This is a genomic window from Enterococcus sp. AZ197 (assembly GCF_050556405.1).
In the GTDB taxonomy this organism is placed as follows: domain Bacteria; phylum Bacillota; class Bacilli; order Lactobacillales; family Enterococcaceae; genus Enterococcus; species Enterococcus faecalis.
Genome location: NZ_CP187873.1, coordinates 1,872,916 through 2,103,601 on the forward strand (window position 1 = coordinate 1,872,916; position 230,686 = coordinate 2,103,601).

General features: G+C 37.2%; 203 protein-coding genes, 1 tRNA gene, 2 pseudogenes, 3 riboswitches and 2 other annotated features (2 of these 211 running past the window's edge). Of the genes and pseudogenes, 36 read left to right on the forward strand and 170 right to left on the reverse strand.

Annotated elements, in window-relative coordinates:
- The 10 genes from clpB to IGK82_RS09085 all read right to left on the reverse strand — a co-directional run.
- On the reverse strand, positions 1-2,297 hold the 5' portion of the coding sequence (gene clpB / locus IGK82_RS09040) for an ATP-dependent chaperone ClpB (RefSeq protein ID WP_002362158.1). 310 nt of this gene lie to the left of the window's left edge; the window shows 2,297 of its 2,607 coding nt (coding positions 1-2,297); it begins with the start codon at positions 2,295-2,297; the stop codon falls past the left edge of the window.
- Positions 2,298-2,567: 270 nt separating this feature from the next.
- On the reverse strand, positions 2,568-2,939 hold the full coding sequence (locus IGK82_RS09045; RefSeq protein ID WP_002359784.1) for a DoxX family protein: 372 nt from the start codon (positions 2,937-2,939) through the stop codon (positions 2,568-2,570).
- A gap of 183 nt (positions 2,940-3,122) precedes the next feature.
- Positions 3,123-4,418, reverse strand: a complete 1,296-nt coding sequence (purB, locus tag IGK82_RS09050) for an adenylosuccinate lyase (protein ID WP_002356808.1) — start codon at positions 4,416-4,418, stop codon at positions 3,123-3,125.
- A 42-nt stretch (positions 4,419-4,460) separates the two neighbouring features.
- Positions 4,461-5,576 (reverse strand): 5-(carboxyamino)imidazole ribonucleotide synthase, encoded by a 1,116-nt coding sequence (purK, locus tag IGK82_RS09055; protein ID WP_016622085.1) that lies wholly within the window; start codon positions 5,574-5,576, stop codon positions 4,461-4,463.
- Positions 5,577-5,903: 327 nt separating this feature from the next.
- Complete coding sequence (locus IGK82_RS09060) at positions 5,904-7,223, reverse strand: nucleobase:cation symporter-2 family protein (protein WP_002382793.1); 1,320 nt, start codon at positions 7,221-7,223, stop codon at positions 5,904-5,906.
- Between the two features lie 2 nt (positions 7,224-7,225).
- Complete coding sequence (locus IGK82_RS09065; protein WP_002356804.1) at positions 7,226-7,807, reverse strand: xanthine phosphoribosyltransferase; 582 nt, start codon at positions 7,805-7,807, stop codon at positions 7,226-7,228.
- Positions 7,808-7,961: 154 nt separating this feature from the next.
- Positions 7,962-8,059, reverse strand: a riboswitch (purine riboswitch).
- A gap of 146 nt (positions 8,060-8,205) precedes the next feature.
- Positions 8,206-8,892 (reverse strand): hydrolase, encoded by a 687-nt coding sequence (locus IGK82_RS09070; RefSeq protein WP_002356802.1) that lies wholly within the window; start codon positions 8,890-8,892, stop codon positions 8,206-8,208.
- Positions 8,893-8,911: 19 nt separating this feature from the next.
- Positions 8,912-9,553: a glycoside hydrolase family 73 protein gene (locus tag IGK82_RS09075; RefSeq protein ID WP_016622086.1), complete on the reverse strand. Its 642-nt coding sequence runs from the start codon at positions 9,551-9,553 to the stop codon at positions 8,912-8,914.
- Positions 9,554-9,652: 99 nt separating this feature from the next.
- Complete coding sequence (locus IGK82_RS09080; RefSeq protein ID WP_002384259.1) at positions 9,653-9,832, reverse strand: hypothetical protein; 180 nt, start codon at positions 9,830-9,832, stop codon at positions 9,653-9,655.
- A gap of 59 nt (positions 9,833-9,891) precedes the next feature.
- Positions 9,892-10,416 carry a hypothetical protein gene (locus IGK82_RS09085; RefSeq protein ID WP_002382789.1) on the reverse strand — a complete coding sequence of 175 codons (525 nt, stop codon included), beginning with the start codon at positions 10,414-10,416 and terminating at the stop codon, positions 9,892-9,894.
- 166 nt (positions 10,417-10,582) lie between these two features.
- Between IGK82_RS09085 and IGK82_RS09090 the strand changes: the two genes are divergently transcribed.
- Entirely contained in the window at positions 10,583-11,542 is a 960-nt protein-coding gene (locus tag IGK82_RS09090) for a Gfo/Idh/MocA family protein (RefSeq protein ID WP_002389307.1), read from the forward strand.
- Positions 11,543-11,588: 46 nt separating this feature from the next.
- On the opposite strand, the gene asnS is transcribed toward IGK82_RS09090, so the two are convergent.
- The 9 genes from asnS to rseP all read right to left on the reverse strand — a co-directional run bounded on the left by asnS (position 11,589) and on the right by rseP (position 28,688).
- Positions 11,589-12,941, reverse strand: a complete 1,353-nt coding sequence (gene asnS / locus IGK82_RS09095) for an asparagine--tRNA ligase (RefSeq protein ID WP_002376912.1) — start codon at positions 12,939-12,941, stop codon at positions 11,589-11,591.
- A 16-nt stretch (positions 12,942-12,957) separates the two neighbouring features.
- The gene (locus tag IGK82_RS09100) at positions 12,958-14,157 is read right to left on the reverse strand and encodes a pyridoxal phosphate-dependent aminotransferase (RefSeq protein WP_002359774.1); all 1,200 of its coding nucleotides are present in this window, start codon (positions 14,155-14,157) and stop codon (positions 12,958-12,960) included.
- Between the two features lie 38 nt (positions 14,158-14,195).
- Positions 14,196-14,714, reverse strand: coding sequence for a DUF5590 domain-containing protein (locus IGK82_RS09105; protein WP_002382785.1), 519 nt, complete (start codon positions 14,712-14,714; stop codon positions 14,196-14,198).
- Between the two features lie 75 nt (positions 14,715-14,789).
- Positions 14,790-17,579: an ATP-dependent DNA helicase DinG gene (locus IGK82_RS09110; protein ID WP_016622087.1), complete on the reverse strand. Its 2,790-nt coding sequence runs from the start codon at positions 17,577-17,579 to the stop codon at positions 14,790-14,792.
- 180 nt (positions 17,580-17,759) lie between these two features.
- Entirely contained in the window at positions 17,760-19,136 is a 1,377-nt protein-coding gene (locus IGK82_RS09115) for a hypothetical protein (protein ID WP_002385773.1), read from the reverse strand.
- 218 nt (positions 19,137-19,354) lie between these two features.
- On the reverse strand, positions 19,355-20,812 hold the full coding sequence (locus IGK82_RS09120; RefSeq protein ID WP_002356790.1) for an amino acid permease: 1,458 nt from the start codon (positions 20,810-20,812) through the stop codon (positions 19,355-19,357).
- A 211-nt stretch (positions 20,813-21,023) separates the two neighbouring features.
- Positions 21,024-25,379 (reverse strand): PolC-type DNA polymerase III, encoded by a 4,356-nt coding sequence (locus tag IGK82_RS09125; RefSeq protein ID WP_002381593.1) that lies wholly within the window; start codon positions 25,377-25,379, stop codon positions 21,024-21,026.
- Positions 25,380-25,629: 250 nt separating this feature from the next.
- Complete coding sequence (locus IGK82_RS09130) at positions 25,630-27,348, reverse strand: proline--tRNA ligase (protein ID WP_002359769.1); 1,719 nt, start codon at positions 27,346-27,348, stop codon at positions 25,630-25,632.
- 71 nt (positions 27,349-27,419) lie between these two features.
- Positions 27,420-28,688 carry an RIP metalloprotease RseP gene (rseP, locus tag IGK82_RS09135; protein ID WP_002359768.1) on the reverse strand — a complete coding sequence of 423 codons (1,269 nt, stop codon included), beginning with the start codon at positions 28,686-28,688 and terminating at the stop codon, positions 27,420-27,422.
- A gap of 415 nt (positions 28,689-29,103) precedes the next feature.
- Between rseP and IGK82_RS09140 the strand changes: the two genes are divergently transcribed.
- From IGK82_RS09140 to IGK82_RS09155, 4 genes and pseudogenes are all read left to right on the forward strand, one after another.
- Entirely contained in the window at positions 29,104-29,883 is a 780-nt protein-coding gene (locus tag IGK82_RS09140) for an SDR family oxidoreductase (RefSeq protein ID WP_010709706.1), read from the forward strand.
- An 84-nt stretch (positions 29,884-29,967) separates the two neighbouring features.
- Positions 29,968-30,570: a YczE/YyaS/YitT family protein gene (locus IGK82_RS09145; RefSeq protein ID WP_002393123.1), complete on the forward strand. Its 603-nt coding sequence runs from the start codon at positions 29,968-29,970 to the stop codon at positions 30,568-30,570.
- A gap of 605 nt (positions 30,571-31,175) precedes the next feature.
- On the forward strand, positions 31,176-31,508 hold the full coding sequence (locus IGK82_RS09150) for an ATP-binding protein (RefSeq protein ID WP_002362869.1): 333 nt from the start codon (positions 31,176-31,178) through the stop codon (positions 31,506-31,508).
- Positions 31,459-32,030 (forward strand): annotated as a pseudogene (locus IGK82_RS09155) (CHAP domain-containing protein); the annotation flags it as partial. The gene IGK82_RS09150 and the pseudogene IGK82_RS09155, both read left to right, overlap by 50 nt.
- A gap of 50 nt (positions 32,031-32,080) precedes the next feature.
- Here IGK82_RS09155 and IGK82_RS09160 read toward each other — a convergent pair.
- Together IGK82_RS09160 and IGK82_RS09165 are read right to left on the reverse strand one after the other, a co-directional pair.
- Positions 32,081-32,674 carry a response regulator transcription factor gene (locus tag IGK82_RS09160; protein ID WP_002362865.1) on the reverse strand — a complete coding sequence of 198 codons (594 nt, stop codon included), beginning with the start codon at positions 32,672-32,674 and terminating at the stop codon, positions 32,081-32,083.
- On the reverse strand, positions 32,671-34,632 hold the full coding sequence (locus IGK82_RS09165) for a sensor histidine kinase (protein WP_002404120.1): 1,962 nt from the start codon (positions 34,630-34,632) through the stop codon (positions 32,671-32,673). Before IGK82_RS09165 ends, IGK82_RS09160 begins: the two co-directional genes overlap by 4 nt.
- Positions 34,633-35,092: 460 nt before the next feature.
- Here IGK82_RS09165 and IGK82_RS09170 point away from each other — a divergent pair, with 460 nt between their 5' ends.
- The 8 genes and pseudogenes from IGK82_RS09170 to IGK82_RS09205 all read left to right on the forward strand — a co-directional run.
- Positions 35,093-35,230: a hypothetical protein gene (locus IGK82_RS09170; RefSeq protein WP_002414657.1), complete on the forward strand. Its 138-nt coding sequence runs from the start codon at positions 35,093-35,095 to the stop codon at positions 35,228-35,230.
- 174 nt (positions 35,231-35,404) lie between these two features.
- Entirely contained in the window at positions 35,405-37,135 is a 1,731-nt protein-coding gene (locus IGK82_RS09175; protein WP_002414658.1) for an asparagine synthase-related protein, read from the forward strand.
- 57 nt (positions 37,136-37,192) lie between these two features.
- Entirely contained in the window at positions 37,193-37,441 is a 249-nt protein-coding gene (locus tag IGK82_RS09180) for a PqqD family protein (protein ID WP_002362859.1), read from the forward strand.
- Complete coding sequence (locus IGK82_RS09185; protein ID WP_002407163.1) at positions 37,441-39,732, forward strand: lasso peptide biosynthesis B2 protein; 2,292 nt, start codon at positions 37,441-37,443, stop codon at positions 39,730-39,732. The genes IGK82_RS09180 and IGK82_RS09185 overlap by 1 nt, the downstream gene beginning before the upstream one ends.
- Positions 39,733-39,783: 51 nt before the next feature.
- Positions 39,784-40,491, forward strand: a complete 708-nt coding sequence (locus IGK82_RS09190) for an ABC transporter ATP-binding protein (protein WP_002378542.1) — start codon at positions 39,784-39,786, stop codon at positions 40,489-40,491.
- A gap of 2 nt (positions 40,492-40,493) precedes the next feature.
- On the forward strand, positions 40,494-41,279 hold the full coding sequence (locus IGK82_RS09195) for an ABC transporter permease (protein WP_002362855.1): 786 nt from the start codon (positions 40,494-40,496) through the stop codon (positions 41,277-41,279).
- A complete protein-coding gene (locus IGK82_RS09200) occupies positions 41,279-42,007 on the forward strand; it encodes an ABC transporter permease (protein ID WP_002401908.1) in 729 nt (242 codons plus the stop codon). The genes IGK82_RS09195 and IGK82_RS09200 overlap by 1 nt, the downstream gene beginning before the upstream one ends.
- Before the next feature lie 827 nt (positions 42,008-42,834).
- Positions 42,835-42,972, forward strand: a pseudogene (locus IGK82_RS09205) (site-specific integrase); the annotation flags it as partial.
- 85 nt (positions 42,973-43,057) lie between these two features.
- On the opposite strand, the gene sufB reads toward IGK82_RS09205, so the two are convergent.
- The 11 genes from sufB to IGK82_RS09260 all read right to left on the reverse strand — a co-directional run bounded on the left by sufB (position 43,058) and on the right by IGK82_RS09260 (position 53,331).
- Entirely contained in the window at positions 43,058-44,452 is a 1,395-nt protein-coding gene (sufB, locus tag IGK82_RS09210) for a Fe-S cluster assembly protein SufB (protein ID WP_430605086.1), read from the reverse strand.
- 18 nt (positions 44,453-44,470) lie between these two features.
- Positions 44,471-44,938, reverse strand: coding sequence for a Fe-S cluster assembly sulfur transfer protein SufU (gene sufU / locus IGK82_RS09215; RefSeq protein WP_002356768.1), 468 nt, complete (start codon positions 44,936-44,938; stop codon positions 44,471-44,473).
- Complete coding sequence (locus IGK82_RS09220; protein WP_002372178.1) at positions 44,925-46,160, reverse strand: cysteine desulfurase; 1,236 nt, start codon at positions 46,158-46,160, stop codon at positions 44,925-44,927. Before IGK82_RS09220 ends, sufU begins: the two co-directional genes overlap by 14 nt.
- Positions 46,157-47,443 carry a Fe-S cluster assembly protein SufD gene (gene sufD, locus IGK82_RS09225; RefSeq protein ID WP_002364433.1) on the reverse strand — a complete coding sequence of 429 codons (1,287 nt, stop codon included), beginning with the start codon at positions 47,441-47,443 and terminating at the stop codon, positions 46,157-46,159. Before sufD ends, IGK82_RS09220 begins: the two co-directional genes overlap by 4 nt.
- A gap of 14 nt (positions 47,444-47,457) precedes the next feature.
- Positions 47,458-48,228, reverse strand: coding sequence for a Fe-S cluster assembly ATPase SufC (gene sufC, locus IGK82_RS09230; RefSeq protein ID WP_002356763.1), 771 nt, complete (start codon positions 48,226-48,228; stop codon positions 47,458-47,460).
- A 369-nt stretch (positions 48,229-48,597) separates the two neighbouring features.
- The gene (gene frr, locus IGK82_RS09235) at positions 48,598-49,155 is read right to left on the reverse strand and encodes a ribosome recycling factor (RefSeq protein WP_002356762.1); all 558 of its coding nucleotides are present in this window, start codon (positions 49,153-49,155) and stop codon (positions 48,598-48,600) included.
- Between the two features lie 3 nt (positions 49,156-49,158).
- Positions 49,159-49,881 carry a UMP kinase gene (pyrH, locus tag IGK82_RS09240; protein ID WP_002356761.1) on the reverse strand — a complete coding sequence of 241 codons (723 nt, stop codon included), beginning with the start codon at positions 49,879-49,881 and terminating at the stop codon, positions 49,159-49,161.
- Between the two features lie 260 nt (positions 49,882-50,141).
- Entirely contained in the window at positions 50,142-51,023 is an 882-nt protein-coding gene (gene tsf / locus IGK82_RS09245) for a translation elongation factor Ts (RefSeq protein ID WP_002356760.1), read from the reverse strand.
- Between the two features lie 105 nt (positions 51,024-51,128).
- On the reverse strand, positions 51,129-51,914 hold the full coding sequence (rpsB, locus tag IGK82_RS09250) for a 30S ribosomal protein S2 (protein WP_016622091.1): 786 nt from the start codon (positions 51,912-51,914) through the stop codon (positions 51,129-51,131).
- Between the two features lie 183 nt (positions 51,915-52,097).
- Entirely contained in the window at positions 52,098-52,535 is a 438-nt protein-coding gene (locus tag IGK82_RS09255) for a GNAT family N-acetyltransferase (RefSeq protein ID WP_002367049.1), read from the reverse strand.
- Between the two features lie 19 nt (positions 52,536-52,554).
- Positions 52,555-53,331 (reverse strand): TrmH family RNA methyltransferase, encoded by a 777-nt coding sequence (locus IGK82_RS09260; RefSeq protein ID WP_002364436.1) that lies wholly within the window; start codon positions 53,329-53,331, stop codon positions 52,555-52,557.
- A gap of 106 nt (positions 53,332-53,437) precedes the next feature.
- Between IGK82_RS09260 and IGK82_RS09265 the strand changes: the two genes are divergently transcribed.
- Positions 53,438-53,713, forward strand: a complete 276-nt coding sequence (locus IGK82_RS09265) for an acylphosphatase (protein ID WP_002356756.1) — start codon at positions 53,438-53,440, stop codon at positions 53,711-53,713.
- A 166-nt stretch (positions 53,714-53,879) separates the two neighbouring features.
- The gene (yidC, locus tag IGK82_RS09270; RefSeq protein ID WP_002356755.1) at positions 53,880-54,812 is read left to right on the forward strand and encodes a membrane protein insertase YidC; all 933 of its coding nucleotides are present in this window, start codon (positions 53,880-53,882) and stop codon (positions 54,810-54,812) included.
- A 33-nt stretch (positions 54,813-54,845) separates the two neighbouring features.
- On the opposite strand, the gene IGK82_RS09275 is transcribed toward yidC, so the two are convergent.
- From IGK82_RS09275 to IGK82_RS09335, 13 genes are all read right to left on the reverse strand, one after another.
- Positions 54,846-55,037: a DNA-directed RNA polymerase subunit alpha C-terminal domain-containing protein gene (locus tag IGK82_RS09275; RefSeq protein ID WP_002356753.1), complete on the reverse strand. Its 192-nt coding sequence runs from the start codon at positions 55,035-55,037 to the stop codon at positions 54,846-54,848.
- A gap of 39 nt (positions 55,038-55,076) precedes the next feature.
- Positions 55,077-57,161, reverse strand: coding sequence for a glycine--tRNA ligase subunit beta (gene glyS, locus IGK82_RS09280; protein ID WP_002356751.1), 2,085 nt, complete (start codon positions 57,159-57,161; stop codon positions 55,077-55,079).
- Position 57,162: 1 nt separating this feature from the next.
- Positions 57,163-58,071 (reverse strand): glycine--tRNA ligase subunit alpha, encoded by a 909-nt coding sequence (gene glyQ / locus IGK82_RS09285; protein WP_002379669.1) that lies wholly within the window; start codon positions 58,069-58,071, stop codon positions 57,163-57,165.
- A gap of 600 nt (positions 58,072-58,671) precedes the next feature.
- Positions 58,672-59,757 carry a DUF6688 domain-containing protein gene (locus IGK82_RS09290; protein WP_016622094.1) on the reverse strand — a complete coding sequence of 362 codons (1,086 nt, stop codon included), beginning with the start codon at positions 59,755-59,757 and terminating at the stop codon, positions 58,672-58,674.
- Positions 59,758-59,798: 41 nt separating this feature from the next.
- Positions 59,799-60,584: a DNA repair protein RecO gene (gene recO, locus IGK82_RS09295; protein WP_010709743.1), complete on the reverse strand. Its 786-nt coding sequence runs from the start codon at positions 60,582-60,584 to the stop codon at positions 59,799-59,801.
- A gap of 82 nt (positions 60,585-60,666) precedes the next feature.
- A complete protein-coding gene (gene era / locus IGK82_RS09300) occupies positions 60,667-61,569 on the reverse strand; it encodes a GTPase Era (RefSeq protein ID WP_002359745.1) in 903 nt (300 codons plus the stop codon).
- 13 nt (positions 61,570-61,582) lie between these two features.
- A complete protein-coding gene (locus tag IGK82_RS09305; RefSeq protein ID WP_002382764.1) occupies positions 61,583-61,984 on the reverse strand; it encodes a diacylglycerol kinase family protein in 402 nt (133 codons plus the stop codon).
- Complete coding sequence (ybeY, locus tag IGK82_RS09310) at positions 61,968-62,447, reverse strand: rRNA maturation RNase YbeY (RefSeq protein ID WP_002356745.1); 480 nt, start codon at positions 62,445-62,447, stop codon at positions 61,968-61,970. Before ybeY ends, IGK82_RS09305 begins: the two co-directional genes overlap by 17 nt.
- Positions 62,447-64,645 carry an HD family phosphohydrolase gene (locus IGK82_RS09315; RefSeq protein ID WP_002356744.1) on the reverse strand — a complete coding sequence of 733 codons (2,199 nt, stop codon included), beginning with the start codon at positions 64,643-64,645 and terminating at the stop codon, positions 62,447-62,449. Before IGK82_RS09315 ends, ybeY begins: the two co-directional genes overlap by 1 nt.
- 28 nt (positions 64,646-64,673) lie before the next feature.
- Positions 64,674-65,588 carry a PhoH family protein gene (locus IGK82_RS09320; RefSeq protein WP_369810298.1) on the reverse strand — a complete coding sequence of 305 codons (915 nt, stop codon included), beginning with the start codon at positions 65,586-65,588 and terminating at the stop codon, positions 64,674-64,676.
- Between the two features lie 242 nt (positions 65,589-65,830).
- Positions 65,831-66,280 carry a GatB/YqeY domain-containing protein gene (locus IGK82_RS09325; protein WP_002356741.1) on the reverse strand — a complete coding sequence of 150 codons (450 nt, stop codon included), beginning with the start codon at positions 66,278-66,280 and terminating at the stop codon, positions 65,831-65,833.
- A 25-nt stretch (positions 66,281-66,305) separates the two neighbouring features.
- The gene (gene rpsU / locus IGK82_RS09330) at positions 66,306-66,482 is read right to left on the reverse strand and encodes a 30S ribosomal protein S21 (RefSeq protein ID WP_002356740.1); all 177 of its coding nucleotides are present in this window, start codon (positions 66,480-66,482) and stop codon (positions 66,306-66,308) included.
- Positions 66,483-66,647: 165 nt separating this feature from the next.
- Positions 66,648-67,088 (reverse strand): Fur family transcriptional regulator, encoded by a 441-nt coding sequence (locus tag IGK82_RS09335; protein WP_002387080.1) that lies wholly within the window; start codon positions 67,086-67,088, stop codon positions 66,648-66,650.
- A gap of 98 nt (positions 67,089-67,186) precedes the next feature.
- On the opposite strand from IGK82_RS09335, the gene IGK82_RS09340 reads away from it, so the two are divergent.
- Entirely contained in the window at positions 67,187-68,044 is an 858-nt protein-coding gene (locus tag IGK82_RS09340; RefSeq protein ID WP_010709744.1) for a pyruvate, water dikinase regulatory protein, read from the forward strand.
- Positions 68,045-68,086: 42 nt separating this feature from the next.
- Here the strand turns inward: IGK82_RS09340 and thrB are convergent, their stop codons facing one another.
- The 12 genes from thrB to guaD all read right to left on the reverse strand — a co-directional run bounded on the left by thrB (position 68,087) and on the right by guaD (position 81,452).
- On the reverse strand, positions 68,087-68,950 hold the full coding sequence (thrB, locus tag IGK82_RS09345) for a homoserine kinase (RefSeq protein WP_010709745.1): 864 nt from the start codon (positions 68,948-68,950) through the stop codon (positions 68,087-68,089).
- Positions 68,947-70,002 (reverse strand): threonine synthase, encoded by a 1,056-nt coding sequence (gene thrC / locus IGK82_RS09350; protein ID WP_010709746.1) that lies wholly within the window; start codon positions 70,000-70,002, stop codon positions 68,947-68,949. The genes thrB and thrC overlap by 4 nt, the downstream gene beginning before the upstream one ends.
- A 2-nt stretch (positions 70,003-70,004) precedes the next feature.
- Complete coding sequence (locus IGK82_RS09355) at positions 70,005-71,297, reverse strand: homoserine dehydrogenase (RefSeq protein ID WP_002362188.1); 1,293 nt, start codon at positions 71,295-71,297, stop codon at positions 70,005-70,007.
- Positions 71,298-71,348: 51 nt separating this feature from the next.
- Positions 71,349-71,657, reverse strand: a complete 309-nt coding sequence (locus IGK82_RS09360) for an ArsR/SmtB family transcription factor (RefSeq protein ID WP_002356730.1) — start codon at positions 71,655-71,657, stop codon at positions 71,349-71,351.
- A 116-nt stretch (positions 71,658-71,773) separates the two neighbouring features.
- Positions 71,774-72,556, reverse strand: coding sequence for a pyrroline-5-carboxylate reductase (gene proC / locus IGK82_RS09365; RefSeq protein ID WP_010709747.1), 783 nt, complete (start codon positions 72,554-72,556; stop codon positions 71,774-71,776).
- Positions 72,557-72,662: 106 nt separating this feature from the next.
- Positions 72,663-74,387, reverse strand: a complete 1,725-nt coding sequence (locus IGK82_RS09370; RefSeq protein ID WP_033624713.1) for a phospho-sugar mutase — start codon at positions 74,385-74,387, stop codon at positions 72,663-72,665.
- A 120-nt stretch (positions 74,388-74,507) separates the two neighbouring features.
- Positions 74,508-75,959, reverse strand: coding sequence for a PLP-dependent aminotransferase family protein (locus IGK82_RS09375; protein WP_016622096.1), 1,452 nt, complete (start codon positions 75,957-75,959; stop codon positions 74,508-74,510).
- A 134-nt stretch (positions 75,960-76,093) separates the two neighbouring features.
- The gene (locus IGK82_RS09380) at positions 76,094-77,122 is read right to left on the reverse strand and encodes a permease prefix domain 1-containing protein (RefSeq protein WP_002356724.1); all 1,029 of its coding nucleotides are present in this window, start codon (positions 77,120-77,122) and stop codon (positions 76,094-76,096) included.
- Complete coding sequence (locus IGK82_RS09385; protein ID WP_002356722.1) at positions 77,119-77,451, reverse strand: PadR family transcriptional regulator; 333 nt, start codon at positions 77,449-77,451, stop codon at positions 77,119-77,121. The genes IGK82_RS09380 and IGK82_RS09385 overlap by 4 nt, the downstream gene beginning before the upstream one ends.
- Before the next feature lie 161 nt (positions 77,452-77,612).
- Positions 77,613-78,590, reverse strand: coding sequence for a GMP reductase (guaC, locus tag IGK82_RS09390; protein WP_002362677.1), 978 nt, complete (start codon positions 78,588-78,590; stop codon positions 77,613-77,615).
- A gap of 141 nt (positions 78,591-78,731) precedes the next feature.
- Positions 78,732-80,063, reverse strand: coding sequence for a nucleobase:cation symporter-2 family protein (locus IGK82_RS09395; protein WP_002380593.1), 1,332 nt, complete (start codon positions 80,061-80,063; stop codon positions 78,732-78,734).
- A gap of 3 nt (positions 80,064-80,066) precedes the next feature.
- Complete coding sequence (gene guaD / locus IGK82_RS09400) at positions 80,067-81,452, reverse strand: guanine deaminase (protein WP_002394712.1); 1,386 nt, start codon at positions 81,450-81,452, stop codon at positions 80,067-80,069.
- 219 nt (positions 81,453-81,671) lie between these two features.
- On the opposite strand from guaD, the gene IGK82_RS09405 reads away from it, so the two are divergent.
- Together IGK82_RS09405 and IGK82_RS09410 are read left to right on the forward strand one after the other, a co-directional pair.
- Positions 81,672-82,298: an MBL fold metallo-hydrolase gene (locus IGK82_RS09405; protein WP_002356716.1), complete on the forward strand. Its 627-nt coding sequence runs from the start codon at positions 81,672-81,674 to the stop codon at positions 82,296-82,298.
- 40 nt (positions 82,299-82,338) lie between these two features.
- Entirely contained in the window at positions 82,339-83,043 is a 705-nt protein-coding gene (locus tag IGK82_RS09410; RefSeq protein WP_002356715.1) for a histidine phosphatase family protein, read from the forward strand.
- 55 nt (positions 83,044-83,098) lie between these two features.
- Here IGK82_RS09410 and IGK82_RS09415 read toward each other — a convergent pair whose 3' ends face one another.
- The 5 genes from IGK82_RS09415 to IGK82_RS09435 all read right to left on the reverse strand — a co-directional run bounded on the left by IGK82_RS09415 (position 83,099) and on the right by IGK82_RS09435 (position 88,344).
- Positions 83,099-83,947: a MurR/RpiR family transcriptional regulator gene (locus tag IGK82_RS09415; protein WP_002385762.1), complete on the reverse strand. Its 849-nt coding sequence runs from the start codon at positions 83,945-83,947 to the stop codon at positions 83,099-83,101.
- A gap of 87 nt (positions 83,948-84,034) precedes the next feature.
- On the reverse strand, positions 84,035-85,489 hold the full coding sequence (locus IGK82_RS09420) for a PTS transporter subunit EIIC (protein ID WP_002356713.1): 1,455 nt from the start codon (positions 85,487-85,489) through the stop codon (positions 84,035-84,037).
- Positions 85,490-85,511: 22 nt separating this feature from the next.
- Positions 85,512-86,402, reverse strand: coding sequence for an N-acetylmuramic acid 6-phosphate etherase (gene murQ, locus IGK82_RS09425; protein WP_002356712.1), 891 nt, complete (start codon positions 86,400-86,402; stop codon positions 85,512-85,514).
- Complete coding sequence (locus IGK82_RS09430; RefSeq protein ID WP_010709748.1) at positions 86,377-87,486, reverse strand: DUF871 domain-containing protein; 1,110 nt, start codon at positions 87,484-87,486, stop codon at positions 86,377-86,379. Before IGK82_RS09430 ends, murQ begins: the two co-directional genes overlap by 26 nt.
- Positions 87,487-87,783: 297 nt before the next feature.
- On the reverse strand, positions 87,784-88,344 hold the full coding sequence (locus tag IGK82_RS09435) for a PTS sugar transporter subunit IIA (protein WP_002389987.1): 561 nt from the start codon (positions 88,342-88,344) through the stop codon (positions 87,784-87,786).
- A 115-nt stretch (positions 88,345-88,459) separates the two neighbouring features.
- Here IGK82_RS09435 and IGK82_RS09440 point away from each other — a divergent pair, with 115 nt between their 5' ends.
- The gene (locus tag IGK82_RS09440; RefSeq protein ID WP_002356708.1) at positions 88,460-89,290 is read left to right on the forward strand and encodes an undecaprenyl-diphosphate phosphatase; all 831 of its coding nucleotides are present in this window, start codon (positions 88,460-88,462) and stop codon (positions 89,288-89,290) included.
- 38 nt (positions 89,291-89,328) lie between these two features.
- Here IGK82_RS09440 and IGK82_RS09445 read toward each other — a convergent pair whose 3' ends face one another.
- The 3 genes from IGK82_RS09445 to IGK82_RS09455 are packed head-to-tail and all read right to left on the reverse strand — an operon-like array spanning position 89,329 to position 91,804.
- Positions 89,329-90,114, reverse strand: coding sequence for a ChbG/HpnK family deacetylase (locus tag IGK82_RS09445; protein WP_025194155.1), 786 nt, complete (start codon positions 90,112-90,114; stop codon positions 89,329-89,331).
- 19 nt (positions 90,115-90,133) lie between these two features.
- The gene (locus IGK82_RS09450) at positions 90,134-90,757 is read right to left on the reverse strand and encodes a DUF47 domain-containing protein (protein ID WP_002356705.1); all 624 of its coding nucleotides are present in this window, start codon (positions 90,755-90,757) and stop codon (positions 90,134-90,136) included.
- Positions 90,758-90,769: 12 nt separating this feature from the next.
- Positions 90,770-91,804, reverse strand: a complete 1,035-nt coding sequence (locus tag IGK82_RS09455) for an inorganic phosphate transporter (protein ID WP_002356704.1) — start codon at positions 91,802-91,804, stop codon at positions 90,770-90,772.
- 210 nt (positions 91,805-92,014) lie between these two features.
- Here IGK82_RS09455 and rpsT point away from each other — a divergent pair, with 210 nt between their 5' ends.
- The gene (gene rpsT / locus IGK82_RS09460) at positions 92,015-92,266 is read left to right on the forward strand and encodes a 30S ribosomal protein S20 (protein ID WP_002356703.1); all 252 of its coding nucleotides are present in this window, start codon (positions 92,015-92,017) and stop codon (positions 92,264-92,266) included.
- Between the two features lie 86 nt (positions 92,267-92,352).
- On the opposite strand, the gene IGK82_RS09465 is transcribed toward rpsT, so the two are convergent.
- Complete coding sequence (locus tag IGK82_RS09465; RefSeq protein ID WP_002382741.1) at positions 92,353-92,910, reverse strand: acyl-CoA thioesterase; 558 nt, start codon at positions 92,908-92,910, stop codon at positions 92,353-92,355.
- Positions 92,911-93,078: 168 nt separating this feature from the next.
- Between IGK82_RS09465 and IGK82_RS09470 the strand changes: the two genes are divergently transcribed.
- Positions 93,079-94,020 carry a ketopantoate reductase family protein gene (locus tag IGK82_RS09470; RefSeq protein ID WP_010824811.1) on the forward strand — a complete coding sequence of 314 codons (942 nt, stop codon included), beginning with the start codon at positions 93,079-93,081 and terminating at the stop codon, positions 94,018-94,020.
- Positions 94,021-94,071: 51 nt separating this feature from the next.
- On the opposite strand, the gene holA is transcribed toward IGK82_RS09470, so the two are convergent.
- From holA to IGK82_RS09580, 22 genes are all read right to left on the reverse strand, one after another.
- Complete coding sequence (gene holA / locus IGK82_RS09475) at positions 94,072-95,100, reverse strand: DNA polymerase III subunit delta (RefSeq protein WP_002364451.1); 1,029 nt, start codon at positions 95,098-95,100, stop codon at positions 94,072-94,074.
- Positions 95,101-95,157: 57 nt separating this feature from the next.
- Positions 95,158-97,422, reverse strand: coding sequence for a DNA internalization-related competence protein ComEC/Rec2 (locus IGK82_RS09480; RefSeq protein ID WP_185066741.1), 2,265 nt, complete (start codon positions 97,420-97,422; stop codon positions 95,158-95,160).
- A gap of 34 nt (positions 97,423-97,456) precedes the next feature.
- Positions 97,457-97,960: a ComE operon protein 2 gene (locus IGK82_RS09485; protein ID WP_002378554.1), complete on the reverse strand. Its 504-nt coding sequence runs from the start codon at positions 97,958-97,960 to the stop codon at positions 97,457-97,459.
- A 122-nt stretch (positions 97,961-98,082) separates the two neighbouring features.
- The gene (locus IGK82_RS09490) at positions 98,083-98,760 is read right to left on the reverse strand and encodes a helix-hairpin-helix domain-containing protein (protein WP_002415710.1); all 678 of its coding nucleotides are present in this window, start codon (positions 98,758-98,760) and stop codon (positions 98,083-98,085) included.
- A 62-nt stretch (positions 98,761-98,822) separates the two neighbouring features.
- Positions 98,823-99,893, reverse strand: coding sequence for a SepM family pheromone-processing serine protease (locus IGK82_RS09495; protein WP_002394720.1), 1,071 nt, complete (start codon positions 99,891-99,893; stop codon positions 98,823-98,825).
- A complete protein-coding gene (coaD, locus tag IGK82_RS09500; RefSeq protein ID WP_002356693.1) occupies positions 99,880-100,371 on the reverse strand; it encodes a pantetheine-phosphate adenylyltransferase in 492 nt (163 codons plus the stop codon). Before coaD ends, IGK82_RS09495 begins: the two co-directional genes overlap by 14 nt.
- 1 nt (position 100,372) lies before the next feature.
- Entirely contained in the window at positions 100,373-100,966 is a 594-nt protein-coding gene (rsmD, locus tag IGK82_RS09505) for a 16S rRNA (guanine(966)-N(2))-methyltransferase RsmD (protein WP_073339922.1), read from the reverse strand.
- A gap of 59 nt (positions 100,967-101,025) precedes the next feature.
- Entirely contained in the window at positions 101,026-101,376 is a 351-nt protein-coding gene (locus IGK82_RS09510) for a YlbG family protein (RefSeq protein WP_002359714.1), read from the reverse strand.
- Positions 101,366-101,800: a YlbF family regulator gene (locus IGK82_RS09515; RefSeq protein WP_002356689.1), complete on the reverse strand. Its 435-nt coding sequence runs from the start codon at positions 101,798-101,800 to the stop codon at positions 101,366-101,368. Before IGK82_RS09515 ends, IGK82_RS09510 begins: the two co-directional genes overlap by 11 nt.
- Positions 101,797-102,921, reverse strand: a complete 1,125-nt coding sequence (locus IGK82_RS09520) for a CAP-associated domain-containing protein (RefSeq protein WP_002356688.1) — start codon at positions 102,919-102,921, stop codon at positions 101,797-101,799. The genes IGK82_RS09515 and IGK82_RS09520 overlap by 4 nt, the downstream gene beginning before the upstream one ends.
- 16 nt (positions 102,922-102,937) lie before the next feature.
- Positions 102,938-106,366, reverse strand: a complete 3,429-nt coding sequence (locus IGK82_RS09525) for a pyruvate carboxylase (protein ID WP_025193359.1) — start codon at positions 106,364-106,366, stop codon at positions 102,938-102,940.
- Between the two features lie 32 nt (positions 106,367-106,398).
- The gene (locus IGK82_RS09530; RefSeq protein ID WP_002356686.1) at positions 106,399-107,607 is read right to left on the reverse strand and encodes an FtsW/RodA/SpoVE family cell cycle protein; all 1,209 of its coding nucleotides are present in this window, start codon (positions 107,605-107,607) and stop codon (positions 106,399-106,401) included.
- Between the two features lie 3 nt (positions 107,608-107,610).
- Entirely contained in the window at positions 107,611-107,916 is a 306-nt protein-coding gene (locus IGK82_RS09535; protein WP_002356684.1) for a YlaN family protein, read from the reverse strand.
- Positions 107,917-108,142: 226 nt separating this feature from the next.
- Positions 108,143-109,912, reverse strand: coding sequence for a DNA helicase RecQ (gene recQ, locus IGK82_RS09540; RefSeq protein WP_002356683.1), 1,770 nt, complete (start codon positions 109,910-109,912; stop codon positions 108,143-108,145).
- Between the two features lie 317 nt (positions 109,913-110,229).
- On the reverse strand, positions 110,230-112,065 hold the full coding sequence (gene typA / locus IGK82_RS09545) for a translational GTPase TypA (protein WP_002356682.1): 1,836 nt from the start codon (positions 112,063-112,065) through the stop codon (positions 110,230-110,232).
- A 220-nt stretch (positions 112,066-112,285) separates the two neighbouring features.
- Positions 112,286-113,068: an inositol monophosphatase family protein gene (locus IGK82_RS09550; protein ID WP_002379684.1), complete on the reverse strand. Its 783-nt coding sequence runs from the start codon at positions 113,066-113,068 to the stop codon at positions 112,286-112,288.
- Positions 113,069-113,347 (reverse strand): UPF0223 family protein, encoded by a 279-nt coding sequence (locus IGK82_RS09555; RefSeq protein ID WP_002356679.1) that lies wholly within the window; start codon positions 113,345-113,347, stop codon positions 113,069-113,071.
- A 49-nt stretch (positions 113,348-113,396) separates the two neighbouring features.
- Positions 113,397-114,662, reverse strand: a complete 1,266-nt coding sequence (locus IGK82_RS09560; RefSeq protein ID WP_002356676.1) for a voltage-gated chloride channel family protein — start codon at positions 114,660-114,662, stop codon at positions 113,397-113,399.
- A 76-nt stretch (positions 114,663-114,738) separates the two neighbouring features.
- Positions 114,739-114,808: riboswitch (Fluoride riboswitch) on the reverse strand.
- Positions 114,809-114,858: 50 nt separating this feature from the next.
- Positions 114,859-116,109 (reverse strand): glycosyltransferase family 2 protein, encoded by a 1,251-nt coding sequence (locus tag IGK82_RS09565; RefSeq protein ID WP_002379685.1) that lies wholly within the window; start codon positions 116,107-116,109, stop codon positions 114,859-114,861.
- A 14-nt stretch (positions 116,110-116,123) separates the two neighbouring features.
- A complete protein-coding gene (locus IGK82_RS09570) occupies positions 116,124-116,249 on the reverse strand; it encodes a hypothetical protein (RefSeq protein ID WP_325816080.1) in 126 nt (41 codons plus the stop codon).
- Positions 116,250-116,277: 28 nt separating this feature from the next.
- A complete protein-coding gene (locus IGK82_RS09575; RefSeq protein WP_159162306.1) occupies positions 116,278-121,095 on the reverse strand; it encodes an MSCRAMM family protein in 4,818 nt (1,605 codons plus the stop codon).
- A complete protein-coding gene (locus IGK82_RS09580) occupies positions 121,079-121,432 on the reverse strand; it encodes a hypothetical protein (protein WP_016622340.1) in 354 nt (117 codons plus the stop codon). Before IGK82_RS09580 ends, IGK82_RS09575 begins: the two co-directional genes overlap by 17 nt.
- A 97-nt stretch (positions 121,433-121,529) precedes the next feature.
- Between IGK82_RS09580 and IGK82_RS09585 the strand changes: the two genes are divergently transcribed.
- Positions 121,530-121,862 carry a helix-turn-helix domain-containing protein gene (locus IGK82_RS09585; RefSeq protein ID WP_002356667.1) on the forward strand — a complete coding sequence of 111 codons (333 nt, stop codon included), beginning with the start codon at positions 121,530-121,532 and terminating at the stop codon, positions 121,860-121,862.
- 80 nt (positions 121,863-121,942) lie between these two features.
- Here IGK82_RS09585 and IGK82_RS09590 read toward each other — a convergent pair whose 3' ends face one another.
- From IGK82_RS09590 to IGK82_RS09620, 7 genes are all read right to left on the reverse strand, one after another.
- Positions 121,943-122,443 carry an HD domain-containing protein gene (locus IGK82_RS09590; protein ID WP_025194128.1) on the reverse strand — a complete coding sequence of 167 codons (501 nt, stop codon included), beginning with the start codon at positions 122,441-122,443 and terminating at the stop codon, positions 121,943-121,945.
- A 155-nt stretch (positions 122,444-122,598) separates the two neighbouring features.
- Positions 122,599-124,290: an arginine--tRNA ligase gene (gene argS, locus IGK82_RS09595; RefSeq protein ID WP_002370456.1), complete on the reverse strand. Its 1,692-nt coding sequence runs from the start codon at positions 124,288-124,290 to the stop codon at positions 122,599-122,601.
- A 73-nt stretch (positions 124,291-124,363) separates the two neighbouring features.
- Positions 124,364-124,567: a binding site (T-box leader), on the reverse strand.
- Positions 124,568-124,609: 42 nt separating this feature from the next.
- Positions 124,610-125,656: a tRNA (adenosine(37)-N6)-threonylcarbamoyltransferase complex transferase subunit TsaD gene (gene tsaD, locus IGK82_RS09600; RefSeq protein ID WP_002370457.1), complete on the reverse strand. Its 1,047-nt coding sequence runs from the start codon at positions 125,654-125,656 to the stop codon at positions 124,610-124,612.
- Positions 125,653-126,117 (reverse strand): ribosomal protein S18-alanine N-acetyltransferase, encoded by a 465-nt coding sequence (gene rimI, locus IGK82_RS09605; protein ID WP_002370458.1) that lies wholly within the window; start codon positions 126,115-126,117, stop codon positions 125,653-125,655. Before rimI (IGK82_RS09605) ends, tsaD begins: the two co-directional genes overlap by 4 nt.
- A gap of 7 nt (positions 126,118-126,124) precedes the next feature.
- A complete protein-coding gene (gene rimI / locus IGK82_RS09610; protein ID WP_002387121.1) occupies positions 126,125-126,679 on the reverse strand; it encodes a ribosomal protein S18-alanine N-acetyltransferase in 555 nt (184 codons plus the stop codon).
- Positions 126,651-127,370: a tRNA (adenosine(37)-N6)-threonylcarbamoyltransferase complex dimerization subunit type 1 TsaB gene (gene tsaB, locus IGK82_RS09615; RefSeq protein ID WP_002356660.1), complete on the reverse strand. Its 720-nt coding sequence runs from the start codon at positions 127,368-127,370 to the stop codon at positions 126,651-126,653. Before tsaB ends, rimI (IGK82_RS09610) begins: the two co-directional genes overlap by 29 nt.
- Positions 127,371-127,485: 115 nt before the next feature.
- Positions 127,486-129,528, reverse strand: coding sequence for a penicillin-binding transpeptidase domain-containing protein (locus IGK82_RS09620; protein WP_002356658.1), 2,043 nt, complete (start codon positions 129,526-129,528; stop codon positions 127,486-127,488).
- A 207-nt stretch (positions 129,529-129,735) separates the two neighbouring features.
- Here IGK82_RS09620 and IGK82_RS09625 point away from each other — a divergent pair, with 207 nt between their 5' ends.
- The 4 genes from IGK82_RS09625 (at position 129,736) to IGK82_RS09640 (ending at position 133,989) form a co-directional block, all read left to right on the forward strand.
- On the forward strand, positions 129,736-130,968 hold the full coding sequence (locus IGK82_RS09625; RefSeq protein ID WP_002356656.1) for an SPFH domain-containing protein: 1,233 nt from the start codon (positions 129,736-129,738) through the stop codon (positions 130,966-130,968).
- 103 nt (positions 130,969-131,071) lie between these two features.
- On the forward strand, positions 131,072-132,217 hold the full coding sequence (locus IGK82_RS09630; protein WP_430605087.1) for a TFIIB-type zinc ribbon-containing protein: 1,146 nt from the start codon (positions 131,072-131,074) through the stop codon (positions 132,215-132,217).
- Positions 132,214-133,023: a TPM domain-containing protein gene (locus tag IGK82_RS09635; RefSeq protein ID WP_002379689.1), complete on the forward strand. Its 810-nt coding sequence runs from the start codon at positions 132,214-132,216 to the stop codon at positions 133,021-133,023. The genes IGK82_RS09630 and IGK82_RS09635 overlap by 4 nt, the downstream gene beginning before the upstream one ends.
- Positions 133,024-133,245: 222 nt before the next feature.
- Complete coding sequence (locus IGK82_RS09640) at positions 133,246-133,989, forward strand: DUF3862 domain-containing protein (RefSeq protein ID WP_002379690.1); 744 nt, start codon at positions 133,246-133,248, stop codon at positions 133,987-133,989.
- A 360-nt stretch (positions 133,990-134,349) separates the two neighbouring features.
- Here IGK82_RS09640 and IGK82_RS09645 read toward each other — a convergent pair whose 3' ends face one another.
- The 25 genes from IGK82_RS09645 to IGK82_RS09765 all read right to left on the reverse strand — a co-directional run bounded on the left by IGK82_RS09645 (position 134,350) and on the right by IGK82_RS09765 (position 165,802).
- Positions 134,350-135,081 (reverse strand): HAD family hydrolase, encoded by a 732-nt coding sequence (locus IGK82_RS09645; RefSeq protein WP_002379691.1) that lies wholly within the window; start codon positions 135,079-135,081, stop codon positions 134,350-134,352.
- A gap of 147 nt (positions 135,082-135,228) precedes the next feature.
- On the reverse strand, positions 135,229-135,456 hold the full coding sequence (locus IGK82_RS09650; protein ID WP_002362220.1) for a hypothetical protein: 228 nt from the start codon (positions 135,454-135,456) through the stop codon (positions 135,229-135,231).
- An 87-nt stretch (positions 135,457-135,543) separates the two neighbouring features.
- On the reverse strand, positions 135,544-136,194 hold the full coding sequence (locus IGK82_RS09655) for a diphthine--ammonia ligase (RefSeq protein ID WP_002372215.1): 651 nt from the start codon (positions 136,192-136,194) through the stop codon (positions 135,544-135,546).
- 662 nt (positions 136,195-136,856) lie between these two features.
- Positions 136,857-137,669, reverse strand: a complete 813-nt coding sequence (locus IGK82_RS09660) for an ABC transporter permease (protein ID WP_002362627.1) — start codon at positions 137,667-137,669, stop codon at positions 136,857-136,859.
- Positions 137,669-139,054, reverse strand: a complete 1,386-nt coding sequence (locus IGK82_RS09665; protein ID WP_016622338.1) for an ATP-binding cassette domain-containing protein — start codon at positions 139,052-139,054, stop codon at positions 137,669-137,671. The genes IGK82_RS09660 and IGK82_RS09665 overlap by 1 nt, the downstream gene beginning before the upstream one ends.
- Positions 139,038-140,177, reverse strand: a complete 1,140-nt coding sequence (gene glf / locus IGK82_RS09670; protein ID WP_002376666.1) for a UDP-galactopyranose mutase — start codon at positions 140,175-140,177, stop codon at positions 139,038-139,040. Before glf ends, IGK82_RS09665 begins: the two co-directional genes overlap by 17 nt.
- Before the next feature lie 58 nt (positions 140,178-140,235).
- The gene (gene cpsH / locus IGK82_RS09675; protein ID WP_002387128.1) at positions 140,236-140,634 is read right to left on the reverse strand and encodes a lipoprotein CpsH; all 399 of its coding nucleotides are present in this window, start codon (positions 140,632-140,634) and stop codon (positions 140,236-140,238) included.
- A gap of 17 nt (positions 140,635-140,651) precedes the next feature.
- Positions 140,652-143,105, reverse strand: a complete 2,454-nt coding sequence (murB, locus tag IGK82_RS09680) for a UDP-N-acetylmuramate dehydrogenase (protein ID WP_002359685.1) — start codon at positions 143,103-143,105, stop codon at positions 140,652-140,654.
- Positions 143,106-143,131: 26 nt separating this feature from the next.
- Positions 143,132-143,983: a casular polysaccharide biosynthesis protein CpsF gene (cpsF, locus tag IGK82_RS09685; RefSeq protein ID WP_002367100.1), complete on the reverse strand. Its 852-nt coding sequence runs from the start codon at positions 143,981-143,983 to the stop codon at positions 143,132-143,134.
- Between the two features lie 23 nt (positions 143,984-144,006).
- Positions 144,007-146,517: a glycosyltransferase family 2 protein gene (locus IGK82_RS09690; RefSeq protein WP_010709761.1), complete on the reverse strand. Its 2,511-nt coding sequence runs from the start codon at positions 146,515-146,517 to the stop codon at positions 144,007-144,009.
- 69 nt (positions 146,518-146,586) lie between these two features.
- A complete protein-coding gene (locus IGK82_RS09695) occupies positions 146,587-148,053 on the reverse strand; it encodes a glycosyltransferase family A protein (protein ID WP_002380621.1) in 1,467 nt (488 codons plus the stop codon).
- An 18-nt stretch (positions 148,054-148,071) separates the two neighbouring features.
- Entirely contained in the window at positions 148,072-149,241 is a 1,170-nt protein-coding gene (locus tag IGK82_RS09700) for a CDP-glycerol glycerophosphotransferase family protein (protein ID WP_002367103.1), read from the reverse strand.
- 472 nt (positions 149,242-149,713) lie between these two features.
- Complete coding sequence (locus IGK82_RS09705) at positions 149,714-150,514, reverse strand: phosphatidate cytidylyltransferase (RefSeq protein ID WP_002380622.1); 801 nt, start codon at positions 150,512-150,514, stop codon at positions 149,714-149,716.
- The gene (locus IGK82_RS09710) at positions 150,511-151,326 is read right to left on the reverse strand and encodes an isoprenyl transferase (RefSeq protein WP_002362225.1); all 816 of its coding nucleotides are present in this window, start codon (positions 151,324-151,326) and stop codon (positions 150,511-150,513) included. The genes IGK82_RS09705 and IGK82_RS09710 overlap by 4 nt, the downstream gene beginning before the upstream one ends.
- A 347-nt stretch (positions 151,327-151,673) precedes the next feature.
- Positions 151,674-152,492 (reverse strand): MetQ/NlpA family ABC transporter substrate-binding protein, encoded by an 819-nt coding sequence (locus IGK82_RS09715; protein WP_002359679.1) that lies wholly within the window; start codon positions 152,490-152,492, stop codon positions 151,674-151,676.
- A gap of 14 nt (positions 152,493-152,506) precedes the next feature.
- Complete coding sequence (locus tag IGK82_RS09720; protein WP_002362617.1) at positions 152,507-153,193, reverse strand: methionine ABC transporter permease; 687 nt, start codon at positions 153,191-153,193, stop codon at positions 152,507-152,509.
- A complete protein-coding gene (locus IGK82_RS09725; RefSeq protein ID WP_033624638.1) occupies positions 153,186-154,223 on the reverse strand; it encodes a methionine ABC transporter ATP-binding protein in 1,038 nt (345 codons plus the stop codon). The genes IGK82_RS09720 and IGK82_RS09725 overlap by 8 nt, the downstream gene beginning before the upstream one ends.
- Before the next feature lie 113 nt (positions 154,224-154,336).
- Positions 154,337-154,584: a binding site (T-box leader), on the reverse strand.
- Positions 154,585-154,637: 53 nt separating this feature from the next.
- The gene (locus IGK82_RS09730; protein WP_002413422.1) at positions 154,638-154,952 is read right to left on the reverse strand and encodes a glycine cleavage system protein H; all 315 of its coding nucleotides are present in this window, start codon (positions 154,950-154,952) and stop codon (positions 154,638-154,640) included.
- A gap of 5 nt (positions 154,953-154,957) precedes the next feature.
- Entirely contained in the window at positions 154,958-155,317 is a 360-nt protein-coding gene (locus IGK82_RS09735) for an arsenate reductase family protein (protein WP_016622335.1), read from the reverse strand.
- A gap of 24 nt (positions 155,318-155,341) precedes the next feature.
- Positions 155,342-156,529: an FtsW/RodA/SpoVE family cell cycle protein gene (locus tag IGK82_RS09740; protein WP_002356636.1), complete on the reverse strand. Its 1,188-nt coding sequence runs from the start codon at positions 156,527-156,529 to the stop codon at positions 155,342-155,344.
- Between the two features lie 243 nt (positions 156,530-156,772).
- Positions 156,773-158,209 (reverse strand): helix-turn-helix domain-containing protein, encoded by a 1,437-nt coding sequence (locus IGK82_RS09745; RefSeq protein WP_002370475.1) that lies wholly within the window; start codon positions 158,207-158,209, stop codon positions 156,773-156,775.
- Entirely contained in the window at positions 158,210-158,911 is a 702-nt protein-coding gene (locus tag IGK82_RS09750; RefSeq protein WP_016622333.1) for a bacterial Ig-like domain-containing protein, read from the reverse strand.
- A gap of 198 nt (positions 158,912-159,109) precedes the next feature.
- Positions 159,110-163,630 carry a bacterial Ig-like domain-containing protein gene (locus tag IGK82_RS09755; RefSeq protein ID WP_123836466.1) on the reverse strand — a complete coding sequence of 1,507 codons (4,521 nt, stop codon included), beginning with the start codon at positions 163,628-163,630 and terminating at the stop codon, positions 159,110-159,112.
- 176 nt (positions 163,631-163,806) lie between these two features.
- Positions 163,807-165,138, reverse strand: coding sequence for a hypothetical protein (locus IGK82_RS09760; RefSeq protein ID WP_002409658.1), 1,332 nt, complete (start codon positions 165,136-165,138; stop codon positions 163,807-163,809).
- A gap of 112 nt (positions 165,139-165,250) precedes the next feature.
- Positions 165,251-165,802, reverse strand: coding sequence for a helix-turn-helix domain-containing protein (locus IGK82_RS09765; RefSeq protein ID WP_002362234.1), 552 nt, complete (start codon positions 165,800-165,802; stop codon positions 165,251-165,253).
- 213 nt (positions 165,803-166,015) lie between these two features.
- On the opposite strand from IGK82_RS09765, the gene IGK82_RS09770 reads away from it, so the two are divergent.
- Complete coding sequence (locus IGK82_RS09770) at positions 166,016-166,723, forward strand: AzlC family ABC transporter permease (RefSeq protein WP_002356628.1); 708 nt, start codon at positions 166,016-166,018, stop codon at positions 166,721-166,723.
- Positions 166,710-167,036 carry an AzlD domain-containing protein gene (locus IGK82_RS09775; RefSeq protein WP_002362235.1) on the forward strand — a complete coding sequence of 109 codons (327 nt, stop codon included), beginning with the start codon at positions 166,710-166,712 and terminating at the stop codon, positions 167,034-167,036. Before IGK82_RS09770 ends, IGK82_RS09775 begins: the two co-directional genes overlap by 14 nt.
- Positions 167,037-167,085: 49 nt before the next feature.
- Here the strand turns inward: IGK82_RS09775 and IGK82_RS09780 are convergent.
- Positions 167,086-167,158, reverse strand: a tRNA-Thr gene (locus tag IGK82_RS09780).
- A gap of 158 nt (positions 167,159-167,316) precedes the next feature.
- Between IGK82_RS09780 and IGK82_RS09785 the strand changes: the two genes are divergently transcribed.
- Positions 167,317-167,553 carry a hypothetical protein gene (locus IGK82_RS09785; RefSeq protein ID WP_002381528.1) on the forward strand — a complete coding sequence of 79 codons (237 nt, stop codon included), beginning with the start codon at positions 167,317-167,319 and terminating at the stop codon, positions 167,551-167,553.
- 73 nt (positions 167,554-167,626) lie between these two features.
- On the opposite strand, the gene IGK82_RS09790 is transcribed toward IGK82_RS09785, so the two are convergent.
- The 8 genes from IGK82_RS09790 to IGK82_RS09825 all read right to left on the reverse strand — a co-directional run bounded on the left by IGK82_RS09790 (position 167,627) and on the right by IGK82_RS09825 (position 175,385).
- Positions 167,627-167,899 carry a membrane protein gene (locus IGK82_RS09790; RefSeq protein ID WP_002356625.1) on the reverse strand — a complete coding sequence of 91 codons (273 nt, stop codon included), beginning with the start codon at positions 167,897-167,899 and terminating at the stop codon, positions 167,627-167,629.
- A 105-nt stretch (positions 167,900-168,004) separates the two neighbouring features.
- Positions 168,005-168,634 carry a uracil phosphoribosyltransferase gene (upp, locus tag IGK82_RS09795; protein WP_002356624.1) on the reverse strand — a complete coding sequence of 210 codons (630 nt, stop codon included), beginning with the start codon at positions 168,632-168,634 and terminating at the stop codon, positions 168,005-168,007.
- Positions 168,635-168,765: 131 nt separating this feature from the next.
- A complete protein-coding gene (gene glyA / locus IGK82_RS09800) occupies positions 168,766-170,004 on the reverse strand; it encodes a serine hydroxymethyltransferase (RefSeq protein ID WP_002356623.1) in 1,239 nt (412 codons plus the stop codon).
- A 75-nt stretch (positions 170,005-170,079) separates the two neighbouring features.
- A complete protein-coding gene (locus tag IGK82_RS09805; RefSeq protein WP_002407192.1) occupies positions 170,080-171,102 on the reverse strand; it encodes an L-threonylcarbamoyladenylate synthase in 1,023 nt (340 codons plus the stop codon).
- A 43-nt stretch (positions 171,103-171,145) separates the two neighbouring features.
- Complete coding sequence (gene prmC, locus IGK82_RS09810; protein ID WP_002407193.1) at positions 171,146-171,979, reverse strand: peptide chain release factor N(5)-glutamine methyltransferase; 834 nt, start codon at positions 171,977-171,979, stop codon at positions 171,146-171,148.
- A complete protein-coding gene (gene prfA / locus IGK82_RS09815; RefSeq protein WP_002356619.1) occupies positions 171,972-173,045 on the reverse strand; it encodes a peptide chain release factor 1 in 1,074 nt (357 codons plus the stop codon). The genes prmC and prfA overlap by 8 nt, the downstream gene beginning before the upstream one ends.
- 11 nt (positions 173,046-173,056) lie before the next feature.
- The gene (locus IGK82_RS09820; protein ID WP_002356618.1) at positions 173,057-173,641 is read right to left on the reverse strand and encodes a thymidine kinase; all 585 of its coding nucleotides are present in this window, start codon (positions 173,639-173,641) and stop codon (positions 173,057-173,059) included.
- A 226-nt stretch (positions 173,642-173,867) separates the two neighbouring features.
- The gene (locus tag IGK82_RS09825; protein WP_002356617.1) at positions 173,868-175,385 is read right to left on the reverse strand and encodes a flavocytochrome c; all 1,518 of its coding nucleotides are present in this window, start codon (positions 175,383-175,385) and stop codon (positions 173,868-173,870) included.
- Between the two features lie 369 nt (positions 175,386-175,754).
- Between IGK82_RS09825 and IGK82_RS09830 the strand changes: the two genes are divergently transcribed.
- Positions 175,755-177,170 (forward strand): Ktr system potassium uptake protein D, encoded by a 1,416-nt coding sequence (locus tag IGK82_RS09830; protein ID WP_002385738.1) that lies wholly within the window; start codon positions 175,755-175,757, stop codon positions 177,168-177,170.
- Between the two features lie 36 nt (positions 177,171-177,206).
- Here the strand turns inward: IGK82_RS09830 and nifJ are convergent, their stop codons facing one another.
- From nifJ to ssnA, 23 genes are all read right to left on the reverse strand, one after another.
- The gene (gene nifJ, locus IGK82_RS09835; protein WP_016622329.1) at positions 177,207-180,740 is read right to left on the reverse strand and encodes a pyruvate:ferredoxin (flavodoxin) oxidoreductase; all 3,534 of its coding nucleotides are present in this window, start codon (positions 180,738-180,740) and stop codon (positions 177,207-177,209) included.
- A gap of 20 nt (positions 180,741-180,760) precedes the next feature.
- A complete protein-coding gene (gene gltA, locus IGK82_RS09840; RefSeq protein WP_010709828.1) occupies positions 180,761-182,179 on the reverse strand; it encodes an NADPH-dependent glutamate synthase in 1,419 nt (472 codons plus the stop codon).
- Complete coding sequence (locus tag IGK82_RS09845) at positions 182,172-183,029, reverse strand: sulfide/dihydroorotate dehydrogenase-like FAD/NAD-binding protein (protein WP_002370486.1); 858 nt, start codon at positions 183,027-183,029, stop codon at positions 182,172-182,174. The genes gltA and IGK82_RS09845 overlap by 8 nt, the downstream gene beginning before the upstream one ends.
- A 37-nt stretch (positions 183,030-183,066) precedes the next feature.
- Entirely contained in the window at positions 183,067-183,531 is a 465-nt protein-coding gene (locus IGK82_RS09850; protein WP_002382673.1) for a flavodoxin, read from the reverse strand.
- A 235-nt stretch (positions 183,532-183,766) separates the two neighbouring features.
- Complete coding sequence (gene yqeB, locus IGK82_RS09855; RefSeq protein WP_002379704.1) at positions 183,767-184,597, reverse strand: selenium-dependent molybdenum cofactor biosynthesis protein YqeB; 831 nt, start codon at positions 184,595-184,597, stop codon at positions 183,767-183,769.
- Positions 184,561-185,316, reverse strand: a complete 756-nt coding sequence (gene yqeC, locus IGK82_RS09860; RefSeq protein ID WP_002397111.1) for a selenium cofactor biosynthesis protein YqeC — start codon at positions 185,314-185,316, stop codon at positions 184,561-184,563. Before yqeC ends, yqeB begins: the two co-directional genes overlap by 37 nt.
- Positions 185,304-185,561 carry a DUF3343 domain-containing protein gene (locus tag IGK82_RS09865; protein ID WP_002356603.1) on the reverse strand — a complete coding sequence of 86 codons (258 nt, stop codon included), beginning with the start codon at positions 185,559-185,561 and terminating at the stop codon, positions 185,304-185,306. Before IGK82_RS09865 ends, yqeC begins: the two co-directional genes overlap by 13 nt.
- 20 nt (positions 185,562-185,581) lie before the next feature.
- Positions 185,582-186,169, reverse strand: a complete 588-nt coding sequence (gene yedF / locus IGK82_RS09870) for a sulfurtransferase-like selenium metabolism protein YedF (RefSeq protein ID WP_016622328.1) — start codon at positions 186,167-186,169, stop codon at positions 185,582-185,584.
- A 15-nt stretch (positions 186,170-186,184) separates the two neighbouring features.
- Entirely contained in the window at positions 186,185-187,207 is a 1,023-nt protein-coding gene (gene selD / locus IGK82_RS09875; RefSeq protein WP_002359657.1) for a selenide, water dikinase SelD, read from the reverse strand.
- A 15-nt stretch (positions 187,208-187,222) separates the two neighbouring features.
- The gene (gene sclA / locus IGK82_RS09880; protein ID WP_002356599.1) at positions 187,223-188,371 is read right to left on the reverse strand and encodes a selenocysteine lyase SclA; all 1,149 of its coding nucleotides are present in this window, start codon (positions 188,369-188,371) and stop codon (positions 187,223-187,225) included.
- Positions 188,372-188,384: 13 nt separating this feature from the next.
- Positions 188,385-188,966 carry a molybdenum cofactor cytidylyltransferase gene (gene mocA, locus IGK82_RS09885; RefSeq protein ID WP_002362242.1) on the reverse strand — a complete coding sequence of 194 codons (582 nt, stop codon included), beginning with the start codon at positions 188,964-188,966 and terminating at the stop codon, positions 188,385-188,387.
- Between the two features lie 13 nt (positions 188,967-188,979).
- Positions 188,980-191,553, reverse strand: a complete 2,574-nt coding sequence (gene xdh, locus IGK82_RS09890) for a selenium-dependent xanthine dehydrogenase (RefSeq protein WP_002356597.1) — start codon at positions 191,551-191,553, stop codon at positions 188,980-188,982.
- A gap of 120 nt (positions 191,554-191,673) precedes the next feature.
- Positions 191,674-192,681 (reverse strand): XdhC family protein, encoded by a 1,008-nt coding sequence (locus tag IGK82_RS09895; RefSeq protein ID WP_002362591.1) that lies wholly within the window; start codon positions 192,679-192,681, stop codon positions 191,674-191,676.
- Positions 192,678-193,037: a winged helix-turn-helix domain-containing protein gene (locus IGK82_RS09900; RefSeq protein ID WP_002356595.1), complete on the reverse strand. Its 360-nt coding sequence runs from the start codon at positions 193,035-193,037 to the stop codon at positions 192,678-192,680. The genes IGK82_RS09895 and IGK82_RS09900 overlap by 4 nt, the downstream gene beginning before the upstream one ends.
- Before the next feature lie 93 nt (positions 193,038-193,130).
- A complete protein-coding gene (locus tag IGK82_RS09905) occupies positions 193,131-194,450 on the reverse strand; it encodes a nucleobase:cation symporter-2 family protein (RefSeq protein ID WP_002356594.1) in 1,320 nt (439 codons plus the stop codon).
- 93 nt (positions 194,451-194,543) lie between these two features.
- A complete protein-coding gene (locus tag IGK82_RS09910; RefSeq protein ID WP_002362244.1) occupies positions 194,544-194,924 on the reverse strand; it encodes a RidA family protein in 381 nt (126 codons plus the stop codon).
- Positions 194,925-194,938: 14 nt separating this feature from the next.
- The gene (gene arcC, locus IGK82_RS09915) at positions 194,939-195,883 is read right to left on the reverse strand and encodes a carbamate kinase (protein WP_002367131.1); all 945 of its coding nucleotides are present in this window, start codon (positions 195,881-195,883) and stop codon (positions 194,939-194,941) included.
- A gap of 240 nt (positions 195,884-196,123) precedes the next feature.
- The gene (ygeW, locus tag IGK82_RS09920; protein WP_002379712.1) at positions 196,124-197,317 is read right to left on the reverse strand and encodes a knotted carbamoyltransferase YgeW; all 1,194 of its coding nucleotides are present in this window, start codon (positions 197,315-197,317) and stop codon (positions 196,124-196,126) included.
- A 38-nt stretch (positions 197,318-197,355) separates the two neighbouring features.
- Positions 197,356-198,681, reverse strand: coding sequence for a YgeY family selenium metabolism-linked hydrolase (locus tag IGK82_RS09925; RefSeq protein WP_002362247.1), 1,326 nt, complete (start codon positions 198,679-198,681; stop codon positions 197,356-197,358).
- Positions 198,672-199,865, reverse strand: coding sequence for a diaminopropionate ammonia-lyase (gene dpaL / locus IGK82_RS09930; RefSeq protein WP_002356589.1), 1,194 nt, complete (start codon positions 199,863-199,865; stop codon positions 198,672-198,674). Before dpaL ends, IGK82_RS09925 begins: the two co-directional genes overlap by 10 nt.
- Positions 199,866-199,888: 23 nt before the next feature.
- Positions 199,889-201,262: a dihydropyrimidinase gene (gene hydA / locus IGK82_RS09935; protein WP_002387141.1), complete on the reverse strand. Its 1,374-nt coding sequence runs from the start codon at positions 201,260-201,262 to the stop codon at positions 199,889-199,891.
- Between the two features lie 29 nt (positions 201,263-201,291).
- Positions 201,292-204,297 carry a putative selenate reductase subunit YgfK gene (gene ygfK, locus IGK82_RS09940; RefSeq protein ID WP_002387142.1) on the reverse strand — a complete coding sequence of 1,002 codons (3,006 nt, stop codon included), beginning with the start codon at positions 204,295-204,297 and terminating at the stop codon, positions 201,292-201,294.
- 30 nt (positions 204,298-204,327) lie between these two features.
- The gene (gene ssnA / locus IGK82_RS09945; RefSeq protein WP_002359625.1) at positions 204,328-205,662 is read right to left on the reverse strand and encodes a putative aminohydrolase SsnA; all 1,335 of its coding nucleotides are present in this window, start codon (positions 205,660-205,662) and stop codon (positions 204,328-204,330) included.
- A gap of 403 nt (positions 205,663-206,065) precedes the next feature.
- Here ssnA and IGK82_RS09950 point away from each other — a divergent pair, with 403 nt between their 5' ends.
- From IGK82_RS09950 to IGK82_RS09970, 5 genes are all read left to right on the forward strand, one after another.
- Complete coding sequence (locus IGK82_RS09950; protein WP_002381503.1) at positions 206,066-206,704, forward strand: helix-turn-helix transcriptional regulator; 639 nt, start codon at positions 206,066-206,068, stop codon at positions 206,702-206,704.
- Positions 206,705-206,909: 205 nt separating this feature from the next.
- Positions 206,910-208,262, forward strand: a complete 1,353-nt coding sequence (locus IGK82_RS09955; protein ID WP_002356584.1) for a Mur ligase family protein — start codon at positions 206,910-206,912, stop codon at positions 208,260-208,262.
- Positions 208,252-208,944, forward strand: a complete 693-nt coding sequence (locus tag IGK82_RS09960; protein WP_010709837.1) for a type 1 glutamine amidotransferase — start codon at positions 208,252-208,254, stop codon at positions 208,942-208,944. The genes IGK82_RS09955 and IGK82_RS09960 overlap by 11 nt, the downstream gene beginning before the upstream one ends.
- Positions 208,945-209,058: 114 nt before the next feature.
- Positions 209,059-209,103: riboswitch (PreQ1 riboswitch) on the forward strand.
- A gap of 77 nt (positions 209,104-209,180) precedes the next feature.
- Positions 209,181-210,155 carry a nucleoside hydrolase gene (locus IGK82_RS09965; protein WP_002376589.1) on the forward strand — a complete coding sequence of 325 codons (975 nt, stop codon included), beginning with the start codon at positions 209,181-209,183 and terminating at the stop codon, positions 210,153-210,155.
- Between the two features lie 2 nt (positions 210,156-210,157).
- Positions 210,158-210,703: an ECF transporter S component gene (locus tag IGK82_RS09970; RefSeq protein WP_002368898.1), complete on the forward strand. Its 546-nt coding sequence runs from the start codon at positions 210,158-210,160 to the stop codon at positions 210,701-210,703.
- 53 nt (positions 210,704-210,756) lie between these two features.
- Here IGK82_RS09970 and manA read toward each other — a convergent pair whose 3' ends face one another.
- The 10 genes from manA to licT form a co-directional block, all read right to left on the reverse strand.
- Positions 210,757-211,728, reverse strand: coding sequence for a mannose-6-phosphate isomerase, class I (gene manA, locus IGK82_RS09975; RefSeq protein WP_002356580.1), 972 nt, complete (start codon positions 211,726-211,728; stop codon positions 210,757-210,759).
- 41 nt (positions 211,729-211,769) lie between these two features.
- On the reverse strand, positions 211,770-212,813 hold the full coding sequence (locus tag IGK82_RS09980; protein WP_113843873.1) for a serine hydrolase domain-containing protein: 1,044 nt from the start codon (positions 212,811-212,813) through the stop codon (positions 211,770-211,772).
- 129 nt (positions 212,814-212,942) lie between these two features.
- Positions 212,943-213,812: a VOC family protein gene (locus IGK82_RS09985; RefSeq protein ID WP_002359617.1), complete on the reverse strand. Its 870-nt coding sequence runs from the start codon at positions 213,810-213,812 to the stop codon at positions 212,943-212,945.
- Between the two features lie 162 nt (positions 213,813-213,974).
- A complete protein-coding gene (locus IGK82_RS09990; RefSeq protein WP_002359616.1) occupies positions 213,975-215,843 on the reverse strand; it encodes an ABC transporter ATP-binding protein in 1,869 nt (622 codons plus the stop codon).
- Positions 215,840-217,567 (reverse strand): ABC transporter ATP-binding protein, encoded by a 1,728-nt coding sequence (locus tag IGK82_RS09995; protein WP_430605088.1) that lies wholly within the window; start codon positions 217,565-217,567, stop codon positions 215,840-215,842. The genes IGK82_RS09990 and IGK82_RS09995 overlap by 4 nt, the downstream gene beginning before the upstream one ends.
- Positions 217,568-217,587: 20 nt before the next feature.
- Positions 217,588-218,265 carry a TetR/AcrR family transcriptional regulator gene (locus IGK82_RS10000; protein WP_002379720.1) on the reverse strand — a complete coding sequence of 226 codons (678 nt, stop codon included), beginning with the start codon at positions 218,263-218,265 and terminating at the stop codon, positions 217,588-217,590.
- Positions 218,266-218,412: 147 nt separating this feature from the next.
- A complete protein-coding gene (locus IGK82_RS10005) occupies positions 218,413-218,982 on the reverse strand; it encodes a guanylate kinase (protein ID WP_002387147.1) in 570 nt (189 codons plus the stop codon).
- A 181-nt stretch (positions 218,983-219,163) separates the two neighbouring features.
- Positions 219,164-220,609: a glycoside hydrolase family 1 protein gene (locus IGK82_RS10010; RefSeq protein ID WP_002362575.1), complete on the reverse strand. Its 1,446-nt coding sequence runs from the start codon at positions 220,607-220,609 to the stop codon at positions 219,164-219,166.
- Positions 220,610-220,633: 24 nt separating this feature from the next.
- Positions 220,634-222,514 (reverse strand): beta-glucoside-specific PTS transporter subunit IIABC, encoded by a 1,881-nt coding sequence (locus tag IGK82_RS10015; protein WP_002359609.1) that lies wholly within the window; start codon positions 222,512-222,514, stop codon positions 220,634-220,636.
- A 162-nt stretch (positions 222,515-222,676) separates the two neighbouring features.
- Positions 222,677-223,519, reverse strand: coding sequence for a BglG family transcription antiterminator LicT (licT, locus tag IGK82_RS10020; protein ID WP_002359608.1), 843 nt, complete (start codon positions 223,517-223,519; stop codon positions 222,677-222,679).
- Between the two features lie 301 nt (positions 223,520-223,820).
- On the opposite strand from licT, the gene IGK82_RS10025 reads away from it, so the two are divergent.
- Positions 223,821-224,447 (forward strand): FMN-dependent NADH-azoreductase, encoded by a 627-nt coding sequence (locus IGK82_RS10025; RefSeq protein WP_002367152.1) that lies wholly within the window; start codon positions 223,821-223,823, stop codon positions 224,445-224,447.
- Positions 224,448-224,508: 61 nt separating this feature from the next.
- Here IGK82_RS10025 and IGK82_RS10030 read toward each other — a convergent pair whose 3' ends face one another.
- The 8 genes from IGK82_RS10030 to IGK82_RS10065 form a co-directional block, all read right to left on the reverse strand.
- Positions 224,509-225,678, reverse strand: coding sequence for an AI-2E family transporter (locus IGK82_RS10030; RefSeq protein WP_002381494.1), 1,170 nt, complete (start codon positions 225,676-225,678; stop codon positions 224,509-224,511).
- A gap of 4 nt (positions 225,679-225,682) precedes the next feature.
- Positions 225,683-226,051 (reverse strand): PTS glucitol/sorbitol transporter subunit IIA, encoded by a 369-nt coding sequence (locus IGK82_RS10035; protein WP_002356567.1) that lies wholly within the window; start codon positions 226,049-226,051, stop codon positions 225,683-225,685.
- Positions 226,052-226,178: 127 nt separating this feature from the next.
- Positions 226,179-226,355 carry a DNA-directed RNA polymerase subunit beta gene (locus IGK82_RS10040; protein ID WP_002356564.1) on the reverse strand — a complete coding sequence of 59 codons (177 nt, stop codon included), beginning with the start codon at positions 226,353-226,355 and terminating at the stop codon, positions 226,179-226,181.
- 13 nt (positions 226,356-226,368) lie between these two features.
- Complete coding sequence (gene murA, locus IGK82_RS10045; RefSeq protein ID WP_002356562.1) at positions 226,369-227,670, reverse strand: UDP-N-acetylglucosamine 1-carboxyvinyltransferase; 1,302 nt, start codon at positions 227,668-227,670, stop codon at positions 226,369-226,371.
- 102 nt (positions 227,671-227,772) lie between these two features.
- Entirely contained in the window at positions 227,773-228,009 is a 237-nt protein-coding gene (locus IGK82_RS10050) for a DUF1146 family protein (protein ID WP_002356560.1), read from the reverse strand.
- Between the two features lie 188 nt (positions 228,010-228,197).
- Complete coding sequence (locus tag IGK82_RS10055) at positions 228,198-228,617, reverse strand: F0F1 ATP synthase subunit epsilon (RefSeq protein ID WP_002356559.1); 420 nt, start codon at positions 228,615-228,617, stop codon at positions 228,198-228,200.
- Positions 228,618-228,633: 16 nt separating this feature from the next.
- Positions 228,634-230,040 carry a F0F1 ATP synthase subunit beta gene (gene atpD / locus IGK82_RS10060; protein ID WP_002356558.1) on the reverse strand — a complete coding sequence of 469 codons (1,407 nt, stop codon included), beginning with the start codon at positions 230,038-230,040 and terminating at the stop codon, positions 228,634-228,636.
- 73 nt (positions 230,041-230,113) lie between these two features.
- Positions 230,114-230,686, reverse strand: partial view of a F0F1 ATP synthase subunit gamma gene (locus IGK82_RS10065; protein ID WP_002359606.1) — the 3' portion only. The gene runs 336 nt beyond the window's last position; the window shows 573 of its 909 coding nt (coding positions 337-909); its start codon lies beyond the right edge, outside the window — the gene reads right to left on this strand; it ends in the stop codon at positions 230,114-230,116.

Here is a 230,686-nt window from a genome sequence, read left to right on the forward strand (position 1 = left end):
ATAGTATCATCAATTCTGTTTAAGAACTCTGGTTTAAAGTGTCCTTTCAGAATATTCATGACTTGATTTTCAACTTCTTCTGGAATTGTTCCTTCAGGTGTCACACCTTCCAATAAAAGCTGAGAGCCGATGTTACTTGTCATAATTAAAACCGTATTTTTAAAATCAACGACTCGACCTTTAGAATCTGTCAAACGACCATCATCTAAAACTTGTAATAAGATATTAAAGACATCTGGGTGCGCTTTTTCAATTTCGTCTAATAAGACAATTGTATAAGGGTTTCGACGAACAGCTTCTGTTAACTGGCCACCTTCTTCATAACCAATATAGCCTGGAGGGGCACCAACCAAACGAGACACGGCATGTTTTTCCATGTATTCACTCATGTCAATCCGTACCATATGATCTTCAGAATCAAACAAATCTTCAGCTAAAGCTTTAGCAAGTTCTGTTTTACCAACACCAGTTGGTCCTAGGAAAAGGAACGAACCGAGTGGGCGATTTGGATCTTGTAAGCCTGCTCTTGAACGAATCACCGCATCACTAACAGCATCGACGGCTTCATCTTGACCAATCACACGTTTGTGTAATGTTTCATTCAGTTTCATTAATTTTTCTCGTTCGCCTTCAACTAATTTTGTCACAGGAATGCCGGTTAAACGACCGACCACTTGCGCAATTTCGTTTTCAGTAACCGATTCTTGTACCATTTTGACGTTATCTTTAGCGTTCTTTTCTTCCAATTCTTTCAATTCATGTTCTAATTGTGGAATTGTTCCATGACGCAAAACAGCAGCTCGTTCTAAATCATAATTATTTTCAGCATCTTCTAATTCGTGTTTTGCTTTATCAATCTCTGCACGTTTGTTGGAAACCGCATTAACTTCTTCTTTTTCCGTTTCCCATTGCATTTTCATTGAGTTGGCTTCTTCACGCAAATCTGCTAATTCTTCTTGCAAGTTGGCTAACCGTTTTTTACTTGCATCATCTGATTCTTTTTTCAAGGCCGCTTCTTCAATTTCTAGTTGCATTAACCGACGTGTTACTTGATCGAGCTCTGTTGGCATCGAATTCATTTCCACTCGAATCGTTGCGCTTGCTTCATCGACTAAGTCAATCGCTTTATCTGGTAAGAAACGATCAGTAATATAGCGATCGGATAAAGTAGCGGCAGCAACTAAAGCATTGTCATGAATATTCACGCCGTGGTGAATTTCAAATCGTTCTTTTAAGCCACGCAAAATAGAAATTGTATCTTCTACTGTTGGTTCTTTGACTAATACTTTTTGGAAACGACGTTCTAAGGCTTTATCTTTTTCCATATATTGGCGATATTCATCAAGCGTTGTGGCACCGATTAAATGCAATTCACCACGTGCTAGCATCGGTTTTAATAAATTCCCGGCGTCCATACTGCCTTCAGTTTTACCAGCTCCGACGATATTATGAATTTCATCAATGAATAAAATGATTTTGCCATCACTTTTTTTCACTTCTTTTAAAACAGCTTTTAACCGTTCTTCAAATTCGCCACGGAATTTTGCTCCCGCAATTAAGGCACCCATATCTAAAGAAAAAATGGTTTTATCTTTTAAGTTTTCGGGAACATCTTTACGAACGATTCGTTGTGCTAATCCTTCAACAATCGCTGTTTTACCAACACCTGGTTCACCAATTAAGACTGGATTATTTTTAGTTTTTCTTGATAAAATCCGAATAACGTCACGAATTTCTTCGTCACGACCAATGATTGGATCTTGTTTTCCTGCTTTTACTTGTTGTACTAAGTCAACACCGTATTTTTCTAGTGCTTTATATTGTTCTTCCTGGTTTTGAGAAGTCACACGATCTCCTCCTCTCATCTCTTCAATATTTTTTCTTAACTCTTTTTCCGTAATGCCTTGTTGCATTAAATATTTTGTTAAACGATAATTTTTCAATTTCATTAAAGCTAAAAGTACAATTTCGGTTGATAAAAATTCATCTTGGAATTCTTCTCGAAGTGAATCAGCTTCTTGCAATAAATGGAACAAATTTTGACTTAAATTTTGACCATATTGCACATTACCGCCTGCCACACTTGGATATTCATCTAACGCGTTATCTACTTCTCGTTCAAATGCGTCAACATCTAAACCAGCATCTGTGTAAAAATTACGTCCAAAATGGTTTGGTTGAAGAAAAATTTTCCATAAATGTGCGATATCAATTTCTTGATGTTGCCGTGTCACCGCAACTTTTTGAGCTTCAGCAATCGCCTCTTGAAGCGTGGTTGTCATTTTTTCAATATTCATAAACGATCCCTCCCGTTTATTATTTTGTCTTTTTTATTTTAACATTCTTTACAATTATTATTATCCGACTTTTGATGGATTTCTTCAAAAGTTAAGGTATTCGTAAACCTTATAAATTTATTATACCCCATTGGTCAGTAAAGGTCAATAAATAAATTGACCTTTTTTGACCTTTTTTGATAAAAAAAACCTAAAACAACTAAATATCACTGTTTTAGGGCTTTTTCGCAATCACAACTAGTTTGACCAACTCTTTATTGCTTTGATTTATTAAAAATAAAGTTTTAACGTAAGATACTTTTTATCGGCATAGCTAACCAAAATAGCCAAACTGGTTATCGCTAAAAATAATTCGTACTCATAACCACTAAAACCACTTGCCAAACCAAAAGAAAAAATAGCTCCGACTAAAACTGCTATGAATCCTACTGATACCAAAGGAATTAAAAAGCCAATAATCATAAATAATCCACCAATTAATTCAATTGCTGCTACACCATAAACAAAAAGACTTGGCAAACCAATACTAGCAAAAAACGCTAAAGTATCTTCCAATGACGTTACTTTCATCACTCCATGAATTAGCATCGTCACCCCTAGCCAAATTCTAATCACTTGAATGCCTCGCTGTTGTTTATCCATACTTCTCCTCCTTTGTTTGCATTAAATAGCTAATGTAACTATTTAAGTTACATTATAAAGGATAAATCGAAAAAAGTATAGAAAAAAACAAACGTATTTAACAATACGTTTGTTTTTTAATCCTTCAGTTTATAACATTATAAGAGAAAAGCGAGAAGAATCATCCTTCTTCTCGCTTTCTTGTTATCCTAAACCAACACGTTCAAAAATCGTGTCAACATTTTTTAAATGATAATGGTAATCAAAGGCATCATCTAGCTCTTCTTTTGATAAGACAGATGTAATTTTTTCATCCGCATCTAGCAACGGACGGAACGCCGTTTGATGATCCCATGCGTAAGCTGTTTTTGGTTGGACCAGATCATACGCTTCTTCACGTGTCATGCCATGGTCAATCAATTTTAACAAGACACGTTGGCTGTAAATTAGTCCATAGGTCGCATCCATGTTACGCTTCATATTTTCTGGGAAGACCGTTAAGTTTTTGACAATATTACCAAAACGATTCAACATGTAATTTAGTAAAATCGTCGTATCGGGAATAATAATCCGTTCAGCAGACGAGTGAGAAATATCTCGTTCATGCCATAAACTCACATTTTCAAAGGCAGTAATGACATGACCACGAATCACACGTGCCAAGCCAGTCATATTTTCAGAACCAATTGGATTCCGTTTATGCGGCATTGCCGAAGATCCTTTTTGTCCTTTTGCAAAAAATTCTTCTACTTCACGTGTTTCTGATTTTTGTAGACCACGAATTTCTGTTGCAAATTTTTCAATACTTGTCGCAATTAATGCCATGGCAGAAACATATTCTGCATGTAAATCACGTGGTAAAACTTGTGTCGAAATCTCTTGAGCACGGATCCCCAAATGTTCGCAAACATATTCTTCAACAAATGGTGAAATATTGGCAAAGGTACCTACGGCTCCACTGATTTTACCCGCTTCAACACCTTTGGCTGCATGTTCAAAACGTTCAATGTTGCGTTTCATTTCAGAATACCACAACGCTAATTTCAAACCAAATGTAGTCGGTTCTGCATGAACACCATGCGTTCTTCCCATCATGACCGTATGTTTATACTCTTTGGCTTTGGCTCCGACAATCTCCGTAAATGTTTGTAAATCTTTCCGTAAAATATCATTCGCCTGTTTCAATAGATAACCATAGGCAGTATCCACAACATCTGTGCTGGTTAACCCATAGTGTACCCATTTTCGCTCTTCACCAAGCGTTTCTGAAACGGCACGAGTAAAAGCGACAACATCATGACGTGTTTCTGCTTCAATTTCTAAAATACGTGCAACATCAAATGATGCATTTTCTCGGATTTTTTGTACATCTTCTTTAGGAATTTCGCCAAGTTCTGCCCAAGCTTCATCCGCCAAAATTTCAACTTCTAGCCATGCCTTGTAGCGGTTCTCATCTGTCCAAATTGCGCCCATTTCGGGTCTTGTATAACGATCAATCATTGTACCTTATCCCCTCTTTACTCCTCAATTTTTGAAAAATAATTACGACCAAATCTTTGTTTCTTTAATTTCTTCCAGTGTTTCATCGATTTCTTTGGTTAATATAGTAATATGCCCCATCGCTCGTTGCGCTTTTGCTTCACTGTGGCCATAATAGTGGAAATGCCAATCTGGATGTTCATTAATAATGTCCATCGTTTCATAGGCTTCATTTCCAAGCACATTGACCGTAACCGCTTCTGACAACAGTTGAATCGTTGGCATTGGCCAATTACATAAACCACGAATATGCGTATCATATTGGCTAAAAGAACAAGCATCTATAGAAAAATTCCCAGCATCTTCTGGACGAGGTAAAATTTTATTTACATAAATCCCGCCTGTTTCTGTATAAAACATTTCAATTGAAAGGGTGCCGACTAAACCAACTGCTTTAGCAATCACCTTAGCAATTCGTTGCAACTCACCACTGACTTCGTCATCAATTCGGGCTGGCGCAATCGTTTCATGTAGCGTACGCTCTTTTTTAATTGTTTCCACAACTGGAAATGTCGCAAATTCGCCACGACCATTACCAGAAATCAGAACAGATAATTCTTTTTCGTAAGGAATCCAAGCTTCCAAGACACAGGTTCCTTCTCTCAGAAGATTCATGGATGGCGCTAAGTCTGAAGTACTATGTAGTACATAACGACCTTCCCCTCGCGTATTCTTCAAGATACACGGATAACCAATGCCATCAATTGCTTCTTGAATATCAGTCGGACTAACAATCGTTGCATAAGGTGCAATTACAATATTATTATCTTCCAAGAAACTTTTTTCCATTAAGCGATCTTGCGTAATCGCTAAAATGTCTGTTCCTTGCGGTATATTCGCCAAATGTTGAATCGCTGTTAACGCATCAACATCTGCATGTTCAAATTCATACGTAATCACTTGGGCACGTTTTGCCAATTTCTCTAACGCTTCAGGATCATTATATGCTCCTAATAATTGCCAATCGGCAACTTGTGCAGCAGGACAATCAATTTGTGGATCTAGCACACCCACTCGAAACCCCATTTCTCTTGCACTAAGGGCCATCATTTTTGCTAAATGTCCGCCACCAATGATACCAATCACTTGACCAGGTAATAGTGGTTTATCCAAGTTCATCACAACTTTCCATCACAGTTTTATCCTTAAAATCCTTCTGCGGTTTCTCGTCGCAGTCTAGCCTTTAAGAGTGCTCTTTTTACATGATACAAGGAAAAAGGCTCAACTTCAAGTGCCAGCAGTGTTTCCCTTAGGTTTTCTCATCAGAATTTATTAACATACTTTAGGATAAAACAGCGGTAACTTACTACTCGTCTCTTTGTAACCAAGCTTTTTTCTCTTTTTCTCTTCAAATTGATGAAAACATTAAATTTTTCTAAACGATGATGAGGTCAAAAAAGTATGAAAGAAAAGCCACCTGACCTTATCTATCATACTTTTTTGAAACTATTCGTTACTTTCTGAGGTTTCTTTTAAACCATTGAATAAAAGATTTAAAATAATTGCGGTAATGCTGCTCATGACAATTCCATTACCAGTAAACATGCTAACAGTTTCTGGTACTTTATTAAAGAGCGTCGGCATAATATTAAAGCCTAAACCAAAGCCAATCGAGATGGCAATAATTAATAAATTTTTGTCATTTGAGTAGTCAACTTTTGACAACATGCGCATTCCTTGGACAGCCACCATTCCAAACATAACCAGCATTCCGCCGCCTAAAACCGGCTCTGGGATAATTTGGGCCATCGCACCAATTTTTGGTAATAAGCCTAAAATAATTAAGAAAAAAGCAGAAAAATAAATTGGTCGACGTGTTTTGATCCCAGATAATTGAACTAACCCGACATTTTGAGAGAAACCTGTATAAGGAAACGTATTAAAAATCCCCCCTAAAATGACGGCTAAACCTTCTGCATGATACCCACGACGTAAATCATCTTCGCCAATTTTCTTCCCTGTAATATCTCCTAAGGCAAAATAAACACCTGTTGATTCAACCATACTAACAATTGAAATAATAATCATCAACACAATAGAAGAAAGATCAAACGTTGGTTTGCCAAAATAAAATGGCTGTGGAAAATGAAACCACGTAGCTTGACCAACAGGAGACAAATCCACTAATCCCAGAAACGCAGCTAAAATTGTGCCACCGACTAGGCCGATTAACACGGCAATTGACTTGATAAAGCCACGTCCCCAAACTTGCACAACAATGATTAAGGCAATTGTTACAAATGCGAGGAGCAAGTTTTTAGGATCACCAAAACTTTTGTCCGTTGCTAAGCCGCCACCCATTTTTTCAACAGCAACAGGAATTAAGGTCAAACCAATAACTGTAATGACTGTGCCGGTGACTAAAGGCGGAAATAGACGTTTAATTTTTGAGAAAAATCCTGCAATAAGAACGACAAAAATGCCCGAAGCAATAATTGAACCGTAAATTGCACCAACCCCTTTGTTCGTACCAATCATGATTAAAGGTGCAACTGCTTGAATGGCACAACCTAAAACGACTGGCAAGCCAATCCCAAAAAACTTATTCACCGTTAATTGTAAAAGTGTCGCAACGCCGCACATAAAAATATCGATTGAAATCAAATACGTCATTTGTTGCGAATCAAAATTCAAGCCGGTTCCGATTAATAAAGGTACGGCAACTGCTCCAGCATACATCGCTAATAAATGTTGCAATCCTAAAACGGCGGCTTTCCCATTTGGTGTTTCCGTCTGTTGTGGTGTATTCAATTGTTTTGTTTCCAAGATTATGCATCCTCCTCTAAAAACGTCACCGTTCCTTCACTTAATGAAGCAATACGTGCTAAAGAGACTACATTTAAGCCCATGTCTTCTAATAACTGACGACCATCTTGGAATGATTTTTCAATTACGATACCAATTCCTTCAACCTTTGCACCAGCCTGTTGGCATAATTCTACCAATCCTTTGGCAGCTTGTCCGTTAGCTAAAAAGTCATCAATAATCAACACTTTATCAGCATCAGATAAAAATTTTCTTGAAATGGAAATTTGACTTGTCACTTGTTTTGTAAATGAATAAACTGAAGCCGTTAAAAGCTCTTCATCCATGGTTAAACTTTTTGCCTTACGAGCGAAGATCATTGGCACGCCTAATTTTTGCGCTGCGTATAAGGCAGGAGCGATTCCTGATGCTTCAATTGTAATTACTTTGGTAATGCCTGCTTCTGCGAAAACCTCAGCAAAACGATTACCCATAGCCTCCATTAATTCTGGATCCACTTGGTGCGTAATAAAACTATCTACTTTTAAAACACCTTCACCTAATACACGGCCATCATTTTTAATACGTTCGACTAATTCCTTCACAATATGAACTCCTTTACTTATTTTTCGATAGATGCTTTGTTCTCATCCTGAGGAAAGGACGGTTCGTTAAAAACGAACGAAATAAAACAAAGTGCTATTTATATTCGTGTTCTAACAAAAGAAAAAAGCCCATTTTGCCAAAGCAAAAAAGGGCTATCCGCTCTTCTTCACTTATAGACCAGCATTTACGGTGCTGGGTAGAGACGGTCAACCGTATTTTGACCTTATACAAGCTTCTATGTTTCTCTAGGATAGTACAAAAATCTCTAACTTTCAATGGTTTAACAACTTTTTTTCATTAGAATTTTCAAATAATTGGTTCATTCTTCCATTGTTCCGTAAAAGCGAACATTAAATAGCTAAAAACGCTTTGGCAGGATAGACTGCCAAAGCGTTTTTTATTCTTCATCGGTTGCTTTTTCTTGTTCACGATATTTTTTCATTTTTTTGCTGAATAATTCACCGTTACTAGGGGGCGTATATGTAATAGCATTCGCTCCGGCGATAATGGTTTCATGAATACTCGATTCAGTTGGTCCTCCTGTTGCAATAATCGGTAATTCTGGATACTTGCCACGGAAATAGCGTACGGTGGCTGCAGTGTCTTTTCCTGCACTGATATTAATCATATCCACGCCAGCCGCAAGTTTTTCATCAATTGGTGTATGAATAGAAGTTACTGTGCTGATAATAGGAATATCGATTGCTTCATCCACCATTTTAATTGTTTCAATTGGTGTAGGACCATTCAAAACGACACCCATTGAGCCTTGTGCTTCTGCAAATAAACTCATATAAGCAGAACGCATGCCTTGCGTTAAACCGCCGCCGACTCCTGAAAAGACAGGAATATCCGCTGCTTCAATAATGCCTTTTGTAATCGCTGGATGCGGTGTAAAAGGATATACAGCAATCACTGCCTGTGCATCCGTATTGCGGATAATCGCAATATCTGTCGTAAAAATAATTGATTTTATTTTACGGCCAAAAATTTTAATGCCACTGGCTTGCCGAATAATCTCTGGCATTTTTACAATATCTTGTTTCAGCGGCGTCATAATTTCTGGAATCCACTTTTCGCTCATTGTCATCGTTCCTCCATGCTTAACGGTCGTATTTATTTAAATTGTATTCTTCAATTACATGAATGATCTTATCAGCGTATGTAGGATCCGTTGCGTATCCAGCATCTTGAAGCGCTTGTGCAGCCTCTTTATAATTTTTGGCTAACAAGACTTTTTCATATAAATTTGGATCCCAATCGACCCCATCAACAAATAACTTGGTATGATCTCGCATGGATTCTTCCCAATTGTCATAAACTCGAAAATCACCCTGAATCGTAATCCAGACCTCATTGACATACTCTTTTGTTTCTAAATTGACTTTTGGTTGATTGCCATATGCTTTAATCCCAAAAAGATTGTTATATTTCGATGCTAATTGACTTTGTCCAAAATTTGATTCTAAAACTGCTTGCCCCATAATAATACTTGGTAATACCCCGTAAGATTCTTGTAATTCACGTGCATACGGTGTGATTTCAGCAACAAATTCTTCTTTTGAGATGTTTTCATTTTGGCGATTGACTGACTCGCTTTGTCCCTTATCTGAATCAGAAAGGACAGATAACGAAAAGACAAAGGCCAAACCGACGACAACTACGCCTAAGAATAACTTTGGCAAATTCAGCTGCTCTTTTCTTTTTTTCTGATAGTTGCTCACTTCATTAATTCCCCACTTCATCTTTTATTTTCCGATAAAATGTTTCACTATCTTTCACTTTCGTGATTGATTTCATTTGTTACTATAACCGAATAATTGTATCATTTTCACAGAAAATTATCAACTTTCATCACTGCTTACGCTCGTGATTTCAGTACTTGATTCAGTGGTAGCAGTTGAAGAAACTGTACTACTTTCAGAAATTTTAGTGGATGATTTCACTGTTGTTTCAGTTGATGTGTGAACAGATTCTTCAACTGGCTTTTTGCCAAAAAAGACAAAAATTACCGCACCAAACATAATAATCACAGATAAAATCCCAGCAATTGTGTATTTCAAAAGACCATCCTTCCTATTCGTTATTCACCTACGTAAGTATCCATCAGATTTTCATTGACCCAATCTAATAATTCAACTTTTGAACCTTCCAATTGTCGTTGAATCGTAGCTGGTAACCGGAATGTAATAATGTCATCAAAACCCCATTCGCCATAGGCCAGCGTCACTTTCAAATCAATATAACCAGCAGCAATTTCTTGTTCCTGTTTATTGTTAGGAATTAATTCTACAACGCCCAAATCAGATTGTAGCCATTTTTTGGCAATTGTTGTTTTTAACCGTTTATATTCCGAAACAGCTAGGTTACGTTTTTCCGGAAATAAGATGGTTTGGCGGAGTATTTTTTGAGTCAGCATCCACTCATAATCCGTAAACAAATTCTTAATTTTTTGCATGACTTCATTGTCCAAACCAAATTGGCCTTCTTTCCAAGCTTGCCAATCGGCTGCTTGAATTTGATAAGCGGAGTAAAAATTTTCTTCTGTTTGATACTGTTCAATAATTGCGTCAACAATAATATCTACATAAACTTGATGCATAATCATTCGCCTCCATTTTCTATTTTACTGAAATTCTCTAAAAAAAGCATCTTTTTATCTCTGGATTTTATCATATTTACAAAATTGTCCTTGTTTTCTAATTTCTCTTGTTTACAGTATAATAAATAATGAAGAAGATTTGAAGAAATTGCATAGATTAGGAGGACTTCTTTTGACAAAAAAATTATATCAATGGGGCATCGTCGGATTAGGTGGGATTGCCCACGAATTTGCTTCAACGTTTAAACAAGAAACTAGCCAACTTGCAGCTGTTGCTTCACGGACATTGACTAAAGCAGAACAATTTGCCGCTGATTATTCAATCCCTAAAGCCTATGGTTCTTATGAAGAATTGCTAGCAGATGAAACAATCGATGTTGTTTATATAGCAGTGCCAAATAAACAACATGCTGAACACATTTTAAAAGCGCTCCAGGCCGGAAAACATGTGTTGTGTGAAAAAGCTATTACGATGAACGCGGCAGAATTAAAACAAGCCTTGGCAGTTGCAGAAAAAAATGACCTTATTTTAGCAGAAGCCATGACTATTTTTAACATGCCACTATACGACGAATTACGTCGCTTGATGGATGCTGGCAAATTTGGTCAGTTAAAAATGATTCAAGCACCATTTGGAAGTTACAAAGAACCCGATCCTAAAAATCGCTTTTTTAATCCTGACTTAGCAGGCGGCGCATTGTTAGATATTGGTACTTATGCGGTTTCGTTTGCTCGTTGGTTTCTCAGCTCACAGCCAGACGTTTTAGCTTCTAGCATGGTTCCCTTCTCTACTGGCGTTGATGAACAATCGGTGACATTGCTTCGGAATAAAGAAAATGAGTTGGCTACTATTTCATTAACATTCCAAGCAAAAATGCCAAAGCAAGGAATTGTTGCTTTTGAAGATGCCTATATTACCATTACAGATTATCCACGTGCAGATGAAGCAATCGTTCACTACAATGACGGTACAGTTGAGACCATCGTTTCTGGGTACTCAGCTGAAGCCATGAATTATGAAATCTACAATATGGTTGAAGCAATCAAAGGTACTCAACCCAACCGCTCCTTATTTTTCACGACAGAAGTCATTGATATTTTGGACCAGATGCAAAAATTATGGCAGAATTAAAAAAAGAACTTCGGCTTTTGCCGAAGTTCTCTTTTTTATTTGTTCTCTATGGATAAATACGGTTTAACATACGTGGGAACGGAATCGCTTCACGAATGTGTTCATTACCAGTAATGAACGTAACAGCACGTTCTAAACCTAATCCGAAGCCAGAATGTGGTACAGAACCGTATTTACGTAAATCTAAATACCAGCTATATTCTTCTTCTGATAAGCCAAACTCAGCTACTTTTTCTTTCAAATAATCATAATCAGTTGCACGCTCTGAACCACCGATAATTTCACCATAACCTTCTGGTGCAATTAAATCGGCACAAATTACAACATCTTCACGTGTTGGATGTGGTTTCATATAGAAGGCTTTAATTGCTTTTGGATAATTTAAAATGAATGTTGGAACGCCATAGTAATTTGAAATAAAGGTTTCATGTGGGCTACCAAAGTCTTCGCCCCATTCAATGTGATCATAATCATTGTTTGCTTCTTCTTTTTGTAATAACTCAATCGCATCATCGTAAGTAATACGTTTGAATGGTTCCGAAACATATTTTTCCAGTAACGCTGTATCACGCTCTAAAACATCCAATGGATATTGTTGATTTTTCAATACCGATTTAATTAAATGTTTTACGTAGGCTTCTTGAATATCTAGTGATTCTTCATGAGTTGTGTATGCCATTTCTGGTTCAATCATCCAGAATTCCGTTAAGTGACGACGAGTTTTGGATTTTTCCGCACGGAAAGTTGGTCCAAAAGTAAAGACTTTTCCAAATGCCATCGCACCAGCTTCTGCATATAATTGACCTGTTTGTGATAAGAATGCTGGTTGTCCGAAGTAATCTGTTTCAAATAATTCTGTTGTGCCTTCTGGTGCTGAACCTGTTAAAATTGGGCTATCAATTTTAATGAATCCTTGTTCGTTAAAGAACTCGTAAGTAGCACGAATAATTTCGTTACGAACTAACATGATTGCATGCTGTTTGCTTGAACGTAACCATAAATGACGATGATCCATTAAGAAATCTGTGCCGTGTTCTTTTGGCGTAATTGGGTAATCTTCTGAAGCGCCAACGACTTCTAAATCAGTGATATCCATTTCATAGCCGAACTTAGAACGACTATCTTCTTTAATAACACCAGTGACCATCACTGCTGTTTCTTGTGATAAATGTTTAATTTCTTGGAATTTTTCTGTACCAGCTTCTTCACCAAAGGCTTCAATGAAATTTGGTTTGAACACGACACCTTGGAAAAAGGCTGTCCCGTCACGTAATTGTAAAAAGGCAATTTTTCCGCTTGAGCGTTTGTTAGCAATCCAAGCGCCAATTTTTACTGTTTCTCCAACATGTTTGTTTGAATCAATAATTTGAATTTGTTCCACGTTTGTCTCTCCGTTCATTTCTTAGTTTATTCTTTTAGGCGTTGTGCTGAATTCGTTTCTTTTCTATAAAGTCATTCATTCGCTCAATCGCTTTTTCTAACGTCATTAAATCTGTCGCATAGCTCATCCGCACATGTTCTGGTGCACCAAAGCCCTCTCCCGTTACCAGAGCAACATGCGCTTCTTGTAATAAATCTTCCACCCAGTTAGTCACGTTATCATACCCACAAATTTCTAACGTTTTTTTGACATTCGGGAATAGATAAAAGGCGCCTTCAGGTTTTATTAGCGAAACACCTGGCAAAGCTGCTACTTTTGGATAGATATGATTCAGGCGTTTTTCAAAGGCCTGACGCATGTCTTCAACTGTCGACTGTTCACCTGTTAAAGCCTCAATTGCCGCATATTGGCTAACCGCGACTGGATTACTGGTGGATTGTGAAGCGAGTTGTGTCATTGCTTGAATAATTTTTTCATCACCGACTGCAAAACCAATGCGCCAGCCTGTCATTGCATATGTTTTGGAAACACCATTAATAATGATTGTCTGTTGACGAATTGCTTCTGAGATGGTTGCAATTGGTGTGAACCGATGTCCATTGTACACCAAACGACCATAAATATCATCTGCAATAATGAGGATATTATGAGCAACTGCCCATTCACCAATTTGGCGTAATTCTTCTTCCGTATAAATAACACCAGTTGGGTTAGATGGTGAATTTAAAATGATTGCTTTTGTTTTGTCCGTTCGTACAGCTTCTAATTGTGCGACTGACACTTTAAATGATTGCTCTTGCGTGCTTGATACAAATACTGGCTTGCCTTCTGCTAATTTGACTTGTTCACCATAACTTACCCAATAAGGGACAGGGATAATCACTTCGTCCCCAACGTTCAAAATGGCTTGAAATAATAGATACAGCGCATATTTGGCACCATCTGTCACAATAACTTGCTTGGGTTGATAACGAAGTTGATATTCTCGTTCCACATAAGAGACAATTGCTTGCTTTAATTCAGGAATGCCGCCAGAAGGTGTGTAATAACTTGCTCTTCCATCCTCAATTGAAGCAATTGCTGCTTTTTGAATATTTTTCGGGGTTACAAAATCTGGTTCCCCAACCGTTAAGCTTAAAACATCTACACCTTTTGCTTTTAATGCTTTCGCCTTGGCGGCAGCTGCTAATGTAACAGAAGGAGTCAATTGCTGTGCTCGATTTGATACGTTCATACACCTTTCACTCCCACTTTCATCAAAACCTATCTAAATTAAATATCTTTGACAACGTTGATCTCTTCGCCCTTATCAAAGCTCATCAGATAATACGTTAGTACTCCTTGATCATTTTCGGTGACCACTTCCCATGCAGGGCGCTTATCATAAAGCCCTAACGTAGCTTTCATCACCGATTCATCGGGATGGGCTTTAGCAACAATGTCTGTTATTTGTTGTTCAGTTTGACCATCTTTTTGATTTAAGACCGTGACTTTTTCTCCCGATTTAGGGACAATCACGACAATCTCTGTGCCTTTATCATTTTTGCCGGTTAAAGTAAAATACGTATTTTTGCGTGTAAACCAGTAAAATTTATCAACTGTTTCTAAATTAGCAGAAGTTTTGGCAATTGCGGTTGCTTCTTTTTTGGCTTGAGCCATTGGTTGATTGGTTCGTACAAAAAAGATAATTATTGTTACAAGAATTGCTAAAAGGATTGCCAATAGGGTTAAAAGGACAGTAATCCGTTTCTTCTCTTTCTTTTCTTCTAATTCCTCCAAAAATCCTTCCATCCTCTCTAAACTTACTGGGTCTTATTATAGCAGAAAAATAGCGGCCTTTCACAAATATGACCTAAAAATAATCGATTATTTGTTTAAAAATTCCTTTAATTCTTCTAAAATTTCAGGCATGGGCGCTTCTTTTACTGAGAGTCCCTTGGGAAACGCTTTGATTAATCGTTTGCCATATTTTGCAGTGACTAAACGACGATCCAGAATCAGCAATGCCCCTCTATCTTCTTCAGAACGGATTAAACGGCCCAGTGCTTGTCGCAAACGTAAGGCTGCTTTCGGTACCGCTTCTTGAGCAAATGGTTGTATCCCTTCTGCTTCTAAATACGCATATTTTGCTTGCACAAGTGGTCGTTTCGGGTTTTCAAAAGGTAAACGCGTGACTATCAATAACTGTAAAGCTGTTCCTGGTAAGTCCACACCTTCCCAAAAGCTATCGGCTCCTAGCAAGACATTTGGTTTTCCATTAGAGAACCGTTTAAGAATTTTTTCACGACTGCCGCTAATCCCTTGGGCGAGGACCTCTTGTCCTTTTTCCAATAATCTTGGCTGGACTTGATGATACACGGTGGACAATAATTCATGCGAAGTAAAAAGAACCAACATCGAACGTTCCTCTTGCGCCATCAATTTTTCAATGGTATCTGAAATGTATTGACCCATCTCATAGGAAGAGGCATTTTGAATGGCTACTGCTTCTTCCGGTACATAGACTCGCGCATTTTCTGCATAGTTATATGGCGTTGGCAGGGTTTTGAACGTCACCTCTGTTAAACCTAACCGTTGCGGTAAATACTTTTTATTGTTGCCAAACTTCAATGTGCCGCTTGTATAAATAATTCGTTCATACCGCGGATACCACTTTGTTTCAGGAAGCAAACTAGCTTCTAAGTCATGAATTTCAATCAAGCCATGGTCTTCATTTTGTGGTAAATATTCTTTTACCCAACGTGGACGCCAATCATCAAGATAAATGGTAAAACAGTGGTGAATACGTTCAATTTCATCAAAAAATTGAAACAAGCGAACAAAAACGATGCGATCAGCCAAACTAAAGGTTTCCAACTGACTCATAATTGTTTGCTGTAACTTACTTTGAATAGTTAACAACTCCTGCAGTAAAAGCTGGAGCGTTTGACTATGTTTTTCTCCCGCAGCAGATAAATAATCAATACGTTCTTTGGTTAAAAGCAACTCCTGATGGTCTATTCGCTTCTGCGTTTTACTAAATAAACGATGCAATTCAAAAAGAAAATCTTGCCATTCATCCACAAAATCCAGTAAACCTTGCTGATAAATTTTTACAAACCGCTGCTCTTCAGAAAACTGTTGAAAAATTTGCTGTAAAGCAACAAAAAGTTGTTCTTTTTCAACAAAATGCGTGACTTGTTTTTTTAGTATCACGCTGTTCACTCGTTCGCTCGCCATCCGACTAGCGATGTCTGGTAAATGATGTGCTTCATCAATAATTAGCCACGGACTTTCAGGTAATAACGGTTGTTTTCTTAGCGACTCTTGCGCCAAAAATGCATGATTAACAATCAACACGTTACTTTGAGCGACTTTTTTATACAGATGTCTTAAAAAGTCAACTTCATAAAGTTCATCTTTTTTTGAAAGAAAATCCAATCCGCGATGTGTAACTTCTTTCCAGAATAAATGATTTAAATTCGTCAATTGTAGTTCATCTAAATCGCCCGTTTCTGTTTCTAGCAACCAGACGAGAACGCCCATTTGATAAAGAGCGTATTGTTTTTGCGGAGTTGGCTGATTCAACGTTGCCTTAAAGCGTTGTAAATCAAGATAGTGTCGATGGCTTTTAATAACAATGCCTCGTAATTTCCCTTGGCAGATTTGGTTGGCTAATGGTAAATCTTTTTCCACTAATTGATTTTGTAAAACAATCGAAACTGTTGAAATGATGACTGGTTTTTCTGGCGTTGCTAAATAGCTCATCGGCAACAGATAGCCTAAAGTTTTTCCCGTTCCAGTCGCCGCTTCAATAAATAAATCTTTTGTCGTTCCTTCTGTAAAATGATCATAGACTAAATTCATCATCCGACTCTGTTCCGCACGATAAGCGAAACGTTCGCCAAACAGTTTTTCTTTGGCTTTTTTAGTTTTGGGATACGTGCTAGTCTGATAGAACGTTTCTTCAAAAAGAGGAACTTCTTTTTTGCGTAAAGCAATGCCACTGACCACTTGATAAGCTGGATTTAATGGTGTGACTTGTTTTTTCATTTGTTCATACGTTTGTTGAATAAAAGTACTGGTTTCCCGCGCTGTCTGTTGACTTAATTCTGCAATTTTTTCCATAGTGACTAATGGTAAAGATTTCATTTTTTCTTGAATTAATAACAAAAGTTCGGCTGTAACCTGCGCATCACTATCTGCTTGATGGGGATTCTCATGAGACAAACCTAAACTTTCCGACAAATCACTTAAACGGAAACTTTTTTCTGTCGGTAAAAAAATCTGTGCCAATTCCACTGTATCAATGGCTGGAATGGTAAGTGGCGGCGTGCCACACCGTACCAGTTCACGAGCTAAAAAATTATAATCAAAGTGGACGTTATGCGCCACAAAAATAGTATCTTCCAGATAATGATAAATTGTATGTGCTACATCTTCAAAATAAGGCGCTTTTTGAACTTGCGTATTACTAATCCCCGTTAAACTTTGAATTTGTTTTGGTACTACTTGATTGGGATTCACATCTGTCGCAAAGTTCGCAATAATCTTTCCATCTTGAACGAGAACGCATCCAAACTGAATGATCCGATCACTTGTAGGATCTGTTCCAGTCGTTTCAAGGTCAACTACTGCATACACTTGTTTGTCTTTCAATGACTTCACGCCTTTCATTCATCTTTGAAAATTATACTACAATTTATAGGATTTTCACTAGTATTTCAAAAATTCTCTTGAAATCTTTTCCAGAAATAATAAGAAAGAGCCTGAAACAAAAATCCAAAGTGATTTTTGTTTCAGGCTTAAAAGCTGATAAACTGAACGGTTTTGTCTTACCTTCTCCTAAATAAACGATTAATAACAGTCAAGGATTTTCTGCATATACTGGTTTAATTGCCCATAGCCTTCCAATTCTCTGATTACTGGGAGCGGACAACGAACCTTTTTATTAAATAGTGTCCGCTTTTCAACATATTCTGTAACTTCGTCTAAAAATTTATCTAATCCTTTTTCTAATTTCATACAACTTAACTGATTGCAAATTCGCACGTCTCCTGCCTTTTTCTTTTGAACTTGTTTAAATGATTGTGAGAATGCTTTTGCTTCAAACATTTGTGCTTCTAACTGTCTTTTTTCAATCGTTATTTTCGGTACTGCTTGATTTCCATCAGTATCCTCTAACTGGCGACTCATAAAGCGACGATAAATTTCCTCTTCTAGTTCGTCCAATTGTCGTTGAAAGTCCGCAGGAATTGTCCGACTTGATGAATTTTCTTTCTCACTTTCCATAGAGACAGCTTCTTTTTCTGGCTTCTGCTCCTCTTCTTTTTCGGCAGACTTATTTACTGAATTTAGCGAGCTTTTTTCTGTTTCTTGTGGAAAAGTAAATAAAGGTTTTGCCGCGGTACTCTGCTGGTTTTCTTGTTTTTTTTCTGGCAGCGCTTCTTTAATTGGCGCTGGTTCAGATAACACTGGTTCTTTCGCTGGTTCTTCAAGCACTAGTTTGTTAACGGGAAGCACTGCTTCACTTGTTGCTACAGTTGTTTCACCTTCTTGATTTTCCAGATTATCAGGCGATAGATTGACGTCTGGTTGTTCCAGATTAGTATCCTCTGATACTTTCAGCGATGCCTGTTCTGCGGCTATTACAGGAGAAGCTCTTTTCAAATGGATCGTTTTTATTTGTCTAGAAATGACGGGATTTCTCGTTTGATTAACGGCTTCATTTAAGGAGGCTAAATTTTCTTTTAAAAGTGTCAACATTTCACGTAAGACAGCAATTTCACCAGCTAATTCCGTTAATTGATTTTCTTGCGGCACTACTTGCACATTGGTTTCATTCATACGGACTGTTTTTTTATTTTTAGTTGTTGGTATTTCATACATCCATTGCTTCAGTGCGGATCGTAAGTCACGAGTGGTCGGCTCAAAACTTCCAAAATAAACAGTGTAGTACATTAACTCCGTTTCAACATAGACATAAATCTTTTTAACAATTAACTCTTCAAACTGTTCTGATTCATCCCAACTTTCACATAAAGCCTCAAAAAATTGTTCCCCTTCTGCTAAATTTTGATACTCTTTCGCTAAATAAAGCTTGCGAATTAAGTAAAAATTATACGGTGTTTCAACATTATCTGCATAAATTTCTCGTCCTAAAAAATCTGGATTCGTTTCTTTACAAAGAAAGACCGTTTTCTCTTCTGGTTGTGTTTCAAGTGTTTTAGTCATGAGATTCACTTCCTTTTTCTCCGTTAATAACCATTTTTTAATGATAGATACCTTTAGTATACAGGAGAAATTCTTCTGATTTTCTCATATTTTTAAGAGACAATAGAAATTTTAGAGAAAAATCGACAGAAAAAAAACGTGAGATAAACAGTCCTATTGACCATTTATCTCACGTAAAATACTTAAACTGACTATTTTATCCTTGGACATGTAACCAATTATTCTGCTGAATCAATTGGCAAAATCGTGTCTTTTTTCTCGCGACGTGCAATTGCTGGTAAAATCATTCCTAATAGAATTAAGACGATTGGTGTCACAATGTTAGAAGCTAATTGGAACAACCAGCCTTGAGGGTCTGAAGCATACTCAAATTTAGGCACCATTCCTAGGATACAAGCAAAGGCTGTAAATAGGAAACACCAAAGACCAAACACAAAACCAATTTTAGGATTTTTAACAAATTTATATTCTGAATTAAATTGTTTGTATGCTTTGTTTAGAAGCATATAGGCAAAGAAGACCCATAAGTAACGCATTGGCATAACTACAGAATTTAAGTTAGTTAGCCATTTAACCACTTCGTTCATGTCCTTCAACCCAAACATCGGTAAAGCGATAATAATACTTACTAAAATACCTGTTAATAGGTAACCATTAATTAACGTACCTTTTTTCGTACGTTTACGTAACCAACTTGGAACAAATTCTGGATCTGCTTCAGCTAAAAGAATTTTCAGTGGAGCATCAATTGAAAAGGCTAACGCAGCCACTTGACCCACTGTATTCGTTAACGCATAAACAATCATTAAGAGATTACCGACACCATAATACGCGCCTAATTTTTGGAAGGCACTATAGGCACCATTTGCCATTAAATCTTTAGGAATATTGTCACTTGAGAATAACATTCCCATTGCAAATGAACCTAAAACAGCCGATAAACCAACCATTGCTGCTAGGAAAATCATTCCTTTAGGGAACTCTTTGGCTGGATTTTTAGTTGCATTTACGTAAGGAGAAATTTTTTCAGCGCCACCTACCGCAAAAACTAACATTGATACGGTTGTAAAATAACTAAAGTCAAATTTAGGAATGTAGGTGCTGACTTGTGACATGTTTGGCGTCGCAAATTCAACCGTTGAATTAATAAATGGTGCGCCTACCGCTAATAAAATAAATAAAATAGACATCACAAACATGGCGGTTCCAGCTAAACCACCAATAACTTTTAAGGTGGTTAACCCTTTTGTTGATAATAACAAGAAAACCAAGAAAATTATTAATGAAATAAATGATACCGTTACGATTGGCATCGTATTGACTAAGTTTCCATTCCCTTGAACTGCCCAACCTAAGGCAATTAAAATTGCTTGTGGTTTTTGTGCCAAGTAAGGAATGTGCACTACCCAATAAGTCCATGCTGCATAATAGGCTAGACGTTTAGTACTGGTATTTTGCACCCACGAACTAACTCCACCATTGCTGTCTTTAAATGTTGAACCTAACTGTCCTACGATTAACGCATAGGGAATAAAATATAAAACTAAAATCAAAAGCCATGAAGTGACCACTGAAATCCCTTGTTGTGCATAATTATTCACAACATTTCCAAGACCCCAGACCATGTTAAAGGCAATTAACCCGACGGTGAACCATCGTAATTGCTTTTTGTCCATATAACCAATTCCTTTCTTATTAAAAAAAATAAAGCTCTTCATTTATCATAAGCATTTTACTTTTTATGCACAAGCTCAACATAATTAAATAAAGATGGCTTTTTAATAAGTAATTAAAACGCTTCTAGCAATGATTTTCTAATTTATTTGATGACTAAAAAAGGCCGGTGAATAAGTTGCTTCACCAGCCTTTTTCTAAAAGATTTTTCTTTTATAACATATCAAATAATGATAATTGGTTTTCATCTGGCAAGTCTTTTAAGACACCATTTTCATTCATGTATTCAATCAACGTTTTAGAAACTTTGCCTCGTGTTGCCAAATCTTCTTTCGACAAGAACGGTTGCTCTTCTCGCGCAGCGACAATGGCTTTCGCTACGTTGAGGCCTAAACTTGGCACTGCTCGGAAAGGTGCAATCAAGGTATCCCCTTCGATCACAAAATTTTCAGCATCTGATTTGTACAAATCAATCATGCCAAATTTATAGCCCCGTTCCAGCATTTCATTACATAATTCTAAAACCGTTAATAAGTTTTTCTCTTTAGTGGAGGCGTCCATCCCTTTGTCCGTAATTTCTTTCATTCGTGCTTTCACAGCTTCTTTCCCTTGTGACATTGCCACTAAGTCGAAGTCATCCGCCCGAACGGAGAAAAATGCACAGTAATATAAGATTGGGAAATAAACTTTAAAGTAAGCGACCCGCAACGCCATTAATACATATGCTGCCGCATGGGCTTTCGGGAACATATATTTAATTTTAGAACAAGAATCAATATACCAGTCAGGGACGTTGTTTTCTTTCATCGCATTTAAATACGTATCCCGTAGTTCATCAGGAATCTTATTCCATTGTCCTTTACGTACCGTTTCCATAATCTTAAAGGCCATCCCACTGTCCAAACCAGCATGAATTAAATAAACCATGATATCATCCCGACAACCAATTACTTCAGCAAGATTGGCTTCGCCACGGCGAATCAATTCTTCTGCATTCCCTAGCCACACATCGGTTCCGTGAGACAGTCCAGAAATTTGAAGTAATTCTGCAAAAGTTGATGGATGCGTCTGTTCTAACATACCTCGAACGAAACGTGTCCCAAATTCAGGAATTCCTAAAGTTCCTGTTTTAGAATAAATTTGCTCTGCATCCACACCTAGAACATCAGGTCCTTCAAAAATACGCATCACTTCTGGATCGTCTGTTGGGATGGTTTTTGGCTCAATCCCAGATAAATCTTGTAACATCCGAATCACGGTCGGATCATCATGTCCTAGAATATCAAGTTTTAAAATATTATCGTGAATGGAATGGAAATCAAAGTGCGTCGTTTTCCATTCTGCCTCTTGATCATCAGCAGGGTATTGAATTGGCGTAAAGTCATAAACATCCATGTAATCAGGAATTACAATAATACCGCCGGGATGCTGCCCAGTCGTCCGTTTAACCCCTGTTGAACCTTTGGCTAAGCGATCAATTTCAGCACCACGCAAATGTAAATTATGATCTCTTTCATATCCTTTAACAAAGCCATACGCTGTTTTGTCGGCTACTGTACCAATGGTTCCTGCCCGGTAGACATATTCTTCACCAAAAAGAACTTTCGTGTAGTTATGGGCTTCGGCTTGATAATCGCCAGAAAAGTTCAAATCGATATCAGGAACTTTGTCGCCATGGAATCCTAAGAACGTTTCAAAAGGAATATCGTGACCATCTTTAAACAATCGAGCGCCACATTTTGGACAGGCTTTTTCAGGCATATCAAACCCTGAACCATAGGAACCATCTTCATAGAACTCAGAATATTGACACTCAGGACAATAATAATGTGGCGCTAAAGGATTTACTTCAGTAATCCCTGTCATTGTCGCAACAAAACTCGAACCGACAGAGCCCCGTGAACCAACTAAATAGCCATCTTCATTACTTTTATGCACCAGTTTTTGAGAAATTAAATAAATGACCGAGAAACCATTCCCGTTAATCGAATTCAGTTCCTTTTCTAACCGTTTTTCGACAATTTCTGGTAAAGGATCGCCATACAATTCGCGCGCACGATTGTAGCTTAAATCAGTGATCTCTTGTTCAGACCCAGGAATTTTTGGCGTATACAAATCGTCTTTTACTGGAATAACTTCTTCACATAAATCAGCGACTTTGTTGGGATTTTCTACTACAATTCGCTTAGCGACGTCTTGTCCTAAAAATTGAAATTCCGTTAACATTTCATCGGTGGTTCTGAAATGAACCTTTGGTAAACTATGGCGATTTAACGGATTAGCGCCACCCATAGACCCGACTAAAATTTTCCGATAGATAGCATCTTCTTCATTTAAATAATGAACATTTCCAGTGGCGACAACCAGCTTGCCAAGTTCGTCACCGATTTTCACTAGATTACTAATAATTTCTTCCAAATCTGCTTCATTTTTCACCAATTCTTGTTCAATTAATGGCGCGTAAACTGGTTTGGGCATAACTTCAATATAATCGTAGAATTTGGCACGATTTTTTGCTTCTTCGACACCTTTTTGCATCATTGCTTCAAAAATTTCGCCGTTTGAACATGCAGAACCGATTAAAAGCCCTTCTCTTAACTTCGATAATTGCGAACGAGGAATCCGTGGTACTCGGAAAAAATAATCTACATTGGACATGGAAATCAATTTAAAAAGATTTTTTAATCCTGCTTGAGTTGTTGCTAAAATCGTTGCATGGAAAGGTCGAGCTCGTTTGTATGAGTCTCCTTCGCCAATATGACGATTCAAATCATCATGGAAATGCATATCATGATTCTCTTTCGCTTCTTTTAAGAAAATCCAGCACAAATGACCCGTTGATTCCGAGTCATAGATGGCGCGGTGATGTTGTTCTAAGTTGACGCCAAATTTTTTCGATAAGGTATTTAGACGATGGCTTTTGAAATGTGGATACAAGAATCTGGATAATTCTAATGTATCGATGACGGGATTAGCCGCTTCAGGTATTCCATGTTTGCCATAACTTGTGTTTAAGAACCCCATATCAAAAGAAGCGTTGTGGGCCACTAAAATAGTTCCTTCTGAAAACTCTTTAAACATGCGTAAAACTTCTTCTTCGGACTTTGAGCCGCGCACCATTTCATCTGTAATCCCAGTTAAATTGATCGTCGTTTGAGATAATGGATGACCAGGATCAATAAACTGCTCAAAAGTCTCAATGACATTTCCTTTGTGCATTTTGACAGCGGCCAATTCAATAATTGTATCATAAACAGCGGAAAGCCCCGTTGTTTCCACGTCAAAGACCACATAGGTAGCATCTGTTAATTCAATATGTTCTTCGTTGTAAGCAATGGGTACACCATCATCAACAATATTGGCTTCCACGCCGTATAAAATTTTAACGCCTGCTTTTTTACCTGCAGCATGGGCATCAGGAAACGCTTGGGCGCCGCCATGATCCGTAATTGCGATGGCCTTATGACCCCATTTCCCCGCTTGCGCCACCAAGTCACCGACTTTATTGGTCGCATCCATTGTACTCATGTTACTATGCATGTGTAATTCTACACGTTTTTCACCTTCTGGCGCGTAGTCTTTTCTTGGCGCATGGGCGACTTCCATCAAATCTTGAGCATTCATGACTAAATCACGCATGAAGGTATCTTCTTGTACACTACCACGAACACGAATCCAACTTTGCGGTTGAATCGCATCAAAAACTTGTTCATCTTTTTCCCCATTCGAAAATTTCTTCACCACGAAAGAGGAAGTATAATCAGTAATTTTCAAAATTAAAATTTTTCGTTTAGAACGCAATTCACGCACTTCTTTATCAAAAATAAAGCCTTCAATCGTTATCCGACGTTCTTCTTCCAGTATGTTTCCCATTGGCATAATGGGTTCATCATTGGGAATATTCCGACCTAAACGAATTGGACCATCAAACGCAGGCGCTTGTTGTTGTTTTTCTTTTTTCATTTGTTCATGTTTAACAAGCGATTCAGCAGCTTGTTGTTGAAAGGCTGCGGCTTGTTCTAATTTTTGCTCTTCAAATTTTTTCAGCACTTCTGCAGCTTGCTGTTGATCCATTTTTGGTTCAATATGAAATTTAGGAAACCCGTAAGAGAAATAAAGTTCCTCAATAATTGGTAAATATTGTTGCTTCAAATAAGGAATAACTGCTTCATTATCAACAGGTAAGATAATTTTCCGATCTTCAAATTGTGGTGTCTGTGTTTTTAAGACTTTCTGAACTAACGGCGTATTGCATTGACTATTTAACAAGGCCAATTGCCAATAATCCGTTAATTGTTCCTCTGTAAATGTTGTCTGATTTGTGGTTATTTGAACGGAAACCTGCGCAATTTGTTGAAAAGCTAGTTCCAATTGTTGCATAAATGTTTGATATAGCATCACTGGCATCAATTCATCAAAACTTAAATGAAATTCCCATAAGCGACTTTGTTGGTGAACAATGACCTTGTCAATCCGGCCATTTTGAATTAAGGGATGTTCTTTCGCTGTGTCATCTAACTGAATTTGCGTCATCAGTTTATCAAATAAATCGCGTGCTTTTTCTGTCACAAAATGAACCTCCTTCTATCATTGAAAAAAGGCCCTCAGACAAATCTGTCAAGTGCCTTTTTTCGGTTTCTCTGCATTCGCTTCTCTATTAAGTATACTCGTTTTTTGTAAAAAAACAATCTTGTTTCTTTTCTAAAAAGAGCTAAGAAGAGCTTGAAGCAAAAATCACTTTAGATTTTTGCTTCAAGCTTAAACGCTGATAAGTGGCGGAAACAGTTTATCCTAATCATTCTGTCCGCCCTTTTCATTATTATTCCACTTCTGATGTTGTGTTCATCAAAATAGAAAGTGTACTTTCTAATTCTTCTTTGCGTACTTCCAACATTTCACCAGTACGTTTGATTTTGACTTCTACCACACCATCGACTGCTTTTTTCCCGACTGTGATACGGATTGGACAACCAATTAAATCAGCATCAGCAAATTTTACGCCTGCGCGCTCGTTGCGGTCATCAACTAATACTTCGTAGCCCGCTTCGGTCATCATTGCTTCAACTTCTTGTGATAGTTTTGTTTGGTACTCATCTTTCACATTCATTTGGACCACGTGTAAATCAAATGGCGCAATTCCTGTTGGCCAATTAATACCACGCTCGTCTGCATTTTGTTCAACGATTGCTGAAAGTAAACGACTAACGCCGATGCCATAGCAACCCATGATCACTGATTTTTCACGACCGTTTTCATCTAAAACTGTTGCGCCCATAGCATCACTATAACGCGTTCCTAATTTAAAGATATGACCAATTTCGATTCCTTTAGTAAAGGCTAAGACACCATTGCCATCAGGAGAAGGATCGCCTTCTTGAACAAAGCGTAAATCTTCGTAACTAATTGGTTGGAAATCACGATCTGGATTTACATTTGTCAAATGATAGCCATCTTCGTTAGCTCCAACAATGGCGTTGGCTAAATCTTGAACAGCTAAATCTGCATAAATTTTAACATCTTCGGAAACATTGACTGGACCAATTGAACCAAAGCCCGCTCCTAAGACACGGCGAGCATCTTCTTCTGTTGCTTCATCTAAGAAATCAGCGCCTAAGAAGTTTTTCAATTTGACATCATTGACATCATGATCGCCACGAACCAAGACCATTACTGGCTCTTCATCGGCAATAAATAGTACTGATTTAATAATTCGTTGTGGCTCAACTTCAAAGAAGTTTGCCACTTCGGCAATTGTACCCACTTCTGGTGTTGCAATTTTTTCTAAATCTAATTGTGTTTCATGTGATTTTTTCGGCGTATAAAGACTTGTTGCCATTTCTAAATTGGCAGCATAATCACTTTCTGTTGAATAACAAATAGTATCTTCCCCAATTTCAGAAATCGCCATAAATTCTTTAGAATCTTTACCACCCATGGCACCACCGTCCCCAATAATGGCACGGAATTCTAGTCCACAGCGTTCAAAAATGCGTGAGTAAGCTTTTTCGTAATCACGGTATGATTGATCTAAACTAGCTTCATCGGCATGGAAAGAATAGCCATCTTTCATGATAAATTCACGGCCTCTTAATAAGCCAGAACGTGGGCGTTTTTCATCACGATATTTTGTTTGAATTTGGTATAAATTCAAAGGTAATCGTTTGTAAGAATTAATTTCATCACGAATTAATTCTGTGAAGGTTTCTTCATGCGTTGGGCCTAAGATATAGTCACGGTCATTGCGATCTTTTAAGCGATACAAGTTAGGTCCATAAGTTTCATAACGGCCTGATTCTTTCCAAAGTTCTGCGGGTAATAACGCAGGCATTAACATTTCAACTGCATCAATTTTCTCAAATTCTTCTCGCATAATCGTTTTTAATTTTTCTAAAACACGATTGGCTAAAGGTAAATAAGAATAGATCCCTGCAGCGACTTGACGAATATAGCCTGCGCGCAACAGAATTTGATGACTTAAGACTTCTGCATCATTTGGTACTTCTCTTAACGTTGGAATTAACATTTTTGACTGTTTCATTAAAACTCTCCTCTATTTTAAAATCAACTATTTTTGATTTCTTTACACACTTTTTTACTTAAACTTTCTCCTTAAAAGAAAAAGCGTTGAATATCGTTCCAAGTAACTAACACCATTAACACCATGACAAACCCAAAGCCAATTAACGTAATGATGCCTTCTTTTTCAGGACTAATTGGTTTTCCACGTACACCTTCAATAATGTTTAAGACAATTTTCCCGCCATCTAAAGCTGGGATCGGCAACAAATTAATAATCCCTAAGTTCATTGACAACATGGCCATTAAGAATACAACTGTACTTACTCCAGCATTGGATGCTTCTTCCGATAATTTAAACATCATGACTGGCCCACCTAGTTTGTTTAAACTAAAGCCTGTGAATAGTGAGCCGAGTGCTTTAAAAATCTGTGTCGTACTATTCAAAGTATCCTGAATACCGCCCATCAATTTTGACGGTAAATCGGTTTTCATATAAGGATAAACGCCGACTTTACCAATCGTTTGTTTTTCCACTTTTTGTTTTTCTGGTGTCACTGTTAGTTGCTCTTCTTTGCCGTTACGCTCAACTACGAACGTTAACGGCTTTTCGGGGTTCTTCTGCACAATGGTTGTAAAATCTTCGTATTTTTTGATTTTTTGATTATTAATCGATAAGACTTTATCGTTTTCTTTCAACCCAGCTTCTGCGGCTGGGCCATTAGGAATCACTTGTCCAATTTGATTCGTGTTTAAATCAGTGACGCCTCCTTGTAGAAAGACCGCTAACGTAAACAGAATAAACCCTAAGATAAAGTTATTCATGGGTCCCGCAAAGTTCGTCAAAATGCGTTGCGATAATTTCGCTGATTGAAATTGAACGTCAAGTGGCGCAATCCGCACCTCGGTTCCATCACTTTCAATAATCGTTGCATCATGGTCAACTTTATAAACGGTTTCTTCTTCCTCGTTTCCATTGACATAGCCCTTGATGAATAATTCTTTTTCAAGATCAAAATCAATGACTTCCATCGGAATACTATGAGGTAATTGTACTTTTTTACTTGTATTAATTTTAACCACATTACCCACGGCATTTAACTCAACAGATAGAGGCATACCTGGTGTGATTTCTGTCATGTCTTCACCCATCCCAGCCATTCGCACATAGCCACCAATTGGCAATAAGCGAATCGTATAAGTGGTGCCATCTTTTCCACGATGCGCAAAAATCTTTGGTCCCATTCCGATTGCAAACTCACGAACTAAAATACCCGCTCGTTTTGCAAAATAAAAGTGGCCAAATTCATGTACGAGGACAAGAATACCGAAGACAATAATGAATGTGATAATTGTTTTCATAGATGTCCTTCTTCCTTCATTCACTGACGTTCAGTGCTTTTTATTATTACATGGGAAAGTCTCGTAAAACTTGCTCTGTTCCCTTCCCGATAAACCAGTGCAACTGTTTACTGAGAACAGTCGCCACTGTTAGTGAACAAATCTTTCCTTATGTAAGACAAGTTTTATTTTAGCATATTCACTCATAAATAACCATTGGACTTGACCACTTCGCCTAGATATTTTGTGTTTTTTTAGAAAACTCTATAAATGAGAGGAATTGATTACTACGACCAGTATTTTTTTAAAGACCTTCAACAATAGTAGCTAACTTTAGAGCCTAAACTTTTCCGACAGTTTGTCGTATTTTATCAACACGCTGATTGACATGTGCTACCATGAAAGTATTAATAGTAATTTTAGGGGGAATGAATCAATGTATGGAGAATTACATGGTAAAGTGGCCGTTGTCACTGGTGCAGCTACGGGTTTAGGATTATTTATTACTCTGCGTTATATCTTAGAGGGCATGAATGTTGTTGCTGACTATGTCGGTGAGCTGCCTAAAGAATTTGAAGATGTCCAAGCCAAGCACGCAGATCGCGTAAAATTCGTGAAGGCTGATGTCTCTAATGAAGAAGATATTAAAGCGTTAGCTGAAACCGCTTTAAAAGAGTTTGGTCATGTTGACATTTGGGTAAATAACGCCGGTGTGGAGGCTTCTTTTCCGACAATTGATATGCCATTAAAAGAATGGCAACGTGTCATTGATGTCAATTTAAACGGTGTCTTTTTGGGTTCTAGAGAGGCACTCCGAATATTTAGAGATCAAAAAATCAAAGGGTCAATCATTAATATGTCCTCCGTTCACCAAAAAATTCCTTGGCCAACGTTCGCCCACTATGCGGCAAGTAAAGGCGCAACCGAAATGTTCACGAAAACAATCGCTTTGGAATATGCGGAATATGGTATTCGTGCCAACTGTATTGCGCCTGGAGCGATTAACACACCTATTAATGCTGAAAAATTTTCCGATCCCGAACAGTTAAAACAAACAACGAGCATGGTTCCTATGGGCATTATTGGTAAACCAAATCAAGTAGCTGCTGCGGCCGCTTGGTTAGCTTCTGATGAATCCTCATACGTAACCGGAACAACACTCTTTGTAGATGGCGGGATGTCTCTATACCCTTCGTTCCAACACGGAGCTGGTTAAAAAGTAGTCTGCAACAAAATTCTCTATGAATTTTTGTTGCAGACTTTGTACTATCACACACAAAATCTATTCAGGAGGCTTACCATGAAACTAGTCAAAAATGTTCTTTTAATTTTAATTGGTTTAGTTATTATCGGGATTGGCGCATCCACTTTAAGAGTGGCAGGTTTAGGAGTTGATCCTTTCACTGCTATGAATATCGGACTTTCTTCAATGTTTGGTATGCAATTAGGCATTTTTCAAATTATTGTCAATGCGTTTATTTTATTCTATGTCTATTTAAAAAACAAAAAAGCCATTGGTCTAGGAACTATTTTAAATATGCTTTTAGTAGGGATTTTGATTCAACAGATTTCTACTTGGCTTCAACCTTACGCCGATAGTTTAGGAGGCTCAACAATTGGCAAACTACTTTCTTTATTCGTCGGAGTCCTGATTTTTACATTTGGCTGCGCCTTATACATGGCTACAGATCAGGGCGAGTCCCCCTATGATGCGATTGCGCCAACCATCTGTCAACAAATCAACAAACCTTACGCTTCTGTTCGAAAAGCACAAGATTTGTTGGTCCTATTAATTGGCTTTATTGCTGGTGGTCCAATTGGGATTGGTACAATTATTTGTGCATTTGGTGCTGGTCCACTCATTAGTTTCTGGAACAAGTTACTTCAACCTTTAGTAAAATAATTTTTTAACTAAAATATAAGAAAAAGCGATGACTCCATAGAGATTTTCTTCTCGAGTCATCGCTTTTTTATTTGTACTTTCTTTGAAGAAGCATGATTAGTATGTTTCTTGTTTGGCTTTCCGTTGTTATTTTGGTTGATTATTTTGTTGGTAGAGTGAAAAACTAGCTGACAGAGCCTTCCAGCAAAGGGTTAGTTTTTTTAAGAGCTTCTGATAAGCTCTAATCGTTGGTATGACAGCATTATTCTTTTTCTTAGAATGTTGTGAAATACCAGTGATTTTTTTCAATTGTAGTTAGTTTTGATTTAGTTTCAAACCGTTTCAACTATAAAAATATGGATACTTTTGGATAGTTTTTAGTAAGAAAAATGCGAGCTAAACGAATAACTATAACAAAGTCAGTTTTCATGAATAAATTAATTACGACAAAAGAGTTATTTACAAACAAGAACGTACGTTTTTATAATAAACCTAGTGTTACAGTTTAAGTGCAACACTAAATTATTCTACTTGAAAGGACGATAAGTATTTGTTATTGATTTAAATTCTTTAAGCGAAATAATTTTATTGTCGTTCACTTTGAAAAGAGTAACACCAGTAAAATAATGCTCCTCGCCTTTATATTTGTACTTTTTGAATTTGTACATTTCTTCCCCTTTCAATGTGTTCAATTGTTTTATAGTACAATTATACTAAATGATATCACCGATAAAAAAGCCAATAGCCCGCACATTGCCATCACTGGACCCACTGTAAACGGAAAATCTTACTTGGCAAAGTTCATTTTCTTCCTCTCCGTTTTAATGAATGGAAAAGGCTTGTACGTTGACCCTAAATCTGAGTTTTTTAATCGGATTATGGAGGTGATCAATCATCCACTTTATTACGATTCAATTCTCAAAAACTCAAGCAGATGGAAAAACAGTCACTTACACTAATCCTATAGCTATCAACATAGGCTATGATTATCGTTATGCGTATGGCAATATGTTTTATGCTCAAATTGTTAAACAATACATCACTTCTATTTCCAACAACAATAGTCAAGGGAATTCAGCTATTGTAAAAGCAGCACTTAAAGAATTGAATGAAGGAATACATAAGGGTGGAACGAAATATTGGCAATGGTATGGCTTTAATGGACGTGTAGAATGGTGCGCTATTTTTGTTTCTTATAATGCTGAAAAAGCTGGAGTTAAAATGGAACATTTTGCCTATTGCCCAACTGGTATTGAAAATTTTAAAGCGAATAACCAATGGTTTAGGAAAGGAAGTTTGCCTAAAAATGGGAATATCATCTTTTTTGATTGGGATGGTGATTCTATCAGTTATTACGTTGGGATTGTTGAGAAAGTAGAAAATGAAGTTGTTTACACAATTGAAGAGAATTCAGGAAACAAAATTGCTAAACTAAGTTATGAAAAAATAGCCCTTATATCATGGGTTATGGTATTCCGTAAACAGCATATCTTTCTGAATAAATGTTTGATAATTTCAACATTTTTTAGTATCAATATCCTTTTACTCTAATAATTCCCAATTCAATAGCTTGAATAATTGCAGAAATGGTTGAATTTACCTCTAGCTTATTATTTATGGATACAAGATGATTATTTACTGTTCTTCTACTGATATGAAGTTGTTCTGCTATCTCCTGCTGCTTAAAACCTTCTGCAGCACATTTTAGTATCTCTTTTTCTCGTTTACTAAGAACATCTAATGTACTTTGGCACTTGGGTAGCAGATCAGTTCCATGATGTATTTTTTGTAAATCATCATACAATTCTTCAATTGTTACATTTTTATTTAATAGTCCCCATGCTCCAGATTTTATTGCTTCATTCTTGTATTCAATTAAATCAAAACCTGATAAAAAAACTATTTTTTGATTTGGAAATTTTCCAATAATTTCTTTAGATATTTCAAATCCACTTAACTCTCCAATATGGATATCCAATAATGCTAAATCTGGTTGCTCATTTTTTAGTTTATTTAAAAAAAATTCTGGATTAGTAAAACTAGTAATTGAGACATCCATTGGTTGAAATGCAATTTCAAGACTTTTAGAGAAAAGTGCATGATCGTCTAATAAATATACTTTCATGAATCTATATCCTCCTTTGCAATCGGTAAAGTTATTGTAAATTTTGTACCATGTGGATTTACAGATGATACTCTCATTTTTCCATTTAATGAATTAACCTCTTGATTTATTGATAGAATACCAAAATGTTTATTTTCAAATCCTCTAAGTTTTATTTTGCTATAATCAAAGCCTGTGCCATCATCTTGTACAATACATTCTATATAAAAGTCCCTTTGAATGAGATAAACACAAACTACTGTTGCTCGAGAGTGTTTTAGAGCATTAGTTATTAACTCTTGTATAATTCGATAAATATGAAATTTCTCTTCTTTTTTTAGATGCATTTCTTGTGGACAATAAAAATGAACAAATATAGATTCTTGTCCCTCATTGAATTTATCACAAAGAATTCGAATGCTTTGCGACACAGGCACTGTTTCAATCGTCGAAGGATATAATTCAAATATCTTGTCTCTAAAAGTTTTATTTAAAGTATCAAAAGTTTCTAATACTAATTTCTTTGTTTCTACATTTTCAGTAGACATAGATTCGATTAGTTTTTTTAAAGCCAAAATATTTTGTAAAACATTGTCATGAATAAAAAATGAAAAATCTTTATGAAAATTTTGCACCATGTTTAAATATTCATAATTCACGTATTCATCATAAGATAAACTTTCTATTTTTAATGATTCTTGTTTAATATCATATAAGCGTTCATTTTCAATAATTATTTTACCAGCAACACCAACTAAATCATATATTTCTTCATGTTTCATACTCGCCAAGTCAAAGTCTTTTTCTCTATCTATGAGTAACCAACCTAAAATTTGTTTATTCTCAAAAAAAGTGAATTTTCTATATTTATTGTTGTGATAATGGAATATGTTAGAGTCGCGTTCAAATTCAGCAATAATTTTATTCGTTAAAATCAGTTTAGAAAATTCTCCTGAGCTAGACAAAATATATGGTTGGTATTGATCTTTCCAAACCATTAAATAACTATTTATTTCGTAATGTTGCAAAAAGATTGTACTAATTAAAGTACTTACTGAAGACAAAGTCTTTTCTTTACTGATAGTTTGTACAAAATCGATCTTTTCTTTTTGGAAATCTTTCTTTCTTTGTTGAATTCGGCTCACCTCAATACTACTCAAATACCAATTCTTCAAATAAAGGATAAACAAAATCAGACAATAAAAAATAGAAATAAAATAGATATCAAGTATTGATAATCGAAGAAAATAAAAATTAATAATGAAGAAGATTCCTATACAAATAATATGGATAACTAAATTTATAATAATTGATACTTTATCTAAGCTAATTTCATTACGTTTTATTAAAATAATTCCGACTGTGATTGGGATAAGAAAAAGAACCAACCCACTTAAAATAGAAGTAGAAATAATTAACGAAAATAGCGATAAAACTAGTATTCGAATTAGAAAAACTTGTTCTTTTTTTGTTCGAATGGTTAGTCGATCTTTTCCTTTAAAATATAAAAATAAACAACCAAAAATATCCAAAATGATTACTATACTCACCATCCATATGAATTTTTCAAAATTAAGAAGCAGTAACATGGATACAATAATAGATTGTATAAATAAAATTTGATCAATTTTTTTAGAAACAGATAAAATCGAAATTAAGTTAAAAGTGACAAAAAACTTATAAACAAAGTAAGGTAAAAATGAAATTAGCAGGGATTTGACAGGATGCACAAAAGAATAAGGAAATAATCCTATTGCTAAGGAAATGGAAGTAAAAAAAGTAAGTACAGCGAAGTATCTAATCTTTTTAATATCTTTAGAGACAAAAATAATAACTGCGCAAAAAAGAATAAGTACAACAATAATCGGTACAACAGTTACTGCTTGCGATCCATACAAATAGTCATTCTGCTTAATAGTAAGTAGAGCTATCACTAAGAATACAAATAAGGATAACAAATAAACAAATTTTTCTTTCATACACTTTTCTCCAATCTAAGTATTCCTTGAATATTCTACAGTTCTTCGTTTTTTTAAAGATACTAATTTTGAATTTATAGTTTGAATAAAATTTTCTAATATCCCACTAATGTATTAAACAACACAGATTTTATTCATACTCCACTCTGTGTATTTTTTAATGATATCTTCATCTTACTCTTTCTTAAATAATTGCACAATATACTCATTACAAATAATCCCTTTTTTTGTATGATTAATATATAAGTTGAATAGAAAAAAGCTACTTAACCTTAAAAACAACGAATTAAGAGTAATTTATTTCCTGATTCTAGCTGTTTTGTTCTATTGTTTAACTAAAATATAGATGTCAAGAATTTCCTATACTCATTTTTCAGTACTAAGTAATCAAGGTAACTATTTTCTAATTTACTTGAATTAGAAAATTTAGTATACACCAACTATGAAGGAGGTGAACTCTATGACAAAGCAAAATTACAGTAAACCATCAATTGAAAAAATTGCAGGTTTTAAAGAATCTACTCGTGGTCTTTGGACAGGTAAATTTAGAGATGTATTTGGTGGACGCGCTCTTTTCCAAGTTGTAATTTATTACTAGGACAGAAAAATGGGAAATAATTATGCTAGCGGTCATCGAATTACATAATTATGCCATTGGTCATCGAATTACATAATTCGATGACCTTTTTAGTAATCCGCATAGTCTTTATTTAGGGAGGTGCTTCTAATTATTGTAAACAAATCAAATATCTCTATATCCTCAAAAAAATTGATGTTTCAAAAACGTATTACTACAGACTACACTAATATACTGCTGGTATCCAATACCGAGTACTCTCAACATACACACGATCAATTTGAAATTTACTGTATTTCTTCTGAATATTCAAGAATATTTTGCAATAAAGACCAATTTAACTACACTACTACAGAAAACATGTTAGATTATCTTCAAGCAAATATTTCTAAAGGCGTATTTGTTTTAATAAATAAAGAAGGGCTATTTATGGGAGGATCATTATTTGATGTTTCTCTTTCATGGTTGGACTCAAATGATGAACTAATCATTAGTGATTCATCAGCAAATATCGCATTATTTCTTAATTTACCAATTTCTAAATCGGCTCTTGCATTAAATCTAATTCATAATTTACCATACTACCCATTCCAAAATATTCCCTTATGGGAAAAAGTAAACACGATCCAACCATTCTATATTTTGAAATGTACAACAAATGGAATCTTAGAACCCATACAAACTTGGACACCTCCAAACTTAGAAAACAAAGTCGAATCTATTTATTCAAAAATACGAGAGCGGCTTCTAGAATTGCTTAGTCAAAATACAGTTAGTTACTCTGAGATATCCGCTGACCTTTCGGGTGGAGTTGATTCAGCAACAATTATTTATATCTTAAAAGCACTTCAAGCTAATGTTAAACTTTATCACGCAAATGCTGATAGTGAATGGAATAGCGATTCTACATGGGCAAAATTAATCTCAAACGATATCAACGTCATATTTACTTCATTACCTTCTTTAGGTAGCTCGGGAAAAAATTTTGAAATTGATAGAGATTACTCAAACTCAGTGTTACCAGATTCTCCATTATTTTGGGCAGATACAGAGGGATATGTTGAATCCATAGAACATTCAGCATTAACTCCCGCCAATGCCACTCATTTTACAGGTCTTGGCGGGGATGAATTATTCACTCCTATGCCTGCTAACGCATGGTCTCTTGTACGACAAAATAAATTACGCAGTATAGACTTAGGCTTACGATATTGTTTACTAAATCGGATTCCTATTTCAGTTGGGACAGTAGATCTAATAAATAATAATTCCTTTAAGGAAGCTGTAAAAAATGAAATAGACAAAGGATTTGGTTATGCTAAACCAACTCGTCAAAACTCCGCACTCAACTGGTGCGGTCCAGTCACGGTACCTAATTGGCTTACGAAGCCTTACCGAGAATTAAGTTATAAAGTTCTAATAAATAAATTAGATCACACATCGAATTCTTTAGATTCCGATCGTTCTCGACACCAAATGATCGAGTCTCTACTTTTTCAAAGACATTTGGTAACTCAGATTAACAACATATATGGTGTTAATGGTATGACTTGGCAAGCTCCCTTTTTAGATGTCGATATTATTAATTACTCGTTAGCTATACCAGCTCGTTACAGACAAGATCACACTGTAACAAAATCGATTTTATATAATGCCACTAAAGGACTTGTTTCAAAAAATATTTTTACACGTGGATTTAAAGGAGACTATTCCACAAGTTTGTATAAAAGTTACAAAGAAGCCGTAAAAAAGCATTCCCAGCAAGTGCACCAATTCAAATTAGTTGAATTAGGAATTGTAGATGCAGATATACTAATTTCTGAATTATCAATGCCTTCTGCTCTACATACTAGAGTTGAAGCCTTTGAGAGATTAGCAGCTGTTGAACGCTGGCTTCGTGTAGCTTTAAAAAAGAACTCAAAATAAAAGGAAGTTGCTGCTTACCTAGTTGTAGTTATTTTCTAAAAAGGAGGAGTAATATTAATGAGAAAAGTAAAAAGAGAGTTGAAAATTATTAGCCAAGATGATGGTGCAATTGTTTTGGATAAAAGTAGAGGAATTTATTTCCAAGTAAATGCTTCTGGAGTTTCTATGTTAGAAGGTTTGAGTAAAGGATTGACGATAGAAGAGTTAGCACTACAATTGGAAACTTCATTTTCTCTAGATAAAGCTCAAGCGGAAACAGATGTTGCCGAGTTTATGGCTCTTTTGAAGGAGATGAAACTTGCATAATGAATATCCAACTTTTTCCAGAACAAATAGATCCGGTATCTTTTAGTGCAAGATTTCTGGCTCGTTTGAGTTTAATACTATCTGCACCGCTTAATTGGATGTCCCCTGGGAGAATTGAAAAAATATTGGTGAAGCTAATAAAAAACAATCCTCCCGCATCAGAAAAACAGGTAAAAATTGCGCGAAACGCAGTGTGTATCGTAAGTAGTAGATGTAGAAGTCAAGAAGGATGCCTTAGACGATCGCTTGCTGTTGTAATAGTACTATGGCTACAACGTAAATCAGTAAGTTGGTGTACTGGGTATGCACAAGAGCCATTTAGAGCACATGCATGGATAGAATTGAATGAATGCCCTATTGGAGAACCCGTAGAAGTTCAAATATATTCTAAAGCAATATGTGTTCCACACCGTTCAAATGATATTCTCAGAAAGGAATCGTATTTGAAAAAAATAAAACAAGAAAATATAGAACGTAAAAAGAAGGAGTCCGAAATTGTTAATCCTGAAGACCATACGCCCTCAGTAAATATTAGATCCCTGTTTGCATTAGCAAAAGGGCATAATTGGGAATTCATTTGCGTTGGAATATTAGGATTAATCAGTGCAGCTTTAACCCTCGCTCAACCTAACCTTGTTGCTAATTTAATTGATCAATCAAATACAGGAATTAAGATTAATTCAAGTTTAGGAATTCTCATTGTAGTATTGATACTATCTACGATTTTAACGGCTGTTCAATATTATCTGCTACAAATAATTGGTGAAGGGGTCGTTTTTAAAGCGCGAAAAAGTTTAATTAGTCATTTATTAAGATTGCCAATCCACGAGTACGATACAAGAAGTGTAGGTGATTTACTAAGCAGGGTTAGTGGTGACTCTTCTAAATTGAGAATGGCTTTAATACAAGTGAGTATTGCGCTCAGTAGTGGTTTTTTAGTTGTTGTTGGGGCAGCTATCGGGATGATTTTGAGAGATTCCTTGCTATTTTTTATGGCTCTTTCAACAGTTTGTGTATCTTTTATTGGAACCATCATTATGAGTAAAGCTATACAAAAGGCTAGTTTTTCTGCACAAAAAGAGTTGGGAAAATTGAGTGGAGATATCGAACGTGATTTACATGCTATCAGAACAATTCGTGCAACAAACGCAACAGACAAGGAGGAAGAAAAATCTAAATTGCAAGCAGAACGATTGCGTAATATTGGAATAAGATTAGCTAAAATACAAGCATTCATGACTCCTATTTCTAATATGACTCTGCAACTATCTGGTCTAATTGTACTGGGAATAGGTGGATACCGTGTGTCTATTGGTTTAATGTCTGTTGCTGACTTAATTGCATTCGCTTTGCTACTCTATACAATGATTGGTCCGATAGGACAAGTTTTCAATGCCTTCGGGGGCGTTGGCGAATCACTCGGTGCTTTTGCTAGAATTCGCGAATTATTAGAACTTGCATTAGAAAGTGACTATGATGTCACTCCCGCTATTCCCCCCAGTTCAAATTTAATAACTGAGGAAACTGCAGTCTATTTTGAAAAAATCAGCTTTGGATATAATAAAATGAAATTTGGTTCTGATCCTAAGGAAAAAGAAGATAGCATGATTCTCAAAGAAGTAACGTTACGTGCAGAAAAGGGAAAAAGAACTGCAATTGTAGGTCCCTCAGGCGCAGGAAAAAGCACATTGCTTCAATTAATTGAAAGATTTTATGATCCTGACAGTGGCAAGATATTCGTTCAAGGAAAGGATTATAGGCATTATAGCAGAGAGGAGCTTCGGAACTTCATCACTTATGTTGAACAAGACGCTCCTGTTATATCTGGGACACTACGCGACAACCTACTTTTAGGAAATTCTAAAATATCTGATTCAAACTGCATCGAAGTATTGGAAGAAGTCAATCTTCATCATTTATTAGATAGAAATTCTAAAGGACTTGATATGCAGGTTGGAGAATCTGGTGCAAACCTCTCTGGTGGAGAAAGACAACGTTTGGCTATGGCACGCTCTCTTTTATCATCTGCAGAAATTGTGTTACTTGACGAATTAACCTCTAACTTGGACAGCTTAAATGAATTAGGAATGAAAAAGGCAGTGGATAAATTAAAAGGGAAAAAAACAGTTATCGTTGTAGCACATCGTCTATCCACAGTAATTGATTCTGATATCATTTATGTCCTTGAACATGGTAGAGTTGTCGGTTCAGGAAATCATAATGAGCTAATTGATACAGTTCCACTTTATCGAGAATTAGCGAAAGAACAATTTGTGGATAGAGAACTGTAAATTTTTAATTTAAGAACAAATTAAATAAAAAAATTTAAAGGAGCCATACTATTGAAAAATATTGTCCTTTCAAATATATGTAAACAACATAAAAAGAAAAATATACTAGAAAATATAACTTTTAAGGCTAAAGAAGGACGCATAACAGCTTTTCTTGGACCTAACGGAGCTGGAAAGAGCTCTACACTTAGAATACTTCTCGGTTTAGACCTGCCTTTATCAGGAACAGCCACTTTCGGTAAAAAAAAGTATAGTAATTTCATCTTTCCATTACAAATTGTCGGATCGGCATTTGATGGGATTGGCGGAACTCCATCAAGAAAAGTTAAAACACATCTGAAAATCATTGCAAAAAGTAACAACATCCCGAATAAACGTATTTCAGAAGTCTTAGATCTTGTCGACCTATCAAATAAAAGTCATGCACAACTTGGAACCTTATCTTTAGGTGAAGGGCAAAGATTAGGTATTGCTATTGCTCTGCTAGGAGATCCCCAATATCTGGTTCTTGATGAACCAACAAATGGTTTAGATCCCATGGGAATAAAATGGTTTAGAAATTTTATTCGTAGACAAGCTGATCAAGGAAAAACAGTATTACTCTCCTCACACTACCTTTCTGAAATCGAAGCTATTGCGGATGACGTTGTTATCATTAACAAAGGTCAGATTGTTGTTACTGGTGAACTTCATGAAGTGATGCAAAATATTGAAACATTAGAAGATGTATTCTTTCTACTTACTGAGGGAGGAAATTAATCATGAGTTTTGTTAAAGTAACTTATTCCGAATTTTCTAAACTGATAAATAGTCGTGGATGGTGGATAGTTTTTGGATTAGTAATCGTGCTTCAACCCTTACTTGGATTATTAGAAGCGGATCAATTACTTTCCATAGGATTAGATGCAACTCCTGCAACACATCCAGATTTATTAGAAGCTATGCCTCCATTAGATTATTTTGGTTTTGATGCCGCTCTATTTGGAGTACTTCCAATTGTAATATGGGGCGGAATTAGCGGAGCTAATGAATATAAAAATCATAATTTACGTACAACCATGTTATATAGTAATAAGCGTAAAGAACTTTTTAATGCCAAACTACTAACTATTTTGATTTCTACTATATCAATTTCATTCATTTCAATATTTATTACCGTTGCGATTACACATGTTAGATTAGGTAGTTTAGGATTGAATCCATTCATTTTAAGTCAAACTACTTGGAAGTTTATTGGCTACACTACATTAAATTGGATATTATTAACGGTTTTATCCTTTTTGATTGGCTTACTTTTTAGAAATATGATTGTTCCGTTGATATTTCTAGTTCCTCAAATCTATAATCTTGGAAGTTATCTAGCAGAGAAATGGCCCTGGGGGGAATATCTACCCGTAGCAGCAGGAAATTTTATTGTTGCTACTCCGGTTAAATCTTATCCTCATGATCCAGCAAAAGGTACATTGATACTTCTTCTATGGATATTTTTTTCTATGTTAATAGCATTCTATTCGTTTACTCGTAGCGACGTGGGAGGAAAATATTGATGGTTAAAAATATTCTTCAAAGTGAAATAATCAAATTTTTCTCTTATAATTGGTGCTTATTCGGCACAGTCGGAACCATTTTAGTAGCTCCTGTAATATTATTTTTTTCTGGAATTGGAAATGATCAACCTTTGGTAACCAATGAGATATTATCCATGAGTATACGTAATTTTTTTTTGAGTCAAGCGGGACTTGTTATAATAGCTGCTAGTTTCTTCGGTCAAGAATATTCAAATTCATATTTACGTACAACTTTACTAACGATACCTGCTCGAATAAAACTCATTACTACTAAACTATTTCTTCTAACAGTTATCGTATGGATTATTGGTTTATTCTCCAGTTTAATTTGCTTAGGAATTGGTATTATCCAATTTAACGGCTCTTTTACTCTCTCTTTAATTCTTGAATTTTTGATTAAAGTGATTATTGCAATGTTAAGTTGGACGCAAATAACTTGGATTACAGTCTTTTTGACCATCATTACCAAATCACATATTTTACCAATTGCAATAATGTTCTCTCTTATTCTTGGATTAAGTCAAATGTTATTCGCAATGACTGCATTTGCAAAATACTTACCCGATTTAGCAACCATGAATCTTTTTTTTTCAACCCATACAACTACTTTATTAAATGGTTCTCAGGGTTTATTAGTTCAAAGTATCTGGTCCTTATTTCTTAGTCTAATTTCATTTGGATTGATTCAATATCGTGATGTTCGATGACTACCTCTTCACTTTCCTTAAATACTACTATATAGAAACTATCAAAAATCAATTGATAGTTTTTTGTTGTTATTGAATGGCTTTAAAACCTCTTATTAATAAAGAAGTGATTATTTTGAATTTATTAGAAGAAAAAAACGCTTATGAAACTTATAGTTGAATTAATCTATGAGAGAAAAGCAATTACCAGTCTTTGTGAGACAATCGAAAAACGATTAAACCAAATAGAAAAAATTGATTACGCAAAATTTAATGATCAAAAAATAAAGACTACTTCTATTCTCACGACATTATTTCTAAAAATATCTGCTACATTTTTAAAACTTCTGGCATACCGATGAATGCTTCACAAATTTATTCTGTAATCACAAAAAAATCTACATTTCAATTTAGGTTATAACAATCTAGTAAATAATATTTTACCAAAAATGCCAGACGATAATAGCTTACCTGTTAAAAAAGTTCATAAAAGTTTTTGGCAGTATAGACATCAGGAAAAGTCACATAGATATAGGAGGTAGTTTACATGGACAATACTCCAAGCGATAACAAACTAAAAAAATACATTCATATAGGTGTACTACACTATCATGCAAACAACTATTATAAAAAAAGAGGAACTACTCCACTAGACTACTCTTTACCTATTTTCACGATATCACGCTCGATTCTTCTTACACATATAACTATTTTAATATTATCAATATGTCATCACTTGACTTGAAAAACTTTGAAACTTATTTTGAAGATGAATTGCTTATATAAGCAATCAAACAACTTAATATTAAAGAAAAGAGATTTCTGCTAGAAAAATATGTTGTAAAAAAGAAGATATTATGTACCGTGTCGGCCATAAAGATTCAAAGATGACTCGACAAGTATATAACTACTTCTACCCCGAACGTAAGGAGCGTAGCGCTGACCAATTCGCTCAGTTTATTGAAAAGGAAAAATATCTTTTCTAAAAGAAATTGTAGTTAGTTTGCTTTTTTGAAAAAAAGAAGCACCAGAAACATTGATAAATCAACATTTCTAGCGCTGAAAAAGGTTTTACCCCACACTACCTTCCATCTCATAACTAATCAACCGATTCAACTCAACCGCATATTCCATCGGTAATTCTTTCGTAAATGGTTCAACAAAGCCCATAACAATCATTTCTGTCGCTTCGGCTTCAGATAAGCCGCGACTCATTAGATAATATAATTGTTCTTCAGAAATTTTTGAAACTTTGGCTTCGTGTTCTAAGGACACTTGGCTGTTATGGATTTCATTAAACGGAATCGTATCTGATTTTGATTTTTCGTCCATGATAATCGTGTCGCATTCGATGTGGGAAATCGAGCCTGCGCTGTCTTTGCCAAAAGTCACTTGACCACGGTAGTTAACTTCGCCGCCATCTTTAGCAATTGATTTTGAAACAATTGAGCTAGAGGTATTCGGCGCATTGTGAATCATTTTGGCCCCAGTATCTTGGATTTGGTTAGCGCCAGCAAAGGCAATCGATAACATCGTGCCACGGGCACCTTTGCCATCTAAGTAAACGCTTGGGTATTTCATGGTTGTTTTAGCTCCTAGGTTCCCATCAATCCATTCGACAGTGGCACCTTCGTAAGCTTTAGCACGTTTGGTTACTAAGTTGTAGACGTTATCTGACCAGTTTTGAATAGTGGTATAACGACAATAAGCATCTTTTCTAGTGAAAATTTCTACGATGGCCGCATGCAAGCTGCTACTTGAATACGTGGGTGCCGTACAGCCTTCGACATAGTGAACGCTGGCCCCTTCATCGACAATAATCAAGGTCCGTTCAAATTGGCCGGTATTTTCAGCGTTGATTCGGAAATATGTTTGTAATGGTACATCAACTCGAACGCCTTTTGGTACATAAATAAAGGTTCCACCTGACCAAACAGCTGAGTTTAAAGCGGCCAGTTTATTATCTGTCGGCGGCACAAGTTTTGAAAAATACTCTTTGAATAGGTCAGGATATTCTTTTAAAGCAGAGTCAGTATCTGTAAAAATGATGCCTAATTTTTCAAATTCTTCTTTCATGTTGTGGTAAACAACTTCTGATTCATATTGAGCAGAAGCCCCAGCTAGATAAGCACGCTCAGCTTCGGGAATCCCAATTTTTTCAAAGGTTTCTTTGATTTTATCAGGTACATCATCCCAATCGCGTGCGGGTTTGTCACTCGGTTTTTGGTAATATTTAATTTTACTAAAGTCAATATCTGACAGGTCTGGACCCCATTCTTGCATGGGCATTTTATTGAATTGTTCTAACGATTTTAAACGGAAGTCAAGCATCCATTCTGGTTCGCCTTTCACGCGAGAAATTTCGCGAACGACGTCTTCTGTTAGGCCGTCTCCGGTACTAAAGACTGGTTCCACATCGTCGTGAAAGCCAAATTTATATTCTTCTAATTCAGGTACTGTACTCAATTCGTCGTCACCCTTTCTTTATTTTTCACAATGTAAATGACCGGCTTCGCCTTGACCGTTATTAGCAACAGCCTGCTCTAAGGCTTTCCAAGCCAGGGTTGCACATTTAATCCGAGCTGGAAATTTAGCTACGCCGCTTAACATTGCTGCATCGCCTAATTTTTCATCTTCGGCCACTTCATTTCCTTGAACAAGTTGAGAGAAATCCTCTGCTAAGGCCGTTGCTTCGGCGATTGTTTTTCCTAAGACCGCATCAGTCATCATACTAGCACTTGCTGTACTGATTGAACAGCCACTTCCTTGAAAGGCGATATCTTTAATCACACCGTCTTCAATGGCCACATCCAGTTCAATCACATCTCCACAAGTAGGATTATTCAGTTCAATTGTTTGGCTAGACGCATCTAGCGTTCCGTGGTGATGTGGGTGGCTAGAATGGTCCAAAATGACTTGGCGATATAAGTTATCTAATTTAGAAAGTGCCATGCTGGAAAAACTCCTTTGTCGCTTTAATCGCTTCAACTAAGCGATCTGCGTCTTCTTTGGTATTGTATAAATAAAAACTTGCCCGTGCGGTTGCTGGCACGCTCAAATAGTTTAATAGCGGTTGCGCGCAATGGTGACCCGCTCTGACAGCGACCCCTTCCATATCTAACGCTGTAGCCACATCATGTGGATGTAAACCTTCAATATTAAAAGCAATCACACCTGTGTGGTCTTTTGGATTCTGTGGACCATAAATCGTCAAGCCCTCGATAGCTTGCAACTTCGGCAAAACATAGTGAACAAGGGCTGCTTCATGTTGATGAATGGCCTCTAAACCAATTTCTGTTAAATAATCAATGGCGGCACCTAAGGCAATTGCCCCAGCAATATTAGGTGTGCCAGCTTCAAATTTCCATGGAAGCTCTTTCCAAGTACTTTCTTGAAGATGAACAAAGTCAATCATTTCGCCACCAAATTCCACAGGTTCCATTTGTTCCAATAAATGACGTTTGCCATAAAGGACACCAATTCCAGTTGGTCCACACATTTTGTGACCACTAAATGCATAAAAATCAGCATCGATGGCTTGAACGTCCACAGGCATATGAGGAACTGCTTGCGCGCCGTCTACCACCATCACAGCGCCATTTTGATGAGCTAATTGTGTTAATTCTTCGATTGGATTAATGACCCCTAACACATTTGAAACATGAGCAATCGAAACAATTTTCGTTTTTTCTGTAATTTGTTGACGTGCACTTGCCATGTCTAAAAAGCCGTCTTCAGTGACGTCTATATACTTCAAAATGGCTCCTGTACGTTGGGCTAATTGTTGCCAGGGAATAATGTTTGAATGATGTTCCATGTAAGATATGACGATTTCATCCCCGGCTGTAACTGCCAAGTCACCATAACTTTTGGCAATCCAATTCAAACTGGTTGTTGTTCCTCGTGTAAATAAAACTTCCGCTGTTTCTTTAGCATGGATAAATTGGCGAACCTTTTCGCGGGAGGCTTCATAGTCCTTCGTTGCTCGTTCGGCTAACGTGTGCACCCCACGATGAACATTGGCATTATCGGTTTCATAATAATGTCGTAAAACATCTAACACCGCCGTTGGTTTTTGGGTTGTCGCAGCATTGTCTAAATAAACTAGCGGTTCATCATTAACTTCTTGAAATAAAATAGGAAACGATTGACGAATGGTTGCTGCATCCATCATGCGTTTAACTTCCCTTCAATTACTTCTACAAATTCATTTTGTACTTCTTTAACTGGAATTGCTGTAATGACAGAACCTAGGAAGCCACGAATCACCAAACGTTCCGCTTCTTCTTTACGCAAGCCGCGGCTCATTAAATAATACATTTCTTCTGGATCTACTCGACCAACGCTGGCTGCGTGTCCGGCAGTCACTTCATTTTCATCAATTAAAAGAATTGGATTGGCATCACCACGAGCTTTATCAGACAGCATTAAAACACGACTTTCTTGCTGTGCGTCGGCTCCTTTTGCGCCTTTTAAAATGTGGCCAATTCCGTTAAACGTTAAAGTACCACGTTCACGAATGACTCCATGTTGTAAAATATGACCAATCGAATGTGGCGCTTTGTTTGTCACTCGTGTGTCGATGCCTTGTGTTTGTTTACCTGCACTAATTGCAACAACTTTAACTTCTGAATGAGCGCCTTCGCCAACTAAATCAGAATCAAAATCAGCCACAACATCGCCATCATTCATGACGCCTAGAGCCCAATCAACAGAGGCATCCCGCATAATATAGCCACGACGATTCATATAAGTCGTTACAGTTTGCCCTAATTGATCCACGGCTGAGTATTTAACTTTTGCGCCATCTTTCGCAATCACTTCCACAACGATATTTCCAGAAGCTTTCTCTGCGTGATGACCAGTTGATTGAAAACGTTCTAAATAACTGAATTCACTATGATTATCTGCAACGATTAAAACATGTTTAAAGAAAGGTTGGTTGCTATCTGAATCCTGAATAAACAAAGATTCAATTGGCTCTTCAATCACTACGTTTTTAGGAACGTATAAGAAAACGCCACTATTCATGAAAGCTGCATGAGCTGCTGTCAGCTTATCTTCTTCTGGTAATACGGCTTTAGTCATATAGTATTCTTTAACTAATTCTGGGTGCTCTTGTAAAGCAGTAAAAATGTCTGTAAAAATTACCCCTTGTTCCGCTAATGAGGCTGGCAATTGCTCAAAAGCATGAAAAGATCCTTGTTGAACAATTAAAGGATTGTCTTTCATTTGATCAAAACTTGCGACATTTCCTTCAGAAGGCACATAACTTTCCATGTGAACATTTAATAAAGGCCAACGATGAAATTTCACACGATCAATATGTGGTAACTCACTTTCGTCAGCGTTTCTTAAAGCCGTTGTTCGCAATTCAGTCATCCAAGCTGGTTCTTCATGTTCTAGTGAAAAAGCGGTGACTTCGTCAAGATAATCCATTAGATTTACTTTTTTCATTTATCTTGTCCTCCTTACGCTTCTTCTTTGTAATCAATACCTAATTCTTGGCTGATACCAGCATAGCCTTCTGTTTCTAAACGTTTTGCCAAATCAGCCCCACCGGTTTTCACAACGCGGCCTTCCATCATGATATGAACAACATCCGGCGTGATATAGTTCAATAAGCGTTGGTAATGGGTAATAATTAACGCACCAAAGTTCTCGCCGCGCATTTCATTAACCCCTTTAGAAACTACTTTTAACGCATCGATATCTAAGCCTGAATCAATTTCATCTAAAATGGCAAACGTTGGCTCTAACATCAATAATTGTAAAATTTCATTTCGTTTTTTCTCGCCGCCAGAAAAACCTTCGTTTAAGTAACGCTCAGCCATTTCTTCAGGCATATTTAATAATTCCATTTTGCTATCTAATTTTTTTAAGAACTGCATGACTGACATTTTGTTGTCTTCGTCACGTTTTGCATTGATTGCTGCACGCATGAATTCAGCGTTGGTAATCCCTGGAATTTCACTTGGGTATTGCATTGCTAAGAATAAGCCTAAGCGAGCGCGTTCGTCTACTTCTAAATCTAAAACGTTGACGCCGTCAAACAGAATTTCTCCTTCTGTGACTTCGTAGTTAGGATTTCCCATAATTGCTGCTGATAAAGTAGATTTACCAGTTCCATTAGGTCCCATAATTGCATGGATTTCTCCAGTATTAATTGTTAAATCGACTCCTTTTAGAATCTTTTTATCTTCAATTGATACGTGTAAATTTTTGATTTCTAACACAGACATGTACAATTCCCTCCAACTTGTTTTAATCGTTTTTCCGTTCTCACTCATTTTAGCCTAATTGAGAATGAATCGCAAATTACAATTGCTAAAAATAACAACTCTTATCATCAAATTTTAGGATTCAATTTGTGAAGGAAAATTTTAAAAGGCTGATATTTCAAAGTTTCTCTATATTTTTAAGTGATCCTCCCTACACAAAGAAAAAAATTCTGGTAGAATAAAAAAATTTATTAAAGAAAGCGTTTTCTTAAATAATTACTTTAGAATGACTTTCGCAAAGAGAGCGTTGAGATACGCCTTCATCATCTATACAAAAAAATCCAGAGCATTTGCTTCTCTGGATTCAATAATTTTTATTAGTGATTGGTTTTATACTTCTAAAAGTTCTTGTTCTTTTTCAGCAGTAATCGCATCGATATTTTTGATGCTATCATCTGTTAATTTTTGAACATCTTTTTCAAATGAACGTAATTCATCTTCGGTGATGTCGCCATTTTTTTGAGCTTTTTTCAATTCATCCATTGCATCACGACGAACGTTACGGACAGCAACTTTTGAGTTTTCCGCTTCTTTTTTCACGTCTTTGGCTAATTCTTTCCGACGTTCTTCCGTTAATTGTGGAATCACTAAACGGATGACATTTCCATCATTGGTTGGGCTAATGCCGATATCACTCATTTGAATAGCTTTTTCAATGTCAGCGATAGAATTTTTGTCAAACGGTGTAATCATTAATACACGTGCTTCTGGGATATTGATACTTGCTAATTGGTTAACTGGTGTTGGTGCACCATAATATTCTACTTGAATACGGTCTAATAGACTTGCGTTCGCACGACCAGCACGAATTTGACCTAATTCACGGCGTAAGCTTTCTTCCGCTTTTGTCATTTTTTCTTTGGCTGTTGCTAAAACTTCTTTAGACATTCTTTATTTCCCCCTTACAGTTGTTCCGATATTTTCACCAAGGATGGCACGACGGATATTTCCTGCTTCATTTAGGTTAAAGACAACTAAAGGAATATCGTTATCCATACTTAATGAGCTTGCTGTTGAATCCATTACTTGCAGCCCTTTAGAAATAACATCTAAATGTGTTAGTTCTTCAAATTTTGTCGCTGTTTCATCCACACGTGGATCCGCAGAATAAACACCATCAACATTGTTCTTCGCCATTAAGATGACGTCCGCATCTACTTCTGCAGCTCGTAACGCAGCCGTTGTATCTGTCGAGAAGTAAGGATTTCCTGTTCCTCCGGCAAAAATAACAACGCGGCCTTTTTCTAAATGACGTTCTGCACGACGACGAATGTATGGTTCTGCAATTTGACGCATTTCAATTGATGTTTGAACACGTGTAGGTACACCAAGATTTTCTAATGTATCTTGCAATGCTAAGGCATTCATCACAGTAGCTAACATGCCCATATAATCAGCTTGTGCACGTTCCATGCCCATTTGAGCACCAATTTGTCCACGCCAGATGTTTCCGCCGCCAACCACGATGGCCATTTCGATACCTAATTCATGGACCTCTTTAATTTCTTGGACGATTTCTTTAATGACTGGTGGTTTAATGCCAAAACCGTCTTCTCCGGCTAGCGCTTCTCCACTTAACTTTAATACGACACGTTGATACTTAGGTTTAACCATCATAATTCCCTCCAAGATTCTCTAAAAATCATTCAATTCCTCATTTAGATGACTTTTCACCAAAATGATTTTTTAGACCAAGCAGTGCGATCCACTGGTTTTGCCTAAAAAAAGGGAGCGCATATCAAAGTTATGCGTTCCCAAATGGCTGAAAGACTGCCTTGAATCAAGCAGTAATCAATTTATGCAGCTTCCTTTGGGGATCGCTGTCTGTTTAGATACTTATGATTCACGGCTTTTCAACCGAGCGTTTGATGCTCTTAGTTTTTCATTTGGCTCATTACTTCATCCGCAAAGTTATCTTCACGTTTTTCGATACCTTCGCCAACTTCAAAACGTACGAATGATTTCACTTCGCCGCCTTTAGAAGCAACAAATTTTTCGACAGTCATATCTGGATCTTTAACAAATGGTTGGTCAACCAAAGCGATTTCTGCTTTGAATTTTTGTAGACGACCAACAACCATTTTTTCAACGATATTTGCTGGTTTACCTTCGTTTAATGCTTGTTCAGTTAACACAGCTTTTTCGTGTTCTAATTCTTCTTGAGGAATTTGAGATTCGTTGACATAGCGAGGGTTGATTGCCGCGATGTGCATAGCAACATCTTTCGCTACTTCTTCGTCAGTTGTGCCATCGATAACTGTTAATACAGCAATACGGCCACCCATGTGTAAGTAAGCGCCAAATGCAGCATTGTCAGCTTTTTCGACAACTTCAAAACGACGGAAGCTGATTTTTTCACCGATAACAGTTGTTGCTTCGATTAAATCAGATTCGATTGTGCCTTTTTCAGTTTTAATAGCCATTGCTTCTTCCATCGTAGCTGGTTTGTTTTCAGCAACTTTAGTCGCAATATCTTTAACTAAATCTTGGAACATTTCGTTTTTAGAAACGAAGTCAGTTTCTGAGTTTACTTCAACGATTGCTGCAACGTTACCTACAGTTGCTACGTTTGCTAAACCTTCAGCCGCAATGCGGTCATTTTTCTTCGCTGCTTTAGCCATACCATTTTCACGTAAAAAGTCTACGGCTTTTTCCATGTCGCCTTCTACTTTTACTAATGCTTTTTTAGCGTCCATCATTCCAACGCCAGTCATATCACGTAATTCTTTTACCATTTTAGCTGTAACGTCTGCCATTATTTGTGTCCTCCTCGGATATTATCAATTCTTTTTAAAAAAGCTATCTCAAAGGAGAATCAGGCTTTTTGTCGCCTAGCCTTTGAGACAGCTCCGTAATCATTATTATTCAGCTGATTCGTTATTTCCTTCAACAACATCAACGATTTCTTCGATTGAAGTTGCTTCTGATGTTTCTTCAACGAATAACTCTTCAGTTGCTTGGTCTTCCCCTTGGTTACCTTCGATGAAAGCGTCAGCCATTTTAGCAGTGATTAATTTCACAGCGCGGATTGCATCATCATTTGAAGGGATTACAACATCGATCTCATCAGGATCACAGTTTGTATCAACCATTGCAACGATTGGAATGTTTAATTTGTGTGCTTCTTGAACAGCAATGCGTTCTTTACGTGGGTCAACGATGTACATTACATCTGGAATTCTTGGCATATCAGCGATACCACCTAAGAATTTTTCTAAACGTTCACGTTCTTTGTTTAAGCCAGCAACTTCTTTCTTAGGTAAAACTTCGAAAGTGCCGTCTTCTTCCATTGCATTGATTTTTTTCAAGCGAGCAATACGTTTTTGGATTGTATCCCAGTTAGTTAACGTACCACCTAACCAACGATGGTTTACATAGTATTGACCAGCGCGGATTGCTTCATCTTTGATTGCTTCTTGTGCTTGTTTTTTAGTTCCTACGAATAAAGCAACGCCGCCTTCTTCTGCAACGTTTTTCATGTAATCGTAAGCTGCATCTACTAATTTCACTGTTTTTTGTAAGTCAATGATGTAGATACCGTTTCTTTCTGTGAAGATATATTTCTTCATTTTTGGGTTCCAGCGACGAGTTTGGTGACCAAAGTGTACGCCGGCTTCTAGTAATTGTTTCATAGAAATTACTGCCATGTTGTGTTTCCTCCAGTTTGGTTTTTATTTTCCTCTTCTTTTCGTCAACTCCTTGAAGAACTACCGTAGTAGCACCACTTCGCAGATGGAAAAGAATGTGGATTTCGTGTGTGAAAATCACACCTTTAACAGTATAAGATATTTTCAGAAAAATAGCAAGCCTTAAAACTAGAAATGTCGCTCCTACTGCGCTTGCCAAACAAGATGACATTCTTCGTTTCCCGTTTCATCGATGGTTCGCTTTTGTTGGACAAAGCCTTGTTTTTGATAAAAGGCATAAGCTGCTTGATTTTTCCTGTAAACAGCCAAAGATAAGAGGTCCTGCTCTTCTTTTGCTACTTGCAGTAATTTCTGACCGATGCCCTTCCCTTGAAACGCTTTTTTTATAAAAATTCCTGCGATATAGTTATCCATTAAGCCTAAAAACCCAATTATCTGACCCTCTTCTTCTGCTAAGATCAGTGTTGCTTTTGGTAACGCAGCGCGGACAAATGCCTTATTTTCTTGCCAATAAGTTGGTGCGACAAATGGATGAGCTTCTAGATTCGTTTGCAGCCAAATAGCCATAATGGTTTCTAATTCTTTTTCTGTTAACTGGGTTGTCTTTTTGATAGTCAGCATTTTTTGACACTCGTTTCTGTTATTGCTTATTTTCAAAATAAAACATTAACACACCCGCTGCGATAGCGACATTCAATGATTCTGCTTGACCTTTCATTGGAATATAAAGATTTTTCGTGGTTTCTGCTAACAATTCTGGCGAAACCCCGCTACCTTCATTGCCTAAAATCAACGCATAATTTTCCACTGCCTCTTGTTCATAATAAGCAATCGCAGCTTCATTTAATTCTGTACCGAAAACTGGTAGTCCTTGCTTCTTGAATGCCTGAACCACTTCAGTCAACTCTCGTTGGAGAACTGGTAAATGATAGTGACTTCCCTGCATTGAGCGCAACACTTTTGTATTGTAAATATCTGCTGTGCCCTTACCTAAAATCACGCCTGCTAAACCTGCTGCATCAGCTGTGCGAATCATCGTACCAACATTGCCAGGGTCTTGGATATTATCTAAAAGTAACCAACCACCTTTAAAAGAAAGCAACTGCTCTTGTTGCGTTTCCAAGGTGACAATTGCCAAAATTCCTTGTGAAGTTGGCAGCTCCGACAAGCTATTTAAAACCTCATCACTAACAAAAATTAATTTTTCTGTTTCTTGTTCAGCTAACCAAGTTCCCCATTCTTGTTGACCTCTTTGGTTAAACAAAATCCACTGGACATCGGCATTGGCCTTCACAGCTTCTTCAATTAAATGAAATCCTTCTATTATATATTGGTTCAGTTCTTCTCGGTACTTCTTTTTGTGTAATTTTTTCCATTCTTTTAATTGGTTATTTTTCGTTGATGTAATTTCTTTCATAAGTCACCTCGCCTTTGTATTATAGCATGCTTCTAGCTTGCTTGGATACTTGCTAGAACCAAGAAAAATCGCTATCATAAAGAAAAAAGCAAAGGAAGTGTCTCTCATGGAAAAACTAAGAATGAATGTACAAGGGCGTGTCCAAGGTGTTGGCTTCCGCTACATGACAAAAATGGTGGCAGATCAATTAGGTGTCACTGGTTCGGTGAAGAACGAAGACGACGGGTCCGTTTCAATCACAGCAATTGCACCTGAAGACATAATGGAAACATTTATCAAAAAAATCAAAGATTCCCCCAGTCCAGCGGGACGTGTAACGTATGTTGATATTCAAGAAGACCCTTTGTTAGAAGAAACGGAACAATTTAAAGTGATTCAATAAACTTACTTTCTAACGATTGATTTCTTTGGGAAGAAGCCTTGAACAGCAAGTAGTTCCTGCTTTTTATTGATTTTTGTAAGAGCTTCTTTTCGATTTTGATTGAAAAAGAGCGCTGTTTCAAGTATAGTTAACCATGTAAAAATTTTTTAGAAAAGGACCGAATTACATGCGTAAATTAAACCGATGGCTTTACGGCTCTGGCTTACTATTTTTAGTAATGTTTTTATCAGGCTGTGTGAAAACAGGAGCAGATGGACAACCAACTGGTGAAGGTTTTGTCTATAACTTCCTTGTTTTACCGATGAGTAATGCAATTACTTATCTTGTCGATAACTTTAATTGGAACTATGGTTGGGCGATTATTTTTATCACCATTATTGTACGGATCATTATTTTACCGTTAGGCTTACATCAATCGAAAAAAAGCTTTATCCAAACGGAAAAAATGCAAGCAATCAAACCCCAAGTGGATGTTGCACAAGCAAAAATGAAACAAGCAAGTACGCGTGAAGAACAAATGGCCGCACAAGCAGAACTACAAAAGATTTATAAAGAAAACAATGTGAGTATGGTTGGCGGAATTGGTTGTTTGCCTTTATTAATTCAAATGCCTATTTTCTCTTCTCTGTTCTTTGCTGCTCGTTATACAAAAGGTATTGCCACGGCAAGCTTCTTAGGAATGAATTTAGGGCAACCAAATATGATTTTAGTGGCATTAGCTGGTTTAGCCTATTTAGCTCAAGGTTATATTTCAATGATTGGTATTCCTGAAGAACAAAAGAAAACAATGAAATCAATGCTGATTGTTTCACCATTAATGATTGTTTTCATGTCCTTTAGCTCACCTGCAGGCGTAGCGCTTTACTGGGTAGTTGGTGGTATTTTCACATGTATTCAATCTGCCATCACAAATATCCTCTTACGTCCAAGAATTAAAAAACAAGTACAAGAAGAATTGAAAAATAACCCACCAAAACAAGTGGTTACTCCTATTAAGGATGTGACACCAAAAGAAACAAACAAAGTAACACAAAAAACGAACCAACCAAAAGCAAACGGCAATAAAGGTCGCAATGCTGGAAAACAAAAACGTAAATAAAAAAAGGATCGCCTCTAAACGGCGATCCTTTTTTTACTTCAATTCTTTCCCAGTCATCTCTTCAATAGTTCGAATAGACTTTGGACCAAAGCCATGCAACGAAAGTAACGCTTTTCGGCCTCGTGCGTAGAGTTCATCCACACTGTCGATTTTTTCATTCGTTAGCGCACGAACAGCTGGCTTTGATAATTGTGTTAAAATTTGTTCAAACGTTGTTTCTAGCATGCTGTCGGTTCCTCCTTAGCGGTCGAAAAACAGCGCTTTTTATTTTACAATTAATAAATCTAAGCTAGCAATTGATAACGCCATTTTAGCAATTTGCATTAATTGTTTTAATCGGTTTTGTTTGACTTTTTCATCCTCAACCATAACCATCGTTTCATTGAAGTACGCATCAATTAACGGACGTAGATTTACTAGTGCTTCATAGTTTTCTGCAATCGTGCGTGTCGCAAATGCTTCAGATAAATCGTTAACTGCTTGATACAGTTCTTTTTCTGCCTTATTTTCAAACAGACTTGGATCAATCCCTTCTTCAGTATCACCTAAAAGTTCTTGACCTTTTTTGGCTAAATTAATAACACGCGTTAAGGCTTCCATTGATGGTTTAAAATCTTGATCTTCAAAACGGCTTTTTAAAATATTCGCTGAAGCAAATAATTTCGATAAATCGGCTTGCTCAGCAGACACCACTGCATCGATAATGTCATGGCGAACATTTTTCGTCATTAATAATTGACGTAAGCGAGCTTTCACAAATTCAACGACTTCTGCTTGTCCTTCGTTTAGTAAAACGCCATATTTCTCAACATCTTGATTCACTGCTTCATCAACTTCTGTTTGTAATTGAACTAATGGGAAGGTCCAGCCTTTATCTTCAATAATTCGGATAACGCCATAGGTTTGACGACGAAGTGCATAAGGATCGTTAGAACCTGTTGGAATCATACCAACTGAGAAGAATGAAAAGACGCTGTCAAGCTTATCGGCTAAGGCTAAAACAGCCCCGATTGCTGTTTCTGGCAATTCACCTTCACTGGAAGTTGGTAGATAATGTTCTCGAATCGCCGTTGCTACGGCTGGTTTTTCGCCTTGTAATAAGGCATATTTTTCTCCCATAATTCCTTGTAATTCTGGGAATTCACCAACCATATTTGTTACTAAGTCAAATTTATAAATTTCAGAGGCACGTTTTAAATCTTCCAATTCATCCTCAGATAAGCCAACTTTTCGACCAATGATTTGTGCAATTAAAGCAACCCGTTGCATTTTTTCATAAATTGAGCCAATCTTTTCATGGAAAGTCACATTTTTTAGTTTTTCAACACATGCTTCAATCGTTAATTTTTTATCTTCATTGTAAAAGAATTCTGCATCTTCTAAACGAGCAATTAACACTTTTTCATTTCCTTTAATCACGTTTTCAAGGTGAACATTATCCCCATTGCGAACAGCGATAAAATGCGGCATTAATAAGCCTTGGTCGTTACGAACTTCAAAGTAACGTTGGTGTTCTTTCATAGAAGTCACTAATACTTCATCTGGAACAGATAAATATTTTTCATCAAAACTGCCTACAAATGCAGTTGGATATTCCACTAAATTCGTAACTTCTTCCAATAACTCTTCATCTAAAGCTAACTGCCAATTTTTTTCTGCAGCGAGAGCGTTCGCTTGATCAACAATCATTTGTTTCCGTTCATTCGGTTGAACCACTACAAATTGTTCTTTTAATTTTGTTTCATATTCATTAGCGTGTTGGAACGTCACATCGTCTCCCAAGAAACGGTGGCCACGAGAAGTTTGCCCTGTCGTCACGTCTAACACGTTGAAAGGAATTACTTCATCATCAAGTAGTGCCACAATCCAATGAATTGGACGAATATATTCGAAATCATAGTTTGCCCAGTGCATTGTTACCGGGAAAGTTAGACTTGTAATCACGTCATTTAATTTTGTTAATACTTCTTTGGCACTTTGGCCTTTGGTAAACTTCGTCACATAGACATATTCGACACCATTTAATTCTTTGAAAACAATGTCCTCAGTTGTAACTCCTTGGCCGCGTACAAAACCTTGTGCAGCTTTTGACCAATTTCCTTCAGCATCTAAAGCAATTTTTTTCGCTGGACCTTTTACTTCTTCTTCAACATCCGCTTGTTTTTCAGGAATCGCAGTTACTTTCACGGCTAAGCGACGAGGTGTGGCAAAGGATTGCACTGTTTCATAGTCTAAATGATGTTCATCTAAAAATTTGATTACTTTTTCTTCAAGTTGGATACGGCTTGGTGTGACAACATGTGCGGGCATTTCTTCTAAGCCAATTTCTAATAATAAATCTTTTGCCATGTTATTCTGCCTCCTTGGATACACTTTGATCTTTATTTAATAATGGGAACCCTAATTTTTCACGTTCAGCCACAAAAATTTTCGCTACGGAACGAGCCATATTCCGAATGCGGGCTAAATATCCTGCACGTTCCGTTACAGAGACAGCGCCGCGAGCATCCAATAAATTGAATGTATGGCTACATTTTAAAATATAATCATAGGCTGGGTGAACTAAGCTTTCTTCAATACAGCGTTTAGCTTCTTTTTCAAATTTGTCAAAGTTTTCTAAAAGCATTTCTTGGTTACTAATTTCAAAGGAGTATTTTGAATGTTCATATTCAGGTTGCACAAAAATTTCACCATATTTAACGCCTTGTGTCCATTCTAAATCATAGACACTTTCGACTTCTTGGATATATGATGCCAAGCGTTCTAACCCGTAAGTAATTTCAGAAGTGACAGGATGACATTGTAAGCCGCCGACTTGTTGGAAATACGTAAATTGGGTAATTTCCATGCCATCTAACCAAACTTCCCAACCTAAACCAGCACAACCCATTGAGGGATTTTCCCAGTTATCTTCTACAAAACGAATGTCATGTTCTAATGGATCAATTCCTAATAATTTCAAACTTTCTAGATAAAGTTCTTGGATATTTTCAGGAGAAGGCTTCATTACAACTTGGAATTGATGATGTTGGTATAGACGGTTTGGATTTTCACCATAGCGTCCATCAGCTGGACGACGAGAAGGTTCTACGTAGGCAGCATTCCATGGTTCAGGTCCAATGGCACGTAAAAACGTGTAAGGACTCATGGTGCCGGCTCCCTTTTCTGTATCATAGGCTTGCATTAACATACAGCCATTAGATGACCAAAATTTTTGCAAGGTTAAAATCATTTCTTGTACGGTTAACTTGTTTTTCATTGTTTTCCTCCTTGGAATATTTTTTATAGACATAGGGATTGGCTTTGCTTCGGGAATGTAAATTTAAAAAGGGCTACAGAAAAACAATTTTGTAGAATGGGATAATTTTTATTCGGTTACAACGTTCCACATCTGCTCCATGTTTTTGGCTAAACAGTTTGTTTTAACATAGAGGAGACAACGCCCTTTGGTCACCTTGTGCTGTTCATCATCTACTCCATGTTTTTGGCTAAGCAGTTTGTTTTAACATAGAGGAGACAACGTTCCCTTTGGTCACCTTGTACTGTTCATCATCTACTCTGTCGCTTTTGCGCCAATCGTAGTGATTCACAGCAAAAAGTCCCTATGCCTATTAATAGACATAGGGACGAATAATTATCGCGGTTCCACCCTACTTCCGATGTGTTCATCGGCAGCTTCGTTTGTCGTACTCCAAAGTGCCTTTCAAAAGTTCCGTGTTTCTGGCTCCCACTCTCCCAGATTCGCTTAACAGAGGGTTCTTTTTACTTCTCTTTTTCTTCGTACGTATTTAACTTCTCTATCATAATACGGTGTCTGAGGGAAGTTGTCAAATTTTTTTTAGAAAAACGTTGAACTGTTTCAGAAATTTTTGGGCTTTGTGATATATTGCAAAGCAATTCTGTTTTCTGGTTTGATATCCACCAAATAAAGCACTAGTAAAAAGAAATATTCTGCTGGTTTCATCATCAGATAAACCAAATCTGCCACATAGGGAGAATGGATTTTTTTAGCTATCGGAAAACCGTAAGTGTCATAATTTTTACGCATAAACCGATGAGTTTTCGGGACTTTTTCCTCTAAAATTTGTTCAAAAGCATTTGCAACACAAAGTTGTCGGTTCACAACCACTTGATGATTATGACGAATGCCCATTCGCTGTGGTTTCACAAAATTTCGGTGTCCACAGGCAGCAACCGTACATAAATAATGTTCATCCACTTGAACATTTGGCGGTGAGATTTTTTGAGATAATGCCCAATCACTAGTTTCTGTCCAAGCTCGAACCATTGCATCTGGTCGTTGTCCGAATAAAATAAGTACTGCTAAAAAAATCCCTAGAATAGGTAACATGAAAATAAACGCCAGCCACCACCAATTTAAACTGTTCATTAATACTTTTGCTAAGATACCTGTTTTTTCGACACGGGTATGATCTCCTTGCCAAGCAACGATTTGTTCTTTGATTGTTCTCAACGCCAATAAAATAAAATTAAAAGCAGGTAAACCAAGAAAAATAACGACTAGGATATGGTTCGATAGTTGCACAATCCAAATGGCTGCAACAAAAATACCAATGTACGTTCCTGCGATTGCAAAAACCATCACTAATGGCGGCAACCTTTTTTCCTTACTAAATTTCAACAAAAAATAACCAGTCAATCCAATCACAATGAGCCATAAAATAACGGGTTGTTCTTCACTAGCAATTGGATTATGGGTAGCACCATTAATTAGCACTTCTTGCCAATCTCCTTTGAACATGTACATAAAACGAACAAAAACTAACGAAAGAATGATTCCTAAACTCCACGTCCAACGTTCAATCGCTGATTCAAATCTGGACTCGTGACTTCTCTTAAATAAGAAATAAACATTATAAAGAGTCAAAGTAATCGGAGCAACAAAACATACCAACACAATTAAAACATACAAAATACTAACCATACAAACTAGTCAACTCCTTTAAAAACAGCTTACTCAAAACATCATTCTTCCTTCTTTCGTGGTGGAATTTTTAACGTATTTTCCCACGTTTTCATTTGATCAATAAATTTTTTGCTTTTTAAGTGCAACCCGACATATTCATCGTATAACATATCAATCGTTTCTCGAATACTTTTCTTAGTTTCTTCTTTTACTTGAATGTTTTGGACTTTTTCATAGGAGACTTGCGCAAATAAGCGAATAAAATGAATTGCTCTAGGATCTGCATGGTAGCGCTGTTCATCTAAATGCCAATGTTTTTCACAAAGCACACCGCTATACTTTGAAGAGTAGTCAAATTTCCCTTGTGTTTCGCCACAAGCCACACAATGATGCCATTCTGGTCGTACACCAAACCGTTCTAACAATTGAATTTCAAAAATATTTGTAATGATTTCCGGATCTTTTTGCTCATTTAAAGCGGATAATGCCATGTGGGTAAATTGAAATAAGTTCGGATCATAGTGCTGATCTTCAATTGCTGCATCGACTAAGTTTAAAATATATGTTCCATATGCGTTAATAAATATGTCTTGTTGAATGTTTCGAAAAGGTTGAACTTCTTTGCTGCTATTGAGAAAAGATAAGCCTTCTTCTCTAAAATTTCCGATGTAGACGGCTTCTGTAAATGGCAGAATCGCTGGCAAAAGAGGATTATTTTTTCGATGCGCGCCTTTCACAAAAAACATCAATTTTCCATAGGATTCTGTAAAAATTTTGACGAGTTTATCCTTCTCTTTAAAATCCTTCGTAAATAAAATAATGCCTTTGGTCTCCCCTAATGCCATTCAATTCACTTCCATTTCTTATGTAAATTAGTGTAGTGTTTGGAAAGTTCGTTTATACACTCGCTTCCCAAACACTACTTTCTTAATATTCTTCTTTGCGATAACCAAAATCTTGTAAATAGATTTTTTTGTCACGCCAGTCTTTTTGGACTTTTACCCACAGCTCCAAATACACTTTGTCATCTAATAAATATTCAATATCTTGACGCGCCTTGGTACCAATTTGTTTCAGCATTTTTCCGCCTTTGCCAATAATGATACCTTTTTGACTGTCCCGTTCCACAATAATGGTTGCTTGGACATGGACTTTATCGTTTTCATCCCGTTTCATTGAGTCCACAACGACAGCGACAGAATGAGGAATCTCATCTCTTGTTAAAAGTAACACTTTTTCACGAATTAATTCGGAAACGATAAAATATTCTGGATGATCCGTAATTTGGTCATCAGGGAAATACTGTGGTCCTTCTGGCATTTGCTCAACGAGAACATCCATCAAATGCTCAAAATTATTTCCTTCAGTGGCAGAAATGGGAATAATTTCTTTAAAGTCCATTTGTTTCGAATAGTCTTCAATGATACTCAATAAATCATCTGGATGGACTTTGTCAATTTTATTAATAATCAAGTAGACTGGACTATTATTATTTTTCAATCGTTCAATAATAAAGTCGTCACCTTTCCCGCGTTTTTGATCAGCACTTACCATAAATAAAGTAGCATCTACTTCACGCATCGCATTATAGGCACTTTCCACCATGAAATCGCCTAAGCGGTGTTTAGGTTTGTGAATCCCTGGAGTATCGATAAAAACAATTTGTGCTTCAGGAATTGTATAAATTCCTTGAATCTTATTACGAGTTGTTTGTGCTTTGTCACTCATAATTGCAATTTTTTGGCCGACAATTCGATTTAACAATGTTGATTTTCCAACATTTGGTCTGCCGACAATGGCTACGAAACCAGATTTATGTTCAGTTGTCATTGTATTTCTCCTCTTATTTCCACATTTGAATGATTTGTAAAATTTTTGGTACAAATAGAATTAGTCCTACTAGCACTGCGAAACCGGCTGTTAATAAAACAGCTCCTGCGGCCATGTCTTTAACTTTTTTTCCGATTGGATGAAAGTGAAAATCCGTAAACATATCTACGACATTTTCAAAAATTGTGTTGATAATTTCTGCCAACCAGACAAGAAAAACAGCCAATAACAACCACAGCCATTCAGCAAGTGTTAAGGAAAACAAGAAACCAAACACAATGGCCGTGACACCAAACGCCACATGTTTGCGCATATTACGTTCTTCTCGAAAAACTGTTTTGATTCCTTGCCAGGCAAATTCTAATGAATTAATAAAATGTTTATTTTTTCCTGTTTGCTCATCTTTTAAGGCCATACGCATCTAAAATCTCTTTCTGTAAACCAAACATTTCTTTTTCATCTTCAGGTTCCATATGATCGTACCCATTCAAATGTAAAAAGCCATGTACTGCCAAAAAGCCCATTTCTCGTTCCAATGTGTGCCCATATTCAACTGCTTGTTCTGCTGCTCGCTCTGTTGAAATAATTAAATCACCTAGATTACGTGGTAGCTCTGCCAACTCTTCATCATCAAAAATAATTGGCAATTCGTCTTCCCCTTCATCCTCTAAAGCAAAACTGATGACATCTGTAGGCATATCTTTGCCCCGATAGTCACGATTAATCACTTGGATACCTGCGTTATCTGTAAAAGTCACCGACATCTCCGTATCTTCGGCAATTTCTAGAAAACCCGCTGCAAATTGCAGCAAGTTTTCGATTTCTTTGATTTCTTCTGTTGGTACTTTCTCGGTTTCATCAATGAAAGTAATATCCATTAGTCATCTCTCTTTTCTTGTTCATCTTTCATTTCTTCTGCTTCAGCTTTCATTTTTGGATACTTAATCCGTGAATGGAAGGTACTGCATAATCCATTAATTAATGATTTTTCAATGATGCGAATCTCTTTCATCGTTAACCCACATTCATCTAATTGGCCATCTGAAATTCTGTCTTGAATCACATTATGCACAAAGGCTTGAATTTTTTCGTTGGTGGGATGATCCATCGCCCGCACAGCAGCCTCACAAGTATCAGCAATACTCACAATCCCTGCTTCTCGTGTTTGTGGACGTGGTCCAGGATAACGGAAGTCGGATTCTTTAATTTCAGGATTGCGTTCTTTTGCTTTCACATAGAAAAATTTCATTAATGTTGTGCCATGATGTTGACGACAAATGTCAATCACCATTTGCGGCATATTGTACTCTTCTAAAATTTTGGCGCCATCAATTACGTGGCCAAAAATAATTTGTTTACTATCTTCTGGTAATAAAAAGTTATGTGGATTTTCTGCACCAGCAGGTAAGTTTTCCACAAAGAAATTGGCGTGTTTAATTTTACCAATGTCATGGTAATAACAAGCAACTCGTGTTAATAGCGACCGCCCGCCAATCTCAGCAACAGCGTTAGCGCTCAAACTAGCCACCATCATGCTATGATGATAGGTACCTGGCGCTTCTTCTAACAGTTGTTTTAACAACGGATGGTTCGGATTACTTAATTCATTCAAGACAATCATACTATCATCGGTCACTAATAATTCGATATATGGATGCAAGCCCATTGTTGCTAAAAATGAAAGTACCGTTCCTGCACTTGCACAAATTAAAGCTGTCCACGTTTTACCATCTGTTAAACTCATCCCTTGATAAATCATTAAGACAACCGCCATGAAAACAGGAAAGACCACTACCCACATTAAAGCTGGGAAAACTTGCTCACTCATCCGTTTCCGTTTAACAACTGTTGCTAGAAATCCTGAGAATAAGTACATAATCAGAATAACCGTCAACGAGTTTGTGCCAATAGAATTATAAAAGATAAATAACGCAAAAACGACTTGGAAAATGGCAGCGATTATCCCTGAACGACGATTTACAAAATGATTTAGAATCAGCGGCGCAAAGGCTGCCGGATAGAACAAGGGAATATACATCAACTGCTCTGTTTGGAAAATCTGGAAGAATTTCATTAAAATAACACTGATTAGCATAGCACCCGTGTAAAAGATAATAAACGAGCGTTGTCGCGAAGGCTCAGTCACTTGTTTTGTAAAGAAAATTAACACTTCAACTTGAAGTAAAATAGCTAATGCTAATGCCACCATCGGAAAAATAGAGGTATTTTGACTAGTCATTCCTAGTAACTCAAGTTTTTCGACCGCTTTTGCATCAATTTGAGTACCTTCACGAACAATAATTTCGCCTTGATAAATCATTGCGGGTTGAACAGCATTCATCGCTTTTTGGCGTAGCTCTTCTGTTCGTTTTTCATTGGCAATATCGTTTACCACAATCCCTTGGTTAACAATGTAACGAATGACTTGTTGCATTGTACTCGTAATATCTAAGTATTGAATTTTACCGTTAGCTTCTTGGCGAATTTTATCCAAATCAGATTCTCGAACGTGATTTTGCATCGCATCATCCACCAACATCAAACTTTCTGAACGAACCTTATCCAATTGCTCAGAGGTTAATGTAAAGATTGTTTGATAAAAAACATTAGGAAAACTTTGATAAAACGTAACTTCATCTTGCGGTAAAGATTCAAATAATGATTTTAAGCTAGCTACTCGTTCTTCCACGGTCGGCGCAGGAATCGTTTCTTCCTTTTTGGCCTTCGCTTGCTTGTTGCTGTACTCTTTGTCTACTTTTTCATTCGCAGAATCAATCAATTTAAATAATTTATCAATACGATTATGTTGGACAGATGCCGTATCTTCTTGATAAATATATTCGGGTGTGACAGCTTCTGCTGCCAATTTTTTTCTTTGTTCTGTTTCGTAGGTATTCTCGATATTTTTATTTGCACGAATGGTTTTCTCGGCCAGTTGACCTTCTTTAATTTCTACTCTTTTCTGATGGACACTGCCAAACATAATCATAAATAAAAGAAGAGAAAAAACGGCTAATAAAATAGGTAAATAGGCTTTACCTAAACGATCCCCTAACTTTGTAAGTACTTTTTTCAAAAGGTACTTTCACTCCTTCCCTAACTGCTTAGGAATGCTTTTGTTGTTCTTTTTCATAGGCTTGAATAATTTGTGCTACAACAGGATGACGCACAACGTCACTGGCTTCAAAATTTACAAAGGCAATTTTTTCAATGTCTTTTAACGTACGCTCGGCGTTAACTAAACCACTTGTTACACCACGTGGCAAGTCAATCTGACTAGTATCTCCATTAACAATCATTTTTGAACTAAACCCTAAACGAGTTAAAAACATTTTCATTTGGGCAACCGTGGTATTTTGTGCTTCATCTAGAATGACAAAAGCATCATCCAATGTACGACCACGCATATAAGCAAGCGGGGCAATTTCAATAACGCCGCGTTCCATTAAACGATTTGTATGATCCATACCAAAAATTTGATACAAGGCATCGTAAACTGGACGTAAATAAGGATCGACTTTTTCTTTTAAGTCACCTGGTAAAAAGCCCAAGCTTTCGCCAGCTTCCACCGCTGGACGAGTTAAAATAATTTTTTGTACTTCGCCTTTTTTTAAGGCTGCTACTGCCATCACCACGGCTAAAAAGGTTTTTCCTGTCCCCGCAGGTCCCACCCCGAAAATGACGTCATGAGTTTTAACTGCATCGATATATTTTTTTTGACCAACATTCTTAATTCGGATGGCCCGACCATGATGGTCCTTCATAATTTCTTCTTCATACATGGCAATAAACGCCTCTAAATTTCCAGCTTTGGCCATTTTTAAAGCAGAAACGACATCTGGCGTATGCACTTTGATGCCTCGTTGAATTAATGTTTGTAGCGCTCTTAACACGGAAGCGACTAACTCTACCTCTGATGATTCGCCAATTAACTGAATAACTTCGCCACGACTATTAATCGTTACGTGGGTATTCTCTTCTAAAAATTTGATATGTTTATCATGTGTTCCTAAAAGCATGTGTGCATCATCAGAATCAGTAAGTATTAATTCCAAAGATTTTGACTGATTATCTGTCAAAAAACGTCCATCTCCTTTATTATATAGTCCTTTACAATGATACCACATTCTTATCTGTTTAAAAAGAAGTCGTACCTGATTTGACTTTGAAAGTCAAAAAAGAGAAAACCGTAAAAAGCTACCGGTTTTCTCTTTGCATAAAAAAACTAGGACAGTATCCTGTCCTAGTTTCGATAACGCTCTTAGTTTTCTTGTAATAATTCTTTCACAATTGCGTTAACTTGGTTGCCATCGGCTTTGCCTTTGACTTTCGGCATCATAGCGCCCATCACTTTACCAAAATCTTTTGGTGAAGTGGCGCCAGTTTGCGTCATTACCTCTTGAACTAGTTGACGAATTTCTTCCTCCGTTAGTTGTTGAGGCATATATTTTTCAACAATTGCTATTTCAACTTTTACTTTTTCAACAAGATCGTCGCGTCCCGCCTTTTCAAACTCTGATAAAGAATCTTTTCTCTGTTTCATCTCACGAGACAATACAGTGAGTTCTTCTTCTCCGTTCAATTCACGGCCCGCTTTAATCTGATCATTTTGAATGGCAGTCTTTAACATACGAAGTACGGCTAAAGTTTCTTTGTCTTTAGCTTTCATCGCTGTTTTAATGTCGTCATTCAATGTGGTTAGCAATGACATACCACCAACTCCAATTCATTCAAAACTAGAATTTTTTACGTTTTCTAGCTGCTTCAGATTTTTTCTTACGCTTTACACTTGGTTTTTCGTAGAATTCACGTTTACGTGATTCTTGTAAAGTACCCGCTTTTGAAACGGAACGTTTGAAGCGACGAAGAGCATCATCAAGAGATTCGTTTTTACGAACGACTGTTTTTGACATGTTATTCCCTCCCTCCGAGCTTAAAAAGTAACCGTTTTTCTTATTTGTGGGAAAAACCCACAAATTAAAATACTGTCCTTGTTATATTATAGCTAAAGCATAAATAACCGTCAACCACTCTACTGATAAAATACGAAATTTTTGTTTGATTTTTCGTCTTATTCGCTATTTTTCGCAACAATCGGCACAACGACCAAGGATTTCAAAGCGATGTCCTTCAATTGAACAACCTTTTAACTGTTCTTCAAAAAAATTCATCGGACACATGTGAATTTCTTCCGTTTTGCCACAAACCGTACAAATAAAGTGATGATGATGTTCCACCTCTTGGCAACAACGGAAGCGAAACTTTTGCTCGCCATTTAATTCTGTTTTTTCCAGTAATTCTAAGCGCTCAAAGTCATGCAAGTTACGATAAACCGTATCATAACTGACTCCTTTAAAGGTTTCATTCATAAATTCATACACTTCACGTGCAGAAACATACCGATTTCGCTTAATCAAATAGCTCATCAGTAATTCTCGTTTTTTAGTATATTTTAATCCACTGGCTTTCATGGTTTCTAAGGCTTGTTCAATATTGGTTTTTACTGGTGCCATCGCCATTTCCTCCCTCACCAACCTAAATCAGAATCATTACGAAATAGATTCTGGACTTATGGTATAATAAAATTATTAAAAATGCAAGAAAGGACTTACCCTCTATGACTATTTCTGAAGAAAAAAAATGTGTGACGATTTTTGTCATCTCAGATTCTGCTGGCGAGACCGCTTCAAAATTGGCGGCTGCTTCAATGGCCCAGTACCCCACTGTTGATTTTACTTTGATTAGACGAACATTCGTTAAAGACGAAGATAAACTGGTGCGAGCGTTAGAAGATGCCAAAAAAGCAGAGGCCATGGTACTGCATACTATCATTAATGATCATCTCGTGGCGATTGCTAATCAATTTTTCAATGAGCATCAATTGTTCCATTTTGACATTTTGACACCACCTGTTGCGGAAATCGAACGATTAACAGGTGTCGCGCCCATGCGGGAACCAGGTGCCTTACATCATCTGAATGAAAATTATTTTAAACGAATTGAAGCAATGGAATTTGCTGTCAAATATGACGATGGCAAGGACCCACGAGGCTTTTTAGAAGCGGATGTGTTACTTCTTGGCGTTTCCCGAACTTCTAAAACACCGCTAAGTCTCTTTTTAGCCAACAAGAACTTAAAAGTTGCTAATTTGCCACTAATTCCTGAAGCACATTTACCGAAACAATTATTCGAAATGGACCCTAAAAAAATTGTTGGCTTAACCAATGATCCCAATGTTTTAAACGGGATTCGTAAAGAACGAATGCGCGCATATGGATTACCTGAAAATACTTCTTATTCAGATATTGAAAAAATTCGGCGAGAACTGGCTTTTGCTAATGATCTTTATCAAAAATTAGGTTGTATCGTTATTGATGTCGCTTCTCTTTCAATTGAAGAAACTGCCTCAATGATTCTTAATGCTTTGAACTTAGAAGATCATAGTTATTATTCCACGGAAACAGCCGAGGATTAAAAAAAACGAGAAAAAATCACTAGTGATTTTTTCTCGTTTTTTTTAAAAGACTTGAACGCCTTCTTGATCAATATTGAAAATTTGGATGCTCGCTTTGGTAGATAATTTCTCCAAACTTTGAACAATTTCGTTGGTTCGTTCTTCTGGCGACAAGATTAGCACAGTTGGACCAGCACCGCTTAAGAAAGAGCCATAAGCACCCCTTTGCTGAGTTAAACGACGAATTTCTTTTAAGTGAGGAACCAATGAACGACGATACGTTTCATGCCATTTATCTTGTTCCATCATTTTGCCTGCTAAAGGTAAATCCCCGTTTAAAATTGCGGCAATCATAACATTGGCAATTGAGCTGGCCGCGACCGCTTCTTTATAAGCCAATTTTTCGGGCAAAACAGCGCGACTTTTTTCGGTAAATAATGGTTCCTCTGGAATAAATGCAATGACATCACACATTGGAAAGTGATGTTTGACATGGTAGACTTGGTTTTCTACATGGCTAGCCACCACGAAATCTCCTAAAATAGCTGGGGCAACATTATCCGGATGTCCTTCCATCTCTGTGGCCAAACGGACTTTTTCTTTAGGGGACAAATTTAAATGTGCTAGTCGGTTAGCTAATTCAATGCCTGCTACAATCACACTTGAGCTACTGCCTAGTCCTCTTGCAAGGGGAATATCAGAAACCATCCGAATAACTTTTGGTGTTAATTCTGGTGCAATTTTCAATGCCGTTTGAATTAATAAATTCTCTTCATTAGTAGGAATCTCTTCTCCCAAAGTATGTTGAATTTCCCAAAATTCACTTTCACCTAAAACGTTGATTGTTAAATAAGCGGATAATGCAATGCCACATGAATCAAAGCCAGGTCCTAAGTTGGCACTAGTGGCAGGTACTCTTATTTTCATAGTGTTGCGACTCCTTTTCGTAAGTGCAGACGCATTTCTTCCACGTCACTCATTTTTGAAATAGCTACTTCTGTCTCCATTGCTGTATCAGGATCTTTCAGTCCGTTACCAGTAAAGACTGCCACGACGGTTTCACCTGCTTTGATTTTACCGCTTTTAACATGTTGAATAACTCCAGCTAATGAAGCAGCCGAACCAGGTTCAATGAAAACCCCATCTTGAGCAGCAATTTTTCGGTAAGCCGTTAAAATTTCTTGATCTGTCACGGCATCAATGAAACCAACGGATTCATCCCGTGCCTGTTCTGCTAGTTGCCAACTAGCAGGATTTCCAATCCGGATCGCTGTTGCCACGGTTTCAGGTTGCTCAATCACTTGGCCTTTCACGATCGCTGCGGCACCTTCTGCTTCAAAACCATGCATTCTTGGTAAAGTTGTTCCTTGTTTTTCATGCCATTCTTTAAAGCCTTTCCAGTAAGCGGAAATATTGCCGGCATTTCCAACTGGAATCGCTAAGACATCGGGCGCTTGACCTAATTGTTCACAAACTTCAAAAGCTGCTGTTTTTTGCCCTTCTAAGCGATAAGGATTCACTGAATTAACTAGCGCAACTGCCTCAGTTTTCGCAATCTCTCGCACCGCTTTTAATGCTTCATCAAAGTTACCTGGAATCGAAATAATGTCCGCCCCATACATAATAGCTTGCGCCAATTTTCCCAGTGCGATTTTTCCTTCTGGAATCACTACATACGCTTTAATGCCTGCTCTTGTGGCATACGCAGCAGCGGCGGCACTAGTATTTCCTGTAGAAGCACAAACAATCGCTTTGGCACCTTCTTCTACCGCTTTTGCTACAGCCATCACCATCCCGCGATCTTTGAATGAGCCGGTGGGATTTAATCCTTCGTATTTTCCATATAATTGAATACCTAATTCTTTGGATAAATTAGGTAAAGGAATCAGTGGCGTATTTCCTTCGGCTAAAGAAATCATTGGTGTTTTTTCTGTTACGGGCAAATACGCTTGATACTGTTTTAACAAACCTTCATACATGTTTACTCATCTCCTATAACCTTCATTACATTCAATAACTGAAAGGCTTCCGTATTTTGAATAGCTGTCACAACTTGTTGCATTTGTGCTTTTGATATCTGGTGTGTAATGGCAACAATTCTTGCTCGCTGTCCATCTGATTTCTGTTGAACTAATTGATCAAAGCTGACTTCTGCTTTAGTCATTAATTGCGTCAACTGCAAAAATTGTCCTGGTGTATCTGGAACATCTAATGAAAAATAGTACTGCCCAAATACATTTTCGGAACTCGTCAATTGGGTTTTATGTTGATACGAATTGAACATATGGCCAGTCGTTGCCAAGCGAATGTTTTTAGCAATCGTAATTAAATCACTGACCACACTGGTTGCTGTCGGTTTAGCGCCAGCTCCTGGACCGTAATACATTGATTCCCCCACGCCTGCACTTTTTATAAATACTGCATTGTACTCATTCCGAACAGATGCAATAGGATGCTTTTGATTGACTAGCATAGGCGCCACTTCCACCGAGATACTATTCTCATTTTGTTCAGCAGAGCCAATCAATTTGATTTCATACCCCAGTTGTTTAGCCATGGCGACATCATCTAAAGACAATCCGCGAATTCCACGAATATCAACTTGTGGTAATGAAACATTCATCCCAAAAGCAAATTGACTTAAAATAACCATTTTATAGGCTGCGTCAATTCCATCGACATCATTTGTCGGATCCGCTTCAGCAAAGCCCAACGCTTGCGCTTCTGCTAAAGCTTCTTCATAACTTTTATCAGCAGAAACCATTTGCGTAAGCATATAATTCGTCGTACCGTTCACAATCCCTAAAACTTGTTGAATATTGTCTGCCGCTAAGCTATTAGCAATTGTTCTTAAAATTGGAATCCCGCCAGCAACACTTGCTTCATAATATAAATCACAATGATGTTTTTGGGCTAACGCTACTAATTCACTCCCATGTTGCGCCAGCAAATCTTTATTAGCAGTCACAATATGTTTACCATTTTCTAAAGCTTTCATGATATACGTTTTGGCTGGTTCAATGGTTCCCATTAATTCCACAACGATTTGAATCTCTTTATCTTCTAAAATATCATCAATTGAAGTTGTTAAAGACAGACCGTATTCTTCCGCTTGCGCTTGTTTCGTTTCAAGATTTCGGACAAATGCTTTTTCAATGACTACATTCATTCCTGTCACTTGTGAAATTTTCTCTTGATGTTCTTTCAAGAGAGTTAAAACGCCAGTGCCTACAGTCCCTAATCCTAGTAACCCGATCTTTAAGGTATCCTTCATTTTTACCTCCATCAACAGCGCTATTCTAGTTACGCTATTTTTTCCTACTTTTTATCGATGTTCAATATGCTCAAAGGTCTGATTTAAAATATCTATTACATGATGATCATCCAATGTATAAAAAATCGTTTTTCCTTCGCGACGTGCCTTGACAACCCGGCTATCTCTTAATAATTTTAGTTGATGAGAAACGGCGGACTGTTCCATTCCCAATTGTTCACTAATCGCCGTTACGTTATGCTCGCCTTCTTTTAAAAGTAGCAAAATTCTTAAACGTGTTGGATCACTTAATACTTTATATAATTGACTTACTTGTTTGATTTCTTCCATTTGTTTCATTATAGTCGCCTCACTTTGCACTCATTATAACACAGAGTTTTTTAAAATAAGAACTGCGATTGTTCTTTCCTACGAAAAATATGGCACAAAGAAAGTTGGAAAAATGACAAACTTGTCGATTTTCCAACTTTCTTCATCTATTCGTGGTTGGCTTGCTGAACTGCATCCATCACGGCATAACGGAAGCCATTTTTTTCTAAAGCTACGACACCGCGAATCGTACTTCCTCCTGGAGAAGTCACTTCATCTTTCAATGCTCCTGGGTGTTTTTTCGTTTCTAAGGCTAAGGTCGCCGTTCCTTTTATCATTTGAGCGACAATTTCATAAGATAAGTCCCTTGGTAACCCTTCTAAGACTGCTGCATCTCCCAATGCTTCCATAAAGATATCAACAAAAGCTGGACTGCAACCAGCCACAGTACCAAAAGTTTCCAGTTGCGCTTCACGAATTTCTTTGACTAACCCTAAAGTAGCAAGAAGTTCCATTACCAGTTCCTTCGTTTGGCCTTCAATTGTTGGTGCCAAAGCTACGCCAATCACGCCTTGGTTCACGCTAACTGGTGTATTAGGAATGGCATGAACAACTTTGGCTTCTTTATTGCCAAGGGCCATTTGTGCTTCTTGTATGGTATGACCTGTTGCAACAGAAATCAATAGACTTTCGTTGGAAAAATGAGGGGCTAATTCCTGAAGGACAGGTAACACGACCTTTGCTCCTGTCGCAATAAAAATAACCTTACATTCTTGGAAAAGTGCATAATCTGTGACAAGTTGAAAGTCCCACTCTTTTTGAAGTGCTTCTGCTGTTCCACTTGAGCCGCCTTTCACATATAAATGTTCCTTCTTGACTGCCTCAGCTTTTAGTAACCCTTTAATCATGGCACCGCCCATACTGCCAGCACCGATAAAGCCAATTTTCATAGCATTCCCTCCTTAGTTAAATAAAGTGTTTGTGTCAAAAGTCAATTAGCTTTTGACACAAACACTAACATTCGTACTTTTTTCCGTACAGCCTGTTTCGTTTATTTTATTTTGTTAATTCATTAACGACTGCTTCAAACGCAGCAATTTTTTCAGAAGCTTCTGAACTACTTGTTGCTTTTGTTGCTAGATAGAATTTAATTTTTGGTTCTGTTCCTGATGGTCGGATAGCAATCCAACTGCCATCTTCTAAATGATATTTCAACACATCAGAAGGAGGCGTTTGTAATTGTTCTGTTTGACCATCTGCAAAAGTGCATGTTAATTCTTTAAAATCTTCCGTTTGAGCAACTTGAATCCCGGCAAACTCAGTTGGCGCTTGTTCACGACATTTTGCCATTAAAGCTTTGATTTTACCGCTGCCTTCAATTCCGCTCATTGTTACGGAAATAGTTTTTTCTTCAAAGTAACCAAATTCTTCAAAGATATCTTGTAAGCCATCGTATAATGTTTTTCCTTGTTTTTTATAGAAAGCCGCTACTTCTGCTAATAAAACTAACGCTTGAATTGCATCTTTATCACGAACAAAAGGTTTCACTAAGTAACCATAACTTTCTTCAAAACCAAACATAAACGTTTGACTGTGGTCTTCTTCGTATTGTTGAATTTTTTCAGCAATAAATTTGAAACCTGTTAAAACATTAAACATCTTCGTATTATATTTCTCAGCAATCGCTGTAGCAAGTTCACTAGAAACGATTGATTTTAGAACCGCAGCATTTTGAGGCAACGTGCCTGCTTGTTGATGGGCTTCTAAAATATAATGAATCATAATTGAACCTAATTGATTTCCTGTTAATACTTGGTAGTCTCCGTTTGGCATCCGCACAGCAGCACCTAAACGATCAGCATCTGGATCTGTTGCAATCAATAAATCAGCGCCTTCTTTTTCCCCTAAACGAATCGCGTATTCAAAAGCTGAATGTTCTTCAGGGTTTGGTGACTTAACTGTAGTAAAGTCAGGATCAGCAACGGCTTGCTCAGGTACTAAAACAAATTTTTCAAAACCGGCTTGTTTTAATGCCTTTTCTCCTAACATTTTCCCAGTTCCATGTAAGGGAGTGTAAACTAATTTTAATTCTTTACCCATTTCGTTAATTAATTCTTGATTAATCGTAACTGTTTTAATTTCTTTCAAATACGCGTTATCGACTTCTTCACCAACAATGTTAATTAAACCGCTGTGGGCAACTTCTTCATCTGATAAGACATCAATTTTCAAAGGATTTTCGATACTACGAACATATTTAGTTAATGCATCTGCATCAGCTGGCGGCATTTGACCACCGTCTTCACCATAGACTTTGTAGCCATTATAGGCAGCTGGATTGTGAGAAGCCGTAATCATGATTCCCGCAAAAGCTTTAAAGTAACGGACCGCAAAAGATAATTCTGGTGTTGGTCGTAAGCTTTCAAACACAAAAGAAGGAATATCATGTTTAGCTAATGTTTTAGCTGCTTCCATTGCAAATTCTGGAGACATATGACGTGAATCATAGGCAATAGCTACACCGCGACGTTTTGTTTCAGGATCTTGCGTATCCATAAAACGTGCAAGCCCTTCTGTCGCTTGACGAACTGTAAAGATATTCATCCGATTAATACCGGCGCCTAAAATCCCGCGCATCCCGGCAGTCCCAAATTCTAATGGTGCGTAAAATGCATCTTCACATTTTTCAGGGTCTGTATTTAAGTCCTTTAATTCATTTTTTAAATTTTCTGGAATATTTTCTTCATTTAACCATTGTTGGTAAACTTGTTCCCAAGACATGGAAAACACCTCATTTGTTTTTTTGTTTTTACTTTTTAAGTATAGCATTGGATATTCGTTTAGAAAAGGGAAGTTGTAGCGTTTTCTCTCAGCAAATGATTTTTATAAGAAAAATCTTACTTAGTGTTCTATTTTTGTTTGTCTATTTTCAGAAAGCTGTCGTGTAATCCGTACCATTCGCTCACAAAAAAGAGGCATTTCTTCTGGTGAAATTCGGGAACAGTTCAAGCGAATACTTCCACGTTTTTCACTAAAAGCTACACTTGGTGCTACCAAAACACCTTCTCGTAAAAACACTTGCCAATCTTCTGGCTTAAGTGCCCCTTGACACCAATGTGCCCATAAATAAAAGCCGCCTTTTACTGGCGAAACTTCCCATTCTGACAACGATTTAAATACTTGATATACAGCTGTTGCTCGTTGTTCCACTTGTTTATTTAATAACGTAATTTTTTCAGAAAAAGAAGGATCTTCAATCGCCATTTTAGCGAGCATCTGCGGAAAAATACTCAACGAAACATCCATCATTTTTCTGGCTTCTGCAATTTGTTTCGTCACGGAGGCGGGCGCACTTAACCAACCAATTTTCGTGGTCGAACCTAAAATTTTTGACAACGAACCGATATACAGGACATTGTCTGGATCTAATTTTTTTAAAGGAGGAATTTCTGTTTTTGAGATAAAACTTAGCTGCCCAAAAACATCATCTTCTAAAATAGGAACTTGATACGTTTGACAGACTTTCACGAGCTGTTCTCTTTTTCTTAAAGGCATCACTGTCCCAGTCGGATTTTGAAAGGAAGGATTAACCATAACCATTTTGATGCGATGTTGTCGGATTGTTTGTTCTAGCGCTTCAAGATCAATCCCTTCCTCTGTCATGGGCACACCAAATAAGCGCACACCAGCAGCTTGGAAAATTGGTAAGGCATAGAAGAAAGATGGATCTTCTACGGCAACACTATCTCCTTGTCTCAATAAAACTTGTAAAACTAAAAAAAGTGCTTGTTGCGCACCTGAAGTAAGCAATAAACTTTCACTTGGTAAATGAAGCTGATATTCCGTTGCTGTAATGGCTTGGATTTCTTTTCTTAACGGCAAATAACCTAATTCATCTTGTGCTTCCTCTTTTAAAAATTGTTTCCAATTTAATGCTGGAAAATCGAAACTGGGAATTAAGTCTAACGGCAACTCACCTGTATACATATCTAAGTCAGTCGGCAAATTTTGTTTAGCTCGTAACTCAATCTCTGCCACCAAGGGATGAACTTGTTTGAACACATTTTGTTCTAAATAACGATGCCAATCCGTTCGTGGCGTCATCATTACCCCCCATTTCCCTTCGTTGACAATCGTTCCGCTCCCTCTTTTTCGCACAATCCAACCCAAGTCCACCAGTTCGTCTAATGCATGAACAACGGTTGAACGATTGACAGACAAGTACTCTGCCAGTTTACGTTCCGAAGGGATTTTTTCGCCTGGTAATAATTCGCCTGTTTGAATCTTTTGAACAATCATTTCCATAATACTGCGATAAATGGGAACATTTTGTTCTTTTTTAAGTTGCCACATAGCAATCACCTCAACAATTGGATGAGTTAAAAGTAATCCAGTTTAATGCTTTTGTCAATCGAAAATACAAGAAAAGTGAGACAGCCGTTTTGACGAATGTCCCACTTTTCTGTTTTACTATTAACAGGTTTGTCTCAATGTTTGTGTAAAAATGCTTGGATGGTGTTATAAAAGATTCCTGCGAACATAAAGATTAACCAACTAAACCGCCAATCCCCTAAAACAAAACTAATAAATAGATAGAGTGCAACAACTAAGGGCCAATAAACGGATGCAATAATTGCACCGACAGGATTTCCCACAGGTCCTTCCTCTGTTTTTGTTTGTTGAGGGGCAAAATCAGGATGACCAACATGTTCTGAATAAAAATAAGTTTCATTTAACAATTTATTAAAACTTCCTTTAATTACTCCACCAAATATAAACAAGAAGACGCCAACCGATACTAAAAAGAAGAGCCAACTAATCCCCATCGTTCCATTATAATATTGTCCGCCCATCATTTGATGCATGGAACGGCGCATCATCAGATGAAGGCCACTACTAAAGACAACAACTGGGATTAAACCCAAAATACAAAAAACTACGCCCGCTGCCATACAAAAAATAAATGATCGTTGAAAACTTTGTTCTCTTTGTGCAACTTCTTTTTTTAACTTAATCGGAATCAATCGTTGCCCCAGCTGTTTGTCCATTGCAACAAACCGATTACCAGCAACAATAAATAATGGAACGCCGATTGCCACACCTATGAAAAGACAAACTAAACCAAGACCGTTAGAAAGAACACCACGCATACCAACCAGCAAGCCAACACCCACCATGATTGCAACAACACCAAGACCAATTTGAATAGCACCTTTACGTTGGACAGCTAAATAGTCAAGTCCTTCCTCCACTGAAATTTCTGGCAAACCGTTCATTGAATCGTTTGTTTCATCCACTTGTTTATTTTCTAAATTCAATTCTTCCATTAATTCATCAATAGTACCAAATTCAGAAATAATTGTACCAATTGCTTCATTTTCCGATTTTCCTTGGCTGAGCAAGTCTTCATAACGATCCTCAGCATTTGCTAATAAGTCCGCCTTTAATTGTTTTGTTTCAGATGTTTCAACAACGCCTGAAAATAAGCTATCAATAAATTCTTCTATAATTTTCATTTTCCCATCTCCTTTACAAATGCTTCGACGACGTCTTTTGTTACTTCCCATTCTAGTAACTTTTCCTCTAAATAACGCTCTCCTGCATGGGTTATTTGATAATAGGTCCGCTTTTTGCCATGCGTTACTTCTCCTGGAAATGATTCAATGTAGCCATTTTTCTCTAAACGTGTAAAAGCAGAATAAAGTGTCGTTTCTTTAATCGAATATTGTTCTTTAGAAATTTCACGAATGCGTTTAGAAATCGCATAACCATATGAAGCGCCGGATTGTAAGATTGAGAGAATAAAGGTATCGTTGTATCCTCGAATTGCATCACTACCAATCACATAAATTCCTCCCTCAAGTACTTCAACTATTGTACTACGTCTGTCGTTGTAATTATCTTAACACGATTACTACGATAGGTAAAGTAAAAAAAGCACGTAATGCAGAAATCATTTTAATTTCTGCACTACGTGCTGTCTTCTTTTCAGTCTATAGTTGAATGTTAAATGGTATCACCATTAAAAATAGAATTTTTTACAATCACATAATCAACTTTACGAATCGCTTCTAAATCGCGACCTCCCGCGTATGAAATGGAAGATTGTAAATCTTGTTGCATTTCGACTAAAGTATCTGCCAACTTCCCTTTATGGCGTAACCAGATTTTTTTGCCTTCAACGTTTTTCTTTTCGCCTTTTTGGAATTCAGAGGCGCTACCAAAGTATTCTTTGTAAACAACACCATCTTCCACTTTTGTTTCACCTGGTGATTCTTCATGTCCAGCAAATAATGAACCAATCATGACCATAGTTGCCCCAAAACGCACAGATTTTGCAATGTCTCCATGGGTCCGAATCCCACCATCTGCAATAATTGGTTTCCGAGCAGCTTTGGCACACCAACGTAAAGCCGCTAACTGCCAGCCACCTGTCCCAAAGCCAGTCTTAATTTTAGTAATACATACTTTTCCTGGTCCAATCCCCACTTTGGTGGCATCGGCTCCAGCGTTTTCTAATTCGCGAACGGCTTCTGGCGTTCCAACATTGCCCGCAATAACGAACGTTTCTGGTAAAAATTTTTTTAAGTGTTGAATCATATTAATCACCGCATTTGAATGACCATGAGCGATATCAATTGTCACGTAATCAGGAACTAAACCTTCTCGGGCTAACGTTTCAACAAAAGCGTATTCCCCTTCTTTCACACCCACACTAATTGACGTGATCAAGCCCTTTTGTTGCATTTTTTTAATAAATGGCACTCGCGCCTCTTCATCAAACCGATGCATGATATAAAAATAACCATTTTCAGCAAGGGTTTCCGCAATCGTTTCATCAATAATTGTTTGCATGTTCGCTGGAACGACAGGCATTTTAAACGAATGTTTTCCTAAAGTTACTGTAGTATCACATTCAGAACGACTATTCACGATACATTTATTGGGAATTAATTGGACATCTTCATAATCAAAAACTTTCATACTTACTGCCTCCTAGTTATTTACAAAAATAACGTAAAAACCGAACATTCGGTCATTTAACGTTCGTGTTTACAAACACCATTGTTAATTTACACTATTTATCGCCACTTGTCAAAGGCGTTTTAACGAAAATTAATCTTTTTATCCTTCTTGAACGTTTGGTAAAATGGCCTGCAATAAAATAGCAACAATTGAGGCAGTTGCCACGGGTGAACTAAATAAATATTGTAAAAATTGTGGTAGAGTTTCCAAAAACTCTTTTGGTAACAATGTCAACGCTAACGTCATAATAATCGGAACGGCAATTACATACATCTCTTTTTCATGAATTGTTACATCACTCATGACTTTCATTCCACTTACAGAAATGATGCCACAAACAACCACAAAAACACCGCCGATAACTGGTGCCGGAATGGCCGAAATCAAGGTGGAAAGTTTTCCAGATAAGCCAAATAAGACAAACCACGCACCTGCAGCCACAAAAACCTTGCGACTAGCAACTCCAGTGATTGAAATAATCCCAGCATTTGTAGAGTAACTAGTTACTGGCGTGCCGCCAATGAATGAAGAAACTAAGCAACCTAAGCCTTCACCAATTACGCCGCGATTAATTTTTTCTTCGGTCAAAGGTTCAGCGACAACATGACTCACAGCAAACCAAGTGCCTGTTGTTTCCGCCATTAAAACCAGATAAATAACTAACATCGTGGCAATAGCTGACCAATCAAATTGGAAAGAAAAGTTAACTAATGGTAACTGAGGCAAACTAAACCAAGCCGCTTTACTAACGGCTGATAAATCAAGTACCCCTAATAATTGTGCCGCGATGCTCCCAAATAATAATGCCAAAATGACAGAAGAAACGCGGAAAATCCGCCCTTTTTTCAAAGCAGAACCTAAGAGCGCAAAGAAGATCAACGTACCTGCTGCTATAAATGCTAATAAAATATTTTGTCCTAATTCCCCTTTTGCGTGGTAAATATTATCCGATAAAGCGACTGGCATTAACGAAAGACCCACCACAAAAATAATTGTTCCTCCCACAATTGGTGGAACAAATTTAGTGATTAAACGATTAAAGATACCAGTAAATCCTAATATAATAACAACAATTGCCCCCACTAAACTAGCACCTAAAACTGCGCCCCAGCCATTTCCTTGTTGGTTATTGGCAAAATAAATTCCTGCAATTGCCCCGATTGGAATAAATGAAGGGCCTTGCGCAACTGGTAATCTCATACAAAAATGAGATTGAATAATCGTGGCAAGTCCTGCTGCTATGAATGTTGCTTGGATTAAAGAAGACGTTTGTGCTGTGCTAATACCAATAATTGAAGCAATGATCACAGGTACGACGTACACGTCCATTGCTAAGACATGCTGAATCCCTAACATAGTGGCCTGCCCAAAAGATACTGAATCTTCTGGCCCCACTGTTAAATGAAGATTACTTTGTTTCTTTTCACTCATTTTTTATGCTCCTTTAGTTGCTGACATTAAATTTTTATCATGTACTTTTTCACCTTGTACCCAGACTTCTCGAATATTTTCTGGTCGTGCTAAATATAAGATTTTTTGGAAAACATCAAGCAATGATTCCCCTGGATTTTTAGGAATTCGTGCTTGTGACAAGCTTGTATTAATAATTTGAACATCCCAAGCATACCCTTTTTCTAATTTTCCAATTGGCAAACTTAGCGCTTGACCACCACCAACAGTAGCTAAATAAAACGCTTCATTTACTGTAATCCGTGCTGTTTTAACACCTCGTACTTCTGGTTTTTTTGTAGCATCGACGCCATCTTCTAACATTCTAGAAGAAATAACCGCTTGCTTTAAATTGTCAAAAAGACTTGGTGAAAAACCACCTGAAAGATCACTGCCTAAACCAACTTCTACTTGATGTTGATGTACTAATTTTGCAATCGGTGTTACTGCATTACCAAAATAAGCATTAGAGATTGGGCAGTGCGCCACAGCCGTCCCTGTTTCATGGAATAAATTCATATCTGCTTCTTCTAAAAAGCCTGCATGTGCCATCACTGCTTTTTCTGTCAATAAACCAAAATCATTCAATGCTTGAGCATCATTTTTTCCAAAACGTTCTTGAACAAATTGATGTTCCCAATCACTCTCACTACAATGACTTTGAACATGGACTTGATATTTCGCTGCTAATTCTCCTAATCCTTTAAGTGCTTCTTCTGTACAACTAGGAATGAAACGCGGAGTTACAACGGGATATACGCCTTGTTTTGTTTGCTGCGCTAATGTTTGAATTTCTTGAATAAACCGTTCCGTTTCTTCTAATGCTTGTTCCGTTGTTTGATCACGATAGTACTCTGGATTCTCATTAAGATCATCCATTACAACTTTACCAATTAAGCCACGCTGCCCTTTTTCCGCACAAATCTCTGCCAAACAACGGCTAGCTTCATAATGAATGGTTGCAAAATAAAGGGCTGTTGTTGTCCCATTTGCTAACAATTGGGTTACCAATTCATCATAGACTTGTTGGGCAAATGTTAAATCTGCAAATTTGGACTCCAAAGGAAACGTGTACGTATTCAGCCATTCATACAATGGAATATCCAAGGCGGTCCCAGATTGTGCCCACTGAGGTGCATGGACATGTAAATCAACAAAGCCAGGTAAAAGATAAGAATCTTGGGGCAATTCTTGAAAACGTTGTGCCTCTTTTTGTTCTGCTAGCACAGTTTCATACGCTTCAGCATCTGGTTCAATTATTTCCTGAATTACTCCGGCCTCATCTATACAAAAAAGTGTCTCTTCATAAACTTTAATCTCTTGCAAATTTTTACTAGAAAAACCTGTTCCTTTTATTACAAAATGAAACATTTAATATTCCTCCTTACTATCACATGAAGATTATACATAAACTTTCGCTTAATAACTATAAAAATGTGATTTTTTTAAAAAAAATACGTGTTAAAACAAGCAAAAACCGAACATTCTAAGAATGATTTATTTTTTCTTTGGATAAACAAGAAAACTTTCTATTCTTAAGATTCTTCGGTATACTTGAAGAGAATCGTTAGAACTTTAGGAGGTCCTGAGATGATACAGATCGAACAAATTAGAACAGGTGTTATTCAAGAAAACTGTTATCTTGTTTATAATGAAGAAGCATTATTAATTATTGATCCAGGTGCAGAAGGAGCAAAACTAATTCAAGAAATTACCCGTTTAGGGAAGAAACCAGCCGCTATTTTATTAACACATACTCACTATGATCATATTGGTGCGGTAGAAGAATTGCGCCATCATTATCAAATCCCTGTTTATGTTAGTCCATTAGAACAAGCGTGGCTTTCCAATCCTATTTTGAATCTTTCAGGATTAGGCAGACATGATGATATAGCAAATATTATTGTTCAGCCCGCCGAACATGAATTTAAACTAACCGATTATGAAATTGGCGGCATGAAATTTTCCGTAGTCCCAACACCTGGTCATTCAATTGGTAGCGTCAGCTTTGTCTTTGATGATTTTGTTGTTGTTGGGGATGCATTGTTTAAAGGTAGTATTGGTCGTACCGATTTACACACTGGTGATATGCAACAATTATTACACAGCATTACGACCTATCTATTCACTTTACCAGAAGAATTTCCTGTTTATCCAGGCCATGGTGATGCCACGACCATTCAACATGAAAAAGCCACAAACCCATTTTTTAATTAGAGATTTATTCACTATTTAAAGAAACTTAGGAGGAGTAGCAATGACTGAAGCAACGACACTTTATATTATTCGTCACGGAAAAACGATGTTTAATACGATTGGCCGAACCCAAGGCTGGTCAGATACCCCCTTAACCAAACAAGGAGAAGAAGGCATTTATCATTTAGGCTTAGGTCTTAGAGACATAGACTTTAGGGAAGCTTATAGTAGTGATAGTGGTCGTGCCATGCAAACCGCTCAGATTATTTTACAAGAACATCAAAACCACCAAAATATTCCTTACCTAACCGATAAACGGATTCGTGAGTGGTGTTTTGGTTCTTTAGATGGTGGCTATGATGGTGAACTTTGGGGTGTGGTGCCACGCATTTTAGCTTTTAAAAGTTATGAGGACATGATGACCACGAAGATTACCTATCGTGAGCTAGCAAATGCTATTATTGAAGCCGATACGGCTGACTGGGCGGAGCCTTATGAAGTTATTCGTGATCGTGTTTGGTCTGGTTTCGAAGATATCGCTCATCATCGAGAAAAAAATGGTGGCGGCAAAGTCATGGTGGTTTCCCATGGACTAACAATTTCCTTTTTACTTTCCTTAATTGATGCAAGTTTGCCTATGCAGATGGCACTGGAGAATGGTAGCGTGACGACCTTAACTTACGAAAAAGGAACATTTACCATTCAAGGAATTAATGATATTTCTTATATTGAAAAGGGAAAAAAGATCGCTGAAAAGCGCCATTGATAGTAAAAAAAGAGAAGGTTATCTGTCATTTTGACAGATAACCTTCTCTTTTTATTTATTCTTTTAAACGTTCTACATTTTTTCTTGAGATTTGAATTTTTTCTAAGGTTTCCTTATAGTTTTTTGCTGCATAAGCAAAAAATAAAACATCGACTACATACAATTGTGCCACCAAGGAAACAGTAGCCGCACTTCTCAATGGCACGTCTTCCCCACTAGAGGTTTGAAGGACGATATCACTTTTTTCACCAATCACTGATTTTTCATCTTGTGTGATACTAACAATAGGAATCCCTTGCTGCTTCGCTAAATCAGCTAAAGTACTTGCTTCTTTATTCGTGCCAGAATTAGAAATAACAATAAAAACACTAGGCTTTTCTGTTGAGCCTAACATGGAAGCAAATAAATGATGATCCAATGTTGTAAATACCGTTCGGCCTAATCGCGTAAACTTTTGATAAATATCTTGAGCAACCAACGAAGAGGCGCCCAACCCATAGACAAAAATTACTTCTGTTTTTTCCAACAAATCAACGGCTTCATTCACTGCGACATCCTCTAATGTCTGACCGCTTCGCTCAACCACATGAACAAAGCGCGCCTGTAACTTTTGTTTAATATCAGCTGTTGATTCCCCTTTAGTAACTTCAGTGTACATTTGCTGCTTCATTTGACCAAGATTTGCAGATAATAAAAGTTTCAACTCTGTGAAGCCATTCACATCCATAGAATGACAAAAGCGAATAATTGCCGCTGGACTTGATCCTGCTTGTTTCGCTAGCTCTTGCGCATTCATTGAAATAACTGTTTCTGTATTTTTTAAAATATATTCTGCGATTTTTCGTTCTGATTTTGGTAATTGTTGTAGACGATCTTGGATAGATAAGACAATATTTTGTTGCATAAACACCCCTCCTGATACACCATTTCCTACGCAATTAAATTTTAACAAAGAAAAAGGGAGAAGCCAAGTTCTCCTTTTTTCTATTTATTATTTAGTTGTTTGCATATCTTTAGGAATCCCAAAGAATAACGTTGCTACAAAACCACCTGCGTAAGCAGCCAATAAACCTAATACATATGCAAGCCATTGGTTGTTGGCAATTAATGGAATTAAAGCCACCCCACTTGGTCCAATAGCAATCGCACCAACATTACCGAAGGCCCCAATCACCGCACCACCAATACCACCGCCGATACAAGCAGTAATGAATGGACGTCCTAATGGTAAAGTAACTCCGTAGATTAATGGTTCACCAATACCTAAAATCCCAACTGGCAAGGCACCTTTAATCATTTCAACTAATTTTTTATCTGATTTACAACGAATCCATAATGCTAAAGCTGCACCGACTTGTCCCGCACCAGCCATGGCCAAGATTGGTAATAACAAAGTCATCCCTGTTTGATTAATCATTTCAATGTGGATTGGCGTCAAAATTTGATGTAAACCAAACATTACCATTGGCAAGAAGGTTAAACCAAGAGTAAAGCCAGCAACCATGCCACCTTTTTCTAAGACAACATTGATAATACCAACTAAGCCATTAGAAATAGCTCCGGCTACAGGCATGATTAAGAAAATAGTTGCTAAGCCAATCACTAAAAGTGAAATGGTTGGCGTTACAATAATATCAATTGATTCTGGGACAATTTTATGCAATTGTTTTTCTAACAATGATAATAACCATACGGCAAAAATAACACCGATAATTCCGCCTTGTCCTGCAGATAATGTTCCCCCAGTGAAAATATTACTGATTGGTGCATCCGGATTCATTCCTGTCAACATTGTGACTGCCCCAATAACACCACCCAACGCTGGCGTTGCACCAAAAACGCTGGCACTGTTAATCCCAGTGTAAAGAGCTAAATAAGCAAAAATCCCATTTTTAATGATATTTAAGACATCAATATATTGTTGCCATGAAGCTGAAATATCACCAGCAACAACTAAGTTAGACATAACAGCTGCAATCCCGCCAATAATACCAGCCCCAACAAAGGCAGGAATCATCGGAACAAAGATACTAGAAATAGCTTTTAACACTTTTTTAAATGGTGAAGTGTTATTTTGTTTCGCTTTTTGTTGTGCTTTCATTTGAGCGGCTTTTTCTTCTACTAAATCTTTTCCAGATTTGCCTGCTGAAGCATCAGTTGCGGTGTCATGATTAAATGGTTCTCCCAATTTGACACCTGCTTGATCTACCATTTCTTGTGCAACCTTGTTAACAGTCCCTGGACCAACAACTACTTGCAACGTATCGTCTTCTACGACGCCCATAACGCCATCAATTTTTTTCAATCCTTCAATATCTACTTTGTCATAATCGCGGATATCCATACGAACACGAGTCATACAATGAATGACTTTGTCCACGTTTTCTTGACCACCAACTTCTTTATAAATCCCATCAGCAATGCGTTTAATTCTTTCTTCTGCCATGTTAAAACACCCTCCTAATTCCTTAATTTAATGTATTCTTGATAAATTGATTCCCGTCAATTAATTTTTGTGTTGCTTCTTCTTTAGTACTATCAGTTAAAATCATTACAATTGCTAACTTCACATTTTCTTCTGCTTCTACAAATTTTAGTTCGGCAACTTCATAACTACAACCCGTTGCTTCCATAATAATCCGTTTGGAACGCTCCACTAATTTTTCATTGGTTGGTTTTACATCAACCATTAAGTTATTGTAGACTTTCCCAATACCAATCATGGAAATAGTTGATAACATATTTAAAATTAATTTTTGAGCTGTCCCAGATTTCAAGCGAGTCGAACCTGTTAAAAATTCAGGTCCTGCATCTACTTCAATCGGCATTTGCGCATATTTACTAATTTCGGCATTTTTATTACATGCCACAGTTGCGGTAGCTGCTCCCACCGTTGTAGCATATTCTAAACCGCCAATTACATAAGGCGTCCGACCACTGGCTGCAATCCCAACAACAATGTCATTTGCTGATAATTTTAGATCAACTAAATCTTGACGACCTAGTTCTTTTGAATCTTCAGCACCTTCTACTGCGACAGTCATTGCTTTTTGACCACCAGCGATGAGGCCTTGAACCATCTCTGGCTCGACGCCAAAAGTTGGTACGCATTCGGCTGCATCTAAGACACCTAACCGACCACTCGTACCAGCGCCCATGTAGATCAAGCGGCCGCCTTGATTGAAGCTTTTGATGATGGCTTCTACCACTGGTTCAATGGCTGCTAATTCTTGACCCACTGCCATTGCAACTTTTTGGTCTTCTTGATTCATTTTTTGTAAAGCTTCTTTGACACTCATCTCATCTAAGCCCATTGTATTTTCATTTCTACGTTCAGTTGTTAAGTTTTCTAAATTCATTTTCTATCGTTCCTTCCGTGACTAGCGTAAATTGATTGCCTGCCTTGATTAACGGCAATATCGTTTGATCTTTTTCAATAATTCGTGTAATCGTATTGACTTTTTCATCTTTCGGCAAGTCCACAAGTGTGACTTGAATTTCTCCCATATAGCGACCATATTTTTCATTATCAATCGTTACGGTTCCCACTGGACGTGCTTTAGTCTGCTCTGACTCAATCGTTGCAATTTCATCTTTTCTGAACATTTCACTCGTTCTTGATAATTCACTTCGCAAAACATCTCTTGCAGCATCTAAACGATTGGTATGAGTTCCAAGTATTCGCTTCAAATAGCGGCTCTTGCTAGGTGCTACTTCTAACAGAAATTGATTGGTTTGGTGATAATAACCAAATTGAGCCATGGTTCGCTCACTAATTGTGGGATCACCAATATAAACAGCATCGACATAAGGATCAGCCATCAAACCAACGGCAGCGGCGAAAGGATTTTGCCCCCGATGTTTTTCTAATGTTGGTAAACCAGCAAAAATTGGGCCTCTTGTTTGCCCATCTCCTGGCACAAAAGTAAAAACTTGTAAGCCTAATTCTTTAAGCCAGCGGTTCTTTTCATTAAAAAATGTTGTTCCAATGCCGGTTTCAGGTCTTGGATAATAATTATGCCAAGCTTCTAAGCGAGAAAAGTCCGCTTGGTGAGCCTTTAACTCAGCCACTTCTTCCAGTGTAATGGTACTAGCATTCAATCCTATATCAATCTTATGTGAAGCATGAGCCATTTGTTCTATCGTAATGCCGTAGTCCATCCGAAGGCCAGTTACGCCCAACTCGATTAAAGGCTCTAATTCATCGAAAGAAAAACCCGCTCTTTTTAACGCTTCACCTGAAATATCTACCATAATTTTCATTTTTTCTGCCTTAGCAATTGCCCCTAAATCAGTCAAGCGTTGGCGATAAAGAGAAGTATCATCTTCTGGAATGTGTAAAGAAGTGAAAATACCATCAAATCCAAGCGCTTTCATCTTTTTGATATAAATAATTGTATCGTTTGTAATCTCTTCACCAAGAAAAACTGAAATACCATACATCTTTTTAGCTCCTCTCTAATACGCTTTCATTATAACTTGTTTGAAATAAAATTTCAACTATTTTTCTAAATATTTTTTAATTCCAAAATAAAATTTTATTTCTGTTCAAAAAAAAACGAGCGTGGAACAAAAATCACTTTGGATTTTTGCTCCACGCTCAAAAACTGATAAACGGCGGGAACAGAACCAACTCCTTCGGAAATAAGCCGAAATTCTCCAAAAATCAAAGATCAATTTTCGGAAATTTCTTCTTATTTCTCGGAGCTAAACGGTTCTGTCCCGACCTCGTCTAATGCATTAATTGGCTGTGGCAGAGCCAACTGGTGTACCAGCTGTAACCACGCCAGTTTTCTCTAACGAAAATTGTGTTACTTTATCCATGTTGGTAATAATGACAACCATTTCAGTTCCTTTACCAGCTGCTTTAATTGCTTCTAAATCAGCAATTGCGACCACCGTATCTGCAGTCACTTGGTCGCCTTCTTTCACTTTAATAGTGAACGGTGCCCCGTTTAACTCTACCGTATCGATACCCATGTGTAATAAAATTTCAAGACCGTTTGTCATTTTTAAACCAATGGCATGTTTTGTTTGGAAAACGCTTAAAACTTCTCCTTCAATAGGTGCATAAATTTCACCATTTTCTGGAACTACTGCATAGCCATCTCCCATCATTTTTTGTGAAAAAACAGGATCATTCACTTCACTAATTGGGATAACGGTTCCATTGGCAACGGCATACATTGTATTATTTTCGACAACTTCATTCTTTTTCTTCAAAAATCCAAACATTTCTCTTCCCCCATTTTTTAAAGTATCACTAGTATAGAAAAAAGTTTCATGAATTACAAGTGGCACCTTTGTATAATTCTAAAATTTATTTTAAAATAAGAATTTGCATTGGCATTTACTTTGTCAGCGGGTATACTTATACTTGATGTATTTTGCATTTATTTCAGAAAGGAATGGTGACATGCTTTTTGCTAACCTATGGAAAGCAATTATTCTTGGTATTATCGAAGGAATTACCGAGTGGCTTCCAATTAGTAGTACCGGACATTTAATTTTAGTGGATGAGTTTATTAAACTCGATCTAAGTAAAGATTTTATGGAAATGTTCAACGTCGTTATCCAATTGGGAGCGATTATGGCGGTTGTTATTTTATACTTCCACAAATTGAATCCTTTCTCACCAAAGAAAAATGGCGAAGAGAAAAAAGATACTTGGATTCTTTGGTCTAAAGTCTTAGTCGCTTGTTTACCAGCGGCAGTTATTGGTCTAAAATTTGATGATTATTTAGATGCACATTTTTATAACTTTTTAACAGTATCGATTATGTTAATTGTTTATGGGATTGCTTTTATTATCATTGAAAAACGAAATAAAAATGTTGCACCGAAGTGTACTAATCTAAAAGACTTCACTTATAAAGCCGCTTTAATCGTTGGTGCTTTCCAAGTACTGGCATTAATTCCAGGAACTTCACGTTCAGGAGCGACCATTTTAGGGGCAATCTTAATTGGGGCCTCACGTTTCGTTGCAACAGAGTTTTCATTTTTCTTAGGAATTCCAGTAATGTTTGGAGCAAGTTTTTTAAAAATCTTTAAATTCTTGGCCAAAGGAAATACGTTTGGGTCAGAAGAAATCATTATTTTATTAACTGGCTCTATTGTTGCCTTCGTTGTTTCCATCATTGCGATTAAATTCTTATTAAATTACTTGAAGAAAAACGATTTTACAGTTTTCGGTTGGTATCGTGTAATTTTAGGTGCGATTTTAATTGGCTACTGGTTATTCTCATAAAAATAAAACCGTTGCTTTCAACAGTGAAAGCAACGGTTTTATTTTTTTAAATCGCCAAACGTTATTCGCTCAATCCCCTGTTCTTCAAACCACTGACGAACACGAGGATCACAAATCGTTGCTAATTCTTTGCAGCGTAAAGTGGTATATGAAGAATTATCTAACACAAATTGATCCAAATACCCAACATCAAAATGCATCTCAGCAATTGCCGATTCCGGCATCCGTAATAAACCAAAGTCATCTTCTAAAAAATTCTCCACTGATACGCCTTCGTGAATATAAGATAGCGCCCCAGACTCTAACAAATGTGTTACCTTGAAATAACCTTGTTGCGGTGGATATTCTTTTTCCCCACTATATTTCAGGGTTGTATGAAGTCCATACTCTTCTGCTAATTCTAAAAATACTTGATCAACCACTTCATCACCAATCGAATGGCAATCAAAATGTTCAGGATAATGTCCAGTTAGTTCCTTAAAGCGCGTCAATTGCGCAATCGTTTCAAGTCGTACTTCTTCATATACGAAGGTTACTTGCTTTTGTTGACGATAATAAGAAGAGCGATGAAAATTGCCTTGTTCATCTACCAGTGAAGGAATCACACATGGGTCCGCACAAGGTTTCCCTAATAAAAAATTCGTATGCTGACCTACAAATAAGCCTGGATAATTTTTTGCTAACGCAACGGCGTGTTCTGCTATTGGTAAATTGGGCATCAAAAGTGTCGACGTTGTTAAACCATCGACATAACTTTTGATAATGCCATGATTAATCGCTTCTGACATCCCAAAATCATCAGCATCAATAATTACTTTAACCAACAGCTCCCCCCTCTTTTCTTTACGTATTTTTGATGACAATTCCGACAATAATATTAACAGCTGATTCACAATCATTAATCGTGCGCTCAAGCTGATCATAAACATCTTTCCACTTGATAACTTTCAATAAATCTTTTTCGTTAGTCATCAAATCTTTCATGGCGCTACTGTATAATTTATCGCCTTGAGATTCAATCGTATTCACTTCATCAATCAATGAAACTAACGTTTTAGAATTCTTAAATTTTGCAAATTCCTTCGTTGCTGATTTAACGCCTTCTGTCGCTTTAACAATATAAGCAGTTAATTCTAGCGCGGGCGCAATCATTTCTTCGACAACTAAATGATCAAGTAAATAAGACAAACTATTAATGCTATCGATAATGTTATCTAAGTGATCCGTAATATCGACAATATCTTCTCGATCAATTGGCGTAATAAAGGAAATATAGAGTTCATTTAAAATTTTGCGAACAATTTCATCATTCTCTTTTTCCAATTGATGAATCGCTTCTGATTTTTTTACTAAGTTTTCTAATGAATAATTGTCTACAATTTCTTGCAAAACCTTTGCCGCTTCATAAGCATTTGTTGCTAACTGGTTTAATTCTCCAAAATAATCAAATTGTTTTTTACGTGCCATGTTTTTCTCTCCTTAAAAAATTGCAATAAATAATTTTGACATCACATAAGCGATCAGCCCACATCCTGGGAAAGTTAAAATCCATGCTATCAGCATTTCTTTCACGATACGCCAGTCAACACTTGAGATTCGCTTAGAAGCACCTACTCCCATAATCGCTGTTGTTTTTGTATGAGTAGTTGAAACTGGAATCCCAAAAGCCGATGCTAAAAATAAACAAATAGCCGTGCTTAAATCTGCAGTGAAGCCTTGATAGCGTTCAAGTTTTACCATATCCATCCCGACTGATTTAATGATTCTCATGCCGCCCACAGAAGTTCCAATGCCCATTGTAATGGAACACAGAACCATAACCCATAACGGAATCACAAAACCGCCACCTGTTTTTTCGACTAAATTATTATAAAAAAGCACTAACATGAACACGCCCATAAATTTTTGCCCATCTTGCGCACCATGTAAAAAAGCATTAGCTCCTGCACCAAAGGCTTGTCCAACTGTAAAAAATTTGTTGGCTTTTCTTCTAGGCACAGCCGAGAAAGCTTTCACAACAAGTTTGGCAATTAAATAACCGCCGCCAAAGCCCATAACGGTAGAAACAACTAGACCAACAAGCACTTTGATCCATTCCGAGCCATTGACTGCACCCAAACCACCTAATGCCATTGCCGAACCAGTCAAGCCGGCAATTAACGCATGGCTTTCACTTGTGGGAATACCAAAATACCACGCAGCAACTGCCCAAACCACAATTGAAAAAAGCGAAGCAGCCAAAGCCACCTGTGAAGCGTTTCCATTTGCGTCAAAACTAACAATGTTACTAATCGTTTCAGCTACTTGGGCATTAAAAAAGGTCATGACTAATGCACCTAAAAAGTTCATCACAACAGCCATCCAAATTGCGACATTCGGTTTTAACACCCGAGTCGAGACAGCGGTTGCAATTGCGTTCGGCGCATCCGTCCAACCGTTAACAAAAATTACACCCATTACCAAAGTAATCGTTACCAATAATGCAATACTCACAAAGACACCACCATTTTTCATTTATCTATTTTATCATAGCATGTTTTAAAAAAAATGTATGCTTTTTTCTTAAGGCTCTGGCAAATTTTCTTATTTTTTTCTTGAAATTGTCTGTTAAGGAAAAAAACTTGTCGTCTTTTATTGCAATGGAACAATGGATTAGGTATAATGATTACTGTTGAATTACATTGGCTGACCAGTGTAAAACCTAAATCATCGGAGGTGAAACAAATGCCAAATATCGAATCTGCAATCAAACGCGTACGTACAAGTGCTAACGCGAATGCGAAAAATTCATCTCAAACAAACGCAATGCGTACAGCAATCAAGAAATTTGAAGAAGCTGTAGCTGCTGGAGCTGATAACGTCGATGCTTTATACAACGAAGCTGTTAAAGCTGTTGATATGGCTGCAACTAAAGGTTTAATCCATAAAAACAAAGCTAACCGCGATAAAATTCGTTTAAGCAAATTAGCTAAATAATGTGAGATAGAAGTTAGCATTCATGTTAGCTTCTTTTTTCATCAAAAAATGTCCAAGTCTGTTTTCACAAAGACTCGGACATTTTTTTATAAAGGTGAATCAATCCACGGTAAATCCGTTGTGAGATGTTGACTAAATAATTTAGTCTCTTCTCGCAAAGCTAAACGTTGTTGTCGTCTCGTTTCATAATTGGAACAAATCAACTTTTCTTCTGCAGTTTCTGGGACGACTGCCGCTAATTGGAAGTCACTTTCGGGATTCATATGAGACGGAATGGCTACAAAAGTTGTAAAACAAGTCGCCGCTAAATAACGCTCGCCAGTTGTTAAATCTTCTCCTACAACTTTAACAAATACTTCCATCGATTTATGATGCACGCCAGAAACAAACGTTTCAACACACACTGAGTGATTTTCTTTTAAAGGTTTTAAAAAATTCAAGTTATCTAAAGATGCTGTAACTGCCCCTCTCCGACAATGTCGTGAAACGGAAATGGATGCGGCGTCATCAATTAAAGACATTAATTTCCCACCAAATAGTGCACCAAAGGGATTTAAATCAAAGGGAAATACACGATGTGTTTGAATCACTCGTGATTCTCGACAAAATTTTTCTTTCGTCATTAACGATTCCTCTACTTTCATTTATAAACTTTTCCACGCTTTACTTTAGCTTACTTTACCATTTGATGCAATCCTTACTTTTTAGGAAACATTTAAAAAATAACAAATTTGCAAGTCCCATTTATTCATTTTTAAGAAAGTTGCTGTATAATAATAACGGTTAAAGAACTTTTAAGGAGATGGATACACATGAAAATTGCAATTGCTGGTGCCGGCGCTATGGGCAGCCGTTTAGGAATTATGTTGCATCAAGGCGGAAATGATGTAACTTTAATCGATCAATGGCCCGCGCACATTGAAGCCATTCGTGAAAATGGTTTAATCGCTGATTTTAATGGAGAAGAAGTTATCGCAAAACTACCAATCTTCTCACCAGAAGAAATTGACCATCAAAATGAACAAGTTGATTTAATTATTGCTTTAACCAAAGCACAACAATTAGATGCAATGTTTAAAGCGATTCAACCAATGATTACTGAAAAAACGTATGTACTATGTTTATTAAATGGCTTAGGTCATGAAGATGTACTAGAAAAATATGTGCCAAAAGAAAACATCTTGGTTGGCATTACCATGTGGACAGCTGGTTTAGAAGGACCGGGACGTGTTAAACTTTTAGGTGATGGCGAAATTGAATTAGAAAATATTGATCCTTCTGGTAAAGAATTTGCTTTAGAAGTCGTTGATGTCTTCCAAAAAGCTGGGTTAAATCCAAGCTATAGTAGCAATGTTCGCTACTCTATTTGGCGGAAAGCCTGTGTCAATGGCACGCTAAATGGTTTGTGTACAATCCTTGATTGTAATATTGCCGAATTTGGTGCACTACCTGTTAGTGAATCCCTTGTTAAAACATTAATCAGTGAATTTGCAGCAGTCGCAGAAAAAGAAGCCATTCATTTAGATCAAGCAGAAGTCTATACACATATTGCTCAAACTTATGATCCAAACGGTATTGGCTTGCACTATCCGTCTATGTATCAAGATTTAATTAAAAATCATCGTCTCACAGAAATTGATTACATCAATGGTGCCGTTTGGCGCAAAGGACAAAAATACAACGTAGCAACACCTTTCTGTGCCATGTTGACACAGCTTGTTCACGGAAAAGAAGAACTATTAGGAGCTAAATAATAAGAAAGTACCAGAGACAATCGTTGTATGACGATTGTCTCTGGTACTTTCTTATTTTGCTTGCGCAGTCAATTTTAAAATAAATAATTGGAATAGTAATTCTTTATCCATTTGGCCCGTTTTCATGCGGTAATCATTTTCAACTAATTCATCATAAAGTCTTTCTAATCGAGACAATTCAAATCGTCGGACTTGTTGTAACGCTAACTTGACTCGATAAGGATGAACCTTTAATGTATCAGCGATATTCGCTTGTTGATAGCCCATCTTAGCCAAAATTTTTGTTTGTAGAAAAAGGCGAATCTGATTCAATAAGATTGCATTTAACTTAATGGTTTCTTCTCCTTGTAAAAGTAAATCTTCATACAATTGAACAGCTTTTTCACTGTTTCCAGAAAGTACTTCGTTGGTTAAGTCAAAAACATTATGTTCCAAAGACTTAGGGACTAATTCTTGAACCGCACCTCGTGTAATTGTCTTCGTCTCAAGGGCATATAAATACAGCTTCTGTAATTCTCCCATAATTTTTGATAAGTTCAAGTCTGTCAATTGAAGTAATAAATCAAAAGCATCGGAGCGAATAGTGTACCCTTCGCTCTCAATCGTTTGAGAAATGTACTGACGAATAGCCTTTTCATCCATTGGATTGACGTCAACCACTGTGGCATTTTTTTTCAATGCTTTGGTAACTTTTTTGCGTTCATCTAATTTTTCATAAGAGGCCATAAAAACAAGAACAGTTGTTGGTGATGGACTTTCCAAATAATTCAATAAAAGATTGACATCATGTTCCACACCGTTTGTTTTTCTTTCGGCAGTTAAAAAGTAAGGATTTTCCACAAAGACAAGGCGATAATCACCAAAAAACGGAATTGTTTCCGCTTCAGCAATCGCTGCACTTAAAGGTGTTTCCTCCATATCAAATGAGAAAAAGTTAAATTGATCATCCTCTTCCGTCAACAATTCTTTCATCAATGTTGTTTTAAATAATTCAGTTAAATAAAGTTCTGTTCCTATTAATAAATACACTGGAGCGATTTTTTGCTCTCGCACTTCTTTCAAAGCTTTTTGTAACTCCATTGGCTCGCTCCTTTTCTCGTTTCTCTTGTTTATCCTATCATGTTACTTCTGGAAATACTAGTCTTGTTCTTTAACAAATTTGGCTTTAGAAAGCCCTTGCCAAGGTAACCATTGATAATAAATCATTCCTTGAAGATCGGTCCGATAATAATTTATTTTTTGCTCCTCCAGCGTCGCTAATGTCTCCTGATGAGGATGTTTAAAACGATTATTCAGTCCAGCTGAAATCAATGCTTCTCGCGGATTAAGCTGTTTGATAAATCTTTTAGTAGACGACGTTTTACTACCATGATGACCGACTTTCAAGATGTCGATTTTCAACTGGGGATAGCGAGCCAACACTTGTTCTTCTCCTTCGGCTTCCAAGTCACCAGTAAATAAAAAATGCCGTCCGCCTAATTGTGTGGAAAACACTATCGAGTCATTATTGCCCCCAATACTGCTCTTATTTGGCGATAAAATTTGAAAAGAAATGGGCCCATTAATTCGCTTGGGCGCTAAAATTGGCCGACAGTCTGTTCCGCTTTTTTGGAGTTGTTTCAAGACTTGGCGAAACGAAAAATTGGCTTCAGCTGCTCCTTTAGGGAAATAAAGAACAGAAATTGGAACCTTCTGCGCAATGGCTAATAAATCGCCAAAATGGTCTTCATGTGCGTGTGTGATGATCACTTCATCTAAACGTTTGACTCCTTGACTTTTGAGAAAAGGAATCACTGAATATTCCGCTCCTGATCGACTATTTTTCCGTTGCCGCCAAGCTTCTTTGTCAAAAGACAACCGACCACCTGTATCGATCAGTGTATTTTTTCTGTGAAAAGGCGCTTGGATAAACAAACTATCCCCTTGGCCTACATCGATCATTGCAACAATGCCAATTGGCGAAAGGTATTTACTATTTATCAAAACAATTAGTAGTCCGATTGAGAAAAGAATTTTTTTAGACTTGTCTGCTAAATAAATCATTGAAAGTCCGATTAGTAATAACAAACTAATTTGTATCCAAGAATTTAAATAGCCGATGGTCAGCTTCGGATTTAAGTGAACTAGCACCCACTCAAATAAGCCATTCATTGTTAAAAATAGTGGTTCGAGCAAGGCTGCTAAATAACGTGCTGGCATAATAATCACTAGAAAAAAGCTCAACGTCAAAAGCGGTAACAAGAACCGTTCAAAAATTGGTAACAAGAGAAATGTTAAGAAACTTCCTAACAAGGGCCATTCATAAAATGATTGGACTAAAATAGGTAAGGAAGCCACAGCCAATAGGAAAGAGCCTAAACAATTTTTAATGAAAGGCGAAGAATAACCAACCAATGTTTGCTCTAAAAACAGCAGAACAAAGGAAAGTAAATAACTAAATTGACCGCCGACTGAAAAAAAGAGGGTTGGCTGAACAATCAAGTGCACTAAGAGAGTTAAACTCCAACAATCGAGAGCCGGAACCTGCCAATTAAACCGTCGATTGAACGTATTGAGGTTTGTTTGTAAAAGCGCCCGCATGACACTAACTGAGAATCCTGTTAAACCAGCATATATCAGTGAAAAACTGCATTGCCACAAAAAATAACTTTCTTGCGTTCGGCGAGCAATTCTTAGCATTAGCAAGCGAAATAAACGAAGGAAAAAAGAAACATGCATCCCTGACAAACTAAAAAGATGCAAAATACCTAATGCTGAAAATTTATCGCTTATTTCAGCAAATTCTTCATTACGAAAACCTAAGAGCAACGCATTCATATACATTGCACTAGTATCAGCAAAATTTTTCTGAATATGTACCATCGCCCATTTCCGCCAGCCGCTAATGATTTCTTTAAACCGCCAAGAAAAAAAGGAACGCGGTTGTCCTATCTCCTCAATGAATAAAATAGCTTCGATTCCTTGATTCTTTAAAAATAGTTGATAATTGAAGCCATTTTTGTTGGTTTGACCTTGGGGCGAGTCTAAAATACCTACAGCGGTTGCCTGAATGGTTGTGGTTAGTTGTTGCCATTGCTGTTTTTCTTTCACACTTTTTAATTGATAAAATGCCATCACTTTCTGCCTTTTGCCTTTTACGATCCAATTGGCAGGAAATTTTACTTGATCACCATCGACTTGTATTTCATCTGGTAATATCGTTAGCTGTCCTGACAAGCGAACTTCTTTAGGCAACAAAGAGACTGGCTTTAACCACTGGAAAATCAATATGCCCCCTACTATTAAAAAACTGCACAAAAAACCTCCCAATATAACAGGAAAACTTTTTGTACAGACAATACGGATAACAGTGATAGAAAGAAGAAGAGCTCCTAATAGACTAGGTGCGAAAAAACACCACAGCCCACAACTAGTCAGCAGAGCTATGAAGAACCAATTATTCCTCAGCTGAGGAAAGATTGTCCTCAAGTGTGGCAAATTCTTCTCCCCATTGTAATTCGGCAAAATATTTTGGTACTAAAGTCACTTTTTCAACCGTGGCTCCTACTTGTTCAATTAAATTTAGGGCGTACGCATCATTACGGTAATCCTTTAAATAATAAATCTTTTTAATCCCTGCTTGTAAAATCATCTTTGTACATTGCAGGCAAGGGAAATGTGTCACATAAATTTCTGCCCCTTCTGTAGGGACGCCAAACTTCGCACATTGTAAAATTGCATTCATTTCTGCGTGGATTGTTCGAACGCAATGATTATCAACAACATAGCATCCTTCATCAATACAATGCGTTCCGCCACTGACTGAACCATTGTAACCTCCTGCAATAATTCGTTTGTCGCGAACAATGGTTGCTCCGACAGTTAACCGTGTGCAAGTACTTCTTAATGATAATAAGACGCTTTGTCCCATAAAATATTGGTCCCATGGAATTCGTTCCATAATAAACCTCCTTTATTTTTAATGACTCCTGTGTTCGATTTGCCAAATCATTTAATCTTATTACAAATAGTATGTTATCCGCATCCCATAGTCAAGAATTCTCAGGAATTTTCTGTTAAAAGTTAGCCAGTCACTGTCAACATGTCTTTTAAACGTTCTACTGTTTTCTCTCCAATACCTGGAACATTTTTCAGTTCCTCGACGGTTTTAAACGGTCCTTGTTCGTCACGAAAGCGAATAATCTCTTGTGCTTTTTTCGCACCGATTCCTGAAATCGTTTGTAGCTCTGCTTCTGTTGCCGTATTAAGGTTGATTTTTTCCTCCTGATTTTGCTGAGCAGGTGCTGATTCCTGCAGCGTTTCTAATGACTGTGGCACTGATTCTCCTTTTTTGGGCACGTAAATAATCATTTGATCTTTTACTTTTTGAGCGTAATTGACCTGGGTAGTATCAGCTTCCTCGCTCACACCTCCAGCTAAAGCTAAAGCATCCCAAATCCGCTGCTGATTTTTTAGTTGATAGATTCCTGGTACTTTCACTGCGCCTTTAATATCAACATAGATCATTGTTTCTGCCCTTTCTTTTGTAGCATCTGTGGCGACCTCTGCCGTAGTGGTCAAACTTGTCTCCTCCCACATTGTGGTGTCTACTTGTGCCTCCTTATTAACCATCAAATAAATGCCCACTAATAGAGTTATCAAAATAACTATAGACGCGCCACTACCTAGCAATAGCCATTTTTTGGGTAACTGTTTCAACCAATCCATCGTTTGTCCTCCCTTCAAAATATAATTACGCATTTTTTAACAAAAAAATGCGCCTGGACCAAAACTCACTAGTAATTTTTGGTCCAGGCGTACTTTTATTTTAATTTCTCTAGATAGTTCAAGGCATCTTGAACCGTTTTTACTGGGACAATTTTCATTTTTGTCCCAATTTTTTTCGCAGCTTCTTGTGCTTCTTGATAATTCGATTTGATTTTCGGTTCAACTTTTTTCATTTCTGAAGTTATTTCATCATCGGGTGCAAAGAAAATTTCTGCGCCGTTCTCACTGGCAGTTACAACTTTTTTGTCAATGCCACCGATTCTACCAACGATTCCTTGACTGTTCATCGTACCTGTTCCAGCAATTTCATGACCTTTACGTAAATCTTTATGACTTAATTGTTCATAGGTCTGCAAAGTAAACATTAAACCAGCCGATGGCCCACCAATATCACCCGCTTCAATAGATACTGGGATAGAAGAATCAATTTCTGTATGATCAGTCAAACCAATACCAATCCCCGCTTTTTTATCTGTTGGCAATTCAATTAATTTGCCGGTCGCTTCTTTTGTTTTGCCATCTTGAATAAATTGAACAGTGACTTTTTGATTCACTTTTTGTGCTTTAATGTAATTCATTAATTCTTCACTGCTTTTAAAAGATTTACCATCCACGCCTGTCACGGTATCGCCAACTTCAATTTTTCCTTTAAAACTTGAGTTGTCTTCCATCGCTAACACATAGACGCCTTTAAATTTCATCTCATATGGAACCTTCGCTAATTTTAAGGCTTGCTCAATTGCGGCGTTTTTTGAGGAATCCATATAGTATTGTTGAATTCGATTATATTCGCTATTACTACTATCTCCCATTAATTCTTTTTTGGACATGACTTCTTGAAAATCCGAAAAGTTTGCTTTTATGGCAGAAAAAATAGTGGCCGAACGAATGCCCACCGTTGTTAAATAAAAAGCACCTGACTGCGTATCTTTTTTTCCATCAACAGTTACAAACTCTTTTAAATTTTCTGTCGTTCCTGGTCCTTCAATATAATAAGGAATTGGGACGATAAACAAACCAATTAGCAGCAATGCCAATACCATTGGAATGAGTGATTTAAACGAAAATTTTTCTGTTTTTTTATTCATTATTTTAGCTCCAGTCATTCTTCTTTTGTTTTAACGCATGATAAATATTGGGAGGAAGATAGTCAGACACATCGCCTCCAAAACGTAAAACTTCTTTTAGTAAACTGGAGCTTACATGTGCATATGGTTCTTCTGCTAATAGAAAAACCGTTTCAATTTCTGGCGCCAGATGTTGATTCATTTTAGCAATGTCTTTCTCGTACTCGTAGTCTTTGACGTTTCTAATGCCACGAATCAAAAAATTAGCCCCTAATGATTTTGCACTTTCCACAGTTAACTGGGTTTCTTGCATGATAACACGCACATTTGGCATTTCTTTAGTTGCTTCTTCAATTAAATATTTTTTCTCTTCTGGCGTAAATAATGTTTGCTTACTTGTATTTATAAAAACGCCAATGATGACTTCGTCAAATAACTTCGCACTGCGTTCAATCAAATTTAAATGACCATTTGTCATCGGATCAAAACTTCCGGGAAATAGAGCAATTTTACGCATCTTACGCCTCCTGACGATAAATCGTTACTTGAGTGATTCCGTAAACGGTTTCTCTTGTTTTTTCTAGTGTACCAATCGTTTCCGGTAATTTGACAGTTTTATCTGTTTCACAAACGATAACGGCTTCGTTTGTTAATAACTGCCGTTCTAACATCTTTTCTAATTGTGAAACAATTTCTTGTTTGGCATAGGGCGGATCCAATAAGACCAAATCAAATTGTAGCTTCTCTTCATAAAACTGTTCTAAGGCACGATTAGCATCCATTTTTCTAACTTCAAATTTTTCTGGTTCTTTTGTAATCCCAATATTTTCTTTAATTACTTTTAGTGCAGCAAAATTCTTTTCAATACAAATACTTTTGTCCATTCCACGAGAAACGGCTTCAATCGCTAACCCGCCACTTCCTGAATATAAATCCAGCGCCATTCCACCTTCGAAATATGGACCAATCATATTAAAAATAGATTCTTTTACTTTATCTGTTGTGGGCCTAGTATTGTCGCCATCTAACGCTTTCAGGCGCCGGCCACCATATTCTCCAGAAATAACACGCATTGTTTCGACTCCTTTATCAATCATTCTTTTATAATTCATTATAACAAAAAGAGTGAAAAATGTTTGAAATTTCTCATAACATTTCTCACTCTTTTGCATTAGACATTCTCTGCTAAGCGAATCTCTGTAGATAATTCCTCTACTACATAGCCGTCGTCTTCTTGTTCTTGATAAGCCGCTTTGGTACCAATTTTTTCAGCAAAATTCATTTCGACATCTGGTCGATACGATTTATCGACACTACGAACAAAATGTAACTGATTAATTTTTTCCATGTTACTTTCAATATTTTCTTCATTCATGTAAATCACCACATATTTCATTTTTCGTGAAACATAGTGAATCAGTCCATATCGGCGTAACTGTTTTAACGGTTTTAATGTGTATACCCAAACAATTAGGCAACGACGCTCTTGAAGCGTAAATTCTTTTTCTTCTTTAGCTTGCATGGCAGCTTCCTCCACAACCTGAATGTTTCTTTCCTCGTTCAAAGAAAGGATTTCCAGCATCTACTTTAATATCTTCAGAAATTAGTTGCGCAATCTTTAAACCAATTGTATCTAGCAACGTTTGAACGTTTGTCTCAGCAAAACGATAATTTGCAACGATTTCATTTAAATCAAGCGCCCGCTTCGCTTTACGTAGGGCTCGCTGTTTCTCCCGAAAATCGGGTGCATGAATTCCATAAGCCTCTACTCGTTCAAAGGCTGACTTAGCTTCTAAAAATGCTTTTTGTAACTGAGCAACTTCCGCCGAAGCATACATAGCTTTTTTTGTTTCTTTATAGTTTTGAACAGCATCACTTTCTAAAAGTGCTGAAATTAAACATTCTGTTTGATCTTCAATTGCAAATAAATGTTCTGTTACAATCATAACTTTTCACTACTCTCCGTGATTTGCCTATTTTCTGGTCGTTTCTCTAATAAGACTAACACACCTTCATTGGAAAAGGCAACGCCCAATTCTGTCGTTTCTGACTCAGCAAAATAGCTATCATATTGCGGGTCCGAAAACCATGACAAAATAGTAAAGGTACTATCATAAACAGGTTCTTGGAAAATACCTGCTGGTTCTCTCAACGAAAGTTTGCTCGTTTTAACTAATAAAGAAAATTCGTCCTTAGTCAACTGAAAGGGATGGATGGCTGTATGTTCCTCTCTCGTTTGTAACAATTCTGCTTGTCGATTTGCCGACAAAATTGTTGGTGTATGATTAGCCAGCGTTTGATACAATGTTTGGGCATCTTTTTGGCTTTGTGTAGAAACTGAAAAAGCAGCTTGATTTTCTTGCTGTTTAACCAGATTCATGACATAAATCGCTTGGTTACTTTGAACAGGATCGAAGGTCATTGACTGCGTTATATCAACTGGCAAAGGAGAACCTTCATTTAATTGATACGGCATTTCCGTGAGCAACGTTTCTTTATTGACATAATTAACTGCCATTAAACCGCCCGTCCGCTGATTAAAAAATAACACCGCAAAACTGCCATTATCAAAAGCAACCAGTGGTCGATAGTTCATATCTTCTTCCATCAGCTCGACATCGTAAGCTTCATGATGAAAATTAAATGCAAAATTCGAATAAATCGTCATTAAATCAGACAAGTCAGCAAGCTTCATATCTATTTTAAACGGTTCTATCATTTTGTCATTGTTAAAGGCCTTAATTGCGATGACTTTATTTTCTCGAACGTTGACTTCTAAGTAATCATTCATCGTCAAACCGAACGTCCATAATTCATACGTACGACCTGTTTTAATTTTTTCTTTAGGATTGCCAAACTGGCGGATAAAGGTTTCCACATCTTTCCCTATGTATGCTGCGTAGCCAGAAGCTGGCAATTCTTCATGAGGAACAGCGGTGTGAGCGCTGGATAAGCGCCCACTTTGAGCTGTTTCGGTTGGTTTTTCAGCAGGGAAAAAAACTGGCTCTAAATATCCGATGAGTAGAACTGTTAAAAAAACAGCAGTAAAGGCCCAAAATCGCTTCATTTTTTCCCCTCTCATCTTATTTTTCTTTCACTTCTAATAACAAATCACCTGAGCTGATTGCTTCGCCTTCTTCAACATAAATGTGATCTACCGTGCCCGCAAAACGTGCTTCGATAGTCGTTTCCATTTTCATGGCTTCTGTAATCAGCAACGGCTGACCTTTTTCTACTTTATCGCCACGTTTGACCAATACTTGTAGAACAGAACCAGACATCGTTGCGCCGATTTGTTCTTTATTAGTTGGTTCCGCCTTTTGTTTAACTTGAACAGCTGACTTAATAGAGGCATCTTTAACTAAAACCTCACGACGTTGCCCATTCAAATTGAAGAACAAGACACGGTTTCCGTCAATATCAGGTTCGCCAATTTCATCTAAACGAATAATTAACGTTTTTCCTCGTTCAATTTGAACTTCCAATGTCTCTCCTTGACGAATACCATTAAAGAATGTTGGCGTATCTAATAAGGTTATATCTCCAAAGGTTTCGTATTTTTGACGATACTCTAAAAATACTTGTGGATACATTAAATAACTTAAAACTTCTTCCAATTTAGGTTGATACCCAATTTTTTCGGCTAATTCTTCTTGTACTTTCGCAAAATCAACAGGTGCTGCTAAGTCACCTGGCCGCTCTGTGAAGGCTGGTCGACCTTTTAGAATAATTCGTTGGAGCTCTTTCGGGAACCCACCAACTGGTTGACCTAAATCACCTTGGAAAAAAGTCACAACTGATTCAGGAAAACTTAGTTCTTCACCACGCGCATAAACATCTTGTTCTGTCAGATTATTTTGAACCATGAAGAGTGCCATGTCTCCCACGACTTTTGAAGATGGCGTCACTTTTACAATATCGCCAAACATCAAATTCACTGTGTGATATATTTTTTTGATTTCATCCCAACGGTGCCCTAAGCCTACCGCTTTTGCTTGCTGCTGTAGATTAGAGTATTGCCCACCAGGCATTTCATGCATATAGACTTCTGTTTGCGGGGCATTTAACCCATTTTCAAATGGTTGATAATACATGCGCACATCTTCCCAATAATGATTGATTTTCTGTGCATTATCAATGTTAATAGTTGGCGTCCGTTCACCATTGACTAAAGCATAATATAGACTGTTCATACTTGGCTGGCTAGTTGCGCCACTCATCGCACTCATTGCGACGTCAACAATATCAACGCCCGCTTTAGTAGCTGCTGAATATGTGATGATCCCATTGCCACTAGTGTCGTGAGTGTGGAGATGAATTGGTAAATCCGTGGCTGCCTTTAATTCACTAATTAAACGATAAGCAGCTTGTGGTTTCAATAAGCCAGCCATATCTTTAATCGCAATGATTTGTGCACCTAAATTTTCCAATTCTTTAGCCATATCAAGGTAATATTGAACATTATATTTTGCTCGGGCTGGATCATTGATGTCCCCAGTATAACAAATTGCTGCTTCCGCAATTTTTCCGGTATCCCGAACGACTTGAATACTTTTTTCCATTTGAGGAATCCAGTTTAAGCTATCAAAAATTCGGAAAACATCGACTCCTTGGCGAGCGGATTCTTTAATAAATTCTTCAATAACATTATCAGGATAATTTTGATAGCCTACCGCATTAGATCCTCTGAACAGCATTTGTAAAAGTGTGTTTGGCATCAACTGACGAATTTTTCTTAAACGTTGCCATGGGTCTTCGGTTAAGAAGCGATAGGCAACATCGAACGTAGCGCCACCCCACATTTCACTAGAAAACAGCTCAGGCAGGGCTGCATCAGTTAGACCAGCAATTGCTTTAAAATCTTGTGTTCTCACACGAGTAGCTAATAAACTTTGGTGCGCATCACGGAACGTGGTATCTGTCATTAACACACTTTCTTGATTCTTAACCCAATCGATGACGGCGGTTGCTCCTTGAGCGTCTAGAATATTTTTAGCTGTGATCACTTTTTCTGGAACTTCAATATCTGTCGGCACGCGCGGGGCTTCAAAATATTTTTTCTCCGTTCGTTCAATGCCAGGGAACCCATTGACCGTTACTTCTCCAATGTATTTCATCGTTTTATTGCCACGATCGCGCATACGAGGAAATTCAAATAATTCAGGTGTATTATCAATAAAGGTTGTTTTGGCTTCGCCAGATTGAAACGCTGGATAGCTCACAACATTTTGTAAAAACGGAATATTTGTTTTCACGCCACGAATCCGAAATTCTTTTAAGCAGCGTTGCATTTTACTGATTGCCTGTTCAAAAGAGAAACCATGCGTACAGACTTTAACCAATAAAGAATCAAAGTAAGGCGTCACAGCGTAGCCAGAATAAGCATTTCCTACATCTAAACGCACACCAAAACCACCTGGTGAACGATACGTATCAATTTTCCCTGTATCTGGCATAAATTGGTTCAGGGGATCTTCAGTCGTAATCCGACATTGAATAGCCGCGCCTTTTAATGTCAATTCGTTTTGTTTTGGCAAATGCATATCTTTATGCAAATCAAGCCCTTGCGCAATTTGTAATTGAGAGATCACAATATCAATATCTGTAATCATTTCTGTGATAGTATGTTCTACCTGAACACGAGGATTCACTTCAATAAAATAAAACTGATCCCCTTCTACTAAAAACTCAACCGTTCCCGCATTCACGTAGCCGACATGCGCCATTAACTGCACAGCAGCCGAACAAATGGCTGCTCGTTGTTCTTCATTCATTGATACACATGGTGCGACTTCTACCACTTTTTGGTGGCGCCGTTGAACGGAACAATCACGTTCAAATAAATGCAAGACATTCCCATGATGATCGCCTAAAATTTGTACTTCGATATGTTTAGGATTAGAAATATACTTTTCAACATAAACCTCGTCAGAACCAAAGGCTGCTTTCGCTTCACTTTTGGCTCTCTCGTAACCTTCTCGTGCTTCTTTGGCATCGTGGGCAACCCGCATCCCGCGACCGCCGCCACCTAAAGCAGCTTTAATCATGATAGGAAAGCCATGCGTTTCACCAAAAGCTACGACCTCTTCCACCGTTGCTACTGGCCCGTCTGAGCCTGGAATCGAAGCAATCCCCGCAGCTACAGCTGCTTCTTTCGCTTTAATTTTATCGCCAAAAATATCTAAATGATGTGTTTTAGGTCCAACAAAAATGATTCCTTCTTCTTCACAACGTTCGGCGAAGCGTAAGTTCTCTGATAAAAAGCCATAACCAGGATGAATGGCATCTGCTCCCGATTTTTTGGCAATTTGGATAATATTTTCAATGTCTAAATAGGCTTCAATTGGTTTTTTCCCTTTACCAACTAAATACGCTTCATCTGCTTTGAAACGATGAACAGAATACTCATCTTCTGCAGCATAAATCGCTACTGTCTGGATATCTAATTCTGTACAAGCTCTAAAAATTCGAATCGCAATTTCGCCACGATTGGCAACTAATACCTTTTTCATAACGTCACTCCTACCATCAATTTCCTTCAAATTTATTGGTTCTGTTCTAAAGATAAATAGTACTCATTTTCTAATTTCTGACGTGTTTCATCTGCACTGATATTCAGGACAAAGGCCACAGCAATCGAAATAATCAGCAAACTATTCCCACCTTGACTCAAGAACGGGAAAGTAATTCCTGTTAATGGAATAATCCCAGTAATCCCACCAACATTAATAAAGACTTGAATTAATAACATTGTACCAATTCCAATACACATTAGTGAATTAAAAGGTTTCTTCGAGCGTACACCGACTAAAATAATTCGCGCAATCATAAACATCAACAATCCTAAAATCGCTAGACCGCCGATAATGCCTAACTCTTCTAAAGTAATCGCAAAGATAAAGTCCGTATGTGCTTCTGGTAAAAAGCCTTTTTTCTGAACACTATTCCCTAGACCTTTGCCAAACCAGCCGCCATTACTGATTGCATAATAAGAATTAGCTAACTGATGGCCTAAGTTCCGTTCATCTAAAAATGGATTTTTAAAAACAGCAAAACGATTATAAATATATTGATAACGCGCTGGGAAAATTTTTCCTTTAGACATAATTAATAACTGAATAGCCGTGATACTACCTAAAATGCCCAAGCCACCGACCAAGTAGGTATACATATAATTAATCCCACTTGCTAAAACCATCACGATGGTAATTAATGTTAGAATGGCCGCATTCCCGAAGTCAGGCTGGATTGCAACTAGAGCAATTAATACAAAAACGAGCATCAACGGGCGCCCGGCAGCTTGTTTAAATTGATCCATGCCTCCATTAATTGTCTTTTGTCGCCGTGCTAAAATATAAGACAGATACCAGACAACCATGATTTTTAAATACTCAGCTGGTTGCATCGAAAACCCACCAATCTCAATCCAACCACGTGCGCCGTTAATTTCTTTCCCGATACCAGGAATCCGAACGGCTAAAACCATAACCGTAATTACTGCAATGGCAAACATGATAAAACTTCGATTCTGGAAAACGGATGTTTTCATCTTATAAATAAAAAACATTGCAACTAACCCTACTACCCAAAAGGCAACCTGGTTAATAACGAATGACGTAGGTGAAAAACCTTTCATTACTTGTAATGCGGATGTGGAACTATATACCATAATCAATCCCACGATACTTAAAATTAAATATGGAATAAAAATACTATAGTCTAGCAAATGCCGTTTCTTTACTTTGTTTGGCAAAGCTTAACCCTCCTTGCCAATCTCGTTTTTTTCTTGTGTTTCTTCATAAACATCTGTATATAATTGATTCAATTCGCGTTCTAAATCACTTAGTAAGCGATGTCCTTCATCATTAGTTAAAATCCCCAAACGGGTCGCATAGGTCACTTGTCTTGAAAAACCATACATTTGTGTATCCACCACTTCTTCAAATGCTTTACATTGAGAAATGCACAAACTGTTTTTTTGATTACGAATAAGCATTTTAATGCGTTCTGCATCGTCTTCTAATAATTGAATGGCAAATTTCTTTGAAATTCCTTCGTCCATTTGTACAGAACCTCCCTATCTTAATTAAATAATTATAACATAATTCTCAGTTAGATACATGATGATTTCAGAAAATTTCCTTTAAGAAATTTTCTAAAACCAAGCGATATATTAAGTAAGAAATCTCTTTATATAACAAGCTTATTTTATCAATACAACAACAAATACATTAAAAGACTTTTTTCTTATTTTCTGCTTTTAATTTTAAATAAAATAACAAACTATATCATTTTTTTGTCTCTTGATATTCTTTAATTACTTCTAAAAAGGCGGTGCCATATTTATCTAATTTATTTTGGCCGACCCCTTTTATTTGCAATAATTGAATCGTTGTTTGCGGTAATTTTTCACACATTTCTTTAAGTGTACTATCGGAAAAGACTACATATGGCGGCACGCCTGCCTCTTGAGCCATGTCCATACGTAATTCGCGCAATCGCTCAAACAAGGCATCATCCACTGCTACTTTTCGAACTTTTTGGTCTTCTTTTCGGAAGACTTTCCGTTCCCCTAAAAGCACCTGAACACCTTCTGTCGAGACTGATAACAACGGAAATTGCCCATCAGAAGGAATTAAATAACGTTCTGCTGTCAAATAATCAATCAGCTGTGTGACTTCTTTTTGCGTGCGACCTTTCATTAGTCCGTATGTTGGCAAACGATCAAAATGCCATTGATCAATTTTTTGATCTTTTGAACCAGTCAAGACTTTACCAACTAAGCCCTTACCGAAACGTTCTCCCATACGTTTTACACAAGACAAGACTTTTTGGGCATCGACCGTAATATCGACTAATTCTCGATTATCCAGACAATTCGAGCAGCGACCGCAGTCCGTCCCTTCTTCACCAAAATAGCGTAAAATATATTTTTGTAAACACATTTGTGCATTCGCATATTGTGACATTTCCCGTAATTTCAAGTACTCTTTCTGCTTATAATCAATGGTCATTTCAGATTGTTCAATAAAGTATTGTTGAATTTGCAAGTCTTGTGGAGCAAACATTAACACAGCATCACTAGGCAGACCGTCACGACCAGCTCGGCCCGCTTCTTGGTAATAAGATTCAATATTTCCTGGTACTTGTGCGTGAATGACAAAACGAACATTACTCTTATTAATCCCCATACCAAAGGCATTTGTTGCTACCATCACTTGCACTTGATCATACAAGAACGCTTCTTGATTTTCACTACGTAACTGTTCACTCATGCCCCCATGATACATCCCAGCTGCAATTTTTTTACTTTCTAATAAATGATAAATTCGTTCAACTTCCTTCCGCGTGCTTGCATAAATAATACCTGATTGTCCAGTATTCATCTTTAAATATTCCAAAAGAAAAACGTCTCTATTTTGATCTTTCACGACTTGAAAAGATAAATTTTCTCGAGCGAATCCTGTTTTGATTTCATTTTCTGATGGAATTCTTAATTGCTTGACAATATCCTCCGCTACTTGTGGCGTTGCTGTTGCTGTTAGTGCAATCACAGTTGGTTGCTGTTGAAATTGATCGATAATCTCTGCTAAACGCAAATAGCTTGGACGAAAATCATGCCCCCATTGTGAAATACAGTGTGCCTCATCTACTGCCAATAAATCAATCGGTACATGTGTCAGCATCTGTTGAAAATCATAAGATTCTAATCGCTCTGGCGCAACATACAATAGCTTGACTTCTTTGTTAACCGCTAATTGAATACGATGATTCATTTCTTGATAGGAAATGGTACTATTGATATATGTAGCTGGAATCCCCATTAAATTCAGGGCATCTACTTGATCTTTCATTAAAGAAATTAATGGTGAAATCACCAATGTTAAATTATCCAGAAGTAAGGCTGGCAACTGATAACAAATCGATTTGCCTCCACCTGTTGGCATAATGCCTAAGACATTTTCTTGTCGCAATACATGACGAATAATCGTTTCTTGTCCTGGCCGAAAATCATCATAGCCAAATGTATCTTTTAATAATTCTTGTAATGCACTCATTTATTGCGCTCCAATCTTTGTTCTACACGTCATTTTAACACGCTAATCTAACAGGAACAAGGTGTGTTAAAACAAGACACAATCGTGAAACACCAATTAACGTGAAACATCAAAAAGAATGAAAAATTGTGAAAGCTTGCTATCAAAAGCTTTCAAAAATAACGACATTTGCTTGTTGTGGATAACGAGTAGTTATCCACACATAAAAAATATCCTTATCTTAAAAAAACGCATTAATCCGTTTTTTTCATAAAAAAAACCAACTATTTTCGTAGTAAAACGAGCATAGTTGGTTTAAATGTTTATTTGTCGAAAAATTATTCAGCTTTTTTCTTTTTCTTGCTTGCTTTTTCGCGTTCGTTTTTGTTAAGAATTTGTTTTCTTAAACGGATGCTTTCTGGTGTTACTTCACAGTATTCATCTTCATTCAAGAATTCTAATGATTCTTCTAACGTTAATTTTTTCGGTTTTTTGATGACTGATGTTTGGTCTTTCGTTGCCGAACGAACGTTAGTCATTTGTTTAGCTTTTGTGATGTTCACAGTTAAATCGTTGTCGCGGTTGTTTTCCCCAACAATCATTCCTTCGTAAACTTCTGTCGTTGGTTCAACGAAAACTGTACCACGTTCTTCAATACTCATGATTGAGTAAGTCGTTGCTTTACCAGTATCGATTGAAACTAGTGCACCTTGATGACGGCCACCAATCGTTCCTTGAATCATTGGTAAGTATTGATCGAAGGTGTGGTTCATAATACCATAACCACGAGTCATTGATAAGAATTCTGTTGAATAACCAATTAAGCCACGAGCTGGTGCTAAGAAGATTAAACGCATTTGTCCGTTACCGGCATTAATCATATCTTGCATTTCGCCTTTACGTAAACTTAGGGATTCAATCACGCTACCCATGTATTCTTCAGGTGTGTCAATTTGAACACGTTCAAATGGTTCACATTTAACCCCATCAATTTCACGTTCAATAACTTCTGGACGAGAAACTTGTAATTCATAGCCTTCACGACGCATGTTTTCAATTAAAATTGATAAATGCAATTCGCCACGGCCTGATACAGTCCAAGAATCTGGGCCAATTGGATCAACACGTAAAGATACGTCTGTTTGTAATTCAGCCATTAAACGTTCTTCGATTTTACGAGCGGTGATGTATTTTCCTTCACGTCCCGCAAATGGAGAATTGTTAACTAAGAAAGTCATTTGTAAGGTTGGCTCATCAATGTGTAGAATTGGTAATGCTTCTTGATTGTGAACATCTACAACTGTTTCCCCAACGAAAATGTCTTCCATTCCAGAAACGGCAATTAAATCGCCCGCTTTTGCTTCATCAATTTCCACACGTTGTAGGCCAAAGAAACCTAAAATTTTCGTTACACGGAAATTTTTCACGCTGCCATCTAATTTCATCAACGCAACTTGGTCGCCGACTTTCATTGTGCCACGGAACACACGGCCAATCCCAATACGTCCAACGTAATCGTTGTAGTCTAGTAATGAGACTTGGAATTGAAGTGGTTCGTCTGAATTATCAACTGGAGCTGGCACATGTTCAATAATTTTATCAAAAATTGGGGCCATTGTTGGCTCTTGATCTGCTGGATCATCTGATTCACTTGAAGTTCCGTTTAAAGCAGAAGCATAAACAACTGGGAAATCTAATTGATCGTCGTCTGCGCCTAATTCGATGAATAACTCTAAAACTTCATCTACTACGTGTTCAGGACGAGCAGAAGGTTTGTCAATTTTGTTAACAACCACGATTGGTGTTACTTTTTGTTCTAATGCTTTTTTCAATACGAAACGTGTTTGAGGCATTGTTCCTTCATACGCATCGACAACTAAAACAACACCGTCTACCATTTTCATGATACGTTCTACTTCACCACCGAAGTCCGCGTGTCCTGGTGTATCTAGAATGTTGATACGTGTACCGTTATAATCTACGGCTGTATTTTTTGCTAAGATAGTAATTCCACGTTCACTTTCAAGTGCATTGGAATCCATTGCACGTTCTTGTAATTGTGTGTGTCCATCTAAAGTGTCAGATTGTTTTAAAAGTTCATCTACTAAGGTTGTTTTACCATGGTCAACGTGGGCGATAATTGCCACGTTACGAATATCATCTCTGTATTTCAATTTAATTGCTCCTTATCTATATACGCTTATGTTACTTAAGTCCATAAAAGCCGACTGCTTATTATAGCAAACTTTTTTCATTAAAAAAAGGCTTTCGCCTGCAAAAATAATGAAAGTTTTAGAAATTATTCGGCTTTTTCTGAAAACAAGGACATTTTTTTACAAATCTTTCTCTTTTAAAAGAGGAAGAGCCTTACCTTTCAGCAACGCTCTTCTTTGATTATTCCGATTCATTTAAATACCGGGTAAATACTTCATCATAGGTTTCAGGAGTTGCTGCAATAAAGTATTCACGACCCGCAAAAGTTAATGGTTTTCCTGTAATACCAGAGTATTTAAACCCAAATTCTTCCAAAAGTACTAAGCCTGCTGCATAATCCCAAGGACTTAGATTAGATAAATAGCCATGATGGTTGCCTTTTAACATGGCAATAATTTCCAAACCTGCACAACCGCTAATACGCACGCCCATACTTGCTTGTCCGATTTCCGTTGCGTGATGAATATTTTTTCCATGCATGTAAGCATTCATGCCCCATAATCCATCTGCCAAGGCTTTCATAGTAGGCGCTTTTAATAATTGATTATTCCGATAAACGCCAAGCCCTTTGCCGCCCCAATAAAGTTCTTCTCGCATCACATCATAGATAAAACCTAATTTACCAATGCCGTCTTCATAAACAGCTAACATAATACAAAAATTTTCTCTTTCCATCACGAAATTCATTGTGCCATCAATCGGATCGATGATCCACACGCGACCAGCAAAACTTTTTAAAGTATTGTAGCCTTTTTCTTCCCCTAAAATTTGATCTTCGGGAAAATTTGTTTGAATTTTATTCATTAAAAATTCTTGGGTTTGTTCATCCATATTTGTCACTAAATCGGTGCGGCCATTTTTCTGTTGAACGGTTAACTCTGATTCCAAGTTCATTCGAATCACATCGGCTGCTTCAAAAAGCCAACTTTGAATTGTTTGAACAAATTTTTGCGTTTCAGTCATCTAATCATCCCCCAGCTTTAATTTACCGCTTCCCTGTTTTTTAGCTTGTTGAAGCGTACGATATAACGAATATCCTGAAGCATTTTCAAATTCACGACCTAAGCGTTTTTCTTCGCCGATACTTTTAACGACCGTTTTAAATTGTTGATAAGTTGTTAAAAATTTGTCAACAGGTAAGCCTGTTTCGTTGGCTTGCTCAACTGCTGTCCACATATTTGTGACAATCACCATTTCCTCCGTCGTCCAATCTAAATCTAATGGATATTGATAGTCTTTCATGTCTTCACCTCATCTTCTCTAGTTTAGCATATTTTCATAAAAAAACATCTTATTTACGTCGATTTTTTAATGCGTTAAAGAGAGGATATTCTGCTGTTCCTTTACGATACAAACTTTGTTGTGAAGCATAAATACCGCTATTTCCTGAACACATAAAACTGATTAAGCAGACCATGAAAAAATAGACCGCCGCTTCACTACCAAATAGTTCAATGCCCATAATGAAGCAAGCAATCGGCGTATTCGTGGCGCCAGAAAAAACACCAATAAATCCTAAACCTGCTAAAAAAGGAATTGATAGATGTAACAAAGGGGCCAAAGAACTCCCTAACGTAGCCCCAATTTCAAACAATGGCGTCACTTCTCCTCCTTGGAATCCGGCACCCAAGGATAACACCGTAAAGAATAATTTCCCAACAAAATCAAAAGGCTGCGCATTGCCTGCAAAAGCATCTTCTAATAAAGGTAAACTCAAGCCTAAATAACGCTGGTTGTTTAAGACGAGCACAAACAGAACGACAATGGACGCCCCAAGAAACGCACGAAGGTAGACATTAGCAAACCAATTTGCATAGGTCTTTTTTAAAAAGACAATGGAACGACTAAAAACCCAACCTGCCAAACCAAAACAAATCGATGCCAAAAATAATTTTACAAATAGTTCAACCGACCAAGTCGGAATTTTGCCCATCGGATAATGCGTATGTGTTACACCAAAACTTTCAGTTACAAAATTAGCAAATAAGCCTGCAAAAAAACTTGGGAAAAGTGCCTCTGCACGAACTTTTCCAATCGCCAAAACTTCTAATCCGAAAACGGTTCCCGCTAATGGTGTGCCAAAAACAGAACTAAAACCTGCACTAATTCCGCTGATAATAATTACTTGTCGTTCCAAAGCGGACAGTTTAAAGACTTTTCCTACAGCATTCGCGATTGCGCCCCCCATTTGCACCGCCGTCCCTTCACGACCAACAGAACCACCAAATAAGTGCGTAGTAATCGTGCCAAACAATGTTAAAGGAATTAAGCGCAAGGGAATATCTTCTTCCCCGCCATTGCCTTGTTCAATCACTAAGTTATTTCCTCGGCTAGCATTTTTCCCAAAACGCGTATAGAAATACGTAAAAACGACACCGCTAATGGGGAGGATAAAGAGTAACCAAGGATTTGCTAAACGAACATCTGTTACATAGGTGAGACTCTTTAAGAAAAAGGCGGATAACGCCCCCATAAATAAACCAATAATTGCGGTAATGAGCAACCATTTTGCCATATAACCGCCGATTGATAGTAGTTGCTTTGTTTCTTTTTTCACTTTACATGCTCCTTTACAATTTTCTTATCGCCAATCCTAGCGTACAGAAAAAGCCTACCAAAGGGTACACTTCTCCCGTTTGGTAGGCGTCATTAATTTATTCGTCCAATAAATAGTTCGTGGTGAACACCATCACCATGTTGCTATTAAACTATTAAAAATAATACCACGCAACTCTGGAAAGTGCAATAAAAAATCAATTGCGTTCCGTTTTTATCCACGTGCTATTACCTTTGATAAACCGATAATAAGCCATCACCACACTAACGAATAAAATTAAGTACATGTAGGAAATAGTAAAAGGCAAAATAATCAGCCCCAGTTTTGCAGGTACTTTTAGTTGAAAATTTTTCAACTCGCGATAATAGTTGATTGTAAAAAAAATGCCGAAAACTAACGAAATACTGACGGCCAAAACAAAACTAATGACAAGCGATAACGAAAAGCCTAACCTATACAAGTGTTGCAGTTGAAGCCCAGTTAAGACAAAAACGAGCATCCCCGCTACGAGATTAATAAAGGGTTGCGCTAAAAAATAATAGATTCCACACTTCTGCCTTAGCGTTAATGACTTTGATTTAATCACCCTGGGTAAATACGCTAGACAATCTAAATTTCCTTGAACCCAACGACTTCGTTGACGAATAAAACGTTTCACATCTCTCAGTGCTTCTTGAGCCATAAAGGCCTCGTCAATATAAGCAATCGATAACTCTTTCAGCATTAATTTAATGGTTAACTCATAGTCATCCAACAAAGCATTTCCCCAAGGCTGATAGCCTAAGTGTTCGGTAATCATTGATAACCGAAAAAACTGACCATTGCCACCAAGTCCGATGGTTTTTGTTGCTCGACGCGCCTTTTGAATAAAATTATTAATCGTAAAAAACTCAACATCTTGTGCAATAAACATAAAATTTGTGACATCTTTCATTTTGATTCTTGTTTGCGCAGCACAGACTGTTGTATCTGTGAAAACAGCAGTTAGCTCATTGACAATATTTTCACTAAAAAAACCATCTGCATCTACCACACCCACTAAAACTTGATCCCAAGAATAGTGTCCTTTTTCTGCATCTGTTAATACAATTTGGAAAGCGTGGTTCAAAGCGGCGCCTTTGCCTTGTTGCGCATTGGGAAATTGACGAGACAGAACTTGGATTGGACCAGCAATACTGTCCATCATTGCTTTGGTTTGGTCCGTTGATCCATCATCAATCGCAATTATTTTTTTCTTAATTGGTAAAGCAACCAGTTTTTTTAATGTTTCTCCGATGACTTTCTCCTCGTTTACACACGGTACAAGAAAGTAGCAGAAAAATTCTTCTGCTACTTCGACTTCTCTTCTTGTTTTTTTTCTTGTTCGAAAACTGAGAAATAAACTTGTAAATAAATAGGTTAAGAAGATGAACATAATTACTTTGTATAACTGATACAAATAAATCATGTAATTTGACCTCTTTAAAAAAAATAACGGTATAGAATGTAGGCAGTGACAATCGAAACTAGAATAACGCCAATTAAATCAACCACAAAAAAGGCGCCTGTTGAAATTACCCCAAGTTTCGGTAAAGCTGATTGGCTCATTAAATACCCCTTTCTCTCTATTTGTTTTTTACCAACACACCACCACGATGACCATCACACACCCCCTATAATAATACTTTGGAGGATTATAGTACACAGGTGGATTATAGTACGTAACTGGTGGAATATATCCTGGCCAATATGTTGGTGGTGGCGGATTATAAACCGGTATTTTTCGGTTTTCTCGAACAATTGCAATTGTTTGACCCGCATGATTTTGCGTCAGACTGACGCGTGTTGGCGTAGTATTTCGTGAATAACCAGCCGGCGCTTGAACTTCTCTAATTTCATATACCCGGTTGACAGATAGCCCACTAATAGTGACTGTACCATCCCAACCTGTTGTTACTCTTTGTGTATAGCCATTAGTTGTATCTTTCCATTCAAAAACAGCGCCCGCTAAACGTGCTTTTGTTTCAACATCTTGTTTAATAATTCTGATAGCACCATAGTTTGCTTTATTGTTTAACACTAACGTATACGTTTTTGTGCCTTGACCTCGTAAATCAATCCGATGGACCCTACTATCCAACGCATACCCAGTTGGCGCTTGTATCTCGGTGATTTCATAAATACGATCCGACGATAATCCTGGAATCAGTACTTCACCATTTCCATTTGCTGTAAATGTTGCCGTATAGTTATTGGTAGTATCGCGAAATCTGAATTTCGCTCCTGCTAAACGTTTTCTTGTATCCGTATCTTGCTTAATAATTTTGATGGCGCCTTTTTGTGCTTGATTATTTAAGACTAATGTATAGGTTTTACCACCTTGTCCACGTAAATCTACTTTATGAACACGTCTATCTATGATATAACCATTCGGCGCTTTGATTTCTGTGATCTCATAGATACGATCACCGGCTAATCCAGTAATCAGTACTTCACCGTTCCTATTCGCTGTAAACGTTGCAGTATAATTATTGGTTGTATCTCGGAATTTAAATTGTGCGCCTGCTAAACGTTGTTTCGTATATCCATCTTGCTTAACAATTTTGATGGCACCTTTTTGTGCTTGATTATTTAAGACTAATGTATAGGTTTTACCACCTTGTCCACGTAAATCAACTTTATGAACACGTCTATCTATGATATAGCCATTCGGTGCTTTGATTTCTGTGACCTCATAGATACGATCACCGGCTAATCCAGTAATCAGTACTTCACCGTTCCTATTCGCTGTAAACGTTGCAGTATAATTATTGGTTGTATCTCGGAATTTAAATTGTGCGCCTGCTAAACGTTGTTTCGTATATCCATCTTGCTTAACAATTTTGATGGCGCCTTTTTGAGCTTGATTATTTTTGGTGAACGTGTAGGTTTTGCCAGCATAATTCGCAGGTAAAAGAATTTTATGCACCGTTCTGTCAAGTATATAACCATTTGGTGCTTTTATTTCTGTAATTTCATAAATCCGGTTGACGGAAAAATTATACAAAGTTGCTTCACCATTAGCATTAGCAGTTACTACGCCTGTATTCCCATTCACTGTGTCACGCCATCTAAATTGTGCGCCTACTAAACGTTGTTTTGAGTAACCATCTTGTTTAATTAATTTTAAATTGCCACGTAGCGCAACATTTTCAATGGTATAATAACCAATCTTGTCAGCAAAATTAGTCCTTAGGGTAACTCGGTAAGTCTTGTTATTTAAGATATAGCCGTTTGGTGCTTTAATTTCTGTAATTTCGTATACACGATTGACTGGCAAATTCGTTATCAGGGCTTGTCCGTTTTTGTCAGCTACAACTGTTCCTTCTTTTCCTGTCACCGTATCACGCCATTTGAACTCTGCACCTGCTAGACGTTTTCTTGAATCTTTGTCTACTTTGATTATTGCTAGACTACCTTTTTGCGCTGTATTTTCAATGGTATAATAACCAATTTTATCAGCAAAATTAGTCGTTAAGATAACTCGGTAAGTCTTGTTATTTAAGATATAGCCGTTTGGTGCTTTAATTTCTGTAATTTCGTATACACGATTGACTGGCAAATTCGTTATCAGGGCTTGTCCGTTTTTGTCAGCTACAACTGTTCCTTCTTTTCCTGTCACCGTATCACGCCATTTGAACTCTGCACCTGCTAGACGTTTTCTTGAATCTTTGTCTACTTTGATTATTGCTAGACTACCTTCTTGCGCTGTATTTTCAATGGTATAATAACCAATTTTATCTGCAAAATTAGTCGTTAAGATAACTCGGTAAGTCTTGTTATTTAAGATATAGCCATTTGATGCTTTAATTTCCGTAATTTCGTATACACGATTGACTGGCAAATCTGTTATCAGTGCTTGACCATTTTTGTCAGCTACGACTGTTCCTTCTTTTCCTGTCACCGTATCACGCCATTTAAACTCCGCACCTGCTAGACGTTTTCTTGAATCTTTGTCTACTTTGATTATTGCTAGACTACCTTTTTGCGCTGTATTATCAATAGTTACTGTCACTACTTTATTAGCTTGTGCAGTTGTTAGAGTGACTTTATGCACAGTTTTATCTAATACATACCCCACTGGTGCTTTCGTTTCTGTGATTTCATACGTACGATTGACTGATAAGTTGGGAATTGTGATGGTTCCATCGGTTCCAACTGTCACTATTCCTGTTTTTCCTGTCACTGTATCTTTCCACTGAAATTCTGCGCCTGTTAAACGTTTTTTACTGTCTTTGTCTTGTTTAACAATTTTGATAGACCCTTTTTGCGCTACATTTTCAATGATTACTGTCACTACTTTATTTGCTTGTGCAGTTGTTAAAGTGACTTTATGCACGGTTTTGTCTAGTACATAACCTGTGGGTACTTTCGTTTCTGTGATTTCATACGTACGATTGACGGATAAGTTGGGAATTGTGATGGTTCCATCGGTTCCAACTGTCACTGTTCCTGTTTTTCCTGTCACTGTATCTTTCCACTGAAATTCTGCGCCTGTTAAACGTTTTTTACTGTCTTTGTCTTGTTTAACAATTTTGATGGAGCCTTTTTGCGCTGTATTTTCAATGATTACTGTCACTACTTTATTTGCCTGTGCAGTTGTTAAAGTGACTTTATGCACGGTTTTGTCTAGTACATAACCTGTGGGTGCTTTTGTTTCTGTAAGTTCATACGTACGATTAACTGCTAAATTGGGAATTGTGACCGTTCCGTCGGTTCCAACTGTCACTGTTCCTGTTTTTCCTGTCACTGTATCCTTCCACTGAAATTCTGCGCCTGTTAAACGTTTTTTGCTTTCTTTGTCTTGTTTAACAATTTTGATGGAGCCAATTTGTACTTGCTGCTTATTCTTCACCCGATATGTTAAAGTGTAGTCGGCTTTTCCAGCAAATGAAACAGGATGTTTAGTTTCGTCTAATTCATAGCCATTAGGCGCCTTCGTTTCAACTAAATAATATTCTCCATCAGGTGATAAATTTGAAAATAACAGTTCGCCATTTTCATTCGTGACACCTTTTTCTATTAGATTATTTTTTTGGTCATACAACGAAAATTCAGCACCTGCTAAACGTTTCACCTCATTATTTTCATCTACTTTTTCTACTTTTAACTGGTTTTCTAAACGCGTATTTTCTTTTTTCAAGCGAATCGTCTGTGTTTGTTCTAACTTAATTTCAAATGGAACTGGTGTTGCATCTAACTTGTAACCAGTTGGTGCTTTTGTTTCAATGAATGCATACTGACCAGCTTCCAAACCAGCTAAACGAATTTGACCTGCTTGATTGGTGGTTAATGTTTCTTGAACAACTTGTTGTGTTTTTGTGTTCACGACTTTGAAAACAGCACCTTCTAAAACTTTAGCAGTTACTGCATCAATTTTTTCTAAAACGACACCCCCTCGACCTGTTCCATCACTACTCTCGTCTGCTGTGATGTAGGCAATATCATCATCTTCCCAAGCATCGAATCCCTCACTAGAAATACGCATATACGTGTAATTTGATAGCACGGCATCACTTGGAATATTTTCATTTGGAATCGTTTCTAAATAAATATAATAGGCATTTTTATTGGAAAGATAACTGCCCGTGGCTGTTGGTATTCCTTCAAATTTCTCTGCTTCATAATTAAATCCAGATTCAGAGGCATTTTTTTGGAAAAATTGACTGGCATCATAGCTATATTCGTCATGTTCCAAATTCCGAATCATTTCACCATTTGTTTCTAAAATAGGCTGCTTGGTGAGATATGCAGCAATACTGTCAATAGCTAATGTTTGGTTTGGACCTACATTATCTAAAAATTTAAAGGTTGTTTTTTCTGAACCTGAAAGACCTGCTTGATTATAGTTAAAATAAATGACCCAAGCAATTCTTCCCTCTGAGGTAAATCCTAACGGGACTTTTCGAACCAGTTCAGTTGGCGGAACTTTCTCCACGTATTGCCCGATATTAATTTTGACAATTTTTTGTGAATCCCCAAAAGTAAAAACGACTTGATCTTCAAAATCTTCTGATAAATTTTGATTATATCGTAGCTTCAGTTGCAAATCTGCTGAGTAATCTGTAAGCGTTTGTAAGGCTTTAATCGTCCAAGTACCATCATCGTTTGGAATCACTTGAAGTGCGTCTCCAATTTCAAAAGGTGTCATTGAATAGGAATATTTTTCGCTAGCCATCCTTAATGTCATCGTCTCTCCGCTTGCTAATTCAGAGATTCCTAATGACAAAGAAACTGTCGCCCAATCTTTTGTAGCAACAATTTCCGTTTTTTCCCCCGGATATTCAACAGCTATAGACCGGATTTGTGTGCCACTTTCATTATCCATTGCATAAGAAATAATACTTGTATTAGATCCTATAATAGTAAAGATAATTAAACAAATCGAAAATAACTTATTAATACTTTTTTTCATTCATCACAATCCTTTCAACACTAATATGTGTCTTTTTAGACACTATCTCACTAAAAAAAATAGTCATAATTTCTTCATTATTAAAATCCAACAATTGTGAAATCAATTTAATATCCGATGCTTTGAAAACAACTTCTCCTTTTAATTTTTTGTAAATCGTTGAAGCGGATATTGGTTGCCCGTATGCAGTCATTTCATTTGCCAACCACTCAACATTTTTTCCTTTCATTTTCAATTTTGAGTGAATTAAATTTGATTCCATTTTACTCTCCCCCTTTTCAGTGTCTAATAAGACACTGAAAATTATATCATTTTGTGAAAAAAACGTCAATATCATTAAAAAATGCTGATTTTTCTATTATATTCGTTACTTTCATTTTGAAAAAAACATGTTTCTTTTGCGACACTTTTTGTGCTAGAATGTTTTTACGGAGGTGGTTTTTTTGAAAGAAAATTTTTTGAAGCAAAAAAGGATGGAGAAAAATCTTACATTAGAACAAGTTGGAAATTTTGTTGGTGTTGGAAAAAGTACCGTCAGGAAATGGGAAACTGGAATGATTGAAAATATGGGGAGGGATAAAATTGTCGCCTTATCTAAAATTTTAGATGTATCACCTCTTGAAATCTTAGGTATTCCTGAAACGGAAGAAACGCCATTTGTTGTCCCAACCAATATTATGAACATTTACAAACAGTTAACAACTGAAAATCAAGAAGCAGTCTTTCGATACGCTCAAAAGAAATTAACAGAACAAAATTACTTTTAATATTTATTTTAAATAGATGAATGCTAGACTTTTTAGTCAACGTCAAACAAAAAAAGCTTATCCTTACGGATAAGCTTTTTTTAGATTGACTGTTGACCAAAATACTGACGCCATTTGGTTTTCATGGCTGTCGTCATCGGCAACGCCGCTTCTTTGACAGCACAATATTTGTCAACAAAGGTTACAATGTAGCTTTCTTTGTATTTTGGTGGTGCAATAGTTGCGCCCCACATATGTTTAATAATAATGTCTCGTTCTAAATCAGACAACTCTGTAATTTTTTCAGCATTTTTGGCTGCAATTCGTGGATGAACATAGGCATGAGAGCCTTCGTCAAACTTTGTTGTGCGCCAATCATAGTAAAACAAATCATGCAATAAACCAGCACGAGCTGTTGCACGAGCATTGCAGTTCCAACGCTTTGCTAATTTATAGCTATGATAGGAAACACTAATTGAATGTTCTAAACGAGTTGAATGCATATGTTGTGTGTATTCTGCTAATTTTTGGACTTCTTCGGTTGCTAATAAATCTTCTACATAAGAAAGATATTCTTCGTCTTCACGCCATTTTTCTGTCATATAATTGGGTGCCACCTTTTCTAATCCTTTTATAACTTGACTCGAGTATAGCACCCCAGCTATTTAATTACTATGAATTTCTCAATCTGTAACTTAACTTTAATATTTGCTTAATAAGTTTAGCGTTCAACGCAGTAAAATTTTCACAAAAACTTCTACATTTCTTCTGGTGCATGTAACCCTAGTAAACGTAAATCTTCTTTTAGAACAGTAGCTACTGCATAAACTAACGCTAAGCGTGCCTCTTTTTGAGCATCTTCATCCAAAATCCGAACATGGGCATAATATTTATTGAACGCTTGTGCTAAATGAATGCTATGTTTCGCAATAACAGATGGTTCATATTTTTCAGCAGCTTGCATCACAGTTTCAGGGAATTTTTGTAACAACTTCACGACTTCCCAGCTATCCTTGTCATTTAGTGCATAACGTTGTGTAGCGTCTGGTGTAAAGTTTGCTTTACGTAAAATACTCATCGCACGAGCATGTGTATATTGAACATATGGCCCAGTTTCTCCTTCAAAACGAACAACTTCATCTAATACAAAATCGAAATTATTTAGACGATCATTTTTAAGGTCATGGAAAATAACTGCACCTACACCTACTTGTTTCGCCACTTCTTCACGATTTGCTAAGTCTGGGTTTTTCTCGTTAATTTGATTTCCTGCTAAAGTAACAGCTTCATTCAATACTTCTTCTAATAAAACGATTTTCCCTTTACGTGTGGATAATTTTTTACCGCCTTGAGTAATTAAACCAAACGGAATGTGTTCCATATCATCTGACCAGTCAAACCCTAGTTCTTTCAAGACTGCTTTTAATTGTTTGAAGTGATTGCTTTGTTCGTTGCCGACTACATAAAGCGATTTGGCAAAATCATACGTCCGTTTACGGTAAAGCGCAGCAGCTAAATCCCGTGTGATATATAACGTCGCACCATCTGATTTACGAATAAGTGCTGGATTTAAATTATATTCTGTCAAATCAACAATTTCTGCACCTTGATTTTCTGTTAATAAATGTTTTTCTTCTAATAAAGTAACAATTTCATCCATTTTATCATTATAAAAGGCTTCGCCATTATAAGAATCAAATTCAACTTCTAACATGGAATAGATTTTATCAAATTCTTTTAGAGACTCGCTACGGAACCATTTCCATAATTCATTAGCTTCTTGGTCTCCTTCTTCTAATTTTTTAAACCATGCACGTGCTTCGTCTTCTAATTCTGGTTTTTCTTCTGCTTCTTCATGAAATTGCACATATAAGCGCAATAATTCATTAATTGGTTGTTGGCGGACTGCTTCTTCAGAACCCCATTTTTTATAAGCTACAATTAACTTACCAAACTGTGTACCCCAGTCACCTAAGTGGTTAATCCGAATTGGCTGATACCCAATTTTTTCTAAAATAAAGGCAATTGAATTCCCGATTACCGTAGAACGTAAGTGCCCCATAGAAATTGGTTTAGCAATGTTTGGTGAAGACATATCAATAGGAACATTGCCATTATTGCCAAAGGTACTGTTTCCGTAGTTATTTTTTTCTTTGACTACTTCGCCAATGACAGCTTGACTGACTGCTTCTTTATTCATGAAGAAGTTTAAATAAGGTCCCACCACTTCAATTTTTTCAAAATTTGTGCCATCAATTTTTTCTGCTAATTCTGCTGCAATTTGTTGTGGTGCTTTACGATAAATTTTAGCTAATGAAAAGGCTGGAAAAGCAACATCTCCATGATCAACAGATTTAGGATTTTCCAATAATTGTTCGATTTGATCCATCGTTAATTCTTCATTTAAAACATCATGTAACGCTTTTGCTACGATTTCTTTGTTGTTCATAAGAACCCTCCTGATTAATTTGTAAGTATTAAAAAAACAAAAACGTCTCTGACAAAACAAAATAATTTGTTTTGTCAGAGACGAGAATTTACCCGCGGTACCACTCTAATTGTCTATACTACTTGGATAGACCTGCTTCATCGATAACGGTGATTGCCGTCTGCTTTCAGCAGAATTCTAAAAGTGCGCTTCCTCATTCCGATCACTCTTGGCTCCCACCTTCCCAAGATCGCTAAGCTGACGTTGAAATAAGTACTCTCTTTATCATCGAATGTCATTGTTAAACTGGCTTCATTATAGCAAATTTTTGTCTAGCTGGCTAGCCTTCTTCACTAATTGTCATAAAACTAACGCCAGGTTCTGCATTTAAGTTATACGAAGCAAAGTGATTCTTTTCAGCTTCGATAAAGGCGGCAGCGCCAATCATCGCCGCGTTATCCCCACAAAGTTTTAATGGCGGAATAAGTAATGTCACTGCTGGTAATTGTTCACTGATTGCATGTCTCATTGCTTCTCGTAATCCTTGATTCGCAGCAACGCCCCCAGCGATTAGCAATTGCTTAACAGGATATTCTTGACAAGCACGAATGGTTTTAGTCACTAATACTTCTACCACACTCGCCTGAAAACTTGCGGCTAAATCCTTTGTAGACAGTGCTTCACCACGTTGCTCTGCATTATGAACCGTGTTAATAAACGCACTTTTCAAACCACTAAAGCTAAAGTCATAGTTATCCTCTTTTAGCATCGCCCGTGGAAATTGATAGGTATCTGTGCCTTCATGGGCCAAAGCATCAATCTCTTTGCCACTAGGATAAGGCAACCCTAACACACGTCCGACTTTATCATACGCTTCACCAGCTGCATCATCACGTGTTTCACCAACAATTTCGAAAGAGCCATCTTCTTTCATGTAGACCAATTCCGTATGTCCTCCACTAACGAGTAAGGCCATCAATGGAAATTCGAGCGGTGCCACAAAACGGGCAGCATAAATGTGCCCAGCCATATGATTGACTGGAATAAGTGGTAATTGGTGCGCCCAAGCAAATGCTTTTGCTGCAGAAAGTCCTATTAATAAAGCACCGACTAACCCAGGCCCATAGGTCACAGCAACGCCACTGAGTTCTTCTGGTGTGACTTTTGCTTCTGTTAATGCTTCTTCAATACAGATCGTCACTTGTTCAACATGATGACGACTCGCAACTTCCGGAACGACTCCGCCAAAACGTTGATGGCTCTTAATTTGCGAAGCTACGATATTGGAAAGAATTTTGTCGCCATCTTCAATGACAGCCACACTTGTTTCATCACAGCTACTTTCCACAGCTAATAATAATTTACGTTCTTTTGTAAAAATTGTCATTGGGCTTCCTTCCTTAATTTCGCACACATTACAAAGGCATTTTCTTGCGGTTCTTTATAATAATTTTTTCGAACAGCTACTTTCCGAAAACCTGTTTTCTCATAAAGTTTTTGAGCTAGTATATTCGATTCTCTGACCTCTAAGAAAATTTGTGTAATGTCACGACTTTTAACATATTCTTTAAAAGCTTTCATTAACTGACAACCAATTCCTTGGTGTTGTTTCTGACCATTCACAACAACGTGACTAATTTCTGCTTCATCTAAAATAAAATGATAGGCAATATAGCCTAACCACTGGCCATTTTCAACTAAAAAAAGATATTCGCTATTTTCCTGAGCAAAATCTTCCGCGAATTGTGTTTCTGTCCAAGGGGAGCCAGTTGTATAAGAAGAATTACTAAAACGCCATAATTCTTCACCAATATTTGCTACAGATATTTCTTTTTTTGTTACTAACATTTTTTCTTCACTCTTCTTTTAAATCAATTATCATTTCTAGTGCGTCTTCATTATTTTCGTCATAATAGCCTTTTTTCACCGTCTGTGAGACAAAGCCAATTTTTCGATATAAACGTTGGGCTTTAACATTACTCATTCGTACTTCTAGCGATAAGGTTTCACACCGATTTTTCTTGGCAAAAATTCGCGTTTCTTCTATTAAAGAACGACCTAAACCTAAGCCTTGGTATGCTGTGTGAACAGCGACATTCGTAATGTGTGCATCCGTTCCTTGAATCCGACAACCAATAAAGCCAACTGTTTTTCCGTTAATTGCCGCTAACAAATAGAGATGCGGCGCTTTTGAGCCAAGTTCTGCCATGAAAGCAGACATCGTCCAAGGAAGTTCCCCAGCATAAACTTCACGTTCAATTGCTAGTAAATCCTTAATATCTTGGTAGGTGATTTCACGCAATTGAAATTCTTGCTGGTTCATTGCAATGGTTTTAGTTATATACCGTTGCCGTCTTTTTGTAAAGTATTTTGTCACAAAATTAAAGTTTTTCCACATAGCTTTCTCCATTAGGCGTGTGTGTCTTCAACCAATTTTCTTCCGCTTCTACTTTTTTCAAATACGCAGGTAAGAACCCATGAACATTTTCAACAGGTTCAGCCACACTACCTAACGCAGCCAAAACTGCGGCATTAGGAATTTGCCATTGTGGAACATCACAAATTTCTCCATGAGGAATGATTTGAGCTATTTCTTCAGTGAATTTTTCAACATCTTCACCAACAAAAAAAAGATTTGGTTCATTTTTTAGTTGTTCTAATAACTCCCGCAGGGAAATATGTTGGTCCGGTAACTCATTTTGCCACACGCCATTGACAAACCGATAAGCACCAGCATAGACGTTTTTACGACGCGCATCAAAAAGAGGCACAATTAAACCAGTTTGTCCAACACAATTGGCAGCTAACGTTTGTAGACTGGAAATGCCTACTAGCTCTTTCTTTAAAGTATAGGCCAATGTTTTGGCAGTCGTCACGCCTAAACGTAAGCCAGTGTATGATCCAGGTCCTTCTGCTACGACAAAACGATCAATTGCCGTTGGCGCCAAGTTCAATTGGCTCATCAAATAGTCAATTGCCGGCATTAATGTTAAGCTATGATTTCTTTTAACCGTTGCTGTATAACTTCCCAGAATTTTTTGATTTTCACACACAGCAATACTCAATGTTTGGTTAGATGTATCTATTGCTAAAATTCGCACACGAATCCCTTTCCTTCTACAATTTAGTCGCTTCATTGTAGCACACTTTCCTTTTTCTAAAAAGGGAAAACGAGGTTTCTTTTTACAGAAACCTCGTTTCGTTCATTTTCTCTTTTTATTTAATGGTTGCTTCTAAGTAATCAATTAATGGTTTACTGATATCTGTTGCAGAACCATTTTCTCCTGAATTTTCAACCATAATCATTGTTAAGAATTTATTGTTACTACGATCTAACGTTAGAAGGAAACTGTTTTCTTTGCCATCTGTATCTTGTTTATCTTTTATTTCAGCTGTTCCTGTTTTAGCAGCCAATGAGAAGTTCGGATTGTACATATTATAAACATAACCTGAAGGATCTTCCACACTACCTAAAAGATCTGTGGCAATTGTATTCGCTGCGTTGGCGCTGATTACATTGTCTTTTTTCTTCGTTTCTTTGTCTAAAACTAGTTTTGGATAGACTAATGTTCCATTATTTTGGAAAACACTATACATGGTAGCTTGCTGGATTGGCGAAATTAACAATTGACCTTGACCGTAGCCCGTATCTGCTAAAAGAATTTCAGAATTAAATTTATCTTCATTTGAAATTTGAGCAGGCGTCATGGCAATTGGTAAATCTAGTTCCTCACCGAAAATGAATTTATTAAGACCCGCTCTAAATTTGTCTTCTCCCATCCGTAATGTTTGTTGGGCAAAATAAATATTATCTGAATTAACTAAAGCGGTACGCAGATTGACTGGACTTGCTTCTTTTACACGTGTCGCAAAATAGCCGCCCCAAGATTTATCTTTTTGCCATTTCAAACCATTAATTTCTAGCTCTTCATCTGGCTTCAATGTCCCTGCATCTAAACCAATGGCACCGGTAATTGTTTTAAAGGTAGAGCCTGGTGCATAGCCTGTCGCAAAACGTGCTGTGAATGGTAAATCTTTGTTGTTATTGTAAGCATCATATTCTTTTTGAGAAATGCCATTGGCCATTTTATTAGGATCATACGAAGGTGAACTAACCGTTGCTAATAAATCGCCTTTTTGAGGATCGGTAATGACCGCACTACCAGGGCGTTTGTCAAATATAGCAAAAGCTTGTTGTTGTACGCCACTGTCAATCGTTAATTTAATCGTTTGACCATCTTTTTTCTCTTTGGTTTGTAAAGCTTTTTTGACATTCTCTTTGTCATCTAAAATAACTAGTGAGCCACCATCTTGCCCTCTTAATTCTTTATCAAACGCTCGTTCTAAGCCAGTTTTACCAATTACGCCCGTACTACTTAACTCTGGATTTTTTTCAATATCTTCTGCAGTAATGGTGCCCGTATACCCGATTAATTGCGCAGCTGCTTCCCCCAGCGGATAATAACGTGACTCTGTATCTTTTGTCGCAGCCCCTGTTGGTAATTCTGTCACTGGTTCAGAAGCGACTGTGATTGGTACAAAGGAGTCTGCTTGGACCCATCCTTGGCTTAACTTTTGATTGATTTCATCAACAGAAACGCCGAATTTATCACTAAAAGCTTTGATATTGGCTGTTTTTTCTGCGCCAGAACCGAGTTTGCCAGGCACTACGCCCACTTCGTCAAACACTTTGTTAATTGCTAGCCCACTACCATTACGATCGACAATTTCTCCACGTTTGGCATTATCTACTTGAATCGAAATTTTATCATTTCCTGACATATCTGGAAAAATTAAAGATGGCTTCCAAGCGATTTGGTAGGTATCGCCTTTTTTGGCGATACTTGATTGATAAGACAAATCTTTCATTTCGCCTAAAGGTGTGCTCATCGATAATTTATAGGTAAATGTGTATTGATTGTCTTTCGCCTTTTTGACTTGAACATCACTAGCTTTGACTCCTTCTGCTTGAATCCCTGAATAAATTGCTTGGTATTTTTCAACAACAGATTTAGTATCATAGCCATTTTTCTTTAAGCTAGCTTCTTGAACAACGGACGGTAACTTATCAAATTCCTGTTTTGACAATACGTTTAAAAATGTAGTAGCTGTTTTCTTCGCTTCGGCTAATTCTTGTTTGGCTTGCCATTGACTATAAGCATAATACCCGCCACCGGCAGCAGCGATTAGAACCAAGGCAGAAACACCAAGAATAAGTGGTTTTTTTGAAGATTTTTTATTACGATTGCTTCGTTCCATTCAATAATCCCCTAACTATATAATATGTCTTTTCTTCTATTATACGTAACTTTTTTTAAAATGCTTGTGTTTCACCTATACTTTTTTTAATTTCTTAATAAAGTTTGATCAATTTTTTCCATTTCATCAGGCTTTCGTTGGATTTCTCTGCATTCATTGTGTGGTATACTAGCTTTAACAATTAGTTTTTTATTAGGAGGAATGAACATGGGACTTATTAAAGCAGCAACAAGTTCAGTTGGCGGTGGCTTGGCCGATCAATGGCTAGAGGTTATTGAACCTGATAATATGGGGGACACAACCGTCATGACAAAAGGTGTTTTTGTACGTAAAGATGATAAACGTGGTTCTAATCGTAAAGGAACGGACGATGTTTTAACAGATGGTTCTGTTGTACATGTCTATCCCAACATGATGATGCTTCTTGTCGATGGTGGCAAAATCATCGATTACACTGCTGAAGAAGGCTATTATACAGTCAAAAATGATTCTGCGCCTTCAATGTTTAACGGTTCTTTAAAAGATGCGATTGCAGAGACCTTCAGTCGTTTCAAATTCGGTGGCGTAACTCCACAAAAACAACAAGTTTTTTATATTAATTTGCAAGAAATTAAAGGCATTAAATTTGGAACACCTGCGCCATTAAACTATTTTGATAATTTTTATAATGCCGAACTTTTCTTACGTGCACACGGAAATTACTCAATTAAAATTACAGATCCTTTGCTATTTTATACTAATGCGATTCCTAAAAACCAAACGCAAGTAGATATTAATGATATTAATGAACAATATTTGGCAGAGTTCATTACAGCATTGCAAGCAGCAATCAATCAAATGTCTGCTGATGGGCAACGTATTTCTTATGTTCCCTCAAAAAGTGTTGAATTAAGCAAATATATGCAAACTGCGCTTGATGAGGATTGGCGCACCAATCGCGGCATGGAAATTGTTTCTGTAGCAGTTGCGAGCATTTCTTATACAGATGATTCAACAAAATTAATCAACATGCGAAATGAAGGTGCTATGCTCAGCGATCCAGGTGTTCGCGAAGGCTATGTTCAAGGTTCCTTGGCTCGTGGTATGGAGGCTGCTGGTAAAAATGAAGGTGGCGCTATGAGCGGCTTTATGGGCGTTGGTATGGGCATGAATGCGAATGGCAACTACTTTGCGCAAGCGTCTCAAACAAACCAACAACAAATGCAAGAAAAACAAAACCAGCAAAACGCACAAGGGGCTACAGACACTTGGACTTGCCCACAATGTGGGACTGAAAACACTGGGAAGTTTTGTTCAAACTGTGGTACACCAAAACCAACAAACGAGAAACCAAAATTAGAAATGAAATGTAGTGAATGTAGCGAAATTGTTGACTTAAGTAATGGTATTCCTAAGTTCTGTCCACATTGTGGTAAACCATTCCAAGGGGTTCCTTTATAAGCAAGTAGTGAACAATTAAAGAAAAGGGTCAGGCACAAGTCTACCCTTTTTCTTTGAATCAGATTCCTGTTATTTACTCACTCTATTAGAAAGGACGGTTGCAATGGAAACAACATTTACCCATAAATGCCCCAACTGTGGCGGCCCGCTCTTATTTAATCCCAAAGATCAAAAATTTCATTGTGAATATTGTTTAAATATTTACACGGAAGAAGAAGTGACTCGTTATGAGCAACAGCAACATGAGGCGCATTTAGAGAATCCCTCAACAACGACTGCCGAGGAAAATTTGACTTTCACAGCGGAAGAAGAATCCTCCGCTACGCAACAAACAGAGACCACTGAGAATGAAACAACTGCAGATGTAGGCACAATGGAAATTTTTAATTGTCCAAGCTGTGGCGCTCAAATTGTCACCGATGCAACAACGGCTGCCACATACTGTTATTATTGCCATAATCCAGTTGTCTTGGCTGGTCGATTAAGTGGCGAATTTTTACCAGAAAATGTCTTACCCTTTACAATTGAAAAAGACGAAGCGATTGAAAAATTTCTCGCTTGGATCAAGAAAAAATGGTTCATTCCCCGAGATTTTTTCAGCAAAAATCAAATCGATAAATTAACTGGGGTTTACTTCCCCTATTGGGTCGTTGATGCAGAAGTCGACGGACAATTGCAAGCTACTGGCACAAGTATTCGCATTTGGCGCGTAGGTGATATTGAATACACCGAAACAAAACGTTTCAATGTGGGACGTTCAGGAAAATTATCGTTTAAAGAATTAGTTAAAAATGCCTTGTCAAAAAACGTCCAACAAAAAATGGTGGAAGGCGTTCAACCATTTTTAATTGATCAAGCGGTGCCTTTCAAAAGCCAATACCTAGCAGGTTTCCAAGCAGAAAAACGCGATATTGAATATGAAGCAATCAAAAAACACGTCCAACAAGAATTACAAGATTATTCGGAATCATTGTTACGGGACTCTGCTTCTGGTTATACTACGTTGACAAATGTTCGCACGGATATTTCTCTAAACCAAGAAAATAATCACTATATGCTTTTGCCAATTTGGTTAGTCACCTATCGCAGTCAGGAACAATCAAAAAAAGTTTATTATTATGCCATGAATGGACAAACAGGTAAAGTAAGCGGTGTGCTTCCAATTAGTTACACTCGTTTAGGGCTAGCAACGTTAGGCATTTTCGCTGGACTCTTAGCACTCTTTTTATTAGGAGGTTATTTCCTATGAAAAAACGACTTTTACCTATTTTTTTCCTAATACTTCTTACCTTTGGCCTTGCCCTACCCGTTTCGGCGGCTGAAAATTCAATTGATGATGGCGCACAATTACTGACACCTGATCAAATCAACCAACTAAAGCAAGAGATACAACCTTTAGAAGAAAAAACAAAAGCCTCTGTCTTTATTGTAACCACAAATAATAATACCTATGGCGATGAACAAGAATATGCAGATCATTATCTTTTAAATAAAGTTGGCAAGGACCAAAATGCGATTCTTTTTCTCATTGATATGGACTTACGGAAAATCTACATCTCTACTTCTGGAAACATGATTGATTATATGACAGATGCACGAATTGATGATACCTTAGATAAAATATGGGATAATATGAGTCAAGGAAATTATTTCGCGGCTGCTCAAACCTTTGTTCAGGAAACTCAAGCATTTGTTAATAAAGGGGTTCCTGGGGGGCACTATCGTGTGGACAGCGAAACAGGTAAAATCACTCGTTATAAAGTCATTACCCCGCTGGAAATGGTAATTGCTTTTGCTGCTGCGCTGATACTCAGTTTGGTCTTCTTAGGCATTAATATTTCTAAATATCAATTAAAATTTTCAAGTTATCAATATCCCTTTAGGGAAAAAACAACTTTAAACTTAACCTCCCGCACAGATCAGTTAACCAACTCTTTCATCACTACGCGTCGTATTCCTAAAAACAATGGCGGCAGTGGCGGAATGGGCGGTGGTGGTAGCACCACCCACTCAACTGGCGGCGGCACATTCGGTGGCGGCGGTCGAAGTTTTTAGATTTTTTATCTTTTTTAATTATTTCATAAAAATAATGGTGTTATTTTTATGAAATAATGATAAAATAAGTATACTGTGGTGTGTTATTTTTACACATGGCGGTATACTTATTTTCATTTAAACTAAGTGATTTGTAGTCCAAAGTTATTTAATTGGGGATTGTTTTCAACTATTTAGTAAGCGCTACAAATCATTAACTAAACTATGGGAGGGAAAGTGAAAATGAAAAAAAATGATTCAAATGAAGGAAAAGTAAAAAAACCATTTTATAAGAAAATTTGGTTTTGGGTTGTAGTAGTTATTGTACTGGGGATTGCTGGTAGTGGTCTTGGCAAAGAGGATAAAAAAGCAAGCAATGATACCAAAGAAGTGAAAACAGAAGCCTCTTCTTCAAAAGCTACGAATAGTTCAAAAAATGATACAAAAAAAGAAAGCTCTGAAAAGAAATCAGAAGATAAATCGAAAGATAACTCTGATTTAAAAGCAACTTACGATAAAATTAATGTCGGTGATATTATGAACAGCAGCGAAGGCGGTTCTACAGAAGATGAAGTAAAAGCAATTTTAGGTGAACCAGCCTCTTCTTCTACAACAGATATCCAAGGCATCTCTACCACTACTCTATCTTGGACAAATGTCAAGGGTGGTGATCTTCTTGCATCTATTACTGTTTCATTCTCTGATGGCAAAGCAGCGAGCAAATCTGTAAGTGGCTTGAAGGTTGCAAAACATGATAAAGTTACTGCAGACCAAGTAAATAACATTGCTACTGATGGTTCATATTCTGAAGAACAAGCTAGAAAAGATTTAGGAGACCCAACAGGGATTACTTCTACAAATATCAATGGTGAAAAAAATGATACTTTAATCTGGATGAAAAACTTAGATGGTGATTTAGGTGCTACTGTTACTGTTTCTTTTTCTAATGGAAGTGCAATTTCTAAATCAAGTTCAGGATTAAAATAAGAAAAACTTGTCATTGTAAAATATTAACAACGAAGTCAGGACAGAAGTGTTTAACTCCGAGCACCACGTAGGTAAGGATTAAGATATCCCGAACACTTGTGTGAGAAAGTCACTTTCGGCTTATTTCCGAAAGTGTTGCTTCTGTTCCCGCCGTTTATCAGTTTTTGAGCGTGGGACAAAAATCCAAAGTGATTTTTGTCCCACGCTCGTTTTCTATTTTAGTTGTAATTTTTTTCTTATTGAACAAAAATCTGTGAGCTGAAATTATAAAACCTATGAACATCATGGTATTTTATTGAAATACACTAGTATGCTTGCTTAGATACTCGAATAAAAGAAACGTTTTTCACAATACATATATCAAAAATAATAGATTTTTTTCTTCTTGGTATTTTCCCATAATTCTTGATAAGGTATTTCATGGATATCACGGAAATAGGCTACTTCAAACTTTTCAAAATCAGTTGACTGGCAGTTGCCGGTTAAAACACCAATTCCTGCTTTGCCATGACACGTTCCCATAAAAACATCCACGAGCGAATCACCTACCATAATTACTTCTGTCGCCTTCAATTGACATGACTGACAAAAGGCTTGGAGCATGTCCGCATCTGGTTTCGGTAAGTAACGATCTCCTGTCGCAATAAAATCAAACATTTCTGTTAAACCAAGATATTCCATAATCAACATAGTCGCTGGCAAAGTATCTGAAGTTGCTAATCCAATTTTATAGTTCTTCCGTTTCAGCTCAAGAAATAACTGTTTTAAATCACCAATCGGTTCGATCTTTTTCAGATTTTTTCGTAAATAATCATAAAAAAATTGCTCCAGCCATCGACTGCTGATTCCCTGTTCGACTAATTCCTCAAATTGCGCCAATTCCTGATAAAGTTCCTGATAAAGGACTTCATCAAGTAAATGTTTTTGCAAAAAACGTTGCTCCTGAATAGCTAATATCTTTTTTATTTCTGCTGAATGATGAGGGGCTAACATACTTAGTGTTTCAAAACAAGCTTGCAAACCTGCTTGCCAAAGAGTGTCAAAACGAATACACGTACCATCTTTATCAAATAAAATTCCTCGATTTTCCATGAAAGAACACCTCAAAACGTTTGCTTTGCTTCCTATTTGTTTCTTCAAGTATACTAATCATTTATTTGATTTTGATATTCTTTTTGTATCATTTGTGTAAAAAAATATAAAAAAGCAACGAATTTAGAAAAATTCGTTGCTTTTTTATTAATCAATCACTTTTTTCACTTTGAATTCTTTTGTTTCAGCAGACGGTTCTGTTTGATCAGCTAATTCAAATAAAATATGGGTACCATTTTCTTCATCTTCAACGATAATCAGTTTTCCTGGAATCTTTCGAGTATCTTTCGCAATTTGGGCTTCTTTAATTAATTCTTTTTGATCTCTTTTTGAAGCAAGGGCATTTCCTAAATTAAAAAAGACAGTTTCTTCCATAATTAACCACTCACTTTCTCTACTTTTCTTAAGTCAATTATAGCATATCCCTAGAAAAAGTGGCAGCTTGTGTCCTTTTACTTTCATTTAAGCATCAATAATCAAAGAATAAGCATAAGGACTTTCATAAATTCCTGAAGTATAATAATTGAGCCTCTTTTTAAATAGCGGGCCGTCAATTACCAACGTATGGTACTCCCCGTTTTCTCCGCAAATATCTAATTGATGCTCTTTAAGGTACGTGATAAATGTTTCATTTAACGGTTCTCCTAAAAATTTTATTGGAATGCCTGCCTCTTTGCTGACCGTTTTGATAATTGCTGTGTACCCTTTTGCCAAGAATTCTTTCACAAGTGCTTCGCGATTTTCCTGCCAAAGAGGTAATTGTGGTTCAAGTCCAGCACTTAACGCAACTTGGCGATCCCAAGCACCATTTTGTTCAATATCTATATCGCCAAAACAAACCGTTTCTGCACCTAATTTTTTGGTTTCCTGCAGTGCCTCAACCACTTTTTCTGTGTAATTTGTTTCATTGTTATGTGATATAACAAGTGGTAAATCTAACGCTTCGGCTGCTGCTTCTAAGACGGAGATTGGTATGCCGTGAAACCAAGAACGATTAATTTCATCACTTAATGTTGTCACTAACGCAACTGGCTGATTTCCTGCTTGTACCAATCGATCCATCGCCAATAAACAATCTTTACCAGAGCTATAACTTAAACAAAATTTTTTCATAAACGTTCCCTCTTTTCTCTATGACTATACCTCAAAACAATACATCCGTATACATATTTATTATTTAAGTATAACTAATACTGAATAGTTATTTGAATCAAAACATGGTATAAAATAGAGGTAAAGCAAGCTTTATTCACTTCTTTATATCTCTTTTCAACGGATGATCAGCTGGCGGAAACCAGCTGATCTTTTTTTCAAAAAACACAGCTATCTTTTGCAGTTTTCTTTTCCTCATGTTATAAAGAGATAGTAGGAAGCATTTATTCACTTCTTTACAAATCTATCTTAATCTTAGACAGTCGGCGGAAAACGGCTGTCTATTTATCTGGAAAAATTATGAACTCGTCAGCTAGTGGTCAGTTGACGAGTTTTATGTTATAATAATTAGAACACGAAAAATATTTTTAAACGAACCATTCAATTGTTTTGATGATTTTATTCAAAACTGGCGTGTCTAGAGAGATACAAGGATGTATTAGAGGTAGGGAATACATCGCTTAAATGAAAAATACTTGAATACTAGAAATAGTCTGATCCAACTTTAAAATAATAATATTGATTCGTTAGATAGCCTTCTCTTTAAAGAGAAGGCTATTGTCAATTAAAGAGTAAAACCACCGTATTCTTGTCAGTATACGGTGGTTTTACTTCTTCACATGTTACATATAATCAACAAATTTACTTCTGAACTTAACATGTAAATGAGCTCCTACGATAAATATTACTAATGTTGTTAGCCAAAAAACAACAAGCTGGGGCTTATCTTCAAAAAACCATCTTTTATAGAAAAATGTATCTCGAAATCCATTAATAATATATGCGTAAGGATTCAACATAAGAATTTTTGATAACCAAGACGGTAAATTCTTTGTACTCAAATCCCAAAAGACCCCTGACATATACATTAATACTTGGATAATAGAATTCAAGAAAATTTGATAATCCCTAATTAATGCAGCAATAGTTGAATTAATTAGACTAAAACTATATAAAAAGATAATCATCGCTACAATATAGTAAGGTAGCTGAATCCAATAAATAGAAATCTTTTCACCTGTCGAGATTGACACAATCGCTGCTAACGTAGTGAATGCAAAATAACTTGGTAACTCAGAAAATATTTTAACCATTGGCAAAATACTTATTGGAAACTTCATTCTAGAGACCATGCCAACTTGCATATAAACAGAACTAGAAGCTTGTTTTGTTACTGTACTTAAAAAAATCCATGTACTTAATCCTACCATCAACCAAGCAATATAGGATACTCCTCCTTTTACGGTTCGAGCACCACCAAGGGCAATCCCAAAAGCAAAATAATAGACACCTAACTGAATTAAAGGACTTAAAATTTGCCATAAATTTCCTAAGATGTGGCTTTGATATAATGCTTTATTACTGTATTTAGCAATTCGTTGTGCAACGCCTAAGTATGAAAACTGTTCAGCTAAAATTAATTTTACCTCGCGCATTATTCAGTCACCTCTTTCAATTTCAACACTTGTCCAGGATAAATAGGTACCTCAATGATTTCTGGATTCAAAGTTTGAAGTTGTTCTATAGTGAGTCCGTGATTTTCAGCAATCAAACTGACTGAATCTCCAACTTCCACAGTATACGTTGACACAGCTTGTTCGCTATTATTATTTTCTGGTACGTTCGTTGGGCTAGGCTGAACTTCCTCCTGCTGCCTAGATTCTTTTGTTGAAGCTGGTTTAGTTTTAGTCGTTTTCACAGCATTTGTATCCTTCCCTGCTACTTTCTCAGGAACAAATATACGTTGAATTGTTTCCGCTGGATGAATGAAAGCTGTTGTTAATGAAATACCCTTTACAAAGGTAAGACTTACATAAAAAATCATACAAAGTAGCAAAATTAACAAGCTCTTCGTACCAAGAGTCATTTTATCTCCAATTTTATTTTTAGTAGTAAATTTAATGACTTCTTTAGTCGTCCGGCGACTGCCTACTTGTTGATTGGCTTTTTCAAGAATTGTTTCTTGAAGTTGTTCCAAAGAAAAATTTCTCTGTTTGGCCTTGCCATCTCTCTGATACGATTCTTTTTGCGGTTCAGTGAAATGATTATAACGGTGCAAGAAAGCACGATATTCCTTTAAAATATGCTTAGTTTCACCAAATGCACGTAGGTCACCATAATGCATCCAAGCGACACGATCACAAATTTGCTCTACTTGTTGAATAGAATGAGAGACAAAAAAGATAGTTTTGCCTTGCTCTTTAAATGCAAGCATTTTTTTTAAGCCTTTATTATAGAAGGTTTGATCTCCTACAGATAACGCTTCATCGATCACTAAAATATCTGGATTTTGATGAACCGCAATTGAAAAACCAAGCTTAGCACGCATACCGCTAGAATAAGTTTTAACAGGCTGGTCGATAAAAACGCCTAATTCTGAGAATTCAATAATATCATCGATTTTGGCATCAATTTCTTTATTCTTTTCCCCCAACATTAAACATTTCATTCGAATATTTTCTCGTCCTGTTAAATTATTATTTAGTCCTGCACCAATCGAAATAATTGAAACTTCACCATTTATTTCAAGTTCTCCTGACGTTTGAGGGGTGATGCCTGAAATAATATTTGATAAAGTGGATTTGCCTGAACCATTTAAACCAATAATACCAATTGTTTCTCCAGAATATACGTCGAGGCTAACACCTTTTAACGCCCAAAATGTGGGAACTTTGTTTTGAAAAACACTAAAAAGTGTCTTCAATTTGTCAATACGTGTTTTCGCTAAACTGTATTCTTTGGTAAGTAATTTTGTTCTAACTTTCAGTTCTTTTTCCATTTGTTCCTCCGAGTCTAACCGTTCACTAGTTGGCCATTTCACCAAATTCTTTAGCGACTGCTTTCAAAGCTGCTCCGAAAACTTGGTCCATATCATAGTATTGATAATTGGCTAAACGTCCACCAAAAATAACTTTTTCTTGAGCGTTTGCTTTTTCTTTGTATTTTCTAAACAAAAGTGAATTTTTCTCATCATTAACAGGATAATAGGCTTCTTTTGAACGATCCCAATCTTGTGGGTATTCTTTCGTCAAAATCGTTTTGTTTTCATCGGCCTTTTGATCAAAATGTCGCCATTCCATTATCCGTGTATAGGGAGTTTCCGCATCTGTGTAATTAATTACGGCATTGCCTTGTGCATTGTTTGAATCTACTGTTTCATTTTCAAAACGTACTGAACGATATTCTAATTCGCCATAAGAATAATCAAAGAATGCATCAATCATCCCTGTATAAACAATTTTTGGAAACTCTGATAAGTAAGTTTCTTTCTCTGCCAAAAAGTCTTTATTCAATTGAATATCAATTAATTCACTCTCTAACAATTTATCAAACATAGCTGTATAACCGTCGACAGGTACGCCTTGATAGCGATGGTTAAAGTAATTATTATCAAAAGTAAAACGAGTTGGCAAACGGCGAATAATAAAACTTGGTAATTCCGTAGCCTTACGTCCCCACTGTTTTTCTGTATAGCCTTTAATTAATTTTTCATAGATATCCGTTCCTATCAAACGAATCGCTTGTTCTTCTAAATTTTTTGGAGCGCCTTTAATTCCAGCTGCCTCCCGCTGCTCTGAAATTTTTGCTTGTGCTTCAGCTGGTGTTTTTACCCCCCACATTTGGTAGAACGTGTTCATATTGAATGGTAGGTTGTAGAGCTCCCCTTTGTAATTAGCAACTACTTGATTGATGTAGCCATTGAATTCCGTCAATTGATTGACATAAGACCATACTTCTTTATTGTCAGTATGAAAAATATGGGCACCATAGTCATGGACATTAATCCCGTTTTCTTTATGTGTATACATATTGCCACCAATATGAGCACGTTTCTCAATAACTAATACTTTTTTTCCTCGTTTAGCTGCTTCACAAGCAAACGTTGCCCCAAAAGGTCCCGAACCAACAATTAAATAGTCATAATTTTTCGTATTGTATTTCATTTACTAACTTCTCCTAACAAAGTTACTTTCAATTTATTTCAAACACCAAATGCATTATTTATTTTTTCACTAGAGTAGCTAATACTTTTTTCCCAACGCCTTCTTTTGTGTAAGAATATAAGTTGATTTTTTCGTTATCTTTTTCTATTTTATAAACTACAAGTGATTTCAAATTTTTTCCCTTTAAAATCACAATATTATCATTTGTAGTGGAAACATCATAAATACGTTTGCCATCCAATGTCCACACATTATCTTTAACAACTAATGTTTTCCAATCCCAATTAGCTGTTACTTGATACTCTCCATTTGTAATCAAAGGTTGTTCTGAGTTAGTACTTTTGGAAATAGTTGTCTCTTGGTTTTCTGAATATTTTTTACTGATGTAATATCCTGACCAAAAACCACAACCGATACCAATTGCTAAAGACACAATTATTGTGATTATTTTCTTCATGTCACACACTCCCCTGTTTATTTAAAAGTTAAACTTGCTTCCCACATATTTGCACCTAAAATTCTCACTTCTGGTTTTAATAAAAATCCAGAAAATTCATAAACTTTTGCAATAATTAAATAAATTAATGCTTCATAGTCTTGAGCAGAGGCTTGTTCAACATTGATAAAGAAACCTGGATGTTTTTCAGATACTTTTACTCCGCCAATTCTAGTACCAACTAAGCCAGCTTGTTGAATTAATCGAGGCGCCCGTCCCCAAGTAAAAGTTGACCCATGATTTGGATGTGTTAGTGGGTGCATCCTTTCTCTAATTTCGACAGTTCCTACCATGTCATTTACCATATTTTCTAAATTACCTTCTGAAATCTGTAATTTAGTTTCTAGAATAATCCACTCAGGATGATCCATAAATGAACTATAGCGATGACTAAATTGAACATCTTCTTTATTTAAAACTTTAATTTCTCCATTTTCATCTACAATCGTAGCTTCAAGAAACATGCTATTAATATCCTTAACTGTCCCAGCATTCATATAAACTGCGCCACCAATGGTTCCTGGAATATTATCTGCCCATTCTAAACCGCATTTCAAGTGTTCTAGTAGATAATAAGATGTTTCAATTAAACTTGCACCTGCCGAAACTGTTAAAACATTCCCCGTAATTTTACGATAATTCAAGGCAGTCATATTTAAAGTAATCCCACGGATACCACCATCACGGACTAAAATATTTGAACCTTTACCGATAACAGTTAAAGGAATCTGATTATTTTTAGCATATTTTACAATTAAAGCAACTTCTTCTATCGTTTTTGGAAAAATTAAAAGATCTGCTGGACCACCAACAAAATTCGAAGCATATTCTTTTAATTCACGACCTACAAATAACTCTAAATCTGGTAATTCTTCTAAAAGATCTTGTTTCCACGAACGAATTCTCTCATTTTGCACAATTTTCATAATTAATTGTTTTCTTGTTAAAAGATTCTCGGGAATTGCTAATGCTTTTTTTTCTGTGCCTTGTTTCGGTTTAGGCTTAGGTTTTTGTATCGGATGCAAATACATAACATGTTCGATTTTTTCATCTTTCACATATTTACCGACGATTCTAAAAGGACTGAACGTTTCCTTTCCCTTAAACTTTTCACGATTAAATCTTGTAGTGACTTCACGATGATTATTCATAAAAATTAATTCTTTATCTGTTAGCTTCCAAAAGCTTTCATTAGGATTGGAATTTTTTATCGTACCATTTGGCGATAAAACAATTGCTGCGGAAATCGGAACAGTTGTTTTAGCTCGATAAAAATCCAAAGGTTTATTGATAATATATCGTCTAAATTCATCATATACTTCGTCTTCATCTGGGCTAAATTTACTTGTCAACGCATCGGTTAACCACTTATCTGAAATCTCTTTTTCTCTAGCAATCTTTCCAGCGGTCTTTTGATAGTCAAGTGCTAAACTAATATTTTTATTTTCTTCAATTTCTTGTTTTGTGTTTTGCTCATAGACACGTCTAGTTTCGCCAAGCTCAAACAGGTTCATCAAGCTATTAAAGCGGTCAATTCCACGTTGTTCATTATAAAAAATTGAAAACGGTTTTTGGAAAATAGTCGCAAAAACAGTGCCATGAAACGAATCAGTAATAATATATTTTGCTTCTCGATAAACAGATAAGAAATTTTCTGGCGTATCTTCAGAAACATATTCTACTGTATTAGGAAACGTTTTTTTCGCTAGTTCACGTCCTTTTAAAGGATTAGGCAAGACCACTAATTTCAGTCCCAATTTTTCTGCGATCGCTAGTGCTACACGAACTTTTTCCTTGTTAATATCCAAGAAAAAGACAGCCATATAATCTCCTGATTCTTGTCGTTTAAACGTAGCTTGATCAGCTAAAGAATCATATTCACTTCTTTCAACAAGATAGGTTGGATCCAAAGCCTGAATAACTTCTTCTTGAAAAATATCTTTCATAATTTGTACAGAAAAATCTTCTCTCATAGAAACATGATTAAACTGTGTAATATCTTTTTTGCGGTTTGCAACCCATTTAGGATCATATTTACTTGTATCTGCTTTTCCTAATGAAACAGAATAAGCAATTGTTTTATTACGAGGATAAACAAAATCTAAGAAATCATCGTCGTCTACCCAACCATTCCACGGATTCCACATTTGATCAGAGCCTAAAATAAAGGTATCTAGATTTTCTAAATCGTTCAATGTCGGTAACGTTTCTTTTGTTAATTGCTCAGTATAGGGCATATTATTTTTCTTAAAAAAATTATACGCTAAAGGCATCCATGCTCGAAAGTTACTTCTGTTTTTATAACCTAGTGGTCCATCAATCATAACCGTCTCGTACCCTTTATTCTGTACATATTTGTTTAGAGCATAGTATGTTAAGATTGATCCATAATTTTGGTTATACCACCAGCCCATAATTGCTGCTTTTTTCATTTTTCCGCTCCTACTTTCTCTGTTACTTAATCAAATAAATAATTATTTATTAACGCTAATTGTAAATGAATACTTTCCATTATCGTAAGGCCGTGTATACCAATTGTATTTTCAGAATCAATCATTAATTCTAATTTTTTCAAGGTAAAACCATTAGATAAGGGGTAAATTTTCTCATACATTTTTTTATTTGCTTCAGAAGCAATCACCGTAATGTTTTCTAATTCATAGTTTGACTGTTCCATCTTATCTTTTATTCGGTTTGAAAAATCCATTTCTACGAAATCAAACATTAACTGGCGATCTATTCTACCATCCGCGCTGTTTACCCAAGGCTCTCGATCAATTACTGGATCTACACTAACTGTTTTGTAATTACCTGTAATACCTAATAATAACGCTCCCGTTCCGCCTCTAGAGTTTCCATAGAAGATTATATCTTGATGCTTCAGTCCAAATTCTGTTTTCTTTGCTTCAATTAAATCCAAAATTTCTTGCTCAAATAATGTGTAATAGGATCCTGACACAAAGCCAACATCAGCTATTCTAAGAATGATAGTATTTTTTCGAACAGATTGAGACAGGGTATTCCATTGTCTCAATCCAAAATATCTTTCTTTGGCGCCAGAGTGTCCCACTCCATCCGCAGGAACAAAAAGTACTACCATCTTCTTACTTAGTAATTCATTAAATTCTGGGATTTGGATACTATAATGAATATTTCCAAATTTTTCCAGACCAATAGATAGAGTATCTAGAGCAACAAAATTAAGTTGATCATTTAAAATTCCATCAACTGTATAACCTTGTAATGCTTTTGCCTTTATCAATTCTTTCTCTTCAGGATGATTATCTAAAAAATTCCATAAATCGTTCATTTTTAATCTCCTTTAAAATCTTTCTATTTCAACAACCCTTTTGCTTTTTTAAGACTTTTTGATACAGCTTTTTTAATTGTTGTAGGTTCATTTCCTTCAATTTTATTGATAGGTGTTAATTCGTTACCAATACTTGTCATTGTATCTTGGATATAGCCTTGGTTTTGTCGAACGACACTAAAATGTGTTTCCCCTTCTCGAGAAGTCAAAATTCGAACATTGTAATCAAATGCTGCATATTTTTGAGTATAGCCCGCCCAAATTGTAAAAACATTGTCTACGAAAGTATAATACATATTTTCTTGTAGTAAGGTATAGCCTTTTTCCCACTCGGCTTGTAAAACAATCGATTTTAAAGTAGTACCTTCTTTTTTAATTAATAAAGATACTAATAAACTATCATGAATTATTTTTGTATTGTCACCCATATAAACGAAATCAATTACTCCGCTGGCATTGCTTGTATCGTTATCTGCAATAATAATTGAAAACATTTCAATTGCCGTCCCATTTCCCTGGGCTTTCTCTTGTCCAAAAATTACTTTACCTCCACGCTCTTGAATATGAACATTCGGAATAATGAAGGTTTTTTTCATCCCAAAATCTTTATAAATATTTTGATATATTTCTAGATTGTATTGTAAAATATTTTGGATTCGTGTGATACGCTCTACTTGTTCTGGATCATTAGAATATTTTTCTTTTTTCACTAAGTCTAGCCCTAGTTGTTGGATGTATTTCTCTTTTAATTCTTGATAGAAACGTTCTTTAAATGCTTGATCAACACGATTCATGTCAAAAATAAACCAGTTTAATGTATTAATAATTTTTAACCGATATGCTTCAATTCGATTTGGAGCATGTTGTTTTAAGTACTCCAACATTTTGTCATGTAAATTGAACTCATCACGATAATTCATTCCATACGTAGACATCAAGCCATCTTGTCTAACGATTCGTGTCAGCAAATATTTGTTTAGTGCAACAATTTTTTCGGTACCTAATAATGCTGTATAAGTGAAATAAGCATCCTCGCCAACAAATTGTTCTAAGTTTACCAAGTTATTTTCTTTGATGTATTCTAATAAAAATAATTTGTCATATAAATAAGGAGTTACTTCATCCAATGAAATTTCTTCACCAGACATACGTCCACCATTAGTTAGTAATGGATTGTGAACAACGTGCACTTCTCCATTTGGTAACTTTTCTTTCATGCCAAATAACAGAATATCTGTTGCACTATCATATGCACGATAATAAGCGTCTTGTAATAAATTCGCTTCAAAATGATCATCTGCATCCAGAAATTGCAAATACCGTCCTCGTGCTATCGAAATGCCCACATTTCTTGCGTGTCCAGGATTACTTTTGCCAATAGAAATCCCCGTAATTCTCGGATCTTTTACTGCAAATTCGTTAATAATATCCATGGTATTATCTGTAGAGCCATTCTCTACTAAAATGATTTCAATCTCACGTAAAGACTGCTCACAAACAGTTTCTAATGTTTGTCTTAAATATTTTGAAGCATTGTGAATCGGCATGACAACACTAACTTTATACAGATTTTTCAAGTAGTCCTCATAATAAGCTGCTGGATCATTTGCAATTTGATAAAATTGTTTGATGTATTCAAAATCGATATCATTCAGCTGGTCTGTTTCTAAAGCTTGTCTAAAATCTACTGCCACCTTTTGAATCACTTCATAAACCGACTCATCACGTAAATGGGTTAATTTTTCAATCGCCCAAAAGTATTTTTCGAACATTTGTTTATAAAAATAACCTTTGTAGCGTTCAAATTTATTTTGTTCAATTAAATTTGAACGAATTAGTTTAAATTGTTGAAACAAGAAAGGAACCTTTGTTGCCACATTATTTACTGTCGAATTTGGGTTGTCTTGTCTATAAAAATACAAACAATCTTTAATAAAAATAACATTCTGAGATGCTGAATTGATTTTCCAAAATAGACCAGTGTCCCCATAACTTTTAATTTCCTCATCCCAAGTTACGTTTTCTTTCTCAATCATACTTTTTTTATAAATGGCATTCCATGGATAAACTTGTACAATTAAATCCGTCGTTTTTAAGTCAATCAATTGATTGTATTTATCGGGATATTGCCATAATATATCTCGCTCAACCTCTTCTTCAGAAGAAAATTCAACCCAATTACAACGGACAACATCTGCATGATGACTTTTAGCCGTATTGTATAAACGCTCATAGGCATGCAATGCTACATAATCGTCACTTTCAAATTCAGCAATATACTCACCTTTTGCTTCTGAAACACCCAAGTTAAAGGCTTTTCCAATTCCTCCATTTTTAACATTGAAAACGCGAAAACGTGGATCATCTTGTGCAATTTCTTCAATAATTTTTTGACTATTATCAGTAGAGCCATCATTAATAATTAAGAATTCAATTTCTTTCAATGTTTGGTTTTTCAAACTCATTAATGCCTCTTCTAAATAGGTTTCTACGTTATAGACGGGTACAATGACTGACACTTTCACATTTTCCATAAAACAAATTTCCCTCACTTATCATTTATAGTTGTATACTCAAAATATCCTGATTTAAACGGACAAAATTTAAGCAAAAAACTTACTAAAATCTTTAACCCCAATTTCTAAATAATTATCAAAAACTATCGTAAATCTACTTTCTTTATTTGAAAATTTTTCTGGCAACTCTACCTGATAACTAGTTTCACTAATTTTTTTAAACGCCAGCCTCTGTCTTGTTTCAAAAGGATTTTTCAGCTCTTTTATTTCAAATCCTGTAATTTTTTGGTGTGTATACACATTTAAAGAAAGCGTATTGCCATCACGTTGCGTTGCTTCTGCATAAGCATTCATGCGAACTGCTGGGAATCGTTTCAATAATCTTGGATAATAATAACTTTTCTCTGTTTTTGAAACATAACCAAAGCGATTGACTAACACCCAACGAATGGACTGACATTGAATAAACCAATACAAACCATCAATATCGTTAGTTTGTAAAAATGTCCAAATGATTTGACGCACATCACTTCTAAAATACGGACTAGGATCAAAATTTAATTCACCTAAATACTGATCCATCTGTACTTTAAAGTCTTGTAATCGCTTTTTACTGAATGGATATCCAGTATCCCTCCGAATACAAAAGTCATAAATTAGCCATTCTAAACGGCGTGCTAACATCCGTTCTTTAGACAAATCATCTGGAAACTGTTGATTAATATAACTTAACGCACGCAACCAAGAAAGCATAAATGTCCGATTAATTGATTTGCTTAAACTTTCATTATCTGCATCTCGATTTAAATAAGTCGTTAACCTTTCCCCTTGTGTAATGGTTTTTGAAAATCGCATGGCTTCATAAAAGAACAGCACATCATCAGCCACCCGTTGATTAACAAAGTGTAAATTATTATTGTGTATCAGTGAAGTTCTTAACATGATAGCTTGCGGTCCCAACCAACCATAAAATTCAGCTGGCAATTCTTGGATAGACCGATTTTTAAATGACCCATCCACATAATATGGCTTACTTTTTAACATTAAGTGGCCATCCGTACTCTGTATTAGACCAGAAACAGCAAAATCATCGTGAGAGTCATCTAGTAGGTCTGATAAATATTTCAATGCATTTAAATCATACCAATCATCTGCATCTAAGAAGACACTATACTCACCACGTGCATTTACAATCCCTACGTTTCTTGGGCCGTGAGCGCCTCCAGTGTTTTCAAGTAGCTGATAAATTTCAATATTCGGATATCTTTCAAGATATGGCTCTATTACTTTTAACGAATGATCTGTGGAACAATCATCAATAAACATCACTTGCAATTGCTCGATCCCAATGGTTTGTTGAACAAGAGAATCCATCATCTTTTTAAGATATGGTGCATTATTGTAATTAGCAATAATGATTGAGACTTTAGGATTTTTTGATATTTTTTCTGAAGAAAACAGCTTAAATTGACTTAACTCCTTTTTCCACGTTTCAGTATCTAACATATATTGATACTCTTCATATTCTTTTTGGACTTCTTTTTGTTTTTCCAACCTACACCCTCCGGCTTTTTATCTCTTTAAAATTTCTGAAATCAGCTGTCTAGTGGCATCCTGATTTTCAAGGCAAAATTCACGAAAAAACTGCACATATAAACGTTGTTCCTGTTCCGTTTTAGAAAACAATACGTTTTTTACAGACGTTACTAGGCTATCCGTATCTGTCACAATTTTCCCAGGCAAAATTGCTGTTGGGTCAAAATAGAATCCCCTTGTACTATTTTGATACTTTTCCTTATCATACATAAAAAATAGCATCGGTTTTTTTGTTAATGCAAAATCAAACATAACCGATGAATAATCTGTAATTAATAAGTCAGCGATTAAATAAAGTTGATTGATATCTGGATAAGAAGAAACATCGATTACACGTGAACCAAATGCACTTATATCAAAACTTTCTGCAATTAAATAATGTAATCGTGTAAGTATTACAATAGAAGAATCAATTTCTAAAAGTTGTTCAACTGGCAAATGATTGGTAAAACGATAGGCTCCTTTTCGGATAGACTCATCATCGCGCCATGTTGGCGCATAGAGAATAATTTTTTTGTTAGCTGCAAGACCTAGCTGATTGCGAACAGAAAAAGCTATTTTGTCCTTATTTTCACAAACTAACAAATCATTTCTTGGATAACCTATTTCTAATATTTCCCCTTCATAATGAAAGGCTTGTCGAAACACTCTTGTACTGTATGCATTAGGTGAGATGAGATAATCCCAACGCTTTGCTTCTTGAATGACTTCTAGTTTATAGCTCTCTGTTTCATGCTCTGGCATTTTGACTGTTTCAATATCTAACCCCAGTTTCTTTAGAGGGGTCCCATGCCACGTCTGTATATAGATTGTTGTTTGATTCTTATACATCCAGGCTGGCATCCGTGTGTTAAAAACCCAATACTGAGCTCTTGGCATCAACCATAGCCATCTCCAACTTAATCGTTTGACGAAAGGAACATTCTCTTCCACAAAAGGTATCTCATATCCTTTTTTGACTGCCCAAATACATTGATATTCAGGACAGTTATCTCTTATGTACTCAAAAATTGCACGTGGATTATCACTATACTGTTTTCCATGAAAACTTTCAAAAATAAATAACTTCTTTTTAGGTAGTTTACCTAAAAAGAAAAAACAAGCTTTTATGGCTTGATGTATACTATTCTCTAAAAATTTTTTCATTGAATTAATCCTTTACATTAGATTATCAAAAATATAATCCTAATCTATAATTTTGTATGAAGAACGCGTTCACAAATCTCTAAATTATCTTCTCTTTACTTGCTTAAATTTATGAATAACTCTCACCACGATTGAACAAGCATGTAAAATACATTATTTTGTTTTTCTTCTTTTAAGTATAAATTTATCTATGCTAAACGTCAATGGCTTTATTGAAATAAACATTCCAGTGTTATTCGATTGTTATAATTTAATTTTTAACAATCGACTTTCCCTCTGAATGTTCAGATATTTAACATCCGATCACCTATTTAATTTTTAGAAACTTTAGCCGCCTTTATACAATTACTCTTATAAATTAAATAACTCACAAGGTACCTAAACTAACCCAATAAACAGCAAAAATCCAGAAGAGAGACTCTTCTGGATTTTTGCTTATTTGACGATACTTTTTTAAATTTTGTTAATCAATTTAAAATAATCCACATAAGTGCATAATTGGGAAAACAAATAATAAACTATCAAAACGATCTAAAATACCACCATGTCCTGGCAAGATGTTACCAGAGTCTTTCACGCCATAATGACGTTTGATAGAAGATTCAACCAAATCACCGAATTGCCCTACTATAGAAAATAGAACCGTCAATATGAGCATCACCGGCATCGGATAAGGAAATAGCCCTTTATTAGCTGTGAAAACTAAAAACAACGCTGCTACAACGACGGCTGATAAAATACCACCAAGTGCACCTTCTATTGTCTTGTTGGGTGAAACATCGGGCATCAATTTATGACGACCAAATCGGCGTCCAAATAGATATGCACCAATATCCGTTGCCCAGACAATGAATAAAGCAAATAACAAGACTTCAAAACCTGCGGAACGGGCACTAATAAAGTTCTGGAACCCCATCCCTACATATAAACTGACAATAACTGGAAAGCCAGCTTCTTCAATCGTATATGTATTTTTAGAAATTACCGAAGCACCTAACAACAACATTACAGTGACATAAAATAAAATGAAATTTGTTTGCATTTCCGGCAAAAAGTTTAACCATTTAATTGTCGGGATAACTAAAAAAACGGCCCCTAATGCTGATAAAACACCTTCAAAACTTAATAACGTTAATCCTTTCATACGGAATAACTCGTACACGCCGACTACTGCCAAAGCAACAGCGGCAATCTCAATTGCAAAACCACCATACCAGATAATTGGAATAAAGATGATTAATGCGACGATAGCTGTGATGACACGTTGTCTCACTGCGGATCGCTCCCTTCTGTTTCTGTAGTTTCTTTTAGACCACCAAAACGACGATTACGATTTTGGAAAGAAGCAATCGCGGTTTCTAAAGTGTCTCCTGAAAAATCAGGCCATAATGCTTTTGTAAAAAACAACTCGCTATAAGCAATTTGCCATAGCAAGAAATTACTAATTCTCTCTTCCCCACTTGTTCGAATCAACAATTCTGGATCACGAAGTTCCGTGGGTAAAAAGCCAGTCATTAAGTGATCTGCGATCGTTTCTTCTGTAATCTCATCTGCCGTATATGCTTTTTCTGAAACCTCTGCAGCAATCTGTTTCATGGCAGTTAGTAGCTCCGCACGCGCCCCATAATTCAAAGCAAAGTTCAAAACCATGCCCGTATTGTCCTTGGTTTGCTCAATGGCGCGCTTAACAGCATCTTGCGTATGGCTTGGTAGAAACTCTTGGTAGCCCATTACATTGACTTTAACATTTTCCTTAATTAATTCAGGCACGAATGTATCAAAAAAATCAACAGGCAATTGCATTAAGAAATTGACTTCATCTGTTGGTCTCTTCCAATTTTCCGTTGAAAATGCATAAAGTGTTAAAACTTTAACGCCTAAATGACTAGCATGCTTCGTTATTTTTTTGACCGTATCCATGCCTTCTTTATGTCCAGCAATTCTCGGCAGTCTTCGATTCTGTGCCCACCGGCCATTTCCGTCCATAATAATGGCAATGTGCTGCGGAATTTGGCCTTCTTTATCAAAGGCGTACTGGCTTGCTTCTTCTACATATTTATTTTTTTGCGGAAAAAAACGTAACATCTTTTTCCCTCCATTCCAAAAAATCTATCTTAATTATTATAACAATAACTAATGCAAATGCCTATGCATAGTCCCTGAATTTTCCTGATAATTAAGAAATTCCTTGTAACTTTATCATTTATAGTCCTTTTTTAAAAGAAAAAAACTTAGACTTGGCAAGTAAATCAACATGATGTATCTGCCTAGCTCTAAAATTTTAAATAAACAACGGGACAGGAGCAGCTTCTTCGGAAATAAGCTGAACGTCCTTGAGAGACAAAAAGCATCTTTCAGAACTTTCTTCTTATTTCTTGAAGCTTAACACGCCTGTCCCGACCTCAAGTTTTTATTCTATTGTCATTTTCTTTTTATTCATTGACTGGAACAATGGCACCGTTCCATTTTTTTGTAATCCAATCTTGAACTTCTTTGCTACGTAACACTTTGACTAATTTTTTTACATTTTCATTGTTTTCGTCTTCTTTACGAACCGCAATAATATTAGCATAAGGTGAACTTTCTTTTTCTAAGGCAATCGCATCTTTTTTCGGATTTAATCCTTGATCCACGGCAAAGTTTGAGTTAATTAAAACCGCAGCCCCTTCTTCATTGTCATAAAGAGTGGTCATGATTGCTGGATCACTTTCATGATTGAATTTCAACTTTTTAGTATTTTTATCAATATCATCGAAAGTAGCAGTTGTCCGGTCTACCCCTTCTTTCAGCGTGATTAAACCAGCATCTTCTAAGATAGTTAATACGCGTGGCCAATCTGAAACGGAAGAGCTAACGTAAATCGTTGAACCATCAGGAATTTCTTGTAACGATTTGTATTTTTTCGAGTAAAGCCCAACTGGTTCTAAATGAATCGCACCTGCATTCACAAAGTCATAATCATTTTCTTTAACCGCTTCATTAAAGAACGGCACATGTTGGAAATAGTTGGCATCGATATCGCCACTTTCCAACGCCTTGTTAGGTAGCACGTAATCTGTATAAGTCGTCACTTCTAATTTTACGCCTTCTTTTTCTAATAAAGGTTTTACATGTTCTAAAATCTCTGCATGTGGAACTGGTGAAGCTCCAACTTTCAAGACCGAGTCATCACTCTTTTTATTGCCGCAAGCCCCTAAAACTAAGACAGCTACTGCTACAGTAATTACTGACCATAATGTACGTTTTTTCATCTTATTCCCTCCATTTATCGTTTATCTATTTTTTTAGCGACTGTATCCCCAATCCATTGAATCGCAAAGACAATAATTAAGATACAAATCGTTGCTACTAAGGTAACTGTATTTTGACCACGTTGGAAGCCATCTTGATACGCCAAACTTCCTAAACCGCCCGCTCCAATAGCAGCTGCCATTGCAGTGTAGCCCACTAAAGAAATGGTTGTAACGGTTAAGCCAGAAACAAGCGCTGGCAGACTTTCTGGTAATAGAACTTTCCAAATAATTTGGAAACGGTTGGCCCCCATTGCTTTGGCTGCTTCAATCACGCCTTTATCGACTTCACGAAAAGCGATTTCGACCATGCGAGCATAAAAAGGTGCTGCGGAAATAATCAATGCTGGTAAGGAGCCTTTAACACCAGACATACTCCCTAAAATAATTTTTGTAAAAGGAATTAACAGAACGATTAAGATAATAAACGGAATCGAACGGAAAATATTTACAAAAATGGCCACTAGCCAATACAGTAATCGGCTCAAAATCCCTTTTCTGCCTGACGTTTCAAAAAGTAGTAGTCCTAAAATCAGCCCTAAAATGGCGACCACTATGATTGAAATCCCTGTCATATAAAGTGTTTCAATCGTTTTTTCTTGTAGTTTACTTATATCAATTTGGGAAAAATCAAAGAAACTTGCTAAGCCACGATTATTCATTTCCAATCACCTCTGTTTCTACACGAAGTTTACGTAATCCTTCAATGGCTGCTAGAATATTTTGCTCTTCGCCTAATAATTGAATATAAAGAGAACCCACTGCACCCTGCTTTGTTTGCTGAATGTTCCCTTGAATAATACTAACTTCTACTTGATATTCTTGGACAATATGCGAGATAATTGGCAATTTCGCTTGTTCACCGTGGAAAAGCAAGCGAACAATTTTCCCATTCGGATATTGTTCCAACATTTCTTCAACAACCAGTTCCGTTTCTTCAATGTTTTTATCCGCTTCTTGTTGGATAAAGCGTTTCGCAATTTCTGTTTGAGGCTTTTTGAAAATATCGATTACTTTACCTTCTTCAACAATTTCACCATATTCCATCACGGCTACGCGATTACAAATTTTACGAATCACGTGCATTTCATGGGTAATTAATACAACCGTTAAATTTAATTCTTGGTTGATTTTTAGTAGTAATTCTAGCACCTCATCAGTTGTCTGCGGATCCAAAGCACTCGTTGCTTCATCACAAAGCAAAATGTCAGGATTGTTAGCTAAGGCACGGGCAATCCCCACTCGTTGCTTTTGCCCACCAGAGAGTTGACTTGGGTAGGCGGTTTCCCGTCCTTCTAAACCAACCAACTTGATTAACTCTTCTACGCGGCTTTTCCGATTTTGTTTTGGAACGCCAGCAATTTCCAATGGGAGCATGATATTTTCTAGGACCGTCCGTGACCATAATAAATTAAAATGTTGAAAGATCATCCCAATTTTTTTACGGAAGTTTCGTAGTTCTTTATTTGGCAACAATGCAATATCTTGTCCTTGAATTTCTACTTCACCTTCTGTAGGTGTTTCAAGTCCATTCAATAGGCGAACCAACGTACTTTTTCCTGCACCTGAATAGCCAATAATGCCATAAATATCACCTGATTCAACCGTTAAATCAATATCTTTTAAAGCCGTGACTTTACCCGCTTTACCGGAAAACTCTTTTTTTACATGACGTAATTCAATTAATGCCATTTTGTTCTCCTCTTCTTTCTGTTCTACTTTCTTATTTTGAAGGTTTCGCACTTTTTATGAAACGAATTTGCTTAATAAAAACAAAAAAACTTCCATCCTTTTGCTATTACAGCAAAAAGGACGAAAGTTTGTCATTTCGTGATACCACCTTAATTCGCTATTATTTCTCAATAATAACCTCATACGGTACTTGATTCTTCGCATACCGTTGGCTGTAACGGGCGCCCCGTAGTAAGTTCACTGCTTCGCTCACTTACTCTGCTCAAAGACCATCTTCCATCTTAAATCTGTTACCCATTCTCAGCAAACAGGGCTCTCTTCAAACGTCCTTAACATGTACTCTTCTTTTCAAAGCTTTCTTTTGATTAGATTGAGAAAATTATAGCAATAAACATTGGCCTTGTCAACGTAAGACTAAAGATTTTCAAATTCTGTTGGTTCAACATCTGCTAAAACAGCAATCCAGGCATTTTCTTCATCTAATGCACTTGGCTCTTGATCAGCCGCTTCATTAATCGCAACTACCTTACCAGATAATGGACTACTGAATTCACTGACTGCTTTTTCTGCTTCTAATTCAATTAAAGAGTCACCTTTAGCTAATGTTTGTCCGACTTTGGGAAATGTTGCAAAAGTAATCTTTCCTAAATCCTCTTGGGCTTCGGCGGTTAAACCAATTTTATAACCTGCTTCTGTTGGTACGATCCATAATTGATCGATTTGTTTCATTTCACTCATTTTCCAAGCACTCCTTCGTAATCTGCTTCTTTAAAACCATTCGTTAGAAATGTATTGTCTTTTAAGAGAATTGGACGCTTAATCAACATGCCATCCGCAGCTAAACGCTGACTTGCTTCTTCAATAGAAAAACTGTCAACAAGATCTTTTAAGCCTTGTTCTCTATATAAAACCCCACTTGTGTTAAAAAAACGACGAACAGGCAAGCCGATCTCTTTCATCCATTTTGCTAATTGTTCACTACTAGGCGGTGTTGCTTTAATATCAATTGCTTGGTATTTAACGCCTTGTTGGTCTAACCACGCTTTCGCTTTTTTACAAGTTGAGCATTTAGGATATTCATAAAGTGTGTACATTTCTACCCCTTCTTTCTTCTTTCTTTAACGACCACTTCTGGTACGAACCGTTTCTTGTTGGTAACGCATGGACATAATTAAGCCCACCCCAATCATGTTACCTAAAATGGAAGAACCACCTTGACTAATAAACGGTAATGGAATCCCAGTTAATGGTAGTAAACCAATATTCGCTCCAATGTTTTCAAAAACATGGAACAAAATCATCATGATAATTCCTGTGGCAATGTAGGCATAGAATTCATTATTTGTATCAAAACAAACGCGAATCATGCGGTAGATTAAAATAAAATACAACAAAATAATGAAACAGCCACCAATAAAGCCAAAGTTTTCACCAACAACTGTAAAAATCATATCTGACTCACGAACAGGGACATACACATCACTCACGTTAAAGCCTTTTCCGAAAAGGCCCCCAGAACCAATTGCTGTTAATGCTAGCGCTGGTTGGAATGAGCGATCTGGATCTGTATGGAAAGGATTTAGCCATAAATCAATCCGATCAAATTTATAGGCTTCGACCCCTAACTTAGACAATAAATCTCTACCTGTTTCTGTTGTAATCAAGTAAATAGTTCCTGCCCCCACTAGAGCAGCTAAAATAAAAACTGGCACAATAATTTTCCAAGTAATGCCAGACATTAAGAAAACTCCCCCAAAAATGGCTAAGAAAACTAACATCGTCCCGAAGTCTTTTTGTAAAAGTACTAAAACAATTACCGGAATCGCGACTAATAGCATTTTAGCGATTAGCCAAAAGTCGCTTTTGAGTGTTCGGTCCACATATTTAACATTATGCATGGTCACTATATAGGCCAACATCAAAATAAACGCAATCTTCATCAATTCCGATGGTTGGAATGTGGTGCCACCAAAGCGAATCCAGTTTTTAGAACCTGTTTGCTCTGCTAGCACGGGGTCATAGAATTTCAGTAGTAATCCCATTAATACTAATCCAAGTGCATAAAAAACGGGCGTTAACCGCCAGAGTAATTTTGAGCTAAAATGCATAATAATGACAATACTTAATCCTCCGACTAAATACCACAGTCCTTGTTTCATTAACAAGCTACCAATTTTAGGTTTGCTTGGATCATTGTAAAGCGCTACGTAAAGCGATAGCATACCAATTAGTGATAAAAGAAAAACTGGTAATATCACGCCGTAATCAATTCGACTATCTAAATTTGTTTTCTCTTTTCTATTCATTCGTCATCCCTTTTCCTTTGTTCATACGTTTTTTATTATATCTTTCTCACAGAAGAAAAGAAAGGAATTCTACTATATTTGAGAAAAACTTTAGAGAATTGGTCCTTCACTAGCAATTTTTTCTTTTTCTTCAATACTATTTGGCTTTTATTTAAAATTTTTTACATCAGTGATAATGAGAAAGTTTACTATAAACATTCAGTAACAAAAAACAGTCGCAACTAAAACACGTTGCGACTGTTTTTATTCGCTTTTTCTTTGTTTCGTTTGTTGTAGCTCTTTATTAATTCGGACAATTTCGTTGCCAAAATTTTGCCAGTCACTGGCTCGCGGGGGCGCTAACCAAATTAAACATTTTACTGAAAATAACGTTTTTGGTAAATAATCCGAAACTACTAAATCAGTATCTGGTCGAATCGCTGAATGAAAGTGAATGCTGAAAGATTCGAATATTTTGATTTGTTCTTTGATAAACTGAGTATATTTTTCTCCTTGCGTAAAATTCACATAAAGATTGATCGTGCTTTTTTCATTCCTTTGGTCATAAAGACGGGATAACACTAATAGCAAATCAAAAAATAAAGAAAGCTTACTAAACTCAAACGCCGAGCAATCCAACGCAAATAAAAACTGACGACAGCTATTAAAAACAATTGGGTAGCGTTCCTGAAAAAATTCTAAATCCATAATTCGTAAGGTGATATCGATAAACGGTGTAATAAAACGATGTTGATAAATAATCGGAACAATTTCTTGATAAAATTCTTCGTCCGAAATTGTAAACGGCATATAAGAAAAGAATAATGTTTTCGTAGCCGTAATTGCCTCATTGTGAGAACTCAGCAAATGTTCCGAAATAAGTTCACTTTGATAGACCGATAAATTGCCGATAATTCCTTGAATTTCTGCGTTTTTCTCTGCATGAGTCGCCTTCATCACTTCGTTGATCCAACATTGAATTTCTTGATAAATCGAACTTTCTTCATCAAAAGCGAATGGATTTTCTTCTTGGGATAAAAAATAATTAGCTTTTCTTTGCGTTCGTTCTAACGCCACCAATACATAATGTTTAAATAAATGAAAATTAGTGATATTTTCATAAGAGCCTTTCAATTGAGCCAATAATTGGTTCACTGCGCGAAGATCTGTTTGATTATATAATTCTTCAGAATCTTTGTAAATTCGGTAATAAAGCATAGTAAAATATTGTCTAATCGCCATTTCATTGCCGCTAAGTTGTAAATTTTTGGATAACTTAATACCGTATTGACCTAATTCTTTCCGGATATGGTCAACAATTTTATATACAACCGTTCGACTCATCCCGTGCTTTTCACCATATTTTTTGATTGAGGTAAACTGATGAAAGAAAATCGTTTTTAATAGATTAAATTCTAACGAGTCTTTTAAATAATATTCTTCAATAATACTTGAAGAAATACGAAGGCTTTGAGATAACAAAATTTCATTATTTTTTTCACTGATTTCCATCTCATTAATCAGACCAAAGCGTTGCAAATCTGCATTGATTTCTGTTATGTTCCGTTCTAGCAAATAAGGAGAAATAGCTAATTGCTTACATAAACGATCTTTTCGTTCAGAAAATGAATATTGTTGCTCTAACTTTCTAATAATCGCTAATTTTAAATTTTCCCGATCATCTAATAACAAGAATTCCATTTAAACTCTCCTTGTTCCATACAAAAGTGAGCCTGACAGGAAGCTTAAAGTGGTGCCAAATTGAGAGGACCCACTTGTCGCTCCTCCAGTAATTTCCACTGGGGCTATCGTATCTATTTTTTTCAACAACTCATCATTTAACAGCACCTTTTTATTTACTCGTTCCTGTTCAATTTTATTTTTCTTTTTCTCCTGTTTTGTTTGTTGCTCCTTGTCCTGTCTCGAGGCAATAATTGGTCTTTCTGGGCCAATCATTGCTTTACTATAAGGAAGCTCTGCAAGCATATTCCCCTCTGCAGCAAAATTAGTAGGGTTGACATACACCTTCGCAATAGAAAGGTATGACTCGTAACGGAAGGTTACAAAATAAAGGCCTACTTTTTGAGTATTTACATTATTTTCTATAATTACATTTTCTAAATTTAAAGGGCGACCCTCTTTATCTTTTAGAAAAACGACATTGTCTAAGGGTGACCATGCTTGATTAACTCCTAAAAACGTGTCTTTTAATTTAAGTTCCGTTTGATTTTCTTTGACCGTAATGGTTGCTGTTTCAATTTTGCCATCCACTTCATAAGTCACGGTGTATTTGCCTGGTGTTGTCGCTTCGTTTGCATAGCTATTCACTGAAGCAATCAACATTCCTGAAGAAAGAAATAAGGCTGTGCCGATACTACCATAATAAATAGTTCGCTGGTTCATCTCGTTTATTATTCCTCCAAACTATTTCATAAAAATAACTATCCTAACAAAAAAACCTGCTAATAGGTGTTCTTAAAATAAAAATCACTTGTAAAACTTCCTATTTTCCAAGGAAACAGCTACCCTCATTCATGCACTTATTCATCTTTTAAGCGTGGAACAAAAGTTACTTTAAACTTTTGCCCCACGCTCATTTAATTATTTTCGTTTCTTCTTGATGACTATACCACTAATAATCACAATAAGTAACACAACAAGTCCTAGCACACGATATAGACCATTAGTTTGTTCTCCCGTTTTTGGATAACGTCCTTGCTTGTCAGGTTTCACAATATGTGTGACATACTGACTACGTTTTATCGTGGTTTGATTCGTTGAGGAACTAGTCTGGTTGTTCTCATTTTTATCTGGTAGTGGTGTAGGATTACGATCAATCACATGAACAGTTGCTACTGTCGTTAATTGACGAGGTGTTTCGTTTGAAAACATTGAGAAAAGTCGTGACTGCACAGCTGGTTTGGTTTCATTAACTGGCTCAGTGGTATAGGAAATCTGGTACTCTCCTGTTTTCTTTGTATCAACTTCCCCTTTTACTTGAACCTTATCAAAGGATATAGCATGACCGTCACGATCTGTCGCTGAAACGAAATTATCTTCTGGTTTCCATTTATCGCCGACATAAATCGTTGTATCTTTAACCTCTAACTTAGATTGGTCGGGTTTGACGGTCACATGGGCTGTTTCTTCTTTACCTTCGCAACTGTATACGATTGGATAAACGCCTGCTTTGGTGTTATCAACTTGACCTGAAACGGTGATTTTTTCGAATGGGACATCTTGACCTGTTTTGTCTGTTGCTGAAACAAAGTTCTCTTCTGGTTTCCATGAATCGCCGACATAAATCGTTGAATCTTTGACCTCTAACTGACTGTCATCACGGACATGAACGATTGCTTTCGCTTCTTTTGTGCCATTTTTATAGACAATTTCATAATCGCCTATTTTATCAACATTCACTGTTCCCTGAACATCAATTTTTTCAAACGGAACGTCTTGACCTGTTTTGTCTGTCGCGGAAACGAAGTTATCTTCTGCTTCCCATTTATCACCCACATAAATTGTTGTATCTTTGACCTCTAACTGACTGTCATCACGGACATGAACGATTGCTTTCGCTTCTTTTGTGCCATTTTTATAGACAATTTCATAATCGCCTATTTTATCAACATTCACTGTTCCCTGAACGTCAATTTTTTCAAAAGGAACGTCTTGACCTGTTTTATCTGTTGCTGAAACGAAATTATCTTCAGGTTTCCATTTATCGCCGACATAAATCGTTGAATCTTTGACCTCTAACTTAGATTGGTCGGGTTTGACGGTCACATTAGCTGTTTCTTCTTTACCTTCGTAACTGTATACGATTGGATAAACGCCTGCTTTGCTAGTATCAACTTGACCTGAAACAGTGATTTTTTCGAAGGGAACATCTTGACCTGTTTTATCTGTTGCTGAAACAAAGTTCTCTTCTGGTTTCCATGAATCACCCACATAAATCGTTGTATCTTTGACTTGTAAGCGACTGTGATCAATTGTTTTAGTTAATGGAATTTTTAGTTGATTGTCTCCTTTGACCAGCTTAATGGCTTTTCCTGTCAAATACTCTTCATCCACGGAATATTCCTGCGGTACATTCGTTACTCGCAAAGTATAATCACCTGTCATGATGGCATCAAAGGAGTATTGACCTTTTTCATCTGTTGTAAATTCGGTTGCTGTATGCGTGACATTATCAATTAGTTCAAAAGAAACCTTCGCAATTGCTTGGTTTTCATCCTCTATGTTATGCGTATAGAATGTGGCAGTTGCTAAATAAACAATACCTTCCGCATCACCTTCTGAGAATTTCAATGTGATTGGTGCAGTGGTGACTTTTTTCTTGTTAGCAGACATCTGGTCCAATGTTTCAGAGTCGATTGTTGTTTCTGTATAGATTTGGCCAGCGTTTGCAGAGACAGTATTGTATTCAATCGTAATGTTTTCTGTCAATGTATAGTCTTTAAAAATAATTTTCGCACCGTTTGTAGTCTTCTCTAATGAATAAGCATCTTCTGGCACGCCTTTCACGGTAATAGAATTCAAATCGATTTGAGCATTGGTTGTGCCTTTGGGTGTTAATTCAATCGTTGGATTTTTCACACGATGTGTTTTATTATCAATATTTTTTGTTGTTACTGTCGTTTTTGTTACATTTTTTAATGTTGGATTCGCCGCTTGTGTTGCACTCAAAATGTCTAACGCTTCATTTTGAACAGAAACCGAAGCAGACCCTTCATTATTATTCGATTGTGGTTCTTTAGCTGTCCCTGTTATATAAAGAGTTGGCACGTCGATCCAGCCATTGGCGTTTTTATACTCAATAATGTAACGTTTGTTGGTTTTTCCAAAATCAAACGTGTAACTATTGGTATTTTCGTCAAAAGTAATCGTTGGGTATCCAGGACTGTCTGGTGACATTGGTTTATCAAAATAATAGCCACGATCCCAGTATTGTGGATAAATTGAATCTACCTGATCGTTTGAAACATCATAAATGTCAAAAAGAACATCGGCGCCAGCTGGAATTTTTGTACGGACGCTTAGTGAGTCAAAAGAATCATTTCGTGCATTGACAAGGAATTGATTTTTACTACTTTGAAGTGTTCGTTCAGAACCACGCTTACTATTAGTAGTTACTGTCGTATCAACTGGAGTTAAACCTTCAGCACTCATTGTTATCGGTATCGTATCGACTGGGATACTTTTATCTTTTGGCAAACTATCGGGCACATAATTAAAACCAATTGGAATTTGGATTTCGTTGGTTATTGGCGTAGTGAACTTAATAACTGAACCATCTGACGTTGGCGTTACTGTATAATCCGTTCCTAACTTGTAATAAAAATAAATTTCTTTTGTAGCTCGCAATGAAAGATAATTAGGATGCTTTACTTTAATTTCTAAATTTTGAATCGGTGTCTCTTTGCTTCCCATAACTGAGACAGTTGTTCTTGATGAATAGGCACCATTTTGATCATAATTACCCCAAGCAGTTTCAGCATTCAAAGGATTAACAACACTAATTGGTTCAATATATTGATCGGATACTAATTGAATGGCTTTATTGGGACCAATTACAGGTGTACTTAATGATAGATTAATGTCCTTCTTGTCAAAATCCATTGTTAAATCAGAAATATTTATTCTTAAATAGCTATCTTTTGTGGCCGTTAAGGTAAGCTTGCCACCTTCAGTTTTAATATCAAAATAGTCTTCCAATTTTACATTTTCATATAAAGGACCATACGCCGTAAATTTAGGATTCTTAATTTCTTGACCATTTGTACTCTCTAATACGATTTGTTGACCCACTTTTGTTTCTGTTAACGTGCCATAAATTGTTACATAATATTTCCCTTTGCTTTGAAAACTGATATAGGACATACTACGCATTTCACGATCAGCAATTACTTTACTTGTTTGACTAGTCTTCGCAGTAAAATCGGTTGTTTGTTTAGTTCCTGTCGTACTTTTCAAAGAAATTGACCCAATTTTTGTTGTTGGATACTGCTGCGAATATAAGTAGTTATAGTCCGAAGCACTCTCTAAATAAATTGTCCGATTAATCGATAAGGAATAGGCTTTTTGTTGATTCATGTTTGGAACAGTTATAGCAATCCGCCCTAGTGAATTATCGCTTAATGTATAATCTTTGCCAGGTGTTAACAGGGTTTGCGTTTCTGGTAAAATTTGACCATTAATGTCGACATCGTAACTGAAAACTTGAGGTTCCAAGTTATCTTGTTTTCCAAAGACAGCGCCTGGCGTCTCTGTTGTCAATAATTCTAATGTTTGATTGCCAGTTAACGTCCGGTCTAAATTATAAAAAATTTCGCCATCTAACCCCGTCGTTCTGGTTCGTTCGTTATATTGAATTGGTTCCACTTGTTCATATAAATCAAACGAGTAGGTTTTTTTATTTTTTCCTGGAGTTTCAATTTTGATTAATGGTTCCGCCTCTGTTGTTAGATAACTTTTTAATTCTACTTTAAAGGAAGTATCTGAAACTCGTTGATTAAACGTAATACTTAATGTTTTGGTTGCCGCATCGACTGCCCAAGTTGCGCCAATGCCCGTCACATCTCCGCTAACAGTTGAATAACCTAAATGTTCTGGTAATTGAACTGTATAAACTGATCCAGGTGCATAACCTGTGTTTCCAACAGCAAATTGGAACGTAGCGGTTACCGGTGTTGTATTTAATTCGCGGTGAACCTCTGTTTGGCTGTATTCTGTTCCACCAATCGGCGCAAGACTCATACTGTCAAGTAGTTCATCTGTAATTGGCGCTTGAACATCTGGTAGGGCTTTTTCATTAAGTGAGGTATCCTTGTCCTCCGTTGTTTGTTGTTCAGATGGTGTAGCAGCATCACTGGAAGCTGTTGTGCTCGCCTCTGTGGTTTGCGATTCAGTTGTTGCAGTTGGTTGATTCATTTCTGAAGTATTCGTTGTTGCTAAAGGTAAAGATGGTGTTGAGTTCGATAACTCTGCCTCTTTTTTTGCTGTATCAGTGGTCTCTGTTTGTGCTTCTGTCGTTGTTACAGCATAGGCATTTGCGGCAAACCCGAAATTTTGTGCGAGAAGTATACTCAACATCACAAAAGAAAAAGTTTTTTTCTTCATACTAATCCCCTTTCAATAAAATTCATATAACCTAATAATAGCTTGTTAAAAATGAAACAATTGATTAATTTTTTTTGAATCTTCGAAAAAAAAAAACATCTTTTCATAAAAAAATACTTGGAAAATCAGCCACAATCACTGTTTTTCCAAGTATTTTTTTTATGAATATTTGTAAATTATCGTTTCTTTTGACGAAAAACGACCACGAAATAAACTGCAATAAACAATAACACTAAGAGCGAGTTACTATTTTTAATTAAAGTTAAAAATTGACTTGTTTGCATTGAAATGCCTTTGCCGCCAGTCAATTCTAATAAAAATTGTGTCGTGCCACCTTTGCCTACTACAGTGACTAACATAAGCGCCATCAAAATAAATTGATGGAATAAACTCCCTTTTGTTTGTGTTGTATATTTGATAAGGATGCGGCTATCTTTTGGCAAATCTGTCTCTTGATAATATCGCCTAGCTAAAAAGCTATTCAATGTGCTTTTGAAAAAACTCAAGAGAAACAGGCCTAAAATAGTCCACGAGGTAAGAAGTAATATTCCCAAACTTCCCGCCAGACCAACCATTGGTATGTTGTTTGACCATTGTTTCGTTTTACTAGCTACAATCATTGCAAAAATCATCCCTAAAACATAAGGTAAATAGAGATAGATGCCCATATGAGCTCTGCCATAAACCCCTGCAACATAAATGGAGCCAAATAAAAATAAATAGTTCCCGACAATCCCGTTAATCAAGGTCGCAAGATTCATTTCTAATGATACTTTATACGCACCGCGTTTGCCATAATGACTAACGAAAAGGACAGCCACCACAAAGAAACAGCAGGCGCCAACAATCGCATAATCAAATTCCACCGCATTCGTTAATAAGCGACCACTTCTTAATAAAAGTAATAACACAAAAAAGATAACAAACAGAATTAATTCTTTTCGTGAAACTTCTGCTGATTCTTCTTCTAGCTCGTTTAATGAAACAGGATAGCTCTTGATTGCTACTAAAGCAACCAGAAAATAGAGCGCGTACACCAATAACGCCAGTCCAATCTCAGTCGCTTTAAAAAATAAAGCGCCAAATAAAACAGCGGTCAATAAGACTGTCGTTAAAAGATTGCTATGACTGATTTTTTGACCTTCTTCTTTTAAGAAAAAGCGAATTGATTGATTACTTGGTGGCAACAACGCTCCACTAAGTCCTAACAACATTCCTGAAATACTATAAAGCGGGAAAGAATAAGCGCCGGCAATCCCAATTAAGGAGCCTGCCAAGCCTAACAATAGAGAAATCTTTAGTAGACCTAGACTAGTTAAAGACAAATTAATTCCTCGAACCAGAAAAATGCCTGTCATACGCAATGTATAAAATAAGACAAATGGTAAAATTGTTAGAAGGTTGTGTCCATCACTCAATTGAATGTAAAGTAAATAAGGCACAACAATAATCGTATTACTTAGTAAACTTAATGCTGTATTACCAAGACTTTCAATTTTTTTATTCATTTTGACCTCTTCTTTTATCTTTCATTTTCTATTATTTTTAGGGTAGCATTGTTTACTTTTTTTGTCCATAAAATAACAGATGCAGCAATTTTCTAATGTTTATTTTCCACTGTTACGTATAATAGTTAATGACGACTGCTTGGACTTTCTCTGTTCCGTCATTTATATACGTGTGTACTTGATTAGCATCAAAATACATAGCGGCGTCTTTTGGAAGAAGGTATCTCTGACCGCCCACTTCAAGAGCTAATGCTCCTTGAATAACCATGACATATTCTGTCGAACGTTTTGAATGCCCAACAGCTTGATACTTTTTCCCTGGATCTAATTCAAACTGAAAGAGTTCAAAGTTTCTTTCCTGGTTGTCCGAGTAGTAATTAAAGACTCGATAGGAGTGATCTTCAGAATGTTGTGTTACCGTCTCAGTTTTTTTAACCACGGGATTTTCTTTAACATAGTCATCTTCTAATAAATACGTATATGGAACATTGAGTCCATTACTTATTTTCCAAATTGTATTTATGGTAGGATTGGTGGTTCCTTTTTCAATCTGCGAAAGCATCCCTTTACTCACTCCGGTTATCCCAGCTAGTTCATCTAACGTAAGTTTTTTTTCTTGTCTAATTTTTTTTAAATTATTGCCAATAATTGTATTAATCTCCAAAATAGTTGCTCCTTCTGTTTCTTTTTATCATCCAAAAGTTTAATATATTGAACAAAAGTATTCTTTATTGTATTATACAATATATATCTTAGTTGTTCAAAAGGAGTGGTTAATAATGAAAACGCTCATTCGCTCGTTGTGTCTCATTATCGAAGGTCTAGATTTTCATACACACGTGTTTAAATTTTATACAGAAAGAAGGAAAAAAAGAGAATGAACCACCAATTAGATGCACGCACTGGCATTCGTGAAGCCTTGCCAACGGTTTTTGGCTATATTGGTATTGGCATTGCTTTTGGTATCGTAGGACAAGCAGCAGGTTTTTCCCCTCTTATTGTTAGTGCGATGTCGTTTTTTATTTTTGCAGGATCTGCTCAGTTTGTAACAGTTAGTATGTTGACTGGCGGCAGCCCTATCTTATCTATTGTGTTAGCGACTTTCTTAGTAAATGCGCGTATGATTCTTATGGGAATGACCATTGCGCCTTACTTTAAAGCCGAATCTCTCGGTAAAAATCTCTGGTTGGGAACCTTACTGACGGATGAAAGTTTTGCACTAGGAATGAATAAATTAAACCACACCAAAGGACGTTTAAGTTTTGAGTGGTTTAATGCTGCCAATTTGATTTCCTATGCGACTTGGGTTTTTTCGACGATCATCGGTGCCTATCTAGGGCGCTTTATTGCAAACCCTCAAGCATTAGGTCTTGAGTTTGCGGTCGTGGCTATGTTCATTGGTTTACTCTATCTGCAGATAATTAGTGATCGTTCCATGAAAATCGCTTTACAACTCATCATGGTCCTGATTACTTTTGGTTTGATGTCTATTGGTCTAATTTTTATTCCCAGTAATTTAATTGTCTTAGTTGTCACGTTAATCGGGTGTGGAATAGGAGTGATGATAAAACATGCCTTCTTCTGAGTATCTCTTTTTAACAATTTTAGGCTGTACCGTTGCAACCTGGCTTTCAAGAATACTGCCATTTTTACTTTTAAAAAAAATCAGTCTGCCACAGAAATTATTAGAATATCTAAGTTTTGTTCCAATTGTGATTATGTCCGCCTTATGGTTTAGTAGCTTATTTGAACAAAGAATTGGGCATTTACCAAGCCTCAATCTTCCTTATTTATTCGCTTCATTTCCTACCATTTTAGCCGCAATACTTACTAAAAACTTATTGCTTATTGTACTGGTAGGCATTGCTTCATTTGCACTAATCCAAAATTTTATCTAAAAAAACAGACAGGCACTACCATCTGGTAGTGCCTGTCTGTTTTTTTAGATGCCAGCTGCAGGGATCGAACCTGTGACCTACGCGTTACGAGTGCGTTGCTCTACCAACTGAGCTAAGCTGGCCTGAAACAAATCTATTATAGGACTTTCTACTTTATTTGTAAAGTCTGTTTGTTATTTATTTATGCAAAATCTCTTTAAAATAAGCCAAATAGCGACTTTACAAACTTTTTTCTGAAAATGTGGTATAATAGAGATATCAAGAAAGGATGGTTTTTTGTATGTCAAATTTTAATGGTATGGTTACTCCTGTTGTTCCATCGGATGCTGGTAAGGATTTCGCCGTTGACACCCATGTTACTTTTCTTGTTCACGGACAGCCACAAACAGGCGTTGTTACGAAACAATTAAAAAATGCCGCTGTCGTCGAAATTGACGAAACGCAAAAAAACAATCACTTAATGGTGCACAGCAATGGTGTGATTGTTATTAATTACAAACAATTGAAAAAGATTTAATTCTTCAAGCGTGGGAAATTTCCCCCGCTCTTTTTTATGTACAGAATTGGAATACTTTCCAATTCGTCGGAAACTATAATGCTGTAATAAACGCAAAAAAACCAAAAATAATTCCAGGAACATTAGCAAAAATAATGGACTTATCACGTGTTTCTCCATCGTCTCCATATAGCCCGTGAATCGTCCAAAAAATACAATTAATCATTGCCACTAATGGTTGCGTCGGATTGCCTTTTTCCCCATGTAAATTTCCATAAATTTGTGGAATATATGAAACATACATCAAAACTGACATCACACTAGCAATCACAGCGATAGCGTGTAAGACTTTTTTATTCTTTTTCATAGCTACTCCTTTGTTTTTTTATTTTTTATTATACACCTAGAAAAGTTCTTTAAGCAAAAGAAAACCGTTAGTAACCATAATCGGTTACCTAACGGTTTTTTGTTATTATTTTGTTCCGAATAAACGGTCACCAGCATCCCCTAAACCAGGAACGATATAGCCGTCTTCGTTTAAGCGCTCATCTAAAGCTGCTGTATAAATATCTACATCTGGGTGCGCTTCTTGTAAAGCTTTCACACCTTCTGGAACGGCCACTAGACATACAAATTTAATGTTGCTAGCACCACGTTCTTTTAAGGAATCGATGGCCATAATTGCGGAACCACCTGTTGCTAGCATTGGGTCAACAACAAATAATTGACGACTTGCAATGTCTTCAGGTAATTTCACGAAGTATTCATGTGGTTGCAATGTTTCTTCATCACGGTAAAGTCCAACGTGTCCAACTTTCGCTGCTGGAATTAATTCTAAAATCCCATCAACCATGCCAATGCCGGCACGTAAAATAGGAATAATTGCTACTTTTTTCCCTGAAAGTGTTTTTTGTGTTGATTTACCCATCGGTGTTTCGATGACAACATCCTCTAAAGGCATATCCCGTGATACTTCATAAGCCATTAACATAGCAATTTCGTTGACAACTTCGCGGAAAACCTTTGTCCCACAGTTCTTTTCGCGAATCATTGTTAGTTTGTGTTGAATTAGCGGATGATCAATTACTTGAAATTTTCCCATATCTATTCTCCTTCATTATTTTATTCTTTCTTATTGTAAAACAAAAGAGCCTAGGACACAAGTTGAATTCCTTAAATCCTAAGCTCCGACTCTTATTTGTACAGAGAATCGCGCTTCAGCTATCCCTGATGTTAGTTATATAATGGATATTTTTTAGTTAGCGCTGCTACAGCTGCTTTGACTTCATCATGAACTGCTGTATTTTCTGGATCTTTTAAGACTTGAACGATTAATTTAGCAACTTCTACCGCATCTTCTTCTTTAAAACCACGTGAAGTAATCGCAGGCGTTCCAATACGGATACCACTTGTTTTAAATGGACTTAATTGTTCAAACGGAATTGAATTTTTATTGACAGTAATATTTACACTATCTAAAATAGCTTCTGCTTCTTTTCCATTTAAACCAAAACCTGTCACTTCAATCAGTAATAAGTGGTTGTCTGTTGCCCCACTAATTAAACGAGCTTCTGGCGCTTGATTGAAAACTTTCGTCATCGCTTGCGCATTTGCAATCACTTGCTGACTATATTCAGCAAAACTTGGATCCAATGCTTCTTTAAAAGCTGCGGCTTTTCCGGCAATCACATGTTCCAATGGACCACCTTGAATGCCTGGGAAAATACTACTATTTACTTTTTTCGCCAATTCTTCGCTATTTGTCAAAATTAAACCACCACGAGGACCACGCAATGTTTTATGGGTCGTACTTGTTACGATATCAGCATACGGAACTGGATTTGGGTGCAACCCTGAAGCTACCAAGCCTGCAATATGCGCCATATCAACCATTAACTTGGCATCTACTTCATCAGCGATTTCACGGAAACGTTTGAAATCAATCGTTCGTGAATACGCACTTGCGCCAGCAACAATTAATTTTGGACGATGTTCTCTTGCTAAAATTCGCACGACATCGTAATCGATTACTTCTGTTGAAGGATCCACTCCATAACTGACAAAATTATAGGTTTTTCCACTAAAGTTAACGGGCGAACCATGTGTTAAGTGACCACCAGCTGATAAATCCATCCCCAAAATGGTATCACCTGGTTCAACTAATGAAAGGTATGCCGCTGTATTGGCTTGAGAACCTGAATGGGCTTGTACATTCGCGAATTTTGCACCAAATAATTCTTTGGCACGATCAATAGCTAAATTTTCTACGATATCGATAAATTCACAACCACCATAGTACCGTTTGCCAGGGTAACCTTCTGCGTATTTATTCGTTAAAATACTTCCTTGGGCAGCCATAACCGCTTTTGACACGACATTCTCAGATGCGATTAGTTCCAAGTTATTTTCTTGGCGCTCTTCTTCTCTTGCAATTGCATTCCATAAATCTGGGTCATACGTTTTGTAATCCATTCAAACAACACTCCATTTTGTTTTCTTTTGTCTGATTGTATCATACTTCTGTGTCAGCTTCGTTACAAATACCTCTTATTTTTCAAAAAATTTTTGATTGGCTGATTTTTTCAAGCGATTCATGTAAGCAGTGCCTAAACCAGTTTCTGCAAATCCTTGCGCAAAAATCGTGGTAGCTCCTTGCTCATCTAACGCTCTTAACCCTGCAAATAGTTCTTTTGTGGCATTTTCAACCGTTTCTGCACCATAAGAATAAACAAACGCATTTTCTGTATCTAGTTGTGCTGCCTGTTCATCACTTAAAAATAAGCCGATTTTTTCCTGTTGTTCTTTTGCTTGCTGAATCGCCGCTTGCCATTCTGCTGTTTGACCGCTTATAATCCAAACTTCCGCATCAGGAGAATAGTGTTTGTATTTCATCCCTGGCGCTTTGGGTGCTGCATTTTCGCTAATTAAATGTGTATCGATTTTCACTTGGGGAATAATGCTTTCCAACTGCTCTTTGGTAATTGCTCCTGGTCGTAAAATAACTGGCACACCATCTTCCGCCGTTAAATCTAAGACCGTTGACTCCACCCCAATCTGCGTTGGGCCATCATCTAATATGGCAGCAATTTTCCCCTGCAAATCATGATAAACATGCTTTGCAGATGTTGGACTAGGCTTGCCAGAAGTGTTCGCACTTGGTCCGACCAACGGAACATTGGCTTGTTCAATCAAAGCTAAGGTCGCTTGGTTATCTGGCATACGAAAAGCGACTGTCTCTAAACCACCTGTTACTGTTTTAGAAAATGTATCGCTAGGCACATTAAAAATTAAAGTTAATGGTCCCGGCCAAAAGGCAGACACCAATTTTGTAGCGACTTCTGGTAAGGTCGCCACGTATTTTTTGACCATCTCAACGTTGTTCACATGAACAATCAATGGATTATCACTGGGGCGGCCTTTTACTTGGTAAACTTTTTTTACTGCCGCTTCATTTAAGGCATCGGCACCTAAGCCATAAACAGTTTCTGTTGGAAAAGCCACTAACTCGCCTGCTTGAATGGCTGCTGCTGCTTGGGCTATTTCTTGTTTGGTTAATTTTTTTGTTTCCATTGCAAATCGCTCCTTCTAGAAAAGTGGCGACGAAGAACCTTAGTTACTCGGCTATCGCGAGGCGATCGTTGCCAGATAAATCTTTTTCAATTTTAATTGTTTTTTGTGGATAGGCGGCGCTCAATAATTCTTGGAGGGCCGCGCCTTGTTGAAACCCTATTTCAAAATAAATTTTACCGTCTGCTTTAAGCATCGTTTGACTTTCATGAATTAATTGTTGGTATAAAGCCAAACCGTTATTTTCAGCGAATAAAGCGGTTTTAGGTTCATACGTTCGGACACTTGCATCCATTAAATACCATTCTTGTTCACTAATATAGGGCGGATTAGAAATAAGCAGATCAATTTTTTCAGAAGCAACTGGCTGTAAGCCATTCCCATGATAAAATTCGATGCCAGCACCTAATGCTTGCGCGTTTTGTTTAGCGACAGTCAACGCTTTCTCTGAAAGATCAATGGCAATAACTCGCCAGTTGGGCCGTGCCAGTTTCAAGCTAATCGCAATGGCACCTGTCCCTGTTCCGACATCCACGACCGTCAAAGGAGTATCTGGATTGGCTTTTAAGCAACGCTCGACTAATTCTTCTGTTTCTGGCCTAGGAATCAAAGTATGTTCATTAACAATAAAGGAATGTCCATAAAATTCAGCTTGTCCTAGTAAATATTGTGCTGGGTAATCTGTCAATAATTGGGCTAAATCCGTTTTTAATTGTTCCTCTTCTTCTTGGGGCATTTCTTCTTGCATATGCAGGAGCCACTGCGTTTTATCCCAACCTTTACGTTCTAAAAAAACATAGTGAATAGCGTAGCCTTCTTTGCCTTGCGCCTCTAAAAAAGAAGAAGCCCAGTTAAGGACTTCAAAGTAACGTTTAGCCATTTTGCATCTCTTCTAATTTCGATGTTTGATCATATAAGACTAATGCATCAATGATTTCATCTAATTTGCCAGCAAGAATCTGGTCTAGTTTTTGGATGGTTAAACCGATACGATGATCCGTTACTCGATTTTGCGGGAAGTTATACGTTCTGATTCGTTCTGAACGATCTCCGGTCCCCACCGCCGATTTACGGTTAGCATCATATTCACTTTGTGCTTCTTGTTGAATTTGGTCATACACACGAGCACGCAAAACTTTCATTGCTTTTTCACGGTTTTTTAGCTGTGAACGTTCATCTTGCATTGCGACTACGATTCCTGTTGGTAAATGGGTTAATCGAACAGCCGAAGCGGTTTTATTGACGTGCTGTCCACCAGCGCCACTTGCATGATAAATATCGACACGGATATCTTTATCAGCTAATTCGATTTCGACTTCTTCCGCTTCCGGCATAACTACAACGGTTGCTGTCGATGTATGAATCCGTCCTTGTGATTCTGTTGAAGGAACTCGTTGCACGCGGTGAGCGCCACTTTCATATTTTAATTTTGAAAAGACGTTATCTCCTGAAATCATCATAATTACTTCTTTATATCCACCGATTCCAGTGACGTTCGCTTCTAAAACTTCCGCTTTCCACCCTTGTGCTTCTGCATATTTTTGGTACATATTAAATAAGTCGCCAGCAAAAAGTGCGGCTTCATCACCACCGGCTGCACCACGGATTTCCATGATGATATTTTTATCATCATTTGGGTCTTTTGGTAATAATAAAATTTTAATGCGGTCTTCTAACACTTCTTTTTCTTTTTTCAAATCAGAAAGTTCTTCTTTCGCCATTTCGGCCATTTCCGCATCTAAGTTTTCACTTAAAAGTTCTTCGGCATCGCTAATCCCTTCAACAACTTGTTTATATCGGCGATAAACCTCAACCGTCTCACGTGTATTAGCTTCTTCTTTCGATAATTCCATGAAACGTTTTGTATCGCTAATGACTGCTGGGTCACTTAATAATTCGCCCAATTCCTCATAGCGATCTTCAATAGATTGTAATTGATCGTACATAGTGTCTCTCCTTACTGTTCTTCATTCACTGTTTTTGGATGAAAATAATGTTTGCGACAAACAGGATAGTAGGCTTCATTCCCACCAATTTGGACTTGATCCCCTTCATAAACGGGTTTGCCATCAATATAGTGCAAGTTCATAGTTGCTTTTTTATGACAGAACCAGCAAATCGTTTTTAATTCTTCTAATTTGTCTGCATATAAAAGTAAATACTTTGAGCCTTCAAATAATTCATTTCTAAAATCATTCTTTAGCCCAAATGCCATTACTGGAATATCTAATTCGTCAACAATTCGTGCAAATTCAATGACATGATGCTTGTTTAAAAATTGACATTCATCGACTAATACGCAAAAAGGTTTGTAAGACAAATCATTAATCAAGTCAAAGACATTGGTTTCTTCAAAAATTGGAATAGCATCTCTGCGTAATCCGATGCGACTGGATACTTTCCCGACACCATCACGTGTATCTAGTCCACTGGTCATCAAAACAACTGGTTTGTCTTGTTCTTCGTAATTGTGTGCTACTTTTAAGATTTCAATGGTTTTACCACTATTCATTGCGCCATACTTGAAAAATAATTGAGCCATGTTCACTACACCTTTCCGTTAGTTCCTTACGTATTTTACTATATTTTCAGCAAAAAAGCAGTATTTTTAGCTAAAATGGTCGTGCATTTTTCTGAAAAAAACAGAATCTACGCCAAAGTCATTTTAGCAGGGCTGTTTATACTCCTACTAATGATCCTGCTAGTATGCAATAAAAAAGCCCGAAATTGTAGTTATTTGACTACAATTTCAGACTTTTTAATGCTAGTTATTTTTGAGCAGAGGCAAATTCTGCTGATTGCGTACCTGCTTGACGACCATAAATGATAATATCGGCGATTGCATTGCCTCCGATACGGTTTTGACCATGTAAGCCACCTGTTAATTCACCAGCAGCATATAGACCTTTAATTGGTGTGCCATCTTCACGTAAAACTTCTGTTTTCGTGTTGATTTTCACGCCACCCATTGTGTGGTGAATCCCTGGTGCAATTTTAATTGCGTAGTAAGGGGCTGTGCTTAAGTCAGCTTCCATTCCAGTTGTCCGGCCAAATTGTTTGTCATCTTTGGCATTAACATCTTGGTTCCAAGTATCAATCGTTGCTTTCAATGTATCGGCAGGCATGCCAATTTTTTCAGCTAATTCTTCAATCGTTTCACCTTTTTCCACGAAACCTTTTTGATCATAGAAATCAATGGCTTTTGCACGGTCGCGAACGCCTTGGTCAAAGACTAAATAAGCTGATTTTTCTGGTAAGGCATTGATTGCTGCAGAAACTTTGTCACGTGTATCTAACTCATTAACAAAACGTTCTCCTTTTTGAGAAGCCAAGATTGCGCCTTCTCCACGAACTGCTTCACCAATTAAGAAAGCATCGCTTTGTTGAACAGTTGGGTGAATTTGAATTTCTTTCATATCCACTAACGCACCGCCAACTTTTTGAATCATTTGGATACCGTCACCTGTTGTTCCTTCTTGGTTCGTTGTAACATAGTTTTTCAATTCTGGTTTGTATTGTGTAATTAATTTTTCGTTGGCACCGAAACCACCTGTTGTGACAACGACTGCTTTTGCTTTAACTGTTTTTTCTTTATCATCTTTCATTTTCACTTTTACGCCATCGATTTGACCGTTTTCTTCAACTAAGTCTGTCACGTCAGCATCAACAAACAATGGAATTTTTTCTTCGCGAACGTTACGTACTAAACCGTCAACTAGATAGCCCCCAATTGCTGATCCGTCAGCAGGTCGGTGTGTGCGTTTTTCGCTCATTCCACCTGTAATCGTTAAATTGCTCAATGTAATTCCTTTTGTATCTAACCAATCAATTGCTTCAGCTGAATGATCAACAAAATAACGTAGTAATTCTTGATCGTTGGTTCCTTTACCGCCTTTTAGTGTTTCTTCAAAGAATTTATCGTTGCTATCTTTAATGCCTTCTTTTTCTTGGAATTTTGTTTGTGAAGCATTCATTCCTGAAGACGATTTAATTGTATTCCCACCTGCAACAGGCATTTTTTCTAAAATAACTGGATTCATGCCAGCTTCTTTGGCTTGTAATGCAGCGGTCATCCCCGCACCACCTGAACCAACAATAACAACATCATAACTGTCTTTTAGTTCACTTGGATCTGTATAACCATTAGCAGAGGCACCAGATGTTGCTTCTGTTTTTTCAGAAGACGCTTTTGTTTTACCAGCGGCTTTTTCTTGATCGCTTGTACAACCTGTTGCTGCACCTAATAATAACCCTAGGGAAAGAACTCCCATTAACACTTTTTTCATTGTTTTCCCACCTTATAAACTATTGATTTCTACCAACACAATTTCTTATTTTTCATTTGAATAAAAATAACAGTTTGTTACATAAAGTGAACACATTCACATATCAACCGAAATAAAAAAGCTACCACTACTTTTTAAAGTTGTATCGTTAGACAAACTGACCAATTATTAATAAGTTGTTTGGGGAACAACCTATTTTTCTATTCTTTCATAAAATATCATGTTCTCGCTTGTTTGTGGATGTTTTCCAATTATTTCTAACGAATTTCTTATTTTTATTTGTCATTTCAAGGATTTTCTGGCAGAATTATTCGTTTGAGGCGAAAAGTTTTGGTATACTTAGTTTAATTAGAATTGGGAGGTTATCTAGTGAACCATACACGTTTGCTGTGGCTGGCACAGCGAAAAAGCGATCGATTTATTCGCAAAAATTTTTCATCTATTCAAATCATCGTCGCTTATTACATATTAATGACGGTTATTTCTTATTTATTGTTTTGCCTCCCTATTTTCAGAGAACCTGACTCGCATGTTCCTTTTATTGATTTATTTTTCTTAGCAATCAGTACAGTCAGTGTTACTGGACTCACCACAGTCGATATTAATTCGGTTTTTAATGATCGTGGGATCGTCTTATTGGAGGTTCTTTTCCAAGTTGGTGGCTTAGGGATTATGATGATTTCAACGGTCTTTTTTATTTTATCAAAACGGCGAATCACATTAAAGCAACGTCAGTTAATTATGACTGACATGAATCAGCCGCGACTGAGCGGAATTGTTCGACTGATCCGCACCACTTTTTTGATTTTAATTTGGTTCCAAGTAATCTTCGGCTCGCTCTTTTCGCTTTATTTTTATATAAGTGGTTATTATACGAACTGGCGAGATGCGATATTTTATGGATTTTATCAAGCTATTTCTGCAGTGACTAATTCAGGCTTTGATATTTCAGGTGATTCAATTATTCCTTTTGCTCATGATTATCTCTTTTTACTGGCAATTATGTTCTTGATTTTTATCGGCGGGATTGGATTTCCCGTTTTACTGGAAATTCATGAGTGGTTACATTTTAAGAAAAAGAACTTTCGTAAGAAGAAACGAGGCTTGCCTTTCCGCTTCTCATTGTTTAGTAAAATTGCTTTGCTAGCGTTTATTGTTCTGTTTATTGGTGGGACTATTTTGATTTACTTATTAGAAAAAGATCACCTATTTTTGACAATGAATGAAAGTGGCCGTTGGGTAAGTTCGATGTTTTATTCGATGACTACACGAAACGCTGGCCTCCAAATTAATGATTTAGGGGACTTCCAAATTACAACGTTGATTATTTTCTCTGTGTTAATGTTTATTGGTTGTAGTCCTAGCTCTGTTGGTGGTGGTGTTCGAACAACGACTGTTGCGATTATTGGCTTGTATTTGTTAGCCTTTTTAAAAAGTGAAGATGATATTAGCGTCTTTAGCCGTAAAATAGATGACGATGATGTCAAAAAATCGATTGTCGTCTTCATGTTATCTTTGATTATGTGCTTTTTCGCTGTCGTCTTTTTGTCAGCCACTGAAAATCTGCCCTTGATTTCAATCATTGTGGAAGTCGCTTCTGCCTTTGGGACAACCGGTCTTTCTTTGGGCATTACAGACGATTTAACAACAGTAGGTAAATTAATGATTGCCTTATTAATGTTTATTGGACGTATTGGTATGCTTTATACCTTAATGATTTTTGTACCAAAAGAAACACGTGACTTAGGCTACGAATACCCTTCAGAAAAAATTATTATTGGATAAAAAAACAAAGCCTCTCAAGTAAGAGGCTTTGTTTTTTTATTTTTTCATGTGTGTGACTAGTTTGTTATAACTTTCAGAGCGTTCAATTGCATCTTCTTTAGTTTTATCAAGTAAATGTTCGACTACTTCTTGATTCTGTTTAATTGTATGCAACGCAGAGTAACGTGTTTGTTTTTCAAGGAAATCACGCATTTTGTCAAAATCTGTTTTCTTGTAGTCAATGACCATCGGATCTTTGCCTTTCTTAACTAACTCTGGATTATAGCGATAAAGTGGCCAATAGCCAGATTCAACGGCTTCTTTGGCTTGATCTAACGTCCGAACCATTCCGCCTTTGACCCCGTGATTAATACATGGGGTATAACCGATGATAATTGATGGGCCTGGGTACCGCTCCGCTTCGTCAATTGCTTTAATCGTTTGCATTGAGTTTGCGCCTAAAGCCACTTGTGCAACATAGACATTCCCATAAGTGATTGCCATCATCCCTAAATCTTTTTTAGAGGTATGTTTCCCACCCGCTGAGAATTTGGCAATGGCTGAAGCTGGTGTAGCTTTAGATGTTTGTCCGCCTGTATTGGCATACACTTCGTTATCCATAACAAAAATATTAACATCTTCCCCACTGGCAAGAACATGATCAATGCCGCTAAACCCGATATCATAGGCCCAACCATCGCCGCCGACAATCCATTGACTCGTTTTCACTAGTAAATCTTTTTGTTCGTAAATTTTTGTTAAAAGTGGATCTTCATCGGCTTCTTCACTTAATGCTGCCGCTAGTTTGGTGGCTCGCTGTTGTGTTCCTTCCCCTTCAGCCATGTGTTCCAACCAATCATTTAACAAGGCTTGAAGTGAATCTGATCCGACGTTTTTAGCAAGACTTTCTTCAACCAGACTAGCTAAATGTTGACGTTTCGTTCGATTGGCAATATACATACCATAACCATATTCCGCATTATCTTCAAACAGCGAATTACTCCAAGCTGGTCCTTGGCCACATTCGTTCGTTGTATAAGGCGTCACCGGTGACGAACCACCCCAAATTGATGAACAGCCTGTTGCGTTAGCAATCATCATTCGATCACCAAATAATTGCGTCAACAACTTAATATAAGGTGTTTCGCCACAGCCTTCACAAGCACCTGAAAATTCCATCAATGGCTGGTTAAATTGGGAACCTTTAACAGAAAGTTTTTTGACTGGGTTGGCTTTTTGTTTAAGAGTCATCGCAAAGGCCCAATTCATCGCTTGCTCTTTCTGAGTTTCATAAGGTTTCATTAAAATCGCCTTGTCTTTCACGGGACATGCCTGAACACAAAGACCACAACCTGTACAGTCTTCTAAAGAAACTTGGATACGATACATCAACCCATCTGTGCCACGCATTTCGCGCATGGCAAAACCTGCAGGTGCTTCTTTCAGTTCTTCTTCATCCGCTAAAAACGGTCGAATAGCCGCATGTGGACAAACAAAGGCACATTCATTACACATCGTACACTTATCCATTTGCCACTCAGGTACTTCTAACGCAATGCCACGTTTTTCATAAGCCGCAGTGCCCATAGGAATGGCACCGCCCTTCATTCCGTTTTCAATCAAATCTGAAACGGTCAGCTGATCCCCTTCTTGACGATTGATCGGTTCTAAAATATTTGTCACAAAAGCTGGAGCTTCCGACTCTTTATTTTCTGGCTCTAAAACAATGGTTGCCCAATCTTCTGGAACTACAATTTCTTGCAGCGATTCAAAGGTAGCATCAATCGCTTGGTAATTTTTTTCAACAATTTCCATTGATTTTTTTCCATAAGTCTTTTTCACTTCTTCTTTAAGTAACGGTAAATATTGCTCTTTCGTTAAAATATCTGTTACTTCAAAAAAGGCAGTAGACATCACTGTATTGATCCGACGGCCTAAGCCTACTTTGCGAGCTAACTCAACCGCATTGATAATATAAAATTTGATTTGGTGCTCCCCAATATATTTTTTTAACTTAGCCGGTAATAAACGATGAACCTTTTCTTGATCCCAAATAGTATTCAGTAAAAACGTTCCGCCATCTTTTAAACCTTTTAACAAGTCGTATTTATGCAAATAGGAAGCATTATGACAAGCGATGAAATCTGCTTGTTCAATTAAATACGTGGAAGTAATTGGCTCTTTACCAAAACGCAGATGCGAAACGGTTAAACCGCCTGATTTTTTAGAATCATAACTAAAGTAAGCTTGTGCATAAAGGTCGGTATGATCTCCGATAATTTTAATCGCTTGCTTGTTTGCTCCCACAGTTCCGTCAGAACCAAAGCCCCAAAATTTTGCTTGGAAGGTAGTATCTGGCGTTAAATCTAAAGTAGGTTCTTCTGGCAATGATTGATAGGTTACATCATCAACGATTCCCACCGTAAAGCGTTGTTTTAATTCTTTAAATGGCAATAACAAATGGTCATAGATCGCTTTAATTTGATTAGGCGCTACGTCTTTAGAACCTAACCCATAACGTCCACCAATCACAATTGGACGATTTTCATGTTGATAGAGAGCGCTTTGAACATCTAGCAATAACGGTTCCCCTTCGGCTCCTGATTCTTTTGTTCGATCTAAAACCGCAACCTTTTCTACTGTAGCTGGTAATTTTTCAAGAAGGTTTTCGGTAGGAAATGGACGATATAAATGAATATTGATAAAACCAACTTTGCGTCCTTGTTGATTGAGATAGTCGACTGTTTGTTTGATTACTGGCGAAGCCGACCCCATTGAAATAATGACTTCTGTTGCATCTTCAACCCCGTAATAATCGGTTAAATCATACGTTGTTCCACGAAGATTGTTAATTTTTTTCATGTATTTTTGAACAATTTTTGGCATTTCTTCGTAATTTTTATTGACTGTTTCTCTTTGTTGAAAATGAATGTCAGGATTTTGAGCGGTCCCTGAAACAGTGGGATGATTAGGATTCATGCCTCCCATTCTAAAACGAGTTACAGCTTCCTGATTCACCATTTCTTTCAGGTCATCATAATCAATCACTTCGATTTTTTGTAGTTCATGGCTCGTTCTAAAACCATCAAAAAAGTTTACAAAAGGTAAACTACCTTCTAAGCTAGCTAAATGAGCAACTGCCGACAAATCCATCACTTCTTGAACACTCGATTCTGCTAACATACAAAAACCTGTTTGGCGGGTAGCCATCACATCGCCATGATCACCAAAAATACTCAACGCACTTGTCGTTACTGCCCGAGCCGCCACGTGGAACACAGAAGGCAGCAATTCTCCTGCGATTTTATACATATTGGGAATCATCAACAGTAAACCTTGTGAAGCAGTATAAGTAGTGGTTAACGCACCTGTTTTTAACGAACCATGAACTACTCCCGCTGCCCCAGCTTCTGATTGCATTTCAATAACTTGAACTTTTTGACCATAAATATTTTTTAAACCACTTTCCGCCCATTCATCTACCAACTCAGCCATTGTTGAACTTGGTGTGATAGGATAAATAGCGGCAACTTCTGTAAACGCATATGAAATATAAGCCGCTGCGGTGTTTCCATCCATTGTTTTTTTCATTTTTTCACCTTTTATCTTTCCTAAACATTGCTTGTGACTGTTGTTTTTTGTGTTTTGACATACTGATCAATTGCATTAGCTGCGATTTTCCCAGCGCCCATCGCTAAAATAACGGTGGCAGCACCTGTGACTATATCGCCCCCAGCAAAAACGCCAGGTATTGAGGTTGCTCCTGTTTTAGGATCAGCTTGAATGTACCCCCATTGGTTTAGTTCTATTTCTGGATATGTTGATAACAAGACTCGATTTGCCCCTTGGCCAATTGCCTCGATTACTGCATCAGCAGGAATGGTAAACGTGCTGTCTGGAACCGGTTCTGGCCGTCGTCTTCCAGACACATCTGGTTCACCTAAAACCATTTTGATACATTCAACACCGGCTAGATTTCCTTGTTGGTCATCTAAATAAGCAATTGGATTCGTTAACCAATAATAGTTAATTCCTTCTTCAAGGGAATGGTGGTATTCTTCAATTCTTGCTGGTAATTCTTCTAACGAACGACGATACACAATGTTCACATTTTCAGCGCCTAATCGTTTGGCTGAACGAGCGGCATCCATTGCAACATTCCCGCCGCCAATCACAACAACATTTTTAGCACGTTTAATCGGTGTATCATATTCTGGAAACTCATAGCTATGCATTAAATTGATTCGTGTTAAAAATTCACTAGAAGAATAAACCCCATTTAAACTAGTTCCTGGGATTCCCATAAAATTTGGTGCCCCTGCACCAACCGATAGATAACAGGCATCAAACTCTGACATTATTTCTTCCATCGTAATCGTTTTACCTACTACCACATTGGTTTCTATTGTTACACCTAAGGCTTCAATACTCGCAATTTCTTGTTTAACAATTTTTTTCGGTAATCGAAATTCAGGTATGCCATAGGTTAATACGCCACCAGCTTCATGAAGCGCTTCAAAAATAATTACTTCGTAGCCGAGCTTTGCCAAATCCCCCGCAACTGTTAACCCAGAAGGACCAGAACCGACCACTGCGATTTTCCCTTTTGTTGGTTCCGCTGTTTTTTTTGGAAACATGTGATTTTCTAATGCCCAATCGGCAACTAAACGTTCTAATTTGCCAATTGCCACTGGTTCAAAGTTTTTGGCTTTCCCTAATTTACAAACTTGTTCACATTGTTTCTCTTGCGGACAAACGCGTCCACAAATAGCAGGTAAATTCGTATATTTACTTAAAATATTGGCTGCTTGTTCCATGTTTCTTTCACGAATAGCTAAAATAAATCCAGGAATATCAATCATCACGGGGCATTTAGCAATACAAGGTGCATTTTTACATTGTAAACAGCGAATCGCTTCTTCTTGCCCTTCTGCTAATGTATAGCCTAAGCAAACCTCTTCAAAATTATTCTTTCTGATAGTAGGTGCTTGTTCCGCAATCGGTGTTTTTATACGACTTTTTCTAGCCATTTTTCTCCACCTGCTCTTTCAAACGATCTGTAAAGCAAACTGCTTCTTCTTCCTGATATTGCTTCATTCGATTAATGAATTCATCCCAATTTACTTCATTGCCTTTAAACTCAGGTCCATCAACACAGGCAAATTTCATGGTGCCATCAACAGTGACCCGACAACCGCCACACATGCCTGTTCCGTCAATCATAATAGGATTCAAGGAAACATAAATTGGTAATTGATGTTTTTCAGCTGTCAAGGTACAAAATTTCATCATGATGCTGGGCCCAATCGCCCAACTGCACGCTACAGATTCACGTGCAATAACTTCTTCCATCGCTTCTGTTACTAAGCCCTTTTTACCTAATGAACCATCATCCGTTGTAATGATTAGCTCATCTGAATAACGACGGCATTCTTCTTGTAACAGAACTAACTCAGCTGTTCGTGCTCCCAAAATCGTAATCACTCGGTTGCCTGCTTCTTTTAAAGCCTTGATAATTGGATAAATAGCCGCGATACCAACCCCGCCACCGACAACCATCACCGTTCCATATTGCTTCACTTCTGTGGGCATACCTAAAGGTCCAGTGACATCTAACAAAGAGTCGGAAGTTTTAAGTTGGGAAAGTGCAGCTGTTGTCTTACCGATTACTTGGAAAATAATTCGAATACTGCCTGCTTGTGGATTTGTCTCCGCAATCGTTAAAGGGATCCGCTCTCCTTTTTCGTCAATTCTTAAAATAACAAACTGTCCAGCCTGGGCATGTGTCGCTATTCTTGGCGCTTCCAGCCAAAAATCAAATGTATTACTAGATAATTGAGTCGATTGAAGAATATTAAACATTGAAATACCTACCTTCATCGTTCCTTTTCATTCTGACTCCTACTTTCTTAAACCCTTAGGCAACGCTATCAGATAAAGTTGTGGCGACACTTTTAACAAATGTTTTTAGCATTTCGATGTCTTCTTCTTCTGCATTGTTTTCAATTTCAACTGTTTCAGCTACTTTTTTAGCACCAGCTTTTTCAAAAGCTCCTACAAAATCATGCGCTGATTTACAGAAAAATTCACCATATTCACGATCACCGGAGCCAACAACACCAAATGGCTTACCTGCTAAATCCTTCTCAGTTAATTCATCAAAGAAATCTTCAAATTCAAAAGGCAGTTCCCCATCACCATAAGTATACGTTGCGATAATACAAGCATCTGCATCATCAAAGAAGTCTACATCAACTTCTGAACATTCTTCACGTTCTACTTCAACTCCAGCTTCTTGAAACTGTTCTTCCAAAATCTCGGAAATTTCTTCTGTGTTTCCAGTCATACTTGCATAAACAATTTTTACTAGTGCCATCTTCATTCATTTCCTTTCTTTTTCCTAAATATTTCAATGCATTCAAATGCAATTGTAACCCCTTACATTAATTCCTAAAAAAATAACTTTTACAAATGATTTTATTCACAAACTAATCTAACTAAGTATGTACTCTTCCCCTTTCGAGATAGAGTATTTTTTACTACGTCTTTACTATACCACATTCCAAACCTTTTTAACAATATTTTTAAGGTAAAAAAAATATTATTTAGGTTCTTTTTTATAAAACGTTTTTCCTTCTTCCAATCATAAAAATTGCTTCTAAAACCGCTCCCCCTAATGCACGAGCTTTGTCGGAGATCGTCAAGCAATCGACTTTCTCAACTGGTCGAGGATCTACATCTGCACACTTCAACCCTTGATAACATGTTACCTTTTCTGAAATCAATCCTCTCAAAGTCCCTGTCAGAGGCGAATAAACTGGAACCTGATCGATAAAAAATAATGCTTCCCCTTTCAACACGAGATCCCCTATGTTTTTAAGGTGGGTAACTTGTCCTGAAGCAGGAGCATGGACAACTCGTTCCGCACTTTTTCCGCCAATTTCACCTGGAATACCTGTATTAGGTAAAGCTGTTCCTTCAAAGTATAAACGTCCCAACCTATGGCCACGCATTGTCTCAATCACAACATCGACATCTTGCGGTGCTGAAAAGCCTGGTCCTAAAGCAATCGTAATCGGTGCCATTCCTCGATGCGTACCTAAATTTTTCTTAGCCAAAATCGCATCGATAACAATCAGTGGTTTCAATTGTTGAATAGCACTTGCTGTTTGATCGACAAAAACAGGCAGCTTATTTTGCTGCCAACATTTCGCGCAATCCTTTAATGAAGTAATTCGAACAGCAACCAAATCTTCCACTCTTTGTTCTTTCTGAAAAATAGCATCACAAACTGAAACAGTCCGCCGAATGGCCAGAGGACATTCTGTTTCTAATACTAGTATTTTAAAGCCAACGTGCCATAATTTTTGGATAACACCTGTCGCTAGATCGCCCCCTCCGCGAACAATCACTAATTTTTCTTGGATGTTTTGACTGATTTCTCCCATAAAATAAGTCCTTTCTCTAATTCCATATTGCAAGCAATAATTTTGTCTAATTTTTCAAAACAGCTTTTGGGTAACTGAAGACAGACATTCATCGCTTGAACGAACTCTCTTCGCGTATGGGTTTGATTTAAACATAAAATTCGTTGGCCTTGGCTCTCTTTAAACAATCCTTTTGGATGAGCAATCAGTTGAGCTAACAATGTTTCTGTGATTGGTTCTTGTAGTTGCGCATCGGTTAATTCCAAAAAAAGCGGCAACCGATGAATGGTCGTTTCATCTATCTTTTGACCAATCACAGAAATCGGAAGCACACCAATTGTGGTGGTTGTTTCTTTTAATATCACGGGTTCATAAGAGGACCAGCCTTTCAAAGGTCGTTGTTTGGACCCATCCGCTTCTAAAAAAACTTTCGTGAAGTGCTGAAACAATGTTTGAAACGAGGTCATTGCAGGCATCGTTAGTTTTGTTTGGTTGTTGACAGCGGTTCCTGCTAAAGTGATTCCGCAGATATTCGGCGTTATTTTTTCAAAATGGTTTGTATAAAAATAATCATACAATTGACGTTGGGGAAACCCAATTTTTGTGGTTGTACTAACCAGAACAGCTTCTTTTCGATATGTTTTTGCTAGCGCCCACATTAAGCTTGTTTTCCCACCACTACCAACAATCGACACAATCTCCTTTCCTTGTAAATCAAAACACTTTTTTAAGGACTCCACAGTTGGTACCTCCTTTCCCCAAGGTCATTTTTCACAGAAAAAATAGAGGCTACGCGTACTTTTGCTTCTTCTAAAAAACATACACTGTGAGTTATTTCCGCTTCATTAATGAGTAAACCGATCCCACAGCCATCCGTCAATGATGGTGGCAAAGTAAAGACGCGAACAGCCACCTTTCTTGCCAACAGTACTTGTTCTGCTAGAACAGCATAATGTGTATTCGGAAAGGTTAGCAAATACTCCATCTTTTCACCTTCTTTTTTTGTTAAAGCGTAATTACTTTAACCGCTTGATTCATTGTTTCAACAATTTCGTACATATTAGTAATAGAGCCGATAGCTAAGGTGTCTGTTAAATGATAAAAATCTAAACAGGCCCCACACGTTTGAATCGTAGTTCCCTTCTCCGCTAATTGTTGCAAATCAGCTAAGGTATTCGCTGCTTGATTCGTTAAAAACGCCCCTCGATTAAAGAATAATAGCTGTGTAGGAACAGTTTCTGCTTCTGATAATGATTGAAGATAACTTTTCATTAATAGTCGTCCTAGCTGCTCGTCTCCAGTACCTAATTGATCGGAGCCAATCGTAATTACTAAATCTGTTGCTGACTGACTTGTTTGTTGAGTCGCTTCTTCAGGTACCGTAATTTTGACAGAGAAAACCGTGGCTTCTATCTGCTTCGCAGTCAAAGTGGCCTGTTTTTTAGTAGCTAATTTTTTTAAATTTTCAATGGCTACTTCGTTATCGACTAATACCTCGATAGTGCCTCCAGCTAAACCTAACTCCGCCAAAGCTTTTTTTGTTTCAATCACAGGTATTGGGCAAGGTTTCCCCAATGCATCTACTAATTTCATATTTGGCCCTTCTCTCTATAAAAGTACTACTGCTTGTTGTTCTTTTGGCAGAACCTCGCCAATAATTTTGGCAACAGGGTCCTCTTTTTGAATAGCTGCTAAACAGGCTGCCGCTTCGTCAGCAGCGACACTAATTAACAGTCCGCCAGAAGTTTGTGGATCAAACAAAAGTTCTTGCATTTCCATAGAAATTTTTGAATAATCGATTGTCGTTCCGATTGTTTGGCGGTTTCTTTGCCCAGCTGCAGTGACTAAACATTCTGCGGCGTAGGCCAACGCTCCTGTAATGGTTGGTAATGCTTCTGTATCAATCAGTAATGTTACCTGATTATCAGCCATTTCTTTTGCATGAATTAATAGACCAAACCCAGTCACGTCAGTACAAGCATGTACTGCGTAGGATCGAGCATTCGCAGCGGCATATTTATTTAAACGTTCCATCGAATCTTGTGCGATTTTTTGTTCCGTCTGCTTCGCCAATTGCCCCCGAACAGCCGCTTGAATAATTCCTACACCTAATGCTTTAGTTAAAATCAAGACATCCCCCACCTGTGGCGTATTATTATGCCACAAATTTTCTGGATGAACTTCTCCGGTTACCGCTAGACCATACTTGGGTTCATGGTCATAAATCGAATGGCCTCCCGCCAGTAAAGCACCCGCTTCCTTTAATTTTAAGCTGCCACCCAAGAGCATTTGTTCCAACCATTCTTTTGACATCTTTTGTGGAAAACAAACAAGATTTAGCGCATAAAGGACTGTTCCGCCCATGGCATAGACATCACTTAAAGCATTAGCGACCGCAATTTTTCCAAATGATAACGGATCATTGACCATTGGTGAAAAAAAATCTACCGTTGAAATCAAAGCTTTTTCAGACGTTATTTGGTAAACAGCGGCGTCGTCGGCATGTTCAAATCCGACGAGTAGCCGCTCATTTGCCGGTGTTTCGGGTAAGTGTTGCAACAATTGGTTCAGTACACGGGATTCAATTTTTGCCCCACAGCCACCTGATGTACATTGTGATAAAAAATCCATGCTGTCCGCTCCTTCTCAAATTAGTAGTTCTTGTAAAGCGTGAATTGTCCAAGTAATTTCTTCAGGCGTTGTCTGCCAACCAAAGCTAAAACGTAAGGTGCCAGTTGCTAAAGTCCCAGCTGTTTGATGGGCTAATGGTGCACAATGCAAACCTGCGCGCGTCATAATGCCATATTGTTCTGCTAGTTGCTGTGCCACTATTGTTTCTTCCTGATTCCACAGTGTGATAGAAACAACAGGGACAGTTTGTGCCACGTCCTTGGTTCCTAAAATTGTGACAGGTAACCCTGATAAACCATTTAAAAAATTCTGCATTAAGGTTCGTTCATGCTTTTGAATCGCTGCTAAACCAATTTTATTCAACTCTTTAATAGAACTATTTAAGCTTAGAATACCTAAACTGTTTAACGTACCAGCTTCAAATTTATCTGGTAAAAAAGAGGGTTGATCAAAGGAATTAGAATGGCTACCAGTGCCGCCCGCCATCAGTGGTTTGACCGCTTCAGCCCCTCGCTCACTAAAAGCTAACCCACCAATACCTGCTAATCCATATAAGCTTTTATGTCCAGTAAAGGCTAACACATCAATGGCCATCTGGGTCATTTTTATTGGTAAAAATCCCGCCGTTTGAGCCGCATCCAAAATAGTTAGTAATCCTTTCTGTTGAGCCCATTGAAAACATTCTTCAATGGGTAAAATGGTGCCTAAGACATTGGATGCGTGTGTCATCACCAAGGCTTTTGTATTCGTTCGCCAAGCTCGCTGAATATCTTCTACTTCTAACAGGCCAGTTTTTTGACAAGCAACATATGTCACTGAAATGCCTCGTTCTTTCTCAAGTAAGTGAAGAGGTCTAGCTACTGCATGATGTTCTAACATAGTCGTAATCACATGGTCGCCAGGTTGTAAAATCCCCGCTAATGCAAGATTTAAGGAAGTTGTTGCGTTATTCGTAAACGTAATCTGAGCCGCACTGGGTGCCTGAAAAAAGTCTGCTAACAATTGACGTGTCTCTAAAAGAGGAAGCCCCTCTCTAAGCAAAGGGGCATTTCTTCCGTAATTCATGAACTGATTTTCTGCTAAATAGGCAGTCAAAGCCTCAATGGTTGCTGGAAATTTTTTATAGGAAGTCGCTGCATAATTTAAATAAACCAAGTCCTTCATACGTTTTTCCTCTCTAACTATTGGTTTCTTGAATTAATTTTTGGTACTCTTCTGGCGTGTCGATATCTTTCAAACGGCCAGGAGTCGCTATTCTCAGCATCTGAACTGCTTCTGGAAAGCGTTCATAAATCATGCGTCCGCCTTTTTCACCAGTCAATGTTAATAGTTCTTGTCGAAATTGATTACCGAATAATACTGGACTACTAGGACAGCCATCTTTTTGTAATGGCACTACAATTTTATTTCTCTGACATTTATCTAACACGAGTTGTAGCATTTTAGGTGTTAACAATGGTTGATCGCTAGGTAAGTATAAATAGCCAGCTCCCCGAGCTTGTTCGGTTCCTAAACGAATACTGCTACTTTGTCCTTCTTGCCATTGATGATTGAGAATCAACTGAATGTTCTTAGGTAAAGGAAACGCTGGCTGATTCTCAGGCGAAACAACTAAAATCCGTTCTAATACGTCTAATTGATTCACTAAGGTTAACGTGTGCTCTAAAAATGTTTTTCCTTGATATTTTAAGAACAATTTATTTTGGCCCATCCGTTGTGAATTGCCCGATGCTAGAATAATGACACTAACGAGTGACATGAGTTGTCTCCTTTTATCTTTTTTTCTTTTGATAAGGGGTATTTTCTAAAGGCAGACTTGGTCGGAGCTGACCATCCAAGGCAAAATATGCGCCTGCTAAAGCTGGTGCGGTAGGGATCGTTGCTAACTCACCTACGCCTTTAATTCCATAAGCTAAACCTTCGTGAAGATTGTCAGCATGAACCAAAATTGTTTCGATTGGTGGTACTTGAGTGGCGTTCACTAATCCTAGCGTTGCATATTTTGCTTTAACATAGCCTTCTTCTAAGGCAAATTTTTCAGTTAAAGCATACCCCATGCCCATTGCAATCCCACCTTCAATTTGACCTTCAGCAGCTCGTGGATTCACCACTTGCCCCATATCATACGCAGCCACAAATTTAGCTACTTTTCCTTTGTCATCTAGAATAGCTACTTCAGCAGCATAACCATAACCAGCATGACTAACTGGACTTTTTTTATCATTAATTAATGGATCCGTTTTCGCTGAATATTCCCCATAAAATTCTTCGCCTTCCAAATCGCTTAAAGCACGTCCCATATCAAGCTCATACCGTAATTGCATTGCCGCTCTTCTAGTTGCTTCTCCTGTGAAGAGTGACTGCCTCGAAGCCGTTGTCGTTCCTGAATTCGGTGTTCTTCTTGTATCAGGGGCTTCCGCAACAATCATTTCTGGTGGTAAATTTAATGTTTCACAGGCAATTTGCGTCGTAACGGTTGCCATCCCTTGACCGATACAAGCAGCACTTGTGCGGACATGTATTTTTCCTTCTTCAACAGAAATAATACAACGCCCTGTATCAGGTAGCCCCACACCCACGCCACTATTTTTAAAGAAACTAGAAATTCCAGCAACTTCCGCTTGTTCATAGACGTCTTTAACCGCTAACAAGGCTTCTTTTAACGCTGCATTTTTCGAGACCAATTGTCCATTCGGTAAAGTATCTCCTGGGGCGACGGCATTTTTAAAGCGTATTTCCCATGGTGATAGTCCGACTTTTTCTGCTAACAAGTTTAAATTACTTTCAATTGCAAAAGCCGTTTGGCAAACACCAAATCCGCGAAATGCACCTGCTGGCGGATTATTAGTATATACAGCAAACCCTTCCACATCAATCGTTTGATACTTGTAGGGACCTGCCGCATGTGTACAAGCCCGTTGCAATACCGGTCCTCCTAAAGAAGCATAGGCCCCAGTATCCGCATAAATCACTGCTTTCATTGCAGTTAAATTGCCTTCTTCATCACAGCCGGTCGTAAAGTCCATTTCCATGCCATGGCGTTTGGGATGAACCATCAAACTTTCTTCACGGCTTAGCAGTACTTTTACTGGTTTCTTCAATAACCAAGCGGCTAAGGATGCATGATGCTGAACACTCATGTCTTCTTTTCCACCAAAACCACCACCAACAAGTTTTGATTGAACATGAATTTTTTCCTTGTCTAGCCCTAGCATCCGAGCCACTTCCCGTTGTTCATCATAGATACTTTGACCCGCACTAAAGAGTAAAATGCCCTCACCTTCAGGTTGTGCAATCGCACATTCGGGCTCCATAAAGGCATGTTCATTAATTGGTACGGAATAATGTTCTGTCACTACAAACGCAGAATTTTCTAACACTTCCTCTGCATTGCCACGTACCAAGTGTTCATGAGACAAGATATTGCCCTTTTCATGAATAGCTGGTGCACCTTCTGCTAAAGCAGCTTCACAAGAAGTAAGCGGTATCATTTCTTCGTAATCAACTTCCACTAAATTTTTTATCTCTGGTAAGGTTTCTTTTCTTTTTGAAACAACGAGTGCTACTGCATCCCCAACATACCGTGTTATTTCTCCTTCTGGAATCATTACATCCCAATCGGAAATAAATTCTAAATGACCAATTTTATTATTTCCTGGAACGTCTTTAGCTGTGAACACAGCCACACAGTCAGGATGCGCCAATGCTTGGGTACTATCGATTGATAGAACTTTTGCGCGAGGATAGGCACTCCGCAAAGCAGATGCATGAAGCATTCCTTCTATGTCAATGTCATCTACATAAATCCCTGTTCCTAAGGTTTTCTCCACTGCATCGACCCGTTGGAAGTCTTCCCCTAATTTACCATTTGAATGTTCTTCTGGAATGCTCGCTTCTTCACAAAACATTTTAGCAGCTAACTGAATGGCTTCTATTATTTTCACATATCCTGTACAACGACAAATGTTTCCTCGTATAGCTTTCTGAATGTCTTCTTTTGTGGGTTCGGGTTTCTTGTTCAATAATCCTTGTGCCGAAATAACCATCCCAGGGATGCAATACCCGCACTGAACTGCACCCGTTTTTGCAAACGCATAGGCATAGACATCTTTTTGCCGTTGGCTTAAACCTTCGATTGTCGTGACTTCTTTACCAGCTAATTTTTCTAGAGTAAACAAACATGCTTTGGAAGCCTTTCCATTTACTAACACCGTACATGCACCGCAAGAGCCTTGGTTACAGCCATCTTTTGTTCCAGTTAGGCCCAGATCCTCCCGCAAAAAGTCCATTAATTTTTTGTTTGTTTCACAGGTTTCACTTTGACCATTTACAATAATTGAATACATTTCTTGCACCTCGATTTCTGATATAGTTTAGTGTTCAATCACCTAGATTATACCACAAATCTCCGTTCTAAAAATTATTTTTTAGCAAAAAAAGTTTTTTATTTAATTTAAAGGTTCGCATTATTGATAGCGCTGTTGAATTAATTCTCCCGCGATGCTAATCGCTAACTCTTCTGGTGTTTCGGCTGCAATGTCTAAGCCAATTGGCATGAAAATTCTTTCAATTTCAGTCATTGTATAACCGACCTCTTTTAACCGTCGAACTTGTGAAGCAATTTTGTGTTTGCTCCCCATCACACCAATATATTTGGCTGGTGTTTCCAATAACTGTTTGGCAACGATGAAATCAAAATTGTGTCCTCTGGTAATTACTATACCATAATCGTCCGCCGTTATTTCAATAAACGCAGCTAAATTTTCTAAAGGAATCACCCGTAGTTCTTCAGCTTGTGGAAAAGCTTGTGCCGTCAAAAATTCTGGACGATCGTCCACTACAACGCAATAAAACGATAAATAGTTTAAAATAGGTACCAATGCGCGTGCAACATGACCACTTCCAAAAATATACACTTTCCCTACTTGGAGGATCGCTTCTGTTAAAAAAATTATGTCCTCTTTTTGCTCACAATGGATACCTTTAGGTAGCAAACTTAATTCCCCCTCCCAAGAAGTGGAACCAATCAATTCGCCTGTTTCACTATAAAAGGATACTTTTCCTAAATTGTTTTGATCTAGTTCAGTCACTAACCAACCTTGTTGGTTATTTTGAAAATGCGTTTCTATGGATTCACACAACTCCTTTAAAAATGGCGTTTCCCATGAAAGATAATGGAAAAAAATCGTGACATTCCCGCCACAGACCATACCTAAATCAGCAATATTATTCGGGGCTAAAATAAATTGACGTTGTGCATTTTCTTTCTCAAGAACTAGCTTTTTTGCCACTTGTTCAGCCTGAAATTCAACCGCCCCACCACCAACAGTTCCGGCTATTCTACCTTCGGCGGAAACCAGCATTCTAGCCCCTTGACTTCGTGGTGTGGATCCTGAACTTGTACCAATCGTTAATAACATCGTGTCTTGCTTTTCCAATATTGCCTGTTTCAAACGCTGAAATACTTCTCTCATTTCAGTTCCTCCGATACTACATCCTGTTCTTTAAATATTTCTTCAAAGCATGCCTCTACCTGTTGATACACTTTTTTCTCAAATAAAAGATATTGATCAATCAACTCTTTTCCTTGATCCGTAACAATTGACCCGCCACCATTACAACCGCCAACGCTTTTGATAATTAATGGAAAAGATAGCTCTTCTTCAGCTACCCGCACAATCCGCCATGCCTTATTATAAGACATTTTCATCTCTTTTGCCGCTAAGTTTAGTGAACCAGTTTGCTGAATTTTTTGTAAAACTTCGACAACGCCAGGACCAAAAAAGTTCCGATCTGTTTTTAATTTTAAGTTTAGGGAATACGTAAACATCTTCTCCTCCTTTATTCGTTCATTTTTTTATAGATAACGTAAGGGAAAAAGGATACGAAAGCTTACTCACTTTCGTATCAAAAAAAGCAATCTTCACTCAAGTGCTACACGCTTTTTTGGTTTTAAAATGACATTTAAAAGGACTGCTACCAAAGTGGTTAAGATAACTTCCGAATTACCGAAAATCGTTGTTACCCAAGTTGGAAAACCAGCTAAGCTTCCAGTAGACAATGTGACACCAATTCCAAATGCTAGAGCTGTTCCGACAACCCCAGTATTTCGAGGAGTCATTTCCTGCGAAGCAATCATCCGAATACCTGTCATAGAAATAGAAGCAAAAACTGAAATCGTTGCGCCACCAATTACCGCGTAAGGAATCGTAGTTAATAATGCAGCTACTTTCGGAACAAAACCAGCAATTAATAATATAACTGAAGCGAAAACCAGAACATATTTATTAATCACTTTTGTTACCGTAACCAGACCAACATTTTGTCCAAAAGTTGCCACTGGGATTGATCCAAATAAACTGCCAATAAAGTTAGTGAAACCACTCCCCATAATTCCGCCAGATAATTCTTCATCCGTTGCATCCCGATCCATTGCCCCAACCGTTGTTGCTGTAAATTGACCGATGGCTTGAACAGCATCAACAATAAACATCACCACAAGCGTAAAGATTGGTACCAATTGAAAATCCAGTCCAAAGTGAAACGGGGTAATTACCTGAACGATTTTAGCATTTTGAACTGGCTCAAAACTAACCATCCCTAAAGCTAAAGAAATCAAATAGCCAATAACCATTCCGTTTAAAATTGCGGATAACTTCAAAAATCCTTTTGCAAAATAATTGAAGTAAAAGACAATCGCAAAGGTTAATAATGCAACTAACCAATTCCGGGCTGAACCAAAATCAGCACTACCAGCTCCTCCTGCCATATACTTAATCGCAACAGGAAACAAGGATAGTCCAATGCTTAAAATAACCGTTCCTGTTACTAAAGGCGGAAACAACACACGGATTTTTTTAATGAACAAACCAACAATAATAACAAGAATACTGCCAACTAATTGGGAACCAAAAATTGCTGCAATCCCAAAATCAGCTCCGATGGCCATCAAAATCGGTACATACGCAAAACTTGCCCCCATCATAACTGGTAACCGTGAACCCACTTTTCCAAAAATAGGGAAAAGTTGAATTAACGTTGCAACTGCTGAAAAAATCAATGATGTTTGAATCAAAATAGTCGTATCACTAGGACTTAATTGGCAAACTTTGGCAATCATGATTCCCGGTGTGACAATCCCTACTACTGCTGCGACAACGTGTTGCAATCCCATCGGAATTGCTTCAGAAATTGATAGTTTCGCATCATATTCAAATAATGCTTGCTCTTTTTTTTCATTCATAGGATCGTTTCCTTCTTCTTTTTATTCTAAAAGGATTGTTCCCCTTAATCAATAAAGAATGCAATCCTTTTTCCCTCAGAAACATCTTAAAAATTATCCTTTGACAGCAACTGCTTCAATTTCAAATAAACCATCTTTTGGCAACTTGGCTACTTCTACACAAGAACGTGCAGGCAAAACTTCTGAAAAGTAATTCCCATAGATTTCGTTAATTTTGCTAAAATCAGACATATGTTGTAAAAACACCGTTGTTTTCACAACATTATCATAGGTCATCTCGACCTCTTTTAAAATCGAACCTAAATTGATAAAAGCTTGTTTTGCTTGTTCTTCCACTGTAGTCTTCATTTCGCCCGATTGCGGATCTAATCCTAGTTGTCCAGAAATGTACAACGTATTTCCCGCTAAGACAGAATGTGAATAAGGTCCTACAGCAGCTGGTGCCTGTGCAGAATTAATCATTTTGTTTGTCATCGTTTTCCTCCATTCTATGATTCTTTATTTTCAATTAAAGTCCCTGTTTTTCCAGATAATCCTTCTTTGGCTTTTTCTAATAACGTAATCAATGTTTTTCGACCTGGCTTAGATTCAGCAAACTTAATCGCTGCTTCAACTTTTGGTAACATTGAACCTGGAGCAAACTGACCTTCTTGCGCATATTGTTTCATTTTTTCTGTTGAAACATTCCCTAAGGCTTCTTGATTTTCTTTACCAAAATTAATACAAACTTTTTCAACTGCTGTTAAAATCACGAGCAGATCAGCATCCACTTGTTCAGCCAGTCGTTCACTACAAAAATCTTTGTCGATGACTGCATTGACACCTTTTAGTCGGTTCCCTTCTTGAATGACTGGGATGCCACCACCGCCGCCAGCAATGACTGTTTGGCCAGCATCAACCAATGTTTGAATCGTGAGAAGTTCGACAATATTTTTTGGTTTAGGAGAAGCGACGACTTGGCGATAACCACGGCCAGCATCTTCCATCACTTGTATATTTTTTTCTTTGACTAATTGTTCTGCTTCTTCTTTTGTCATGAAGCGACCAATTGGTTTCGTTGGTTTTTTGAACGCCGGATCATTTTCATCCACGACCACTTGAGTGACTACGGTGGTGACGGCTTTACTTATATTTCGTTGACGCAACTCTTCTTGTAGCGCATTCTCTAAATCATAGCCAATGTAACTTTGACTCATGGCTACGCACATGGATAACGGAACAACTGGATATTGTGGATTATTAAAGGAAAATTCTTCCATAGCTAATTGAATCATCCCCACTTGAGGACCATTGCCATGAGATAAAATAACTTCATATCCTGCTTCAATCAAATCTGCAATCGCTTTGGAGGTCTGTTTTACGGCAGTCATCTGCTCCGTCAAATTATTTCCTAAAGCATTGCCACCTAAAGCTACTACGACGCGTTTGCCCATTGCTTCACCTCATTTTCTGTTTTATAAAAAGGACGATGCTTTTTCTTTTTCACAACGAGTTTTCGTATTAACTGTCTGTTGTCGTTGCATGAAGTCAACGCACATGACTAAGCGTTCTTGACTCGAGACAATCACACATTCATGAATAGACTTGGGAAGGTCTTATTTGTTCATGTTGAAGAGGCAACTTCTAATGATTCATTGTGTAAAGAAAAAGCATCTGTCTTCATGCCAAATTCATTATTTTACTTCTCTTGGTGTCGCTTTATCCGCTAATTCTGTTAAGGTTTTTTGCGGATTTTTTACTTTACTTAAGAAAATCATAGCCGCAATAACATACGGTTTGTAGCTAGCTTCTTTGTAAAGTTCGACCCGATAACGATCGAAAACAGAAGCTTCCACTTCGCCTTCTTCACAACTAACGCCAGTAATATCAGCTGGTAGACAATGCATATACAAAGCTTTGCCGTCTTTTGTTGTTTTCATCAATTCTTCTGTACATTCCCAATCTTTGTGCTTTTTATTTTGAGAAAGTAATTCTTGTTCTAATTGATCAATTCCTGCTTGGTCACCATTGCCATATAATTCAGTTCGCTTTTCCATTGCCGCAAAAGGTGCCCAGCTTTTCGGATAAACAACATCCGCATCTTTGAATGCTTCTGCCATACTATTCGTTTTAGTAAAGTTTCCACCAAATTCTGCCGCATTTTTCTTCGCAACTTCTTCTACTTCTGGCATAATTTCATAACCTTCTGGATGTGCTAAGACGACATCCATTCCTAAACGGGTCATTAGACCAACAATTCCTTGAGGAACAGATAATGGTTTTCCATAAGATGGTGAATACGCCCAAGTCATGGCAACTTTTTTCCCTTTCAGGTTTTCAATGCCACCAAATTCATGAATTAAATGCAACGCATCCGCCATTGCTTGCGTCGGATGGTCAATATCACATTGTAAATTCACTAACGTTGGGCGCTGTTCCAATACCCCATCTTTATATCCTTCTTGGACAGATTCTGATACTTCGTGCATGTAAGCATTGCCTTTACCAATGTACATGTCATCACGAATACCAATGATATCAGCCATAAAAGAAATCATGTTTGCTGTCTCACGAACAGTTTCTCCGTGAGAAATTTGACTTTTTCCTTCGTCTAAATCTTGAACTTCTAAGCCCAAAAGATTACACGCTGAAGCGAAACTAAAACGTGTTCTTGTAGAGTTGTCGCGGAATAAAGAAATCCCCAAGCCACTATCAAAGATTTTAGTTGAAATATTATTTTCTCTTAAATAGCGTAATGTATCGGCAACTGTGAAAACAGCTTCTAATTCATCTCTTGTTTTTTCCCAAGTTAGGAAAAAGTCATTTTCGTACATTTTTTCAAATTCTAATTTATCTAATTTCTCAATATATTCTTTAAACGTTTCCATTCCATCTGCTCCTTTTTTCTTGTCTAATAATCCTTTACTTAACCACAATAGACCGTTGGTAATGCCGCATAAACGGCTGCACAACGAACCAAATCATCTTTCCAAGTTTTTTCATTTGGTGCATGTGCTTGTGCTTCGGCCCCTGGCCCGAAACCAATACAAGGAATACCATTACGTCCCATAATTGAAACGCCATTTGTTGAGAAGGTCCACTTATCTAACAATGGGCGTTCTTCACGCATTTCCACTGTTTCTACAGAGCCTTTCCGTGTTTCTCCATAGAGATTTTTATGCGTTTCCATCAAGGCTTTTGTTACATCATGATTTTCTGGAATTACCCACGTTGGGAAATAACATTCAATTTCATAAGTTAAATCCGTATAAGAAGGACGATCATAGTTGTACATTGAAACCGTCACATCATCTCCATATTTTTTAACAGCTGGTAAATTGCGAATTTCTTCTAAACAACTTTCCCAAGTTTCTCCAGCAGTCATTCGACGGTCTAGTGAAACGGTACAGCCATCCGCAACAGCACACCGACTTGGTGAAGAATGGAAAATTTGCGAAACAGTCACCGTACCACGTCCTAAGAAACGGGCTTCTTGCCACTCTGGATTGTACTTAGGATCTAACATACGAACTAAACCACGAATCGCTGTGCTTTCTGTATCTCCATTGTTGTTTAAGGCACGAACATCTTGTAAGATATCCGCCATTTTGTAAATGGCATTATCTCCACGTTCTGGTGCTGAGCCATGACACGAAACGCCTTTGACATCAACTTTAATTTCCATTCGGCCTCGTTGACCACGATAAATCCCACCATCTGTTGGCTCTGTTGAAACAACAAATTCTGGACGGATACCGTCTTCTTTGATAATGTACTGCCAACATAAGCCGTCACAGTCTTCTTCTTGTACAGTAACTGTTACTAAAGCAGTGTATTTTTCTGATAATAGACCTAAATCTTTCATGATTTTAGCGCCATAAATAGCCGAAACAATCCCGCCCTCTTGGTCAGACGTACCGCGACCACCGATCTCAGTTTCTGTTTCATAGCCATCGTAAGGATCAAATTTCCAGTTACTCATTTCACCAATTCCGACAGTATCCATGTGCCCATCAAAAGCAATTAATTTTTCACCAGACCCCATATAACCAAGTAAATTTCCTTGAGGATCAATGTCAATTTTATCGAAACCTAATTTTTCCATTTCGGCTTTTGCTCGCGCAATTTTGTTGCCTTCTTCTGCACTTTCTCCTGGAATTTTGACAAGGTCTCTTAAAAATTTGACCATATCTTCTCTGTAACCTTCTGCTGCTGCATTTACTGCATTAAAATCCATTCCTTTTACCTCCATAAAATTTTTTTATAATTGTCTGGATCAGTGTCCCCTTCGGTAGAAAACATTAAAACGTTTGACGTCTCATCCAGTTGCAATGCCTCACGTAATTCTTGATAGTCGGGATCTTGCATCACTGTAGCTACTAAGCCCATTGCTACTGCCCCAGATTCGCCTGATACAACTTGCGGATCCCCTTTTAATGGCGCGCCCAACATACGCATTCCTTTTTCAGAAACCCAATCTGGCGCTGAAACAAAGAAGGATGTATGATTTTTTAGAATATCAAAAGAAATCGTATTAGGTTCTCCACATGCTAAGCCAGCCATAATTGTCTGTAAATCACCATCGACAAAGCGAATTTCTCCGTCTTTTTTAATTGCTGATTGATATAAACAGTCAGCCGCCTGTGCCTCAACTACGACCATAATCGGTGGGTTTTCTGGAAAAGCATTAGCAAAATAACCAATCACTGCACCAGCTAAACTGCCGACACCAGCTTGAACAAAAACATGACTAGGTCGTTCAGAGCCAAACTTTCTTAATTGTTGAGAGGCTTCTAACGCCATCGTTCCGTATCCTTGCATAATCCAAGTCGGAATTTTTTCATATCCGTCCCAAGCGGTGTCTTGAACCATGACACCGTTTTCAGTTTCTTCGGCCATTTTATTAGCCATTCGCACACATTCATCGTAATTAACTTCTTCGATTGTGACGGTTGCGCCTTCTTTTTCAATATTTTCTTTTCTCGTCTGTGTTGAACCCTTCGGCATGAGTACAACTGATTTTTGGCCTAATTTATTCGCAGCCCAAGCGACTCCTCGTCCATGGTTACCATCAGTTGCTGTAAAAAACGTAGCTTGTCCAAAAGCTGATCGTAATTGATCAGAAGTTAATTCATCATATGTTAGTTCCGAAACATCTTTCTTTAATTTTTCGGCAATATAGTTAGCCATGGCAAACGAACCACCTAATACTTTAAAAGCATTTAAACCAAAGCGATAAGATTCATCTTTAACAAAGAAATCATTTAACCCCAGATACGCGGCCATATGATTCAATTCTGCTAATGGTGTTTCTGAATACTGTGGAAAACTTTTGTGAAAAGCCAAAGCTTTCTCAATTTTTTCTTTAGACATCAGAGGTAAGTACTTATCCTCCGTCTTCGGCATTTCATTTGCTGTCCATTTAATTTTTTCCAAAAATACTTCTCCTCCTTCTATTTTTAAGTTGCTTTACGAAAAACAAATTTTCCTTGATTTGCCAAGATGACTTGCCCAGCTTCAGCAACTTTTTGACCTCTTAAATAAACCATTCGAGCCTGTCCTTGTGTTTCAAATCCTTCATACGGCGTATAATCGACATTTTGTAACTGCGTTCTCGCAGCAATCACGCCGGTTGTTCTGGGATCCCAAACAACTAAATCGGCATCACTGCCTTCTTGCACCACACCTTTTTGTGGATACATCGAGAATTGTTTAGCAATATTTTCAGAAAGCAGAGCAACCATTTTTTCCAAGGTGATTCGGCCCTTCGCCACACCTTCCGTGTAAATTAATTCTGGTCTCGTTTCAACACCTGGCATCCCATTGGGAATTTTACTAAAATCATCTTTGCCAACTGTTTTTTGTCCGTAAAAATTAAAACTGCAGTGATCTGTCGATATTGTATTGATTGCCCCCTCTTTAATCCCTTGCCACAAAGCCCGTTGATCCTCTCGTTTGCGTAGTGGCGGTGAGCAGACATATTTTGCTGCTTCAAAATTAGGCGCATCATACAAGTGATCATCTAGTAAAAGATATTGAGGGCAAGTTTCTACATAGACTGATTGTCCTCTTTGACGAGCCCGTTCCACCGCTTCTAATGATCGTTTTGTGCTTAAATGCACAATATTAACCGGCAAATCAGCCATTTCCGCTATCATCAAATATCTTGCTACCGCTTCTGCTTCAACAGCCGCCGGTCTTGATAACGGATGATAGTGCGGGGTTAGCTTTCCTTGAGAAACATATGATTGGATTAATTCATCTACTAAATCACCATTTTCACAATGAACGCCTAACATTCCATTAACTTTTTTTATTTCCTTCATCGCTTCAAAAATTTCCGCATCTGTGGTCCGCAAATTATCATAAGCCATATACATTTTGAAGGAAGTAATACCTGCAGCAATCATTTCCTGAATTTCAGCAGCTATCGTTGGTTTCCATTCAATCATGGACATATGGTAAGTATAATCACATGAACTCTTGCCTTCAGCCAATTGATTCCAAGTAGCTAAACAGTCTTTCAATGAGCCGCCTTTATTAGGTGTAGCCATATCAATAACCGTAGTCGTACCTTTGGCCACCGCCGCTTGGCTTCCAGTGGTAAAGTTATCCGCCGTACTTAACGAACCTTTGCCATTATTTAATTCCAGATGCGTATGCGCATCAATAAAGCCTGGTAATACATAACACCCCGTAACATCCTCAATCTGAGAATTTTCTACTGGTAAATTTGCCCCCATCTCTACAATTTGCTCGCCGTCAATTCGAATATCCAATTGACGACGATTATATGCAGATACGACGGTTCCACCTTTGAGCAGAATAGACATTTATTTATCCCCCAGTCGTAAATTTCCTTTTATGCTTGCATACAATAAGCATATTCTTCAATCATAGTTACCATTAATGCAATTAAATCTTCTGGTACATCTAATCCTTGATCTGTTAATTGAATTGTTGACACCGTTCCCCATAGACGCAGTAAACAAATTTTATCCACAGGATTTTGAACATAGAAACCTGAATTAGTACTGTCATAAAAATCAGCTTCACTGTTAAATAAGGTAAATTTGTCTTTGTAAGGGGCACTTGCATAAGGGCAAAATGTTTCACAGTTGCCACATTCGTTACACATCCGATCAACATGGACAATTTGTGGTTTTCCTTCGACATACACAACAATATTTGCTCGGTTTGGACAGACATCCATACAAGATTCACAAATTGTGGAGCATTCTAAGCAACGACTAGCTTGACTACAAGACATCTCGTCTGTCACAAGGATACCCCGTTTGTTTCTAACAAATGCGACATCACTATTTAAATTATCTTTTTCATAGTGATGATTGTGGACAAGACAAATATTATTGGCCGCTTTGGTTGCATCAGCGATTGCTTCAACAATTGTGGCTGGTCCTAAATTAGCGTCACCAATGACATAGACACCTGGTATATTTGTTTCCAATGTTTCTTGATTTGAAACGACTTTCCCATAGTTGTCTGTGTGAATGCCTAATGCTTGGTAAAATTCTGTATCTACTTTTTCACCAACAGCGGCAATCACTGTATCAGCAGGAATATCAATCATTTCTCCTGTACCAATTGGTCGACGGCGTCCAGAGGCATCTCGTTCACCTAGGACCATTTTTTCACAAGTTAATTGTTGATTTTCATGTTTAATTGGCGAAAGTAATTCTAAAAAGTCAACACCATCTTCTAAAGCTAAATAAAGTTCTTCTTCATCTGCTGGCATATTGCGTTTATTCCGACGATAAACCACTGAGACTTTTTTAACACCAGGTAATGTTGTGGCTGCACGAGCACAGTCCATGGCTGTATTTCCGCCACCAACGACGACAATTTGTTCTCCGTAAGGATTAATCGTTGGATTTTCTCGATTTGCTTTTAAAAATTCTAACGAGTTCAATGCTCGACCAGATTCTAAACGAAGGACCCCATGTTTCCATGCACCAATGGCATAAATAACATTCGTATAGCCTTGGTTTTTCAATTCCGCCAATGATGGCGCCTCTTGTCCTGTACGGAATTCGGCTCCCATAAATTCCGCTAACTGAACGTCTTTTTGAACAGATTCCATAGAAATTCGAAATTCTGGTACAATCTGGCTACAAACGCCCCCAATTGTCTCGGATTTTTCAAACACAGTAACAGGCATGCCTTCACGTGCTAATAAATACCCAGCAGAGATCCCTGCAGGGCCTCCACCCACAACAGCTGTTTTAGGTGCATTTTCTTTTGGCTGTGGCTTTTCTAGTGTCGTCAATAATTCATCATAAGCATGTTCAGCTGCTTCTAACTTCACTTCCCGAATATGAATAGATTCTTCATAAAATTGACGTGTACATTTAGTCATACAAGGATGTGCACAAATGGTTCCAGTAATAAAAGGCAACGGATTCTTATCGACAATTACTTGCAAGGCCTTTAAATAATTACCTTCACTGACATAACGAAGGTAAGCAGGAATATCCTGATTGATTGGACAACCACCGTCACTTCGACAAGGAGCAATATAACAATCTGTTAACGGAACTGTTTTTCTTAGTTTGGTACTTTCTGGTAATTTAATTGATTTTTGGTAACGCGCTTGTGTTTTAGCTTTCTCAACAACTTGAGCTAATTTATCCAAGTTGACATGAACCATCTGAGGATATTCTGCTGCGCTTAATACATTAGCAACTTGATTCATTCGTTGATAGCCACCAGGTTTCAACAGAGTCGTTGCCATAGTGATTGGCCAAATCCCAGCATCGAATATTTCTTTACTATTGAAAATATCTGCACCGCCAGAATAAGAAATTTGTAGTTTCCCATCAAATGCTTCTGATAATTTTTGTGCCAATGAAATACTAAGAGGAAATAGCGAACGTCCTGACATGTACATTTCATCACCAGGTAATTCATTTGCTGCAATCGTTACCGGGAAAGTGTTCGTAATTTTAACTCCGAAGCTTAGATTTTTACTATTAGCTAATAATTGCAGACGTTGTAACATCGGTACTGCTTCTTCAAATTGTAAATCTTCTTTAAAATGGTGATCGTCAAAAACCATATAATCAAACCCTAGCTCATCCATCGTTTGACGCGCATATTCATAACCTAACATGGTTGGATTACATTTAATAAAGGAATGGAGCCCTTTTTCACTTAATAAATAGGCCGCAATTCGTTCAATTTCGTCTGATGGACAACCGTGTAAAGTCGACAGCGTAATAGAATGACAGACTTTAGGACTAATTGCTTCGATATATAAGTCATCTACTTTTTTAAAATAAGATAGATATTTTTTGGCAGCTGCTTGGCATTCCGCCCAAATCGGCGTTCCTTCTGCGTTCTGCATTTCGTTAATATAACGATCAATTTTTGGTGATTGAATCCCTGCCAAATCATAGCCAACACTCATATTAAAAATGAAACCATTCGGGTCACCTAGCTCGAACTCTTTACTAAGTAACTTCAAAACGAACCATGCTTTGACGTATTCATCATAAGCTTGGGGAACGCGCAATTCTGTGGACCACTCAACGTTGTAACATTCATCTGCTGCTGCGATACATGGTTTACTCACAGGTAAATCTTCTCCATCCAGTATCTGGACTGTCTTAACTTCAAAAAAACGAGAACCTGTTAAATAGGCCGCAATAATATTTTGTGCTAATTGTGTATGAGGACCTGCTGCTGGACCACAAGGGGTTTCCATTTTTTCTCCAAATAACGAAATCGTTTTTGTAGGATCCGCATGATAAAATTTACGAATGCCAAAAATTGTGCCATCTTGTTGATACTCACTAAAAATCCAATTTAATAAAGCCTCAATTGAGATGGGATGCATAATATCACTCATTAACGTCACTCCTTTTATTTATAATGAAAGCTATTGATTTACTCGTTTCCAGAAAGATTGTGCTTGCGTTTGCGCATCATGCCAAACTTTCTCTTCATCAATTCCTTGAACTTCACGATTACGCATCCGAATTTCTCCATTAATCACCGTGTCAGTGACCATCCCACCATTCATGCCGAATAAAATGTGCATGTTATAATTCTCTTTTGTCATTGGTGTCGGGCCATGATAATCAACAATAATGACGTCTGCTGCTGCATTAGGTTCTAAAACGCCTAGCTTTGTTTTAAAATAGCGATTAGCCATTTGCGGATTATTATCAAACAGCATTGTGGGAATTTCTGCCCAAGCCGCATTTGGATCAGCTAAATGATGTTTGTGGATAACATTTCCTACCTTATAGGATTCCGTCACATCATTCGTATAACCATCTGTGCCAAGACCCATCAAAATACCATACTCATTAAACATGCGCATCGCAGGTGGGCAACCGACCGCATTCCCCATATTCGACTCTGGATTCGTGACCACCATTGTGTCTGTATCTCTTAGTAATTCCATCTCATGAGGTCCAATATGGATGCAATGGCCTGCCATTGTCTGTTTTCCTAAAATCCCTAAATCAAATAATCGGTTCACAATCGGCTTCCCATATTTTTTCAAAGAATCATGAACATCGGCTAAATCCTCTGCAATATGAATATGATAACCAATCCCATCTGGCGTATTGGCTGCACATAATTCTAAAGAAGCATCTGATAAAGTAAATGCTGCATGCATCCCCATCATCGCTTTTTGCATATCATCATTTCTTAAGGAACTGGCTTTAATAAAGGCGGCATTTTCTTGAACTGCTTCCCGCATTTTCTGCTCACCATCGCGATCAGAAACTTCATAACAAAGGCAGGTCCGAATCCCTAACTCGTCCGCTGCATTAGATAATTGGGTTAAACTCCCTGTAATTTCTCCGTAACTAGCATGATGATCAAAGACAGTTGTAACGCCGTTGCGAATACTATCTAAATAAGCAACCTTACCACTTTGATAAGTGTCTTCTAATGTCAAGGCACGATCAATTCGCCACCATTGATCTACCAAAATATCCATGAAATTTTTAGGATGATAATTCGTTAAACTTAACCCACGTGCAAAGGTACTATAAATATGATTGTGCATATTAATAAAGCCTGGCATAATCACTCCACCTTTAGCATCAATAAATGTCGCTTCTGGATAAGCTTGTTTTAATTCTTCTGTTGTTCCGACTTGTTTCACAACTTGACCATCAATCGCCACACACCCATTTTCAAAAAAATGATTCTGCGCATCCCGAGTGATTAAACGCCCATTTCCAATTAATAACATGTATTCTCCTCCTATTTTCCAACCTATTCCCCACATTTAGCAAACGCTTACAAATCAATCGCTCAATCATTCACGAATATAGCTTGTCTAGCTTTTCTAATCTATATTTCCTACGAAAAGCATTTGAAGCGCTTGCATTTTTTTACTAACGAACTCATTAACTTGATTAAAGTATATCACCTTACCTTAAAAAAAACAATGCTACCTAAAAAATATTTTTTAGAATTTTGACAGCCGTTATCTTGTATTATTATTTTTATCATGCTATCATTATTTTTCAGAACAGGTAGTACGCGACATTAAAGGATTTAGCCCTGCCTATTCCATTTAAAAATATTATGTTAAATTTGACACAATCTTATAAAAACTGTTTGTGCCAGGCACATTAGAAAGGAGCTTATTTATGTTATCCGACGAAAAACTTACTTTTTTAACACAAATTGCTAAAGGTTTAGCTGGTCAATTTGGGGAAAACTGCGAAGTCGTTATCCACCAAATCAATGAAGACAATATTAACAACTCTATTGTTTCCATTGAAAATGGTCATGTCTCTTCTCGTCATCTGGGCGATGGACCTTCTCAAGTAGTCTTAGAAGCCTTAAAAAAAGACCCTAGTGAGTTGAATGATCATATTAACTATCTAACCCGTACCCATGATGGTCGTATTTTAAAATCTAGTACAATGTATTTTAAAGATGAGAATGGTCAACTCGATGGTATTTTTGCTATTAACTACGACATCACTACATTGATTGCTGCAGAGTCAAACTTAAAATCTTTGATTTCCACTGCAGAACCTGAAGAAGATAAAGACCCTGATTACATTCCTCAGGATGTTAATGAGTTGTTAGACGATTTAATTCATGAATCAGTCAAATTAGTTGGTAAGCCGGTCCCATTAATGACGAAGGACGATAAAATCAAGTGTATTCAATTTTTAAACAATAAAGGCGCCTTCTTAGTCACTAAATCTGGGGACAAAGTTTCTAACTTCTTCAATATTTCTAAATATACGCTATACAGTTATATTGATGCGAAATAAAAATGGAAATCGATGGACGATTTGTTGTTAAGACAAGTCGTCTATTCTCTTTTTTCCTTCACTATTCTACTTTTTCTAAAAGACTTTTTAAATAATAGTAAGAAAAAGTAAAAGGAATTAATTTTTTATTTTAGTTATGGTATGATAGATTGAGTTTAATTTAAAATAACGAAAAATTAAAGATATAGAAATTGGGGGACAACAAATGGGGATTCGAAGTCATTTAGCAATTGCTGCAGGAAAAACTTCGCAATGGGTTTTACAAACATTTTTTAAAGGCGGCAGTAGCTACCCAGGGAAATTAGCCCTAAAAATCGATCCTAAAATTTTAGATACATTGGCAAAAGACTATGAAATTGTCGTAGTCACTGGAACGAACGGTAAAACATTGACAACTGCTTTAACTGTTAACATTTTACGCCAAGAATTTGATGAGGTATTAACAAATCCAACGGGTGCTAACATGGAGCAAGGAATTGTCTCTACTTTTTTAAATGCCAAGGCGAAAAAAGGACAAAAGAAATTTGCGGTGTTAGAAATTGATGAAGCAAGTTTAAGCCGTGTCACTAAATATATTCAACCAAAATTATTTGTTTTTACGAATATTTTCCGCGACCAAATGGATCGCTATGGCGAAATTTATACGACGTATCGCTTAATTATGGAAGGCGCCGCTGCTGCTCCTGAAGCAACTATTTTGTGCAATGGTGATTCGCCAATTTTTAATTCAAAAGAAACTGTAAATCCTCGCAAATACTATGGATTTAATCATTTACCACCGAAAGAGCAATTGGCTCATTACAATACAGATGGGGTTTTATGTCCAAAATGTAATCATATTCTTCATTATAAAATGATTACGTATGCTAATTTAGGTGATTACTATTGCCCAAATTGTGGCTTCAAACGCCCTGAATTGGATGTACAGTTAACGGAAATGGTCCGGATGGATAACACATCTGCTGATTTTGTGATTGATGGCGAAGAATACGGCATTGCTGTTGGTGGGATGTACAATGTTTATAATGCGCTAGCAGCCACAGCGGTAGCAGAATATTATCAGGTGGCACCAGATAAAATCCGAGCAGGTTTAGCTTATGATGAAAAAGTTTTTGGGCGTCAAGAAACCATTAAAGTTGGCGATAAAGAATGTACGTTAGTTTTAGTAAAAAATCCCGTTGGTTTAAATCAGGTCATTGATATGATGGGCTTAGCCCCTTACTCTTTCTCGCTGGTTTCATTATTAAATGCTAATTATGCAGATGGAATTGATGTCAGTTGGATTTGGGATGGTAATCATGAAGCCTTTGCTGATATGGACATTCCAAAAGTAATTGCTGGCGGTGATCGCCATGAAGATATGGCCTTGCGTTTAAAAGTTGCGGGTATTCCTGAAGAAAAATTACTAGAAATTGCTGATTTGGAGCAAGTAATTTCAGAAATTAAAACGTTGCCGACAGATCATGTCTATATTTTGGCAACCTATACTGCTGTTTTGCAATTAAGAAAATCATTAACAGCCCAAGGGTATATTCAAGGGGGAATGAATGGTGTCTAAAGAATTAGTCGTTTGTCATTTATATGGCAACTTATTAAATACTTACGGAGATAACGGAAATTTATTGATGCTTAAATATTTAACCGAAAAAATGGGCGTTACCTTCCGATCAGAAATTATCAGTATCTACGAACCGTTTGATCCCGAAAAATATGATTTAGTCTTTGTTGGTGGCGGTCAAGACTTCGAGCAACTGATCATCTCAGAAGACATTCAGAATAAAAAAGAAGCTTTGACTTCTTATATTGAAAATGACGGCGTCTTGTTAGCTATCTGTGGTGGTTATCAACTTCTAGGACATTACTATGTCGGCGCAAAAGGCGAAAAAATTAAAGGAATCGGTGCATTAGATCATTACACTTTGAGCCAAGACAACAATCGTTTCATTGGTGATATTGAAATTTATAATGAAGAATTTGATGAAACGTATTATGGTTTTGAAAATCATAATGGCATGACTTTTTTAGGCGAAGGTGAACGACCTTTAGGAACAGTCAAACAAGGCAAAGGCAATAACGGTCAAGATAATGGCGAAGGCGTTGTCTATAAAAATGTGTTTGGCTCCTACTTCCACGGTCCAATCTTAGCACGCAACAAAAATCTAGGGATTCGGTTAATTCGGACCGCTTTAGAGAAAAAATATGGTGAACCGATCGCTATTCCTGAAACGCTTTATAAATAAAAGAAGAATCTAGTTCCTACATATAGGACTAGATTCTTTTTCATTTCTCCGACAACTATTTACATCTTTACAAAATATAGTAAGATAAAGAGGTGCATTTAAAATCGAGAATTTCTCGGACTGGTTCGGAAACTTCCCAGAATAAAAAACTAAGTATCTCTCAATACTAACTCAAGTCATAGCTTTTTTAACAAGAGTTATCATTTGCAGTTAACGAAAAAGGAGGATTGGAAAAAATGCAAAAAGTAATTATTGATTGTGATCCTGGAATTGATGACACGCTTGCTCTCTTGTATGCACTTGCTTCACCAGAGCTAGATGTCCAAGCGATTACCGTTGTTTGTGGAAATGTCCCTGTGGAGATTGGCGTGGAAAATGTTTTTAAATGTTTGGAAAAAGTTAATCGCTTAGATATTCCTGTCTACCAAGGGGCTGCTAGCCCTTTAAAACGGCCATTTGTTAGTGCACAAGATACACATGGCATGGATGGTTTAGGTGAAACATATTTCCCCAGAACTAGCAAAATCCAAGCACAAGCGCTTTCCGCTGCTGACTATTTAGCACAAACCTTTCAACAAGCTACCGATTGCTCAATCATTGCCCTTGGTCCTTTAACAAATATTGCTTTGGCTTTAAAAAAAGAACCTCTTCTGGGGCGAAATCTTCAACGTTTTGTCTCAATGGGTGGTACCTTTAAAAGCCACGGCAATTGCTCTCCTGTTGCAGAATTTAATTATTGGTGTGATCCTGATGCAGCAGCATGGGTTTTTGAGGAATTAGGTGCAAAAATCGAGATGGTCGGCTTAGATGTCACACGAGAAATTGTTTTTACACCAACAATTCTCAATTATTGTCAACGACTCAACCCCAAAATGGGGAATTACCTCGCTGAGATTACTCAATTTTATTTTGATTTTCATTGGAAATATGAACGTATTTTAGGGTGTGTTATCAACGATCCCTTAGCGGTTGCTTATTTTATTGATCCTACGCTCTGCCAAGGCTTTTCCAGTTACGGACAAATTGTTCCTGACGGCATTGCTATGGGGCAATCAATGATCGATCAATATCATTTCCAGCAGCAACCAGCTAATTGTCATGTCTTGACTACGGTTGATAGTCAACAGTTTTTCGTGAAGTTTCTATCCATTCTTTTAAATGTACAAATAGATGAGATCGAAAGAGATTTCAAAAATTTAAGGATGGGATAACCATGAAAAAAATAACACCACGAATCATTACAATTATCGCTTTTAGTGTTGCTTTAAATTACCTTGGCAGTACCATTGCGTTACTCCTTCGTTTACCAATTTATCTTGATAGTGCGGGAACTATTTTTACAGGTGCGTTATTAGGCCCACTCTTTGGCGCACTGACAGGTATTTTAACAAGTCTACTAACTGGATTGACAACGGATATCTTTTCTCTGTATTATTCACCTGTCCAACTCTGCACAGGAATTTTAGCAGGTTTGCTCCTTCATCAGCAGTTAAAAGTAACCAAATTACCATTTAAAACGTTGTGGTTAACGATACCAGGAACAGTGATTTCTTCCTTAATAACAGTTTGTTTATTTGGTGGAATTACTTCTGCTGGCTCCAGCATAATTGTCCAATTTTTATATGGTTTAGGCTTCAATCAGTTAGCAAGCGTCCTGTTGGTTCAATTGATAACAGATTACGGGGATCGTCTGCTATCAGTCATCATCGTCACAGCTGTTATCGCTGCCTTACCTAAACGTTCCTTTATAACAAAATAAACTGTTTTAATGCTAAAAAAGAGGAAATCATCTGTTGATGATCTCCTCTTTTTTTAGCGACTGCCAGGTTCTGAAGCTATAATCGTTAGATCACCTTCAAAACGCCAGCTCGGAATATCTGTCGGAAAGATAAAGCTATCGCCTTTTTTCAAATCAAAAGTAGCCACATCTGCTTTTGCAGCATCTTCTGTAATCAATCGACCCACACCTTCAATAACTGTTGCTAATGTATAAGGTGCTTGTTTTTTGACTTTTAGAATCCCACTGACACGCCACTCATAGACATTAAAGAAATCTGTTTTTACATAAGTAACAATGCTTGATTGTCCTTGATTTTCTTGTTGAATAGAGAGGTCAGGATCCTTCGCCGGAACGGTTGTCACATCAATGGATTGTTGAATATGCAATTCCCGGGTCTTTCCTTGATCATCTGTTCGATCATAATCATAAACCCGATACGTAGTATCACTGCTTTGTTGCGTTTCTAAAATTAAAATACCCGAGCCGATGGCATGAATAGTGCCGCTTGGTACATAATAAAAATCGCCTTTTTTCACTGGTACTTTTCTTAAAAGATCGTCCCAACGACCTTCTTCAATCATTTCTGCAAGTTCTTCTTTTGTTTTCGCGTGATGTCCATAAATGATTTCAGCGCCAGGTTCTGCATCAATAATGTACCAACATTCAGTTTTGCCTAGCTCGCCTTCATGTTTTTGGCCATATGCATCATCAGGATGAACTTGCACGGATAAATCATCTTCAGCATCTAAAATTTTCGTTAATAATGGAAAGACAGCGCCACCTGCATGGCCGAATAACTCTTGATGGTCTGCCCACAATTCATCTAATTTTTTTCCTTTAAATTCGCCATTTAAAACAGTACTAACGCCATGTGGATGTGCACTGATTGCCCAATCTTCACCAATTTTATCGCTCGGTAAATCGAAACCAAATAGCGTGTGTAGACGATTGCCGCCCCAAATTTTTTCTTGAAAAACAGGTTGTAAAAATAATGGTTCTTGCATTGACTGTGACCTCCCAAATTGAATTCGCTCTCATTATATCACTAAAAACTAGTCATTTCATCTGAAACTGATGATTTCTCTTTTAAATAGGTTGCCAACAACTGATCTCTTTCTTCGATATAAGTGTTCCGGTGGTCCTCTGGATGGACTCGATTAGATAAAAAGATAAGCGCTGATTGTTGTTGCACATCAATTAGCAAAAAAGTGCCTGTATAGCCTGTATGGAATAATAATGGCCGTTGCGTAGCTACATCATATTTAAAATCCCAGCCTAGAGAACGTGGTTTATCTGCAGCTGGCACTTGGTTAACTAGTAACAAATCAATTGTCTCTTTTTTCAAGAATTGGTGATTGTGATAACTGCCTCGATTTAAATACATTCGAACAAATTTTGTTAAATCATAGACATTGCTAAACAAGCCAGCATTCCCTGCATGTTCCCGTAAAACGAATGCCTTAGGATCATGGGTTGCACCTCGAATCAACCCTCTTTGTTCATGTAATTCTGTTGGCACACAGTTTAAAGGATTCTTTGGTAGAAACGTACTTTCGTTCATCCCTAAAGGAAGCAATACTCGCTCAGATAAAATTTCTATCATTGATTGTTGGAACATTTCTTCTAACATAAAGCCTAATAAAATAGTCCCTGCATCTGTATAGACGACTTTTTTACCTATTGCTTTGCCTGCGTGAAATGAATGATTGTAGGCGTCTTTTAATTCTTGGGCATTCAGCTGATCACGATTAGGAATATAGCCTTGTAAATCTGCCGTATGTGTCAACAAATGCCGGATTGTAATATTAGAATCTTGAAAAGAGGGATAATAAGTTTGTAATGATTGATCTAGAATAATTTTTCCTTCTTCCACTAATTGCAAAATAACGGTGGTGGTGCCGACTACTTTGGTTAAAGAAGCCACATCAAACAGCATGGCCGAGGTTAATTGTTCTTTGGTGGGTTTTACTTGTGCCAGTCCCAAACAATTGCTCTCCTCTTTTTCACCTTCAATGAAACAAAAACTAGCCCCCGAAAAAACACCTTTTTTCATCATTTTTTGAATTTTCCACTTTGTTTTTTCGTACATTTTTTCACCTTCTATTTTTAATATTAAAGGAAAAGTCTAGAATAAGTTCCGAACAAAAGTAGCGTTAAACTTTTATTCCGACTTTATTCCAGACTTGCTAAAACAAGCTTATTTTGTCTGTCTAAGCGTTTATTTTAAGACAAACCACCATTCCAAGCCAATTGGATCAAACACAGTGACAATCGCTTTTTTCTGGTCAATAAAGAACTCTTGATTTTTTGCCGTTAATTGTTGCTCCATTGCTAAAATATGTTCTTGATCAGAGAGCTTAATGGTAAAGAAATCTAAACCTAAGTGTGGATCAGGTAATTGATCCACTTCACTTGTTTCAGGTTTTTGGAATCCAATAGTTGCTTTGCCATCTTCTAAAACAAATTGATCTTTTTCATTGCGTTTTAAACCCAGAACTTCCTCATAGTATGCTTTTATTTCTTTTTGATTGTTTGTTTTTAATTGCACATGCGCTAAATATGACCCAGCGGCTAACCCTTGATGTGGCTCTAAGTCCTCACTGATAAGATCTTTAAGCACAATTGGTTGCTTTTCAGAAGTCGAATTTGCTGTTGCTTCATCGTGAAAAATCTCAAATTGATTACCTTCAAGATCAGTAATGAACATGCTTTGTCGTGTGCCAATTTGGAAACTTTCATCAATTGGGTAGTCTTGCTCAAGCACTCGTTGAGCAATTTGTAAAAATTCTTTTTCCGTAGGAACTTTAATTGAGAAATAAGCCATTTGCTTTTCTTCATTATGAAAATCTTCGGCTTTTCTAGTTTCTTCTAAAATTAATAATTGCGTTCCTGCTTCACGCGTACCCCAGATAGACAGGTTATTTTCTTCTGACTTTAAAACAAAACCCATTACTTTTTTATAAAAGTCGACCATTTCGCCAACTTTTTTCGCACGAATGGCAATTGTTTTTAATGTCGCAGCTTTTTCTAATTGAAATTCAGTCATTTTTTCTGTTACCTCCATTTTCTTCTCTCCCATTTTATACATCTCTTGCTATTTCATCAAGTAATATCCTGTTTTTCTCAAAAGAAAATAGAAATTTTTCAATTTCGCTAACTTTTTGTTAAAAAAATAAGGCTTCAGGAACCAGTCTTTACGACTATGGTTCCTGAAGCCTCATCATGAATTACTATTTTTTTGCTTCGCCTTTTAGGCTACTTCTTCTGAAAACTGACTGTTATATAAGTCAGCATAAAAACCGTTTTTCGCCATTAATTCATCGTGGGTTCCTGTTTCTACAATTGAACCTTCTGCCATAACGATAATCGTATCGGCATCACGGATAGTCGACAAGCGATGAGCGACTACAAAGCTGGTCCGATTTTCCAATAAACGATTCATTGCTGCTTGAATCAGTATTTCTGTTCGAGTGTCCACACTTGAGGTGGCTTCATCCAAAATTAAAACGTCTGGATTTGCTAAGAATGCTCGAGCAATTGTAATTAATTGTCGTTGACCTTGAGAAATATTGCTGGCTTCTTCATTTAGAATCGTTTGATAGCCTTCTGGTAATTTTCTGACAAAATCATCCACATGGGCTGCTTTCGCCGCACGGATCACTTCTTCTTCGCTCGCTTGCTCATTACCATAATGAATATTGTCATAGATACTTCCAGTGAACAACCAAGTATCTTGAAGAACCATTGAAAAGTGTGCTCGCAACTCTTCGCGAGATAAATCGCGCGTATCTACGCCATCATATTTGATGCTGCCGCTACTAATATCATAGAAGCGTTCCAATAAGTTAATTAGGGTTGTTTTCCCAGCACCTGTTGGGCCCACGATTGCGACCATTTCCCCAGGTTTAACATTTAAATTGAAATCTTTCATTAATAATTTCTCTGGTGAATAGCCAAAAGCAACATGTTCAAAAGAAACACGATAAGGACTATCTGTTTCCACTGGTATGCCAGAAGGTTCATCCACCATTTCTTCTTCATCTAATACTTCAAAGACACGTTCTGCCGAAGCCACCGTAGCTTGGATTGTATTCATTAAATTAGCGATTTGAGTAATCGGTTGTGAAAATTGATTGGTATATTGAAGAAATGCTTGGACATCCCCTAAATCCATCATACCATTCGCTACTTTTACGCCACCAAGGACTGCAACAAACACGTAGCCTAGATTTTTGATAAAGTTCATTAAAGGCATAATGATCGCTGAAATAAATTGTGCTTTGCGACCAGCATGATATAATTTTTCATTTTCTTTTTCAAATACTTCTTGATCACTTTCTTCGTGGTTGAAACTTTTTACTACTACGTGACCACCGTAGGTTTCTTCGACTTGGTTATTCAATAATCCTAAGCTTTTTTGTTGAGCCGCAAAATGTTTTTGCGAGCGAGGCGCCACAACCATCACAACAATTAAACTTAATGGCACTGTTGCTAAGGCAATTAGTGTTAACTGCCAGCTAATGGTCAGCATCATCCAAAGTACACCCACAAATGTCACGATACTGGTAATTAATTGGGTTAAGTTTTGCTGTAAAGTACTCGCAATATTATCCATGTCGTTAATTGCCCGTGACATAATGTCCCCATTACTATGAGTATCATAATAGGAAATTGGAACTTTGTTCATTTTCGCTTCTAATTCTTGACGTAATTCATAAACTGTTCGCTGTGAAACACGTGTCATAATTACTTGCTGCAAGAAATTAAAGACAGCAGAAATAAGGTACATGGCAATAACAATTAATAAAATTTGACCAATTTTGTCAAAATCAATTGGAAAAGATGTTATTTTTAAGCCTTGTTTCATTTCAGCAGCGCCTTTCATGACGCCTTTAAAAATTTCAGTTGTTGCCTGTCCTAATACTTTTGGTGTTTGAATTTGGAAAACGACGGCTGCAATTGCTAATACTAAGACAGCAATAATTGACAGCATTCGTTTAGACATGTATCGAAATAAACGTTTCACTGTTTTCCAGAAATTTTTTGGTTTTGGCCCTTTTGCGCCAATGTTGCGTCCTGGTCCACCGCCCATTGGTCCGCCTTTTGGTCGACTACTCATGCAAGGTCCTCCTCTCTCAATTGAGAATGTACAATTTCTTGATACGTTTGGTTATTCGCTAATAACTCTTCATGCGTTCCTTTACCAACTAATTTCCCTTCGTCTAATACTAAAATTGTCGATGCTTCCATAACCGTACTTACACGTTGGGCTACTAAAACGACAATTGCATCCGTCATCTGCTCTTTTAAGGCTTTTCTTAAATTAGCATCTGTTTTGAAATCCAATGCAGAAAAGGAATCATCAAAAACATAGACATCTGCTGGTTTTACTAAAGCACGAGCAATAGCCAACCGCTGGCGTTGTCCGCCAGAGAAATTACCGCCGCCTTGTTCGACATGACTATCCAAACCTTCTGCCAATTCTGAAACAAACGCCTTCGCCTGCGCACTTTCTAAGGCTTGCCAAATTTCTTCATCGGTCGCATTTGGGGCGCCGTATTGCATATTTTCACGAATCGTTCCTGTAAATAAAACAGCCTTTTGCGGTACAAAGCCAATCATTTCTCGTAAATTATGCTGTGACGTATCTTTAATGTTTTTACCATTTAGCAAAATCTTGCCAGATTCAACATCATAAAAGCGTGGTAAAAGATTAACCAGCGTTGTTTTCCCAGAACCAGTCCCACCAATAATCGCGACCGTCTCCCCAGATTTTGCTGAAAAATCTATATCTTCCAGTGCTAAGTTTTCAGCATGCTGGTAACGATAATTAACATGTTCAAACGCCAATGTTGCTTTGTCGCCTTTTAGAGAGAGTAGTTCTGGATTGGGTACATCTTTGATTTCTGAATCAGTATTTAGCACCTCATTAATCCGATCAGCAGAAGCTTGCGCCCGCGGTACCATGACAAAAATCATGGATAACATCATGAAACTCATCAGAATTTGCATGGCATAAGTCATAAAGGCAATTAAGTTACCTACCTCTAGTTGCATTTCCGCAATATAATGACCGCCAAACCAGGTGATTGCAATATTGGTACCACTCATAATGAGTGTCATTAAAGGAATCATCAAAGCGACAATCGTATTCACTTTAATCGCCGTTTGTGTATAATCCTTATTGGCTTCATCAAAACGTTGTTCTTCATAGTTTGCTTTGCCAAAGGCCCGAATCACACGAACTCCTGTCAGTCCTTCACGAAAAACTAAATTTAAACGGTCTGTTTTCTTTTGCATGCTTTTAAATAACGGAACCGCTAAAAACATGATACCTCCCACTAAAACAGCCATAATTGGTAAAACATATAGAAAAATTTTCGTTAATTGTGGGTCCTTGTTATACGCCATAAAACTTGCACCAATTAACGTTAAAGGTGCGTTAATCATTAAACGTAAAAACATTTGCATAACCATTTGAATCTGATTGACATCATTGGTTGTTCGTGTAATTAGCGAAGCTGTCCCAAATTTATCAAATTCATTATTAGAAAAATTTTCAACTTTTCGATAAATATCAGTCCGTAATTTTTTTCCTAAACTTTGTGATTCTTTGGTGGCAAAAAAGGTATTTCCAATAGAAGCGACAATGCTAATCAAAGAAAAGCCTAACATGACAACTCCTGTACTCCAAATATAGTTAATATCTCCTTTAGCGACACCGTCATTAATGATATTAGATGTTAATGTGGGCAGATATAAATCTGCGATAATTTGTACGATCATAAATACAACCGCTGCAAAGACCGACCATAATGACATCCGTTTGACTAGTTTAATCAACTAACTTCTCCTCCTTTTTGCTACTTATAAGCGCCATTTTTCAACCAACTTAATTTCATTTTTAATTGTTTGACTGCTTCAGTTGAATCATAGGCAGTATTTTCTCTTTGTTGACGATACCCATCAACAATTGTTGAGAAAACGGCATGCATCGCCGTCTGCATGAACCATGTGAATTCTTTTGGCGTTTCAATGGTTAATTTCGAATGATCAATTATTTGATAAAGATGTTCTGCATAGGCAGCATGGCCTTTTCTTCCTCTATGCTTATGACAGTGCTGTTTCCTATTTTTTTCCTCTTCCCCAGTCGCTAAATTATCCGTCACCCGACGTGAAGCACGATAGTCCATGTTGACAAATAAATTCCGATAGAAAGAAGCATTCTCTCCAGTTAGCACTTCGACAATCATTTTGGAGAAATAGACATCCATGGCTTCGATTAAATCACCATTTTCCGCAATAATTTGTTTCTCTAAATCTCGTTCACTATTTTTTCTTAATGTCGCAAAGTAATAAAAATACAAATCTTCTTTGTTCTCAAAATATTGATAAAAGCTACCGCGCGGAATTCCCGCTAATTTAACAATATTTGCAATTGACGCTTCTTGTAAAGAATGGCGCGAAAATTCAATTTGCGCAGCATCTAATAAGCGTTGTTGCTTTTCTTCTGGCAAATGAAAAAACGTATTCGTAGGCATATTTGTGTTCCTCCCTTTTATGACACATTGTCATATGACACCATGTCATTATAGCACTCTCTATTCAGAATGCAAGTTTTTTACAAAAAAAATCAAGCACCTAGCAAGACAAAATTGATGTTAGATTCTGTCTCACCAGTTGCTTGATTAATAATAGTGTTTGATGCATTCTTGTAACAAGCCAGCGACCTCTTTTATAGGTCCATTGGCATCTATTCGTTGATAATTAGGATATTGTTCCAATTGGTTTTTGATAAGAATTTCTTGATCATAAAGGTTTAAACGTTCTTCAATAATTTTAGGATCAGATTCTCGTTGTTTTAAACGTTGATAAATATTTTCTTTTGAAACGTCAAAAAAAACTGGAATGACGGACTCGCCGAAACGCTCAAAGACCGCTTGAAAGCCTGGAAAAGTTAACGCATTATAGGCTGGATGCTCTTTCGTTGTTTCAACGATGGCAGCTACACCGACACCGTAATAGTTTCCATGGTAAAAATCATACTCCACTAACTGATTGGTTTCAATCAAGGCTTGAAAACTTGCTTTTGTTTCAAAATAGTAATCCACGCCATCCACTTCATCCAATCGTTTTTTCCTCGTAGTATGCGAGATAACTTTATAGTTTTTCGGAAAAACCTTACTTGTAATTGCGGTCTTGCCAGAACCACTCGGACCCATAATAACAAAAAATGGATGTTGTAATTGCTTAATCATTAGAAACGCTCCTCTCAGTTGTTTCTATTATAACGTATTGTGCACTATTTTGAAAAATTGACAAAAAAGAGCTTGGGCCAAAAATCACTTTAGATTTTTGGTCCAAGCTTAAAAATTAATAAACAGCGGAAACAGAAGCAACAACCTACTACGCTTATCTTGTTTTGTTTAATTACAATAACTAGTCTAAGTTTTGTCCATTAGTTTCAATAACTTGTTTGTACCAATTAAACGATTTTTTTTCATAACGGTTTTTAGTACCATTTCCTTCATCGTCTAAATCAACGTAAATAAACCCATACCGTTTACTCATTTCACCTGTGGAAGCACTGACTAAATCGATACAGCCCCACGGCGTATAGCCCATTAAATCGACGCCGTCTGCAACTGCTTCTGCCATTGCTTCAATATGACGACGTAAATAATCAATCCGATAGTCGTCTGCCACATAGAAATTTTCGTCTACTTTATCAATTGCACCTAAGCCGTTTTCCACAATAAATAAAGGTTTTTGATAACGATTATATAATTCATTTAGGGCGATTCGTAAGCCTTCGGGATCAATTTGCCAACCCCATTCACTTGCTTCTAAGAAGGGATTTTTAACGCCGCCTAAAAGATTCCCATTTGCTGTATCGTTGGTAGTACCAGTAACATCGACAGCAGTCGACATATAATAACTAAAGCCAATGTAATCCACTGGGTATTCTTTTAATAATTCTAAATCTCCTTCTTCAATAACTAAGTCTTTCACAGCATATTTTTGATACATGCGTTCTGCGTATGCTGGATATTCACCACGAACTTGAACATCTGTACAATAATAATTAAACTCTTGGTTTTCAATCATTGTAGCAACTTGATTGACTGGATTCGAATCAATGCCATACGTTGTGGCATAAATAATCATACATCCAATTTGTAATTCTGGATTTAATTCATGGCCAATTTTTACAGCTTTACTACTTGCAACAAATTGATTATGCCATGCTTGGAAAATGTTTTGATAATCATTGGCTCCATTGCTTTTTACCAATCCTTGACTAAGCGCTGGGAAATGAAAAGCTGAATTAATTTCATTGAATGTCATCCAATAGTTAACTTTTTGGTGGTAACGTGTTAAAACAGTTTCCGCAAAACGTTCATAAAAGTCAACTAATTGACGATTTTTCCACCCGCCGTATTCTTTCGCTAAATGCAGTGGCATTTCATAATGAGAAATCGTAATTACTGGTTCAATGTTATAGCTTAAACATTCATCGATAACCGCATCATAAAATTTCAAGCCGGCTTCATTCGGTTGTGTTTCATCTCCTTGTGGAAAAATACGCGACCACGCAATTGAAAAGCGATAACATTTGAAGCCCATTTTAGCAAACAACGCAATGTCCTCTTTAAAGCGATCATAGTGATCAATTCCTGTATGATTAGGGTAGCGATATTTCGTTTCGTCAATCGTCCAATCAAACGCTTCATCTCCTAAAATAGCGAAACGTTGTTTTCCTCCCGGCATCGCATCTGCCACAGATAACCCTTTACCATCGGCTAAGTAAGCCCCTTCTAATTGATTGGCTGCGGTCGCACCGCCCCATAAAAATCCTTTTGGAAATTTTGTCGTTGTTGTCATACTTGTTCCTCCTCCAATTGTCTTTTATTTAATAATGGCTAAAAAGTCTTCACCATGTAACACGTCTGTTTGGTTCATATCCAAAACATCTAAATAATCATTCGTATTCGTTACCACAATCGGTGTAACTACCGGATAACCAGCTTCTTTAATGGCAGCAATATCAAAAGTAACTAGCAAATCTCCTTTTTTAACAGAATCACCTTGTTTCACTGATAATTCAAAGCCTTTACCATCTAATTCGACCGTATCCATGCCAATATGCATTAATAATTCAACGCCCTCTGTTGTCGTCAAGCCAACAGCATGTCCTGTCGGAAATAATGTGGTGATTTCACCATCTGCGGGTGCATACAGTTTGCCTTCAGTCGGCTCAATTGCAACACCTTTTCCTAAAGCACCTGAAGCAAAAACAGGGTCTTGTACTTTTTCTAGCGGTAAAATTTCACCTTGAAGTGGACTTGCTAAAATAATTTTGTCTTCTTGATTCGTTTTTACAGGTGCCACCATCTTATCAGTTTCTGTTTTTTCAGTTGCTGTTTCTGGATTAGGTTGATCTTCAAAACGTAAGACAAACGTTAAGACAAACGCAATGATAAAGGCAATTCCGGCACCAATTGCACCAGTAATCATCGGTGCAGTATCTTTTGTCTCTGCAGGAATAAAGCCAGGCAAGCTCAACATACTAACCAAGCCAAACGTAAAGTTTTTCACGTGATTCATAGCCACAAATGCACCACCGATACCGCCACCAATACAAGCTGCAATAAATGGTTTTTTCAATGGTAAAGTCACGCCATATACAGTTGGTTCAGTAATTCCAAAAATAGTCGTAATACTTGAAGACAAAGCCAAACCTTTTAGTTTCACATTTTTTGTTAGGAAAAAGACAGCTAAAGCAGCCCCGCCTTGTGCAATAACGGCTGGTAATAACATCGGTACCATCGTATCGCCACCTTGTGTTAAGTTTAACATCATAATTGGTACAAAGCCCCAATGCATACCAAACATTACCAAGACTTGCCACAACGAACCCATTAATAACCCTGCGATAATTGGACTAAAAGCGTAAATTGCGTTGTATCCTTGTCCCAACCAATCGCCGATGACCGTCCCGATAGGACCAATAGCTAAGAAGGTAACAGGTGCCATAATAAGGAAAACAGCTAACGGAACGCAGATAATTTGTAGAAAACTCGGAATTACTTTTTTGAAGAAACGTTCTACATAACTTTGTGCAAAAACAGCCAAAATAATTGGTAAAACCGAAGAAGTATAGCCACTTGGCCCAATAATCACTGGAAGACCAGCAAAGCTAATTGTTTTGCCTGCTAAAGCAGTAATGCTGGGATGAACCAAGGCCATCGCCAAAGCAACCGCTAAAAAGGGATTAGTATTGAATTTTTTAGCAGCCGTAAACGCTAACATAATTGGTAAGAAAGTAAATAAACCATCTGCAATCGAAAAGAGAACAAGATATACGCCTGAAGTGTCAGCTAACCAGCCCATAGTTACAGCCAATGTTAAGAAGCCTTTTAGAACCCCAGCGCCGGCCATTGCACCTAAAAACGGTGTAAAAATAGAAGAAATAATATCAATTAAACGGTTAAAGATATTTCCGCCACTTTCTTTTTCTCTATTATCAGAATCATTACCTAGTCCACTGTTGGCCATCAAATCCTTATAGACATCACTAACGTGACTGCCAATAACCACTTGATATTGTCCTGCACTTTGAACTACCTGAATAACATCTGGGTCAGCATTCAATGCAGCTGTATCTGCTTTATTTTCATCTTTTAATTTAAAACGTAAGCGTGTAGCACAGTGAACAACACTATTAACGTTGCCTTCGCCCCCAACAGCTTTTAACACACGTGCTGCAATTTCTTGATTTTTACTCATCTCTAGATCCTCATTTCCATTAATTTTTAATATCAAAAAAACCTACATTGAAAAAGAGCCAGATCCTTCTCTTCACAGCTGCGCAGTCTGCGAAAATCGTTATCGGTTTTTTCAATCTAGGTTTTGCCTGCATTATCAGTAACAATCCGCGATTATTGGTTGTTATGCTTTTTTATCATTGACCACTCTTTGGATATGAATGGTTAAATAAATCATTTCCGCTTGATCAATTGGTCGATCATAGCTTTTTAATAAATACTCATTAATACGTTGGACCGCTTGAAACGCCTTAGGATACTTTCCTTGGACCAATGCAAAAAGAAATTCGTCCTCCTCATCATGCGCTTCTTGTTTTAAATAACGTTGCGCAAAATATTGAAGATGTGTAACAATTCGTTGATAGTTCAATGAATCTTCATCAAACACCTGTCCAAAGTAGCGACTAATAATCGTTAAAATATCACGAACCATCTTGGTTGCTTCCATGGTAACTTCCATATTGCCATTTCCTTGTTCAGCATTCACAATATGAAAAGCAATGAAGCCCGCTTCATTTTCTGAAAATTGAACCCCTAGCTTTTCAGCAATAATCGCTAATGCTTGCTTTGCGATTTCAAATTCTTTAGGATAAAATTTGCGTGTTTCGAATACAAGAGGATTCGGAATATCAATTCCTTCTTTGGCTCGAAGTAACGCATAGTGAATATGATCCGTTAAAGTTAAATAAATATTTGATGAAAGCTCAATCGCTAGCGTTGTTTCTGCTAAATCAACGATTTGTTTGACGACTTCTACTTCTTTGGTGGGGACGTCTTCAAACAGCTGCTGGAATTGCCCTGCCATAGCGGAGTCCTTTAACACGAATTCCTTTTCAACATAATCTGGATTGATCGTGTCTCCAATCTTCTTTTGAAAGGCTAAGCCGCGTCCCATATAAACAATTTCTTCGCCTTGCTCATTTCTTGAAAGCACGACATTATTATTTAAAACTTTTTCAATCCTCATGATGAATGCAACCTCACTTTTTTATAAAAAAAGCCCAGAATCCCTCCACTGATTGTGTTAATGGAAGACTCTGGTTTTGCCTGCAAAGCAGTAACAATCCTTATTTACAAAGTAATAATAGCATGCTTTTTTTTAATATGCAAGCCTTTCCAAAAAAATATTTTTATTTATTTTTTACTCTGTTGATCCATTTTAAAAAAAAGTTTACTAAAAGTAAAAAAAAGACTTGCTTTCTCTTACTTTTTATTAGTAAAATAGAGATGTTGAATTTTTAAACTATTTATTTTAAGGAGATTACACAATGTCAAAATTATTAGTTGTTAAAGCACATCCATTAACAAAAGAAGAATCACGCTCAGTTCGTGCGTTAGAAACATTTTTAGCTTCATACCGTGAAACAAATCCATCAGACGAAATCGAAATTTTAGATGTTTATGCCCCAGAAACAAACATGCCGGAAATCGATGAAGAATTATTATCTGCTTGGGGTGCACTTCGCGCTGGCGCAGCATTTGAAACATTAAGCGAAAACCAACAACAAAAAGTGGCTCGTTTTAATGAATTAACTGATCAATTTTTATCTGCAGACAAAGTAGTAATTGCTAATCCAATGTGGAACTTAAACGTACCAACACGCTTAAAAGCTTGGGTAGATACAATCAACGTTGCTGGAAAAACATTCCAATATACTGCAGAAGGACCAAAACCTCTAACAAGTGGTAAAAAAGCCTTACACATCCAATCAAATGGCGGCTTCTACGAAGGAAAAGATTTTGCTTCTCAATACATTAAAGCGATTCTAAACTTTATTGGCGTTGATCAAGTCGACGGATTATTCATCGAAGGAATCGATCATTTCCCTGATCGCGCGGAAGAACTTTTAAATACTGCCATGACCAAAGCAACTGAATACGGTAAAACATTCTAAATTTTCCGAGTGATTTACATCAAAAAGAGACAAGCAGTTCGTTCACTGCTTGTCTCTTTTGTTACGTAGATTCTTGTTGATCTGGCTTATCTTCATCATACAAACCGGAAACGATTTGGTACCATTCAAAAATGTGTGTAATTATCACCTTAGCTGCGGCATAAACAGGAATTCCTAAAATCACCCCGACAATCCCAAATAGTTTACCAGACGTTAATAAAACAACCAAAATGGTGACTGGATGAATGGATAACTGACTGCCTAGGACAAGTGGTGAAATAAACCGACCTTCGACCGTTTGCTCAATGGCAAAAACAATCAAGACTTTAATTAACAAAGCTGGCCCACTGACAATTCCTAAAAAGACTGCTGGAATCATGGCTAAAAATGACCCTAAATAAGGGATTAAATTTAAAAAGCCTGCTGCAATACCTAAAGTGACTGCATAATCTAAGCCAATGACAGAAAAACCAATCATAAACATAATTGCCACTGCAAAAGCGACAGTTAACTGTCCTCTAATATAAGAAGAGACTTGATCATTGACTTCTGCAAGAACTTTTAAGGTTGGTTTACGCATCTTCACTGGTAAAAACTTCATTAAATATGGCGCTAAGTTTTTGCCATCTTTCAGTAAATAAAATAGAATAAACGGCATCGTAATGATGGCGACAAAGATCGTAGCCACCGCCCCAAAGAAATTACCAATTCCTTGTACTGTGAACGTTGAGACGTTTTTAATGATGGTACCTAACGAACTGACAACTTTATCGCCTGCCGCTTCAAGTTGTTCTCTAAATTGCGCAAAAAGTGGATCACTTAATATTTCCTGCGATTTTTGATCAATTGTATCAATATATTGAGGAAAATGATTCACAAAGCTGACAGATTGCTCACGAATTTTAGGAACGATTACAATACCACCCCAAATGAGTAGTGCCACAATTAAAATAAATAGGCCGATAATACTCCAGACACGCGAGATTTGTTTTTTCTCTAAATAATCGACAATCGGATTTAATAAATAATATAAAATCCCCGCCATAATTACTGGTAAGCCGACAACGCCAAAAAACTGCCAGACGGGCTTAAATAAATAAGAAACTTTCGTAAAAGTTAGAATAATTAACAGCACCAATAAGACAATCAGTAAGGCTGTTACTACTTGATTATTTAAAAACCAACGCCAAAACCAAGACAGGCGTTTATCAGTCGTTTGTTTTTTATCCATTGATTCACGCTCCATTTACTAAATAATCAATTGTTGTTCCAATGGTTATCTTTGGTAACTGATGGGGCGTTAAATAAACACCATTTCGGATAACATCATCCTCATCGGTTGGTGCATCAGCAAAGATTAAAGTGCTGTGAGCGATACTTTGCAAGTTACTATTGGCAAAAGAACCCACTTTTGTGATTGTATAGTTTGTATCGCCAATTTTCAGATGATCTCCTTCTGCCAAGGTAACTTGGTCTTTTTCTGGGAATGATTGAATAACTGCATGTTGCTTCAAGGTATCGGTAGCAGTTTCTCCAAAAAGAATAATCATTTTTTCTGAATCATCGATTGCATGTTTGCCTATTTCTGTTACGGTTGCTTGCATCTTCCATCCCACTCCTTCATTATCTTACTTCTATTATTATAGCATAGAATAAAATAGATATTCAGGAAAAAGAAAAGGCGGTGAACAATCGTCAATTGACTTTTGTTCACCGCCTTAAAATAAGTTTTTATTTAAAGAAGTTCATAATATGAGTCCAAATTTTTTCATCAAAGACATCCATTGGATTCCCATTTCCAATCAAACCATAACCAATCATTGTTCCCACAACAAATAAGATAATGACTAACGAAATGACCACTAGAATTTTCAATAATGTTACTAAAATATAACGAAATGAACTCATACGTTTGACTCCTTTAGATTACTGTCGTTGCTTGTTTTTCTTCAATTTTTTCATCATTGACACGTTCAACGTTCGCGCCTAATTTTTGAAGTTTTTTATGGAACTCATAATAGCCACGATCTAAATATTTCAAATTAGAGACACGTGTAATGCCATTTGCACGTAACCCTACTAAAATCAATGCGGCAGCTGCCCGTAAATCAGTGGCTTCCACTGCTGCTCCTTGTAACTCGTTGCCACCATTAATAACGGCAATGTTGCCGTCAATTTTTAAGTCAGCGTTCATTCGACGCATTTCCTCTAAGTGTTGGTAACGATTTTCAAAGACTGTTTCTGTCACGATGCTTGTTCCTTCAGCAAACATTTGGATCGCTGTCATTTGTGCTTGCATGTCTGTTGGGAAACCAGGATGCGGCATTGTCTTAACATCTGTTGGTTTTAGATGTTTTGGTCCAATTACACGGATGCCATTTTCTTCTTCTTCAATGATTGCACCCATTTCAGTTAATTTAGAAATTAGCGGACGATTATGTTCAGAAATTGCTTCTTCAATTAAAACATTTCCCTCAGTCATTGCTGCAGCTACCATGAACGTACCTGCTTCAATTCGATCTTGAACGATTGAATGCTCTACGGCATGTAATTTATCGACGCCTTCGATACGCATCGTTTCTGTTCCAGCACCGATAACATTGGCACCCATTTTGTTTAAAATGTTTGCTAAGTCAACGATTTCAGGTTCACGAGCAACGTTTTCAATGATGGTTGTTCCTTTCGCACGAACAGCAGCCATCATAATATTTTGCGTAGCGCCGACACTTGGGAAGTCTAAGTAAATAGTGTTACCGATTAGTTCATCCGCAATTGCTTCAATGTAACCATTTTTTTGGATGATTTTTGCACCTAATGCTTGGAAGCCTTTTAAGTGTAAATCAATTGGTCGTTTGCCAATGGCACAGCCACCTGGCATTGCCACTTTGGCATGGCCATTACGAGCCAATAAAGGTCCCATTACAACGATAGAAGCACGCATTTTACTAACGTACTCATAGTTTGCTTCGATCCCTAAAGGTTGTGTTGCGTCTATTGTTACTTCATTCGCGTCTTCATCAAAATCAATGGCTACATTCAAATGCTTAATTACTTGATTCATTGTAAATACATCAGATAAAATTGGTACATTTTTTAAAGTAGTAACGCCTTCTTCAGCTAAAAGAGTAGCTGCTAAAATTGGTAAAACAGCGTTTTTGGCGCCTTCAATTTTTACAGTTCCTTCTAATTTTGTATTACCACCATGAACAATAATTTGTTCCATTTTGTTCCCCCCAAAAAAATGAGAATAGGTATTCCTATTCAAAATCTTTACTATTATACCATTATTCAACTAAAAATTGTACCTTTTTTTATTTTTCAATTTTTAAGGAAAATACACAATGAAAAGATTTCGACAAAGCGCAATCAATTCTAAAGCAAACGAGCTAACTGTGTATCCGATAGCGATGGCGAAAAATACCATCAACATTCTGATTTGCGGTGTAAATTGGGTTTTGAAAAATTGCTCAATACGCAATGATTGCAACGCCCAAAAACTTATGTAAATGAACATAAGATGACTAACGATTCGAACAATAGCATCTACTCCATAGTATTGCATAAGGAGCCTCCTTTTTTCTAACGTAGGAATATTTTATCACAAAATAATAAAAACCGATAATTAATCCACTTGAAATGCCAAAATTTGACACTATTTATTAAAAAATACGAAGAAATAGAGTTTAAGGCACCTGACTCAATAGCAAGCGCCTTAAACTCTACAAAAGTGACTGAATCCTTCAGCCTTTTTTACCCATGTTTCGATACGTTAATCCGGTTGATTGCACGATGCAAAGCAACAGTCGCACGACGTAGTTGATCGCGGTCGTCTTTTGCTTTGGCTTCTTCAATTAAACGTTCTGCTCGTTGTTTTGCTCGTTCAGCACGAGGTACATCGATATCTCGTTCACGTTCGGCACTATCGGCAATAATAGAAACGACATTATCACGGACTTCCATGATACCACCATTTACAGCTACCCAGTCAACATGTGTATCTGAATCGGTCCGTTTGATGCGGACTTCATCAATCGCTAGCGGAACGATGATTGGCGCATGTTTTGGTAAAATACCAATTTCACCATCTGTTGTTTTCGCCACAACGATTTTTGCATGGTGGTCATAAACTAGACCATTAGGCGTTACTACATTCACAGTAAGACTATCCATTGTGTTTGCCGCCTTTCTAGTAGTTTAATTGTTTCGCTTTTTCGATGGCATCTTCAATTTTACCGACACTACGGAAGGCTTCTTCTGGCAGATTATCATGTTTACCTTCAAGAATTTCTTTAAAGCCACGAACTGTTTCCGCAACTGGTACATAAGAACCAGGTTGACCTGTAAATTGTTCAGCAACGTTAAAGTTTTGAGATAAGAAGAATTGAACACGGCGTGCGCGACCAACAAGTACTTTTTCGTCATCTGATAATTCGTCCATCCCTAAAATAGCGATGATATCTTGTAATTCACGGTAACGTTGTAAAATATGTTGCACTTCGGTAGCCACTTCGTAGTGTTCTTCTCCAACAATTTCAGGAGCCAAGGCACTAGAAGATGAAGCTAACGGATCTACCGCTGGATAAATCCCTTGTTCGGTTAATTTACGTTCCAAGTTAGTTGTTGCATCCAAATGGGCAAACGCTGTTGCTGGCGCTGGATCGGTATAGTCATCGGCTGGAACATAGATTGCTTGAATAGAGGTAATTGATCCTTTTTTCGTTGAAGTAATCCGTTCTTGTAATTGTCCCATTTCAGTCGCTAAGGTTGGTTGGTAACCAACGGCTGACGGCATCCGACCTAAAAGGGCAGAAACTTCTGAACCGGCTTGGGTGAAACGGAAAATGTTATCAATAAATAATAGCACGTCTTGTCCTTCCACATCACGGAAATATTCAGCAATCGTTAACCCAGTTAAGGCCACACGCATCCGTGCACCTGGTGGTTCGTTCATTTGACCAAAAACCATGGCTGTTTTTTCAATAACGCCTGAATCTTTCATTTCATAGTACAGGTCGTTCCCTTCACGTGTCCGTTCACCAACACCAGTAAAGACGGAAATCCCTCCATGTTCTTGGGCAATATTATGAATTAATTCTTGAATTAAGACGGTTTTACCAACACCGGCACCACCGAAAAGTCCGACTTTACCACCTTTTAGATAAGGTGCTAATAAGTCAATAACTTTAATCCCTGTTTCTAAAATTTCATTACTGGTACTTAATTCATCAAATGCTGGCGCTTTTTTATGAATCCCACTACGTTCAGCATCTGCAGGGAATGGCGCTTCTAAGTCAATTGTGTCTCCTAAAACGTTAAACACACGACCCAATGTATCTTTACCAACAGGAACTGAAATTGATTTTCCTGTATCGATAACTTCCATTCCACGTTGTAAACCATCTGTCGATTCCATGGCGATAGAACGAATCACTCCATCACCTAGTTCTAAAGCGACTTCAAGTACTACTTTTTGTTTTGCTTCGCCATTTTTATAAACGACTAAAGCGTTGTTAATATCGGGTAAGGATTGATCTAATGAAAATTCCACGTCAACAACGGGACCGATTACTTGAACAATCTTTCCTGAACTCATAATTTCTTTCCTCCAGTCTTCATAAAGTCACACGCTTTGAACGTTTTTATAAACGTTCAAACGTAAGACTAGATTATTCTAGTGCAGCTGCACCAGCAACAATTTCTGTAATTTCTTGGGTAATCGCCCCTTGACGAGCACGGTTATAAGAAATTGTTAAATCGCTAATAATATTTTGCGCATTGTCAGTGGCTGTTTTCATGGCGGTCATCCCAGCAGCATGTTCTGCTGTTTTCGCATCAATGATCGCCCCATAAATTAAGCTTTCTGCATATTGTGGTAATAATTGATCCAAGATTGCTTCAGGTGAAGGCTCTAAAAGATATTCTTGTTCGTAAGAGGTCGCCTCTGATGGATCTAAATCAGTAATTGGCAACATTTTTTCCACACGAAACTGACTCGTTAGTGAGTTAACGTGGTGATTATAACAAACATACAATTCATCAAACACTTCGTTTTGGTACATAGTCGTTGCCGTTGTCACAATCTTACGGACTTCTTCAAACGTTGGTTGATCCGTTAAGCCTCTTAGCTCATAGGAAACATCGATTCCGCGTGCTTTAAAGAAATCCGCCCCTGTACCACCAATGGCGATTAAGGCATATTCTTTATTAGAATCATGGTCTTCTTGAATCATACTCATGGT

Excerpts from the sequence above, each read along its gene's own strand:
- IGK82_RS09635 (WP_002379689.1), top strand. The coding sequence starts at position 132,214 with ATGAAAAAACGACTTTTACCTATTTTTTTCCTAATACTTCTTACCTTT.
- IGK82_RS09710 (WP_002362225.1), bottom strand. The coding sequence starts at position 151,326 with ATGTTACGTTTTTTTCCGCAAAAAAATAAATATGTAGAAGAAGCAAGC.
- ssnA (WP_002359625.1), bottom strand. The coding sequence starts at position 205,662 with ATGTTATTAATTGGAAATGGGCGTTTAATCACTCGGGATGCGCAGAAT.
- IGK82_RS09770 (WP_002356628.1), top strand. The coding sequence starts at position 166,016 with ATGAACCACCAATTAGATGCACGCACTGGCATTCGTGAAGCCTTGCCA.
- IGK82_RS09130 (WP_002359769.1), bottom strand. The coding sequence starts at position 27,348 with ATGAAACAGTCAAAAATGTTAATTCCAACGTTAAGAGAAGTACCAAAT.
- IGK82_RS09150 (WP_002362869.1), top strand. The coding sequence starts at position 31,176 with ATGCTCCTCGCCTTTATATTTGTACTTTTTGAATTTGTACATTTCTTC.
- IGK82_RS09645 (WP_002379691.1), bottom strand. The coding sequence starts at position 135,081 with ATGGAAAATCGAGGAATTTTATTTGATAAAGATGGTACGTGTATTCGT.
- IGK82_RS09655 (WP_002372215.1), bottom strand. The coding sequence starts at position 136,194 with ATGAAAAAATTTTGTTTAAGTTATAGCTCTGGTAAAGATTGTTTATTG.
- IGK82_RS09905 (WP_002356594.1), bottom strand. The coding sequence starts at position 194,450 with ATGAATGAAAAAAAAGAGCAAGCATTATTTGAATATGATGCGAAACTA.
- IGK82_RS09355 (WP_002362188.1), bottom strand. The coding sequence starts at position 71,297 with ATGAAGGATACCTTAAAGATCGGGTTACTAGGATTAGGGACTGTAGGC.
- IGK82_RS09380 (WP_002356724.1), bottom strand. The coding sequence starts at position 77,122 with ATGAAAATTATAGAAGAATTTATTGATAGCTTATTTTCAGGCGTTGTT.
- IGK82_RS09790 (WP_002356625.1), bottom strand. The coding sequence starts at position 167,899 with ATGAAAAAGAATAAAAAAGTCTTACACGCTATCGCTGTGATTGCTAGT.
- pyrH (WP_002356761.1), bottom strand. The coding sequence starts at position 49,881 with ATGGTTAAACCTAAGTATCAACGTGTCGTATTAAAGTTAAGTGGAGAA.
- IGK82_RS09820 (WP_002356618.1), bottom strand. The coding sequence starts at position 173,641 with ATGGCTCAATTATTTTTCAAGTATGGCGCAATGAATAGTGGTAAAACC.
- IGK82_RS09950 (WP_002381503.1), top strand. The coding sequence starts at position 206,066 with ATGTTATCCGACGAAAAACTTACTTTTTTAACACAAATTGCTAAAGGT.
- IGK82_RS09170 (WP_002414657.1), top strand. The coding sequence starts at position 35,093 with ATGACAAAGCAAAATTACAGTAAACCATCAATTGAAAAAATTGCAGGT.
- IGK82_RS09220 (WP_002372178.1), bottom strand. The coding sequence starts at position 46,160 with ATGATGGATGCAGCAACCATTCGTCAATCGTTTCCTATTTTATTTCAA.
- cpsH (WP_002387128.1), bottom strand. The coding sequence starts at position 140,634 with ATGAAGAAAATAATCACAATAATTGTGTCTTTAGCAATTGGTATCGGT.
- IGK82_RS09470 (WP_010824811.1), top strand. The coding sequence starts at position 93,079 with ATGAAAATTGCAATTGCTGGTGCCGGCGCTATGGGCAGCCGTTTAGGA.
- IGK82_RS09580 (WP_016622340.1), bottom strand. The coding sequence starts at position 121,432 with ATGATATTGACGTTTTTTTCACAAAATGATATAATTTTCAGTGTCTTA.
- IGK82_RS09740 (WP_002356636.1), bottom strand. The coding sequence starts at position 156,529 with ATGAATAGAAAAGAGAAAACAAATTTAGATAGTCGAATTGATTACGGC.
- murQ (WP_002356712.1), bottom strand. The coding sequence starts at position 86,402 with ATGAATTTAGAAAACTTAACAACTGAACGTAGAAATGAAAATACAATG.
- frr (WP_002356762.1), bottom strand. The coding sequence starts at position 49,155 with ATGTCTAAAGAAGTTTTAGCAACAGCCAAAGAAAAAATGACAAAAGCG.
- IGK82_RS09420 (WP_002356713.1), bottom strand. The coding sequence starts at position 85,489 with ATGGCAGAAGAAAGAATTAAACGCATTGCTGATGGGATTTATAAAGAA.
- IGK82_RS09185 (WP_002407163.1), top strand. The coding sequence starts at position 37,441 with ATGAATATCCAACTTTTTCCAGAACAAATAGATCCGGTATCTTTTAGT.
- IGK82_RS09690 (WP_010709761.1), bottom strand. The coding sequence starts at position 146,517 with ATGGAAAATGTGAAAGTGTCAGTCATTGTACCCGTCTATAACGTAGAA.
- rimI (WP_002387121.1), bottom strand. The coding sequence starts at position 126,679 with ATGGAGAAAGCTATGTGGAAAAACTTTAATTTTGTGACAAAATACTTT.
- IGK82_RS10050 (WP_002356560.1), bottom strand. The coding sequence starts at position 228,009 with ATGCAATACTATGGAGTAGATGCTATTGTTCGAATCGTTAGTCATCTT.
- IGK82_RS09590 (WP_025194128.1), bottom strand. The coding sequence starts at position 122,443 with ATGACAGAAAAATGGCGTGAAGACGAAGAATATCTTTCTTATGTAGAA.
- IGK82_RS09265 (WP_002356756.1), top strand. The coding sequence starts at position 53,438 with ATGGAAAAACTAAGAATGAATGTACAAGGGCGTGTCCAAGGTGTTGGC.
- IGK82_RS10005 (WP_002387147.1), bottom strand. The coding sequence starts at position 218,982 with ATGATTAAGCAATTACAACATCCATTTTTTGTTATTATGGGTCCGAGT.
- rseP (WP_002359768.1), bottom strand. The coding sequence starts at position 28,688 with ATGAAAACAATTATCACATTCATTATTGTCTTCGGTATTCTTGTCCTC.
- IGK82_RS09450 (WP_002356705.1), bottom strand. The coding sequence starts at position 90,757 with ATGGCACGTAAAAAACAATTTGATTATTTTGGAGAATTAAACCAGTTA.
- arcC (WP_002367131.1), bottom strand. The coding sequence starts at position 195,883 with ATGGGCAAACGCGTCGTAGTAGCTTTAGGTGGCAATGCTTTAGGAAAT.
- IGK82_RS09520 (WP_002356688.1), bottom strand. The coding sequence starts at position 102,921 with ATGAAGCGATTTTGGGCCTTTACTGCTGTTTTTTTAACAGTTCTACTC.
- selD (WP_002359657.1), bottom strand. The coding sequence starts at position 187,207 with ATGGATTTTTTATCACAATGTACATCAGGTGGCTGTGGGGCAAAAATT.
- IGK82_RS09430 (WP_010709748.1), bottom strand. The coding sequence starts at position 87,486 with ATGTATGGTATTTCAGTTTTTCTTGGTGAAGAGATTACAAACGATACA.
- sufC (WP_002356763.1), bottom strand. The coding sequence starts at position 48,228 with ATGTCTGTGTTAGAAATCAAAAATTTACACGTATCAATTGAAGATAAA.
- cpsF (WP_002367100.1), bottom strand. The coding sequence starts at position 143,983 with ATGAACGATTTATGGAATTTTTTAGATAATCATCCTGAAGAGAAAGAA.
- IGK82_RS09925 (WP_002362247.1), bottom strand. The coding sequence starts at position 198,681 with ATGGAGGTAAAAGGAATGGATTTTAATGCAGTAAATGCAGCAGCAGAA.
- IGK82_RS09175 (WP_002414658.1), top strand. The coding sequence starts at position 35,405 with ATGTTTCAAAAACGTATTACTACAGACTACACTAATATACTGCTGGTA.
- IGK82_RS09650 (WP_002362220.1), bottom strand. The coding sequence starts at position 135,456 with ATGGAAGAAACTGTCTTTTTTAATTTAGGAAATGCCCTTGCTTCAAAA.
- IGK82_RS09730 (WP_002413422.1), bottom strand. The coding sequence starts at position 154,952 with ATGAAACAAATCGATCAATTATGGATCGTACCAACAGAAGCAGGTTAT.
- ygfK (WP_002387142.1), bottom strand. The coding sequence starts at position 204,297 with ATGAGTGATATTATGCATCCCATCTCAATTGAGGCTTTATTAAATTGG.
- hydA (WP_002387141.1), bottom strand. The coding sequence starts at position 201,262 with ATGTCTATTCTGCTCAAAGGTGGAACCGTCGTATCTGCATATAATCGT.
- guaD (WP_002394712.1), bottom strand. The coding sequence starts at position 81,452 with ATGTTTCATTTTGTAATAAAAGGAACAGGTTTTTCTAGTAAAAATTTG.
- IGK82_RS09970 (WP_002368898.1), top strand. The coding sequence starts at position 210,158 with ATGAAAAAAATAACACCACGAATCATTACAATTATCGCTTTTAGTGTT.
- IGK82_RS09550 (WP_002379684.1), bottom strand. The coding sequence starts at position 113,068 with ATGACTGAAACGCAAAAATTTGTTCAAACAATTCAAAGTTGGCTTTTT.
- IGK82_RS09255 (WP_002367049.1), bottom strand. The coding sequence starts at position 52,535 with ATGCTGACTATCAAAAAGACAACCCAGTTAACAGAAAAAGAATTAGAA.
- yidC (WP_002356755.1), top strand. The coding sequence starts at position 53,880 with ATGCGTAAATTAAACCGATGGCTTTACGGCTCTGGCTTACTATTTTTA.
- IGK82_RS09160 (WP_002362865.1), bottom strand. The coding sequence starts at position 32,674 with ATGAAAGTATATTTATTAGACGATCATGCACTTTTCTCTAAAAGTCTT.
- IGK82_RS09495 (WP_002394720.1), bottom strand. The coding sequence starts at position 99,893 with ATGACTGGAGCTAAAATAATGAATAAAAAAACAGAAAAATTTTCGTTT.
- IGK82_RS10015 (WP_002359609.1), bottom strand. The coding sequence starts at position 222,514 with ATGAGTAAAAATCAAGAAATTGCAGCACGTGTGTTAAAAGCTGTTGGG.
- IGK82_RS09535 (WP_002356684.1), bottom strand. The coding sequence starts at position 107,916 with ATGGACGAAGGAATTTCAAAGAAATTTGCCATTCAATTATTAGAAGAC.
- IGK82_RS09980 (WP_113843873.1), bottom strand. The coding sequence starts at position 212,813 with ATGTACGAAAAAACAAAGTGGAAAATTCAAAAAATGATGAAAAAAGGT.
- IGK82_RS09805 (WP_002407192.1), bottom strand. The coding sequence starts at position 171,102 with ATGGAAACAAAAAAATTAACCAAACAAGAAATAGCCCAAGCAGCAGCA.
- IGK82_RS10055 (WP_002356559.1), bottom strand. The coding sequence starts at position 228,617 with ATGGATAGTCTTACTGTGAATGTAGTAACGCCTAATGGTCTAGTTTAT.
- IGK82_RS09260 (WP_002364436.1), bottom strand. The coding sequence starts at position 53,331 with ATGAAAGAAATTACATCAACGAAAAATAACCAATTAAAAGAATGGAAA.
- IGK82_RS09290 (WP_016622094.1), bottom strand. The coding sequence starts at position 59,757 with ATGGTTAGTATTTTGTATGTTTTAATTGTGTTGGTATGTTTTGTTGCT.
- IGK82_RS09725 (WP_033624638.1), bottom strand. The coding sequence starts at position 154,223 with ATGGCATTAATTGAATTACGTCATGTAAAAAAAGAGTTTTCCGGTAAA.
- IGK82_RS10010 (WP_002362575.1), bottom strand. The coding sequence starts at position 220,609 with ATGACAACAACGACAAAATTTCCAAAAGGATTTTTATGGGGCGGTGCG.
- prfA (WP_002356619.1), bottom strand. The coding sequence starts at position 173,045 with ATGTACGATCAATTACAATCTATTGAAGATCGCTATGAGGAATTGGGC.
- rimI (WP_002370458.1), bottom strand. The coding sequence starts at position 126,117 with ATGTTAGTAACAAAAAAAGAAATATCTGTAGCAAATATTGGTGAAGAA.
- IGK82_RS09415 (WP_002385762.1), bottom strand. The coding sequence starts at position 83,947 with ATGCAACAAAATATTGTCTTATCTATCCAAGATCGTCTACAACAATTA.
- holA (WP_002364451.1), bottom strand. The coding sequence starts at position 95,100 with ATGGAGTTACAAAAAGCTTTGAAAGAAGTGCGAGAGCAAAAAATCGCT.
- IGK82_RS10030 (WP_002381494.1), bottom strand. The coding sequence starts at position 225,678 with ATGGATAAAAAACAAACGACTGATAAACGCCTGTCTTGGTTTTGGCGT.
- proC (WP_010709747.1), bottom strand. The coding sequence starts at position 72,556 with ATGAAAATTGGCTTTATCGGTGCTGGCAGTATGGGCGGTGCCATGATT.
- IGK82_RS09515 (WP_002356689.1), bottom strand. The coding sequence starts at position 101,800 with ATGATTGTAACAGAACATTTATTTGCAATTGAAGATCAAACAGAATGT.
- IGK82_RS09070 (WP_002356802.1), bottom strand. The coding sequence starts at position 8,892 with ATGAGCGAAAAGTGGATTCCAGAAATTATGACGCCGCTGAAACAAGAT.
- IGK82_RS09750 (WP_016622333.1), bottom strand. The coding sequence starts at position 158,911 with ATGAACCAGCGAACTATTTATTATGGTAGTATCGGCACAGCCTTATTT.
- era (WP_002359745.1), bottom strand. The coding sequence starts at position 61,569 with ATGACAACTGAACATAAATCTGGTTTCGTAGCCATTGTCGGCAGACCA.
- IGK82_RS09525 (WP_025193359.1), bottom strand. The coding sequence starts at position 106,366 with ATGAAAAAGGTATTAGTTGCCAATCGTGGCGAAATTGCGATTCGAATT.
- yedF (WP_016622328.1), bottom strand. The coding sequence starts at position 186,169 with ATGAAATTAGTAGATGCATTGGGGAAACCTTGCCCAATACCTGTGATT.
- tsaD (WP_002370457.1), bottom strand. The coding sequence starts at position 125,656 with ATGACAATTTTTACAAAAGAACGTAAATTATTATTAGCTGTGGAAAGT.
- IGK82_RS09825 (WP_002356617.1), bottom strand. The coding sequence starts at position 175,385 with ATGAAAAAAGTGTTAATGGGAGTTCTTTCCCTAGGGTTATTATTAGGT.
- IGK82_RS09845 (WP_002370486.1), bottom strand. The coding sequence starts at position 183,029 with ATGAAGGTAGGTATTTCAATGTTTAATATTCTTCAATCGACTCAATTA.
- gltA (WP_010709828.1), bottom strand. The coding sequence starts at position 182,179 with ATGGCTAGAAAAAGTCGTATAAAAACACCGATTGCGGAACAAGCACCT.
- upp (WP_002356624.1), bottom strand. The coding sequence starts at position 168,634 with ATGGGAAAATTTCAAGTAATTGATCATCCGCTAATTCAACACAAACTA.
- IGK82_RS09700 (WP_002367103.1), bottom strand. The coding sequence starts at position 149,241 with ATGAAAAAATTTTTAGAGAATAGTATACATCAAGCCATAAAAGCTTGT.
- IGK82_RS09075 (WP_016622086.1), bottom strand. The coding sequence starts at position 9,553 with ATGAAGTGGGGAATTAATGAAGTGAGCAACTATCAGAAAAAAAGAAAA.
- IGK82_RS09200 (WP_002401908.1), top strand. The coding sequence starts at position 41,279 with ATGGTTAAAAATATTCTTCAAAGTGAAATAATCAAATTTTTCTCTTAT.
- IGK82_RS09720 (WP_002362617.1), bottom strand. The coding sequence starts at position 153,193 with ATGAATAATCGTGGCTTAGCAAGTTTCTTTGATTTTTCCCAAATTGAT.
- glyA (WP_002356623.1), bottom strand. The coding sequence starts at position 170,004 with ATGGATTACAAAACGTATGACCCAGATTTATGGAATGCAATTGCAAGA.
- IGK82_RS09105 (WP_002382785.1), bottom strand. The coding sequence starts at position 14,714 with ATGGAAGGATTTTTGGAGGAATTAGAAGAAAAGAAAGAGAAGAAACGG.
- yqeB (WP_002379704.1), bottom strand. The coding sequence starts at position 184,597 with ATGGGAGAAATCAGTCAAAACATCCAAGAAAAATTAGTGATTGTTCGC.
- IGK82_RS09320 (WP_369810298.1), bottom strand. The coding sequence starts at position 65,588 with ATGCTTTTAGGAACACATGATAAACATATCAAATTTTTAGAAGAGAAT.
- rsmD (WP_073339922.1), bottom strand. The coding sequence starts at position 100,966 with ATGAATTATAAAAGAATGATTGATAAAGGAGTCGAAACAATGCGTGTT.
- licT (WP_002359608.1), bottom strand. The coding sequence starts at position 223,519 with ATGAGGATTGAAAAAGTTTTAAATAATAATGTCGTGCTTTCAAGAAAT.
- rpsT (WP_002356703.1), top strand. The coding sequence starts at position 92,015 with ATGCCAAATATCGAATCTGCAATCAAACGCGTACGTACAAGTGCTAAC.
- IGK82_RS09305 (WP_002382764.1), bottom strand. The coding sequence starts at position 61,984 with ATGGCCTTAAAAGATGAGCAAACAGGAAAAAATAAACATTTTATTAAT.
- IGK82_RS09325 (WP_002356741.1), bottom strand. The coding sequence starts at position 66,280 with ATGTCATTGCTAACCACATTGAATGACGACATTAAAACAGCGATGAAA.
- ybeY (WP_002356745.1), bottom strand. The coding sequence starts at position 62,447 with ATGGATATTACTTTCATTGATGAAACCGAGAAAGTACCAACAGAAGAA.
- IGK82_RS09335 (WP_002387080.1), bottom strand. The coding sequence starts at position 67,088 with ATGGCGATGGCACCAGTAAAAACCAATATTGAACAAGCCTTAGAAACC.
- IGK82_RS09960 (WP_010709837.1), top strand. The coding sequence starts at position 208,252 with ATGGTGTCTAAAGAATTAGTCGTTTGTCATTTATATGGCAACTTATTA.
- IGK82_RS09395 (WP_002380593.1), bottom strand. The coding sequence starts at position 80,063 with ATGAGTGAAAAGAAACAAAGTAATCTTCATTTAACAGTGGGGCCAGAA.
- asnS (WP_002376912.1), bottom strand. The coding sequence starts at position 12,941 with ATGAACGGAGAGACAAACGTGGAACAAATTCAAATTATTGATTCAAAC.
- thrB (WP_010709745.1), bottom strand. The coding sequence starts at position 68,950 with ATGAAAATAAGAGTACCTGCCACTAGTGCCAACTTAGGACCTGGCTTT.
- atpD (WP_002356558.1), bottom strand. The coding sequence starts at position 230,040 with ATGAGTTCAGGAAAGATTGTTCAAGTAATCGGTCCCGTTGTTGACGTG.
- IGK82_RS09575 (WP_159162306.1), bottom strand. The coding sequence starts at position 121,095 with ATGAAAAAAAGTATTAATAAGTTATTTTCGATTTGTTTAATTATCTTT.
- argS (WP_002370456.1), bottom strand. The coding sequence starts at position 124,290 with ATGAACAACAAAGAAATCGTAGCAAAAGCGTTACATGATGTTTTAAAT.
- IGK82_RS09965 (WP_002376589.1), top strand. The coding sequence starts at position 209,181 with ATGCAAAAAGTAATTATTGATTGTGATCCTGGAATTGATGACACGCTT.
- IGK82_RS09455 (WP_002356704.1), bottom strand. The coding sequence starts at position 91,804 with ATGAAAAATGGTGGTGTCTTTGTGAGTATTGCATTATTGGTAACGATT.
- murA (WP_002356562.1), bottom strand. The coding sequence starts at position 227,670 with ATGGAACAAATTATTGTTCATGGTGGTAATACAAAATTAGAAGGAACT.
- IGK82_RS09900 (WP_002356595.1), bottom strand. The coding sequence starts at position 193,037 with ATGTTTACGTATTCCCTAAACTTAAAATTAAAAACAGATCGGAACTTT.
- rpsU (WP_002356740.1), bottom strand. The coding sequence starts at position 66,482 with ATGTCAAAAACAGTCGTTCGTAAAAACGAATCTCTTGATGATGCTCTT.
- prmC (WP_002407193.1), bottom strand. The coding sequence starts at position 171,979 with ATGGCTAAACGTTACTTTGAAGTCCTTAACTGGGCTTCTTCTTTTTTA.
- IGK82_RS10040 (WP_002356564.1), bottom strand. The coding sequence starts at position 226,355 with ATGAGTTCATTTCGTTATATTTTAGTAACATTATTGAAAATTCTAGTG.
- IGK82_RS10000 (WP_002379720.1), bottom strand. The coding sequence starts at position 218,265 with ATGCCTACGAATACGTTTTTTCATTTGCCAGAAGAAAAGCAACAACGC.
- IGK82_RS09570 (WP_325816080.1), bottom strand. The coding sequence starts at position 116,249 with ATGAGCCAATCAGCTTTACCGAAACTTGGGGTAATTTCAACAGGCGCC.
- murB (WP_002359685.1), bottom strand. The coding sequence starts at position 143,105 with ATGAAAAAAGCAGCAATTATGGGCTGGTGGTATAACCAAAATTATGGA.
- sufU (WP_002356768.1), bottom strand. The coding sequence starts at position 44,938 with ATGGCACTTTCTAAATTAGATAACTTATATCGCCAAGTCATTTTGGAC.
- IGK82_RS09775 (WP_002362235.1), top strand. The coding sequence starts at position 166,710 with ATGCCTTCTTCTGAGTATCTCTTTTTAACAATTTTAGGCTGTACCGTT.
- IGK82_RS09620 (WP_002356658.1), bottom strand. The coding sequence starts at position 129,528 with ATGGAACGAAGCAATCGTAATAAAAAATCTTCAAAAAAACCACTTATT.
- IGK82_RS09555 (WP_002356679.1), bottom strand. The coding sequence starts at position 113,347 with ATGAAAGACTATCAATATCCATTAGATTTAGATTGGACGACGGAGGAA.
- IGK82_RS09405 (WP_002356716.1), top strand. The coding sequence starts at position 81,672 with ATGATACAGATCGAACAAATTAGAACAGGTGTTATTCAAGAAAACTGT.
- glf (WP_002376666.1), bottom strand. The coding sequence starts at position 140,177 with ATGAAATACAATACGAAAAATTATGACTATTTAATTGTTGGTTCGGGA.
- IGK82_RS09910 (WP_002362244.1), bottom strand. The coding sequence starts at position 194,924 with ATGACAAACAAAATGATTAATTCTGCACAGGCACCAGCTGCTGTAGGA.
- IGK82_RS09275 (WP_002356753.1), bottom strand. The coding sequence starts at position 55,037 with ATGCTAGAAACAACGTTTGAACAAATTTTAACACAATTATCAAAGCCA.
- rpsB (WP_016622091.1), bottom strand. The coding sequence starts at position 51,914 with ATGGCAGTAATTTCTATGAAACAATTACTAGAAGCCGGCGTACACTTT.
- IGK82_RS09145 (WP_002393123.1), top strand. The coding sequence starts at position 29,968 with ATGAAACTAGTCAAAAATGTTCTTTTAATTTTAATTGGTTTAGTTATT.
- IGK82_RS09100 (WP_002359774.1), bottom strand. The coding sequence starts at position 14,157 with ATGAACGTATCAAATCGAGCACAGCAATTGACTCCTTCTGTTACATTA.
- thrC (WP_010709746.1), bottom strand. The coding sequence starts at position 70,002 with ATGTATGAAGGTTTGTTAAAACAGTATCAAGCGTATTTGCCCGTAACA.
- IGK82_RS09375 (WP_016622096.1), bottom strand. The coding sequence starts at position 75,959 with ATGTGGCAACTTAAAAAAGAACAAAATGTTCCCATTTATCGCAGTATT.
- IGK82_RS09490 (WP_002415710.1), bottom strand. The coding sequence starts at position 98,760 with ATGCGTAATTATATTTTGAAGGGAGGACAAACGATGGATTGGTTGAAA.
- IGK82_RS09660 (WP_002362627.1), bottom strand. The coding sequence starts at position 137,669 with ATGCGCGAGGTAAAATTAATTTTAGCTGAACAGTTTTCATACTTAGGC.
- glyQ (WP_002379669.1), bottom strand. The coding sequence starts at position 58,071 with ATGAAAAACAAGTTAACCGTACAAGAAATGATTTTAACCTTGCAAAAA.
- IGK82_RS09955 (WP_002356584.1), top strand. The coding sequence starts at position 206,910 with ATGGGGATTCGAAGTCATTTAGCAATTGCTGCAGGAAAAACTTCGCAA.
- nifJ (WP_016622329.1), bottom strand. The coding sequence starts at position 180,740 with ATGAAAAAAACAATGGATGGAAACACCGCAGCGGCTTATATTTCATAT.
- IGK82_RS09045 (WP_002359784.1), bottom strand. The coding sequence starts at position 2,939 with ATGGATAAACAACAGCGAGGCATTCAAGTGATTAGAATTTGGCTAGGG.
- manA (WP_002356580.1), bottom strand. The coding sequence starts at position 211,728 with ATGCAAGAACCATTATTTTTACAACCTGTTTTTCAAGAAAAAATTTGG.
- mocA (WP_002362242.1), bottom strand. The coding sequence starts at position 188,966 with ATGTCACTCGTTAGTGTCATTATTCTAGCATCGGGCAATTCACAACGG.
- IGK82_RS09140 (WP_010709706.1), top strand. The coding sequence starts at position 29,104 with ATGTATGGAGAATTACATGGTAAAGTGGCCGTTGTCACTGGTGCAGCT.
- recO (WP_010709743.1), bottom strand. The coding sequence starts at position 60,584 with ATGGCATTAGGGGAGACCAAAGGCATTATTTTATTTACGAAGGATTTT.
- IGK82_RS09760 (WP_002409658.1), bottom strand. The coding sequence starts at position 165,138 with ATGAATAAAAAAATTGAAAGTCTTGGTAATACAGCATTAAGTTTACTA.
- recQ (WP_002356683.1), bottom strand. The coding sequence starts at position 109,912 with ATGAGTGCATTACAAGAATTATTAAAAGATACATTTGGCTATGATGAT.
- sufD (WP_002364433.1), bottom strand. The coding sequence starts at position 47,443 with ATGAAAAAAGTAAATCTAATGGATTATCTTGACGAAGTCACCGCTTTT.
- purB (WP_002356808.1), bottom strand. The coding sequence starts at position 4,418 with ATGATTGATCGTTATACAAGACCCGAAATGGGCGCAATTTGGACAGAT.
- IGK82_RS09340 (WP_010709744.1), top strand. The coding sequence starts at position 67,187 with ATGACTATTTCTGAAGAAAAAAAATGTGTGACGATTTTTGTCATCTCA.
- IGK82_RS09630 (WP_430605087.1), top strand. The coding sequence starts at position 131,072 with ATGGAAACAACATTTACCCATAAATGCCCCAACTGTGGCGGCCCGCTC.
- IGK82_RS09785 (WP_002381528.1), top strand. The coding sequence starts at position 167,317 with ATGTCAAATTTTAATGGTATGGTTACTCCTGTTGTTCCATCGGATGCT.
- IGK82_RS09085 (WP_002382789.1), bottom strand. The coding sequence starts at position 10,416 with ATGATTATGCATCAAGTTTATGTAGATATTATTGTTGACGCAATTATT.
- IGK82_RS09115 (WP_002385773.1), bottom strand. The coding sequence starts at position 19,136 with ATGACTAAAACACTTGAAACACAACCAGAAGAGAAAACGGTCTTTCTT.
- IGK82_RS10035 (WP_002356567.1), bottom strand. The coding sequence starts at position 226,051 with ATGCAAGCAACCGTAACAGAAATAGGCAAACATGCAATCGATGATTCA.
- IGK82_RS09985 (WP_002359617.1), bottom strand. The coding sequence starts at position 213,812 with ATGTATAAAATGGGAGAGAAGAAAATGGAGGTAACAGAAAAAATGACT.
- IGK82_RS09865 (WP_002356603.1), bottom strand. The coding sequence starts at position 185,561 with ATGGAGTATTTGCTAACCTTTCCGAATACACATTATGCTGTTCTAGCA.
- IGK82_RS09625 (WP_002356656.1), top strand. The coding sequence starts at position 129,736 with ATGGGACTTATTAAAGCAGCAACAAGTTCAGTTGGCGGTGGCTTGGCC.
- purK (WP_016622085.1), bottom strand. The coding sequence starts at position 5,576 with ATGAACTTGGATAAACCACTATTACCTGGTCAAGTGATTGGTATCATT.
- IGK82_RS09895 (WP_002362591.1), bottom strand. The coding sequence starts at position 192,681 with ATGAGAGAAGTATTTCAGCGTTTGAAACAGGCAATATTGGAAAAGCAA.
- tsf (WP_002356760.1), bottom strand. The coding sequence starts at position 51,023 with ATGGCAGACGTTACAGCTAAAATGGTAAAAGAATTACGTGATATGACT.
- IGK82_RS09120 (WP_002356790.1), bottom strand. The coding sequence starts at position 20,812 with ATGGACAAAAAGCAATTACGATGGTTCACCGTCGGGTTAATTGCCTTT.
- IGK82_RS09195 (WP_002362855.1), top strand. The coding sequence starts at position 40,494 with ATGAGTTTTGTTAAAGTAACTTATTCCGAATTTTCTAAACTGATAAAT.
- IGK82_RS09850 (WP_002382673.1), bottom strand. The coding sequence starts at position 183,531 with ATGAAGATGGCACTAGTAAAAATTGTTTATGCAAGTATGACTGGAAAC.
- IGK82_RS09370 (WP_033624713.1), bottom strand. The coding sequence starts at position 74,387 with ATGTCTTGGGAACAAGTTTACCAACAATGGTTAAATGAAGAAAATATT.
- IGK82_RS09990 (WP_002359616.1), bottom strand. The coding sequence starts at position 215,843 with ATGAGTAGTCGACCAAAAGGCGGACCAATGGGCGGTGGACCAGGACGC.
- coaD (WP_002356693.1), bottom strand. The coding sequence starts at position 100,371 with ATGCGTAAAATTGCTCTATTTCCCGGAAGTTTTGATCCGATGACAAAT.
- glyS (WP_002356751.1), bottom strand. The coding sequence starts at position 57,161 with ATGGCAAAAGATTTATTATTAGAAATTGGCTTAGAAGAAATGCCCGCA.
- xdh (WP_002356597.1), bottom strand. The coding sequence starts at position 191,553 with ATGTATTCAATTATTGTAAATGGTCAAAGTGAAACCTGTGAAACAAAC.
- IGK82_RS09640 (WP_002379690.1), top strand. The coding sequence starts at position 133,246 with ATGAAAAAAAATGATTCAAATGAAGGAAAAGTAAAAAAACCATTTTAT.
- IGK82_RS10025 (WP_002367152.1), top strand. The coding sequence starts at position 223,821 with ATGTCAAAATTATTAGTTGTTAAAGCACATCCATTAACAAAAGAAGAA.
- IGK82_RS09440 (WP_002356708.1), top strand. The coding sequence starts at position 88,460 with ATGCTTTTTGCTAACCTATGGAAAGCAATTATTCTTGGTATTATCGAA.
- ygeW (WP_002379712.1), bottom strand. The coding sequence starts at position 197,317 with ATGGAAACGTTTAAAGAATATATTGAGAAATTAGATAAATTAGAATTT.
- IGK82_RS09180 (WP_002362859.1), top strand. The coding sequence starts at position 37,193 with ATGAGAAAAGTAAAAAGAGAGTTGAAAATTATTAGCCAAGATGATGGT.
- IGK82_RS09735 (WP_016622335.1), bottom strand. The coding sequence starts at position 155,317 with ATGTACACACTTTATGAATATCCTAAATGCTCAACTTGTAAAAAAGCG.
- IGK82_RS09165 (WP_002404120.1), bottom strand. The coding sequence starts at position 34,632 with ATGAAAGAAAAATTTGTTTATTTGTTATCCTTATTTGTATTCTTAGTG.
- IGK82_RS09410 (WP_002356715.1), top strand. The coding sequence starts at position 82,339 with ATGACTGAAGCAACGACACTTTATATTATTCGTCACGGAAAAACGATG.
- IGK82_RS09745 (WP_002370475.1), bottom strand. The coding sequence starts at position 158,209 with ATGGAATTCTTGTTATTAGATGATCGGGAAAATTTAAAATTAGCGATT.
- sclA (WP_002356599.1), bottom strand. The coding sequence starts at position 188,371 with ATGAAGGACTTGGTTTATTTAAATTATGCAGCGACTTCCTATAAAAAA.
- guaC (WP_002362677.1), bottom strand. The coding sequence starts at position 78,590 with ATGAAAGTTTTTGATTATGAAGATGTCCAATTAATTCCCAATAAATGT.
- IGK82_RS09485 (WP_002378554.1), bottom strand. The coding sequence starts at position 97,960 with ATGGAACGAATTCCATGGGACCAATATTTTATGGGACAAAGCGTCTTA.
- IGK82_RS09565 (WP_002379685.1), bottom strand. The coding sequence starts at position 116,109 with ATGATTTATTTGTATCAGTTATACAAAGTAATTATGTTCATCTTCTTA.
- IGK82_RS09510 (WP_002359714.1), bottom strand. The coding sequence starts at position 101,376 with ATGCAAGCTAAAGAAGAAAAAGAATTTACGCTTCAAGAGCGTCGTTGC.
- IGK82_RS09755 (WP_123836466.1), bottom strand. The coding sequence starts at position 163,630 with ATGAAGAAAAAAACTTTTTCTTTTGTGATGTTGAGTATACTTCTCGCA.
- IGK82_RS09110 (WP_016622087.1), bottom strand. The coding sequence starts at position 17,579 with ATGAAAGGCGTGAAGTCATTGAAAGACAAACAAGTGTATGCAGTAGTT.
- IGK82_RS09465 (WP_002382741.1), bottom strand. The coding sequence starts at position 92,910 with ATGAAAGTAGAGGAATCGTTAATGACGAAAGAAAAATTTTGTCGAGAA.
- IGK82_RS09715 (WP_002359679.1), bottom strand. The coding sequence starts at position 152,492 with ATGAAAAAACGTACATTATGGTCAGTAATTACTGTAGCAGTAGCTGTC.
- IGK82_RS09080 (WP_002384259.1), bottom strand. The coding sequence starts at position 9,832 with ATGTTTGGTGCGGTAATTTTTGTCTTTTTTGGCAAAAAGCCAGTTGAA.